Source organism: Paenibacillus sanguinis 2301083 = DSM 16941 (genome assembly GCF_000374825.1).
GTDB classification, from domain to species: Bacteria; Bacillota; Bacilli; order Paenibacillales; family Paenibacillaceae; genus Fontibacillus; species Fontibacillus sanguinis.
In genome coordinates this window covers 136719-367404 of the sequence record NZ_KB895378.1, presented here as the reverse complement: position 1 = coordinate 367404, position 230686 = coordinate 136719, and the positions used below count along the sequence as shown (strand labels likewise).

Annotated in this window: 181 protein-coding genes, 2 pseudogenes, 2 CRISPR repeat arrays and 1 other annotated feature (2 of these 186 only partly in view); of the genes and pseudogenes, 132 read left to right on the top strand and 51 right to left on the bottom strand. The window is 48.5% G+C overall.

Translation table 11 applies throughout. The features are described 5' to 3' along the window. The 23 genes and pseudogenes from brxC to C557_RS0107540 form a co-directional block, all read left to right on the top strand. Window positions 1-973, top strand: the end of a protein-coding gene (gene brxC / locus C557_RS0107650; RefSeq protein ID WP_018751260.1) for a BREX system P-loop protein BrxC. Its footprint begins 2648 nt before the window's first position; 973 of the gene's 3621 nt are visible here — the last part of the coding sequence; its start codon lies off the left edge, out of view; its stop codon occupies window positions 971-973. Window positions 974-988: 15 nt separating this feature from the next. Continuing rightward, the gene (pglX, locus tag C557_RS0107645; protein ID WP_018751259.1) at window positions 989-4588 is read left to right on the top strand and encodes a BREX-1 system adenine-specific DNA-methyltransferase PglX; all 3600 of its coding nucleotides are present in this window, start codon (window positions 989-991) and stop codon (window positions 4586-4588) included. Between the two features lie 83 nt (window positions 4589-4671). Then, window positions 4672-6258, top strand: a complete 1587-nt coding sequence (locus C557_RS0107640) for an SIR2 family protein (protein WP_018751258.1) — start codon at window positions 4672-4674, stop codon at window positions 6256-6258. Window positions 6259-6374: 116 nt separating this feature from the next. Further along, complete coding sequence (gene pglZ / locus C557_RS0107635; protein WP_018751257.1) at window positions 6375-8894, top strand: BREX-1 system phosphatase PglZ type A; 2520 nt, start codon at window positions 6375-6377, stop codon at window positions 8892-8894. A gap of 14 nt (window positions 8895-8908) precedes the next feature. Next, window positions 8909-10969, top strand: a complete 2061-nt coding sequence (brxL, locus tag C557_RS0107630) for a protease Lon-related BREX system protein BrxL (RefSeq protein ID WP_018751256.1) — start codon at window positions 8909-8911, stop codon at window positions 10967-10969. A gap of 9 nt (window positions 10970-10978) precedes the next feature. Next, complete coding sequence (locus C557_RS0107625) at window positions 10979-11251, top strand: hypothetical protein (protein WP_018751255.1); 273 nt, start codon at window positions 10979-10981, stop codon at window positions 11249-11251. A 334-nt stretch (window positions 11252-11585) separates the two neighbouring features. Beyond that, a complete protein-coding gene (locus tag C557_RS0107620; protein WP_018751254.1) occupies window positions 11586-12896 on the top strand; it encodes a reverse transcriptase/maturase family protein in 1311 nt (436 codons plus the stop codon). A 107-nt stretch (window positions 12897-13003) separates the two neighbouring features. Continuing rightward, complete coding sequence (locus tag C557_RS24910; RefSeq protein ID WP_018751253.1) at window positions 13004-13168, top strand: hypothetical protein; 165 nt, start codon at window positions 13004-13006, stop codon at window positions 13166-13168. A 240-nt stretch (window positions 13169-13408) separates the two neighbouring features. Then, a complete protein-coding gene (locus C557_RS0107610) occupies window positions 13409-14485 on the top strand; it encodes a restriction endonuclease-related protein (RefSeq protein WP_018751252.1) in 1077 nt (358 codons plus the stop codon). Continuing rightward, entirely contained in the window at window positions 14482-17580 is a 3099-nt protein-coding gene (locus C557_RS0107605) for a pPIWI_RE_Z domain-containing protein (protein ID WP_018751251.1), read from the top strand. Before C557_RS0107610 ends, C557_RS0107605 begins: the two co-directional genes overlap by 4 nt. After that, window positions 17570-20107, top strand: coding sequence for a pPIWI_RE module domain-containing protein (locus C557_RS0107600; protein WP_018751250.1), 2538 nt, complete (start codon window positions 17570-17572; stop codon window positions 20105-20107). The genes C557_RS0107605 and C557_RS0107600 overlap by 11 nt, the downstream gene beginning before the upstream one ends. A 140-nt stretch (window positions 20108-20247) precedes the next feature. Beyond that, window positions 20248-20604, top strand: coding sequence for an HIRAN domain-containing protein (locus C557_RS23170; RefSeq protein WP_018751249.1), 357 nt, complete (start codon window positions 20248-20250; stop codon window positions 20602-20604). A 643-nt stretch (window positions 20605-21247) separates the two neighbouring features. Further along, window positions 21248-22297 (top strand): Wadjet anti-phage system protein JetD domain-containing protein, encoded by a 1050-nt coding sequence (locus C557_RS0107585; protein ID WP_018751247.1) that lies wholly within the window; start codon window positions 21248-21250, stop codon window positions 22295-22297. Continuing rightward, window positions 22270-23802 carry a hypothetical protein gene (locus tag C557_RS0107580; RefSeq protein ID WP_018751246.1) on the top strand — a complete coding sequence of 511 codons (1533 nt, stop codon included), beginning with the start codon at window positions 22270-22272 and terminating at the stop codon, window positions 23800-23802. Before C557_RS0107585 ends, C557_RS0107580 begins: the two co-directional genes overlap by 28 nt. Next, a complete protein-coding gene (locus C557_RS0107575) occupies window positions 23786-24562 on the top strand; it encodes a DUF6063 family protein (RefSeq protein WP_018751245.1) in 777 nt (258 codons plus the stop codon). The genes C557_RS0107580 and C557_RS0107575 overlap by 17 nt, the downstream gene beginning before the upstream one ends. Next, on the top strand, window positions 24540-28973 hold the full coding sequence (locus tag C557_RS0107570; protein ID WP_018751244.1) for a coiled-coil domain-containing protein: 4434 nt from the start codon (window positions 24540-24542) through the stop codon (window positions 28971-28973). Before C557_RS0107575 ends, C557_RS0107570 begins: the two co-directional genes overlap by 23 nt. Window positions 28974-29000: 27 nt before the next feature. Further along, complete coding sequence (locus tag C557_RS24905; RefSeq protein ID WP_018751243.1) at window positions 29001-29156, top strand: hypothetical protein; 156 nt, start codon at window positions 29001-29003, stop codon at window positions 29154-29156. 155 nt (window positions 29157-29311) lie between these two features. Beyond that, a complete protein-coding gene (locus tag C557_RS0107560; RefSeq protein WP_018751242.1) occupies window positions 29312-29503 on the top strand; it encodes a hypothetical protein in 192 nt (63 codons plus the stop codon). Continuing rightward, a pseudogene (locus C557_RS25770) lies at window positions 29491-29538 on the top strand (hypothetical protein); the annotation flags it as partial. The gene C557_RS0107560 and the pseudogene C557_RS25770, both read left to right, overlap by 13 nt. Window positions 29539-29608: 70 nt before the next feature. Continuing rightward, window positions 29609-30343 (top strand): hypothetical protein, encoded by a 735-nt coding sequence (locus C557_RS0107555; RefSeq protein WP_169338210.1) that lies wholly within the window; start codon window positions 29609-29611, stop codon window positions 30341-30343. Window positions 30344-30422: 79 nt separating this feature from the next. Beyond that, window positions 30423-30674 (top strand): hypothetical protein, encoded by a 252-nt coding sequence (locus tag C557_RS0107550; protein ID WP_018751240.1) that lies wholly within the window; start codon window positions 30423-30425, stop codon window positions 30672-30674. Continuing rightward, window positions 30625-31473 carry a TIGR02391 family protein gene (locus tag C557_RS0107545; RefSeq protein WP_205621597.1) on the top strand — a complete coding sequence of 283 codons (849 nt, stop codon included), beginning with the start codon at window positions 30625-30627 and terminating at the stop codon, window positions 31471-31473. Before C557_RS0107550 ends, C557_RS0107545 begins: the two co-directional genes overlap by 50 nt. After that, on the top strand, window positions 31470-31661 hold the full coding sequence (locus tag C557_RS0107540) for a hypothetical protein (RefSeq protein WP_018751238.1): 192 nt from the start codon (window positions 31470-31472) through the stop codon (window positions 31659-31661). The genes C557_RS0107545 and C557_RS0107540 overlap by 4 nt, the downstream gene beginning before the upstream one ends. Window positions 31662-31888: 227 nt before the next feature. Here C557_RS0107540 and C557_RS0107535 read toward each other — a convergent pair whose 3' ends face one another. The 5 genes from C557_RS0107535 to C557_RS0107510 all read right to left on the bottom strand — a co-directional run bounded on the left by C557_RS0107535 (window position 31889) and on the right by C557_RS0107510 (window position 35636). Then, window positions 31889-32719 (bottom strand): helix-turn-helix domain-containing protein, encoded by an 831-nt coding sequence (locus C557_RS0107535; RefSeq protein WP_018751237.1) that lies wholly within the window; start codon window positions 32717-32719, stop codon window positions 31889-31891. Window positions 32720-33310: 591 nt separating this feature from the next. Continuing rightward, entirely contained in the window at window positions 33311-33958 is a 648-nt protein-coding gene (locus tag C557_RS0107525) for a flavodoxin family protein (protein WP_018751235.1), read from the bottom strand. Continuing rightward, on the bottom strand, window positions 33955-34461 hold the full coding sequence (locus C557_RS0107520) for a flavodoxin family protein (RefSeq protein ID WP_018751234.1): 507 nt from the start codon (window positions 34459-34461) through the stop codon (window positions 33955-33957). The genes C557_RS0107525 and C557_RS0107520 overlap by 4 nt, the downstream gene beginning before the upstream one ends. Then, window positions 34458-35042: a flavodoxin family protein gene (locus C557_RS0107515; protein WP_018751233.1), complete on the bottom strand. Its 585-nt coding sequence runs from the start codon at window positions 35040-35042 to the stop codon at window positions 34458-34460. Before C557_RS0107515 ends, C557_RS0107520 begins: the two co-directional genes overlap by 4 nt. 75 nt (window positions 35043-35117) lie before the next feature. Beyond that, window positions 35118-35636, bottom strand: a complete 519-nt coding sequence (locus C557_RS0107510; protein WP_018751232.1) for a helix-turn-helix transcriptional regulator — start codon at window positions 35634-35636, stop codon at window positions 35118-35120. Window positions 35637-35993: 357 nt separating this feature from the next. Here C557_RS0107510 and C557_RS0107505 point away from each other — a divergent pair, with 357 nt between their 5' ends. From C557_RS0107505 to C557_RS0107480, 6 genes and pseudogenes are all read left to right on the top strand, one after another. Then, window positions 35994-36911, top strand: a complete 918-nt coding sequence (locus C557_RS0107505; RefSeq protein WP_083930095.1) for a putative RNA methyltransferase — start codon at window positions 35994-35996, stop codon at window positions 36909-36911. A 338-nt stretch (window positions 36912-37249) separates the two neighbouring features. Continuing rightward, window positions 37250-37474: pseudogene (locus C557_RS0107500) on the top strand (helix-turn-helix transcriptional regulator); the annotation flags it as partial. A 134-nt stretch (window positions 37475-37608) separates the two neighbouring features. Then, window positions 37609-38418 carry an AAA family ATPase gene (locus C557_RS0107495; RefSeq protein ID WP_018751229.1) on the top strand — a complete coding sequence of 270 codons (810 nt, stop codon included), beginning with the start codon at window positions 37609-37611 and terminating at the stop codon, window positions 38416-38418. 187 nt (window positions 38419-38605) lie between these two features. After that, on the top strand, window positions 38606-40144 hold the full coding sequence (locus tag C557_RS0107490; protein ID WP_018751228.1) for a hypothetical protein: 1539 nt from the start codon (window positions 38606-38608) through the stop codon (window positions 40142-40144). 518 nt (window positions 40145-40662) lie between these two features. Next, window positions 40663-42903: a right-handed parallel beta-helix repeat-containing protein gene (locus C557_RS0107485; RefSeq protein ID WP_018751227.1), complete on the top strand. Its 2241-nt coding sequence runs from the start codon at window positions 40663-40665 to the stop codon at window positions 42901-42903. A 330-nt stretch (window positions 42904-43233) separates the two neighbouring features. Continuing rightward, on the top strand, window positions 43234-44247 hold the full coding sequence (locus C557_RS0107480) for a carbohydrate-binding protein (protein WP_018751226.1): 1014 nt from the start codon (window positions 43234-43236) through the stop codon (window positions 44245-44247). Window positions 44248-44390: 143 nt separating this feature from the next. Here C557_RS0107480 and C557_RS0107475 read toward each other — a convergent pair whose 3' ends face one another. The 5 genes from C557_RS0107475 to C557_RS0107455 all read right to left on the bottom strand — a co-directional run bounded on the left by C557_RS0107475 (window position 44391) and on the right by C557_RS0107455 (window position 49764). After that, window positions 44391-46709, bottom strand: a complete 2319-nt coding sequence (locus tag C557_RS0107475; RefSeq protein ID WP_018751225.1) for an FtsX-like permease family protein — start codon at window positions 46707-46709, stop codon at window positions 44391-44393. Continuing rightward, a complete protein-coding gene (locus C557_RS0107470; protein ID WP_018751224.1) occupies window positions 46706-47389 on the bottom strand; it encodes an ABC transporter ATP-binding protein in 684 nt (227 codons plus the stop codon). The genes C557_RS0107475 and C557_RS0107470 overlap by 4 nt, the downstream gene beginning before the upstream one ends. A 12-nt stretch (window positions 47390-47401) precedes the next feature. Beyond that, on the bottom strand, window positions 47402-47965 hold the full coding sequence (locus tag C557_RS23165) for a hypothetical protein (protein ID WP_018751223.1): 564 nt from the start codon (window positions 47963-47965) through the stop codon (window positions 47402-47404). A 62-nt stretch (window positions 47966-48027) separates the two neighbouring features. Further along, complete coding sequence (locus C557_RS0107460) at window positions 48028-49065, bottom strand: sensor histidine kinase (protein ID WP_018751222.1); 1038 nt, start codon at window positions 49063-49065, stop codon at window positions 48028-48030. Between the two features lie 9 nt (window positions 49066-49074). Beyond that, window positions 49075-49764, bottom strand: a complete 690-nt coding sequence (locus C557_RS0107455) for a response regulator transcription factor (protein ID WP_018751221.1) — start codon at window positions 49762-49764, stop codon at window positions 49075-49077. 222 nt (window positions 49765-49986) lie between these two features. On the opposite strand from C557_RS0107455, the gene C557_RS0107450 reads away from it, so the two are divergent. Next, complete coding sequence (locus C557_RS0107450) at window positions 49987-50748, top strand: alpha/beta fold hydrolase (protein WP_018751220.1); 762 nt, start codon at window positions 49987-49989, stop codon at window positions 50746-50748. Between the two features lie 45 nt (window positions 50749-50793). Here the strand turns inward: C557_RS0107450 and C557_RS0107445 are convergent, their stop codons facing one another. Then, window positions 50794-51246 carry a solute carrier family 23 protein gene (locus C557_RS0107445; protein ID WP_018751219.1) on the bottom strand — a complete coding sequence of 151 codons (453 nt, stop codon included), beginning with the start codon at window positions 51244-51246 and terminating at the stop codon, window positions 50794-50796. Between the two features lie 36 nt (window positions 51247-51282). Beyond that, window positions 51283-52650 carry a guanine deaminase gene (guaD, locus tag C557_RS0107440; protein WP_018751218.1) on the bottom strand — a complete coding sequence of 456 codons (1368 nt, stop codon included), beginning with the start codon at window positions 52648-52650 and terminating at the stop codon, window positions 51283-51285. 296 nt (window positions 52651-52946) lie between these two features. Here guaD and C557_RS0107435 point away from each other — a divergent pair, with 296 nt between their 5' ends. The 6 genes from C557_RS0107435 to C557_RS0107410 all read left to right on the top strand — a co-directional run bounded on the left by C557_RS0107435 (window position 52947) and on the right by C557_RS0107410 (window position 62657). Then, window positions 52947-53600 carry a 5-bromo-4-chloroindolyl phosphate hydrolysis family protein gene (locus C557_RS0107435; RefSeq protein WP_083930094.1) on the top strand — a complete coding sequence of 218 codons (654 nt, stop codon included), beginning with the start codon at window positions 52947-52949 and terminating at the stop codon, window positions 53598-53600. A gap of 19 nt (window positions 53601-53619) precedes the next feature. Further along, window positions 53620-54789 (top strand): toxic anion resistance protein, encoded by a 1170-nt coding sequence (locus C557_RS0107430; protein ID WP_018751216.1) that lies wholly within the window; start codon window positions 53620-53622, stop codon window positions 54787-54789. Between the two features lie 13 nt (window positions 54790-54802). After that, window positions 54803-55354: a LemA family protein gene (locus C557_RS0107425; RefSeq protein ID WP_018751215.1), complete on the top strand. Its 552-nt coding sequence runs from the start codon at window positions 54803-54805 to the stop codon at window positions 55352-55354. Window positions 55355-55367: 13 nt separating this feature from the next. Continuing rightward, window positions 55368-56597, top strand: coding sequence for a TPM domain-containing protein (locus tag C557_RS24115; RefSeq protein ID WP_018751214.1), 1230 nt, complete (start codon window positions 55368-55370; stop codon window positions 56595-56597). 300 nt (window positions 56598-56897) lie between these two features. Further along, complete coding sequence (locus tag C557_RS0107415; RefSeq protein WP_018751213.1) at window positions 56898-59642, top strand: glycoside hydrolase family 9 protein; 2745 nt, start codon at window positions 56898-56900, stop codon at window positions 59640-59642. Between the two features lie 105 nt (window positions 59643-59747). After that, window positions 59748-62657, top strand: a complete 2910-nt coding sequence (locus tag C557_RS0107410) for a glycoside hydrolase family 48 protein (RefSeq protein WP_420805390.1) — start codon at window positions 59748-59750, stop codon at window positions 62655-62657. Window positions 62658-62789: 132 nt separating this feature from the next. Here C557_RS0107410 and C557_RS0107405 read toward each other — a convergent pair whose 3' ends face one another. Beyond that, complete coding sequence (locus tag C557_RS0107405; RefSeq protein ID WP_018751211.1) at window positions 62790-63356, bottom strand: DUF4256 domain-containing protein; 567 nt, start codon at window positions 63354-63356, stop codon at window positions 62790-62792. Between the two features lie 370 nt (window positions 63357-63726). Here C557_RS0107405 and yaaA point away from each other — a divergent pair, with 370 nt between their 5' ends. The 17 genes from yaaA (at window position 63727) to C557_RS0107315 (ending at window position 85005) form a co-directional block, all read left to right on the top strand. Next, window positions 63727-64470 carry a peroxide stress protein YaaA gene (yaaA, locus tag C557_RS0107400; RefSeq protein ID WP_018751210.1) on the top strand — a complete coding sequence of 248 codons (744 nt, stop codon included), beginning with the start codon at window positions 63727-63729 and terminating at the stop codon, window positions 64468-64470. A 73-nt stretch (window positions 64471-64543) separates the two neighbouring features. Continuing rightward, on the top strand, window positions 64544-64945 hold the full coding sequence (locus C557_RS0107395) for a BlaI/MecI/CopY family transcriptional regulator (RefSeq protein WP_018751209.1): 402 nt from the start codon (window positions 64544-64546) through the stop codon (window positions 64943-64945). Next, window positions 64942-65202 (top strand): hypothetical protein, encoded by a 261-nt coding sequence (locus C557_RS0107390; RefSeq protein ID WP_018751208.1) that lies wholly within the window; start codon window positions 64942-64944, stop codon window positions 65200-65202. The genes C557_RS0107395 and C557_RS0107390 overlap by 4 nt, the downstream gene beginning before the upstream one ends. Before the next feature lie 617 nt (window positions 65203-65819). After that, window positions 65820-66848, top strand: a complete 1029-nt coding sequence (locus tag C557_RS0107385; protein WP_018751207.1) for a tripartite tricarboxylate transporter substrate binding protein — start codon at window positions 65820-65822, stop codon at window positions 66846-66848. After that, the gene (locus tag C557_RS0107380) at window positions 66848-67321 is read left to right on the top strand and encodes a tripartite tricarboxylate transporter TctB family protein (protein ID WP_018751206.1); all 474 of its coding nucleotides are present in this window, start codon (window positions 66848-66850) and stop codon (window positions 67319-67321) included. The genes C557_RS0107385 and C557_RS0107380 overlap by 1 nt, the downstream gene beginning before the upstream one ends. Before the next feature lie 34 nt (window positions 67322-67355). Then, window positions 67356-68867 (top strand): tripartite tricarboxylate transporter permease, encoded by a 1512-nt coding sequence (locus tag C557_RS0107375; RefSeq protein WP_018751205.1) that lies wholly within the window; start codon window positions 67356-67358, stop codon window positions 68865-68867. A gap of 12 nt (window positions 68868-68879) precedes the next feature. Beyond that, window positions 68880-70910 carry an FAD-dependent oxidoreductase gene (locus tag C557_RS24110; RefSeq protein WP_018751204.1) on the top strand — a complete coding sequence of 677 codons (2031 nt, stop codon included), beginning with the start codon at window positions 68880-68882 and terminating at the stop codon, window positions 70908-70910. Between the two features lie 1013 nt (window positions 70911-71923). Further along, window positions 71924-72253: a 2Fe-2S iron-sulfur cluster-binding protein gene (locus C557_RS0107360; protein WP_018751202.1), complete on the top strand. Its 330-nt coding sequence runs from the start codon at window positions 71924-71926 to the stop codon at window positions 72251-72253. A 39-nt stretch (window positions 72254-72292) separates the two neighbouring features. Next, window positions 72293-73456, top strand: a complete 1164-nt coding sequence (locus tag C557_RS0107355) for an amidohydrolase (RefSeq protein ID WP_018751201.1) — start codon at window positions 72293-72295, stop codon at window positions 73454-73456. A 231-nt stretch (window positions 73457-73687) separates the two neighbouring features. Then, window positions 73688-75169 (top strand): MmgE/PrpD family protein, encoded by a 1482-nt coding sequence (locus C557_RS23150; protein WP_154656178.1) that lies wholly within the window; start codon window positions 73688-73690, stop codon window positions 75167-75169. Between the two features lie 491 nt (window positions 75170-75660). Then, entirely contained in the window at window positions 75661-77037 is a 1377-nt protein-coding gene (gene purB, locus C557_RS0107345) for an adenylosuccinate lyase (RefSeq protein WP_018751198.1), read from the top strand. Continuing rightward, entirely contained in the window at window positions 77034-78044 is a 1011-nt protein-coding gene (locus tag C557_RS0107340; protein WP_018751197.1) for a M14 family metallopeptidase, read from the top strand. The genes purB and C557_RS0107340 overlap by 4 nt, the downstream gene beginning before the upstream one ends. A 1-nt stretch (window position 78045) precedes the next feature. After that, on the top strand, window positions 78046-78561 hold the full coding sequence (locus C557_RS0107335) for a GNAT family N-acetyltransferase (protein ID WP_018751196.1): 516 nt from the start codon (window positions 78046-78048) through the stop codon (window positions 78559-78561). Continuing rightward, window positions 78562-79392: an NADPH-dependent oxidoreductase gene (locus C557_RS0107330; RefSeq protein ID WP_018751195.1), complete on the top strand. Its 831-nt coding sequence runs from the start codon at window positions 78562-78564 to the stop codon at window positions 79390-79392. Between the two features lie 227 nt (window positions 79393-79619). Continuing rightward, the gene (locus tag C557_RS0107325) at window positions 79620-81317 is read left to right on the top strand and encodes a thiamine pyrophosphate-binding protein (protein ID WP_018751194.1); all 1698 of its coding nucleotides are present in this window, start codon (window positions 79620-79622) and stop codon (window positions 81315-81317) included. Between the two features lie 191 nt (window positions 81318-81508). Then, window positions 81509-82939 carry an NAD-dependent succinate-semialdehyde dehydrogenase gene (locus C557_RS0107320; RefSeq protein WP_018751193.1) on the top strand — a complete coding sequence of 477 codons (1431 nt, stop codon included), beginning with the start codon at window positions 81509-81511 and terminating at the stop codon, window positions 82937-82939. Between the two features lie 245 nt (window positions 82940-83184). Continuing rightward, the gene (locus C557_RS0107315; RefSeq protein ID WP_018751192.1) at window positions 83185-85005 is read left to right on the top strand and encodes a purple acid phosphatase family protein; all 1821 of its coding nucleotides are present in this window, start codon (window positions 83185-83187) and stop codon (window positions 85003-85005) included. Between the two features lie 86 nt (window positions 85006-85091). Here the strand turns inward: C557_RS0107315 and C557_RS0107310 are convergent, their stop codons facing one another. Beyond that, window positions 85092-86033, bottom strand: coding sequence for a helix-turn-helix transcriptional regulator (locus C557_RS0107310; protein ID WP_018751191.1), 942 nt, complete (start codon window positions 86031-86033; stop codon window positions 85092-85094). A gap of 96 nt (window positions 86034-86129) precedes the next feature. Here C557_RS0107310 and C557_RS0107305 point away from each other — a divergent pair, with 96 nt between their 5' ends. Then, a complete protein-coding gene (locus C557_RS0107305; protein WP_018751190.1) occupies window positions 86130-86552 on the top strand; it encodes a pyridoxamine 5'-phosphate oxidase family protein in 423 nt (140 codons plus the stop codon). 65 nt (window positions 86553-86617) lie between these two features. On the opposite strand, the gene C557_RS0107300 is transcribed toward C557_RS0107305, so the two are convergent. Next, window positions 86618-87004 carry a DUF7668 domain-containing protein gene (locus C557_RS0107300; RefSeq protein ID WP_018751189.1) on the bottom strand — a complete coding sequence of 129 codons (387 nt, stop codon included), beginning with the start codon at window positions 87002-87004 and terminating at the stop codon, window positions 86618-86620. Window positions 87005-87780: 776 nt separating this feature from the next. Next, window positions 87781-89417: a CRISPR direct-repeat array (repeat unit 32 nt; unit sequence GTCGCACCTTACATAGGTGCGTGGATTGAAAT). A 218-nt stretch (window positions 89418-89635) separates the two neighbouring features. Between C557_RS0107300 and cas6 the strand changes: the two genes are divergently transcribed. From cas6 to C557_RS24090, 9 genes are all read left to right on the top strand, one after another. Next, window positions 89636-90361: a CRISPR system precrRNA processing endoribonuclease RAMP protein Cas6 gene (gene cas6 / locus C557_RS0107295; RefSeq protein WP_240472934.1), complete on the top strand. Its 726-nt coding sequence runs from the start codon at window positions 89636-89638 to the stop codon at window positions 90359-90361. A 106-nt stretch (window positions 90362-90467) separates the two neighbouring features. Continuing rightward, a complete protein-coding gene (locus C557_RS25565; protein ID WP_018751187.1) occupies window positions 90468-90590 on the top strand; it encodes a putative holin-like toxin in 123 nt (40 codons plus the stop codon). A 386-nt stretch (window positions 90591-90976) separates the two neighbouring features. Next, on the top strand, window positions 90977-91336 hold the full coding sequence (locus C557_RS25250) for a hypothetical protein (protein WP_018751186.1): 360 nt from the start codon (window positions 90977-90979) through the stop codon (window positions 91334-91336). A 747-nt stretch (window positions 91337-92083) separates the two neighbouring features. After that, window positions 92084-92746 carry an ABC transporter ATP-binding protein gene (locus C557_RS0107275; protein WP_018751184.1) on the top strand — a complete coding sequence of 221 codons (663 nt, stop codon included), beginning with the start codon at window positions 92084-92086 and terminating at the stop codon, window positions 92744-92746. Between the two features lie 36 nt (window positions 92747-92782). Then, entirely contained in the window at window positions 92783-95179 is a 2397-nt protein-coding gene (locus C557_RS0107270; protein ID WP_018751183.1) for an ABC transporter permease, read from the top strand. Between the two features lie 78 nt (window positions 95180-95257). Continuing rightward, a complete protein-coding gene (locus C557_RS25385; RefSeq protein WP_018751182.1) occupies window positions 95258-95617 on the top strand; it encodes a hypothetical protein in 360 nt (119 codons plus the stop codon). Next, complete coding sequence (locus tag C557_RS25380) at window positions 95515-95910, top strand: sce7725 family protein (protein ID WP_338048781.1); 396 nt, start codon at window positions 95515-95517, stop codon at window positions 95908-95910. The genes C557_RS25385 and C557_RS25380 overlap by 103 nt, the downstream gene beginning before the upstream one ends. Next, the gene (locus C557_RS24095; RefSeq protein ID WP_051082422.1) at window positions 95897-96472 is read left to right on the top strand and encodes a hypothetical protein; all 576 of its coding nucleotides are present in this window, start codon (window positions 95897-95899) and stop codon (window positions 96470-96472) included. Before C557_RS25380 ends, C557_RS24095 begins: the two co-directional genes overlap by 14 nt. Continuing rightward, on the top strand, window positions 96457-96990 hold the full coding sequence (locus C557_RS24090) for an RES family NAD+ phosphorylase (RefSeq protein ID WP_051082421.1): 534 nt from the start codon (window positions 96457-96459) through the stop codon (window positions 96988-96990). Before C557_RS24095 ends, C557_RS24090 begins: the two co-directional genes overlap by 16 nt. A gap of 205 nt (window positions 96991-97195) precedes the next feature. Further along, window positions 97196-98557: direct repeats of the CRISPR family, unit length 32 nt; unit sequence GTCGCACCTTACGTAGGTGCGTGGATTTAAAT. A 206-nt stretch (window positions 98558-98763) separates the two neighbouring features. On the opposite strand, the gene C557_RS0107250 is transcribed toward C557_RS24090, so the two are convergent. Beyond that, entirely contained in the window at window positions 98764-99678 is a 915-nt protein-coding gene (locus tag C557_RS0107250; protein WP_018751180.1) for a LysR family transcriptional regulator, read from the bottom strand. 113 nt (window positions 99679-99791) lie between these two features. Between C557_RS0107250 and C557_RS23135 the strand changes: the two genes are divergently transcribed. The 6 genes from C557_RS23135 to C557_RS0107220 are packed head-to-tail and all read left to right on the top strand — an operon-like array spanning window position 99792 to window position 105581. Continuing rightward, window positions 99792-101042: an MFS transporter gene (locus C557_RS23135; RefSeq protein WP_018751179.1), complete on the top strand. Its 1251-nt coding sequence runs from the start codon at window positions 99792-99794 to the stop codon at window positions 101040-101042. A gap of 3 nt (window positions 101043-101045) precedes the next feature. Beyond that, on the top strand, window positions 101046-102044 hold the full coding sequence (locus C557_RS0107240; RefSeq protein WP_018751178.1) for a M14 family metallopeptidase: 999 nt from the start codon (window positions 101046-101048) through the stop codon (window positions 102042-102044). Between the two features lie 34 nt (window positions 102045-102078). Next, window positions 102079-102906 (top strand): transporter substrate-binding domain-containing protein, encoded by an 828-nt coding sequence (locus C557_RS0107235; protein WP_040676523.1) that lies wholly within the window; start codon window positions 102079-102081, stop codon window positions 102904-102906. 18 nt (window positions 102907-102924) lie between these two features. Continuing rightward, window positions 102925-103593, top strand: a complete 669-nt coding sequence (locus C557_RS0107230; RefSeq protein WP_018751176.1) for an amino acid ABC transporter permease — start codon at window positions 102925-102927, stop codon at window positions 103591-103593. A gap of 12 nt (window positions 103594-103605) precedes the next feature. Next, complete coding sequence (locus C557_RS0107225) at window positions 103606-104382, top strand: amino acid ABC transporter ATP-binding protein (protein ID WP_018751175.1); 777 nt, start codon at window positions 103606-103608, stop codon at window positions 104380-104382. Then, window positions 104382-105581, top strand: a complete 1200-nt coding sequence (locus tag C557_RS0107220; protein ID WP_018751174.1) for a MalY/PatB family protein — start codon at window positions 104382-104384, stop codon at window positions 105579-105581. Before C557_RS0107225 ends, C557_RS0107220 begins: the two co-directional genes overlap by 1 nt. A 280-nt stretch (window positions 105582-105861) precedes the next feature. Here C557_RS0107220 and C557_RS0107215 read toward each other — a convergent pair whose 3' ends face one another. Further along, on the bottom strand, window positions 105862-107559 hold the full coding sequence (locus C557_RS0107215; RefSeq protein ID WP_018751173.1) for a PucR family transcriptional regulator: 1698 nt from the start codon (window positions 107557-107559) through the stop codon (window positions 105862-105864). A gap of 231 nt (window positions 107560-107790) precedes the next feature. Here C557_RS0107215 and C557_RS0107210 point away from each other — a divergent pair, with 231 nt between their 5' ends. The 8 genes from C557_RS0107210 (at window position 107791) to C557_RS0107175 (ending at window position 116446) form a co-directional block, all read left to right on the top strand. Then, window positions 107791-108516 (top strand): ABC transporter ATP-binding protein, encoded by a 726-nt coding sequence (locus tag C557_RS0107210; RefSeq protein WP_018751172.1) that lies wholly within the window; start codon window positions 107791-107793, stop codon window positions 108514-108516. Between the two features lie 13 nt (window positions 108517-108529). Beyond that, complete coding sequence (locus tag C557_RS0107205; RefSeq protein WP_018751171.1) at window positions 108530-109450, top strand: ABC transporter permease; 921 nt, start codon at window positions 108530-108532, stop codon at window positions 109448-109450. 15 nt (window positions 109451-109465) lie between these two features. Then, window positions 109466-110608, top strand: coding sequence for an ABC transporter substrate-binding protein (locus tag C557_RS0107200; RefSeq protein WP_018751170.1), 1143 nt, complete (start codon window positions 109466-109468; stop codon window positions 110606-110608). A gap of 31 nt (window positions 110609-110639) precedes the next feature. After that, window positions 110640-112058 carry an allantoinase AllB gene (allB, locus tag C557_RS0107195; RefSeq protein ID WP_018751169.1) on the top strand — a complete coding sequence of 473 codons (1419 nt, stop codon included), beginning with the start codon at window positions 110640-110642 and terminating at the stop codon, window positions 112056-112058. A gap of 19 nt (window positions 112059-112077) precedes the next feature. Then, window positions 112078-113349, top strand: coding sequence for an allantoate deiminase (allC, locus tag C557_RS0107190; protein WP_018751168.1), 1272 nt, complete (start codon window positions 112078-112080; stop codon window positions 113347-113349). Window positions 113350-113381: 32 nt separating this feature from the next. Then, the gene (allE, locus tag C557_RS0107185) at window positions 113382-114143 is read left to right on the top strand and encodes a (S)-ureidoglycine aminohydrolase (protein WP_018751167.1); all 762 of its coding nucleotides are present in this window, start codon (window positions 113382-113384) and stop codon (window positions 114141-114143) included. 81 nt (window positions 114144-114224) lie between these two features. Further along, window positions 114225-115205 carry a 2-hydroxyacid dehydrogenase gene (locus tag C557_RS0107180; RefSeq protein ID WP_018751166.1) on the top strand — a complete coding sequence of 327 codons (981 nt, stop codon included), beginning with the start codon at window positions 114225-114227 and terminating at the stop codon, window positions 115203-115205. After that, window positions 115199-116446 (top strand): Zn-dependent hydrolase, encoded by a 1248-nt coding sequence (locus tag C557_RS0107175; protein WP_018751165.1) that lies wholly within the window; start codon window positions 115199-115201, stop codon window positions 116444-116446. The genes C557_RS0107180 and C557_RS0107175 overlap by 7 nt, the downstream gene beginning before the upstream one ends. Window positions 116447-116715: 269 nt before the next feature. Here the strand turns inward: C557_RS0107175 and C557_RS0107170 are convergent, their stop codons facing one another. Next, a complete protein-coding gene (locus C557_RS0107170; protein ID WP_018751164.1) occupies window positions 116716-117489 on the bottom strand; it encodes an AraC family transcriptional regulator in 774 nt (257 codons plus the stop codon). A 244-nt stretch (window positions 117490-117733) separates the two neighbouring features. Between C557_RS0107170 and C557_RS0107165 the strand changes: the two genes are divergently transcribed. The 7 genes from C557_RS0107165 (at window position 117734) to C557_RS0107135 (ending at window position 125728) form a co-directional block, all read left to right on the top strand. After that, a complete protein-coding gene (locus C557_RS0107165) occupies window positions 117734-118867 on the top strand; it encodes a BMP family ABC transporter substrate-binding protein (protein ID WP_018751163.1) in 1134 nt (377 codons plus the stop codon). Window positions 118868-118988: 121 nt separating this feature from the next. Then, the gene (locus C557_RS0107160; protein WP_018751162.1) at window positions 118989-120551 is read left to right on the top strand and encodes an ABC transporter ATP-binding protein; all 1563 of its coding nucleotides are present in this window, start codon (window positions 118989-118991) and stop codon (window positions 120549-120551) included. Further along, complete coding sequence (locus tag C557_RS0107155; protein ID WP_018751161.1) at window positions 120544-121590, top strand: ABC transporter permease; 1047 nt, start codon at window positions 120544-120546, stop codon at window positions 121588-121590. The genes C557_RS0107160 and C557_RS0107155 overlap by 8 nt, the downstream gene beginning before the upstream one ends. After that, complete coding sequence (locus C557_RS0107150; protein ID WP_018751160.1) at window positions 121587-122540, top strand: ABC transporter permease; 954 nt, start codon at window positions 121587-121589, stop codon at window positions 122538-122540. The genes C557_RS0107155 and C557_RS0107150 overlap by 4 nt, the downstream gene beginning before the upstream one ends. Window positions 122541-122557: 17 nt before the next feature. Next, entirely contained in the window at window positions 122558-123511 is a 954-nt protein-coding gene (locus C557_RS0107145) for a nucleoside hydrolase (RefSeq protein ID WP_018751159.1), read from the top strand. Between the two features lie 3 nt (window positions 123512-123514). Beyond that, a complete protein-coding gene (locus C557_RS0107140; protein WP_018751158.1) occupies window positions 123515-124900 on the top strand; it encodes an ADP-ribosylglycohydrolase family protein in 1386 nt (461 codons plus the stop codon). A 243-nt stretch (window positions 124901-125143) separates the two neighbouring features. After that, window positions 125144-125728, top strand: a complete 585-nt coding sequence (locus C557_RS0107135) for an RBBP9/YdeN family alpha/beta hydrolase (RefSeq protein ID WP_018751157.1) — start codon at window positions 125144-125146, stop codon at window positions 125726-125728. 289 nt (window positions 125729-126017) lie between these two features. Here C557_RS0107135 and C557_RS24420 read toward each other — a convergent pair whose 3' ends face one another. Continuing rightward, a complete protein-coding gene (locus C557_RS24420) occupies window positions 126018-126236 on the bottom strand; it encodes a helix-turn-helix domain-containing protein (RefSeq protein WP_018751156.1) in 219 nt (72 codons plus the stop codon). 140 nt (window positions 126237-126376) lie between these two features. Between C557_RS24420 and C557_RS0107130 the strand changes: the two genes are divergently transcribed. From C557_RS0107130 to C557_RS0107070, 13 genes are all read left to right on the top strand, one after another. Then, a complete protein-coding gene (locus tag C557_RS0107130; RefSeq protein ID WP_018751155.1) occupies window positions 126377-126664 on the top strand; it encodes a DUF6809 family protein in 288 nt (95 codons plus the stop codon). A 447-nt stretch (window positions 126665-127111) separates the two neighbouring features. Further along, window positions 127112-127333, top strand: coding sequence for a hypothetical protein (locus C557_RS0107125; RefSeq protein WP_018751154.1), 222 nt, complete (start codon window positions 127112-127114; stop codon window positions 127331-127333). Next, the gene (locus tag C557_RS0107120) at window positions 127317-127586 is read left to right on the top strand and encodes a type II toxin-antitoxin system RelE family toxin (RefSeq protein ID WP_018751153.1); all 270 of its coding nucleotides are present in this window, start codon (window positions 127317-127319) and stop codon (window positions 127584-127586) included. The genes C557_RS0107125 and C557_RS0107120 overlap by 17 nt, the downstream gene beginning before the upstream one ends. 55 nt (window positions 127587-127641) lie before the next feature. After that, window positions 127642-128061: an ABC transporter substrate-binding protein gene (locus tag C557_RS0107115; protein WP_240472933.1), complete on the top strand. Its 420-nt coding sequence runs from the start codon at window positions 127642-127644 to the stop codon at window positions 128059-128061. Between the two features lie 490 nt (window positions 128062-128551). Beyond that, window positions 128552-128836, top strand: a binding site (T-box leader). Window positions 128837-128914: 78 nt separating this feature from the next. Next, window positions 128915-130588 (top strand): 2-isopropylmalate synthase, encoded by a 1674-nt coding sequence (leuA, locus tag C557_RS0107110; RefSeq protein WP_018751151.1) that lies wholly within the window; start codon window positions 128915-128917, stop codon window positions 130586-130588. Between the two features lie 1196 nt (window positions 130589-131784). Then, window positions 131785-133581: a sensor histidine kinase gene (locus C557_RS23130; RefSeq protein ID WP_018751150.1), complete on the top strand. Its 1797-nt coding sequence runs from the start codon at window positions 131785-131787 to the stop codon at window positions 133579-133581. After that, window positions 133559-135061 (top strand): response regulator, encoded by a 1503-nt coding sequence (locus C557_RS24085; RefSeq protein WP_018751149.1) that lies wholly within the window; start codon window positions 133559-133561, stop codon window positions 135059-135061. The genes C557_RS23130 and C557_RS24085 overlap by 23 nt, the downstream gene beginning before the upstream one ends. 149 nt (window positions 135062-135210) lie before the next feature. Next, entirely contained in the window at window positions 135211-138552 is a 3342-nt protein-coding gene (locus tag C557_RS0107095; protein WP_240472938.1) for a golvesin C-terminal-like domain-containing protein, read from the top strand. A gap of 96 nt (window positions 138553-138648) precedes the next feature. Continuing rightward, window positions 138649-139608 carry an ABC transporter permease gene (locus tag C557_RS0107090; RefSeq protein ID WP_018751147.1) on the top strand — a complete coding sequence of 320 codons (960 nt, stop codon included), beginning with the start codon at window positions 138649-138651 and terminating at the stop codon, window positions 139606-139608. After that, window positions 139602-140462, top strand: coding sequence for a carbohydrate ABC transporter permease (locus tag C557_RS0107085; protein WP_018751146.1), 861 nt, complete (start codon window positions 139602-139604; stop codon window positions 140460-140462). Before C557_RS0107090 ends, C557_RS0107085 begins: the two co-directional genes overlap by 7 nt. Window positions 140463-140536: 74 nt before the next feature. Next, on the top strand, window positions 140537-142069 hold the full coding sequence (locus C557_RS0107080) for an extracellular solute-binding protein (RefSeq protein WP_018751145.1): 1533 nt from the start codon (window positions 140537-140539) through the stop codon (window positions 142067-142069). 38 nt (window positions 142070-142107) lie between these two features. Next, window positions 142108-144369 (top strand): FAD-dependent oxidoreductase, encoded by a 2262-nt coding sequence (locus C557_RS0107075; RefSeq protein WP_240472936.1) that lies wholly within the window; start codon window positions 142108-142110, stop codon window positions 144367-144369. Between the two features lie 48 nt (window positions 144370-144417). Further along, window positions 144418-146655: an FAD-dependent oxidoreductase gene (locus tag C557_RS0107070; RefSeq protein WP_018751143.1), complete on the top strand. Its 2238-nt coding sequence runs from the start codon at window positions 144418-144420 to the stop codon at window positions 146653-146655. Between the two features lie 535 nt (window positions 146656-147190). Here C557_RS0107070 and C557_RS0107060 read toward each other — a convergent pair. Genes C557_RS0107060 through C557_RS0107050 form a run of 3 tightly spaced genes read right to left on the bottom strand, consistent with a single transcriptional unit; the run spans window position 147191 to window position 151186 of the window. Continuing rightward, window positions 147191-148213 (bottom strand): FecCD family ABC transporter permease, encoded by a 1023-nt coding sequence (locus C557_RS0107060; RefSeq protein WP_018751141.1) that lies wholly within the window; start codon window positions 148211-148213, stop codon window positions 147191-147193. Next, window positions 148210-149238: a FecCD family ABC transporter permease gene (locus tag C557_RS0107055; protein WP_018751140.1), complete on the bottom strand. Its 1029-nt coding sequence runs from the start codon at window positions 149236-149238 to the stop codon at window positions 148210-148212. Before C557_RS0107055 ends, C557_RS0107060 begins: the two co-directional genes overlap by 4 nt. 1 nt (window position 149239) lies before the next feature. Continuing rightward, window positions 149240-151186, bottom strand: a complete 1947-nt coding sequence (locus C557_RS0107050; RefSeq protein ID WP_018751139.1) for an ABC transporter substrate-binding protein — start codon at window positions 151184-151186, stop codon at window positions 149240-149242. 194 nt (window positions 151187-151380) lie between these two features. On the opposite strand from C557_RS0107050, the gene C557_RS0107045 reads away from it, so the two are divergent. Together C557_RS0107045 and C557_RS0107040 are read left to right on the top strand one after the other, a co-directional pair. Beyond that, the gene (locus C557_RS0107045; protein ID WP_018751138.1) at window positions 151381-151596 is read left to right on the top strand and encodes a hypothetical protein; all 216 of its coding nucleotides are present in this window, start codon (window positions 151381-151383) and stop codon (window positions 151594-151596) included. Window positions 151597-151675: 79 nt separating this feature from the next. Beyond that, on the top strand, window positions 151676-151864 hold the full coding sequence (locus C557_RS0107040) for a hypothetical protein (RefSeq protein WP_018751137.1): 189 nt from the start codon (window positions 151676-151678) through the stop codon (window positions 151862-151864). A 68-nt stretch (window positions 151865-151932) separates the two neighbouring features. On the opposite strand, the gene C557_RS0107035 is transcribed toward C557_RS0107040, so the two are convergent. Continuing rightward, window positions 151933-152454: a ClbS/DfsB family four-helix bundle protein gene (locus tag C557_RS0107035; protein WP_018751136.1), complete on the bottom strand. Its 522-nt coding sequence runs from the start codon at window positions 152452-152454 to the stop codon at window positions 151933-151935. 412 nt (window positions 152455-152866) lie between these two features. Here C557_RS0107035 and C557_RS23115 point away from each other — a divergent pair, with 412 nt between their 5' ends. From C557_RS23115 to C557_RS0107010, 5 genes are read left to right on the top strand one after another with little or no spacing between them, the layout of a single operon-like run. Beyond that, window positions 152867-154318, top strand: coding sequence for a serine hydrolase (locus C557_RS23115; protein WP_018751135.1), 1452 nt, complete (start codon window positions 152867-152869; stop codon window positions 154316-154318). Between the two features lie 14 nt (window positions 154319-154332). Further along, entirely contained in the window at window positions 154333-155448 is a 1116-nt protein-coding gene (locus C557_RS0107025; RefSeq protein WP_018751134.1) for an aminopeptidase, read from the top strand. An 18-nt stretch (window positions 155449-155466) separates the two neighbouring features. After that, window positions 155467-156024 carry a helix-turn-helix domain-containing protein gene (locus C557_RS24080; protein ID WP_018751133.1) on the top strand — a complete coding sequence of 186 codons (558 nt, stop codon included), beginning with the start codon at window positions 155467-155469 and terminating at the stop codon, window positions 156022-156024. 5 nt (window positions 156025-156029) lie between these two features. Then, window positions 156030-156656, top strand: a complete 627-nt coding sequence (locus C557_RS0107015) for a helix-turn-helix domain-containing protein (protein WP_018751132.1) — start codon at window positions 156030-156032, stop codon at window positions 156654-156656. Further along, window positions 156646-157713: a mandelate racemase/muconate lactonizing enzyme family protein gene (locus C557_RS0107010; RefSeq protein ID WP_018751131.1), complete on the top strand. Its 1068-nt coding sequence runs from the start codon at window positions 156646-156648 to the stop codon at window positions 157711-157713. The genes C557_RS0107015 and C557_RS0107010 overlap by 11 nt, the downstream gene beginning before the upstream one ends. Window positions 157714-157871: 158 nt before the next feature. Here C557_RS0107010 and C557_RS0107005 read toward each other — a convergent pair whose 3' ends face one another. Further along, window positions 157872-158051: a hypothetical protein gene (locus tag C557_RS0107005; RefSeq protein ID WP_018751130.1), complete on the bottom strand. Its 180-nt coding sequence runs from the start codon at window positions 158049-158051 to the stop codon at window positions 157872-157874. A gap of 168 nt (window positions 158052-158219) precedes the next feature. On the opposite strand from C557_RS0107005, the gene C557_RS25245 reads away from it, so the two are divergent. Beyond that, a complete protein-coding gene (locus C557_RS25245) occupies window positions 158220-158456 on the top strand; it encodes a hypothetical protein (RefSeq protein WP_018751129.1) in 237 nt (78 codons plus the stop codon). A gap of 329 nt (window positions 158457-158785) precedes the next feature. On the opposite strand, the gene C557_RS24075 is transcribed toward C557_RS25245, so the two are convergent. The 3 genes from C557_RS24075 to C557_RS0106985 all read right to left on the bottom strand — a co-directional run bounded on the left by C557_RS24075 (window position 158786) and on the right by C557_RS0106985 (window position 162733). Beyond that, entirely contained in the window at window positions 158786-159106 is a 321-nt protein-coding gene (locus C557_RS24075) for a hypothetical protein (RefSeq protein ID WP_154656173.1), read from the bottom strand. A gap of 86 nt (window positions 159107-159192) precedes the next feature. Continuing rightward, window positions 159193-160971 (bottom strand): ABC transporter ATP-binding protein, encoded by a 1779-nt coding sequence (locus C557_RS0106990; protein WP_018751128.1) that lies wholly within the window; start codon window positions 160969-160971, stop codon window positions 159193-159195. After that, window positions 160958-162733, bottom strand: a complete 1776-nt coding sequence (locus tag C557_RS0106985) for an ABC transporter ATP-binding protein (protein ID WP_026263352.1) — start codon at window positions 162731-162733, stop codon at window positions 160958-160960. The genes C557_RS0106990 and C557_RS0106985 overlap by 14 nt, the downstream gene beginning before the upstream one ends. A 402-nt stretch (window positions 162734-163135) precedes the next feature. Between C557_RS0106985 and C557_RS23105 the strand changes: the two genes are divergently transcribed. The 4 genes from C557_RS23105 to C557_RS0106965 all read left to right on the top strand — a co-directional run bounded on the left by C557_RS23105 (window position 163136) and on the right by C557_RS0106965 (window position 176207). Beyond that, window positions 163136-164413 (top strand): DEAD/DEAH box helicase, encoded by a 1278-nt coding sequence (locus C557_RS23105; RefSeq protein WP_051082426.1) that lies wholly within the window; start codon window positions 163136-163138, stop codon window positions 164411-164413. 449 nt (window positions 164414-164862) lie between these two features. Then, window positions 164863-169155: a PA14 domain-containing protein gene (locus C557_RS0106975; protein ID WP_018751125.1), complete on the top strand. Its 4293-nt coding sequence runs from the start codon at window positions 164863-164865 to the stop codon at window positions 169153-169155. Then, on the top strand, window positions 169152-170819 hold the full coding sequence (locus tag C557_RS0106970) for an S-layer homology domain-containing protein (RefSeq protein WP_018751124.1): 1668 nt from the start codon (window positions 169152-169154) through the stop codon (window positions 170817-170819). The genes C557_RS0106975 and C557_RS0106970 overlap by 4 nt, the downstream gene beginning before the upstream one ends. 48 nt (window positions 170820-170867) lie before the next feature. Beyond that, window positions 170868-176207 carry a glycoside hydrolase domain-containing protein gene (locus C557_RS0106965; RefSeq protein WP_018751123.1) on the top strand — a complete coding sequence of 1780 codons (5340 nt, stop codon included), beginning with the start codon at window positions 170868-170870 and terminating at the stop codon, window positions 176205-176207. 74 nt (window positions 176208-176281) lie between these two features. On the opposite strand, the gene C557_RS0106960 is transcribed toward C557_RS0106965, so the two are convergent. The 9 genes from C557_RS0106960 to C557_RS0106920 form a co-directional block, all read right to left on the bottom strand. Then, complete coding sequence (locus C557_RS0106960; RefSeq protein WP_018751122.1) at window positions 176282-177031, bottom strand: GTP pyrophosphokinase; 750 nt, start codon at window positions 177029-177031, stop codon at window positions 176282-176284. A gap of 152 nt (window positions 177032-177183) precedes the next feature. Next, window positions 177184-177999, bottom strand: coding sequence for an ABC transporter permease (locus C557_RS0106955; RefSeq protein ID WP_205621596.1), 816 nt, complete (start codon window positions 177997-177999; stop codon window positions 177184-177186). 13 nt (window positions 178000-178012) lie between these two features. Beyond that, window positions 178013-178804, bottom strand: a complete 792-nt coding sequence (locus C557_RS0106950) for an ABC transporter permease (protein WP_040676519.1) — start codon at window positions 178802-178804, stop codon at window positions 178013-178015. After that, window positions 178788-179711 carry an ABC transporter ATP-binding protein gene (locus tag C557_RS0106945; RefSeq protein ID WP_018751119.1) on the bottom strand — a complete coding sequence of 308 codons (924 nt, stop codon included), beginning with the start codon at window positions 179709-179711 and terminating at the stop codon, window positions 178788-178790. Before C557_RS0106945 ends, C557_RS0106950 begins: the two co-directional genes overlap by 17 nt. A 132-nt stretch (window positions 179712-179843) precedes the next feature. Continuing rightward, a complete protein-coding gene (locus C557_RS0106940) occupies window positions 179844-180767 on the bottom strand; it encodes a sensor histidine kinase (protein ID WP_018751118.1) in 924 nt (307 codons plus the stop codon). A 3-nt stretch (window positions 180768-180770) separates the two neighbouring features. After that, a complete protein-coding gene (locus C557_RS0106935; protein ID WP_026263350.1) occupies window positions 180771-181472 on the bottom strand; it encodes a response regulator transcription factor in 702 nt (233 codons plus the stop codon). Between the two features lie 56 nt (window positions 181473-181528). After that, window positions 181529-181942: a hypothetical protein gene (locus C557_RS0106930; RefSeq protein WP_018751116.1), complete on the bottom strand. Its 414-nt coding sequence runs from the start codon at window positions 181940-181942 to the stop codon at window positions 181529-181531. A gap of 250 nt (window positions 181943-182192) precedes the next feature. Then, entirely contained in the window at window positions 182193-182456 is a 264-nt protein-coding gene (locus C557_RS0106925; protein ID WP_018751115.1) for a spore coat protein, read from the bottom strand. Between the two features lie 15 nt (window positions 182457-182471). Further along, complete coding sequence (locus C557_RS0106920) at window positions 182472-182657, bottom strand: hypothetical protein (RefSeq protein WP_018751114.1); 186 nt, start codon at window positions 182655-182657, stop codon at window positions 182472-182474. 282 nt (window positions 182658-182939) lie between these two features. On the opposite strand from C557_RS0106920, the gene C557_RS0106910 reads away from it, so the two are divergent. Continuing rightward, window positions 182940-184661, top strand: coding sequence for a methyl-accepting chemotaxis protein (locus C557_RS0106910; RefSeq protein ID WP_018751112.1), 1722 nt, complete (start codon window positions 182940-182942; stop codon window positions 184659-184661). A gap of 82 nt (window positions 184662-184743) precedes the next feature. Here the strand turns inward: C557_RS0106910 and C557_RS0106905 are convergent, their stop codons facing one another. After that, window positions 184744-185661: an aldo/keto reductase gene (locus tag C557_RS0106905; protein ID WP_018751111.1), complete on the bottom strand. Its 918-nt coding sequence runs from the start codon at window positions 185659-185661 to the stop codon at window positions 184744-184746. A 227-nt stretch (window positions 185662-185888) separates the two neighbouring features. On the opposite strand from C557_RS0106905, the gene C557_RS0106900 reads away from it, so the two are divergent. The 6 genes from C557_RS0106900 to C557_RS0106875 all read left to right on the top strand — a co-directional run bounded on the left by C557_RS0106900 (window position 185889) and on the right by C557_RS0106875 (window position 193294). Then, window positions 185889-186200: a DUF1806 family protein gene (locus tag C557_RS0106900; RefSeq protein ID WP_018751110.1), complete on the top strand. Its 312-nt coding sequence runs from the start codon at window positions 185889-185891 to the stop codon at window positions 186198-186200. Beyond that, complete coding sequence (locus C557_RS0106895) at window positions 186197-186928, top strand: PIG-L family deacetylase (RefSeq protein ID WP_018751109.1); 732 nt, start codon at window positions 186197-186199, stop codon at window positions 186926-186928. The genes C557_RS0106900 and C557_RS0106895 overlap by 4 nt, the downstream gene beginning before the upstream one ends. 218 nt (window positions 186929-187146) lie before the next feature. Then, on the top strand, window positions 187147-188439 hold the full coding sequence (locus C557_RS0106890; protein ID WP_018751108.1) for a sensor histidine kinase: 1293 nt from the start codon (window positions 187147-187149) through the stop codon (window positions 188437-188439). Continuing rightward, window positions 188436-189614 carry a substrate-binding domain-containing protein gene (locus C557_RS0106885; protein ID WP_018751107.1) on the top strand — a complete coding sequence of 393 codons (1179 nt, stop codon included), beginning with the start codon at window positions 188436-188438 and terminating at the stop codon, window positions 189612-189614. The genes C557_RS0106890 and C557_RS0106885 overlap by 4 nt, the downstream gene beginning before the upstream one ends. A gap of 118 nt (window positions 189615-189732) precedes the next feature. Continuing rightward, window positions 189733-191613, top strand: coding sequence for a molecular chaperone HtpG (gene htpG / locus C557_RS0106880; RefSeq protein ID WP_018751106.1), 1881 nt, complete (start codon window positions 189733-189735; stop codon window positions 191611-191613). A gap of 115 nt (window positions 191614-191728) precedes the next feature. Next, window positions 191729-193294, top strand: coding sequence for an aminotransferase-like domain-containing protein (locus C557_RS0106875; protein ID WP_018751105.1), 1566 nt, complete (start codon window positions 191729-191731; stop codon window positions 193292-193294). Between the two features lie 2 nt (window positions 193295-193296). On the opposite strand, the gene ald is transcribed toward C557_RS0106875, so the two are convergent. Beyond that, entirely contained in the window at window positions 193297-194412 is a 1116-nt protein-coding gene (gene ald / locus C557_RS0106870; RefSeq protein ID WP_018751104.1) for an alanine dehydrogenase, read from the bottom strand. A 208-nt stretch (window positions 194413-194620) separates the two neighbouring features. Here ald and alr point away from each other — a divergent pair, with 208 nt between their 5' ends. Further along, window positions 194621-195784, top strand: a complete 1164-nt coding sequence (alr, locus tag C557_RS0106865; RefSeq protein ID WP_018751103.1) for an alanine racemase — start codon at window positions 194621-194623, stop codon at window positions 195782-195784. A 68-nt stretch (window positions 195785-195852) separates the two neighbouring features. Here the strand turns inward: alr and C557_RS0106860 are convergent, their stop codons facing one another. Continuing rightward, window positions 195853-196782, bottom strand: coding sequence for an S-layer homology domain-containing protein (locus tag C557_RS0106860; RefSeq protein ID WP_018751102.1), 930 nt, complete (start codon window positions 196780-196782; stop codon window positions 195853-195855). A gap of 227 nt (window positions 196783-197009) precedes the next feature. On the opposite strand from C557_RS0106860, the gene C557_RS0106855 reads away from it, so the two are divergent. After that, on the top strand, window positions 197010-197615 hold the full coding sequence (locus C557_RS0106855; protein ID WP_026263347.1) for a DUF4153 domain-containing protein: 606 nt from the start codon (window positions 197010-197012) through the stop codon (window positions 197613-197615). A 66-nt stretch (window positions 197616-197681) separates the two neighbouring features. After that, window positions 197682-198179 carry a CYTH domain-containing protein gene (locus tag C557_RS0106850; protein WP_018751100.1) on the top strand — a complete coding sequence of 166 codons (498 nt, stop codon included), beginning with the start codon at window positions 197682-197684 and terminating at the stop codon, window positions 198177-198179. Window positions 198180-198285: 106 nt separating this feature from the next. Here the strand turns inward: C557_RS0106850 and C557_RS0106845 are convergent, their stop codons facing one another. Further along, the gene (locus C557_RS0106845) at window positions 198286-199047 is read right to left on the bottom strand and encodes an SGNH/GDSL hydrolase family protein (protein WP_018751099.1); all 762 of its coding nucleotides are present in this window, start codon (window positions 199045-199047) and stop codon (window positions 198286-198288) included. A 169-nt stretch (window positions 199048-199216) separates the two neighbouring features. Here C557_RS0106845 and C557_RS0106840 point away from each other — a divergent pair, with 169 nt between their 5' ends. Beyond that, a complete protein-coding gene (locus C557_RS0106840) occupies window positions 199217-200200 on the top strand; it encodes a Gfo/Idh/MocA family protein (protein WP_026263345.1) in 984 nt (327 codons plus the stop codon). A 148-nt stretch (window positions 200201-200348) separates the two neighbouring features. On the opposite strand, the gene C557_RS0106835 is transcribed toward C557_RS0106840, so the two are convergent. Together C557_RS0106835 and glgP are read right to left on the bottom strand one after the other, a co-directional pair. Continuing rightward, window positions 200349-201524: a phosphodiester glycosidase family protein gene (locus tag C557_RS0106835; protein ID WP_018751097.1), complete on the bottom strand. Its 1176-nt coding sequence runs from the start codon at window positions 201522-201524 to the stop codon at window positions 200349-200351. 117 nt (window positions 201525-201641) lie between these two features. Beyond that, the gene (glgP, locus tag C557_RS0106830) at window positions 201642-203264 is read right to left on the bottom strand and encodes an alpha-glucan family phosphorylase (protein WP_018751096.1); all 1623 of its coding nucleotides are present in this window, start codon (window positions 203262-203264) and stop codon (window positions 201642-201644) included. 219 nt (window positions 203265-203483) lie between these two features. Between glgP and C557_RS0106825 the strand changes: the two genes are divergently transcribed. Both C557_RS0106825 and C557_RS0106820 read left to right on the top strand, forming a co-directional pair. Beyond that, window positions 203484-205322 (top strand): HSP90 family protein, encoded by a 1839-nt coding sequence (locus tag C557_RS0106825; protein ID WP_018751095.1) that lies wholly within the window; start codon window positions 203484-203486, stop codon window positions 205320-205322. Beyond that, the gene (locus tag C557_RS0106820; RefSeq protein ID WP_018751094.1) at window positions 205315-206397 is read left to right on the top strand and encodes a hypothetical protein; all 1083 of its coding nucleotides are present in this window, start codon (window positions 205315-205317) and stop codon (window positions 206395-206397) included. The genes C557_RS0106825 and C557_RS0106820 overlap by 8 nt, the downstream gene beginning before the upstream one ends. Window positions 206398-206507: 110 nt before the next feature. On the opposite strand, the gene C557_RS0106815 is transcribed toward C557_RS0106820, so the two are convergent. Together C557_RS0106815 and C557_RS0106805 are read right to left on the bottom strand one after the other, a co-directional pair. Continuing rightward, window positions 206508-207104, bottom strand: coding sequence for an SLOG family protein (locus C557_RS0106815; protein WP_018751093.1), 597 nt, complete (start codon window positions 207102-207104; stop codon window positions 206508-206510). A 1269-nt stretch (window positions 207105-208373) separates the two neighbouring features. Continuing rightward, window positions 208374-208889, bottom strand: coding sequence for a hypothetical protein (locus tag C557_RS0106805; RefSeq protein ID WP_018751091.1), 516 nt, complete (start codon window positions 208887-208889; stop codon window positions 208374-208376). Between the two features lie 229 nt (window positions 208890-209118). On the opposite strand from C557_RS0106805, the gene C557_RS0106800 reads away from it, so the two are divergent. Then, entirely contained in the window at window positions 209119-210108 is a 990-nt protein-coding gene (locus C557_RS0106800; RefSeq protein ID WP_018751090.1) for a Gfo/Idh/MocA family protein, read from the top strand. 182 nt (window positions 210109-210290) lie between these two features. Here the strand turns inward: C557_RS0106800 and C557_RS23100 are convergent, their stop codons facing one another. Further along, complete coding sequence (locus tag C557_RS23100) at window positions 210291-210512, bottom strand: hypothetical protein (protein ID WP_018751089.1); 222 nt, start codon at window positions 210510-210512, stop codon at window positions 210291-210293. Window positions 210513-210686: 174 nt separating this feature from the next. Here C557_RS23100 and C557_RS0106790 point away from each other — a divergent pair, with 174 nt between their 5' ends. After that, the gene (locus C557_RS0106790; protein ID WP_018751088.1) at window positions 210687-211031 is read left to right on the top strand and encodes a sigma-70 RNA polymerase sigma factor region 4 domain-containing protein; all 345 of its coding nucleotides are present in this window, start codon (window positions 210687-210689) and stop codon (window positions 211029-211031) included. Between the two features lie 2 nt (window positions 211032-211033). Continuing rightward, entirely contained in the window at window positions 211034-211201 is a 168-nt protein-coding gene (locus C557_RS0106785; RefSeq protein ID WP_018751087.1) for a helix-turn-helix domain-containing protein, read from the top strand. Between the two features lie 362 nt (window positions 211202-211563). Here the strand turns inward: C557_RS0106785 and C557_RS0106780 are convergent, their stop codons facing one another. Further along, window positions 211564-212235, bottom strand: coding sequence for a pectate lyase (locus C557_RS0106780; protein ID WP_018751086.1), 672 nt, complete (start codon window positions 212233-212235; stop codon window positions 211564-211566). Between the two features lie 258 nt (window positions 212236-212493). Here C557_RS0106780 and C557_RS0106775 point away from each other — a divergent pair, with 258 nt between their 5' ends. The 5 genes from C557_RS0106775 (at window position 212494) to C557_RS0106755 (ending at window position 219969) form a co-directional block, all read left to right on the top strand. After that, on the top strand, window positions 212494-213519 hold the full coding sequence (locus C557_RS0106775; protein ID WP_240472931.1) for a LacI family DNA-binding transcriptional regulator: 1026 nt from the start codon (window positions 212494-212496) through the stop codon (window positions 213517-213519). 317 nt (window positions 213520-213836) lie between these two features. Further along, entirely contained in the window at window positions 213837-215243 is a 1407-nt protein-coding gene (locus tag C557_RS0106770) for an ABC transporter substrate-binding protein (RefSeq protein ID WP_018751084.1), read from the top strand. Between the two features lie 131 nt (window positions 215244-215374). After that, the gene (locus tag C557_RS0106765) at window positions 215375-216457 is read left to right on the top strand and encodes an ABC transporter permease subunit (RefSeq protein WP_018751083.1); all 1083 of its coding nucleotides are present in this window, start codon (window positions 215375-215377) and stop codon (window positions 216455-216457) included. Continuing rightward, the gene (locus C557_RS0106760) at window positions 216458-217567 is read left to right on the top strand and encodes a carbohydrate ABC transporter permease (protein ID WP_018751082.1); all 1110 of its coding nucleotides are present in this window, start codon (window positions 216458-216460) and stop codon (window positions 217565-217567) included. Then, window positions 217564-219969, top strand: coding sequence for a glycoside hydrolase family 65 protein (locus C557_RS0106755; protein WP_018751081.1), 2406 nt, complete (start codon window positions 217564-217566; stop codon window positions 219967-219969). Before C557_RS0106760 ends, C557_RS0106755 begins: the two co-directional genes overlap by 4 nt. 36 nt (window positions 219970-220005) lie before the next feature. Here C557_RS0106755 and C557_RS0106750 read toward each other — a convergent pair whose 3' ends face one another. The 4 genes from C557_RS0106750 to C557_RS0106735 all read right to left on the bottom strand — a co-directional run bounded on the left by C557_RS0106750 (window position 220006) and on the right by C557_RS0106735 (window position 224278). Beyond that, window positions 220006-221031 (bottom strand): Gfo/Idh/MocA family protein, encoded by a 1026-nt coding sequence (locus C557_RS0106750; RefSeq protein ID WP_018751080.1) that lies wholly within the window; start codon window positions 221029-221031, stop codon window positions 220006-220008. Between the two features lie 72 nt (window positions 221032-221103). Continuing rightward, the gene (locus C557_RS0106745) at window positions 221104-222216 is read right to left on the bottom strand and encodes a Gfo/Idh/MocA family protein (RefSeq protein ID WP_018751079.1); all 1113 of its coding nucleotides are present in this window, start codon (window positions 222214-222216) and stop codon (window positions 221104-221106) included. A gap of 8 nt (window positions 222217-222224) precedes the next feature. Continuing rightward, on the bottom strand, window positions 222225-223073 hold the full coding sequence (locus C557_RS0106740) for a sugar phosphate isomerase/epimerase family protein (protein WP_018751078.1): 849 nt from the start codon (window positions 223071-223073) through the stop codon (window positions 222225-222227). Window positions 223074-223105: 32 nt separating this feature from the next. Next, the gene (locus C557_RS0106735) at window positions 223106-224278 is read right to left on the bottom strand and encodes a Gfo/Idh/MocA family protein (protein WP_018751077.1); all 1173 of its coding nucleotides are present in this window, start codon (window positions 224276-224278) and stop codon (window positions 223106-223108) included. 191 nt (window positions 224279-224469) lie between these two features. Between C557_RS0106735 and C557_RS0106730 the strand changes: the two genes are divergently transcribed. Continuing rightward, window positions 224470-225297: a helix-turn-helix domain-containing protein gene (locus C557_RS0106730; protein WP_018751076.1), complete on the top strand. Its 828-nt coding sequence runs from the start codon at window positions 224470-224472 to the stop codon at window positions 225295-225297. A gap of 421 nt (window positions 225298-225718) precedes the next feature. Beyond that, the gene (locus C557_RS0106725; RefSeq protein ID WP_018751075.1) at window positions 225719-226207 is read left to right on the top strand and encodes a low molecular weight protein-tyrosine-phosphatase; all 489 of its coding nucleotides are present in this window, start codon (window positions 225719-225721) and stop codon (window positions 226205-226207) included. Window positions 226208-226404: 197 nt separating this feature from the next. Here C557_RS0106725 and C557_RS0106715 read toward each other — a convergent pair whose 3' ends face one another. Continuing rightward, window positions 226405-230686, bottom strand: partial view of a S8 family serine peptidase gene (locus tag C557_RS0106715; RefSeq protein ID WP_026263338.1) — the 3' portion only. Its footprint extends 1148 nt past the window's final position; 4282 of the gene's 5430 nt are visible here — the last part of the coding sequence; its start codon lies beyond the right edge, outside the window; the stop codon is at window positions 226405-226407.

Below are 230686 nucleotides of genomic sequence, written 5' to 3'. Positions count from 1 at the left end.
GATGAAAGAGCTGTTCGGTACTTCGGGTAGCCATGAAGATGACGATGCCCTAATGCGCAGCTTCCAAACGTACAGCCGCAATTTGCTGGATGAACTGGACAAGTATGAAATTAGGTACCAGGCGAAGTCTTTTCCTGGCCGAAACGTGGTTGTTCAAGGGAAGAACTTGTTACGCTCGATTTTGCAAGTGGAATTCCAGTTAGAGTTCTACAAGAAAATTCATACTGAACGGGAAGAATTGCTCGATTTTGCGGAAGCCTTTGAACCCGTTAAATTATTCTTTGGCGGTGAACAGAAGGCAATCTATGAGAAGGCACTGAACCTGATTAGCATTTATGACCAAAGTAAAACGTTTATCGTTCATGAACAAGTCGAGCAAGTGGTATCTGATATAAAAGCCATTTTGAGAAAAGAAGCCCCATACGGAGATATTCCGAAGCTTCCGGAATTGCTGGATCGTTTTGCCGAGCTGTACGCCGGATTATTGGAAGAGATGGTCGTTCCCGTGAAAGCGGCGATTGATACTGCACGTGAAAGAGTATTCGACGTGTTGGAGACGAAGGAATACAAAGAGCAGTTTATGTCGCGTTTCCTCATGTTATTTAAAGAAATTTCCGAAAAAGCAGAAACCTGCAACAATGTGGCGACCTTGCAAAATATCAAGATCGAAGCGGATGCCTTGAAGGTGAGGCTGCTAAATGAATTGGCTCGTAAAGATGAATTGATCGCCCTTGACCGAGTTAAGGAACAACAAGCGAAACTCGTTGTGGACCAATCCGAAGGGCAAACAATTCCAAAACCTGCTCCGGAGCCAAAGTTGAAGAAAAGAAAAAACATCAGCATTAAATCGGTCAGTCTCTCCGCCTCCTGGCAAATTGAATCGCCACAGGATGTCGAGAAGTATGTAGCAGAACTAAAACAGAGGATCTTAAAGGAATTGGAAGAGAACACGATTGTAAATATTGAGTTTTAAAAGGAGCAGCATGTAATGAACAAGATAGCCATCAAGAACTTTGCGATCTGGGCCCGCAAAAAGCTGATCGCGGATATTTCTTATAAAGCCGGATTGCTGGGGATTACGGACAAGGAGATAAAATCTCCGTTGCCCCAATCTACCCGCGATGTCGAGTTTTATGATATAGGCACAAAGGAACCTTATTCGATCAGCGGCATTGAAATCGAGCAGCGCAGAAAATTGGCCGAAGTCATTCAAGAGAGAATGGAGCGGTCTGATTATAAGTCCGCGTTTAACAATGTGATAGAAGAAGTTGCCTATACCTGGTTCAACCGTCTGATTGCGGTTCGTTTCATGGAGGTAAACGATTATCTTCCGTCACGGGTACGCTTGCTCTCGTCGGACAGCAATGGCAAATCCGAACCAGACCTGGTCACTTCACCGTTTGACGCGGACCTGGAGTTTAGTCATGTCGAAAAGGAACAGATCATCAAGCTGAAAAACAACAATGAACTGGACAAACTGTTTCAAATATTGTTTATCAAGCAGTGTAATGCCTTGAACGCCATCCTGCCTGAATTGTTTGAGCAAACGAGCGACTATACCGAGCTGTTGCTCAACGTGTCTTTCACGGATCAAGAAGGTGTTGTCTATCATCTGGTGCATGATATCCCAGAGGGTGACTTCAACGTGAATAAGGAAGGTCAGGTTGAAATCATCGGATGGTTGTATCAGTATTACAACACGGATCTCAAGGATGAAACCTTTGCCCTGCTCAAAAAGAATGTCAAGATCACTAAAGAGCGGATTCCGGCAGCGACTCAGTTGTTTACCCCGGATTGGATTGTCCGTTATATGGTTGAAAACAGTCTCGGCCGCCTCTGGTTGGATGGCCATCCCAATAACGAGCTCCGGGCTGGATGGAAGTATTATTTAGACGAAGCGGAGCAAGAGCCCGAGGTGCAGGCACAGCTGGAAGCGATTCGCGAGCAATATAAAACGATCAAACCGGAAGAGATCAAAGTGATCGACCCTTGTATGGGGAGCGGGCACATCCTGGTCTACGCTTTTGATGTATTGCTGCAAATATATGAGAGCTATGGTTACAGCCAGCGTGACGCGGCCAAGAATATTCTCGAACATAACCTGTATGGTCTCGACCTCGACAAACGCGCGTATCAACTGGCTTATTTTGCCGTCATGATGAAAGCCAGACAATACAACCGGCGGATCCTGAACGGTGAAACGAAGTGCCATCTCTATGCGATCCAGGAAAGCAACGGAATCAACCGGGAACAGTTAAAATACTTCGGTGTGGGAATGGATGAATCTGATCGAAACATGGCTCTGCATCAAATGGAGTACCTGCTCGATACGATGCATGATGCGAAAGAGTATGGATCCATTTTGATTATTGATGAACTGAAATGGGACTTGCTGGAGGAGTTTATTGAACGAGTAGATCTTGGTGGACAAGTAACGTCTGGAACCGTTAACTTGGACATTACGAAAGAGAAGTTAAGACAGTTACTCGAAATTACTGTAACTTTAGCAAAGAAATATGAAGTAGTTGTAACCAACCCTCCCTATATGGGGAGTAGTGGAATGAGCGAAAAACTTTTAAATTATGTTAAAGATAAGTACCCTGATGAAAAATCTGATTTAAGTACAGTATTTATGAACAAATGTATTGAGTTTTGCAGTCAGGTTGGAACTGTATCAATGATTAACATTCCTGTTTGGATGTCCATATCGAGTTATGAAAAATTAAGACGGAAAATTATTTTAAATAATACTATATTAAATATGTTGCATTTTGGAAGAGGTGTATTCGGGTCGGATTTTGGAACAACTGCATTTGCAATGGCTAAGAGAGATATTAAAAATTATAAAGCTTTATATCGCAAATTACATAATAATGTAGGGGATGTTGATACACTTGTACAAAAAGAAGAATGGTTTTTTTCGAAATACGGCTTATATACTAAAAGTAAAGAGTCATTTGTAAATATTCCCTCTTTTCCGATTGCGTACTGGTTAAGTGATAGAGCAATTAGTCTTTTTAAGCAGAATGATAATTTCGGGCGATTTGCCGATCCGCGTCAAGGATTAGCCACGGGAAATGATGAATATTATTTAAGAACTTGGAGTGAAGTTGACTTCAAAAATATTGGATTTGATATGTTAAGCAAAGAGATGTTATGGAATGCAGAAAAGAAATATGCGCCCTTTAATAAGGGGGGGGCATATAGAAAGTGGTATGGAAATAATCTTCTTGTTATTAAGTTTGACAGAAATCATTACGAGAAATTGTCGAAGGTTGGCAATCATTTACCTTCTAAACAATATTACTTTAAAAGTGGTATAACATGGTCAGCTTTGACTGCATCCTCTTTCTCGGGAAGACTATCCTTAAACGGATTTGTATTTGCAGGGAAAGGGCCAATGTGCTTTCCAAATGAAACCGGGATGATTTATTCGATATTAGCGTTTCTAAACTCGAAATTAACAAACTACTTCATGAAGGTATTTTCTAGTACTACTGATTTTAACCAAGGACCAATGAGAGACCTGCCTTTTATATCATTGAAAGGGCAAGCTAAAGATTCTATTGATAAAATCTCCAAAGAGTTAGTTAAAATTTCAAAGGATGATTGGGATAGTTTTGAAACAAGTTGGGACTTTAGGAGACATCCGTTTTTATTGAGGAGAATCGGGGACATTAAGCTTCTTGTTAATTCTTATGAGGAATGGGAAAAACATACTCTTAAGCATTTTATTAAACTCAAATCCAACGAAGAAGAACTCAACCGTATCTTCATCAAGATTTACGGACTGCAAGACGAACTCACCCCAGAAGTTGACGACAAAGACGTCACCGTCCGAAAAGCCGATCTCGGTCGCGATGTTCGCTCTTTCCTCTCTTATGCCGTCGGTTGCATGTTCGGCCGTTACAGCCTGGATGTGGATGGACTTGCCTATGCCGGTGGAGAGTGGGATAGCAGCAAATACAAGACCTTCATCCCGGATAAGGATAATGTGATACCTATTACGGATGAGGAGTATTTTGAGGATGATATTGTAGGACTGTTCTGTGCCTTTCTCAAGAAGACGTTTGGAGAAGAGACGCTGGAGGAAAATCTTGATTTCATCGCAAAAGCGCTAGGCAACAAAGGGAACACATCCCGTGAGGTGATTCGGAACTACTTCCTGAAGGACTTCTTCAAGGATCACTGCAAAATTTATCAGAAGCGGCCAATCTATTGGCTGTTTGATAGCGGGAAAGCGGATGGCTTCAAAGCACTAGTATACATGCATCGGTATAATGCCGATACGATCGGGAATCTGCGGATTGACTATTTGCATCGGATGCAGCGGGTTTACGATAGTGAGATTGCCCGGATGCAGGAGACGATCGACAACAGTGGAAATGCCCGTGAGGTCGCTGCAGCAACGAAACGAAAAGAAAAGCTGACCAAGCAGTTGAAGGAAACGAAAGAATACGATGAGAAAATTGCTCACCTAGCACTTGCCCGGAAAGAAATTGATTTGGATGACGGGGTCAAAGTCAATTATGAAACAGTGCAAACGGCAGGAGATGGCAAAAAGTACGAAATTTTAGCAAAGATCTAATCACTTGAGCTCTAATCCGACAGGAGGACGCAAACTTTTATCGAATGTATTAAGTACAAGGTTCGGTTGAGGGAGGTGTTCCGATGAGTGTCGCATTAGAGCTTTTAAAGAAAAATAATGAATACCCGATTGTGTTTATCGGTTCCGGAATGTCGAGGCGATATCTTCAATCCTTTCCAGGATGGGAGGAAATGCTTAAACAATTCTGGGACCAATTAAACACGGGCAAAGATTTCTACGGATTCTTGAGTACACTGAAAAGACATTTGTCAGAAAGAACTTCGGATACGGAATATGATGTGGATTTCTTGACGAATATTCAAGCCGGATCGGAGATTGAAGATCGGTTTAACGAAAAGTTCTTTCATCAGGAAATAGAAATTCCAGGGTTTGATACCGAGAAAGCCTACAAATTTGATATCTCGCCATTTAAAATGGCCATTGCCCATCAATTTTCATCCTACCAGGTAAAGAGCGGGATGGAAGAGGAGTATGCGTCCTTTAAAACCTTCTTGAATAAAACACAAATTGTGATTACAACAAACTATGATACCTTTATTGAGGATTCCGTTAATTCGGTTAATCCCCTTGGTATGAAAAAATATATCGGTCAAAAAGGTTTTTTTGAATCTACCTATGGATGGGCCGAAATTTATAAAATACATGGTTGTGCAACAAATCCGAAATCGATCGTAATCTCTAAAGCGGATTATGAGCAGTTTTCGAAAAATTCCATTCTCATCAGCGCCAAGATTATTTCGCTGCTCCTGAATTCGCCAATTATTTTCTTTGGCTATTCGTTAACCGACGGGAATGTACGGAAGATACTGCGGGACTTTTCTTCGTCGCTGTCGAAAGAGGAACTCAAACGATTAGCTTCGAAAATTATCATTGTAGAATGGGAGAAAGGTCAGAGGGGAATTGTCGAGCAGACCTTTTTTGATACGGATTTAGGTTGTGAGTACACGGTACTTCGAACCGATAACTATAAACTGCTGTATGAAATTCTGTCTGAGATTGATCAAGGGATCCATCCTTCGGAAGTGCGGAAATACCAGCATGTTATTAAGCAGCTGATCCTTGACCGAGGCAAAAAGGGAAGTCTAAACACGCTCTTGGTTTCACCTGAAGAATTGGAAGATATCGAGAAGCGAATTGGTGATGAAAAACTGGTTGTTGCGTTAGGAGATACCACCTATATCTTTCAAATGCCCGACCTTCTCACTTATTTATTGGATTATTTCTTTGGCGGCCGTTCCATTCATACGGATATTGCGCTTCGCTTTATTGCGAGTCAGAACAGCAATTCACGGATTCCGTTTATTAAATATGTTGAGGGGATTGATCTGGATAAAACCAATCTTCATCCCGTTGAAATCGAGAAAATTAACCAAAGAATAGCGAAATTTACCGGTCCGCAAATTTGTTTGGATTCAATTAATCCATCCAACCGGATCAAGGCAGATTCGTTAACGGAAATTTTGGAACAACAACTAAAGCCGGATAAAGAATACGATCTTATTGCTTATAATGCGCTGAAGTTGGACAAGCAGGAAGTAGGAGCGTACTTGAAAGAGAAGTTGGAGAAATTTAAGGCTGATGGGATTAGAAGTGTATCGACTTCGATGAGGAGATTGCTTACGATTTACGACTTTATTGAAAATAAATAGAGACTGACGCCGAACCCACGGAGTGGATTGCCATCAGCCTCTTGAAGCCTTATTAGTATCTTCATTTTACCACGAATGTATGATAAAGACAACAACTAACTTAACGGAGCAGAGCCATGGCTGAACTGAATTTGAAGCAAATTGCGGATAAATTAAATAATGAATTTACGGGAGATACCCGAAAATTGGTGTTCTGGTACGATGACCAAGGGGAATTTTTCGAGGATATTGATGCGCTTGAGCTACAAAATGCCAAGGTGTATCGTTTGGAGCCCGATAACCAGTTTTATACGAAATATTTTCTGGAGCGGTTGGATCGGACGACAAATTACCTCGTTTACGCCCCGTTTCCGAAGCCGCCTGTTAGGGACAATCATTTGGCCGATACGGTCAAGTATTCTAAACAGTTTTATGCCGATCGTGCTTCCTTGCTCGCTGTGGATCTGGGCATCGATGAGAAGTACAAGCCGGTCATCCAAAAATATATCAAATTTTTCGGAGCTAAAGACCGCACCCGACGCTTCTATGACCTCGAGATCGAAAATTTCACAGAGGATGTCATCGAGATCGCCTTAATGAGCGCCTGTTGTAAAACCCGGACCGCTTCTTTTGAAGAGGTGGTTCGGGTTGTGCTTACGGATGATGATCTGGAGCAGAACAAGTTTTTGGTCGAGTTCGATAAATACGATCTTCTGCCCGCTTTTTGGCGGCTATGTGAACAACAATTCGGTTACACCGATTCGGATCCTAGTTTAGAAAAACTGGTCTATTCGTTATTCATAACGTATACGGATCGATATATGGAAGGAGAGCTACCCAAGGCTTGGGTAAGCCTGGTTTCCTATAAATCCGGCAACATCATTGCTTTCCTGGACAATTTGATGAATAGTGTGCTTTATCGAGAACGTTATCGTGAGCTTTCCGGTCATGTGGCCGAAGCCCTTCGGGTGGAAGAGAAGTTTGCTTCATTAGATCCGGAGGTTTTGGTCGATTGTGAAACCTTCGCGGTCATTGATCGGTTTCTTATCCGCTGGATTGCTGAACGTTTATTGTCTGAAGACTCAGGCGCCAAGCTGGGCAGTCTGACGATTCCTCAGCTATGCGAGCAGCGAATGAAAATGCATTTCGGCGATATTTATAAACTGCATTATGAACTATTGATTCAGGCATGGCATCTGATTGGGCATGCGAACTACAATTGCTCAAACGATGTCCACGAAATCGTGAATCAATATCTTCAAAACGATCATCAGTTGGATTCTTATTATCGTTGTTTCTACGCTAGTTATGATCGGATTGAAGACAACGCAGAATTCGAAGCGTTGCGTGATTTGGTGGAGAACATCTACAGCAACGAATACCTAGGCACCCTTCTTCCCAAGTGGAATGCAGGTTGGTCTCAAGGGGAAATGATGGCCGTTCTTCCATTGCAGCGCCAGTTCTACTCAAAGTATGTTCGGGATGCAAAGGATCGGGTAATCGTGATTATTTCTGACGGAATGCGTTACGAAACCGGGCAGTCACTTTTGAATAAGTTGAAAGATGACAAGAAATGTACTGCAAATATTGAGGCAATGTTGAGTGTACTTCCGTCGTATACTTCTCTGGGGATGGCCGGACTCCTTCCTCATAAGACACTGGAAATGACTGAGGATTATCGGGTGTTGGTGGATGGGGCCACCTGTGATGATCTTAAACAAAGGGAAGCTATTTTGCGAAAATACAATCCCAATAGTCTCTGTATTCAGTATGATGTTCTCAAGGAGATGAAGCGTGAGCCGATTCGGCAATTATTTTTCGGTAAAGAAGTTATTTATATTTATCATAATCAGGTTGATGCTCGTGGTGATAATCCAAAAACAGAAAATGAAGTGTTTTTCTCATGTGATGAGGCGATAGATGAAGTGTATCGCCTGATTAAAAGAATGACTGAAGATCTCAGTGCAACAAATTTTATCGTTACCGCGGATCACGGATTTATATACAAGCGGGACAAGCTGCAGGAAAGCGATAAGATTACGGGTGTTTCTGGCAAAGAGGCATTCGTGAATCGCAGGTTCATGATTTCAGAGAACGCCGTTCAGGAAGACGGGATCATTTCCGTGCCGCTGGGGATGGTCCTTGGCCATGTCGATCCCAAGTTTGTTTCTGTTCCGGTCAGTTCCCATGTATTCACAGTCGCAGGCGGCGGTCAGAACTATGTTCATGGCGGGTCTTCGCCGCAGGAGATGATTGTTCCGGTGATTCAAGTCAAGACCGAGAAGGGGCGTAAGGAAACTCGCCCTGTTCAGATTATGCTCGTCAGCATGGTGCAAAAGATTACAAATTTAATTACCACGCTGGATTTTATTCAATCGGATCCGGTCAGCGATGTCGTGGAAGGAATGACCTATAAAATCTATTTTGTATCCGAGGACAATGAGAAAATATCGAACGAGAACACTTATGTTGCGGATAGCAAAGATACCGAACCGCATAAGCGGATGTTCCGTCTGCGTTTTAATTTCAAAAACCAGCTTTACGACAAGTCAAAGCCATATTATCTCATAGTGATCGATGATAAAAATGTAGAAGTGCTTCGGCATCCCGTAGTGATGGATGTTGCGTTTGCCAATGATTTTGGATTTAATGTGTGAGGCAGGGGATCAAGATGAATGAAATTTCTGGCCGATTAGAAGGTGAATCCGGGCTCATCGATAAGTTGAACACTTACTTTGCCGGCAAAATTGTCCGAAAAGATTTAACCAAGAAAATCAAAGAAGGCGCCAACGTTCCGGTATATGTATTGGAATACTTGCTCGGCATGTACTGTTCCTCCATGGATGAGGAGGAGATTGAAGCCGGTGTTCGCAATGTGAAGAGCATTTTGGCGGAGAATTATGTTCGCCCGGATGAAGCACAGAAAATCATTTCCAAACTTCGGGAAAAGGGTAGTTACACGGTAATCGATAAAGTATCCGTCAAGTTGAATTACAAGAATGACGTATACGAAGCCGAATTTTCCAATCTCGGGATTGGAAACGTACCGATCGGGGAGAAATATGTATCCCAGTATGAGCGCCTACTCGCTGGTGGGATCTGGTGTATTGTTCAGATGGAGTATTTCTATGACGAAGCGGATAAGAACCGATGCCCGTTCATCATCCGTAAGCTCGATCCGATTCAAATGCCAAGTCTGGATTTGGAAGAGGTCAAGGCAGCGAGAAGCTATTTCACGGACGAAGAATGGATTGATGTGCTCCTGAGAAGTACGGGCATGGAGCCATCCCAGTTCACGAAACGGGTGAAATGGCTGCATTTGGCCAGACTCGTTCCGATGATCGAGAACAACTATAACCTGTGTGAACTGGGACCAAGAAGTACGGGCAAGTCCCACATTTATAAGGAAATCAGTCCGAATAGTATCTTGGTCTCCGGGGGGCAGACGACGGTAGCGAATTTGTTCTACAATATGGGGAACAAGACGGTTGGTCTGGTTGGGTTATGGGATTGTGTTGCTTTTGACGAGGTTGCGGGAATTAAATTTAAGGATCAGGACGGAATTCAGATCATGAAGGATTATATGGCGTCCGGTTCGTTTGCCCGCGGCAAAGAAGAGAAAAATGCTTATGCCTCGATGACTTTTGTCGGCAATATTAATCAAAGTGTAGACGTGATCCTGAAAACATCGCATTTATTTGATCCGTTTCCGGCCGCTATGGCGAATGATACCGCATTCCTGGATCGGATGCATTGCTACATTCCGGGTTGGGAAATCCCGAAATATCGGCCGGAGTTTTTTACGAACGCCTATGGCTTTATTACGGACTATTTCGCGGAAATGATGCGGGAACTGCGCAAAATATCTTATGGCGATGCATTTGATAAGTACTTCAAACTGGGCAACAATTTGAACCAACGCGATGTTATTGCCGTAAGGAAGACCGTTTCCGGTTTGATCAAACTGGTCCATCCCGACGGACGTTTTACGAAAGAAAATGTGGAGGAGATACTCCGATTTGCGCTGGAAATGCGCCGTCGGGTGAAGGAACAGTTGAAGAAGATCGGTGGAATGGAGTTCTATGACGTGAACTTCTCCTATATCGATCAGGAAACATTTAATGAAGAATACGTCTCCGTTCCCGAGCAGGGAGGCGGCAAGCTGATTCCGGAAGGGATGAATAAACCGGGACATGTCTATACCGTGTCGCACGGCAAGTCCGGGATGATCGGCGTGTACAAATTGGAGACACAGATGACGGCGGGAACCGGTAAATTTGAAAAGACCGGGATCGGTTCCGATCGGGAAGCAAGAGAAGCCGTGGACACTGCTTACCGATATCTGAAAGCGAATGGACGAAATATCAGCGGATTATTGAGTACAACAACGAAAGATTACCTGATGCATGTTCAGGATCTGAACGGCATTGGCATGACCAAATATCTTACTTTACCTGCAGTTGTAGCTATCTGTTCTGTTGCTCTTAATAAGCCGATACTTAGCAGTACCGTTATTCTCGGCGATTTATGCATCGGTGGCACGATCATCAAGGTAGAGGAGCTGGCCAATACTCTCCAGGTTTGTCTTGACAGTGGCGCCAAAAAGGTATTAGTCCCTATTACGTCGGCTGTCGATCTCGGAACTGTCCCCTCGGAGCTGATCGGCTGCTTCAATATTATTTTTTACCAAACGGCTGAAGATGCGGTATTTAAAGCTTTAGGGGTGGAGTAAATAGAGAAATTGGCGCGTATATTGCCCGAGCTTGAATATGGTTTAGCTTATACCATTACCTATGTTGAATCTGACGGTCGCGAGAAATGTTATGATTTGTGGTTCGATAAAGAAGATACGGCTTATTGTTTGCAGGAGATTTATATAGAAAACAGGGTACCCGAAGAACTTGGCGAGATTTGTAGATACCATAAAGCCGGGATCATTGGGAAGTTGACGGAGTTTGCGGAGTGTGAGCGGTTTGTGGTCAGGGAATGGTTAACAGGAGCAGAGGAGAATTAAATATCAATTATACGAACGTTCGTTTGCTAAATCTACTAATCTATGATAATATGAAGCTGTAAAATCGCCTTACAAGTTGTTGTAAGGGTGGGAGATTGAAGTCAAGGGTCTCGCGAGCAGTAGCAAGTACAAGACACATTGACAAGGTTCACTCGTGGACACGAACTCACATATCAGGCAACAAGCACTCCACATTGAACACGCCTCCTCAACTATCATAGCATAGTTGTTCATGCGTAATTTATGGGTGGCTGTTATTCAATTACATCATACCTGTCAACTTAGGAATGCTACCCTCCGTGTTGGCAGGTATTGCACTTATATGGGGTGTAAAATGAATATTGATGAATGGATGAAGATAGCAAAATATCGAGGCTATACACATTTTGATAGAAAACTATCTGCCAAAAAAGTATGGGATTATATTTCAGATTCTAACAAAATTAAAAGGCATGGGTTCTATCCGTTTATTCGCTATACAATTACTATAAGAAAATATAGCAGAACTAGAGGAAGAACGACCAAAAAACGAGTAGTTTGTTATTCAGCCCATAAAGACCGTTATATTTATCAATATTACTCTTATCTTTTAAATAATGAATACAACAAGAGAGCCCAAAATGGCGATTTAAATTGTTGTGCGATAGCATACAGGAATAATCTAGGTAAGAATAATATAGATTTTGCAAAGGCAGCGTTTGATAAAGTCAAACGATTGGGTTCGTGTTACATAATAATTGGAGATTTTACTGGCTTTTTTGATAATCTTGACCATCAATATTTAAAGACAAGAATATGTGATTTGTTGCAAGTAGAGAAACTTCCGGATGATTATTATGCAGTTTTTAAAAATATAACTAAATTTTCTTGTTGGGATTTATCTGATCTGCTTAAAGAAAATGGGTTGCCTAATACTTCTTATGGGATGAGGCAATTCAATAAACGAGACATAGCCCTTTCTTTAGCGAAGTTTAAGACTTTAAAAAGTAAACAGATCAAACCTAATAAGAATTCCTTTGGAATTCCTCAAGGTTCAGCAATTAGTGCTGTTTTATCGAACATATACATGCTTGAATTTGATGCCAAGATGAATACGTATGTATCTCCTAATAATGGATTATACATGAGATATAGCGACGACTTTATTATTGTTGTTCCCAAAAATGGAGATGAGTCTTTTGTAAAAGACTACGAGACTATAATGACAATAATTAATGAAACCCCTTCAATAGAGCTAGAGCCTAGTAAAACAAAACTTTTTGAATTTGATGCGGGGAGTATATCCTCATTAGAAATCCAGGATAATACTGTTTTTAGATCAGAAAAGAAACAACGAATCGACTATTTAGGATTTTCCTTTGATGGAAATATTGTTTCAATTAGGGACAAAACAATTTCAAAGTATTATAACAAGCTTAATAGAAATATAAGAAAAATTGTTAATAACGAATATGATACAGAAACTAAAAGAATTATTAAATGTATCCGTTTATATAAGAAATTCGGGCTTCAAGGTGGAAATAGTAAGAACCGAAATTTCTTAACGTATGTTGGTAGAGCAGAATCAAGATTTGGTCCTAAGGAAAGAGTCAACTTAGTGAAAAAGAGACATATTCAGAAAATAAGAAAAAAAATGAGAATTTAAATTTAACGGCCTTGTTGATTTATGAACTGACATTTGAATATGAACAAACTGAGGGGTCAATAGGGCAACATGAATTGATTAACAATCATTACAGGAGGTGTAAAACGATGAACGCCTTCGATGAACTAACGAACCAAATTAAAGCTACAGAAGAAATTATTGAAGCATGTAAAGCTAGCCATCAAGCTTTAGGATTGCCGGAGTTTATATCTGAATTGGAAATCAGGTCACTGCAGCAGAGACTAGATGAATTGAAACGCCAAACTTTTTAAGAGAGTGAGATTCAATTGTGGACCTATCCATAAGAGATTATCGTATCTTGGATTTAAAATGATATTGCGTACCGTGAATAATTAGGAGTAGAGAGAAGCTAATTAAAAGGTTTCTCTTTTTTGTGTGGTTTAATAACCAACTCTCAAAGTCTCAAGGTGACGAACATACATTCGCTGGCATCCTGGCGTCACTTCTATCATGTATCCTATTAGTTATCTACTGCGAAGGAGGGTGCTGTTATGGTTAACGAGGGAAAGACCAAGACGTCGGAAATGCTCTTTTATCTCATTACGGGCATTCAGCAATGGCAGAATAATTATGGGGTCATTCCTGATGATTTATACAAAGGTATGCTGATGTTTATTCAACTATCCTCTGAAATGAATCCCAATCCGCCGGTTGATCTTTATCATTTGATGCAGATTCTTCACAAACCCTCACAAGAATGGGGGATACCCGATCTCAAGAAGGTTTATCCTGAACAAGCCCCGCTACTAGACAATTTCGTTGGCTTAGTGACCGATGCCGATGAGTTTTTGAATCGTTTTATTTCTCCACAGGAAGCAGAGCAGCAGCAGATGTACGAAATTCTGAAATATTCCAGGGAGGAAAGTAGATGTCTGCAAGAGGAATACACGACAATTCGCACCTTCCTATCTGATCCTGGTCATGCAGTTATTACCTCGCGTGAACGTTCGGATTTTCTTGATCGTTTTCAAGATGTTGATCTAATTCAGTTAATTACAGCCTGTTATCAGGAGATTACTGAAGAAGTATCTAATTACCGGAAATGTCCGCACTGCGGTTGGACAATGGAATACAAGCATGATCAATGGCGTTGCAACAAAGAAGATGTTTGCCGCTCGCTTGCTGATATGGAGGTGCTTGAACCGTTCGACTTTGGAAAACAGCGTGTTTTCCGTCTTATACCGGGCATTCAACGATTCGTATTGTTGCCAGGAATGTCGGAACTTCGTATGGCTGAACGTTTGCAAAAGAAAGGCTATGAGGTGGACCTTTATCCCAATATCGATACCTTCGACTTGTCCGTTAGACAAGGTGGTCGCCAATTTTTCCTCGATGTAAAGGACTTTAAGGACCCGCAAACACTTGCCAATTATTTTAATGAACAAAGCTCCTCTTATCTAGAAAAGTACCTGAATCAATGCTACATTGTCATCCCGCAATATCGAGATCTGATGTTTCGAAACTATACAAAGAGAGCTGAAGTGTACCTGAATGATACGGCACAACGATATATCAGGATCATTATGGAGAATGAATTGGAGCAAAGATTGCAGGAGGTGTTCTTTTGAGACAGAGCTATTGGGAATTGGCAGAGGACATCGTAAAAGAGTTTGATACTTTCCACCTCCGCAAATCGGACATCTCGATACTGGTAAGTGTGGAGCTACTGATCATCGGTTGTCATAAAATTGATCTTTCATTCAATATTGAACAAGCTTGGTCGCTGTTAGTTGGTTATAACGAGCCCTTTCTGCCGAATTTGGTCGAAATTACAACCATCACCCGGATGCGCATTCTCTTTCCTGAACTCCGTCATAAGAAGGTTTTGCTCCGGAGATTGTCTCGATATCGTGAATTGAACCCGGATTACAGAATGTTTAACGTTAATGCTGAGGGAATTGCTATTTGTCTTTCACCTAAGTTTAAACCCGATAGAACTGCTATATATCGACGGATCTTAGAAGAAAATATTCCTTTCAAACTCAGTACGAGACCTTTGGCCGTAAGTGGGGATTTCAAATACTCACGCAGAATCCGGGGCGGGCAGACGATTGACTTTAAAGGTACCATTCCTGGGTCTTTATTGAAAGATACAACGGAGTCGTTTCCTATCTACCATTCAAAAAAACTACTGACTCTTTCGTTACCCTATGATGGGTCCTCCCTAGCACAGGAAATGGATGCTTGCCTGAATAGGGATGGTATGTGGGAAACGCGTGCTCAACAAGTCATACTTGAACCTGTAGCAGGTGATGAGCGGGAGTTGACTTATCAAGGCAATATCCATATTGGTGGGGGACTTGGCGCAGGGAAATCGACCTTCATGATGCTGGAGACATATCGACTAGTGAAGAAACATGGGGCAAAGGTTGGATTTATTGAAGGCAGTGTCGCCCAGGTGCTTGGGCGGGTCAAAGAGCTGCGCCGCCTTGGCGTCCATGCGGTTCCTGTGATCGGTCGGTCAAGCAGAAGCAAACACCAGCAAGATTATTTGTTTGCCAATATGCATCAGATTCAACAAATCGGCGATTGGATGAACTCCAACCATGAATCCCTTAGACATATTTCTGATGTCTGTTTGATTAAGTCTTTAACGACACCTATTGACGAGGAACGGAATAAACCATACCCGTGTCTTCAATTGCAGCAAGATGATAACAGAGTTCTTTGCCCGCTGGCTCATAAATGTGGTGTATATCGCGATTTTGCCGCATTGAGAGATGCAGAAGTTTGGGTAACAACGGCTTCAAGTGTGTTAAAATCTCGAATCCCCGAACTTATCGATCCTTATGCAAGAACTGTCTTTGAGGCAATGCATGATTTGTTGGATGTCATCTTTGTTGATGAGGCAGATCAGGTACAGAAGCAATTTGACGAGGCTTTTTTGACGGAATATAACGTATTTGGATCTACAGAAGACATTTTTGAAAAACTGAGAACCGATTCCAATCAACTTACCAATGGAGAATATGGGCAATACGCCGGGGATCCAGCCATTGTTGAATGGAATGATCGACTCCGGATGTTGGAGCATATGGTTTGGCGCATCTATGCAAAATTAAATGATTCCCATACTTTAAGAACTCATCTTGAAGGCAATCTAATTCGAGTCGCAGGGGTAGCAGGAACTATAAGCGGAAAATTAGCCACTGAAGCAAATGAGCAGAAACAGATCTTCAAATGGTTGATGGAATATGCTTCAGACCCGTATAAAGATAAACGCTTATCAGTAATTGCAAATGAATTGATCGATACGGACAGTCCTGAACGAAAGCAGTTGTGGATTGATGAGCTGATTTCTAAACTGAAGGGAGTCATTAAACCACGGGTAAAGAAATCATTGCTGTACGCTCAATTTGAGTTCTTCATTTATTTGTGTCGAGTTGAGGAAAATATCAAGTATATTTTAACCGCCTTTCCTATGATCCAGGTGAAGTTGGGGTTATCGATTAACTTCTCTCCATTATTCACCATGCAAAAAGATTACCAGGCATTTATGAAAGAGGCGATGACCGGCGTTACGCTGGGTTACAGGTATGAACTTCCTGAAGGCAAAAAATCCGGAAAGTTTAAGTTGATCGAATATACGGCGATTGGACGTCTACTGCTTAATGAGTGGCATCAGTTATACCGAGATAGTGATAGTAAAGAAGGGCCAGCTGTGGTTTTTCTGTCAGGGACAAGCCATGCACCCAAATCGGCTCATTATGATTTGGAAACTTCTGCTCGTTGGTTGCTAAGCGCAGGACGTTCAAGCTCCAACATTCAACTCTACTATAAACCTGTGCTCGATATGACGAATGGAGAATTTTATGCTGTTTCCGGGATTCAAGACAAGGAGCAAAGAAGTCAAAACCTTTCCGGAATGGTTCGAAAATTAAAGTCCGATATTAACTTCGACTTGCAATACTGGGGAAATAAATGTCCATCAAGAAGAGTGCTTCTTGTTGTTAATTCCTATGAGGATGTTGAAACGGTTCGCCAGGTATTTGCAGATGATCCCGTCTGGGATAAGCGGTATATGGCGCTTGGAAGAGATGCGGAACTGAAAGCAGACGAACTTTCGAGAAGCCTCATAGAAAGCTTTTGTCAACAATCTGCAGAAGTCCTGATTGTTCCGTTGCTCTCAGTTGGCAGGGGATATAACATTTTGGATCGAGAAGGTGGGGCATTATTCGGCAGCGTTTATTTTCTTGTGAGGCCATATCCAATCCCTAATGATTTAAAATATCTTGTTCAGATTCTACATGCATTTCTTCCGAAGTATATGAAGCGGATACAGAATGAAGGATTGCGGTATGAACCGGCCATAAATAAATTGCGCCAGATAAGCAGCGGTAAACTTGAAAGCATGTATATGAAGCCGGACTATTGGTCGCTCCTTCATGATGACGAACGTGAGATGATGGGTTGGTATACATTTGTTCCTGTCTGGCAGATGATCGGACGATTGCTGCGAGGAGGCAGGGATGCTCGTGTTTTTTTCTGTGATGCTAAATTTAATGCCAAACCTGCCAGGAATAAAAGTGGGCTCTCTATGTTGAGTGTATGGAAAAAGATCATGACTGGTAATAGAAATGATATCTTGTTCCAAAGTTTGTACGGGCCTTTTATTCAAGCGATCATACAGATGAAAATGGAGGATGAAGACGATGAAGACTAAAATGATGGAGTTATTTTATCTTGAAGTACAAGAAGAATCCTTTTACGATGAAGCAATTCACATTATGCATATGCCGGAAAGTTGGCGTGATTATCTGGTTCATTCAGAGTATAAGTTAAAATATCAAGTCAAGCCCTTGGGGCAAAAGCTCAATAGTATTTTTCCTGAAATGATCCATGTAGCTGTGAATTATATGTCTTTGGCTAATGATTGGCCATGGATCGTCTCAACGGAAAGGTTGTCAACTTCACTGATCAAAAAGCTGACCTTAGGCTGGTTAGCGTCCCTAAAAAAATGTACGGTTTCAGATCTGCCTGCAGAACTTAAAGAAGTAGAGTTATCATGGCATACAACCACTTTTGGAGAATTTTATGCGGCATCAGACAAAAAGGCGGTCGACAAGTATCAGTGGCTACCGGGCCTTGCTGTTATTAAATTCTGTGCTGAACCCAGACAGGTGGACCTGGGACATGGGATCGTTAAGGAATTTCAATTTTTTCATACCGTGTTTAACCACAAGCACGAGTGCATAACAAGTCCATATCAAAAGTCAGCCAAACATGATCCCTTTTCCTATGTACTTAAAATTAGTCTTGAAAACCGTGGCGGTGATGCCAATAAACTGTTATTGTCCGTTTCGGTGGGGATACGTCGCTATTTAAAAGAATCCAAAATTAAAACAGAGCAGAGTGGGCGGGTCTGTTATTTAAAGGATAATCCGGCTTGTTCTGTCCTTGTTTCTGTCCGAAATCCTGACTATGTTCAAGAAACGATGTCATTTTCGCAGTTGCAATTTGAAAGGTATGTAGATACCAGCAAAGGTACTTTTTCGCGTTGGAAGACACATCTGGACAATCTGTATTGGGATGTACTCTATGGAGAAAGCTTTGAACCTGATTTGTTGATGTCAGCGCCTGCCAGCTATCTGGAAGGAAAGGGAGATATAACAGCTTGGGTTGTTAACCATAACTCTTTTCGTAATGTCAATAGCTGGGTTAAACCTGGGTTAGGAGTATCGGAGAAAAGAGGGTTATTTAGCAGTTTTAAAGAGACGCTCGCCAAGTACGAGCTTGAGCCCCTGCCTCACATTATAGAGCTTTCGGGTCCCAAAATGAATGATCAGCGTTTTCCAATCATCTCTGAAAAAGATCGAGCGATTCGGATTGAAGTGTATAGCAGTGAGGAGATGTTTGCAGCGATGAAGCAGCTCTATACGACGCCGCAGAAATCCATTGATATGGTTGGGAAGAAGGAAGAAGGCACAGTGATCTTTAGGCCAATCTCCGAGCAAATTTATAGACTGGATAGTAATAAAGAGGTCGTCGTGGAATTTGTCCACTGCAATCCGGACGGTATTGTTCAAGAGCTTGAGATAAGAAGTTGCACAGCAGATGTCGCTTATCATAGTTTAGTAGCTCAAATAAAGAGCAGGCTGGCTCCACAAAAGGTTGATCCAACGGTTAAAAAACTGGCACTCATTGAAATCAACGGTAAGGAGGATTGGAGTAATGGTGCCGATCCAAAATTTGCGATTCGAGATGCCATGAAGCAGTCGGGCAGGTTAACACAGTTTATTGAACCTCTTGGGACGGAAGGACTTGAAGCAGATAGGCCGCGCATAATTAATGCATTGCTGGATTTGCTGAATGATGCAGGTTTTCTTAGTTTTAACGTAACCAAACTTGAGGAGACTCGTCCCATTCTTTCATTTAATCTACTTAAAGCTAATCATGGCTTTCTGCCGGTTGCATCCAAGATGAATAGAGCGGAAGTTATGGTTAAGATGTTGGGAGTAGATCAGTGGGTACCTGTAGAGGAGGCTCCGTTTTATCTGGAAGATGTAAAGGTGCTTAAACAACAGCCGAATAAATTTAATAACAGCAGCGCGGTGTTCGGTTCTTTTTTGACACAAGTTATTGAGGATGAGCTAGACAGGCATAATTATGAAATCATCGTTATGATCCATGCAAAGTTAAGGAAAGGATGGCTCCCCGCCATTCAAAATGGTCGAATTCAGTATGATGTGGTGCCGTTTTTGAATGAACGTTTGATGAGTGAGTCTAGAGTAAAGTTTATCAGAATTAACACCATGCAAGATGTTCCGCAATATCGGATTTTTTATACGGAGAATGAAGAAAGACCGACTAAGTCATCGGGAGTATTTAAAGACCCTCTAGGGATTTACTATGGCGTTGGAGGCAGGCCGGTTACAATGAGGAAGGCCTTTGTCGGAGATATCAAATATTTGCAGCCTTCTAAACTAATGTTGCAGCAACGGGCAGTAGAGTGCATTCCATTAGGCCCGCTTGATGAAGTAGAGCGTGATGATTTGGCGAATTTGGTTGACCAGCTTCGCAGAGTTGGATTGACTTATGATAAACATACTGTCGATCCTTATCCGATGAGAGTAATGAGGATTTTATCAAAGTATCTTACAGGGAACGAGATTTTCTATGAGGATGAATTTGAGGATGAGATAGAAGTTATAGAGCCTGAGGAGACTGAAGCTGGACTGGAAGTCGGATAATTGGAGTATAAAAATATTCACCGGAGGTTCTCACATCTGAACCTTCGGTGTTTTTTTGATACAGAACGTACATTCGCTGGCAATCTATTGTCGTTACAACCCCTCATAATAGAGAAAATGCCATGAGACGGGGGAGCAGAATGGAACAACCGATATTTATTGCAATCACAGGTACACGACACTACTTTGGGGCGGATTTTCTAAAACCTGGCCAGATTGTTCATTTAATCAAAGAACCGGATAATTTACATGATCAGGAAGCCATTAAAGTGGATATGGTTCCGCTGGGGAAAATCGGCTATGTCGCCAACAGTCCACATACAGTTCCAAGAGGGTGCCGGAGTGCCGGCAGGATCTACGATACCTTCGAACATCATGTTTGCGGAATGGTACGATTTGTTGTGAAGGATACAGCGATCGTTGAGATGGCTCCAGAGATCGAAGAGATGTACATTATCCAAGCGACAAAAGACGGTGCGTTTTCAAATTGTTTGTAGGCAGGAAGAACTAGGTGGAACGTGGAATAAAACTTTGTCGGCAGATTTACCTGTCGGCCATGATGTATTAGGCAAACAAAGATCTAAGAAAATTTTGCAAGGCCCCTTCCTTATTATGAAACTGTTTGAAAACAGCCTTGGGAGATCAAAATCAGGCAATCCATGGTTATTATTCTCATCGTGACTCCATTTTTTTATCAGGTTACTGAAAGAGAAAGTAATCCGCTTGTAAATACAATGTGGGGGCACAAGGGCTTTATTCGAACTACAGGAGCACCAGTATATGCTGTCTCTTACCAACCCGGGAATGACAATGGGTCATGGTTGGAATTGTTCATAAGGATCCATTAGACATTATCGTAATCAATGAATATAGGTACATTATCCATTTTGTTCTTTCTATTCATTGCCTTAACTGTAGCTACGATAGACCTGGTCAAGATATTGCCAAAAACATCAAGCGTTTCTTTGGACGTCTTATCTTCTTTGACCGCCATTTCTTCTTTGTTAGCCAGTTCTTATAATTCTTTGATATCAGCCTCGAAATACTTAAATAGATATATGTGGAAGTAGAACCCTTTGAGATACCGTAGTGCTTTTTCTGATATACTATATTAAATCCAAATTAAGCAGGAGTTTTCATATGCACATCAAACAAATAATAGAGGAGCACATTGGTCGCAGCAGGAAATCAACGATTGCGCTTGAGGAACTGGAATCATTATTTACAAATTTCGAAGTTGATCCCCGGGAATTTGCGGAGGTGCTGCTTAAGCTGGAGCAAGCCTCTGTACTGGAGGCTGTGAAGTCGGCAGGACGCACGATGAGACAACAGGCCTTAGCCTATCGTTACCGTATCAATAAACAGTATTTAACGGCACAGCACAAACATCGGCTGCAGCAGTTTCGCCTGAGAATTCATCCGGCGATCCAGCTGGACAGCTATTTTTCGTTGCCGGAGCATCAATTTGAGCAGGATCAATTATGGATCGAACAGATCGATCGTGTCCTGAAAACTCAAGGGCTGCCGTCAACCGCGGTACCTGCCCCGGAACGGAGCTTTCAACTCACAGGCAATGAGAAGTGGATTACGGACCTAGGTGGACATGCGCTGCTAAAGCGGCTTGGTCTGTGGGAGCTACTCCGAATTCATCCGGTTTCTGACCCGTTAATGCTTGCTATAAATCCGGAATCCCTGATGGATAAGTCCTCTCACTGTCTGCATCTGATTGTAGAGAATAAAACAACCTATCAAGCGCTGCTTCCCGCTCTGCCATCCAGTTCATTCAGTACGTTAATTTACGGCTGTGGCAATAAAATTATAGGAAATCTGGATATGTTTTCGTTGCAGTACCCCGTGACGGATCGCGAGCACCTTTTCTATTATTTTGGCGATTTGGATCAAGAAGGAATCCGAATCTGGCACGAGGTAGACAAGCAACAGACCATGGTTCCGGCTCTTCCGTTCTACCAGGCATGTCTGGCACAACCGTACGTTCTGGGTAAGAGCAATCAGCGAAGAAATGAGGATGCGGTGAAGGCGTTTATTGAGTATTTCCCCCAAGATCAACAGAATCAGATTGAAACATTCCTTAATGCGGGAGGTTACTATCCCCAGGAAACGTTGACATCGCAGCAATTGCAGGAAATATGGAGGAGCGAAGAATGGAAGCTATGGACCAATTTGAATTAGAAGGCACGTTGTCCGGCTTTCAGGAACGGATATCGAAGGTGGCGCTATTCGACCCCTTATTCGAATTACAGCGAAAAAAGCAAACCGACGGAAACGGAAATCCCATTGATATGATGGAACTTGGCTTGCTTTCCTTGCTGTTCTTTTTCGAACAAAAGCTGGTAAGAAATATGAAAGCGGGCGTAAAGGATCTGGCGCTTTATCTGCTTCATGTCATCGGAGATAAGCTGCTCGTGGACATCTCCCAATGCGAAGACCTAGCTCGTGATATCATCCAGGTATTTAGACCAGCCTCCGGCAAAAAACGCGAGTTTACTTTCTTCAATTGGGAAGTGCGCGAGTATCAGTCTGTACATACTTCAATCTTGCGGGCGAACGCTTTTGATTCAAAAACCAATACTCAATATTATGCGCTGGATGAGGATGGGCTTGAACTGGTGTTTGCGACGAAGGAGTTTTACTCGGAATTCCAGCTGTCGATTCATCAGTTAGTGCTGCGCAAACAGCTTGAGAAGGGCGAGTTCCAAGGGGCACTGCGTCAGATCAACGAAATGAGGGTGGATGTTGAGTCCCTGCAGGAGCGAATGCTGAAGCTGGAGCATGAAATCAAGCGCAGCATTGTATCTGAAGAGACATTAAAGCGGTACAGTGGACTGTTGGAGGATATTTATACTCGACTCCAGCGTGAAAATGAAGAATTTGACGAGTTAAGGCAATTTGTGAAGGAAACACGAGCCCGGCTGTACGTCGACAACAATCAGGATAAGCATGAACGAGCTTACGAATATATATTGCGAATCGCAAATGAACTGGAGAAGGTGCATCTTGAACATTCAGGATTATTGCAGCAGAGTATGGACTTGAAAAATCAGGCGCTGTATTCCGCGAAAGAATCGTTGTATTACACGGGCTTAAGCTCGTTCAATTTTGAGCAGGATGTTGCGGGTGTTGTATTCGGCTTGCCGCTTCCGCTTGAATCCATGAAAGGAATTGTATCCCCGTTTATAGGGCTGGAACAGATGCGAAGCTGGTCGCCGCTGACCCTATTTGCTGAACAAAACATTGCCGGCTCAGGCGAGCCGGAACCACGGGAAGAAGGCTTTCTGGAAGCAGGGGATCATGAAGAGGGGCTACAGTTTACGATGCGGCGGGGTGCTTTTTTTAGGGGAATTATGAGACTGCTCATTCAGGAGCTTGATAAGGTATCGGAGACAGAACTCCGTCAATTTACAAAGCAGGTTTGCGAATATGGATATCAGGAATGGCTGGAATTGCGTAGTTTCTACGATTTTTGGCTCATACTGCATCAGCGAAGTCCGGTAAGAGCATTTTCCAAGGAAGAGCATAACGACAACAATACCGGACTGGAGGAAGTCTTTGGCCTGCTTGGTCAAAGGGTACTGTTGATCCAGGAGGCCCCGGGCATTGTCGAGACGGGTACGAGATATCAAATTCAGAATATGAAGCTGAAGTGGGGTGAAGAGCGAAATGGCCCATACCTATAGCAATGAAACGGTAATGCAGGCGTTCCGGCTGTATTCACAGCTGGCAATGAGCGGATTGGCCCCGAAGGACCGTCTGCAAGAATATATGGCGGATGATGAAGTAAGGGGAATTGTTGATCAGTTTGCGGCTGAAGTGGATAGCGCGGTGATTACAGCGGGGGATGAGTTATACATGATTCCCCTTGTGCGGCTATCGCCATTCCATGTGAGCAATGATTTTATGAAGAAAACCTATCTGCGCGCTTCTGCCGTCAATGCAGATCTGTATCTCATGTACCTGGCTATCATTGTGTTTATCGGCGCTTTTTATGACAGCTACCAGAGTCTGGAGCCTACCCGGAATTTCCTCCCGCTGGATGAGTGGGCAGTGCTCGTGCAAGACAGAATCGAATCGCTCAAGGAGCATGATGAGGAAGAATTGAAACGTTATGAGGGTGAATTCTCTTATAGTTGGTCGGCAATCATTGAAAAATGGGACACGATGGACGACATCAAAGAGACTGCAAAACGGCAAACAGGAAATACGATCAGCCGCCTCAGTTTTCTGGATACGGTGAGACGCTTCCTGCTGGAACAACAGTTGGCGGATGAAGTGGGCTCAGGAGAACTGGCGCTGACCGAAAAGACAAAGGTAATTGTGCAGCGTTATTTTATGGAGCTGGAGTATAACCGGGGGATATTGAATTTTATTTACAGTCTTGATGAACGGAAAAAGAATGCAGGGGGGGAGGGGGATCATGCCTTCGATCTCGAAAATTAGGTTTACCCATGTGCTCTATGAGGGCGGGAATAAAAGATATAATGACGAAATATTTCTGTTCGACGGTCATAACGGTGCGATCGTGCTGGAGAACGGCGGGGGGAAAACCGTGTTCATTCAGACAGCGCTGCAGGCGATGCTGCCGCATTCGGAACTGGCCGGACGCAAGCTTAAGGACACGCTTCTGTTAGAAAATGGTCCCGCTCATATCGCGATTGAATGGATATTAAATGACAAGCCGCGCCGCCGATATGCGGTAACTTGTGTCAGTCTGTTCCTGAGCGCCAGCGGAGTGGACTCCTATCGGTATGTCTATGAATACGGGGAGCATGATGCATATGGGCTGGATCACATTCCGTTCGTGAAGGAATACATGGGCAAGGCCCGGCCGGCCGACAAGGGGGAAATTCAGGAGTATTATTCATCGATGGCGCAGCGGTTTCCATTGACGGCGCGGACCTTCGGTACGATCAAGGAGTACAAGGCCTATTTGGAGGAGCATTTCCATATTATTGCTTCAGAATGGGATGCTGTAGTTAAAATAAATAGTACAGAGGGCGGGATTGAGAATTTCTTTGATGAATGTAAAACGACCTCCCAATTGTTCGACAGACTGCTGATCCCGACGGTAGAGGAAGCAATGGAAGGTTTCGAGCAAGGCAGCTTTGCGGGTCTTTTCGAGTCTCATCGAGAGGGCTTTAAACGGTATAAGGAATTGAAGGAGCAAATTGAGGAAAATAAACGGATTCTGCAGGAATTAGGCCAGTACGTGCGTTTATATGAAGGCCTGAATCAGGCGGAGGAGCTGTATGATGGGGCTCGCGCCGATGCGAAGGCATATCAGAGATTGGCCTTACAGCAGCACGAGGAGTATAAGTCGGAGCAGGTCGGGCTTGCCGAGCGACTGCAGTCATGGATGAAGCAGAACGAGAAGCTGCAATTACAGCTGAAGTCCCTTAAGCTTGCGGAGGCCGAGCGGGAGCAATCCATATTGATGAATCAACTGTCTCAGCTTCAGGAGGGAGTGGATGTTCTGCATCAACGGCTGAAGCAGGCGGAGCGGACCCTGTATTCGCTGAAATATGCTGAACATCGAGTGAGCCGGGAAGTAGCGGAGGCGCGTCTGCAGCAATTGAAGCAGCAGTTGGAAAGGCTGGAGCAAAGCGAGGATGAACAGCAGCTTCAGGAGCGTTGGGAGCAGAATGGCGGGGAATTAAGGTTTATTTTTGCCCGGAGTGAACACGAAATGTCCGAAATATTGAAAGGCCATGTAGCCGAGCGGGACAAGTTGAAGAAAGAAGAGGCTGACATCGAGAAGGTCATAGAACAGCTTCGCTCCGAAACTCGAATGTGGGAGTTGAAGCTGCAGGAGAAGCATACCCAGCTGGATGAGAAAAAGGAGCAGCGGTTCAAAATCTCGCAGGCGATTCTATCCAATCCTTCGCTGGAGAAGGTGGAGGAGCAAATTCCAATCTGGTCTCTACGGCAGCAGCAATTGGAAGACAAACGGATTGAGCATATGCGCCAGCTCAAGGGGATGACCGAGGAGCAGGGAGCGATTCGCAGCCGCCAGCGGGTGGTGGAGGAGGAAATTCGCAAGATGGAAGGGGAGCAGGCAAGGCTTGAACAGCAGCAGAAACAACTTATTGAGGAGCAGGGTATTCTTGTTGCTGAATTGGCTGGACTGCGCCCGAATTGGGAACGGTTGTCTTCTGTGTACGAGAAGGAAGCCTCGATCTCTGAACGGCTCCGTGAAGGAATTCAGAAGCGACAGGAACAGAAAACGATTTTCCTGCAAAAGGAACGGCTCGCCTACCGATATGTGGATGACTATAACGAGCAGGAGATTTTCTTTGCGGATTCCGTCGTCGAGAGATTAGTAAAAGCGTGGGGAAGACAATTCAGCTTGTTGCAAACCGGGACCGAATATGTGCGATCGCTAAACTTGAACGATGGAATCCGAGATCGATCGGAAGACTGTTTATGGTCTGTTACTCTGGTGACCACCGATGGGGAAAAGAAACTCCTAATGCAGAAGCTTGCTGCCGCAGGAAGTGAATTTGCGTATCCGATTCGCGTGCTTAGCACAGCGGAAGCGGCGATGAGCATGCAAGAAACGGAAGTTAAGGCGACGGAGCAGTGGATAGTTCCGACACAATGGCAAGAGAATGAGGACCCATCTGTTTTCCAAAAGTGGAAGACAGGGCTTCTTGAGCGCGCCAAGCAGGTCCGGCAAGAGCGTGTGGAGAGAGAAAAGGAACTAACGCTTTGGGAGAGGGGCGAACATCGCTTCCAGCAGTTTCTTTCGAAATTCCCGCTCTCGGCTTCCCAGGCATTGGAGCAACAGCTTCAAAGAAGCCGTGAACGGCAGATTAGTAATACACAAGAACACAAGCGAGGCGAACAGCGATTAAAACAGCTTGAAGAGACGATGGATAAATATCGTGCGGAACTGAGCGAGATGAAGGATCTGATTCATCAACTTGATGTGTGGCTGAAGGAAGGACAGCGCTTTATAATGCTTGGTGTGGAGAGGAATAAACTGGAGGAGGAGCTTGCACCAATCAAGGAGCAGTTAACCGGTCTGGAGAGACAGCTTCGAATGAAACAATACGGACTGGAACGGGTTAAGGAAGAACAGAAGGAGGTGCAGCAGGGTTATAGTGATACCAATACCCAGCTGCAATTGCTGCGTAACGATGATTTATACAATAAGGTTCAAAGCTTTACTTATGTCGATTCAGACCGTTCGATGACAGAGCTTAAGGAAGAGTATAAAGTGCTGGAGTATGAGCGCGCCGGCATGATGAAAGAACGGAATCAGTTGGAGATGGAGCAGGGACATGAACGGGAGAGAGTCATCTTTGCAGATAAGGAAATGAAGGACTTGCTTCGCGAGTACCATGATCTGGATATGCAGATGACAGTGCCTCTCGAGTTGGAATCGCAGAAGCAGGCGTTGTGGCAGCTAATTGAACAATACCGCACTGATTTGGAACAAGCGGCGGAACAGCTCCAGAAGCAACAAGCCGAGTTGCAAAAGAGTGAAGGACGCACAGCGACTTTGCTGCAGCAATTTAGCGATCAATTTCCGGATCAATCGCCGGTCCGGTTTGACGGGGACTTGGAACAGGTACAGCTGCGTTTACAGGAGGAGACCGCAAAGCTTCAGCAAGAGAGGAAAGAATGGCAGCAACGGAGTGATGCGGTGGAGCGCCAGCTTCACGAGCTTGAACGAGTGTTGCAGCTTTGGGACAGGTATACCTTGCTGCATCGGCTGGATGATGAACGGCTGAGTCCGGCTCACCTGGGGGAGCAATTATCAATGGATTTTGCCTATGCGCGTATGGACCTCAGTGAACGTTCGATCGCAGGGCTGCAGACCCATGTTCAGAGGTTGGAGAAAGAACGGAATCAGGTTCATAAAGGCAGGGACAGCTTCAAAAATTATTGCAGCACACATGTAAAAGATGTCAAGCTTCGGCAAATGGCGATCCAAGGGGTTGAACTGAAGGAATCCTATGCTGAAGTCATTGAATTCAGGCAGACGATGGAGACGAGAATCCAGAAGGCGATTCATATTATGGAGGAGACGATTCAGACCTATGATCGTGATCTGCAGGAATTTATTCAGCGGATTCACACGCATTTGAAGCATATCGTGCAGGAGCTGAGAGAGCTTCCGAAGAAGACACGAATAAAAACTGCCGATGGCTGGCGAGAAATATTTAGTTTCTCGATTCCTGAATGGGAGGATCAGGACGGCAAGGACCGCATCCGCAGCCATGTTGAATGGATTTTGGCCCAACTGGAACAGAGGCAATATATGGACGACCAGGGCAAGACGCAGCAAGGTGATATACGCAAAAGTCTGGAAAAATGGCTTGATTCCAGACAGCTGCTGCAGGTTGTATTGAAGAGTGAAGCGATGAAGGTCACCTGCCGCAAAGTGATGAATAACCACCAGGTTACGAAGGCTTCCTACTCTTGGGAGCAATCGAATCGTTGGTCCGGCGGGGAAAAGTGGAGCAAGAATATGACACTGTTCCTTGGTCTCTTGAACTATGTGGCTGAGCGCCGCCAATATATTAAAGCCAATATGAAACTGCACCGTACGGTTATTCTGGACAATCCGTTTGGCAAAGCATCTAGCGACCATGTGCTAAGCCCTGTATTTTTTATCGCCGAGCAGCTAGGTTTCCAGATTATCGCCCTGACTGCACTTGCGGAGGGGAAATTCCTGCAGGACTATTTTCCAATCGTCTACAGCTGTCGTCTACGCAATACAATCGACGCCTCCAAGCAAATCATAGAGCAGACCAAGCGTGTACAGTACGCCTATTTCAGAGATCATGCTCCCGAAACGCTGGAGCGGATCGATTCACGGGTGGATCAGCTGGGGCTGTTTTGAGAGCTAGAGAGGTGAAAGGAGCGTCCTATGAAACCGGAAATGATGGCCAAGCCTATGATTTGGAATGATGAAACCATAAAATACAAAGAAATACTTGAAGGTAGTCACTCGCGGCTCAAGGGGCTGTCCGAAAAGTCAGTAAGAACTGAAGATTTGGGCAGTCCCGATCCAATGAATAGCTAAAAAGCATACAAAAAAATCACCTTTTCTTGTAGAATGGGAGTTACCACACAACCAATTACAGAAAGGGTGATTTTTTTGCGTAATCTAACGACTACTACTAAAGAGTATATCATGCAGGAGACACTTCCACTAGGGGAAATGGAAAAAAAGAGGTTGTGAAGCGTTCCGTTATCCCGACCTTCAACCCCTACGACAACAAGCAGGCTCATATGATTCTGAATCTCGAAATGTTCATCCCTTCCCATCATATCGCTCGAGTCATTGATGAGATGATCGAAGCGATCCCGGATGAGCCACTGTTTGCCCACTACACAGGCGGGGCCGCAGCTCCTACCATCCGAAAATGATGCTCAAGGTCATTTTGTATAGCTATTCCCAATGAAGCGATAAATGTAATTGCAGACCAAATCTATAGTGGTTTAACTGCAGATGAGCGTAAAAAACTTGGTAGCTTGTCGGGCACTTTGCATTTTGTACGTTTACTTGGACTTGCTTCAAAAAGGACTTTAAGACCTAAGAAGGGCTATGACCTTAATAGCGACAATCCTAATCTTGATAGATATACTGATGCTTCAAAAGCTGTTGGGGTTGAGCTAATCTCTGATATTGATATTGAAGTTCCAGTAATCGATATGAATCTAGTCAACGAATTAATGAGAGTAAAAAAGTCTGATGAACAGCCAACCTATATTGATCCAAAAGGTGATGTCAGCACCAGAAGCGTAAAGGCTGGAGAGTACTTTTGTTTATCAATGTATGAGTTTCTGTTTCTGATGATAAGAGATGAGTATTCAGGGGTCTTCAGGAGAGATGACACTGACGATGATTGGGGAATGAAAATTGAGTTTAAATGGATAGATGCAATGGAGCAATATACCGATGGCACTTGGGGATTAAAGTCAGTAGTCGAGGATGTAGGCGACAGGAGAGTCAAAAAGTTTGTACTCCCTACTCCATTTGTGCAATATCATACACGGGGTGGAAGTAGTATCAAATCATCCATGATTGACATTGACGAAAAAGGAGAAAATGGTTGGCAGATAAAGCCTGAGTATGCACGGTTTGCGCCGCTGATGAAACAGAAACCAAGATCGGATAAGGGTAAGAAGCGAAATGCTGATGAGATGAAATCGGGTATTAAGGAAATCGTGAAAAAGCAGAGTGGTTTAGCCCGCAAGAAGGTTTAGGCGACATATATCAAGTTGGAGGTGTGATGCTAATGAGTGATAACTTGAAAAGATATTTACCAGAGGAATTCCAGATCACTTGTTTACTCAAAATAAGCTTAATATGATGGGGTTAGCGGCGACTGCAGATCATGTTGCCTATGTACTGTACCCTGAACAAAAACGGGAGTTTAAGTTGTTCGATATCAATGAAACTAGAAGACGTAAGCAACAAAAAGGCTTTTCGCTTGTAAATAAGGATATGACTGTCGAAGAAGTCCTAGAGGAGCGAAAGCGCGAGCTTGAAGTTAGAAAAAGCCAGTTGGGTGAGAAGTATGGCAAATCAAAATAGACGACCATTTAATGAGGGTGAGTTAGAAACGCTCTGTCGAATAATTGCGGATACAAATGACGGACTAACAGGCTCAGAAATCGGACATTTTCTGAATGTACTGAAGTTCGGAGATGTAGATCCTATGATGACAAAGTGGAAACGACTATATAATGCCCTTGCTAATCGTCAAAACCAAACTCAGTCGGGCAATTGCGTATTATCGTTCATTAGCAAGTCTTTGGCACCGAGTAGGTTTGTAGGTAAGTTGGATTTTTATCATGATTTGCTTGAAAAAATTAACGCCATTCTTCTGTTTCATGGTCTAGAGTTTAATGAAGATGGTAAATTTCATTCAGTACAGTCGGCAAAAACATTGTCTGAGGCAGAAATGAGAGCGTCTAAGTTGACTGAAAGGATTTCGTCTCGAAAGCTACATCCTCACTTACTTAATTTTTGTAAAAAGGAGCTTCTCCAGAATAATTACTTCCACGCAGTTCTTGAAGCAACCAAGAGTATTGCATCGATGATTAGGATGAAAACAGGTTTAACAAGCGACGGAGCAAAGCTTGTAGATGAAGCTTTTGCTGGAGACAGTCCGCGGCTAATAATCAATGCATATCGGACGGAGTCAGAGATCAGTGAGCAGAAAGGTTTCGTTAGCCTTACCAAGGGGTTGTTTGGAACATTTAGAAATCCCACGGCTCATGCGGCAAAAGTCGAATGGAACATGTCAGAAGAGGATGCCATCGATTTATTTACGTTAGCTTCATATGTATTACGGAGAATTGAGAAAAGTGATATGGAGGCGAAGTTATGAAAGCATCGGTGGATGTTATGAAGCGACTGGAACTATTATTTGAAGAGTATGAAAAGGAAGTGTCCGATAAATTGAGCAGTGGCTTGATTGCCGAAAATACTGCTAAGACATACCTTCTTCACACAGGTAATTTTATTAAATGGTGTCGGGATGAATTTGTTCCGGGAGCAAGAAATCTAAAGAAATAATTCTTGTGGGTCACTCGATCCCGATACGGTTATAAACATGACAACGTGGTTTAGGTATCCCGTTATTTTGGAATAATGCGTGTGTTGACTCTGTTTACTCCTCACATGTGGAATGTTGCTCACTGTTGGTGCGAAAGGACAATTAAATCGGAGATGTATTGGCGGAAATAACAAAGAGGTGTAGCGAACCCCTCTTTGTTGTTGACTTAATATAGTATGTAGTAACTTTAGCCTAACGAGGTTATCTTTTGTGCAATCACTTTAGTCATGGCATGTTTGTGAGGAATACCTGATGAATTGCAGTCAAAAACAATTTCTGAACTATCCTTAATTAGCCAGTCGTGATAGTGTGTGAGTAATTCACCAGAGTACCACTTAAAGGCATTTGGTTCTTTTTCAGGTGGGGGAGCAATAAACGGTTTATTTACAAACACATTAAAGACATGCATGCCGTTTTCATTTGTAAACTTCTTATAATTATCGAATATGTCTTTACGATATTCTGGTTTTATGTAGTGCAGCACCCCACTAGAAAAGATAATGTCATAATGAGTATCTAAACGATAATCTAAAATATCTGCCTTAAAGGCATTAACATGAACCCCAATTTTTTCAGCAAGACTTCTTGTTTTCTCAATACCTGCGTCCGAAACATCAAATGCGCTAACATCATATCCATTTCGTGCAAAGAATACTGCGTCTTTCCCTTCGCCACATCCGACATCTAGTAATTTTAAGTGTTTTGTTGGCGGCATAAATTGTAGGACTTGATAACATGCACTATTAGGCTCAGTACCCCAGTAATACTCTTGTGTTTTATATTCTTCTTCATAAATAGTAATCCGTTTGTCTTGCGCTACATACCCAAGAAGTTTATCGATGCTTACTTCTAAGGTTCTTGATAACGTAGGTAATAGCGAGATATCAGGCATTGTCTGAGCATTTTCCCACTTGGATATTGCTTGAAAAGAAAGCCCCAGTATTTGAGCAAGTTCTTCTTGTGTAAGTCCCTTCTCTTTGCGGTATATGCTTATATTTCTTGCTAATTTCTCCTTCATATCTCTCACTCCTTCATGTAAACCAATTTTATTGGAACTGCTGGAAATGAACAATAACTTCATATTTGATTTTTTTTAATATTCAACCACCAGTTGAACGACGAAATAGCCTACTGATTATTTGGAGTGACAATAAGCAAGTAACAAATAAACATTCATCAGGATAGTGAGCCTTACTTCCGTAATTATTGCTTCTGAGCCGAAGTTAAGGTTTGTCATACCCGCCTGAAGTTTTAGCGAATATCATTTGTACGCACAAAGAAACCCCCAATTGATATCAAATGAACTAAGGCAGGTGAAAGAGTTTGGAAAAGATGTCTTCTATTAAAGAAGCCAAAGAGATATTGGGTCTTTCTTACAACATCGTGTACCGGTTAGTCATGGCACTATCAATGCTGTCAAAATCGGTGGTTCTATTCGTATCTCTCAAGCGGAATTTAGAAAGTTTATTTTTGAAGACATTAGGGGGAAAGCATAAGAAGACTCTTTGAATGTTTCTGACTATCAGCAAATCCATAGTATCACTTCCATGATACGCTTGGATGTATATTTTTTCTTTAAGCTGTTGTATGCGATATTACCTTTTTCATACTAATTCACGTCTCCCTTATAACATAAATCCTTTTTAGATAAACCATTTGCTTTGGCTCGTTTATTCCACACTAAAATTAAGGCTCCCATTTTCCAAGCAAAACATGGTATATTGGGAGATACTATTATATTATTACCGCTATTCAAGCCACTGATTGTTTTTGCAATTTCATCAAGGGCTTTCCCTAAATTTATACTTGGCCCTTTTCCTATTGGCAGTTTTGAAAGGGAGCCATACATATCGCCGGCACCGCTTCCAAGAGCCTGGCCCCATGTAAGTCCCGTTTTTTTACACCAATGCTTCATCATGTCAATTGCAATCTTTGAATGTTCACCCTCGTAAAACCCGCCGTTGACAATTGTATAGATAACAGGTTTTTTGATGGACTTGCCTCTTGCATAGTTTTGGATCTGAGATAATGAATATAAGAAGTGGGACGGTAAAGAATCCATGTATATTGGCAATGCAAAAATGACCGCATCAACGTCTAAAATTTTTTCGATTTTCTCAGTAGAAAGTTCCTGACTGCTAATATGGAATTCCTCAATTTGAGCATTTGACGACAGCTTGGTTTTCAAATATTGTAAGAGCAGCCCTGATGTGCCCCCATTAGGCTTAGGGCTTGCATTAACGAACGAGAGTCTCATAATTTCAATCCTTTCAATTCACTTATCGATGTACAGAACTTTGCAATCGGCTTATTTTTTGTGTTAAATTGATGGCTATTGTTTAATAGAATTTGTTCCGCAGTTTCTTTTTCTTCCTGTGTTATGTCCTCGCCATAAAAATATATCTGGATTACATTTATTCTTTTTTTGTATCGCATTTTATGACGGCTAACTCCATCACGCATTTCAAGATAAGGCAGTAAGTAGGATAGACTTCTATCAACGATGCTTTTTACAAAAGGGCTAAAACCACCGTAATAACAGCGGCTAATAATAATGATGTCATCACAGCAAGTAAGCATATTCCCTAACTCACTATATTTATCACCTATCACACATTTTGTTGGTGTTTTCAGCCAACAACCATAACACCCTAAACAACTCTGGACTTTGTCTTTTGATGAAATAACCGTATCGCAATTTTGTACTTGAACAATATCTTTAAAGTCCTGTTCAGATAAATCGTGTATATATATTTTCATAGTGTAATGCTCCTGTTTTGGAGCGTAGACAAAATATCATCAGCAAGTTTGCCTGCTACAGTTTTTGCCCTACTTTCAAAGTCTTCTGCACGGCTGTTTGAAACAACATATGTTCCTGCTAATTTTGTTTGGAATATACTTTTTTGTGAGGCGTCGAACATTCTATGAAAAGCTTGTGTTACGAGATCGGCATTGCCATTTTCTTCACCCATACAGGTAATTAGACCTGCAACGGTTTTTTCATCAAGTAACGGTGTGTACATAAGTGCAAAACTTCTATCTAACAAAGGCTTGATTTGTGAAGTTAATTCATAACAATATATAGGAGAAGCTATTATGATTGCGTCGGCTGAAATCATTTTTGAATAAACATCATACATATCGTCTTGAAGAACACAACCTGGTGAATCTTGTACCTGCATACAGGCATAGCAACCACGGCAACCACTGATTTGTTTTTCTGCAGCATTTACCCGAATGATCTCATCCCCCTTTGCTATGATCTTTTCTTCAACAAATTTCAATACCGTTGCTGTTTTTCCTGCTTTTTGGGGACTTCCTAAAATGGTTAAAATTTTCATCTTGATTCTCCTTAAATTATATCATTGTTATATATATCGATTCGATACTATGAACATTAAGAAACATACACTCAACTATTCCTCTAATTGAATAATCAATTCATTGCACCAAATAATTATTGCTTGAAAATAATGAACGCCACAAGTAACAGTAGAATACGCAAAATTATGTTTTATATTATAATTATTTTCCGCGTATTCTTTTTGCCCATTCAGTTGATTCAAATGTTGTTCTAAAACTTTAACAAATTCTTTCAGATTTTTAATTGCCACTTCAGTAGATAAGTACTTATAAAAATAAATATTTACCAAATAATTATGGTTTGCTTTTACGAACTCAATAGGCTGCTCAAGCCAGTGAAGAAAATATTCTTTTCCCAGATCGGAAATAGAATACAGTTTTTTGAATTTACCGTCCTCTACTGATTCCCGATAAATAATATAACCTTTTTGCTCCATTCTCTTCAGAGCAGGGTATATGCTACCGAAGCTTGCATCAAAAAAGTAAGAGGTACACTCTGACATCCATTGTTTCAAATCATATCCGCTCATTTCTTTTTGCATAAGCATCCCTAAAATTATATACTCTAACATAAGCATCCCCATAACGTTTATTTATATATCGAATTGATATACAAAAATTGTAACAACAATACATTTGTTTGTCAATTGAAATTTGGTGCATATCTGATATTGTAAATATCGCATCGTTGCTAAAGCCCAGTTTATTTGATAAGATGGCAAAAGGTTTTGCAAAACATGGAATAGATATTTCATGCATAGTTTTAAGCTGTTATGAGGAGATGCTTTTCTTGATTATCAAATTCATTCGTTTACGTTAATGGAAGGTACAGGCTATTTATACTCACGTCATTTTTTAAAACTATGACTTGGGTTTATTTAACTGTACCTTTTTCATTTACTAAAATGAATGAATGAGGTGTTTTTAATTTGTCCGAAAACAATCGAAAAATTACAAACGCACGTCTTCTCTCAGAGTATGAAAACATTTTTAGATGCCCAATATGTTCAAATCCAGTTGAGGTAGTAAATTTAAGGAGTTTAATTTGTTCCAATCATCATTGCTTTGATATATCTAAGCAAGGATATGTTAACTTATTGTCCCATCCCCTTAAAACAAAATACGATAAAAAACTGTTTGAATCTCGAAAAATGTTTAGCCAAAGTGGCTTTTTTGACCCGTTGATTGCTCAGATTTGCGACAATATGTTAGAAGAGTTGAAACTAGCGAGTAAATTCATAAAAATATTAGATGCTGGATGCGGTGAAGGTTCACATTTGTCCAATATACAGCATAGGATAATTGAACAATCGCAATGTAACATGTTGGGAATAGGTGTTGATATTTCTAAAGAGGGAATCAATATTGCTTCAAGGAGTCCTTCCAAAACAATCTGGTGCGTAGCGGATCTTGCAAAGTGTCCATTCATTGATAAACAATTCAATTTCATATTGAATATATTATCGCCATCCAACTATTCTGAGTTCCATAGAATGCTTACGGATGATGGAATGGTTATAAAAGTTATCCCCGAAAGTAAGTATCTTCAAGAATTAAGAGGGATATTTTACAATCAAACAGATAGAACTGTATATTCAAATGAAAATACATTAGAGCTTTTCAATCGTAATTTTGATCTTGTTGACATCCAGCGTGTTCAGTACGGTGTAACAATGGAAAATAAGTACATGGAGCAGTTGGTTCATATGACCCCCTTGTCTTGGGGAGCATCGGAAGAACTTATACAACAAGTTCTGGGTAAGAATAAATTGGAAATCACTTTTGACTTTTTAGTCTTGGTGGGGAAGAAAACTTACGATCAAAGAAGCTTACAAGGAATATTTTAATGTGAAGTGTATATAACATAGAGTCAATAAAACAGGCGTGCTATTAAGTACAAATTTTCAGGACATGATTAAAACAGGGCTGTTGTGAGTCATAGTAGAACGATCCACCTTGCATAAGTTTGGTGGATCGTTTTACGTATTAGTTGGTACAGTTTAATATCAGCCACATCATATTTATTATTTTCTACCGTCAGCATTCATCCCATGTGGAGTGCGTAGTATTGATGGAGGAGCGAGCCTAAATAGGTAGGCTGCGCTCTTTGTTATATGAAATGCAAATTACTTAAAGTGCTAGTTGAAAGTTAAGTATAGTGGTATTCAAAAGTGAGGATTAGGTTATGTCAAAAAATGATCATATGCTAGCCATTCTGTGGATGCTGAATTCGGGGCAGAAGTGGACCGCAAAGCAGATATCGGAAAAGTTAGAGATCCATATAAGAACCGTTTATCGGTATATGGATGCGCTGTGTGCCAGTGGCGTTCCGATTATATCGGACACCGGGCACAATGGCGGGTATAGCCTGCTGCACCGTTTTATTCAATCCCCACTGCTGTTTAGTATGATATTTCTACGAGTTAATGCATTCAATCCAGGGATAGCATAAGGAATATGAAAATCCCCGCAACTCTAAGAACGCATGTCTTTTTTTCTGGTAAGATAGTTTTATGTGCACAAGACATGAAAAGGAGCGCGGTAATGATTTATTTAAGAAGCTTTCAGATTTCTAACCATACGAGTTCCAATCCTAATATTTATCCTGACTATGTATTTAAGCATTTGGCAGGAGAAGTGTTTTTATTTGATCGAATTACGGTTCTATATGGTAACAACGGTAGTGGTAAATCCAGTCTGCTCAATATAATAGCTAATAAGCTGGAGATCACTGGGGCTGAGAAGATGGTAAGCTATGGAACCAACAGCTATGTGCAGCGGTTTTTAGATTTGAGTAGCTATCAGCTTGGAAATGATGAAAAAGAGCAGGAAATAAGGCGAATTCCTAAAGAAAGCCGATATATGAAATCCGAAGATATATTGTATGAAATAAAAAAGATACAACAATCCGCTGTGCTGCGCGAGGGGTTATTATACGAAAAGGCTAGTAAGGGATTGAGCAAAGAACAAATAGAAACATATGAAGCATCGTATGATTTTAAAAGGAAATTAGAAAACATTCGTTTCTCACAGGAGAAATATTCTAATGGGGAGACTTCTATGCAGTTTTTTGAGGAGTATTTGCTGCCTGGGAATTTATATTTATTAGATGAACCAGAAACATCACTTTCCCCTGCCAATCAGATCAAATTGGCTGAGCAAATTAATGAGATGGCGAGATATTTTGATAATCAATTTATCATTGCTACTCACTCACCCTTTGTTTTAGGTACATTAAATGCAAAAATTTATAATTTAGATGTCAGCCCTCTTCAGACAGCTGAATGGTTTCAATTAGAGAATGTACAGTTTTTTTACCGTTTTTTTGATAAATATAAGTCCTATTTTGTATGAGGATAAAGAGGAAATGCTCTTGTCCTACCCTGAGCTGCTAAACTCATTTGATAGTGGAGCCACAACCAAAATTAACATTTATAATCCGAAGTTGTAGTTCTGTTGTTGGTTCTATTTTGCTATACACATGTGGTAGTGATGATTTTGTGGAGCAATGCAGAAAGTGAATTACAACTGGAGGATGAAAATGAAAAAGAAAATTCAAATAATATTTTTTTTACTACTAATAATATTGTCATTAACCGGTTGTATTCCGGAAGAAACAGAAGCTGATTACAGTATTTATAATGGCTACTGGTCAGTGGATGGATTATCACATGAGGAAATTGTTACATTGGGAGGAGCCGAACTGAATGGTTCTATAGAAGAGAAGAATGTGTTCAAAGGCTCCATTTTTACGCAGCAGGCATCTACACAACGATTTGCACGTATTGCTAACATAACAGGCGAGATTACGGATAATAAACTATCCTACCATTTTACAGATGATGGCTTTGGAAATAGTGGAACCTTGCAGTTTCAATTTTCAAAGGATTCAATTAACGTTGAAGTATCTGATTATCATATGTCAGATAAAAATGCATCCGGCTATGGCATCAGCGGAGCCTATGTATTTATAAGGGAGCAGCAGGATATTGATCGGGCAAATAAGGATGAATTGCGAAATGATTTTACAATTATTTCGGAGCAGTCATTTCAGGTTGAATTGAATGAATGGGGAAAAGTGAACTTTGTTTCTGGATATTATGGCGAAGGCAGAACAAGAGATCTAGCATTTTACATAGAAAAAAATGGGGATGTTCTGTATGAGCTTCCAACCGAAGAAGCTGATAAAGGATTGCTTGATAACGTTCAGGCAATTGGGTTTAGAGATGTTAATAAAGATGGGAGAAAAGATGTCATCGCCATTTGTACGTATTATAGTGGTGCAGGACCGGAAGGGGCGATTCCAAGAGCTTATGCAAGAATTTACATGGCAGGTAATAAAGAGTTTGTGCTTGCAAAGGACTTGTCGGATGAATTGTATTCAAAATTAAGTGAGGACCAGTATACAATCGATCATATCTGTGATTATATCGCGGAACATAGACTATCAGATGGTTCAGATCCTGGCTCGAATAAAAGGAATCAAGCATATGCAGCAGCTATACAGAATTTGGTGCAAAATTATATTTTTCCGGATGGTACAGAGGCTCCCTTTGATGAAACCTATCCAATGGAGGATAACAAGTATGCAATTATAGATATTGATAATGATGGAAAAGATGAGTTGATTATTAATTATAATTCAATTTACACTGCAGGTATGCGATTAGATGTATACGAGTATCAAAGCGATACAGCTCGTATGATTTCTGAATTAAAGGGCTCTCCAGCAGCTTCCTTTTATGACAATGGTATGGTCACAATAGATGCATCGCATAACCAGGGCAAATCAAATATAGATGATTTCTGGCCATATAGTTTATTCCAATTTGATTCAGAAAAAAATCAATATATTTTTATCGCAAACGTAGATGCATGGCAGAAATCTCTTGATGAAACAGCCTTCCCAGACAATATAGATGTGGATGGAGATGGTGTGGTTTATTATCTGATGGATGCATCCTATGAAAATCAACTAGATATTTTTGATAATGCAGAATATGAAGCTTGGCGTCAAGCGTTCTTTGAATCCGCCGATGAAGTTCAAATAGATTACCTGCCCCTCCCTGCGGGCTTATAATGTGCTTGCAGCTACGGCTGCAAGTCCATGTTACTATATATGAAATTCAAATCAGCTGCCAAGACCCTGTGCCCATCCAGTACGGCGTCTTTGACAGCTGTTAGTTTGCAGCCTGTTCACCAAATTGGGTGCAGGTTCACGTTATGCTTATAATCTCCCCTAGTGATTGATAAATATCGCTTAATAAATCCACGGTAAAACAGACATGAGAATCAACTCATGCCCTCAGCTCATTATATAAATAGTTCAAGTCTCTGATTACAGTTTAGTACGCCCCCTATTACAGCTCGATTCCACTATCCTTCTACTCAACAAAGAAGAGGTTACTAATAAAATGGCTGGATTGTTCATCGAAGGAAAATTTTTCCGATAGAAACATAAACTTTAAGCTGGTATAAGTCGATAAAATAATCAGGGCTGATATACATAAATTTCTATATTAGAACATACCTAGCAGTAATTTAAGCCCAGGCGCAGGAGCCGTATCTAAACATAGAATTCATTACAGGAGGCAAGCTATGAGTAAGAGGGTAGGCATTAAATTTTTAGTGGTAATTATGATGGTTTATGTATTCATTTTTAATCTGGATGGGAACATTGCAAGGGCAAATTCCGTATATTATGTTTCTACAACGGGAGACGACATCACCGGAACCGGTACACTATCAAATCCATGGAAAACCATACAAAAGGCAGCAGATACTATGAAGGCCGGAGATACTTGCATTATACGAGGTGGTACATACCGGGAAACGGTAACACTTCGTACTTCTGGAACCTCTGCAAATCCCATAAACTTTAAGGCTTATACAGGAGAGACCGTAACGGTGTCCGGTGCCGACCCGGTTACTGGCTGGAACAATTACTCCGGGTCCATCTATTATGCGGAAATGACGGATTCCCTTGGGACAAAAGATCAGATATTTGTTGATCAGCAGATGCAATTTGAAGCCAGATGGCCCAATTCACCCATACTTGATCCCTTAAATTCAACATTGGCAACAGTTGATTCCGGCTCCACTACAACTATCAAGGATGGGGACTTAACTCAAGCACCAGGGTACTGGGTTGGGAAAATGGTATGGAGTGTTCCGGGTACAGGCTACAAATCTTATAAAAGTACTATTACCAGCTCAAGTAATGGCTCTATTACCTTTGATAAAATGGCTACTGCAGCGACAGGCGGTAACAGCTATTATATTACTGGTAATCTTGAAGATCTTGATAGTGCGGGAGAATGGTATTATGACAGCAATACTAGCAGGCTTTATTTATGGGCACCTGGTGGAGCTGATCCGAATACTTTGACCGTAGAAGCCAAGAAGCGGACTTATGCATTTGATTTAAGTTCTCGCTCTTACATAAATATTACCGGAATTAATATCTTTGCCTCCAGCATTAAAATGTCTAATTCTAATTACTGTAAAGTGTCTAATATGATGGCGGAGTATGTCAGTCATGATTCGGATGTTACCCGCCAATACAGTACAGGAATATTTATGTCCGGTACCAATAATGAGCTTAGAGACAGTACTTTGACCTACAGTTCAGGTAATCTGGTGAGTATACAGGGAACAGGAAACAAGGTAATTAATAATCTTATTCATGAAGCAAATTATTCGGCAGCGGACATTCCAGCAATCTATCTACTCGGGGCCAACCATTTAATCAGCCATAATACGGTATATAACGCCGGACGTCATCTGATATTTATGCCTACCCAAAATAGCAAGATCCAATATAATGATCTGTACAATGCAGGAAAGCTGACAAGAGACTTGGGAACACTCTATGATTTTGCCTGGGATGGGCAAGGGACGGAAATCCACCATAATTACATCCATGATAATCTTGCAAAGAATTATTCTGGTACTGGTATCTATTTGGATAACGGCAGCAAGGGCTATATTGTGCATCATAATGTTGTTTGGGGGAACTATTCAGCGATAAGATTGAATACACCCAGCAATTTTAACCTGATTTATAACAATACCACCTACAGTAACGGAAATGTAGGATATTGGGGAAGTAACTTTCAGTCAGATATGTACGGCGACAGAATTTTCAACAATATCTTTACTACAGCCTTCACACTGCCTGGTACTCATACGGAGGGCAATAATATTACCTCAGAGACCAATCCGTTATTTGCAAATCCCACAGCAAATGATTTCAGGCTGAAGTCCAGTTCTCCAGCTATTGATGCAGGGGCTGTAATACATGGAATCACGGATGATTATGTTGGTGCGGCACCGGATATTGGAGCATATGAGCTTGGTGGAACTGACTGGACTGCTGGGCATGATTTTTCTTCACCTCCGGACCCGGCTTTTGAGAGTATCAGCTTATCTTATGTTAATAACGTAAGGCAATCTGATTTTGAAAAAGGAATAGTCTCACCATGGACAGCAACATATTCAGAGAATGCTGCAAGTGTATCGGAGCCAAGAAGCGGCTCCAAGAGTGTAAGACTGGGAACCGGAGAAGATGGTATCGAGCAGGTACTTACGGGGCTAAGTCCTAATACCAGCTATATATGTACCGCCTGGGTTAAGGCAGATCAAGGAGAGCAGATTCAGATTGGCGTTAGTGGCTTTGAAGGAACGGATGCATTTGCGACATCTGATAGCACATCCTGGACAAGGGTAAACATTCCTTTTACCACCGGACCAGACGCTGCCAGAGCAACAGTGTATGCCTACAAGAATCCTGGTACAGGATATGTTTATGTGGATGATTTTGGGGTAGTCGAGCAATAAATGAGTGACATCATTAAGATGTGGAGTATGTGGGATAAATGCAATGATCAAAATCCAGGACCTTTGTCCTATTGGAATTATTTTCATGTTACTATATCATCTGAATTGTAATAATATGTTTAACCTACTATAATTATAAATTTAACTTAAAAATTTGTAAAAATTAGAGATTTAGCACAGATAGATGTTGGAAATGAGAGTCTTGTCGGCATTGTCGAACCTTGGATGCTTGTTATCGTGCTTATTCATATGCATTGAAATAGTACGGTTTCAACCTGTGATATGCCTAATGGGTGTGTCGCAGATTAATAAAAACAAGGAGGTTTGAAAATGAAAAGCAAGCGGTTTTCTTTTAAAGGCATCTCTCTGTTGGTGATTTTAGCGGTATTTTTATCTACGTTTGGAGCCGTTCTACCTTCGGCCAGTGCAGCCGCCAGAGGAGCATGGGCTCCAAATACGGCTTATGCCGTAAATGATACGGTAACTTACAGTGGGAGCACGTATACCTGTCTTCAGGCACATACTTCCCTCGTAGGCTGGGAGCCAACCAGTGCCCCTGCTTTATGGCGAAAGGGCAGCAGTGGCGGCGGAACTACACCTCCAACCCAACCTCCAACTAACGGAGCGATCTTCTATGCAGATATCAACTATGGCGGGAAGGCTGTAACATTGGGAGTAGGCAATTATACTTTGTCTCAGTTGAATGCGAAGGGAATTCCAAATGACTGGATGTCCTCGCTTAAGGTGCCTAGTGGCTGGACGGTGGAAGTTTATCAGAATGATAATTTTAGAGGAACCAGATGGACCTTTACGGCAAGCTCCTCCTGGGTTGGCAATGCGATCAATGATAAAATGTCCTCGGTTAAGATTTATACCGGTTCACCTTCTACGGTAACCAAGCCTGGCGAAGTGCCAAGCCACATCTGGAACTATGTGATGAATGTGGACAATAAGTTTGGTAAAGGCGGAGATTTTGCGTTATTGCTGAGCGCTGTAATCAAGAAGGAAAGCAGCTTCGGAGCAGGCTTGCCAGGCAGCCCGTCGGCTGGCGATGGCTTGATGCAGGTAGAACCTAACACACGTAATGCTTATTTATCGCAGTTTAGCTCAAGATTTGGCCGTGCCTATAATCATGGTAGTGAACAAGACCAGGTATGCATGGGCGCCTTGATTTTGGAAGAGAAGATTAATAGATTCGGCGGCATTTATAACGGCTTACTGCGCTATAACGGTGGGGACAACTGGTATCCGGGAGCTACTGATTCCTATGGTCGTCCTATTTTGGCCGATCAGTATGCCAACTCTGTGTATGCCACATACAAGAGTTATGGTGGCAGAAACTAGCATATCCCGGTGGTAATGGACAGAGTGCATTTCCAGATAGGCGGCTTTGAAATGGAGGTTTTCCATATATCTAAAGCCGCCTTTTTGTATTCATGAGGGGCCAACTAACCCGGGCGTTAATCCACCTCCATGAAGTAAATGAACTATTCTGCGTTCACAACGTTCACAATACTCATGTTCTCGATTTTCCTGGTTGGTGAAATCACCGCGATAAAGGTCGTCAGGATAGCCGCAGAAATGGTGACGATCAGAACGGCAAGTGGAGGCTGCCATAGCTCTCCCCAATTGGCGGTAATCAGCATTCCAAAAAAGAAACGATGCAGAATCAGCCCTAAAATACCGCCTGTCAAACTGCCGGAAATAGCGTAAGCAGCCGCCTCGGCGGTTACCATCTTTTTAAGCTGCTTCCCTGACATGCCCACGGCCCGCATCATGCCATAGCTGCCCATACGACTGGAGACACTTGCGTTTACAGTGTTGATAATATTGATCAGAGCGACCAGCGCAATCACCAGCAGGAATCCGTAGACAAATACCGCCATGGCAAAATAACCTGTACGCACCTCGCTATTCCGCTGTTGAAAGTCCAGCAGCTTCAAGTCCGGCGTAATCAGGCTTCTAACCTGATCAGAAATATCCTGCTCGACCTGTATATCAATAATCTTATAGCCTTCTATCCCGGTTAAGGCCGTAAAGGTGTCCTCAGAGCAAAGGATAATCCATTCGCCATGGGCTGACTCAAGGGGCACATCCGATACAATCCCGGCAACCTGCACTTCATACGCTTTTCCGTTGAGGTGCAGGGTAATCGTATCGCCAACCCGCCAGTTATATTCCTGGGAATACCCGTAATCAATCAATACCCCGCCACCGTTTTTGACGTCTTCTATACTGCCGGAAATAAGCGAATCCTCCGCCCAGGCAAATTGCGGCTCGTCATAGGACACAAGCGTGGCCTTATTGGTCCCCTGCTTGTCGCGAGCAGGAATGTCCGTGTAAAACATCCGCCCATATATATTCTTGATATGCGGAAGCGCACTAATTTGCTGCTTGAGCGAACGGTTGAGCAGCACAGTGTCCTGTACTCCCTCAATGGACAGATCCGGCGCATAAGGCTTTAAGGGATTTAAAGCATGGTTCATGAAAGTAATCAAGATCGTAAAGCACAGGAACAGTACGATGCTGATGGCAAAAGAACCTGCGATTAATACCATGCTCTTCTTATTGGCAAAAGCATGGCGAATCCCCATGGCTGTATCGACATGGAACAGTCTTGTATTGGACGCTTTATTTACCGCGTGCTGATTCGTTTGCTTGAGATTTCCCGTGATGGCGGCCTGCGGGGATACCCTGGCAGCGCGCTTCGCGGGAGAATTGGAAGCGATCATCACGACCAGCACTCCCAGGATCGCTCCCGCTGCAAGCCCAAGCCAGCTTACCTGAAATGTCGGCATTGCAGGCAAATACGGCGAGTTAAGCTGGTTTATGACCAGCATGGCCGCCCATAATACCCCGCACCCTGCCAAGAGTCCAACGGGAATGGCTACCGCACAATATCGCAAACCCTCCAGCCGGATATACCGTTTGACCTGTCTTTTCGTAGCGCCAAGACAACGCAAAAGGCCAAAAAATTGCGTCCTCTCCAACAGGCTCATATTGAAGCTGCTTGCAATCATAAACGTACCGGTCATAGCGACAAGAATGAACAGGATTCCCGCCGTAAGGTATATTTCCTGCATGGTCGTGTCGCTGGACTGCCCCATTAACCCCAGCAGCATGACGTTTGTGGACACCTGCTCATCACTTAAATGATATTTCGCCTTAATATCTGCGATCGCTCCATTGATGTTCACGTTCTCGTCGAATTGTACATAATAATATGGCTTATATAAATTGGCTGGAAGCGCGCGTATCCCTTCGGTTGATAGCTGCAACCCATGAGCATCTGATCCCTTCAGGGTAGAATAGTCCCCAAACGTCCCGGTGATTGCATATTGGCGCACTGACCCATCAAGAAAAGAAATCTCAATCGTGTCGCCAATGGCCAGGCCGAACTGTTCAAGCCCTTCTCTGTCAAGCAAGGCCTCCTGCGCGGCAACCGGATAATGGCCCTCGGTCACGACCATGTTCATTTGCTCGGCAAGCTCCTGGCTGCTGCTTTGCACCACCAATTCCTTTCCCTGATAGGTGGTGGCTTCGGCCATACCGAACCAGCTTGATATATTCACATCATTCCGGCCGCTTATGGCGTTCGCGGTGATGTCCGATATGTTCGTAAATATAGCGTGCCAGTTGCCATACCGGCGGATGGCTTCCTCTGTTTGCGCCCTCAGGCTCATGTCAGCCATGCCGAAAATCGCGGTGACCAGCATGACGGATATCGCAATGCATATGACCGTAAGCCTGTTTTTCTTTTTGTGTGCTTTCGCAGATTCCGAAACAAGCCCCAGATAGCTTTTCATTGAGCGTATCCCCCCAGATCGGTGAATACGCCGTCCGATACTTGCAGGACACGATCCGCCGTGGAAGCCATGCTGCGATTATGCGTAATCATGATGATGGTCTGCTGATAACGTTTGGATGCGGTCTTCAAAAGCGAAATGACCTCGCTCGAGTTCCGGCTGTCCAAATTGCCAGTTGGCTCGTCCGCAAGGATCAGCATGGGTCGGGTAATCAGGGCGCGGCCAATCGCCACACGCTGCTGCTGACCGCCGGATAACTGCCGGGGCAGGTGTCCACGTCTATCCTGCAGGGAAAGCACCGTAAGTATTTCCTCTACATATGCCTTATCCGGCTTTTTATAATCCAGCAATAGGGGGAAAGTAATGTTCTGTTCAACGCTAAGCTCAGGAATCAGGTTAAATGCCTGAAAAATGAACCCTATGTTGCGGCGGCGAAAAATGGTCAGTCTTTCGTCATTCATGCCAAAGATATCCTTCCCGTCTATGCGTACACTTCCGGACGTAGGCGTATCCAACGCCCCGATCATATTCAAGAGCGTGCTTTTCCCGGAGCCCGACTCACCAACGATGGCGACAAACTCCCCTTTGGGAACGGAAAAGCTGACATTTTGTAATGCATTGACTGCAACTTCCCCTGTACCATAGGTTTTGCTAACCGCATGGACCTCTAATAAATTCATTGGTTATCCTCCTTATTTGAGCGGTTGCTCTGCATTCTTTCGGTAGACGAAATAGGCTGTCCCTTCATATAAGCAGACGAGCAGCAAGGCGGCACCGGAAACCTTAGCCAGTCCGGAAATACCGCCCACGCCAAATCCGAATGTAAAGACGAGGACAGCCGCGCCACTCAGTAAGACCATTCCAGAAAGAGCACCCAGAAGTGCCCTTTTCCGATAGGGATGTGCACACAGGGTGATACCAGCATAAAGGAGACTCTCCAACAGCAGCAATCCGCCAAGATAGACAGGAGTTAGTTCAATCAGCAAATGTCTGAATACAATTGAGTGGATGACTACCGCCATCAGCAAAACAGCAATCACCAGACTAACATAGCGGAGGGGCGAACCGGTCTTCTTTTTATAGAAGTTCACCACATGCAAGATACCGTCCACAAGCATATACCCGATAATGGCATAGAACATTCCCATAAATAAAAAGCTCGGCACGGCAAACAGAAGAATCCCCATGACTCCCCAATATGCCGCCCGAAGCAGGGCGTACTTTGCATAGCTTTCAAATAATAATGTTCTCAACATCCATCCCACCTTTCTATAAAGGCAGGATAATGCGCTGATCTTACTCCCAGATGAATTTCCGCTTACAATTTAGTAAGGTTGAGAAAATTCAGAACAAAGGTGCTGCCTTGTCCTAACACACTATCCACGGTAATCGTGCCGTCGTGGGCTTCTAAAATGGTTTTGGCCAGCGGCAGCCCCAGACCGATCCCCTGTATATCCTTTGAAAAGCGGCTGCGGTAAAACCGCTTGAAAATATGGTGGATATCCTCCGGGTGAATGCCGCTGCCGTTGTCCTTTATAGTGATTTGCGTCACCGTCGGGAGCTTGTTCCACTCCAGCATAATCCGATCTCCAGGCTTGGTATGGTCGAGCGCATTTTTAACAAGATTGCTGATGGCTTCTGTGATCCAGGCTTTATCACAAAACAGCCGCGTGTCGTCCGGCCCGGACAGGATGATGGTTTTCTGCTCCTCATGAGCGCGGAACTCAAAGTGCTGGTAGATATCTAGTATCAGCTCTTTTACATGTTCAGGGGCTTTATTTAGAACCATCGCCCCGGCGTCCAGCTTGGTAATTTTCAAGAGGCTTTGCACGAGCGTTTCAATCCGTTCAAGCTCTTTCTCTGACTTTGCGGCCAGTTCCTTGACAGCGGTCCTATCCTCGGTTTCATCCTGGAGAAGTCCGTTATAGATCGTGAGCGCGGCAAGCGGGGTTTTTAGCTGATGTGAAATATCGGAAATCGCCCCTTTCAAAAACTCTTTGACGTTCTGTTCCTTGACCGCATGGGCATTGAGCGCCGTAGCCAGTGTATTCACTGCATGAAACAGCTTGTACAGGCTGCCTTCCCTGTCGCAATCTATCCGGACATCTGTATTTCCCGAGAGGTATAGATTGATCTGGGATACCGCTTCTTCCATAATCTGATTTTGCCTGCGAAAATAGAAATAACAGAACCCCAGGACAGCCAATGCTACAAGCAAAGACAGAAGCAGGACACCAAGGCTTGCTGTGCCGTAAACCCGCCAGACAAACAGCTGCAATAAAAAGACCAAGCCGCCCAGGACGATTGACAGCGCAAGAAAGAGATTTCTAATATCCTTATTGGTAAAAAGCTTCACTTGGCCACCTCAATTCAATACATTCCATTTGTACCCCATTCCCCGGACGGTCAGCAGCATTTGCGGGTCGCCTGGATCGTGTTCAATCTTCATTCTGAGCCTGCGAATATATACCGCCAGTGTGTTGTCATCCACATAGCTCCCCTCTCCGTCCCATAGCTTATCCAGAATAGTTTCTTTGGATAAGATAATGTTGGGATTTTGCATAAGCAGGCAGAGCAGGCGATACTCGGCTGTTGTTAAATCCAGAAGCCGGTTGTCTTTATACACTTGTCCTTGGAGCAATAAAACCTTAATTCCATTGGACAGGAGCTCGGTATCTGCCGTTGCTCCAAAGTTCTTTGCTCTCCGCAGCAAAGCATTTATTCGCGACAGGAGTACCCCCAATTTGAACGGCTTGGTTATATAATCGTCACCGCCGATATCGAGCCCTGTCACGATATTCATTTCTTCATCCGATGCGGTTAAAAAGAGAATCGGGACCTTGGATATCTGTCGCACCTTTTGACATACCTCAAACCCGGAACCGTCCGGCAGCGACACGTCCAGTATCAATAAATCGTACTTTCCCTCTGTCCACAGGGTATTGGCTTCTCTGACCGTTCGGGCAATGTCCAATGCAAAGCCCTGGCGTTTAAATAAACGGGAAAGTCCGTCAATCAAGCTTAAATCGTCCTCAAGCAGTAATAGCCTGTTCATTATTTTTCTCCGGCCTCTTTCACTGTTAATTATTCATGCAAATACCGTCTTGTACAGATACTATATTTCGAGATATCGAATAATTCAAGCAGCAGGCCCTTGGTTTTACCCCTCCGAGTTTTAAGATTGAGTTAGTTTTTGTATACTGTTTGATGACAGACCATCTTGCACATCAGCGATTTTTGACCAGGGGACCTAGCAACAAACAAAAGGAGCTTTCCCATGAACCAATCACGCAAACTCAAATGGATCAGATTCACATTAGGGGCATGCTTGCTGCTTGCGGTTGTCATAGTCGGCCTGTTCATTTATTTGGATGCCAAGACCTATAAGCCTTCGGAAGCAGCCAGGCTAGCGATGGAAGGTAATGCGCAAGTCCAAGTAACGCAGATCAAGCATGGTTATAAGTTTGAACCGGTGAGCGCGGAGGTGCTTGAGCCCAACGTGGTCTTTTACCCCGGGGGCCTGGTGGAGCCGGAGGGCTATGCGCCGTTTGCCAGGCAGCTTGCTGGACTCGGGCATCGTGTATACTTGACGAAAATGCCATTAAACCTGGCCCTCTTCGTTCAGAACCGGGCGGAGGCTTTCTTGGCGGAGCATCCAGGCGAATCCTATGTTATCGGCGGGCATTCCTTGGGCGGGGTGTTTGCAGCAAGATATGCTGCTGAGCATAGCGACCAGCTGGCAGGGGTGTTTTTTCTGGCCTCCTATGCAGATACTGCAGGCTCGTTAAAGGATGTGAACCTCTCTGCTTTGCAAATTACAGCCAGTCAGGACGGAGTTCTGAACCAGGAAGCCTGGGCAGAATCCAAAGCTCATTTACCGGAAAATACGTTGTATATTAGCATAGAGGGAGGAAATCACGGTCAATTTGGCTCTTATGGCATGCAAAAGGGAGATCAGGTACCTGCACTTACCGAGGCCGAACAGCTAGAGCAGGTGATTCTCGCCATGGAGAATTGGATACAAGGATTGAAGCTATAAAATAAATAAAGGAGTACCCGTAGAGGAATGGAACATTCATATACTCTACAGGTACTCCATTTTAATGCCCTCAGTTATGCAGTTTTTGTACCCGGCAGGAACTTGTTCAACAAAATTGCCGCCAGTGCAGCAGCCAGGATCGGCGAGCCCAGCAAATATTGTACAAATGTAGGCGCTCGCAGCATAGATACCAACGATTGCTCCAAGGGGAACATAGGAAGGACCTTGAGCAATGGGCAGCTTCATGCAGAAATAGCTTTGTACAATCGTGGCCAGACCTGCCGCGATGAATGTAGACTGAATCAATGCGCCGGACTGGTCCGCTTGCAAGCCGATCAGCATGGCGACCAAGAAGGGAACGACATACACATCCATGGCCAATACATGCTGCAAACCGAGGATTGCGGATTGACCAAACGATATTTTCTGATCGGGCAATACGGTGAGTTGCTGGGATGCTGCGGATGAAGAATTAGACTTGACGGCTTCTGTTTTCACTGTGGTGCACACCTCTATTTATATCTAGTTTTTTAGTTACTGCCGGGAATGAACCTTCTTGCCCTGTACCCACACTTCACGGATATTTTCAGGTCTTGCCAGGTAGAGGATCTTCTCAAAAATTCCGTGTAAGTCCTTGTGCTCATCAAAAATGGGCAATTTGGCGACAGGGAGCCTGGTATCGATAATCTGTATATCCCAGGCGTAATTCGGCTGAATACGGCCAATGGGCAAGCTCAGGCTTTCTCCGCCCCCGGCTGTAGCCAGATAGAAGGCCTCATCAATCGTTATTCGCGATTGGGGGACACCGCGTTCATGAGCCGGCAGAGAAGGGTTGACCCCATCCTCCAGCATTCTTGAAGAGATGACGGCTTGCCTTACATTATCGAACAGGCTGGGTGAGAAGCCCCCCGAGACATCCGTGCCCAGGCCAATATCAATGCCTTTGCCCTGGAAGTGAGCCACAGGAATGACACTATTGGAAAAAAAGGCGTTGGAGATTGGACAATGGGCAATTGCCGTGCCGGTCTTCGCAAAGAGCTCCACGTCAGGCTCCTCCAGGAAGTTGCAATGGGCCATTACCGATTTCTCCCGCAGCAGGCCATGGTCATGCAGTGCGAACGCATCATTCTTGTGGCAACGCTCCTTCACATAACCGTGAGCCCAATCGCTTTCGCTGCAATGAGATTGCACGTAGGCATCATATTTGGCCGCAAGCTGCCCCAGACCTTGCAGGACCTCATCGGTACAGCTCGGAATGAAGCGCGGGGTGACGACGGGATAAATACCTTGCTTTACCGTCTTGGCCAGCTCCTGGACGGCAACAATGAATTCTTCTGTATCCGCCAGGGCTGCATGGGTGCTTCCATCGCGGTAATATTCCGGTGTTTGCGCCGGATCATCCATTACGACCTTGCCAACCAGAGCGCGTTGTCCCTGTCTCGCACAGATTTCGGCAAGCAATAGGCTGGCTTCTTTGTGCACCGTAGCAAAATACAGGACCGTGGTGGTCCCGTTCGCTAGCAAAGTGCTGACCAGATCCTCATAGACCCAACGGGCAAAATCCAAATCTGCAAATTTGGACTCCAGCGGGAAGGTGTATGTGTTCAGCCAATCGTAGAGAGGAATATCCAGAGCCGTTCCCGACTGTGCCCATTGCGGGGCATGCACATGCAAATCGATGAATCCGGGCAACAAATATTGGCCTTCGGCCAGGCGATGAAAGTTGCTTTTACCCTCATAAGCCTTCAATAAAGGCTGGTATTCCGCGTCCTCTGGTGCCACTACCTTCGCGATCATCCCGTCGGCGTTCACCGCAAACAAATAGTCTTTTAAAATTTGAATTTCTTTGGGAGATTGACTGGAAAACGCGGTCCCTTGAAATAGTTGCATATATTGTCCCATCTTTACCTCCTTAACGTTCGTATTTGAAAGGATTGTTTGCTATTATAATCCGTAAAAATTGATTAGTCTATAGGTAAAGGCGAATGAAAAGCAGGTGACGTCTTCTTGGAGAAGGATTTGTCTTTTTAGAGAAAGATGAGAAGAGAATATGGAAGGGGTGAAAGCGATAAATTGGTGAGGTAAAGTGATTCAAATGTTTGAAAATATTGCGATAATGCTTTAAGGGCTTCATTTTTTTAGGTCTTCAAATAAGTAGGACTGTGTTAAACTATTTCCAGGGAAGGTGGTGAACACAAGTGCGTGAAGTGAAAATTATGTCGGTTTTGCCGATTTATGCTTTAGGTGGTACTTGGATGATCTATGCATTAATTTTTCCAATGTATCGTTGGCTGGATTTTTTAATTGCAGCTATACTATCCAGCGTTGTGTATCTCGTTTTGTGGAGAATCATACCTCCTAAGATTGTGCTTGTTGAGGAAGAACCGGAGCCTATTCGCACGGGAAATGCTGCGCACGATGCCCAACTTCAGCAATGGCAAGCATACAGGCATGAATTAGACGATTTGCGTAAGCAGATTGCTAATATCGCAATCGTTGCAAAGCTTGACTCAATCCTACAAACCTCTAATCATATGTTTGATTTATTGAAAGCGGACGCTAGTAAGTTTGGTCTCATTCGAACTTTTTCAACCTATTATTTTCCAACGACGATCTCCTTAATAAAACGGTATGAAGACTATGAAGATAATACGAGTCAGGGGCCTAATGTAAAGAGTGCGATACATAAAATTGAAACGGCGATTAACACCATAGAGACAGCGTTCAGAGATGCCTTGGATCGACTTTATCAGGATGAAACACTTGATACTGATGTGGAAGTGGAAGTAATGGAGCAGATGTTGCGTAAGGATGGATTGGGCGACGTGATGGGCCCGATTATAAGAAAATAATTAAGGGAGCGACGTGACAATGGCAAAAGAAAATGAAAATATACTGCAGGTTCCAGAACTGATGCTTGAGCTTGAAGATTCTAATTCTGATTTGACGGATCAAATTATCTCAACCAAGCTGTCGGACGTGGATGCATTATTGAACTCTGATGGTAATGGGCTAACCGAACCGGAGAAAGCCAAGGTTCGTGAATTTGTACAAAAAATCGATATAACCAACGCCACTCATGTGTTGCAATATGGATATGGAGCACAGCAAAAAGTTGCAGACTTTTCCGAAAATGCACTCTCAAATGTACGTACGAAAGATATGGGTGAAGTAGGGTCCATGATTTCCGGTCTGGTAGTGGAACTTAAGGGTTTTTCCACGGCGGAAGATAATAAAGGCTTTTTTGGGTTGTTTCGTCGCGCTGGTCGTAGAATTGAGGAATTGAGGGCCAGGTTTGCCGCGGTGGAGCGAAATGTGGATTCAATCGTCGATGTATTGGAACAGCATAATATTACTCTGCTTAAAGATGTCGCTTTGCTAGATAGAATGTATGATTTGAATCTGTCTTATTTCAAGGAACTAACGATGTATATTTTGGCCGGACGTATGAAGTTGGAGGAATTGACCACGACGGAATTACCACGTCTGCAGGAGATGGCTAGACAGAGTGGTAAGCCGGAGGATGCCCAAGCAGCCAATTCATTTGCGGACATGTGTAACCGATTTGATAAGAAGTTGCACGATTTGAACTTGACCCGCACGATCAGCTTGCAGATGGGGCCGCAAATCAAATTAATTCAAAATACAAACAGCATCATGGTAGAAAAAATTCAGTCATCGCTCGTTAACACAATACCGCTCTGGAAGAATCAGATGGTACTTGCCCTGGGAATGGCCCATTCCCAAAAAGCGATTGAAGCACAACGGGCAGTAACAGATATTACGAATGACTTGTTACGCAAAAATGCAGACATGCTCAAATCAAATACCGTAGATGCCGCGCGTGAAGCAGAACGCAGCATTGTGGATGTTGAAACGCTTAGACACACCAATCAGCAGTTAATTAAAACGCTAGACGAAGTGTTGGCTATTCAAAATGAAGGTTTCACCAAGCGTCGTCAAGCAGAAGGAGAACTTGTTAAAATTGAAAACGAGTTGAAGAATAAATTGCTTGAAGTGCGAAATGCAGTTCAACGATAGGAGCAAGCAAACAATGCAATTGCTGAAGCAACGTAAAGTGGCCTGGACAATTACACTAGCTCTCATATTAGTATCCTCGGTGCTGGGTGCTTCTTTATCTCTTAATCATTTGCGTGCGGATGCTGCTGAAACATTTATTCATGGTATCTCCAAGGCCGAGCCTGGTGTCCAGTACGACCTGGATTGGTTGATAGAGCTAAGTACCAACTTAATCGTCGTTGCAAGTCGATATATAGATGAAGGAGATATTGAGTTGGCAGCAGTGAGAGAGGCGAACTCGAAGCTGAAATCTGCTACTTCGCCAAAGACCAAATATGATGCGGCTGATCGACTTGTCACCCAAAGTACAGCACTGATTTATAGGCTTGGGCAAATGAAATTAGAAACTCGGGATGCACATTATAACAAAACAATTAAGGCAGATATTGAATCCCGCTGGTTGATACTCCGTAGAAACAATTATAATGAGATAGCATCTGAATTTAACGATGTTCTAAAGCAGTTTCCAGCCAGTATGTTGAGTAAGCTTGTGTTGGTAAAACCGCTTGAGCTTTTTACTCCGTAAAAGAGGTGGGCTAGTGAGCAATTGGTCTTTTAAAGCGTCTTTTGTGATTTTGGCATTGGTGTTGTTGTTACCCTTTACAGTCTATGCCGCACCAGCATTACCAGAGCCAACGAACGCTTTTTATGTAAACGACTTCGCTAATGTCATTGATCCGGCGGATGAATTGTTAATGATTGAGAACGGCAAGGAGCTAAACCATTTAAATGGTGCCCAGATTGTTATTGTAACGGTTGATTTTGTTGGAACTCGTTCAATAAGTGACTATGCGGCCGAATTGTTTAATAAATGGGGCATAGGTGATGCGAAGAAGAATAATGGCTTACTGATTCTGCTGTCAATAGGAGATGACAATTATTGGGCAGTTCAAGGACGTGGATTGGAATCAACGCTAACGAGTGGCACTATCTCAAATATATTATTTGATTATTTGGAGGAAGACTTTGCCAACAAGCGATACAGTGCTGGTGCCACAAAGGTTTATTCAGGTTTTGTCCAGCAGCTTGGAGGCACGTGGGCAAATAGTATTTCCACAGATGAACCCGCGAATCATAATGGACCGTTGGCAGGTACCGAGGAGTTGGCCAATGCTTCCGATAGTGAGGAAACTTTTCCGGTTATGGGAACTTATCTATTAATTCATTTCATCTGCGCCTTGAACGTGTTGTTATACCTCTTTATTAATAGAAAACCACGAAGGTTCCCAGGTAAATTTGGCCCTTATACATCGATGCCAATGGGTCAGCCAGAGCTGTATTCGTCGCCTACTTACAGATCCAGAGGGAGTATGGGAAATGGTTTTGGTCAGCAGGCTAATTATCACAGTAGGACTACCCGTATAACGGTAGAAGAGCAAGAGCTCTGGACTTCACCTACGTATGATTATAATCGAGACGTTAGCTTTGGCCAACGTGCTTATCGTAACCCGTATGTTGATGAGCCCAATCCGCCAGTAAGCTCAAGTATTTTTAAAACACAAGACAGCAGTGACAAGGGTAATAGATGGTTTAAACGCATTTTTGGCAATCGCTCAAGAAGCAGTTACAATTCAGGTGGCGGTGGCTATACCAGTGGTGGTGGAGCAGGACGTACCAGTAATTATTTTGACTCTAGCAGTAGTAATTCTACGAGTAGTTGGGGGAGTAGTAGTTGGGGTAGTAGTGGTTGGGGTAGTAGTAACTCCGATTCCAGCAGCTCTTCAGGTGGTGGTGGCTCTACGCGGGGTGGCGGAGCTGGACGGCGATAATATAAAATAATTATTAAAGTTATGCGGCGATATCTCCCATTGTTTAAAGGTGAGATATCGCTGATTTTGTTTTCTCCTTAAATAGTACCACCTGCTAAGGCAACGCAGGTGACTAGAAAAAGACACAAATATTTACAATAAATTTCCTGTTATTTATGTAATTTATTAGCATTATATGTTATATTGTGAACAGAGGTTAATTCTTCTAAAATTTAGAAGACTTTCCTCTACTTTTAAAAACAGGAGGTGAGTAGAAGCTTTAGGTCAAGAAACCTTTACTCAGAAAGGAGAAGAACTGTCATGGGTAAAAGATTCAGGAAAAGAAGTGTTCTGGTTCTCAGTATTTTGTTAGCGCTTACAACTCTGAATTTTGGGACAAGCTCAACCTTGGCTTCTACTTCATCGCCATCATCGGCTTCTGACTACAATTATGCGGAGGCTTTGCAAAAATCGATTTATTTCTATGAGGCGCAGCGTTCAGGTGTTTTGCCGGAGGATAACCGGGTGGAATGGCGCGGGGATTCGGGACTTCAGGACGGTGCGGACGTGGGGGTTGATCTTACGGGCGGCTGGTATGATGCCGGGGATCATGTGAAGTTTGGCTTACCGATGGCCTCCACGGCTACGATGCTCGCCTGGTCGGTGTATGAGTATCGTGACGGCTATGAACAAGCGGGCCAGCTGGATGAAATTCTGGATAACATTCGCTGGGCTACGGATTATTTCATCAAAGCGCATACGGCCCCGAATGAGCTGTGGGGACAGGTAGGCAATGGCACGGCGGATCATAACTGGTGGGGACCGGCAGAGGTGATGCCGATGGACCGGCCAGCCTACAAGATCGATGCTGCCAATCCGGGCTCTGATCTTGCCGGGGAGACGGCCGCTGCGCTGGCTGCTTCCTCGATTATTTTCAAAGACAGTGATCCGGGATATTCGGCCTTGCTGCTTCAGCATGCCAAGGAACTGTATCAGTTCGCCGACCAATACCGGGGCAAATACTCGGATAGCATCACGGATGCCAGAGCCTTCTATCAATCCTGGAGCGGCTATGCGGATGAATTAAGCTGGGCTGCTGTGTGGCTCTATCTGGCTACCGATGATCCAGATTATCTGGATCAAGCGATTGCGGCCAGCGACGAATGGGGAACCGATCAGCAGGGCAACTGGGACTACAAGTGGACCCATGCCTGGGACGACAAGCACTACGGCGCTCAACTGCTATTGGCACGGATCACCAACGATCCCCGCTTTGTTCAGTCTACCGAGAAGAATATGCAGTTCTGGACAACGGGCGTGAGCGGAACCGGTGAACGCGTCAGCTATACGCCTGGCGGCCTGGCTCATCTGGACCAATGGGGCGCACTGAGATATGCTGCAAATCAGGCCTTCCTGGCTTTTGTCTATTCCGATTGGGTTAGTGATCCGGTGAGCAAGCAGACGGCCAGCTCATTTGCAGAACAACAAATTTTATATATGCTGGGCGATAACCCGAGACAAAGCAGCTATGTCATCGGCTACGGCAACAATAGCCCGGAGCATCCGCATCATCGCACCTCTCACGGCTCCTGGAGCGACAGTCAGAACGAGCCGCCTTACCATCGCCATATTCTGTATGGGGCGCTGGTGGGAGGACCGTCCATCACGGATGACTACACCGACTCCATTAGCGACTATGTCTCCAATGAGGTGGCCACGGATTACAACGGCGGATTTACCGGAGCATTAGCAAAGATGATGCTGCTGCATGGCGAAGGCGATCAGCCGCTAGCTTCATTCCCGGCACCTGAGGAACGCGAAGACGAGATGTTTGTCGAAGCTTCGGTGAATACGAGCGGGAGCAATTTCGTTGAAATTCGTGCGCTGCTCAACAACCGTTCAGCCTGGCCGGCGCGGGCCAGCAGCGACATGTCCTTCCATTATTATCTTGACCTCGAGGAAGTGATTGCAGCCGGGTATGGTCCGGAGGATGTCACCGTAACGGCCGGTGGCTACAATCAAGGAGCCACCGTATCGCAACTGCTGCCCTTTGATGAGGACAACCATATTTATTACACCGAGGTCGATTTTACAGGAACCTCAATATATCCGGGCGGACAGTCGGCATTCCGCAAGGAAGTGCAGTTCCGGATTGCGGCTCCGCTGAATACCACCTTCTGGGACAACAGCAATGACTTCTCGTATCAAGGCTTATCTACGAACAGCTCATCGACGGTCAAGACGCCTTATATGCCGGTGTTTGATGGCGGAGTTCAAGTGTTTGGCGAGCTTCCATCCGGCGGAGGTACTCCCGGCATCCCCTCCGTACCGGCGGCTCCCCGGGGCGTAACGGCGACGGCAGGAGACGGGCTTGTTCAATTGTCATGGAATGCGGTAAGCCGTGCGGATGAATATGTGGTCAAACGTTCGGAAACGAGCGGTGGCCCCTACACCGAAGTTGAAGTGACTTCGAGTACCTCCTTTACGGACAGCGGCTTAACTAACGATGTGACTTACTATTATGTAGTTGCAGCGAGAAATGAGGTTGGTGAAGGCTCCCCTTCGGGCCAGGTGAGCGCCAAGCCACGGGAGCTTCCGGCTCCGGTGGAGGGGGATTTGGGACTTGAATACCGCACCAGCGGCACCCAGGCCGAAGATAACCAGATTCGGGCCCAATTCCGAATTCAAAATCTTGGAGAAGAAGCGATCCCGCTCGACCAAGTGAAGCTGCGTTACTATTATACGATTGATGGGGACAAGGACCAGGAGTTTCATTGCGATTATGCTGCGGTTGGCAGCGGCAATGTAACAGGCAGCTTTGTCAGCCTGCCTGATCCAGTGGCTGGTGCGGATTATTACGTGGAGGTGGGCTTTAGCACGGATGCAGGCTCTCTGGCGCCGGGCGCAAGCACAGGCGATATCCAGATTCGCATCAATAAGAGCGATTGGACCGCTTACAATCAGCTTGACGATTATTCCTATGATGGCAGCAAGCAAAGCTATGCTGCTTGGGATAAGGTGACCGTTTATCAGAACGGGTCCTTGGTATGGGGCATTGAACCCTAATTATATTTGAGAGGATGATCACAAATGATACTGTCCAAGGCTTTCAGGAAATCAGCTTCATTCCTGTTATCGACAGCATTGACGTTCTCGCTTTTTACAGGAGGGATGTTCGGAGCAGCTACTGCGCAGGCTGAGGCCGCTTCACCTGAACAAGCGCGCTTTCTGCAGTTGTATACGCAATTGAAAGATCCAGGCAACGGTTACTTCTCTTCGGAAGGCATACCTTATCATTCGATCGAGACCTTGATAAGCGAAGCCCCGGATTACGGACATATGACGACCTCCGAGGCATACAGCTACTGGCTGTGGCTGGAGGTGCTGTATGGGCATTACACGGCAGATTGGGAGCCGTTAGAGGCCGCTTGGGACAACATGGAGAAATATATTATCCCGGTCAATGAAGGCGACGGCAAGGAAGAGCAGCCGACCATGAGCTACTACAATCCGAACAGTCCGGCCACCTATGCGGCGGAATATGGTCAACCTGACCAATATCCAAGCCAGCTTAGCGGGCAATATGCCGCGGGCAAAGACCCGCTGGACGCTGAACTAAAGGCCACCTACGGGAATAACCAGACGTATCTGATGCATTGGCTTCTCGACGTGGACGACTGGTATGAATTCGGCAATCTGCTCAATCCAGATCATACCGCTACCTATGTGAATACCTTCCAAAGAGGGGAACAGGAGTCAGTATGGGAGGCCGTGCCGCATCCTTCCCAGGATGACAAGAGCTTTGGCAAGGCGGGGGAAGGCTTTATGTCCCTGTTCACCAAGGAGGCGAATGCTCCGGCGGCTCAATGGCGCTACACCAACGCCACCGATGCTGACGCGCGTGCGGTTCAGGCCATGTATTGGGCCAAGTCACTTGGGTATGACAATGAGGTCTATATTGAAAAAGCGAAGAAAATGGGCGATTATCTGCGCTATGGCATGTATGACAAGTATTTTCAGGAAATCGGCAGCGCTGCGGACGGAAGTCCCTCCGCAGGCAACGGCAAAAATGCCAGCCATTATCTGATGGCCTGGTATACGGCCTGGGGCGGCGGTCTCGGCAATACAGGCAATTGGGCATGGCGCATCGGGGCCAGTCACGCTCATCAGGGCTACCAGAACGTGGTTGCCGCGTATGCACTCTCCGATCCTGACAGCGGCCTGATCCCGAATTCGCCAACAGCCGGTCAGGATTGGGCGACTTCACTCTCACGCCAGCTTGAATTCTATACTTGGCTGCAATCCAGCGAGGGAGCGATAGCCGGCGGAGCCACCAACAGTTATGACGGCGCTTACAAGGCCTATCCATCCGGGACAAGCACGTTCTATGACATGGCCTACGACGATGCTCCGGTATATCATGACCCGCCATCCAACAACTGGTTTGGCATGCAGGCCTGGGGGGTAGAGCGTATCGCTGAGCTTTACTATATCCTGGCCTCCAATGGAGATACCAGCTCGGAGAACTTCCAGATGGCCAAGCAAATCACCGAGAACTGGGTTGATTGGTCGATGGATTACGTCTTTGCTGACCAGCGTCCTGTCACCGATAGCGAGGGCTACTATCTGGATCAGCAAGGCAATCGCGTCTTGGGTGGAGACGATCCGCAAATCGCTACCGTATCGACTCCGGGTGAATTCTGGATTCCAGGCAATCTGGAATGGTCCGGCCAGCCCGACAACTGGAGCGGCTTTAGTAATCACACCGGCAATGCCAATCTTCATGCAGTGACAAAGAACCCGAGCCAGGATATCGGCGTGCTCGGCAGTTATATCAAGGCGCTTACCTTCTACGCAGCAGCCACCAAGGCCGAAGAGGGCGACTTCACGACGCTGGGCTCGCAGGCGGAAGGGCTTGCTAAATCGTTGCTGGATACAGCATGGGATTACAATGACGGCATCGGCATTGTTACGAAGGAGGAACACTCCGATTATAGCCGTTATTTCAAGAAGGAAATTTATTTCCCTGACGGTTGGACGGGCACGTTTGGCCAAGGGAATACTATTCCAGGCAATGACACGGTGCCATCCGATCCATCAAGGGGCGGTAATGGGGTCTATGCGAGCTACACCGATGTACGCCCGAACATTGTCAATGATCCGCAATGGGCCTATCTATTGGACAAGTATACGAACTCATGGAATCCGCAAACAGAAACCTGGGACGATGGCGCCCCTGAATTCGTATACCACCGCTTCTGGTCTCAAGTGGATATGGCAACCGCCTATGCGGAATATGACCGCTTGATTCAGGGCGGCGGCGGAGGTCCGGTGGAGCCGGTGGCTCCCAAGGCTCCAGCCAATTTGAAGGCCGCCCCCGGGGATACCCAAGTGGAGTTAAGCTGGAGCAAATCCTCCGGGGCGGAACAGTACACGGTCAAGCGCGCCGAGGTGAGCGGTGGGGCTTATAGCCCAATCGCTACGGTAACTACGACCACGTACATGGACCCTAACGTAGTGAACGATACCACCTATTACTATGTGGTTAGTGCATCCAACACGATAGGGACCAGCCCGGATTCGGCCGAGGTCAGTGCCACGCCTACCTCCAAGCCGATCCCGACGGGTGAATTGAAGGTTCAGTACCGTACGGATGACATGGGAGAGAACGATAACCAGATTCGGGCCCAATTCAAGGTCGTGAACAACGGAACCGAGACGGTGTCGCTGAGCGATGTAAAGGTACGCTACTACTATACGATTGATGGAGATGCGTCTCAGCAGTTTAATGTGGATTACGCGGTCGTGGGCAGTGGAAACGTAAGCGGCACTTTCGTAAAGCTGGAACCCGCGTTGCCTGGAGCAGACAATTATTTTGAAATAGCCTTCGCTCCAACTGCCGGGACGCTGGCACCGGGAGAGGATTCCGGGGATATCCAGATTCGCATTAATAAATCGAATTGGACCAATTTTGCCGAAGCGGATGATTATTCCCGTGATGCGTCAAAGACCTCTTATGCGGATTGGGACAAGGTGACCGCCTACCTGGGCGGCAGCCTGGTATGGGGGATAGAGCCCTAATCCGTAGGTGGGTGGCAATGCTAGCATTTCTATAAGGTAATAAGACGGCAGGTCCTGGACGGCATATCACTATGCGCCGGGGCCTGCCGTTGTTTGTGTTTTCATTTTGGCTGCAAGCTCAAACTAACTCTTTTAAACTCTGAGCAATCCCCGGAAGCCTCTAGCTCCGTAGTAAGAATCCGCACCATTATGATAGAGAAAGACCTGGCCGTAGCGGTAGTCGCCAAAGATGGCCCCGCCGAGCTTGCGGATGTCGTCAGGGGTTTTCAACCAGCTTGATGTTTTCGTATCAAATGGGCCGAACTGTTGCAGTTCCCGATACTGTTCTTCGTTTAACAGCTCGATGCCGATTTCAGCGGCCATTTGCATGGCACTGTTTTCAGGTTTATTCTGCTTTCTGGCATTCAGCGCGTCATGGTCGTAGCACACGCTGCGGCGACCCTTTGGACTTTCTGCCGAGCAATCGCAGTAGATATATTCCCCGGAGGTCTCATCGTAACCAATCACGTCGGGTTCTCCGCCGGTGCTTTCCATTTCATGAATGATTCGCAATTGATCGGAGTTAGCCTCAAGCTTGGCTTGCACCTTTGACCATTCCAACCCCGTGTGCCGTTTCATATTGCTCTCGAACCGGGACTTTAACAGGTCTAACAATTCCTCGGTTTGCTCCACAGACAATGCTTCCTTTTTATTGACCAATGTGAGTCCTCCTCTTGTGTCTCAGGCGATGGGTTCTTTAGCTACAGCTGCGCTTGATAGAAGTTTACCCAAAAAACAGAGCCTGTACAATTCTCACCCTATAAGTGCGTGTTCAAAAAGTCGAGTTTACAGGACGGTAGCTTATGCTACCGATGTGCGTTTTTGCAAAACGCTTGAGCCCCGATGAAGCTAGAGACGTCAGTAGCGGAGCTACACGTTTTCGCAGAAAGCGACTTTCTGAACAACCTCTATAAAGGAGTAGACATGCACATGATTACAGGTCATGATATGAAAGATAGAATTAGAGCCGTTACAGTGAAGAGGCGTGAAATTGAAATCGGAATATGATAGGAAAAGGAAAGAAGCACTTATGAGAATGATTATTTCACCTGCCAAGAAGATGAATGCCGATACAGATAGTTTGGACTTTCGTCAACTGCCGGGTTGGCTTGCTGAGACCGAGCAACTGCTGAAGCGACTTCAAGGGATGTCTTATGATCAGCTCAAGTCCCTTTGGAAATGCAATGATGCTATTGCGCAGTTAAACAATGAACGGATTCGGCATATGAAGCTAACGGAACGCTTGACCCCGGCGATCTATTCGTATGAAGGTATTCAATATCAATATATGGGGCCGGGCGTGTTCAGTAAGAAAGAGCTTGATTATCTGGAGGAGCATCTGCGGATTTTATCAGGATTTTATGGAATGTTACGGCCGTTTGATGGTGTTGTGCCTTACCGGCTGGAGATGCAGGCCAAGCTGGCCGGGCCAGGCTTCCGCTCCTTATATGAATTTTGGGGCCGAAGGTTGGCTGATGCGTTGTTTTCTGAGACCGATTGCATCGTTAATCTGGCTTCCAAGGAGTATAGCAAATGCATTACCCCTTACTTGAGCGATTCCATTCGCTTCGTGACCTGCGTGTTCGGCCAGCTTATTGGTGGAAAGGTCGTAGAGAAGGGAACGCTGGTCAAGATGGCCCGGGGCGAAATGGTTCGCTACATAACCGAACGACAGGTTGTTTCTGTGGAAGAGATTAAACTTTTTGATCGGATGGAGTTTAAGTATAACGAGATGTTGTCCGATGAGCATACTTATGTCTTTGTTCAGAAATAGAAAAGACTATAACTATAATCTATTATTCTGCCGATAGTAGAAATAGAACCATTGTAAGTAAGGAGGGATCATTGTGAAGCGTAAAGAGAAGAGCATGAGTCCTTCCGAGCTCATCGTGATGAAGGTTCTGTGGAAGGAGGGACGCAGCTCGGCTAGAGTCATCGTGGATCAGGTGGCGAAGCAGTCGGATTGGCATTTTCGTACTGTAAAGACGCTTTTGCGCAAGCTGGTAGCCAAAGGTTTTGTCGACTATACGGTGGATGCTCAGGATGCCCGGATTTATTACTATGCTCCGATAGTAAGTGAACAGCAGTATCTTCAGCAGGAACGGCAGCAATTTCTGCAAATGTATTACGACGGAGATAAAAGCGCACTGCTGGCTGGCTTCCTGAAGGATGGCGGATTGACTAGCGCTGAAGCAGAACGGCTTCGCCAAATGCTCTATGAGGCCAAAGGAGAGGATGGGAACGAGTGACGCTGTTGTTGCCCATGTTATTTCTCAAAGGGCTGGAGCTGACGCTGGCAGGTTCGATTATCGCCTTGATCGCTCTGCTGTTCCGCTATATTGGCCGCAACTGGCTGAGTCCCCGTGTTATATGCTGGATTTGGTGTCTGCTTCTATTAAAGCTTCTTCTGCCTGTCACCTATACTAGCGCAATCAGCATCGAGAACTGGACGGACCCATACCTGTATGGAGGTTGGCGGGGGAAAGTTAAATGCCAGTTCCAATAGGAGCTCCCTGTCCTTTAATCAGTATTTAACTCCGCTCCTTACAGGGCTGACATCTTCATATGCTCCTTCCAACGGGTTGTCCGCTACCGGCGCATCGAGATTACTGCCCCGAATTCCATATTCACCGTATTCATTGTCTTCATTTGACTCCAGTGCTATGAATTACAACACCTTGACAATGCTGTCCTTACTGCTAGGAACTGGATTGGGGGATACCGGAAGCAATGCATACAGGATGCAGTTGCAGCAGCCGTTTAGCCGCAACTATCGCAGCTTCCCAGCGTTTAATAGCTTGCCGTCTTCCTCCATGCTTGATATGAAGTTGTAGTCGGAAGTATATGTCCTGGATCCCCCCTATCGCCTGAGCGAGGGGGGATTTTTGGTGTTGGTGTAGAACCCATAGTTTGAAAATGGCCCCAATTTATGGGCATGAGTTGAAAACTCTGAGCCTATGTGCTGGGAGGTGATTTTTAACATACAAAGCTAACACCGATAAAATTTTTGTTGACAAAGTTCTGCAAAGTTTTTATATTCAAAACATACTAAACCACTTGGATAAAATGATTTAACGCAGCTCAGAGGCAAAAATATTCAACATGTGAAGGGGACAGAAGGATATGGCTAAAAAATGGTTCAGTCTCGTCTTGGTAATTACCGTGGTTTCATTGCTTGCTGCTTGCGGAAATGGGGCTGGCAAGAATGATTCAGCAACCAATACCGGGGGAAATACAGCGGCTAATACTAGTGCGGCAGACAGCTACCCGGAGAAAAATATTGAATTTATCGTTCCGTTCAGTGCAGGCGGGGTCTCGGATATTTTAACACGCAGCTTCGTTGAAGCCGCGACGGGCATTATTGATACAACAATTACCGTCAAGAACGTTAATGGGGGTTCCGGAACCGTCGGCAACTACGAGCTGGTTCGGGCGAAGCCGGATGGATACACCTGGTTGTGGGCCGCGACAGGTCACCTGTCCTCGGCGCTGCATATTACGCCAGCCGAGTACACCATGGAGGATTACACCATCGTTAACAAGATCGGGGACATGGTCGGAATCATCGTCGTCCCCAAGGATTCTCCATTCCAAACGCTGGAAGACCTGATTAACCACGCCAAGTCTAATCCTGGCGAGCTAACGATTGGCAACCCGGGTGAAGCTACGGTGGTAGCCATGCTGGCTTATATGCTGGAGGACCGCACCGAAACAACGCTGCAACACGTTCCATTCCAGGGCAGCGGCGAATTGCTTCCAGCCGTGCTGGGCGGACATGTGGACGCAGGGATTATGAACGTACCGGAGGTAGCCTCTCAGGTGAAAGCAGGTGAGTTACGCGCACTGGCTGTATTGAGTGAGAACCGTGTGGATCAGGTTCCTGACGTGCCAACGATTGCCGAAGCGGGTGTAGAAGGGGTGAGCGGTGGCGCAGGTCACTTTATCGTCATTCCGAACAACGTAGATCCAGCGATCGTAGCGAAGATCGACGAATTGACCAAGAAGGTATATGAGTCGGATAAATTCAAGGAGCTTATGGCGCAGGCAGGCTACCAATTGGGCTACAAGAACGCGGAGGATTCACGCGCCGAGGTTGAAGCTTGGTATCAAGCCACTGGTGAAATCTATAAGAAGTTAGGAAAAACAAAATAATGAGCCGTCCTGTTTTCCTCGCCCGTATCCTGACTGCCTTCTTGATGCTGGGAGCAGGAATCGTTACACGAATACAAACAGCAGGCTTGCCCTTTGGGACTCTCAAACGAATAGGGTCGGGATTCTTCCCGACGCTATTCGGCAATTTAATGATTATATTAAGCCTATGTATGCTGGTTTCATTATTTGTGGCCTATCGCCGTGGGCAAGTCAACCAAGTAGAGACAGAAGATATTATTACTAGCCTCAAGGGGTTTGGCGTGTTTATGGCCATCCTTATTGGCTTTATCCTGATCAATCATTTTGCTGGCTTTGTTATCGCTTCTCTGGTGGCTGTATTCGCGGCGGGTTATGCGCTTGGGTTAAAGGGTTGGCGCTTGGGGGTGCTGACGGTGGCAACGACCCTTGTGATCTGGCTGGTGTTCGATCTGTGGCTCATGCTATCATTGCCATCCGGAATATGGTTCTCTTAACCTCACAGCAACTGCGATTGGAAGGAGCAGCAACATGTCAGAACAAATTATAGAAGGTATATTGGCGGCCCTCACCTTCAAGCACCTGCTTATCTGCTTGCTGGGCGTCGCTTTGGGAACGTTGGTTGGCGTATTGCCGGGACTCGGGCCAGTGGGCGCCATTTCCATGCTTTTGCCGATCACCTTCTCCATGGAGCCCTTGGCGGCTTTGATTCTTATTGCAGGCATTTACTTCGGCGGGATGTACGGCGGATCGACCACCTCGATCCTGGTGAACGTTCCGGGGGAAGCGGCCTCAGTGGTCACGACCCTGGACGGGTACAAGATGACGCAGAAGGGTCGGGCGGGCGCCGCCTTATCCATTGCAGCCATTGGATCATTCGTGGCCGGTACCATTGGAGTTATACTCTTAACCTTTATGGCCCCGCCACTGGCGCGAATGGCCTTGAAGTTCGGACCGCCTGAATACTTCGCAATTGTGCTTGTCGGCCTTATGGTCTTGTCCCGGATGACCGACAAATCGTTGATTCGCAGCTACTTGCTAATCGCTTGTGGTATCGTCATCTCCGTGATTGGCATCGATCCGGTCAGTGGCGGCCTACGATTGACGTTCGGCTTGCCCTCCCTGTTCGATGGATTGGATTTTATCCCTATTATTATGGGACTGTATGGTTTGAGCGAGGTGCTGTCTTCTTGGGAAAACAATGATACGAAGCCGGCCAAGGCAGACTTGTCATTGCGAAAATTGCTCCCTACCAAAGATGAATTCAGACGCAGCACAGGGCCGATGGTTCGCGGGGGGCTGTTAGGCTTCATTATGGGCTTGATTCCTGGACCAGCCAGTATTCTTAGCACCTATGCGTCCTACGGTCTGGAGAAGAGAATCTCCAAGCATCCGGAGGAATTTGGCGAAGGCGCAATCGAAGGAGTAGCCGGACCGGAATCAGCCAATAATGGCGCAAGTACGGGGGCGTTGGTTCCCTTGCTGTCGTTGGGGGTTCCGTTCTCTCCACTGCCAGCTATCCTGCTGAGTGCCTTTATGATTCAGGGGATTACGCCGGGACCGATGATGATTCAGGATCATCCCACGATCTTCTGGGCGCTCATTGCCAGCATGTATATCGGGAACGTGATGCTGCTGGTTCTTAACCTGCCTATGGTAGGTATCTTTGCCAAGATTGCGCACCTGCGTTCTGCCGTGATGATGCCCATCGTACTGATCTTTTGTATTGTCGGCGCCTTCTCAGTGAGAAGCAGCATGGCCGATGTGGTCATTATGGTGATCTTCGGTGCTTTGGGTTATTTGCTTCGCAAGGCCAAGATGGAGCCATCCCCGTTAGTGCTGGGTGTGATGCTTGGTCCAACGCTGGAAAATTCATTCAACCAATCCACCCTGATCTTCAAGGGGGATCTGACGATGTTCCTGACACGTCCGATTTCCGGAACGTTGTTATCCGTGGGAATTCTGGTCACGGTATGGCCGCTGATTATGAAGCTGGTTCGCATGCTCACTTCAAAAAACAAGCAGACAGCAGCTAAAGAATAGAGGGCTCGCGATATGAAAAAGGTAGAGAACGTATATGATGTTATCGTAATAGGCAGTGGGGGGGCCGGGCTGAGAGCAGCGCTGGCTTCCGCCGAGAAGGGGGCCAAGGTGCTCGTCTTGACCAAGGGCGAGCCACAGCGTTCGGGCGGAACCTTGTCCGCACATTACTCCTTCTGCGCGGTCCCTCCTGTCTCCTCTTCCGGAGATACCCCGGAACAATTTGCAGAAGATATTATTCGTTCAAGCGAGGGGATCAGTGACCCGTCGCTTGTTCGTGTACTAACAGAGCAAGCGTATCATGCGATAGCTTATGCGGAAGCCCTGGGTGTCAAGTTTGATCGCACCGAGGAGGGGGACGAGCATCACCTGGGTTGGTTGGCCGGACATACGCATGCCAGAGCGTTTCATGCCGGCAATGTGGTCGGCCGTGATTTGACTAGGGTGCTGATGCGGCGGCTCACCAAGCAACAGGTCGATATCCATGCCTTTACCCAGGTGCTTCAATTACACGTGCACCAAGGCTTGTATAAAGGCCTGTTTGCTTATCATCTGCCAACGGACGAACTGCGCTATTACGCTTCCAAAGCGGTCGTTATCGCCACCGGCGGCGGCTCGCAGCTCTATGAGCTAAATACGAATCCCGTCGAGGCTACCGGCGATGGATACAGCCTGGCGCTGCAAGCAGGTCTGGAGCTTGTGGACATGGAGTTCGTCCAGTTCTATCCTACGGTGTTGGTAGCTCCGAAAGGGACGCGGGGTCTGATGTTTAATTCGGGCATTGTCATTCCCCGTGGGGCGACGATCAAGAATGCCCGTGGCGAAGATGTGTGGGAGCGGAACGGGGCAGGGGACCTCAAGCAAGCCACTCGGGACACGATGTCCCGGGTGATGGCCGCCGAGCTTGCAGCAGGCTACGGCACGGAGCAAGGCGGCCTGATTGTCGATGCTTCCGCTGTGGATGATAGCGACCTGCCGCAATTGCAGCAGCAGCTCTTAACAGACCTGGGGGTAGATGGAGCCTCCAAGCGGTATGAGGTAGCCCCCGGGGCTCACTACTTCATGGGCGGCATCCGCATTCATCCCTGGGCAGGGACCTCGGTTTCAGGCGTCTTCGCCGCCGGAGAATGTACAGGTGGCCTGCATGGCGCCAACCGACTGGCCGGTAATGCCCTGTCAGAGAATCAGGTCTTCGGCGCTATCGCCGGATATGAAGCGGCCCGGTATGCGTTAAGCGGGCAGGGGACTAGGCAAGTGAGTTCCAATTCGGAGATAGCGGGCCAAGGTGACGGAAGTGATCGGAGTGAAGGAAGTATTGTAGACAGGTACGATGAGAACATGGCTGACCGAACTGATGGGAACATAATAGATCCGATTGAAAGAAGTAGTATTGATGACCGGAATGATGGGAACGTACCAGATCGGAATCAAGGAATCGCTGTAGATCAGAGTGAGAGATTTTTAGGAGACATGAGTGAGAGAAGTGTTGAAGAGCAGAGTGTTGAAAGTTTGGCAGCAGCACTTAGTCAATTTCAGGCTCGTTGGGGGTTTGTATTTGACCAACGTCAGGCAGCAATTGGCAGTGAGGGCGGAAGCGATAATAGCCAAGTTCATAAAGACGGAGCTAATAGTGGCGAGCATATCCATAAGCATGGCCACAAAGAGGGCAATATTGTGGCCTGGACGAAGCAATTGAAGAGCCTGATGCAGCGCGATGTAGGTGTCAATCGCTCGGAGGTACGGCTGCGTTTGGCCTTTGCGGAATGCGAGGCGATCGAAGCAGCCTTGTGCAGCAAGTTCACGGTGACGCATTCAAGACTGCCGTATAACCGCGAGCGGATGAAGGCGATTGAGCTCAGGCATATGCTGCTGGTGGCGAAGGCGGTCATTTACAGCGCGCTGGAGCGGCGCGAAAGCCGGGGGGCCCACAACCGGGCCGATGCTCCCGGCAAGCGGCCTGAATACCAAGCGAGCATTGCAGTGAGCTTCAATAGTAATTCCCCTCGCCCGTGGTCACACACTTGGATTGCACGTGAGATGGAGTGACTTTACAGGGAACGCATAAGCATGGCACAGGAACAGAAGGAGCACACAGCACACCGTACGCAAGTAAGTAACAAGATCAGGTAACAAGAATACGTAACACATAACAGAAACAAGTAACAGAAACAGATAACGGAACCAAGTAACAAGTAGATGTGATACTTACAAGAACCAATAACAGTAACATTAAATAGTAATGAGCGAACGTAACAAGGAGCATAATCCAGTAATAGAAACAGGTAACAGTAACAAGCAACGGAAACAAGTAGATGTAATACTTACAAGAACCAATAACAGTAACACTAAACAGTAATGAGCGAACGTAACCATTAACAGAGAAACAGGAATAAATGAGAGAAATAGGAAAACGAAACACGTAACAAGAACACGTAACAAGAACACGTAACAAGAACACGTAACAAGAACACGTAACAAGAACACGTAACAGAAACAAGTTTAATCAGAAAGAACTAACTAGCATACGAAAGCTCTGACTTGAATTACTATCAACTGGGAGTAGAACTTTGGAGTTCTAGAACAGTCTGCTCATACTCTGCTCATACTTTACTTGTGGCTGGTACGCTGAATTTTCTAGGAAAGTTGGGCTTTACGGGGAATTAGCAGGAAAAACTCATGTTAATTCGCTGGATATTGGCAGAATAACGCATGTATATGGAATTTCTCCCGCTAATTATTGCGATATTACGGTTTGATAGCTGAAATGGCTAAATTAGATGGAGGATTTCCAGTTAATTAGTGAAATTGGCTAAAAACCAGAGAATTAGTGAGATAATTTCCAGTTAATCTTATGGGAGTGACCGTCACGAATGAGATTCTCAAATGACTCTAAAGGAACTCTATGAGCTCCATGAACCCAAGGAACCTAAGGAATCCAAGGAACCCAAGGAACTCCATGAGACTCAGCAGATACCGCTCATTCCCACATTACGAATTTTAGAGAATCCACATGTTGCTTGGAGTATTTCAATTGAACTACTCGAACAGGGGGTGAACGCATGCCGGAGACAAGGCTAACAAATAAACGACTGTATGTCGAGAGAAGAGAATACGCCGATGCAGAGCCCTATACAGCCTGCTATGAAATTCCCTATGAGGAAGGCATGACCCATATGGACGCCTTGCGTTTCATCGCGGATGAGTTGGACCCGAGCTTTGCCTTCTATGAGCATAGCTGCAAGCGTGGCTTCTGCGGGGCCTGTCTGATTCAGGTAGATGGCAAGAAGCTGTTAAGTTGCCGGTCGCTCCTGCCCTCCGATCAGGAAGAGCAGGTGATCAAGCCCGCATTAAAAGTAGATAAGGACTATTATCCAAAAATGGATAAATAGATATAGAGGTATAACCAAGAAAGGAAGGATCAAACAAACATGAGCAGAAGCGAGTGGTTGAAGCAAGAGGCGGCCAAGCACAGTGAAACCTGGTCAGCGATGCGGCGGGAACTGCATCAGTATCCGGAACTCTCGAATGAGGAGTTCGAAACGACGAAGAAAATCCGCAGCTGGCTGGAGCAAGCGGGGGTGACCTTGTTGCCTTTCCCGCTGCCGACAGGCGTGCTTGCCGAGATTAAAGGTGACAAGCCGGGGCCGGTCATTATGCTGCGTGCGGATATCGATGCTCTGCCTATCTTTGAGGAAGCAGATGTGGATTATAAATCGAAGGTAGACGGCAAGATGCACGCCTGTGGACATGATTTTCACACCACATCGATGATTGGCGCAGCTACCCTGCTGCAGGCCAGACGTGAGGATATCGCGGGGACGGTTCGCATTTTGTTCCAGCCTGCGGAGGAAATCGCAGTTGGTGCCAAGGCGGTCATTGAAGCCAAGGTGCTGGATGGTGTGCAGGCGATTTTTGGTATGCACAACAAGCCGGAGTTGCCGGTGGGTACGATTGGCCTGAAGCCCGGTCCGCTGATGGCTTCCGTGGACCGCTTTGAGATCGAGGTATACGGAAAGGGAGGCCATGCCGGGATTCCCAATGCAACGGTGGACCCGATTGTGGTTAGCTCTGCGATTGTTTCAGCCTTGCAGACTGTAATCAGCCGGAATGCCAGCCCACGCCACTCTGCCGTGGTCAGCGTGACTCGACTGGAGTCCGGTACAACCTGGAACGTGATCCCGGATACGGCTCAGATGGAAGGGACGGTCCGTACCTTTGAACCGGAAGCGAGAGCGGCGATTCCCGAGCAGATGCGCCGGGTAGTGGAGCAGGTAGCCAACGGATTCGGAGCAACTGCGAAGCTGATCTGGCATGGGATGTTGTCCGCGGTACAGAATGATGCGGCACTGGTAGAGCTTGTGGCCGAGGCGGCTGCCTTGCAGCAGCTAACCGTAGTTGAAGCCGAACCAACGATGGGCGGCGAGGATTTCGCTTTGTATCAGGAGCTTGTACCGGGTAACTTCCTCTGGATGGGAACCAGTGGTACGGAGCAGTGGCACCATCCCAAGTTCACGCTGAATGAGGGAGCCATTGAGGTGAGTGCGGCATTGTTTGCGGAGACGGCTTTGCTGGCGCTGGAGAAGTTGGCGTAAAGGCTAGCTGGTTGAAGGGAGTAAAGTAATCAAGGCAGCAATGTAGCAACGTAATCAAGCCAGTAAGGTAGTCAAGGGAACAAAGTGGTTAAGGCAGTAAAGTAATAAAAGTAGTAGTCAAGGTAGCTAGGCAGCTAAGTAGCTAGGGAAGAATCAAGCGTCTGGAAAATGTGTAGTTAAACTATCGCATTTTGCAAGCAGCGTGAGACTTAGGCCAAAGGAGGCGGGGGAATGGCTCATCAAGCGTATGCGGAAGGGTGGACAATGCAAGTCGCCGAATTTGCCGCGAACGCTCCTGTTCTATGGACAAGTGGGCTAAAGGATAAAATTTATGACGGAATCACGGACTGGCTTTCTTCGACTTTGGCGGCTAGACAGGACCCGGTGGCTGAGCAGCTTTTGCGGTCACTAGGTTATGGGGTTTTGAATGCGGGGAATGGTGAGGCTGCATCTCTATCAGCTTCTGTAACTTCAACTCCAACACCAACTCCAACACCAACTCCAACACCAACATCAAGCCAATCATTCCTCCAGCCCTTCCCTTGTACAGTTGTCGGTAGAAGCGAGCGCGTTTCAGCGTTGGATGCGGCTTTGATCAACGGGTATTTGGCTCATGCGCTTGATTATGATGATGCCCATGAGGATGTGAGGGGTCATCCCAGCGCGGTGCTGCTCTCCGCCTTGATGGCGGAAGCCGAGCAGGGGGCCAGCCCGGGTCTGGCCCTGATGGAAGGCTACCTCATCGGGATGGAGACGATGTGTCAGCTAGGACGCTTGTTGGGCGCTGCCCATTATGAGCAAGGCTGGCACACCACCTCCACCGTGGGAGGTATCAGCGCCGCGATTGCCGTCGGGCGCATGCGGGGGCTGACCACAAGGCAGCTACAGCATGCCATCGGGCTGGCGGCAACGCAGGCGGGAGGCTTGCGCGCCCACTTCGGCACCCCGGTCAAGCCGCTGCATGCGGGACTGGCTGCGCGAGCCGGAGTGCTCGCAGCCAGAATGGCGGCGGAGGGCGTGGAAGGTGCCGAGGAGGTGCTGCAGGGAAAGCAAGGCTTCCTGCGTATGTATCGCCACGGCCGGGAAGGCGAAGCCTTGGACACATCCGGCTGGGGCAAGCCTTGGCGGCTTGAGGCCCCAGGTCTGTGGTTCAAGAAGTACCCATGCTGCTCAGCCTCATATCATGCCATTGAGGCAGCGAATAGCCTCTGGGAGCAGCATCGTTATGCTCCCGAGGATATTCAGAGCGTCAAGCTGATTTATCCGCCAGGCGGGGATGCTGCCTTAGTCATCCGTCAGCCCCGAAACGGGATGGAAGGCCGCTTTAGCGCTGAGTATATTGCCGCTCTGAAGCTGACACGTTCGGAGCTGTCCCTGCAAGATTTTGAGGAACAACAGCCTGTAGACGAAGCCATATTGCAGTTGATTGGGCGGTCTCATCGGGAATACCGATCCGACATTCTGGCATCTCCTGAAGCGATGCCAAAGGGGAGATTCACCATCGTTGAGGTGACAAAGCGGGACGGGACAACGGCTTCGGCCCGCTGCGACGTACCGAACGGCTCACCTGGCAAGCCGCTGACACCGGAGGAGATGGCCTACAAGTTCAAGCTTGCGGCAGAGGGATATGTTCAAAATGAGAACGAAGCATTCCAGCGGATACGGCAGCTAGACAAGCTCGCACGAGCAGCTGATTTATGGCTTGATCTATAGGAAAGCTGGAGCATCAATTGCTGATTTAGGAATTACGCGCTATTAAGGATGGCCGGCTCATCGGCTGCTGATTAATAATTGACCTATAGAGGCAGTTCAAAAAGTCGTCTTCCCAGGACGAAGCTATTCGAGGAGTAGGTTCGACATCGAATCTTGAATTCAGCCGGGGCTAGCGTAGGCTTTCGTAGTATGTTTCTTATAGAAACATATGAGTTGCTCACGTACCCATGCTTCCGAAGTCGTTTTCTCCGAAAACGTGTAGCTCCGCTACTTGCGTACCTAGCTTCATCGAGGCTCAAGGCGTTTTAAAAAAACGCACATCGAAAGCCTAAGCTTCGGTCCTGTAAACCCGACGTTTTGAACACGCACCTATAAGCAGCGCCGTTCATCAACAACTGCTGATTGTTCAGCTTGAATGACCGTGAACTGCGCCACGAAATTAGCCCATACACCATGGGAACACCGACTACAATAGGGGAGGAACTACAATTATGCCATCACATGTCATAGATATGATCATGATGCAGAACAATTTTGGAACAGCGGAAATGCGCGAGGTATGGAACGACGAGAACCGATTGCAGAAGCATCTGGACGTCGAAGCGGCCTTGGCTTTGGCCGAAGCGGAGTTTGGTCTGATCCCTGCCGAGGCAGCTCGGGCCATTGCCGATGCCGCTAAGGTCGAGAACATGGATATTCAGGCCATTGCGAATGAAGTGCTGAAGGTGAAGCATTCCCTGATCCCAACTATCAAGCGCCTGCAAGAGCTCGCAGGTCCAGAACATGGCGAGTGGGTCCATTATGGGGCCACGACTCAGGATATCGTCGATACCGGCTTCATCCTGCAATTGAAGGAAGCCCATCATATCTTGGTGCGGGATACCAAGGCTGTGGCGGCAGAGTTGGCCAAATTAGCCGAAACCTACAAGAGTACCCCGATCGCCGGACGCTCGCATGGGATGCAAGGGTTGCCTACGACTTTCGGTTTTAAAATGGCGGTTGTGCTGGATGAAATTATCCGTCACCTGGACCGGTTGAAGGAAGCCGAAGCCAGAGTATTTACAGGTGTGCTTGGCGGGGGCGTGGGGACGCATGCTTCCTTCGGTGAGCAAGGACCGGAGATCGAGCGGAGGACGATGGACAAGCTGGGCCTTAACACGGCGAACATTTGCTGGCATTCGTCCCGTGACCGCTCGGCGGAATATGCCGGAACTGTCGGCATGATCTCTGCCACATTAGGCAAGCTGGCAAATGAGTTCTACAACTTGATGCGCACGGAAATCGATGAGCTGGAAGAGCCATTCACCTCCGGGAAAATTGGCTCGACCACCATGCCACACAAGCGGAATCCTGCTGCGCTTGAGGGTGTGGCCAGCCTGGTGAAGCCGGTCCGCTATAATGTTGCTTTGGCTCAGGAGTGCATGATCGTGGAGCATGAACGGGATGCCATGTCCTGGCGTGGTGAGTGGGTTGCCATTCCGGAGAACTGCATCTATGTGTCAGCGCAGCTCGCTTCCATGAAGAACATATTAGCAGGCTTGATTGTGAAGCCGGACCATATGCTGCGCAACCTGAATGCACTTGGAGGCTTGCTGCTGTCCGAACGCGTGATGTTCGTGTTGGCCGGGCCGCTTGGCAAGCAAACGGCTCATGAAGTGGTATATGAATTATGTATGGAGAGCGTAGAGAAGAATATTCCATTCCGCGATGTGTTGATGGGCGATGGCCGGGTTACCGCTGTATTTACAAGAGAGCAGCTGGAAGAGATTATGGACCCGTCCACCTATCTGGGCAGCGCCCCGCAAACCGTCGATCGCGTATTGGCAGCAGCAAGACAAACAGGCTATTTAACGGAGGATGCGCAATGAACATACAATGGGATCATCTAATTGCGGAGCCCGGCCAATCGGTTAGCGGCTATGTCAAGGTAGGAGAGCTGTCCAACTGGGCAACGGTAGAAATGCCGGTTATGATCGTTAACGGCGTGGAGGAAGGTCCGGTACTCTGGCTGAACGGCGCCATCCATGGCGATGAGTTGAACGGTCCAATGGCCATTCGGGAGATTTTCCCGCAGCTGGATCCGGCCAAGCTCAAGGGAGCTGTCATTGCTACGCCGGTCTCCAACCCTTACGCCTGGCAAGCCCGGCGGAAGAACACCCCTCAGGACGAGCTGGATATGGACATGCAATTTCCCGGCAACCCGAAGGGAACCTTGTCCCAGCGCTTGCCGTATTATCTTTTCGAGAAAATCAAGACTTATGCGACGCACCTGATTGATTTTCATTCCTTGGGGACTCCTTATGATGCCTTGCCTTATACCGTTTATAAAAAAGTGCCAGGTGATCAAGTCGGGGCTAGCGAGCAAGGTGAGCGGATGGCTCGTGCTTTTGGCGGCTCCGTACATTGCTGTGTGGATTTGAACGGCAGCTTGAATGAGCTTCCGGGCAACGTCGCTGGTTTCCTGGACGTTCAGTGCCTGATGCATGGGATTCCGGCCTTTATGACGGAGCTTGGATCAGGTGGCCAGATTCAGCAGGATATGGTGGACTATGGCCAGCGGGGCATCTGGGCTGTGTTGCACGAGCTTGGCATGTGGGTGGAAGCGCCTGAGCCGCCGGTGCATACGCAGACCAAGACATTGACAAAGCGTAAATTCATTTATGCGGATCGAGGCGGGCTGGTGATTCAGCAAGCGCCAAGCGGCAGCATCGTGCGAAAAGGCGAGCGCATTTGCTCCATCATTGACATGTTCTCGGTGGTGCAAGAGGTACTGGCCGAAGAAGACACTTATATTATCGCCAGTCGCAAAAACCCGCCGGTAGACGCCGGGGACCGAGTTGCTTTTGTTGGCGTGGAATGGAGAGAGGACCAGTAACATGACGACGAAATTTAGAATTGCAACAGTCCAGGATGCAGCGGAAATTCAAGTCCTATCGCACAAAGCATACGCCTCCATTCGAGAGCTGGGGATTAATTTTGCCGCAGCCACGGCCGATTTGGCTACCGTGGAGAAGAATATTCGCAACAATATTTGTCTGGTGATGGAGGAAGACGGCAAGATCATCTCGACGATCTCCGTCCGCCTGCCCTGGGGTCAGCAACCTGGACCGTTTGGATTGCCGCATGTCTGGTGGTTCGCGACGGACCCCGATGTGGGCCGCAAAGGCATTGGTCGTGAGATGATTACCTGGGCGGAGGAAAGCTTTGTCCGTGATACATTAAGATCCCCTGCGGTGTCTCTCGGCACGGCTGAGGAGCACCCGTGGTTGATTGAGATGTATGAGCGCCGCGGCTATGAGATTATGCATAAGAAAGCGCTGGGACGGGGACATATGACTGTGTTTATGAAAAAAGTGCTGAATCCTGCGTTTTTAGAAGGGGCGGATCATTAAATGAGTGGAGATCGTTACGAAATCGATGGCATCACGCCATATGAAGGACTGCGTAATCCAGTGATTGATCAATTGGTTCGCCATAAATCGGTCCGCAGCTTCGAGCCGGGCCGCCCCTTGGAAGAAGGAGTCATTGAGACGATGCTGACCGCAGCGCAAAGTGCCCCGAATTCCTCGAATTTTCAATCCTGGAGCGTTATTGTCATTGAGGATCAGGAGCGTAAAGCGCAGTTGATGCAGCTATGCGACAATCAGGCATTTATTGGGGAGTCCTCGGTGTTCCTGGTCTTTTGCGCGGATGCTTCCCGGCATAAATATGTGACAGATCGTCAGGGCTATCCGTTCAATTCGGATTATTTGGAGCTGCTGCTGGTTTCCAGCTTCGATAGCATGCTGGCTGTGCAAAATGCTTCAACGGCTGCGGAATCGCTGGGACTCGGCTGCTGCATGGTAGGAGCTATTCGGAACAAGGCCCGTGAAGTGGCCAAGCTGCTGAAGCTGCCTCCATTATGCTATGCAACCGTGGGACTGGCGGTAGGTTATCCTGCCCGCGATACCAAGGTGAAGCCGCGCTTGCCGCAGCAGGTGATCGTGCATCGTGAGGAATATTCGACGGCTGTGCTGGAAGAGGGAATTCAGGCCTATGATGCCAAGATGGCGAATACGGGCATTTATGAGGGGCGGCGCATTCATATTCCCGGAGTCACCCCGGAAGTGGAGCCGGAGCATTACGGCTGGATCGAGCATACGGCCAGACGCATGGCGCGAGGAAATGATTTTCGCCGTGATTTGGCCCCATTTTTGACGGAGCATGGATTTACATTAAAGTAAATACTCCCCGTCTGAAAAGGTTCAGATTTTATTATTTGTTCAAAAAGTCAGGTTTTCAGCACCGAGAAGGTTGAATGAAGTTAGGGACAGAGAAGCGGGGCGTACGTAGTGGGTACGTGAGCATCGGAAGGCCCGGGTGAATTCAAGATCGATGTCGAATTGACTTCTTGAGTTGCTTCGTGATTAGAAGATAACTTTTTGAAATACCTCTAAGGGAGGGCTCAAGCATGAATAAGCAAACATCGGAAGCATCGGTAAGACTGGGTCGCGATCTCTTGTTCGATATGCTGACGGCATATGATATTCCTTATGTATTTGGGAATCCGGGGACCTCGGAGCTGCCTTTCATCGACGGTGCCGAGCAGTACGGACATATTGAATATATCTCCGCCTTGCATGAGGCGAATGCGGTATCCATGGCGATGGGCTATGCCCGGCAATCCCGCAAGCCAGGGGTGGCTATCGTGCATGTGGCCCCCGGATTGGCGAACGCCATGGGGAATATCTACAACGCCTACCGGGCAGGTATCCCGCTGGTGATCATCGCCGGGCAGCATCACAGTGAGTGGCTGCTGGGAGAGCCGATTCTGGCGGGGGATCACGTGAAGCAGGTTGAGAGCATGACGAAGTGGGCGCATGAAATTCGCAATATGGCCGAATATCCTGTGGCCATGCAGCGTGCCTTTAAGGTAGCGATGACGGAGCCGAAGGGCCCCGTATTCTTGTCTGCTCCGTATAATCTTTCATTAACGCCAACCGAGGCACGTATTGGAAAGCCGGAGTTGTTCGAGCAGGCCGTTTCTGTATCTGGATCAGCGGTGAAGCTGTTTCTGGAAAAATTATTGAGCCATGAGCGCATCTTGCTGATCAGCGGGGACCAGGTCGGAGATCAGCAGGCGGTTGGTCTTTTGCAGGAATGGGCAGAACTGCTAGGAGCGCCGGTGATGGCGGAAGGTATGCCAACGCGGCAAAATATTGATTCGGCGCATCCGCAATATTTAGGCACATTCCCCATGAATGCGGGCGTAATCAGGCAGGTATATGCGGAATGTGATGCTCTGGTGATGGTCGGTACAACGGTCCAATTGCCAGCAGCGTTGTCCGATGGGCAGGGATTTCTGGTCGACGATCGGAAGCCGGTGTTCTATATCCAGCAGGACGCCTGGGAAATCGCCAAGAATCCAGGCCTTGCCTACGGCTTGCAGGGCTCGGTTCATGGCTTGCTGCAGCAGCTTGTTGAGGCAACGTCCGGTTTGTTGACCGATGCCTTGCAGCAAGTGGTGCGGGAAAGAAGGAGCAAAACAGAGGAAGCCGCTGCACGCAGGCGGCAGAGCTTGCAAGTGCAGTTGGAGCAAGACTGGGAGGTCGAGCGTATTACGGCTTCGGTGCTGGCTGCTGAGCTGAATCGTCAGTTGGCGACATTGCCTGCGGGACGATTCACGCTGGTTAATGAAGCGGTCTCCAATGCCGGGGCCTTCATTCAGTACATGCACCTGTGGGAGCCGCAGCAATATACCGCTGGCAAGGGGGGCGGACTTGGGCATGGCGTCGGTCAGGCGCTTGGCATCAAGTTGGCCGACCCTGAGCGTACGGTGGTCTGTGCCGTGGGCGACGGGACCTTCTTGTATTATCCGCAGATTTTATATAGCGCGGTGACTTATGATATTCCGGTGCTGTTTCTCATCGTACAGAATGAAGCCTACCGCGTCTTGAAGCAAGGACTTCAGGCGATGGGCGAGCCGCTGGGACATAAGGTGATTCCTTCTCTGGAGCTGGCGGGGGCAGTCCATATGATGAAGCTGGCCGAAGCCTTCGGTGTTGCAGGGGAGACGGTACAAGACAGGGAAGCATTGGCTCCTGCGCTGGAGCGAGCGTTGGCGAAAAGCCGGAAGCAGCCCTATATGCTGGAAGTTTATGTGAAATGAAGCTGACGGAGGATTCTGACCAGGCTCAAGATATTTGCGATTAAAAGTGAGAGTTCAAAAAGTCGGGTTTATAGGAGCCTACGCTAGGCCCAGCTGAATTCAAGACTCGATGTCGAATCTAATCCTCGAACTGCTTCGCTTTGGGAAGTCGACTTTTTGAATTGAACAACCTCTAGAAGGAGCGAGAGTCCATGCAAAATCAAGCAGGCAAGCTATTTATAGGCGGTCAGTGGCTGGAGACGGAGCAGCATATCGACGTGTTCAATCCGGCGACGCTGGAGAAAATCGCCGATGCTCCGCTAGCCAGCGCGACACAGGTAACGGCTGCGGTGGATGCCGCCGCAGCGGCGCTGCCAGCCTGGAAAGCACGCACCGCACAGGAGCGGGCGGTGCTGATGCTCAAATGGTATGCGCTGATTGAAGAGCATAAGGAGCAGATTGCCCGCACGATGACGGAGGAGCAAGGCAAGCCGTATCCGGAAGCGCTGGGCGAGGTCACTTACGCGAACAGCTTTGTACAATGGTTTGCGGAAGAGGGCAAGCGGGTCTACGGAGATACGGTGCCGGCTTCGCATCCGGACAAGCGGATTATCACCATCAAGCAGCCGGTAGGCGTGGTGGCAGCCATCACCCCTTGGAATTTCCCGGCGGCGATGATTACGCGCAAGATCAGCCCGGCGATTGCCGCTGGCTGTACGGTGGTCATCAAGCCTAGTGAGCTTACGCCGCTAACGGCTTATCTGTTAGCCGAGCTGGCGGAGCAAGCGGGCATCCCGGCAGGGGTGCTGAACGTGATCACGGGTGATCCCGAGCAAATCGGCAAGCTCTGGATGGATGATACGCGGGTGCGCAAGGTTTCTTTTACCGGATCAACCCGGGTCGGCAAGCTGCTGATGGCTAATGCCGCAGCCACGGTCAAGAACATATCGCTGGAGCTTGGCGGCCACGCGCCTTTTATTGTGACGCCGTCTGCCGATCTGGATTTGGCGGTGCAGCATTTTATCGGTGTCAAGTTCAGAAATGCGGGACAGACCTGCGTGTGTCCAAACCGCGTTTATGTGCATAGCACCGTGAAGGAAGCGTTTGTTAGCAAGCTTACGGCTGCGCTGGAAGGTCTTAAGGTAGGCAACGGCCTGGAGGAGGGCGTGACTATCGGCGCGCTGATTAATAAGCAAGGCAAGGAAAAGGTTGAACGCCATATCGCGGATGCGGAGGCTCAGGGAGCCAAGGTGATTCGCACCAGGCAGACCTTGCCGGAGCAGGGGTATTTTGTAGCTCCAACGCTGTTAGTAGACGTTCAAGAGAATATGCTATGCATGAACGAAGAGACTTTTGGGCCCGTTGCGCCGATCTCGACCTATGACACGTTGGAGGAAGTCGTCCAAAAGGCAAATGACACTCCCTATGGCTTGGCCGCGTATGTATTCTCCCAGCAGTTGACAGAAGCCTTCCGCCTGAGCGAAGCCCTGGATTATGGCATCATCGGTCTGAACGACGGCTTCCCGGCCACAGCCCAAGCCCCGTTCGGCGGGATGAAAGAAAGCGGACTAGGCCGCGAAGGCGGATACTGGGGCCTGGACGAGTTCCTGGAAACCAAATATATCTCCATGAATTTAGGCTAAAATAAACTCTCTATTTATTGCGAGGTGCGACTCCCAAGGGAACAAAACTTCCCTGGAAGACGCACCTTTTGTTTGTGACGTAATAAATCCCATCACTGCGGTATCAAGATAAACGATACTCTTTTCTTTACAATATTTTCATGGTTTTAACATATATGTTGTTTTGCTCTAATACTTAGCACCTAATATGGCAATAGGCATGATTAAATGAAGAAAAAATATCTTTGTGAAGGAGACATGGGATAATGACTATGAAGAAGGTCAAAACCATAATAGCAGGCTTATTGTTAGGTGCAATGCTGATTGCTCCAGTGTCTGTCGGGAATGCCTATGCGCAGGAAGCGGCAGCCAACAAGTCCGTTCCCAATGTGCTGGAGGAAAACGCCAAGCTGCATCGGCCGGATGGAATTGGCAAATTGACCTCGATTGGCTTAGCCGCTTCAAGCTCCAGTGTAAGCAAGCCGGAAGTAGCTGCCCACGTCAAGAATAATGCCCCCAATCGTATTGTAGCTACCTTTAATGGGGATACACGGACGCAGATGGGCTTCAACTGGTACACCTCCGACCCGGTTCAAGATGCTTATGTCTGGGTAAGCGAATCGAATACGATGGCTGAACCAGTCTCTTTCAAAGCTACGGCTAAAGTCGTGGAATCTCATTACATAGAGCGGGACAAAAGCGGATTTCTGATCTTTGCCAAGGTAAAAACGGATGAAAATAAGAAGCAATCGATCGTAGGCTACTTTACGGATGAAGGCAAGGCAGGAAAAAGCTTCAATCCCAGCGATGAGCTTGGCAAAGATACAGGCCTTTCCTACAAAGTAGGAGTGCAGAAGGTGAAGGAAGTCTCCTACAAAGCGTTGGCAACAGGATTAAAGCCAAATACCCAATATTACTATCAGGTGGGTTCGGATAAAGGGCAAAAAAGCGCAGTAGGTCAGTTCAAGACCTCCGGCTCGTCCGGGGATGCTTTCAAGTTCATCCAATATACGGATACACAAAATGCGTATTGGAACGAGCATGCGAGAAATGAAGCAGCCTATGGAGCCAGCACATTGCAAAAGGCGCTGGAAACGGCAAAGGATGCCAGCTTTGTGGTTCATACGGGTGATGTTGTTGAGGTTGCCGAGGTGGAGGATGAATGGGTTGATTTGTTTAAACAATCGCAAAAATCTTTGCTAATGGGACCCTTGGCTCCTGCCTCTGGCAATCACGATGAATATGGTCTGAATACGGGTGAGAATTTCCCGGAAGCCTTCAACAATCACTTTAATGTGCCGGCAGCGCAGGGGAAAATCGATGGAGGCTCTTATTATTCCTACGACTATAACGGTGTTCATTTCGTTGTCGCTAACACCAATGATTATAAAAATGAAGACAAGAAGGCGCTTGGCAAGGAACAATTGGATTGGATTAGAAAGGACGTAGAGCAGGCCAGGAAGAATGGCGCAAAATGGGTTGTGCTGCAATACCACAAACCCTTGTTCTCCAAGTCGTATCATTCCTTATCCGATGAAGATGTGCAAAATGTCAGAGAAGATTTTATGAAGCTGATCGATGATCTGGACATTGATGTGGCCATGCAAGGACATGATCATGTGCTGTCGGTCACGAAATCATTGAAATATGCACCTAAGTCCGAGAGCTTTGCGAATGCCAAGATCGATTATGCGAACATCATCACCGGGGCCGATCAGGTAGAATATTACGAAAATCCGCAGGGCACGGTCTTTATTTTGCCAAACACGGGCGGAACCAAGGCATATGACGATATCTACGGCAAGTCTTTGGAGCATATCAAGCAAGTCAGACCTAAGCTGAGCTGGCTTACTCAAGAGAATCTGGATCATTATAATTCATTGTTTGCCTTTGGCAGTCAGCCGCAAAAGAGTGAAAAATTCAAAAAATCTCATTCTAATGACAGAGATTCCTCCCAACAAAACTTCGCTGTCTATGAATTTAATGACGATGAATTGACCATTAAGGTGTATCAGGTGTATGGCGATTTATCTAAGGATGAATCAAGACAAGTAAAGCTGATCCATGAGTTTGGTATTCAGAAATGATAAATGGCTGCGTCTAAGAGAGAAAAGTAGTGCCCAGGTAAATTGAAAAAGAGAACGCGAAGTTGGCGCTCTCTTTTTTGCCTTTTTTATATAGTTTGGAGACGGTTGCTGAGGGCAGCTAATCGCTCAAGCATCAACTTCTTCAAGCTGGCAGGCTGGACTGAGGTCAGGGCTTCCCCGTAAGCCAGGAAATAGCTGGCGATAAACCGCTCTTCTCCCTTGTTGTAAAATCCTCGTATGATGTATTTCCCCTGCTCATGGTGTAACTCCATGGACGGATAATGCTCCTTATGGAACTGGTCTACCCCCTTCGCAGACACTTCAACCTTAAAGTGAGTGGCATCCGGTTCACGATACATCGCTCTGGAATCCCCAAGAAAATCGGCAAGCGGCTTGGCCGTATATTGATCAGATGACTCCACGGTCTGGATTTTATCACAGCGGAAGACTAGCGGCCTCTGCGTCTGGAAGTTGTAAGCTGTCGCATACCACTGCCCATAGGCGGAGGTAATAGCAAAGAACTGCACGTAATAACGTTTGCGGGTATCCCCTTTGGTATAACGAACCTTGCACACCTTTTCCTCGATAGCCATGTAGAGAATTTGGTCCAGGTATTGGCATTCATTGTTGCTTTGGTAGCTGCTCAAGCTGAAGATCAATTCCATCTTGCGCAGACTTTTCTTCCGTTCTTCGGAAATACATCCCTCGAACTTCTGCTTCAAGGTGGCGACACTCAAGTGAAAGGGCGTGGATTGATAAGCACTTAATGTTTGCATGGAAAAATACATGGCCTGCACCTCATCTACGGTGAACACAATGGGCGACAACAGGCGGTTGGGGAGAATGCCATAATGTCCATTGCGTCCGGGTCTGGAATAAATAGGCATGCCGATTTCTTCTAAGGCCCCTATGTCGCGAAGGGCGGTGCTTTTGGAAATAGCGTATCTCTCCATGATCTGTTTAAGCTGGAAGGACTTCTTATCATTGAGGTAGATCAGCATATCATGAATACGTTCTGACTTTCTCATCCGGGTTCCTCTTTCTGATTAAAAGGTTTCACTTATTGACACCATTCAATACTATACTACAACTGAGAACGCTAATAAAGGAGAGGAATAGCAGGTATGAACACCGAACAAGAATTTATGCGTATGATGGACATCCAGACCGAGCTTGCTTTGGCGACGTCGATCCATGACCAGCCTAACGTAAGAATTGTAAATTTTTACTATGACAAAGACGTCAAGGTGCTTATGTTTACCAGCTTCGCCCACAATTCCAAGGTCAAAGAAATGGAAGAAAACCCTAACGTGGCCTTTACCACGGTTCCCCATGAGGGAACTCAGCATATTAAGGCGAAAGGGAAGGTGCGGAGAAGCCGCCGAACTGTGGCCGAAGTAGCAGAGCTATTTAATCAGAAAATCCCCGGCTACCATGAAGTAATAGAACTGGGCGGGGAGGCGTTGGTGCTCTATGAGATCATCTTTGATTCCGCTATGGTCACGCTGGAGCTGGGGCAAGCCGGGAGGTACAGTCTGGTAGATTGATGCTTTTACTAAGGCAGGAGGGGCGCTGCGGATTTGCAGCGCCTTTTGCTAACTGCATAACATCTTCATTGTATATGCAAGTCTTCGAACTCGACTCTGATTGAATCCCCTTCGTAATAGAAACGCAGCAGCAACGTCCAATCGTTCAAATCCCCGTTCACGGTAAGCGCATATTCGCAAGCCATACCCGAACCGTCGGTAAAAGGGTAGAACTGCAACTGCTTATACTCGTAGTTGGGACGGAAGGTGCAAGGCACACCATAGACATCAATTCCCCCGGTCTCCTCCACAATATGCTCTCTCATTTGCTGTAGCCATTCAGGTGTATAACTGCCCATATCATCCACAAGGGCGGGGATGCGATCCAAGTCTCCTTGAGCAAGCGCATCAACAATGGCTTGAACCGTAGGCATCACATCCTGTTCCTCGTGGTCCTTCGTTCTTGAAATCATAGCCTGTCCTCCGGGTGTTCGTAGTAGGTAAGGATAGGTTTATTTTAGCATAAGCAGTGGGAAGGGGTTCCTTTGAAAAACGGAAAAATACGGCTCAATCTAAAAATCAGTGCTTGCTAACAGGGATGTATAGGGCGGAGGGTCGTAGGGATATTGGAGAAACTTAAAGCTTTCTGAAAGAAAGCTACATCGAAAGCCTATGCTTGATCGCCTTTGCGAGTGGATTTCAACCTTATAACAATTTATTGAATCAGGAAAATCCATGAGGGGCAGCGATCGGAAGAACCCTACGAACCCGCAGCGCCTCATCGTCCACATGACAAGCACTGATTTTCGTTTTGAGCCCGAAATACCACCCTTTAAACTCTAAATAGATCATAGGAATTACAATAATGAGAATATGAGCTACGCCCTGCTAGGATTGAAAGGAGGGGCGTATGACATTGTGTTTCCCAGATAAAGGTATCTGATATTGTAATTGATGTGCGAGATAGACAGCAGCATTGCTGGAAGAACGAGTGGAAGAAAAATGGTATTGCACTTGTGGTTGCAATTTTAGAAAAATAAAACAATAATTAGGGTAACTGTATTGTGAAAATCATTTTGGTGCGAACCCCAAGCGAACATGATTTTCCTGGGAGATTCGCACCAAAATAAGTTACTTTCATTTCTCTATATGTAAAAATATAGAATTTTTTTTGAGCCGTTTTTAATTAAAATAAGGCTATGAATGGCTAATTAGGCAGCACAATACCCTTATTATGTTAAAAATCGGAGTCGCACCTTACATAGGTGCGTGGATTGAAATTGCTGCATCATGCATTTTAAGGCCATGAGCCTTACGTCGCACCTTACATAGGTGCGTGGATTGAAATTACTAACCGCAATGATGCCATTAGCCCCCTCGGCCGTCGCACCTTACATAGGTGCGTGGATTGAAATTCCTTCCGTCCTCATCCAGTATCTCCGGCTTATTGTCGCACCTTACATAGGTGCGTGGATTGAAATCGTTAACGCGGAATCTAAGATTCGCCGTTGACGTTGTCGCACCTTACATAGGTGCGTGGATTGAAATATTTCGACGCTGACCAGTGCCGTGAGCTCCACCGTCGCACCTTACATAGGTGCGTGGATTGAAATAATAAGCCAGAGGATAGCATGAAAGAAGAACTCAACGTCGCACCTTACATAGGTGCGTGGATTGAAATCCGGCCATCAGGTGTTCACCTGCCGCCTAACCTTGTCGCACCTTACATAGGTGCGTGGATTGAAATTGCCGGATCGCACCATCCATGGCGGTTGTAGCTGCCGTCGCACCTTACATAGGTGCGTGGATTGAAATAAATCATTGGAAGATTAAAAATGAACGTAATCAAAGTCGCACCTTACATAGGTGCGTGGATTGAAATACTTTTGAGAAAAAGGGGGAACGCACATGAACCGTCGCACCTTACATAGGTGCGTGGATTGAAATATCGTCCGGTATCATGTCAATCACACTGAGCAACGTCGCACCTTACATAGGTGCGTGGATTGAAATTTTAATTCTGAAAGCCTTGGATCACTGATACTGGGTCGCACCTTACATAGGTGCGTGGATTGAAATAGATCATGCTTGCCGACCGGGAGCGTAAATGGCAAGGGTCGCACCTTACATAGGTGCGTGGATTGAAATTTCTCGGCTAGTTGAGATTCGTAATCTTGCTCAGAGTCGCACCTTACATAGGTGCGTGGATTGAAATTGCGGGGGAAACGACTACCAGACGTCATAGATTGCGTCGCACCTTACATAGGTGCGTGGATTGAAATATGGAGATGGGAACAGGAAAAAGTCGCACTGGCAGTCGCACCTTACATAGGTGCGTGGATTGAAATCGGCGGGCGGAAATTGAAGCGCTGGAACACAGCGTCGCACCTTACATAGGTGCGTGGATTGAAATCTCTGCCAATGACTTCGTTACGTTGACAAGTTTTACGTCGCACCTTACATAGGTGCGTGGATTGAAATCCGAAGGCAGCGACATTATAGCCTGGTATGTCATGTCGCACCTTACATAGGTGCGTGGATTGAAATGCTGACAACCTTTACGGATGGGAATGCACTAATTTGTCGCACCTTACATAGGTGCGTGGATTGAAATCGTCTGAACATCGTGTAACCAACCATTTCTTCAAGGTCGCACCTTACATAGGTGCGTGGATTGAAATTTGTTGACGACATGAAGCGTTCGGATTGGCGATTATCGTCGCACCTTACATAGGTGCGTGGATTGAAATATTGATTTGGTGGGTCTCGATCCTCTTTTGACAGAGTCGCACCTTACATAGGTGCGTGGATTGAAATCCGCAGCGTCTTGGATGTTTACGCCGAGCAGGTCCATGTCGCACCTTACATAGGTGCGTGGATTGAGAACTAAACCTTTTTAGCTGTTTATCATGCTATATATCAAATAATCTATAGATTTGGAGAAACGTATGGATCAACGACACCCTATTTTTTCCTTGGAATACCTGCCTTTGCTTGTCCGCCTAACTTGTCTGGAGACGGCCAGATTACCCGCTTTTCTTGGTTCAACTCTTCATGGTGTTGTGGGGTGGGCGTTGCAGAGTAATAGGGAGACTTATACTTACTTGTTCGAGAATCGCCGTTTGGGTGGAGCAAAGCAGGATATTGTGAACCCCTATATGCTCGAACCGCCGAGACCGCGAAGTGTTTATCATCCCGGAGATGAGCTGTCCTTCAAGCTTGTGTTGTTTGGACATGCTATAAACTATGCAGAGAGAATGGTAACTGCGCTCGCAAAAACAAATACATTTAAGGTGGGGGCCGAACGAAGAAGCTTCAAATTGATGGATATTCTCCACGCTGAACACCTTTCTCCCATATGGCAAAAAGATCATAATCATCTGAATTCTATAACTCCTGTCAATATTCATTCTGTTGCAGCCAGGGAGCTTGCCCAGTGGTGTTCAATCCATCTTTTGACCCCTGTTCGGATTCGAAGAGGCGGAGAACTGGTGCGCCATATTGATTTTCCAACGATTATACGAGGCGGAATTCGGAGAATAGAGACGCTGACCGAGCGTTATGGCGGGTTCGTTAATAGGGATCTGGCTGTGAATTTGGTGAGTTTGGCGACGGAGGTGAAAGAAACCTCTTCTGGGCTATATCTCAATGAGATGCACAGATATTCAAATCGCAAAAGTGAGTCGGTTGATTGGAGCGGGATGCTGGGGGCTATGACTTTCGAAGGAGAATTGAATGCTTTTACACCTTGGCTAAACGCAGTGCGTATCTTGCATATTGGACGAAACACAACCTTTGGCTGCGGACAGTTAGATGTTGTTTATCGATAGCATTCATAGGGATCTCACGTCAGTTGAAGCAAGGTGTACTAATGAGAGTATATTCCTGAAAGGTGCGTGATTGTGCTATAATCGCAAGAGCAATAGAAAGGCTAATATGGGCGGTCGGCTAATCTCCCGGAAGGAAGGTGATGCCATGGAGGTCTATCAAGCATTGTCCCTTATGTTCATGTTCGGCATGTTCATTCTGGCTCTGCTCAATTACCTCAAAAAGAAATAGACCGCCCTGGGTAAGGATACGGTCTATTCTTGAGGCCTAACCTGTAAGCCGCCGCCCTTAAAAGCGGCTATTGCTAGGGGAGTCGTGTTAGCGCACGGCTCTCTTTGCAGTTTACGCTGTTTCTGCCCTTATTATAACACGAGGACAGCGGATTTCAATTCACGCACCTCATTTTGAGAACGTCGCTTGCCCTTCTTATCTTTCTCCAAGCTTTCAATCGAATCGTATCAAACACGACAAATCTCCCCCTGTAATCAAAAAGAAAATATAACACTTGTACTTTTTTTAGGTATTTTGTCGATATGTAAAAGGGTGTTCAGTGGGAAATATGATACAATAATGGTGGATTCGACCATTTTATCCTACTGAATAGAGGTGTCTCTGTTATGTCTAAAGAACTATCCGTTGAACAGAAAAAGAATAAACTTGTAAAAAACATCAGAGAGAATTACCGCCAAGTAGAGAAGTCTATAGTGAGTCAGTTGTTTATGAAGCATGATTTGCATGGTACAACGATCGGTTCGGAACGCGAAATGATCTGGGCACAGCTCTTTGAAATGATTATTCCTAGAAAATTCGTTATTGAGCCATCTGCCATCACTGATTGCTTTGGTAGCTCGAAGATAATGTGGCACCTCATGCAGGTGCGTGGATTAGAAGCGTTATGTAAACATCGGCTTGGAAGAAGTGGATCTGATCATATTTTGCTTAAGCACCGTCATATTATTATTTTACCGTGTCATTGATATAGATCATCACGCTCATAAAGGGCATGTAACAGCAAAGGGAATTGAGTGGTCGAACCTTATCGGGAAGAAGTAAGAGAAAGGCTTGAAAATTGTAAAACAGAAACTGGGGATACGCGGATCACCAATTTTATCCTATAATCCCAAGTGCTAATAAAACCACTGCAAACTCTATTCTGTGAACGTGTAGGAGTGAATTATGGAACTATTAATAATAATAATTGCTGTGATTGTCATTGCCTTTCTAATAGGGATCGATAGAAGCCTACGTATGCAAAATATGTACAGCAAAGAAATAATTAAAAGGCTAGATATGTTACTTAAAAACAATAAGAAATAGCGATATAAATTGCCTTCAGTTGTTGTTTGGTGATTATTATAGAAATGCGGTAGGCAGGAAAACTGTTTTTTGACACCAATCATTATAAGCTGTATTGTGAATCTCAGAAGGAAAAATAATCAATTCGATAGACATCGTGATTTTATGCTATTATTGTGATGACTACATTTGATAGTATTTACCATTAGTTCCAAATGTTTTAAGATTTCAAGGTTCCGTGCAAAGCGTTTATCTTTAACCAAAATTCACGTAGTTTTAGTGAAATGATCAGTGAGTCAGTGAAAAAGTACATTTAATCAAAACGATAGGTGAAAAGGTTTTAAACTACAGACTTGAAAGCAGTAGTTTAAACCCTTTTATTTTGTATTTTATTAAAGTTTAAGTAATTCGAGGAAGGGTGTCATATTGTGGTTGTCCTGAAAGCTATGGATTTAAAAAAGTACTATGGAGTAGCCTCTAATTCAATTAGAGCTTTGGATGGCGTCAATTTAACGGTGAACCGTGGAGAATTTGTCGCTATTGAGGGAACATCGGGAAGCGGCAAGTCAACCTTGTTAAATTTGATGGGTGGACTCGATGTACCTACGGAAGGAACCGTAGTCATCAATGGATGCGAACTATCTAAACTTAGCGATGATCAGCTCACGGTGTTCAGGAGAACGAATATCGGTTTTATTTTTCAAGATTACAATTTGATTCCAACTTTAAATGTCTACGAAAACGTGATACTTCCGGTAGAACTGGATCATGGCAGCATAGATGAAGATTATGTAACAAGTATTTTAGAGATGCTCGATTTACAAGACAAACAAACGAAATTAATAAATCAATTGTCTGGAGGGCAGCAGCAAAGGGTTGCGATTGCAAGGGCACTGGCAAACAAACCGGCCATTATTTTGGCCGACGAGCCAACGGGAAACCTGGACAGCAAAACAAGTTCTACCGTATTGGAACTTTTGAGACTAAGCAACCAAAGGTATAAGCAAACGCTCATTATGATTACTCACAATCCCGAAATAGCCAAGCTGGCCGATCGTACTGTACGCATTGAGGACGGAAAAATAGTTTAGCAGTTCTTAAAAGATAAGGTGGTGGAACGTGGAACTATGTCAAGACAGAATTTGATGATGATCAAAAAATTATCCAAAGCGAACTTAAAGGCAGACAATGTCAAACTCTATTTTGCAGGCAGCATTATTGCTTTGGCAGCAGTTTTATTAACCGTTGTATTTACCTTTGGTTATAACTCCTTCACTAACATGCAGCAGGATTCCGATTTCCAAGCAATATTCAATGATGTTAGTGAGGCAAAGAGCATTCAATTAGAGCAAGTAAACGAGGTTGACAAAGTTGGGTTGTATCTGGAGGTTGGCAGAGAGAAGCAAGAGGAGCGTTTATTATCCATTTTGTATACAGATCAAACGATGATGGATTTATCCTATGCTCGTATCGATGAAGGCAAATTCCCAACGAAGCCCAATGAAATTGTAATAGAAAGGGACTACTTTTCAAAGACTTCTTATAAACCGGGTATTGGTGATCGTATCGTCGTGGAATTTAGAAACAATGCCAGCAAACAAATGCAAATGAATGAATTTGTCATTTCAGGCCTTTTACATACAACTGCGTCTGGAGAGGGCAATCGCATCAGCTATAACGCTCTAGTATCAAAAGCGTTTGTTGATGCCGACCCGCACCTTTCCAAGGAAAAATACTCCGCAGCTATTAGAATTCTTAATGCAGGCAGTTACGCCAACGAAGAACTGAAATCCACAATTAAAGATATCGGAAAGCAAATCGATCTTTCTGAGCAAAACATCCAGATCAATCATAAGAACGTAGATACCCACAATCTATCTAGCGATACGATTCTGACGATTTTCTGTATCCTCTTTATCATCGCCTTGGCATGCTGGGTCGTCATCTACAATATTTTTTATATATCGATTATCAAACAAATCAAACAATACGGGCAACTACGGGCATTGGGCGCAACGCGAAAGCAAATCAAGAAGTTGGTGAAATATGAAGGGAGATACTTATCCCGCAAGTTTATTCCGGCTGGTGTTCTCCTGGGATGTTTGATAAGTTGGGCCATGAATCCTTTTACCTGGAACCTCCTTCCCAGCATATTTCTCGCCTTAGCAGCGGGTTTGTTTACTGAATTAACGGTCCGCTTTTCATTGAATTCGCCGGCCAATTTTGCAGCTAAAATCTCCCCGATCGAAGCCATTCGATACGTTGGGGCAGAGACCTATACATTCAAGAAGAAAGAGAAGAAAAGCTCAAAACGGCTAACCCCCTTTACATTAGCAGGGATGAGTTTAACAAGAAGCCGAAAAAAAACAACCTTAACGCTACTGTCATTGGTTATAAGCGGAGTCCTTTTCATTTCCTTTGCGACACTGTTAAGTTCGGTTGATTCCATAGCTAAAACACGGCATTATTTTCCGAATAACGGCAAGTTTATAATTCAAGTCAATAACGAGCTCTATTCTGAAACGGTGAATTTAAGCGATTTGCAAAGCGAAGATCAACTCTCTGGAGCCTTAAAAGACGACATCCTTTCCATTAGCGGAGTTGAAAATGTTGTAGACCGTCAATATATTGAAGCCAGGGTTAACGGGACGGAGGAAAGTGAAGGTCCTATGGTAGTAGGCATCGAGGATATTTCGGCGAGTAATATCGAGTCATTAAGAAAGCGTCTGGTACAAGGGGACATACCCGAACCCAATTCCTCCAATAACTTTCAGATTCTCATGAATAGCTCAAGCGGTGACTTTGAATTTTATGACATCAGATACCAGGTTGGAGATCGTGTTTCACTTATAATTGGCGATGATAAGAACAAGATTGAACATGAGTTTGAAATTGTAGGCGATCTAGCAGATAAAAATTTGGGTGTTCTGTTCTACTTGCCATCAGGAGTTATGGAGTCAATCACTCCCTTTAATCCAAATCAAAGCTATGAAGTGATTCTTACACAAGATACGAATGAGCAGATGGTGAAGGATGAACTGGAAAAAATAATTCAAAATGAGGACACTTTAAAGTTAAATTCATTTTCTGACATGGCGAAGTCCAATAAGGCGGCCTTTCGGACAATCACGATTGCTGTGTACACTTTTATGATATTTATAGCTTTATTTAGTGTTATTAATTTGTTAAACACGGTGATGACTTCAATTAATGCGAGGAAATTCGAATTGGGAATCATGCAGGCTATAGGCATGGAATATAAACAATTATCCGCCATGTTAGGTTACGAAGCTGGTTTTTTCATTGTGGGGAGTTTCGTGATTTCTCTTATTATAGGGAACCTTATTGGATATGGGCTAAGCGAATCTTTAGGAAACGTGGGGGGGCTTTCTTTTATACAATATCATTTTCCGTGGAGCCCCATTCTCATGTATTTAATAGTTATGCTGCTGATTCGAGCCGTTGTCCTCAAAATCGTGAGAATTTCAACAGCGCAGAAGACGGTAGTCGAAAGGTTACGGTAATGGTGGGGTGAGCCTTTTCCCCTCCAGTGCCTTGCTACAATCGCTAATAGAAAGACTCGTTAAGGAAGGTGTAAACTCATGAATGCGGATAACGCGTTGCTATTAAATCGTGTGTTTACACGAAATACATTGCGTGACATTGTAGAGAGAGAGTATAGCGATGCTTATGCTATGGCAGTTGAAAGGTATGTGGAAGATCCTGCTGGCAAGAACAATCGGCAGCTTATTCATGACATTTACTCTGTTTTGAAGAGAGAATACCGCAACGAATATTTTTATAAAAATACAATTTTGAATAACGTAGCTTATTTGAAACCCGATGACGAACCCTTCTCATCGGACCATCTTTATTATCGGCAGGATGGATATTCAGGCTTTGCGGATACTCCATCGTTGGTAATGAGTATACTGAAACAGGCTTTGCCCCATACGCGGTAGCTATTCATGTTGTTTATTTTGCCGAAGACCAAAGTTTGCGAGTTCGACATTTTGTATCCGATACCAATGATGACATCACAGACCCTGCCGGTAAATTTGCCGAGGCATTAGAGAAGCTGGTGCGGTGGAATCAAGTTCAGCAGCTTGATACCTATGGTATCCGGTGTTTTGAGAAAATGTATCAAGACCGTACTTATCCAGGACTCGGAACAGTCAAGAAGCTTTCTATTATGCATCATCTAGAGCTTATGAGTCGGTATTTAGATGAGGTGAAAGCCCATGAAATTTTGTAACTCCTGTATCGTCGATGGGGAATTGCAGCCGATCATAGAGACCTTTGGACAAGCAGAGAGCTTCTGTCCTGTTTGTGGGAAGAGAAAGGTTTTCATTTATAATACGGAATGTCATTTCAAGTTCACAGAACATTTTGAGCAACTACTAGAAATATATACTCCTGAATCCATGCTCCCTCCTGATTTTCCACCAGAAGAGAAGAAGCTGTTAGTCACAGAATTGACGGATCGCTGGCATATTTTCAGTGATAAGCTCAATCCGACAGATGTGTATCGTATAGTTCGTGCCATATGTGCCGACAAATATGTAAGCATGCCCAGTCTATTCGATGCCCCTATTGCAATTGCTGAACATACGGATAGTGAGTTTCTCCAGGCCCACTCCTTGCTCCGTTCAAACTCTTGGAATGATTTCGTTACATTTTTGAAAGAGCAAAACAGATTCCATACTAATCATATCCAACTGCCCATTTTGGATCGGTATTGCTCCTATATTAGAAAAGTGTATAAGAAAGGGACGGTGTTTTACAGAGGGAGGCTTTCTAGGTGGATGGCTTTTTGATGCAAGAAATGGGGGCTCCTCCAGTAGATAAAGCATCAGCGGGACGCGCCAACTCAGCGGGAATTCAAAGCTTGTATTTGGCCAGTGATTTGGATACCACGATCCATGAAATTCGGGCTGGGGTGTTTGACTATATTACAATAGGACGTTTTGAATTAACAGAGGATATCGTCGTTGTCGATTTGAAAGCTATCGATCATATCAGCCCGTTCATCGAGCAACTGGACCCGCTGGAACATGCAATCAATAAAGAACATTTGAAGCGAATTAACTTAGAAATTGGTCGACCTTTGAGAAGATATGATAGTATACTGGATTATATCCCAACGCAATATATTGCTGACTATATCAAAAGTATTAGGTATGAAGGTAAGCCGGAATACGCCGGGATTGAATACAACAGTACAGTTAAGTTGGACGGGTATAATCTGGCGATTTTTTATCCGGACATTTTCCAGTGTACCGATGTTGAAGTATATCATATTAGTGACTTGGCCTACGGAAAAGAGAGAATATAGACGACGCATCTGTGTAACCTTATAATAAATACGCTGGTGCGAACCCCAAGCGAACATGATTTTCCTGGGAGATTCGCACCAAAATAAGTTACTTTCATTTCGTTATATGTAAAAATATAGAATTTTTTCGAGCCGTTTTTAATTAAAGTAAGGCTATGAATGGCTAATTAGGCAGCATAATACCCTTATTATGTTAAAAATCGGAGTCGCACCTTACGTAGGTGCGTGGATTTAAATTTTTCAAGATGGCTAACTATTTTGGGGTTTCCGCAGTCGCACCTTACGTAGGTGCGTGGATTTAAATAATCCACGCACCCGCGTGGGGTGCGACAGTTGCGGCACGTCGCACCTTACGTAGGTGCGTGGATTTAAATCGCGCTACCGCTGCGCTTAGCGGTTTCGGATCGTGTCGCACCTTACGTAGGTGCGTGGATTTAAATCTTGCCAGAGCCGATTGTCGATGAATTGATTTGGTCGCACCTTACGTAGGTGCGTGGATTTAAATACTCCCCTCTGCCAGCGCGTAGTAAACGATGGGAGTCGCACCTTACGTAGGTGCGTGGATTTAAATCCCTAGGCTAATCATGAACGTTATTCGTTTGAAGGTCGCACCTTACGTAGGTGCGTGGATTTAAATTTTTCGGGTGAGAGTAAAATTTCTCCCCGCACAAAGTCGCACCTTACGTAGGTGCGTGGATTTAAATTGAAGTCATGCTATTGGGTAACGTCCTTAAGTCGTCGCACCTTACGTAGGTGCGTGGATTTAAATCTGGCTCTCGTGTCAGACAAGCTAGATTATTAAGTCGCACCTTACGTAGGTGCGTGGATTTAAATAATAAGCCAGAGGATAGCATGAAAGAAGAACTCGTCGCACCTTACGTAGGTGCGTGGATTTAAATGTCCTCACGCCTCATTATGTGGACAGGGCTATATCCGTCGCACCTTACGTAGGTGCGTGGATTTAAATGTACGGTTATAAAAATGATAGCCGAAAGTTTTCGTCGCACCTTACGTAGGTGCGTGGATTTAAATCTGATAAATCTCTTGAGAGATGTCTTTAAATTCGGGTCGCACCTTACGTAGGTGCGTGGATTTAAATACTTTGAATTGTTTGCACGTTGATTTCCGCAATGTCGCACCTTACGTAGGTGCGTGGATTTAAATCCAACGATATGAATGTCAAGCTGCCCGTACATGAACAGTCGCACCTTACGTAGGTGCGTGGATTTAAATAACAAGGAAAAATTTCCTTGTCTGAATCAACATGAGTCGCACCTTACGTAGGTGCGTGGATTTAAATTTGGAAGACTTGGGGCTTGAAAAAGAGGTAATTGTCGCACCTTACGTAGGTGCGTGGATTTAAATAACGCTTACCTGGTCTTTGATAGAAATGAATGGAGGTCGCACCTTACGTAGGTGCGTGGATTGAAATCAGGACAGCATCCACGCTATCAATTGATCCGATGTGTCGCACCTTACGCAGGTGCGTGGATTGAAATCATTAGGGGGGACGGCGGATGAGCTTAGATGTGGTTGTCGCACCTTACACAGGTGCCTGGATTGAAAGACATCCTCAAAAACGTACGGGTTAATTTTAATTTCTGTCACACCTCACGTAGGTCCGTGGATTAATCAGATTCCCCGATGCTCTGATCCTTCAGTCCCACCCCACGTAAACGTATGGATAAATAGCCTCCTGGCTTCCAGGAGGCTGGCTTTGTGTTTCTACCCACCTTACGCAAGTGCGTGAATTAGATACCAGAGCAGGAATTATTATTTTGCGGGCTTCTCTTTTACACTTTGTTTTAAAAAGGAAAGAAAAGTTTGTCCCGCTTTCGACAGGTAGGCGGTTTTATTGCTGGCAATGCCTAATTGCAGGAAAATAGGAGGGTTCAGGGGAACCGCCTTGATTCGGGGGGAATTCTGGGCAATATCCCGTAGAAACAGCGTTATCCCGATCCCTTCAGCCACGCAGGACTGAATCAATGACAATTGGTTAGAGGTGAGTGTAATGTTAGGCTCCGCATTGGCGGGATGAGTCTGGTTTTCTCCAAGGTATTGACGGCTTACCTCAATAAGTAATTTACGTTGCAAATAACCTTCCTTAAACAAAATCAACGGTTCATTAACAAGCTCCTTCAAGGAAATCGCGGGCTTGTCGGAGAGCGGATGGTTCACAGGAAAGCACGCGACCATCTCTTCCTTAAACAGTGGGGTTATATCCAGATCGGGTCCAGCTTGCTCCATCATAATGAAGCCCAAATCCACTTCTTTGTTCTCAATCATTTTTCTGATTTGATAGGTCCCCTCTTCTACGACACTGATGTGAAGCTTCGGATACAACTTCTTGAACTCTTTAATAATCTGCGGAAAATAGATGCTGCCAAACATAGAAGGCATCCCCAAATGAATCTTCCCTCGTTCCAGCCCCCGCAGCTCATCCATCTCCCTTTTAGCATTATCTACCTTTTCCAGAATAGAACGGGCGTGTTTAAGGAAAATTCTCCCTTCTGGTGTCAGAGAAATTGACTTATCTGAACGATCAAAAAGAGTCAATTGTAATTCTTCCTCCAAATTCCGAATAGATTTGCTCAGCGCAGGTTGTGCCACCATCAATTGCTCGGCTGCACGCATAAAGCTTCCTAACGCAGCTATTCTCTCAAAATAAACAATTTTTCTAAATTCCATCTATTCACCCCATCACTATTCCTTGAAGTTATTGATTTGATAATATTTATATATTTTATTAATTATAAGTCGCATGCTATCATAGCGATACCGAACTGTAAAGGGGAAGTAACATGATATTGTATGGAAGTAAAGCTTACTGGAAAATTACATTATCACTTAGTGCAGCTTCATTATTCGTGTTTGCCATGATCTATTTGACGCAGCCTCTACTTCCTACGTTTACAAAGGAGTTTTCTGTTAGTGAGACTTGGTCCAGTATGACCCTTTCTGTTGTCGTGTTTTGCATCAGTATTTGTTTGTTAATCTACGGCCCCTTATCTGATGCTGTAGGTCGCAAGCCGATCATGGTAGGGACGATATTTGGATCGGTAGCCTGTATGCTGCTAATCTCGCTAACTAACCATTTCTGGACATTGCTTGTACTACGGGGATTGCAAGGGATTTTTCTAGCAGGTGTGCCGTCGGTCACCATGGCTTACATGAGCGAAGAGCTTGAGCCGAAGGCGCTTGGCTCGGCATTGGGAATGTACATCGGCGGGAACACGCTGGGCGGTATGGTGGGAAGAATTTTGGGTGGTGCTTTTTCGGATTTGTGGGGATGGAGAGTCGCCTTTCTGGTGATCGGTATCGGCAGCTTGCTGTTCTTGGTTGCTTTTGCGTTTATTTTGCCCAAATCAGAGGGCTTCAAGCCACAGCCACTTCGCTGGAAGCAAGGCTACCAGGACATGAAGCGGCATGTGATGGACCCGAAAATGAGCTATGCGTTTGCGCTTGGCGGAATTAATTTCGCCGTATTTATCGGCAGCTTTAACTACATTACCTTTCGCTTGAGCGAGGCTCCCTTTAACCTGCCTGCCTCCGTGCTGGGTCTCTTGTTTATCACGTATCTGGGGGGGACGATGGGTTCAATCATCAGTGGCCGTCTTGGAGGACAACATGGAAAGGTTCGAGCTATTTTGGTGGGAACGGGCATTTTTGTGATTGGGTTGCTTGGTACGATGGCCTCATCCCTATGGGTTATTATAGGTGCTTTGGCGCTGCAATGCTTTGGGTTCTTCTTTGCCCATTCAGCTAGCACAAGCTGGGTTAATTCCAATGCAGCCTTTGCCCGAGCCAGCGCGGCCAGCCTGTACCTTTGTTCCTATTATATGGGGGGGAGTCTGGGCGGCATTTACCTCGGCTGGTTCTGGGGCTGGTTGGGCTGGCCGGGGGTTGTTGCGGGTGCATTGATCGCGTTGGCGATTTCCGTAAGCCTGGCTATACAACTGCGGAAAAAGGAGCGGATCATGCTCCGCGCTCATGAGGGGGCGGCAGGGAATAAGGCGGAATTACCATTAAAGCATTTGGAAAGGAGAGGGTAAGCGATGAGTATAGAAATTGGGGGGGTGAGAGTTGAACCGGGTCATTTTGTTGCAGGGACAATAAAGGTGGCTGAATTATCTCATCGCGGTGAGATGTCCATCCCGCTCCTCGTAGTGTGTGGGAGTAGTCCTGGGCCTGTCTTGTGGCTGAATGGCGCGGTTCATGGGGATGAGTTGAATGGTCCGATGGCGATAAGAAACCTGTTGCCAACGCTTGATCCGCACCAGCTGTCAGGCAGCATTATTGCTACCCCGATCAGTAACCCGCCTGCCTTCCATGCCAGACAGAAGAATACGCCGCAAGACGGTCTGGATATGAATATGCAGTTTCCGGGGGACCCGAGAGGAACGTTATCCCAGCGCATGGCCTATCTGCTGTTTGAGCTAATTAAGGAGCACGCTTCCTATTTGATTGACTTTCATACTCTGAGTACTGCCTATCATTCCCAACCTTACAATGTCATCAAGAAATTACCCGGACATGAGGCGGTGTTTATGCAGGCGGAAAAGCTGGCACATTCCTTTGGGGCCTATGCGAATTGCTATGTAGATTTCAGCGGCAGCCTTAACGAGCTTCCAGGCAATGTAAATGGATTTCTCGATGTGCAGTGTCAGCTTCATGATATTCCGTCTGTAATGGTTGAAATAGGGTCTGGAGGGCAATTGCAGCCGGAAATGATGGCTTGGGGTGAAAGGGGGATTATGGCTGTCCTGCATCAATTGGGAATGTGGCCAACTGCCCCTTCGCCTTGTCCCGTTTCCTCGCCGATCCGAATTACCGGTCGTCGGTTCCTATATGCTGATGGTGCAGGAATCTGCACGGATTTTGCCCCTGTTGGAAGCATCGTCAAGCAAGGGGAGGTCATTTGCCGGATTGTCGATATGCTAGACGTGGTTCAGGAGGTTCGATCCGAGCAGGATTGCTATATCCTTGCTCATCGTCGTAATCCTCCGGTAGACACCGGAGATCGGGTGGCCTTTGTGGGTACAGCTTGGGAATAGAAGACTAATTATTTGAATACGCGGGGGGATTTCCATGACAAAGCGAACAAAAGTAAAATTGTTGACTACTGTTTTAGGGGTTGTAACCTGTCTAATGCTCATAACCGCTTGCAGCAGCAATCCTGGTTCCGGCTCCGAGACTGCCGAGGAAGGGCAGTTCAAAACCTTGAAAGTTGGCACTCACGCTGCTTCCTATCCTTATGGATTGAAGAACAGCAGCAATGAGCTGGAAGGATACGACATCGAAGTAACGGAGGCAGTCGCCGGGAAGCTCGGCTACAAGGTGGAATGGACAATTACGGACTTTACCGGCTTAATGGGTCAATTGGATATCGGCAAAATTGCTACGGTTGCCGAGCATGTAGCGATTACTGATGAACGAAAAGAGAAATACCTGTTTGCTGATCCCTACATCTACTCGGATATTCGCTTGATCGTGCCGGAGGACAATACTGCCATTCAGACGCTGGATGATCTTCAGGGCAAGAGCATTGCCGTATCGATGGGTTCCTTCTATGAAAGCATTGTTAAGGAGTATAACGCTACGCATACAGCTAATCCCGTCAAGATTGTTCCTTATGAGGAAATCGGCGGCATTATGAACGATGTGGCTCTCGGCCGGGTTGATGCCACGATTAATGATAAGGTGAGCGGCGCCAGCAAAATAGAGCAGTCAGGGCTGGCCTTGAAGGTTACGGATACAAATATTTCTAAATTCGAGCATTCCTTTCCCTTTGCACGGAACGAACAAAATGAGCAACTGGTTCAGGATTTCAATAAGGCATTGAATGAGCTTAGAGAAGACGGAACGCTGAAGAAAATTTCCGAAAAATGGTTCAACGAGGATGTAACTCAAAAATAAGCGGGTGGTGCATCGGTGATGAAATTCGACTTCAATTATTTTCTAGATTCCTTTCCTATCCTCCTGCGGTATCTGCACTTGACCCTGGGTATGTCGGCAATTTCCATGATTATAGCTATTTTGCTTGGCCTAGGGCTTGCCCTGCTGTCCAGCAGCAAGTCGCGGGTACTCATCCAATTTTGCAGTCTGTATGTCTCGGTATTCAGAGGGGTTCCGCTGCTAGTGCAATTATTCATCTTTTATTATGGCCTGCCGCAGCTATTTCCCCAATTCAGCAGCATGGATGCCTTTACGGCTGCAGTATTAGGTTTAAGTTTGTACAATGCTGCCTATTTGTCCGAAATATTTCGCTCTGCGCTAAATGCGATTGATCTGGGACAAATGGAGGCCTGCTTGGCGGTCGGTATGACCAAGCGGCAAAGCTTGATGCGAGTGATTATTCCCCAGGCATTTCGCATCGCGGTTCCGCCGATGGGAAACATTTATATCACTATTTTGAAGGAGACCTCTCTGGCTTTCTCGCTAGGGGTTCCGGAAATGTTTGCACAAGCCAAGCTGATGGCGGGCGGTTCATTTAAATTTCTGGAGACTTATCTTGCGGTCGGAATTATTTTCTGGCTCATCGTCGTTGTATTCAGTTATTTACAATCCAAATTGGAAGTCAGACTGAGCATGCCATATCGTTAGGAGGCGAATGCAATGATTAAAGTGGAGCATTTGAGCAAGCAATTCAAACAGCTTTCCGTGCTAAAGGACGTCAGCTTTGAAGTGAACAAAGGGGAGGTTGTCGTGATTATCGGTCCTTCCGGCTCCGGGAAATCCACGTTACTGCGCTGCCTTAATCTATTGGAGACTCCGGAGAAGGGCAAAATTCAAATCGGCGATGTGTCTGTAGATGCCAGGCAGTTGACTGCCAAGAACACTCATCGGCTGCGGCAGGCATCCGCTATGGTATTTCAGAATTATAATCTGTTTAAAAATAAAACGGCACTGCAAAATGTAACGGAGTCTCTCATTGTGACAAAGAAGATGAAGCCGGACAAGGCTGCCGCTATCGGCAAACAGCTTTTGGAGCAGGTAGGATTGTCTCAGCGCGAGAATCATTACCCAGCGGCCCTTTCCGGTGGGCAGCAGCAGCGGGTGAGCATCGCCCGTGCCCTGGCTGTTGATCCGTATGTCATCTTGTTTGATGAGCCTACATCGGCGCTGGACCCGGAGCTGGTAGGCGAGGTGCTGGGAGTGATTCGTACTCTTGCCGCAAGGCATACGACGATGATCATCGTGACTCATGAGATGTCTTTTGCTCGCGATGTGGCCGACCGGGTTTTGTTCATGGCGGAGGGGAGCATTATTGAAGAAGGTACGCCGCAGGAAATTTTCATGGCCCCGAAGCACGAGCGAACAAAGAGGTTTTTACGCCAAGTGCTGAATCAGGAGCCATCCGTAATTTTGTCTGAAGCAAGGGAGGTCATGTAATGGGGGGGAGACATCTGCTGCAGCATGATTTTGACGAGATGATGGATCGAAGCGGAACTGAAGCGAAAAAATACAGCGTCTATACAGATGATATCATTCCTATGTGGATTGCCGATACGGATTTCAAGTGTCCGGAGCCGGTCATTCAGGCTCTGATGAATAGAGTCGAGCATGGCATTTATGGATATCCTCATGTGGATAACACTTTGGGTCGAGCCCTCGGCTGCTGGACGGAGAAACGATTTGGCTGGAAGATTAAGGAGGAATGGGTAGAGTATTCACCGGCGGTAGTTCCTGCTTTGGCGATGGCGGTGCAAGCCTACACGGAACCGGGAGAACAGGTGCTGATTCAGACCCCGGTTTATCCTCCCTTCCATCAAGTGATTGAGAACAACGATCGGGTCAAAGTGACCAACAGTCTAGTGCTGCGCAATGGCTCTTATGAAATTGACTTTACGGATTTGGAAGAGAAGCTCAGCCATCCCAAGACGAAGCTGATGCTGCTCTGTCATCCTCATAATCCGACAGGCCGGGTGTTCAGCGAGGAAGAGCTGCGCAGCATCGGCGAGCTTTGTCTGAAGCATCATGTTATCGTTGTATCTGATGAAATACATTCAGACTTGGTCTACCCCGGCCGCAAGCATCTGCCTTTTGCTATGCTGTCCGAAGAGATAGCGAATCGCTGCCTGGTATGCATGAATCCCAGCAAAACCTTTAACCTGGCAGGGCTGCGTACGGCGGGAATTGTAATACCGAATGCCCAACTTCGCGAGGCCTATCATGACCGTCTAATCAAGAACAAATCTGATGGTCGCACAATATTCGGGCTGTTGGCTTTAGAAACGGCCTATTCTGAATGTGATTATTACGCAGAGCAACTTGTCGATTATTTATCTGGTAACCTGGCATATTTACTGGACTATTTCGCTCGTTACATTCCAGAGATCATGCCGATTCGTCCCGAGGCGACCTACCTGGTCTGGCTGGATTGTCGCGCGTTGCAGATGGATCAACCAGAATTGCTTTCCTTTATGGAGAAGCAAGCGAAGCTGGGTTTGAATGATGGAGCCAGCTTTGGTCAGGAGGGAATTGGTTTTGTCCGCATGAATATTGGCTGTCCGAAGCAGGTGCTCGTCGAAGCGTTGAAGCGGCTGGAGAAGGCTGTATCTGGTCTGCGCAGCCATAGCGTTAGCGTGTGATCGATGATTGAACGTAAAGTAGTGAACAGCGAATGAAAGAAATACTCCGGTGCTGACCCCGAGCCCGCAGGATTTTTTTCGGTGATTCGCACCACGCACTCCGCGTCCCAGAAGGGCTCATGGCATATTAATCCTTTTTTTGCTATGCTTGAGATACTCTTTATACGAGATTCGCACTATTGGTGTCCTGAGTCCTTGCTGGGTGCGGGCTCATTTGGGGCGGAGTCGTGCCTGATATAGGTGCGTGCATTGAAAGATTGCAGCTAACGAGTCGCCGGGTTCATGTGAATCCACCAGGTGACTGGATAGTTATCCTTTTTGCCCGTTGTAACAGCTTTTCCGCCAGAAAAGCGAGCCGGAGCCGCAGCGAATCATCCGGGTCGCGCAGGTGGCAGCGGGTTAGGTGTTCAAATTTCTCCAGGCGGTAAGCTACCGTATTGCGGTGAACGAACAGGCGCTTGGCCGTCTCTCCGATCTGACCCTGTGTTTCCAGAAAGACGCGGGCGGTATCCATTAAATCCGTCCGTTCCCGCGCATCTATGCGCATAATTGCCTGAAAGGTTTCCTGATAGAAATCCGTTAGCGCCACCTCGGGAACCATCTTCAGCAGTTCAAGCACCTCCCTGGCACGGTAAAAATGAATGAAGGAGGTTTGACGAGCCTGCTGGCCCATATGCAGAGCGCTGATCGCTTCCTTATAAGCATTGGGCAGTCCAGTAATTTGCTCTGTCTGATTGCCGATGCCGAACGAGAAAGTGAGCTGTTCCTCCCGTTGCAGTTGCTCTTGAAACGCCACCAGGCAAGGAAGCAACGGATACTCCTTTCCTGCCCCTGAGATGCTGCTTGCTTCCCGCTGTATGACGACCACCAGCATCTCCTTGTTGTTGAACAACAGCGCAGGCAGCTCAAATTCAGCCAGCTTGGCTTCGAGCAATTCATATAGCCGGTCGCGCTGCTGGTAGGCATGCCTGCCAGCGGTCTCTCCCCGCCCCGACTCATCCACTTTGCCAGCCACGCACAAATAACCGCCAGCTTCCCGCAGCCCGTATCTTTTGCCTAGCGACAAAATTTCCTGCCGCGATTGAAATACCCCGCTCATCCATTCCTCGAAAAATTCATCCTTATAGCGCCGTAACCGTTCCTGCAGGGCCTGCTGCTTAACCAGCTCCAGGCCGATTACATTGGCCGCTTGCTCCAGAGCCAGCCGGGGCAGGGGGGAATCGCCGAATACCCCGTTCACCACGGTCAGGAACGCGGATTGGTATGGCAGCTCAATCGCTTGCATAATCACCTCACAACGGGCTTCATGGGTCTCGTCTCCGTCAGGCAGCAGGCAGAATTCCGCCATCTTGCTGGCGAAGTCGCGTATACTGGCTGCCGCAGTTTGTAGCTGCTCCTTTAGGCGTATCGAATCCACCGATGTTCCGACGCGGTCAGCCAATCCGCCGATCCGGTTGCCTCGCCAATCAACCAGCATCACCGCCCCGCCGACCAGATCGGACAAGGCTTCAAGGATGGCTTCCTGTCCTTCTCCCTTCATAATCAAGGCTGAGAAATCACGGTGCATGCGCAGCGCGTAGCGTAATTCATCATTATGCTTCTCCAGAATAAAATTAAGCGACTCCTGCAGCAGCTCTCCCAAGGAAGGGGAAAGCGCCAATTCAATCAGCGGAAAATGCAGCTCATCCGCCAGCTTTAGCACCGATGTCGGAATCTCCTTCAGGAAGCGCTTGGTCTTGATAGCAAGTCCTGCACAGCCTGTTCCTGCCATCTGGCGCACCAGCTGCAGCAATTCTCCCGGCTTGTCGCGAAGCGCATACCCCGTCGTGAGCAACAGCTCATCTGCTTTCAAATAATCAATAATGTCCGGGGCATCCATCATGTTTACCGATTTCACCGGACGATTCAGCCCGCCCTCTCCCGCCAGCACTCGAGTTTCGCGATACACAGGCAAACGCAGCAACTCCTGTAACTTCATTTTCACCTCTCCTTAATTAACGTACAATGTTATATAAAGTAACTCAAATATCTATAATTTTTATCAATAATATACCTCTTTTCTCTCAAAATGTGCAATACGCACAATAACCTTACATAACATTATGCATCATATCTATTGAATCCCCGAAAGGATATGCTATCATAAAATCACAAATCAAATTTGTGTAAAGAAACCTTACATTAAAAAAATCGGAGTGGAGGGGACAGAATGACTTTGGCTGTACAACAGGTAGAAAAAGGCTACAACGGCAAAAAAGTGCTGCACAACGTCAGCTTTACAGTACGGCCACATGAGTTTATTTGCATCCTGGGGCACAGTGGCTGCGGGAAATCCACCTTGCTTCACTTGGTGGCTGGCTTTCTGCAGCCAGACCGGGGCAGTATTTCGGTTAATGGAGAGCCGATTACCGGACCCTCTAAATCCCGTTGTGTTGTCTTTCAGGATCATGCCTTATTCCCTTGGTACAAAGTGATTGACAACGTCGCCTTCGGGCCGGTCGTGCAGGGAAACAGCAAAGCTCAGGCGCGGGCCATCGCCGCTAAATACTTGCAGATGGTAGGGCTTGAGGAGTATGCGGACAGCATGCCTGATCAGTTGTCAGGCGGAATGAAGCAGCGGGTGGGCATTGCCAGAGCACTAGCAAGCGACCCCGATTTTCTGCTAATGGATGAGCCCTTCGGCGCGCTGGATGTACTGACGCGGGAAATGATGCAGCGCGAGCTGCTGCGCATCTGGCTGGAGCTGAAGCCGTCCGTGCTGTTCATTACCCACAGCATCTCTGAAGCCATCCATTTGGCGGATCGGATCCTGGTGATGAAGCATGGCGAAGTTGCCGCCTCTTATCCTGTTTCTATGGAGCGGCCCCGTCCTGCTGACCACCCCGAATTCATTGCACTTGCGCGAGAAATCGAGGAACTGCTGACCTTAGATTAAAGGAGGGATTTATATGAACAAACTGGCATCTTCCCTGACTTCCTCCCAAGCCAAAGCCCAAGCCGCCGCCGACAAAGCCCACGTGCAAGTAGAGGCTGAAAGCGGACGGAAAGCCGTCAGCTCATCGTCCAGAGCGCCGCGCTTACGCTGGCGATGGCAGGATCGCGCCGGACTGCTGCCCATCTTGGTCTTCTTCCTGCTCTGGGAGGGATTCAGCCGCTTGAACGAGCAGTGGGAGCTGTTCAATCCGAACTTTCTGCCCGCTCCCACCACGATTGTGCAGGAGCTTTGGCGGCTGATGGAATTAGGGGTGATTCAGGAGAGCGTTCTGGCCAGCACCCTTCGCATTTTGTCCGGCTTTGTGATTGGCCTCGTGTTAGCTGTCGCTGTCGGCGTGGCCATGAACAAATTTCCCAAAGTCGAATACTGGCTCAGCCCGGTGCTGAACCTGCTGGGTCCGATTCCCAGCCTGGCGCTGCTGCCTATTCTCATTATCTGGTTTGGGATCGGCGAATTTCCCAAGCTGCTGCTGATCGCCTGGACGACTTTTATCCCGGTGCTGACCAATACGCTGGACGGCCTGAAGTCGGTCAATCCCGCGTTGATTCGCTCGGCTTTATGTCTGGGCGCCAAGGAAAGGCATGTGTTCTGGAAGGTTATTTTCCCCTCCGCGATTCCTAGCATTTTTATCGGTGCGCAAGTGAGTCTGGGGTTAGGCTTTTCCTCCCTGATTGTATCTGAAATGATGGGGGCCAAATCGGGGCTCGGATACATTATTGTGGACGCCCGCAACTACTTCAAGATCAGCAATATGTTTGTAGCCATCATACTAATTGGCCTGGAGTTCAGCATCATGTCCTACCTCTTGAAGCTCCTGGAACGAAGAACTATTACCTGGAGAAAAAACGGCGTTCGCAGCGCTGTGGAAAAATAAAGGAGGCTTTAAACGATGATGAGAAAAAATCACAAGGGTCTTTTGAGTACAGGTATCACGTTGTTTCTACTGCTTTCTCTTCTTTTGACGGCCTGTGGAGCCGCTAAGAATACCGCAAATACTTCCGCCCCGGCAGCCGCAGCTACGGGAAATGCCGCTACGGAGAATGGCGCCGCCGATTCCAGCGGCAATAGCGAAATAGCCAATGAAACCCTCGAAACCCCCAGCTTCACCCTCGTCGGCGTCCGCGATGCGCAAATTTCCTCGCAGCAGATTATCGCTGATAAACTGGGCTACTTCAAAGAGGAAGGGCTTGAGATTACCAATCAGCTTATCGAGAGCGGCCCGGATATCGCCCCGATGATTGCCGGAGGCAGCGCCCCGCTTAGCATTCAGACTAATTTTATGGATATCATTCTGACGTCGAATGGCGTAGATGTGAAAATCGTTGCCCCGTTGGCGCAAATTGCCGGAACCCAGGCGGTGGTCGGCGGCAAAAATCTCAATCTCTCCAGCGCCAAAGACCTGGAGGGCAAGACGATCGGCGTTCCCAGCGGAGCCGATGTTGTGATCGCCATTAACAACATGGGCAAGGAGTTGGGTGTTGACGTTGAGAAGATCAAATACGTGAACCTGGCGCCTTCCGATGCGGTGGTTGCGTTGGAAAAGGGCAATATTGATGCGATGGCCGCCTGGGAGCCCTTTATCACCAAGGCCATTCAGAGCGGTGGTAAATTCCTGTTCAGCGGTACCAAGAGCGAATTGCCCGACAATCCGGGAGATGTTGATTGGATGAGCGTGCATACCACCATCCAGGCCACCGATGATTTCCTGACCGAGAACCCGAATACGATCAAAGCCGTCCTGCGCGCCTTGTACAAGGCCACCGACTACATTAACAATAATCGGGAGGAAGCCATTCGCATTCTCGCTCCCGAGCTTCACTTGAGCGAAGAAGAGCTGACGCAAATTATGAACCGCAATGTGTACAGCATGGAAGTGAACGACAGCTATGTGTCCGGCAGCAACGGCCCGGCTGTAGGCCAATATTTGAAGAGCACGGGCAATATCAAGGCCGAGCAGAATCCCCAGCTCTATCATGACTTGAGCCTGCTGCAGGAAGTCGCCCCTGAACTGATTAAGGCGGAGTTTGAATAATACGAATCCAAGCTTTTGGAGGAACCTGTCTATGGCACACTATGATACCGTCATTCGCGGCGGTCAGGTTGTATTGGCCGATCGCGTACTCCCGCTGGATATCGGGATTCAGGATGGCCGAATCGCCGCACTGGAGGTTACCGGGCTGGCTACGGCGGATGAGCAGATTGATGCGACAGGCCAGGTCGTTGTTCCGGGGATGATCGACGCGCATGTTCATCTGAACGAGCCGGGGTTGGATGACTGGGAGGGAGTTCCCAGCGGCACGTCAGCCCTTGCGGCCGGCGGGTGCACCACCTGTATTGACATGCCGCTGAACGGCCTGCCGCCCACCACCACGGTGGAGGCTCTCCAGGCCAAGCTGGCGCTGTTCGAGCGAAGATCATATATTGACTACGCCTTCTGGGGCGGGCTGGTTCCCGGCAATCTGCCGCAATTAGCTCCGCTCTCGGATGGTGGGGTCATCGGGTATAAAGCGTTTATGTCCGCAGCCGGAGGCAAGCAGGAGGGCGCATTCCGCGAAGCCGATGACCTCACCCTCTACGAAGGGATGAGCCACATCGCCGGGCTGGGCCGCATCTTGGCCCTGCATGCCGAGAGCGAGCAGATTACCGCGGCGCTCACCGCCGCCCAGCTTCGCTCCGGCGCGCGCTCTGCCCAGGCTTATCTGGCCTCCAGGCCGGTCTATGCCGAGGTAGAGGCGGTCAAGCGGGCGCTGTTCTATGCCCGGCTTACCGGCTGCGCTCTGCATTTCGTGCATATCAGCAGCCCGGAGGCGGCGGAGCTGATCGTGCAAGCCCGTCTGGAAGGGCAGGATGTCACGCTGGAGACTTGTCCGCATTATCTGGTATGGACTGCGGAAGAACTGGAAGCCATCGGCCCTCTGGCCAAATGTGCGCCCCCTTTACGCTCGCAGCAAGACCAGGAGGGGCTCTGGAAGCTTATCGGCAGCGGCGCCATCGACATGATCACCTCGGATCATTCCCCTTGCCCGCCTGAGCTGAAGGATTCTTCCGACTGGTTTGCGATCTGGGGCGGCATCTCCGGAGCCCAGAGCTCCCTGGAGCTGCTGCTGGGCGAGGGCCATGTGCGGCGCGGCCTGGAGCTGCCCTTGCTCTGCCGGCTGCTGTCGTCGAATCCGGCCCGCCGCTTCGGGCTGGCTCCTGCCAAGGGCGCCATTGCCCCGGGGGCGGATGCCGATCTGGCGCTGGTCGATTTCACCGCCTACCGCTTGCAGCGGGAGCATTTGCTGGATCGCCATCGGCATAATCCTTATGCTGGCAGACAGATGTACTGCCGCGTAACGCGCACCCTGGTGCGGGGCAAGACGGTCTATGACCTGAAGCACCAGGTGGCGGGGCCGCCTCTCGGACAACCAGCCCGCCAGCTGGGCTGCAAGCCGGAGTCCCTGCAAACCGCTAGCAGAAGCGCGCTCACCTCAACCGACTAAATAGAGAGAAGGGCTCGGGATGAATAAAATCAGTGAAACTCAATTGCGCTTCGATCCGGCATGGTTCGAGCCGGATATTGCGGAAGCCATAGACTGGCTGGCCGCATACGGAAGCGATCCGGGCGGAGGCGTCACCCGGCTGCTCTACTCTCCGGCCTGGCAGGAGGCGCAGACCGCTCTGGCCGGGCGGATGGAGAAAGCGGGTCTGGCAACCCGCCTGGACGATTGCGGCAATTTATTTGGTCGGCTGGAAGGCAGTCGCGCGGAGCAGAAGACAATCCTGACTGGCTCCCATGTGGATACCGTTCGCCATGGGGGCAAATACGATGGGGCCTATGGCATACTGGCCGGGATTCTCGCTTTGGAGTTTCTGCGCAAGCAGTTTGGCCAACCGCTCCGGCCGCTGGAAGTGGTCTCCCTGTGCGAAGAGGAGGGCAGCCGCTTCCCGCTGACCTACTGGGGCTCAGGGAACCTGACCGGGCGCTATGCTGTTCACACGCCTCCCGATATCGCCGATGCGGATGGAACGACATTGCAGTCCGCTATGAATGCCGCGGGTTTTGGCCTCGGCACCTTTTCCTCGCCCCGGCGCAGCGATATTGCCCGCTTCATCGAACTGCACGTTGAGCAAGGATTCGTCCTGGAGCGAGAGCGCGCCTCCATTGGCATCGTGCAGGGCATCGTTGGTCAACGCCGCTATACCGTGCGCGTCTGCGGCAGCGCCAACCATGCCGGAACCACGCCGATGAAATATCGGCAAGATGCTCTGCTTGGCGCGTGTGAAATGATCGAGTGGCTGGAGCGGAAGGCGCTTCACCAGAGCGAGCCCTTTGTCTCCACCGTGGGACAATTGCACGTGAAGCCGAACTCCTCCAATGTGATTCCGGGCGATGTCTCGTTTACCGTCGATATCCGGGATGCGCACCTTGCCGCCTTGCAGGAGTTCAGCGGCGAATTTCCGGAAGCCTTTGCCCGGATTGCCGCGCGGCGTGGACTAAAGATAGAGATCGAGGAATGGATGAACATGAATCCATTCCGGATGAACGACGAGATGAACAAGACACTTGCCGCCATCTGTCACAGGCGCAGCCTGCCCTTTCACACCATGTTCAGCGGCGCCGGACACGACACGCAAGTGATCGGCCAGCTCTGCCCGGCGACGATGCTGTTCGTGCCCAGCCGCTCCGGCATCAGCCATTCCCCACATGAATACAGTGCGGCGAAGGAGCTGGCCGCAGGCATTGCTGTATTGACGGAATGGCTTTACTACTACGGCTACACCGATGTGTGAGTTAGCCGATAAATAACCATTTGGAGGTCATGATGAGCTATCCGAACGATTTGTTATCTACCCGGGCGGTTGTCAAGCCCGGCCTGTATGCGGTCATTCCGGCCGCGGGGCTGGTCAACAATGTGATTCCCGGCATCGAGGACTGCCGGGTCAGCATCGTCGCTTCACCCAAGCTGGGAGCAGGGTTTGTGCAATATATCGTCCACGCTCGCCAGGGAGGACATACGATCGCGGCCTGGGCGCAAGAGGAACAGGTTGAAGCGTTCCTGTACTGTATCCAAGGCGGTTGCCGGGTTACAGTCCAGGGCGAGACGCAAGCTCTGTCCGCTGGCGGCTACACCTATGCGCCGCCCGGCAGCGGGCTGGCTTTTGCCGAGTGTCTGGAGGGGACGGTTCTGCTGCTTTACAAACAGAAGTATATCCCGCTTCCGAGCTTCGCCCCGCGGGCGCACTGGGGCAATAGCAACGATATCGCCTACCGGATTTATGATGACATGGACAATGTGTTTATTAAGGACCTGCTGCCTGCGGAGCTTGGCTTTGATCTCAATTTCCATATATTATCCTTTGCCCCCGGGGGTTGCCATCCTTTTGCCGAGACGCATGTTCAGGAGCACGGAGCGTACGTGCTGGAGGGGGAAGGGGTCTATTTGCTGGATGATCGCTGGCTGCCTATAAAAAAGGACGACTTCATCTGGTTTGGGCCTTACGTGCCGCAGGCATGCTATGGCGTGGGGCGCGGCGCCTTCACGTATATTTACTCGAAGGACTGCAACCGCGACGCGGCGCTCTGAACCGCTGGCAGGCAACAGGGCTGCTCTAGTTCCTTTTGTCTTTAACGTCACAACGATACCCATCACAGGAGGTCGATCCTTATGAAGATTATTGCATTGGAGCCGTTGGGCATCCCGGAAGAACAGGCACAGCGGCTGGCCGCCCGATTGATTCAGGCAGGGCATACCTTTACCAGCTATGCCGACCGGACGGAGGAGACCGCCGAATTAATCGCTCGCGCCGCTGAAGCGGATGTCGTGCTGTTAACCCATCTTCCCTTTCGCCGCGAGGTCATCGCCCGTTGTCCTCAGCTCAAGCTGATCTCGGTTGCCTTTACTGGCGTTGATCATATTGACACTGAATACTGCAAGGAACGAAGCATAACCGTTTGCAATGCTGCCGGTTATTCCACCCGCGCAGTCGCGGAATTGGTGTTCGGGCTGACCATCTCCGTGCTGCGCCGGATCACAGCTTGCGACGAGGCCGCGCGCTCCGGGCGAACCAGCATCGGCTTGACCGGAGGGGAGCTATATGGCAAGACATTTGGCATCGTAGGCACAGGCGCGATTGGCCTGGCCGTTGCCCGCATCGCCGCCGCTTTTGGCTGCCGGGTGCTGGTCTATAGCCGAACCCGTCGGCCGGAACTGATTGCGGCTGGAGCAGAATATAGGGAGCTGGACGAGTTGCTGGCTCAAAGTGATGTCGTCTCCTTGCATCTTCCGCTTACGGGAGATACACGCAACCTGATTAGCAGGGAACGGCTCAAGCTGTTCAAACCGTCCGCCATCCTGATCAATACTGCCCGCGGCCCTATCGTTGATAATGCGGCACTGGCTGAGGCGCTGAACGACGGGAGAATTGCCGGAGCCGGAATCGATGTGTTCGAGATGGAGCCGCCGCTCCCCGAAGATCATCCGCTGGTTACCGCACGCAACACGGTGCTGACCCCCCATGTCGCATTTGCGACCCGGGAAGCCTTGCAGACCCGGGCAGAAATTGGCTTTGCCAACATTGTCAATTGGCTGGACCATCGTCCGCAAAATGTCGTCGTGCCGGAGAAAGGAGCCCAAGTGTCATGTTAACGCAGCGCGCATCGGCTAACCGGATTCGCGATAGGCTGGAGAAGCTGAATACGTACAATTCAGATACGGCGGGAGGGACGACACGCGTCTTGTTTACGCCGCCAGAGCTGGAGGCGCGTAAGTATATCAAGGAGGAGATGGCCGCCTTGGGACTGGCGGTGCGGGAAGACGCCATCGGTAATATTTTTGGCACCTTTGTTGGTTCACGGCCCGATCTTCCTCCCGTATGGACCGGTTCCCACATCGATACCGTTCTGCACGCCGGGATGTTCGACGGCATGGCGGGTGTGGTCGCAGGATTGGAGGCTGTGCGGATGATTCAGGCTTCCGGCGCTCCCCGCCAGCGAAGTATTGAGGTGGTGGTCTATACCTCAGAGGAACCGACTCGCTTCGGACTAGGCTGTCTGGGCAGTCGGGCCCTAGCGGGTGAGCTGACGCTGGAGCAGGCGTATGCGCTCACCGATGAGACGGGCAAGTCGCTTCCACAGGTGCTGGAGGAATTGGGGTACGATCTGACCCGCTTCGCTGAAATCCCTATCTCCGAAGGCAAGGTTTATGGAGCAGTTGAACTGCATATTGAACAAGGGGCGGTGCTGGAATCGCTGGATTTGCCCGTGGGCATCGTCCATACGATCTCGGCGCCTACCAACTTTCTGGTGACGGTCACCGGGCAGCAACGTCACGCTGGCAGCACTCCGATGCACCTGCGGCAGGATGCTTTTCTGGCCTGCTGTGAAATCGCTCTGGAACTGGAGCGGCTGGCCAAGGAATCCGCCAGTGTGGATACCGTCGCTACCGTAGGAAAGGTTGAGGTGCTGCCGGGTTCCTCCAATGTGATCTCGGGCCATGTCCAGTTCACGATTGATATTCGCGACAGCGACTATGACAGCAAGTCTCTGCTTGTTCGGGATTTGCAGCAATTTATTCTCCAACTGGAAGCGGCGCGTGGTGTCAAGGTTTCGCTGGAGCTGATCAATGACGACCTGCCTACCCGCTCGGATGAGGGCATCGTTGCCCTGCTGGAGGCGGCCTGTCAGCAAAGGCAAATTCCCTATCATAAAATGGTCAGCGGCGCGTTCCATGATTCCATGCTGGTCGGGAGATTTGCCCCGATCGCCATGATCTTTGTGCCGAGCAAGGACGGCATCAGCCATAGTCCGGAGGAATATACGGATTGCGGTGATATCGCCCTCGGCACGGACATTCTGGCGGAGACGCTGCTTCGGCTGGCTCAGCAATAAGGAAAAGCATTTGGATTACTGGCGAGGAGCTCATGCAACAGAACCATTGCAGAAAAAAAGGATACGCCAAACGGTAGACACCAAACAATGGACGTCAAAAGGTTATATAAAACGGTATACACCAAAACCCAAGGAGCTAAGCGATGTATTTTCGCTTGGCTTCTTGGGTTTTTTATGATACTCCCCGTTTTTGCGCCGAATCTGACGGGTTCTGATGTGCTGGTACAGAACATCGCTTGCATCGCCAGATGCAAGTCAGGCCGGGCTGCCTATTGCAACGGGTCCAGCCCCTTGTGCTGTATTCTGAACTTGCGCGGGGTCAGGCCGGTTTCTCTTTTGAAAATGCTGCAAAACTGGGCGTCGTTCACGAAGCCGGAAACGGCCGATACTTCCGAGATAGGAAGCTGCGTATGGCGCAGTAGCGATTTGGCATAATCCAGACGTTTTAACAAAAGATAACGAAGCGGTGATAGTTGGTAACGTTCTTTGAACAGGTGGCGAAAGCGATCGTAGCTGTAGCCGGACAGCTCGGACAGGCTGGATATCGTGAGCCTTTGCAGGAAGTTTTCATCCATGTAATTCAAGACGTATTGCATGCGATCCTCAGCAGGTAAAGAGGATAAGCCATCGTCCACATTTCGCAGCAAATGAACGATGATTTCGCTGAGCTGCAGGTTCATCAATTCGGTAAAGCCTTCCCGTTTCCGCTGAAATTCCTGCTTGATGCGCAGCAGATTTTGCAGGACAGTGTGCTCTTTATCATCATCATACACACCTGCAAGATTAGACAGGCGGGAATTGTCACAGAGAAAGCCAATGAACAGCACCTCGGCCTCCGCATCCGGCGTATGCTTCTCATCATGCTTGTAGCCAGGGGGAATAATCGCAAATGAGGATGAACGATAATGAAAGTTTTTCGCGCCTACGTTTGAGGTTCCCAAGGCATTGATGTAATATACAAGCTCATAGCATTCATGCTGATGCGGGGGAATATGCGTATTAGGCTCATGCACAGTATTTACAATATAAAGAACACGATCCATAAAGCACCTCCCGGAAGCTTGAAATGTAAGGTCTTGTCGAATCCGAGCGGCATGATTAGCCGAATCGTATAAGAAATTGACCGAAATCTTATAATTTTTTGTGTTTATTTTTGTTATGATCTTATCAATTAGACGGAAGTTTTTCAACCAGCTTGGTAATCATGTTCGGAAATAAGTGGTGAAAATCGGCTTAAATCCCATGAAACAGAGAATTTTATTCGGAAATAGGAGCGATGAGACGGAAATGAAAAAGAATGTACTGGTTTTGCTGGTAGCGATGGTAATGGTGCTGGTCACAGCATGCGGCAGCAGCACGAACACGAACAATCAGGCAGCAACAGGAAACAGCGATTCCAACGGCGGTACAAGCGAAGAGGGAAAGCTGAAGGTTATTTTGCTGATTCCGGGCACGCTTGGAGATAAATCGTTTTTTGATGCGGCTAATAGCGGTCTGAACAAGGTGAAAGAAGAGCTTGGCGCGGAAACTAAAGTGGTTGAGATGGGCACGGACAAGACCAAATGGGAGCCTACCTATAACGATATTGCCGCACAGGACTGGGATGTTGTCATTTCCGGCGGCTCTGAGATTACAGAAATGTTCAACGCGGTTGCAGAAGTAAATCCTGATAAAAAATTCATCAACTATGACACCGATATTGAAGAGGCTCCAGAGAATGTGTACAGCATGACCTATGCCACCAATGAGGTCTCCTTCCTGGCGGGGGCTGCGGCGGCTTACGCTACCCAGTCTGACATGGAGCATGCCAATAAAGACAATGTGATTGGGTTTGTCGGCGGCATGGACATCCCTGGCATTAATGCTTTCCTTGTTGGCTACATCCAGGGCGCTCAGTATGTTGATCCTGATATTAAAGTAGCCGTCTCTTATGCGGGTGATTTTGTGAACCCTGCGAAGGGCAAGGAATTGTCTCTGATTCAATATAATTCCGGCGTAGATGTTATTTTCAATGTGGCTGGCGGTACAGGCCTGGGGATTTTTGACGCGGCAAAAGAAAAGAAGAAATACGCGATCGGCGTCGATTCCGACCAAGCGATGCTGCTGAAGGATACGGACCCTGAGAAGGCCAATCTGATCGTTACCTCGGCGATTAAAAAGATTGATTCCGCCATTCTGGGCGCCGTGAAGCAACTTAGCGAGGGCACCTTGGAAATGGGCAAGCGTGACGTTCTGAGCTTTGTAGAAGACGGTGTGGGCATCGCGGAAAATGAGATTTATACGGCCGCTTTCCCAGAAGATATTCAAGCAAAGCTCGAAGAAGTCAAGCAAAAGCTGATTAACAAAGAAATTAAGGTGGATAACGCCATGGGGATGGAAACCTCTGAGATTGAAGCGATCCGTAATGCCGTTAAACCCTAACTAAGCGTACAATCTATCATTTGATCGCAGCAAGAAGTCCTTCGACAGGAGGGGCTTCAAGCTGCTTATTTTTTGAACAAGCTTTATGAAACTTCAGTTTAGAGGGATGTGAAGCTCGACAATGGAAACTCCTTTATTGGAAATGCGCGGGATTACAAAGGTGTACCCCAATGGAGTTGTGGCTAACCGGGATGTGAATTTTTCTCTGCGCGAAGGAGAGATTCATGCTCTGGCAGGTGAAAACGGCGCAGGGAAATCTACCTTAATGAAAATGATTTTTGGCATGGAGGAGCCAAGCGAGGGCGAAATTTATATCCGCGGGGAAAAGGTGAAGCTGTTATCCCCTCAGGATGCCATCGATCGGGGAATCGGGATGGTGCATCAGCACTTTATGCTCGTTCCCTCCTTTACGGTTGCGGAAAATATGGTGCTGGGCATGGAGCCCCACAAAGGCTTGGGCATTCATTATGCGGAGGCGATTCGCATGACGGAGGAGACGGCCCGCAAATATAACCTGGCGGTAAATCCGACAGCCAAGGTTGAGGACTTAACGGTAGGCTTGAAGCAAAAGGTGGAGATTCTGAAGGCTTTGCTTCGCGGCGCCAAAATTCTGATCCTGGATGAGCCCACAGCCGTATTGACTCCCCAGGAGACGGAGGAATTGTTTCGCGAGCTGCGGGAGCTTAAGGAGCACGGTCATACTATTGTGTTTATCTCGCACAAGCTAAAGGAAGTCAAGGCAATTTGCGACCGCATCACGATTTTGCGGGGCGGAAGCAGTGAAGGTGTATTCCAGACCGCCGATGTCAGCGAGCAGGAAATTTCCCGCCTGATGGTTGGGCGTGATGTTGTGTTGAAATACGACAAGCCTCAAGTAGCCATTCAAGAGCCTGTACTGACTGTGCGTGAGCTGAATGTAAGTGATTGGCAAGGCAACGCCCTGCTGCATGATGTGAATTTTGCAGTTCACGGGGGACAAATTGTCGGGATTGCCGGGGTTGAGGGCAACGGACAGCACGAGCTGATTGAGGCGCTGACGGGCGGGCTTCAAGGGAAATCCAGCAGCGGCTCTGTTCAAATCAAGGGAATTGAAATCCGCGAAGCGGATATTTTGAGTATTCGGAATCTGGGCGCAGCCTATATTCCTGAGGACCGGATGGCCCAGGGCTCAGCCGCTGAGGCGAGCATATCCGATAATCTGATCTCCACACGTTATCGCTCCAAGGAGCTGAATAAAGGGTTTCTGCTGAGCGGCTCCAGTATCCTGGAATCGGCTAAGCGCTTGATTGAGGACTTTAAAATACGGTGCTCAGGCCCCAAGCAGCCGATTGGCATGCTCTCTGGGGGGAATATGCAGAAGGTTGTAGTAGCTCGAGAATGCTCGGCTAATCCCCAGTTGTTAATCGCTGAACAGCCTACCCGCGGGGTTGATGTCGGGGCGGCGCAGTTAATTCACCAGAAGCTGCTGGAGCTGCGGGAGAAGCAGGGGGCGATTGTGCTCGTATCCGCCGATTTGAATGAAGTGCTGGAAATTAGCGATCGCCTGCTGGTCATGTATGAAGGGCAAATTGTTGCCTATATCGAGGACCCTTCCGGCATGAGCGAAGAGGAGCTTGGACTGTACATGCTGGGAATCAAGCGACAGGATGCACAGCAAATCAGGAGGGCTTTGAGTCATGTTTAAATCCAAATATTTCGATGCCATTCGCACAACAGCAGTTATACTCATTTCACTGGTGATTGCTTTTCTGATCATTGCGTTGGTCAGCGATAATCCGGTCAAGACAATTGGTATTTTCCTGTTTGAACCGCTCAACTCGAAGGGACATATCGGGAATGTGATTGAGATGGCGATTCCGCTGATGTTTACCGGACTTGCAGTCTCCCTACTATTTCGTGCCAACATGTTCAATCTGGGCGCAGAAGGGATTTTTTATTTCTCTGGTGTTGTCGCGTCTGCGGTTGCCATTCACTGGTCGCTGGGCGGCATCTTGCATCCTGTTGTAGCGATCCTTGTCGGCTCAATCGTCGGTGCGCTTTTATCGGCGATTCCGGGGGTATTGAAGGCGAAATGGAATGCAAACGAGCTGGTGACCTCCTTGATGTTCAACAATATTTTATTCGGGGTTGGCTTGTACCTGCTGAATTATCAATTACGGGATGCAAAGGCGTTTGCCAATGTATCATTCAAGTTTGAAAAAACGGCGCTGCTTGATAAAATCCTGCCGGGCACCCGGATTCACACCGGCTTGATCATCGTATTGGTGCTTATCGTGCTCGCCCATTTCTTTCTGTACAAAACGAAATGGGGGTATGAGCTTCGCATGACGGGAGCCAATCGCAGCTTTGCCCGCTACTCCGGGATGAAGACGGCCAAGGTGATCATCCTCGTTCACCTGCTTGCAGGCTTTATCGCCGGCATGGGCGGCTCGGTGGAAGTGCTCGGGATGTATACCCGCTTCCAGTGGACGGCCTTGCCGGGCTATGGTCTGGATGGCGCGCTGGTCGCCATGCTGGCCAAGAACAACCCTTTATCGGTGATCGGCTCGGCCTTGTTCCTGGCCTATATTCGGATTGGCGCTGATCTGATGGCCCGTCTGTCCGATGTGCCTGCTGAAATGATCTCCATTATTCAGGCTGTCATTATCTTGTTGATCTCGGCCGAGCAATTCCTGAAATTCTGGAAGAATCGGATGCTGCTGAAGGAGGCGCGTGAAGCATGAATGGTCTGGAGAGCTTGTTAAATGTAATTTTGACCACCGATTTTGCCTTCTCCGTCTTGCGGGTTACCACACCCATTTTATTTGCAGCATTAGGCGCATTAATCTCCAACCGTGCCGGTATTATCAATATCGGGATGGAGGGTATTATGCTTGTGTCCGCCTTAACCGGCGTAATCGTCAGCGCCTATGCCCAAAATGCCTGGGTAGGACTGCTGGGCGCCGTGCTCGCTGGCACACTCATTGCGGGCTTGCTGGCCTTTTTCACCTTGAAATTCAAGACGCATATTATTCTCGGCGGGATTGCCATTAATATGTTTGCTTCCGGCGGCACTGTCTTTTTTCTGTATCTGCTGAGCGGGGACAAGGGCTCGTCCACCTCCTTGCCCAGCAAGGTGCTGCCCAGCCTTGAGCTTCCCCTGATTAAGGACATCCCGGTAGTGGGACCCATCCTGTCAGGGCATCATGTGCTGACCTATGTATCGATTATCGCGGTATTCGTGGTCTACTATTTGCTCAATCGCACTTCGCTGGGCTTGCGAATCCGCTCGGTTGGCGAGAATCCGCATGCAGCCCAATCCGTAGGGGTCAGTGTGATTCGCATCCAATACACAGCCTTGCTGCTTAGCGGCTTCTTTGCCGCACTAGGCGGAGCTTATATGTCCATGGGCTATTTGTCTCTGTTCACCAGAGATATGATCGCCGGACGCGGCTGGATTGCCATCGCCGCCGAGTCCATGGGACGCAGCACGACGGTGGGCACCGCATTAACCTCCTTGCTATTTGGTGCGGCAGATGCGCTGTCCAATGCCTTCCAGGTATTGAAGATCCCGGCGGAGCTCATCGCCACACTGCCTTATGTAGCCACGGTCGTGGGATTAATCATCTATGCGGTCTCGGAGACACGCAAGAAAAAGCGGAAGATCAACGCGAAGTCAACGGTAAAGAATTAGCGAGGAGCGTGACAGATATGGCAACACCGATTATTATTGACTGCGACCCGGGCCATGATGATGCTATTGCGATTTTACTCGCTTATGCACACCGGGATGTATTGGACATCCGGGGGATTACGACGGTAGGCGGCAATCAGACCTTAGAGAAAATTACAGACAATGCGCTGCGCATTTTAAGCTTTATAGATGCGGATATTCCGGTAGCGATGGGGGCGGCAGGCCCCTTGCTGGGCAAGCTGGTAACGGGGGAGGAAGCGCATGGCGAATCGGGAATGGATGGCCCGGCTCTCCCCCCAAGTCGTTTTCGTCCAACAAACCAGGGCGCCGTGGAGTTTATGCTGGAGCTGATCCGAGCCAGTGAGGACAAGGTGACACTTGTTCCGCTTGCTCCGTTGACCAATATCGCCTTGCTGCTTACGGCTTACCCGGAGGTGAAGGAGAAGATCGAACGAATATCGTTAATGGGCGGCGGGATCAGCTATGGCAATGTGACCTCGACGGCGGAATTCAACATTTATGTGGACCCGGAAGCGGCGAAAATAGTCTATGAATCCGGGATTCCGATGACGATGAGCGGCCTGGATGTGACGGATAAGGCGGCTATTTTTGAGGATGAGATTGAGGAATTAAAAAAACGCGGCCCGGTATCTGTTCTCGTGGGAGAGCTGCTGGATTTCTATTCGATCTATGGAAAAAAGATGGGATTCGTCGGCAATGCGCTCCATGACCCGTGTGCTGTGGCCTGGCTTTTGCATCCCGAATTATTTCAATCCAGACACTTGCATGTTACCGTCGAGACGGAAGGCGGGCTGACCCGAGGAATGACCGTAGCCGACCAACGCAAAAAAACAGAACACGCGCCTAATGTCGAGGTGTTGGTTGATGTGGATCGGGCCGCTTTTATAAATCTGCTGTTTGATTCTCTGGCCCGTCTGGATCAGCAGCTTCTTGCTGCGAGGGGAGTGTAGCCGATGGCAGGCTGGGAAGCATTACCGCAAATGATGGCCTTCGAGCTGATGCAGCGAAGAGAAGAAGGCTGCGATGTGACCGGATTTCAGGAAAAGCTTGCTTTGGCGGGCCAGGACGAAGTGAAGCTGATGCAATTTTATCATGAACTGATGCAGCTTCCTGTTGCACCGGATTTTCGCTATCAGGAACCCTCTGCGTTTGCCGAGATCAAAAGGCTGCGCCCGGAAGGACCACGCAAGCTGAAGGCAGTTTGGAGTGAGGAAGAGTGGCGCAACAAATTCTACGGCGCCTGGCTTGGTAGATCGGTAGGCTGTGCGCTGGGCAAGCCGCTGGAATATTGGGATTATTTGTACGGCAAGGACGGACGTCCGGGCTGGGAGAATGTGGAGTTGTGGTTCCGCGGCGCGGATGCCTGGCCGATCAAGGGCTATACACCGGGATTTTCCCGGGCAGCAGAGCAATACGGGCTGGGACTAAGCGAATGGTCTTTTGTAAGCACCTCGGACAAGATTCAATATATGGAAAGTGATGATGATTTGCGTTATACGGTGCTTGGCCTGCTATTGCTGGAGGAAAAGGGCCTGAGCTTTGATGCGTGGGATGTGGGCAAGCTGTGGCACAGCAGACTGACCTATAGCCAGGTGTGTACTGCGGAGACACAGGCTTACCTGAACTTTGCGCAGGAAACCTCTCATTTGAAAGGGTACAAGCCAGCGGACTGGGAGGTTCGACAGGAGCGTGTGCGCATGTACCTGAATCCCTACCGGGAGTGGATCGGCGCGGCGATTCGAGTGGATGCCCTGGCCTATGGGGCAGCCGGGCAGCCGGAATTGGCCGCGGAGCTGGCTTACCGGGATGCGTCCTTCTCTCATGTGAAAAATGGCATCTATGCAGCCATGTTCAATGCAGCGGTGATCGCTGCGGCATTTGCAGAGCAGGATAATGAGAAGCTGCTGGAAATCGGGCTAAGCGAAATTCCAAAGACCAGCCGCTTGGCGGCAGCTGTCGTCAGGGGGATCGAGATCGCCCATCAGGCCAAAAGCGAGCGTGAGCTGGTGAGCCGGATTTGGGATGAATTTAGTCATTATGACCCGGTGCACAGCATCAATAATGCGGCTTTGGTGGCGGCCTCGCTGATCTACGGCGGGAACGATTTTGAAAAGGCAGTCACCACCTCGGTGTATGGCGGAATGGACACCGATTGCAACGGAGCAACCGTCGGCTCCATTATGGGAGCCAAGCTTGGCGCAAGCCAGCTGCCTTCAAGCTGGACCGAGCCGTTGCATGATACGCTTTATGCCGATCTAATTGGCTATGATCCGGTGTCCATTTCTTCTCTGGCGGAGCGCAGCTATCAGGTGTTCCTGAAGCTGCAGCAGGAGGGGTAGGGGAGAACGAGCCGACCTCCGGGATGGCAATTGTAGGATAAAGAAACTGAGATCAATGAGATAAATGCCCATTCAAGAAGCCATCACTTGCCCTTTGCAGGGGATGGCTTTTTTGCATTTTGTAGCAACTATCCCTTTTCCTATATAGAGTAAGAATTGCGTACTTGTTGGCCCAAGGCAGGGGCTTTATAATAAGCCTGATCAATCATATACAGGTATCAATTAGGGAGGATGCTATACTATATGAACAAAATACACAGCAGCAAGCAGGTCTATATTATTCATGGTTATGGCGCTTCACCTCAAAGTCATTGGTTTTCTTGGCTCAAAAACAAGCTGTTACAGGATGGGATTGAGGTTGATATTTTGCAGATGCCAACTCCATTATCCCCTAGCTTACCTGAATGGCTTGACTATTTATCTCGGCATGCAGATATCCTGGCCCGAAGCACCTATTTTGTTGCACATAGCTTGGGTTGCGTTTCGTTGCTTAATTATCTACAACAAGCGACTCTAAAAGAGCAAATTGGTGGTTTGGTGTTGGTATCCGGGTTTACTAAGGCGTTGCCTAGCCTGCCAGTGCTTGATGAATTCACGAAAGAACGCTTTAATTATAGCCAAGTCGCAGATAAGGTGAATAAACGCGCAGTTATCGCCTCCAAGGATGACCCCATTGTACCGTTTTCATTCAGCAAGGACCTAGCTGGAGAAATTCATGCCGATTTCTATGAAGTTGAACACGGCGGACATTTTTTAGAAAGTGATGGGTTTACAACGTTGCCCATTTCATATGAGGTTTTAAGCCGGATGATGGGACTAGCTGATTAATAGCCTCTGTTAACATGGCTTATCTATGGTGCTGAAGTGGTTGATTTGCAGCATACATAGGATAATGACCTCAGCCGTGAGCAGGGCAACTATGGTTATAGTTGCCCATTTTTGTCAAAACGATGGATTTTATCGACACTCGAGACTTAAAAGACTTGGACGTAGATCTGGAAGGAAAAATCGACGATCACTTTCCGGTTAGATACCGGATCTCGATTGCCGTCTACATGGGGATATGACCCATGCCGTTGGTCTTTATTCATTGAATCAAGAGTGAGGATTGTCAGGGTTATTTTTCATTGAATCGCTTGGAAATATTCGTTTGACCAAGTATATAGTCAATACTTACGTCGTAAAATTCGGATAGCTTAATCAACACAGAACTTGGCACATCCAAGTTCCCGCTTTCGTATCGGGAATAGGTTGCTTGTGAAATGTTTAAGTGTTCAGCTAATCGCTGTTGAGTCAAATCCCTGTCCTCTCGTAAATCCCGTATCCTCTTATACATCGTTCATCACCCAAGCTAAGTTTAAATTATGCGAAAAATGCATATTGAGTTTTATGCATTTTTCGCATAAAATTTACTTGTACGAGATAGCATTGATTATTATTCAAAACTCTTAATGATACTTTAAAGGGGAGAATGGGATGAAAAGTATTTTGGAGAGAATATATTATGGCAACCTCAACCCTGAAGAACGTGTTGTTCCTACTGATCCCGAATATCGTCTGCTCAATAGAAAGGTTTCCGATTTGATGGAGGAAGTCAAACAGAGATTTTCAGAGGACGATTTCGCAACCCTTGAGAAAATTTTGGATATGAACGGTGAGTCTAGTTCCATGGTTACAAGTGAAGCTTTTGTACAGGGGTTTAGGATGGGGGCTTTGGTAATGGTTGAGGTGTTTTGCGGGGAGGGGAAGGGGTTTGAGAGGTAAGACAACATATAGCAACGTATTCACGCTGCGGGTCCTTACAAGGCCCTGGGTCACCACGGAGAAGAATAAGCGGATTCATAATGAAGCTAATTCAATAGCAGGGAAGCCAATTCAGGCGACAACCCCACTGCAAGGCTAATTATTCGACTTGGTGTTGTCGTACCTTAAGTCTCTTGGGTTCGTGAATACAAGAACGATATATTTAAATAAAAGGATAAGTAATCACAACAAGATAAACAACTGATTGAAGAATTGAAAGAGGACTCGGGTGGTTGCAGCAGCAAATGACACATGTGTCTTACAAGAAGGTTTTTGTATGGTGGAGGTAAATTAATTTGTTCAACCAGATATTTCTGAAGTTAATCAGGGTAGGATAAAATCAAGAAAACCACATGGAGATGCGATCATAAATTAAGTTATAATGTGAGTACAAAGGAGGTACGAATTATGAGTGTACCTAATGAAGAGCTTGAAGTATTGGTCAAGAAGCTGAATAGTAAGAATAAAGTATTAGCTAAGAGTTTTTTGTCGTGGTTATTAGATCAGCAATTTGATGAAGAGGATATGCTTACAGAAGAAGAAATTAAGGCGATCAAACGGGCCCGAAAAGATCAACAAGAAGGGAAAACCATATCGCTGGAGGACATAAAACGTGAGTTCCAGTTATAATGTGGAATTTTCAAAGGCTGCATTTAAAACATTAAGTAAATTAGATGTATCCACAGCCAGAAGAATTGTAAAAGCTATTGAAGAATTGAAAAATGCCCCTTTTGGAAATGCTCAAACAAGGAAAATGCATGGTTACAATGGTGATTTATATCGATTACGTGTAGGGGATTATAGAATTATTTATGAGATTCAAAACCATAAGTTATTAATAATTATTGTAAAGATAGGATCTCGTGGTGATGTATACAAATAGATCTTGGTTTTTCAATGACATCATTATTTTGCTATTCTTTTAAAAGAGGGAAATTATGACTAAAATGATCATAACTAGTATATTTCTTTCATTTACTTTACTGTTATCCGCATGTAACAATCACCAAAACGCATTAAAAGAATCTCAAGTCATGGACGAGAAGGCCAAGATTTTAGAGGTATCCACGGATTTACAGAAGAAAGCCGATTGGTGGATTGTCTCCGAAGATGTGAATACGCTGACCATTGACGTGAAGGCCCAAAACATCGATACCGTTTTATTTTGGATTACTCCGACAGGTACGGAAACATGGGGCGAAAGAGAGTTGATTGGTTATGATAAAGATGGAAGTGACGGATGGTCTTTGATATGGAGCTTTGGCAACCGGACTTTTCACGACCGTATTAATATTCAAGCCTTGGGCAGCGATGGTACTACGCAAGATAATGAGACCATTAAAGTCACTTCAGAATGAATATAGGCAAGAGTCAAATACAAAAAGACTAGTGCCTAAAAAGGACGCGAGCGAATTCGCGTCTTCAATGCAAATTTGGACCGTTTCTTTGCTAACGAAAGATATAAAAGTTTAAAAAAAGATTACAGGTTAATTTAATGGTTTATGTGATTATGCATGTTCGATACTTAATATTCTTCAAACTAAAATAACTTGCTAAATCGGGCATATTCTCAATCTTGAGTAGTCTATTAAAAAGCTCTACAGAATTAATTACTTTATTGGTTAACAATCTTTCAAATAGTATACGATTTGAGTTGCTTAAAATTAAACGTTCTGCCTCCATCTCTCTTTGGGATAAAAAACTATACAGCGAATTCCCCTTTCCCTAGTCAACGTCGATCCGTCCGTTCCCGATGGAGGACAACATCCTGTTCGACCCGCCTGCGGATGAAAATACAGATTTCACTTGACACTATCCTGCTGGTGAGATAGCATAAATTCAAATCATTCAAATACGTCGAGAAGGAATAGTACGGTTTTCCAAACGAACAGAGAGCTGTTGGATGGTGCGAAACAGCCGTGGAGGAAATCGGAACTCGCCTTGGAGTTGCCCGCTGAACCCTGAAGATCAGGAAATGCTAGTGCGAAGTAAGCGGAGCCGGAGCCTGACCGTTATCATCAGGAGGATGCCGGGTTGTTTGTTTTTGCAGCCGGGATTCCGTAGAGGGCATGCCGACGATGGCATGAATTCGGAGTGGTACCGCGTAAGACGTCAAAGTCTTTCGTCTCTGTTAGTGGAGATGAAAGGCTTTTTTTGCGCTTTCTGTCCTGGGCAGGTCGGCACAGTAAATTGATGAAGGGAAGATTACCTATGAAGAATGTTGAGAAGTATGCCAGAGGGTATTTTATGCCGCCGGAGCCGAGCTTGAAATGGACTCAAAAGGAGTATATCACCAAGCCGCCAATCTGGTGTAGCGTGGATCTTCGTGACGGAAATCAGGCACTGGTGGTGCCGATGAACCTGGAGGAGAAGCTGGAATATTTTCAAATGCTGGTGAAGCTTGGCTTCAAGGAGATTGAGGTTGGATTTCCCGCAGCCTCGGAGACGGAATTTGTGTTCTTGCGCACATTGATTGAGCGAAATCTGATTCCGGACGATGTGACCATTCAGGTACTCACCCAGTCGAGAGAGCATATTATCCGGAAAACCTTTGAATCCCTGAAGGGGGCCAAAAAAGCGGTAGTCCATCTCTATAACTCGACCTCCGTGGCGCAGCGGGAGCAGGTATTCCGCAAGTCTAAGGAAGAGATTGTTAGCATCGCCGTAACCGGAGCCCAATTGTTGAAGGAGTGCGCTGAAAGTACGGAGGGGAATTTCCAGTTCCAATATTCGCCGGAGAGCTTTACGGGTACGGAAATGGAGTTCGCCTTGGAAATTTGTAATCGCGTGCTGGAGGTGTGGCAGCCGTCGGCGGACAATCCGGTCATTATCAACTTGCCGGTGACGGTATCGATGTCAATGCCCCATGTTTATGCCAGCCAAATCGAGTACATGAGTGAGCATCTGAGCTTCCGGGAGCACGTGATCTTATCGCTTCATCCTCATAATGACCGGGGCACGGGTGTAGCCGATGCGGAATTGGGCATGTTAGCCGGTGCTCAAAGGGTAGAAGGAACCTTGTTCGGAAACGGGGAAAGAACAGGGAATGTAGACATTGTTACGCTGGCTTTGAACATGTACTCGCATGGGGTTGATCCAAAGCTGTCTTTTGAGCATCTTCCGGAAATCATTGCCGTCTATGAACGGTTGACGAAGATGAATGTGAGCGAAAGACACCCGTACGGCGGGGAGTTGGTATTTACCGCCTTCTCCGGTTCGCATCAGGATGCGATTGCCAAGGGAATGCAGTGGCGCGAGGAGAAGAAGGCGTCCCATTGGTCCGTGCCATATCTGCCCATCGATCCCAAAGACATTGGCCGCCAATACGAAGGCGATATTATCCGTATTAACAGCCAGTCGGGCAAAGGTGGAATCGGCTATGTGCTGCAACAGAAATACGGACTGGATCTTCCAGCGAAAATGCGCGAGCATTTCGGTTACTTCGTAAAGAACGTATCCGATCAACAGCAGAAGGAACTGCTGCCTGAGGATATTTACGACCTGTTTATCAACGAGTACGTTAATATCAAAACGCCAATTGAGTTTATCAAATACCGCTCCAAGGACGATGAGCATTTCGAGACCATTGTCACGATCGGGACCCCGGAAGAGGGCATCAAGGAGATTACGGGTAGCGGGAACGGGAGACTTGACTCTATCAGTAATGCTTTGCAAACGTATCTCGGTATAGCTTATACGGATCTGGTATACACGGAACATGCATTGGAAACGGGCTCCAAATCCCAAGCCGTCTCCTATATCGGAGTGACTGCGGCCGATGGACACATCCATTGGGGCTGCGGCATCGATGTGGATATTATGACTTCCTCGGTAAAAGCACTCTTTAGTGCCGTAAACCAAATGATTGCCAAGGGACAGCAATAAATAGGTAGTTTAAATCGTTAGTCTGATGCCATTGGGTAAAAAAGTAGCGGTGCGAACCCCAAGCTCACATGATTTCCCTGGGAGATTCGCACCACGCGCCCCACAAGGGTTCCCGGGTTTTCAGCCAGTTTTTGCTCGAAATTTCAAGCCTTATTTTCGAGATTCGTACTTTAGGGCCTTTGAGCCCTTGCTGGGCCTGGGCTCATTTGTACCGCTGTCGCACCTTACGTGGGTGCGTGGATTGAAATGCAAAAGAACTCCAACTTAATGTGAAGACAGCACAGTCGCACCTTATGTAGGTGCGTGGATTGAAATAACGTTGTCCAGGGCGAGGTTTATGTTTTGATAATGTCGCACCTTATGTAGGTGTGTGGATTGAAATTGAACGTCGGGGGCGGTCACGCATCGGCTATCGCGTCGCACCTTATGTAGGTGCGTGGATTGAAATAGGTTCTGCCTTGAATCTAAATGATACGAAAGAAGTCGCACCTTATGTAGGTGCGTGGATTGAAATATCTACAACAAGCACGATAACTCCAACAATGGCATGTCGCACCTTACGCAGGTGCGTGAATTGAAATGTTGAGAAGGAAGGCTATTTTGCTTCTTTAAAGGATGTCGCACCTTACGTAGGTGCATGTATTAAACTTCGAGAGAGTCGCAGCGCCCCGATCCGACCCTCTACGAGGTGGCAGGCCAACAAGCAACTCAGCCTTCTGAGCGGCTGCCCCTGGAGGGAATAGAGCAAAATGACAGTTGAAGAGACCGGACCGGAAGTCATGAACCATGGCTGGAAGGACGGCCTCTTTTTTGTTCTGTTCGGGTAAAAAACATATAAAAATAGAGGCTCAAACTAAAAATCAGTGCTTGACAACAGGGATCTATAGAGCGGAGGGGCGTAGGGATTCTGGAGAAACTTAAAGCTTTCTGAAAGAAAGCTACATCGAAAGCCTACGCTTGGTCGACTTTTGCGAGTGGATTTCAACCTTATAAGAATTTATTGAATCAGGAAAATCCATGAACAATTGCGATCGGAAGAACCCTACGAACCTACAGCACCTCATCGTCCCCATGACAAGCACTGATTTCGGTTTTGAGCCAAAATAGATTCATGTAAAAATGAAAGGGCTTGCAGAAATATTTAGGGTAGGCGTAAAATATGAGGCATACATAAGTAAGGCGCGGGAGGATTAGCCATGAGAAGGGTGTGGAGCTGGATATGGCCTTCAAGCTTGAAGAATCGTCTGTTTTTGTCCATTCTGCTGCTAGTGCTGGTTCCTTCCTTTTTGCTGCAAATATTCAATGTGAATCGTATGGAAACGATGATGATACACAATATCTCATCACAAAATGCGGCGCAGCTGGAATCGATTAAAAACAGCTTTGAGAGAATCCGCTTTAGTGTGGTAGGCGCTATGCTCCAGCTTGAGAGAGACCCCGAGATCGTAGCGTATTTGCAGCATCCTGAGCGATTTCATGAAGAAGAACGTAAGTTTTACTTGAAAAATCGTCTTTATACCATGATGCAAACCCTCGGCAGCGACTCGAATATGCCTGTTCATCTGCTGTTGGCCGATCAGGCAGGCCACACCTATTCCACGTTGCCCGATATATATGACTCTTCTCCTATGCTGCGGCAAATGCTGATGGATAAGGGCCAAATGCTTGACAAGAAGAATCAGCCCTATAGCTGGGAGATTCATCAGACCGAAGAGCCGTTTACAGCTGTGTTTGAGCATCCGGTCATCTATTCCAACCTTTCCCGTCTTGAATCCCGCGATGGACAGTTCATAGCTTATTTGCGCATCAGTTTGGATGTAAATGCATGGCTATCTGCCGTCACCAACAACTTTCAGGTGAAACAGAACTATTACGTGCTCGATGCCTCCGGAAATCAGGTGAATCTGACGGCTAGCCATATAGACTCTGCGAAGCAACTGGAGCAGATGCTGACCGGCTTCCGGCTTCAACCGGACAGCTATGTTAAGGATGCGAGCGGCATGTATTTGTACAATGGTATTTATATGCCCAATACAGGATGGTATCTGATCAGCCGTTTCCCGCTTGAGGCTTTGTCAGGCAATATAAAGTCCATGCTCAAAGATATTATGTTCGTATTGGGGGGCTTCTCCCTTCTTTTTATCGCGATTACCTTCGGGCTGGTGGCCACGCTTGTCAAGCCGCTCCGGCATTTGCAGAAGCAAATGTCCCAATTGGTGGATCGCAATCTGGAGGTGCGGCTGCCTGAGCATAAGTATCGGGGCGAGGTGCTGACACTCGCCAAGGCATTCAATAAGATGATTCAGGATATTCAGGAGTTGATCAAACGTCTGCGGTCGGAAGAACGTCAACGGGAGGCGAGCCGCTTTCAGATGCTTATGGCGCAAATGAACCCTCATTTCTTGTTGAATACCTTGAATACGATCAAATGGAACGCCAGAAATCACGGCGACGCCGACACTTCGGAAATCTGTCAGAACCTTGGCATGATTCTGGAGCACAGCCTCAATTCGGAAGTGGATCTGGTGCATTTGCGAGAAGAAATCAGCTTGATTCAAGCGTATATGCATATTCAGTCATTTCGGTATGAGCATTCCTTTGAATCCGTATATGAACTGGAGCAAGGGCTGGATTATGTCCTTGTACCGAAGCTGAGCCTTCAGCCGCTAGTGGAAAATGCCATTCATCACGGGCTGGTCCATATGAAAGAAAACGGGAAAATCATGGTGCGAGCAGCCAAGTGCGGTCAGATGCTGTTATTGGAAGTTCAGGACAATGGCTGCGGCTTGCAGCAGGAGAACAGGAGCCGTCGCACACGGAAGGGAATCGGGTTGAGCAATTTGCGCGAGCGCCTCGCTTTGTTGTACCGGCAGGAAGCTTCGCTGCAGCTGATTGGGCTGGAACAAGGGACCTTGGCAAGAATGGAGATCCCACTGCTAGATGCACTGCCTTATGGGGAGGGACACATAGATGTGGAAAATACTGCTGGTTGAGGATGAGCCCTACGTTAGAAGATCGATTAGAAATGCGATCCCCTGGGAGGAATCCGGTTTTTCCGTGGTGGCGGAAGCCTCTCATGGCCGGGAGGCACTGGAGCTTATGGAAGAGCTTGATCCGGATATCGTAATCACGGATATCTTTATGCCTTATATGGATGGGATCGAGCTGTTGCAGACTGCGCGATCCCAAGGCAAGGAAGCTGCATTTATTATGTTAACCTGTGCCAATGATTTCGAGCATGCCAGAATGGCGCTGGAGTATGGAGCCACAAGCTATATTTTTAAGCTGTCGATGGGTGATAATGATCTGCTCCGCGCCCTTTCCAAGGCAGAAGCACAATTGAAGAAAAGGGCCGACAGTATTCGCAAAGAGCGAAGCCGCTTTCAGGACTGCCTGTCCTTGCTTTGGCGCCGCATGCTGGGCAAGGAGCTGACTTTAGCTGAAACCCAGAGACTGGAGGAATTCAGACAGGCGCAGCAGCAATATGGCCAACTTTACATTGTGGCTTCGTTGACGGGCAGCCATCCCATTGCATATGATTCGTTGATCCGAATGGGCGGCGCATCCCTGCCCAAAGCGGAGATGATGCTATCCCTGGATATTTCAGGTCAGCAGACCTGGTTTATGTGGTCGGAGCATACGGAGCAATCGCCCTTCGTCTGGCTGGCTGTGCAGTATGGCGAAACAGAGCTGGTAGGCAAACGGGTCAGCAGGGACGTACCTATTGAACAGGAATGGCTGGAGGTGCTGCGTAGACTGGATCATCGTTTTTACGGCTACGAGCGGCAGGGAAAGGGTCATGAGCTGGAAAAGCTGACAGCTGGAGCGATGCCCGCTATTCCCTGGTCGAAGGAGCAAGAGGTCATCCGGGCATTTGAATGGATGAAAATCGCAAAATGTGAAAAGGCGTTCACCGAGCTGTGGAGCTTTATGGAAGGCAAGGCTCTGCCGATGCCGGTTGTTAAGGAAACGGCCGTTCGATTGGATCTGATTATATCCCGAATCAGCCGCAAGCAAGCCCTCCCTACACTGGACCTGATACGATCTGTCAGTCACAGGGAACTGCTGGCCACCTTGATTGCACGAATGCAGCAGTATAGCAAGGGGATGAGCAAGCACAGTTCCCCCGTAACGGACCACCCGGAGGTGAATAAAATGATTGCTTACTTGCAGCAAAATTATGATCAGGATATATCTTTGCAGGCGATGGCTCAATATGTCAGCATGGATGAGAATTATTTGAGCGGACTGTTCAAGAAAAAGACGGGCATATCCTTTATCAACTTTTTGCAAAAAATCAGAGTAGAGGAATCGAAATTTTTGCTTGCGCATACCGATTTGACGGTAAACGAGCTTTGCGAACGCGCGGGCTTCGCTAACCCCAGCTACTTTTTCAAAATATTCAAGCGATGGACCGGCTTGACGCCTAATGAATATCGAACGGCGAATAAGCAGACCGACAGCGGAGCATAATAGCTGCCGGTTTTTTATATAAAACAAGAAATGTGGAGTAAGATCACAAGATTTGTAGATGATGTGTCAGCGCATGATTTGCTATAATCCAAATAACTTTCAAGGCGTTTCATAAAAATGAGATAGGATAAAGGAGCGTGATTTTTTTGGTGCACAAACGGGTTTGGCCAAAAGCACGAATGACAGCATTAGTCATGGTCTTGCTTGGATCTTTTATAATCCTGTATCCAGGAATGAATGTTGAAGCGAATGTGGCGCATGGGGCAGTGAACAGCACCGATCCATATGAATGGGGGTCTGTTGCGATTGGCGGAGGGGGATATGTAACCGGCATTATCGCTCATCCTGCGGAGAAGGACCTGGTATATATCAGAACCGATGTTGGCGGTATTTTTCGTTGGCAGGAGGAAGAAAAGACATGGAACCAGCTTATCGGATTTGCGGATCGGAGTGAAAGCAATTTGTATGGTGGAGAAAGCATTGCCCTTGACCCGCAAAATCCGGAAGTCCTTTATGCTGCGCTTGGCAAACAGGATTACTGGACACCCAGCGATATCTTTAAATCGACCGACCGGGGAGAGACCTGGACAGCAACCGGCTTGAGGAACAACGGGAGTTATGTAAAAATGGCGGCGAATGGCGCCCAGCGGACTGCTGGCGAGCGGCTCGCTGTTGATCCGAACAATAGTGATATCGTCTATTTCGGATCGCGTTATGATGGATTGTTCCGTACTGAAGAAGGGGCAGCTCCAGGCAGCTGGGAGAAGGTCGCAGGTCTTGCGCCAACAGGTGCTCAGGTCAATGGCGCTCCCGTGGGTGTCAGCTTTGTGATGTTTGATCCGGAATCGGATGTCATCGAAGGAAGAACGCAGACCATCTACGCCGGTTATTATTATTACGGTGTTTATGTGAGCTACGACGCTGGTGAAACATGGGAGCTGCTGCCCAATAGCCCGCTTCGTCCCCTTCGCGGGGCAATTAGCTCCGATGGCGGTCAATTATATGTGACGCACTATGAAGGGGTTGTGAGACTGGATACGGGCATGCCTGACGATGGCTTTATCGATATTACACCTGAGCCGGAGTCGGCTGACAACAATAATGGCTCTGGTCAGCCATTCTCGGCAATAGCTATTGCGCCGGACAATAATGAGAGGGTGATTGTCTCCCGGCGACAGGATGCTCACAACAATCCTATTTATCTGTCTGATAATGGTGGGGCAAGCTGGACAAGGGTAGTGCCGGATAAACATGGACTTGTACCATGGACACCTGGCTGGCACTGGTCCTCCGCTACAGCCGCTATGGCATTTGATCCGTTCAAGCCCGACAGGCTCTGGTTCACCGATTGGTACTACGCCTGGCGTACTGAGGATATCACTCCCGATGATGGCAGCTCCCCCGAATTTGTCAACTATGCTCAAGGATTAGAGACCGTGGTCAATGTCAGCAACATGGTGAGCCCTTCATCGGGCGAATATCTATTGCACACCGGCATTGCGGACAACGGCGGCTTTGATCACAAATCGCTGCACGTTTTTCCCGACTCGACTTATTTCACGGGATCGGATGGCTTGCATGAATTAACAACAACGGGCATCGCTGTGTCGGAGAGCCATCCGGAGTTTATTGTGCGGGTTGGCACCTATGGCTGGAATGGGGACGGACGTGCCCATCCGGGCAATGGCGGTTATTCCACCGATGGCGGTCAGACCTATACAGCTTTTGCAGCTTTGCCTTATGCGACAGCACAGGGAGGACGAGTTGCCGTGTCGTCTACGGACACCAACCGCATAGTATGGATGCCTCAACGCGGAGGGGTTTATTACACAGCTGACCGTGGCGATACATGGGTCAAGGCCAGCGGAGTTCCTTCCGGCCTGTTATCAGGCGATCATATTTTTGCGAACTATTACACGCCTTTAGCCGCGGATACAGTAAACGGCAACTGGTTTTATGTGTACGACAAGGGAGGGAAATTTTATCGCAGCGAGGATGGCGGTGCGACCTGGGAGGAGACTGCCCGTCTTCCCGGGCAGGCAACAGCCTGGCATAATGTCGAGGCTGCGCCGGGCGTCATGGGTGAGGTATGGGTAAGCCTGAACGAAGCGGGCCTGTATCGATCCTCGGATGCAGGAGACAGCTTCCAGGCTGTAGAGGGCGTGGAGGAAGCCTTTATGTTCAGCTTTGGCAAGCATGCCCCCGGCAAGCTCAATCCGGCCGTATTTGTCTATGGTACACTTGTCGGCGATGAGACAGAAGGGGTATTCCGCTCCGATGATATGGGAGAAACCTGGGTGAGAATCAACGTAGCCAATCCCTTCCCGGGAAACGATCCCAATGCGATGACAGGAGACAAGCAGGTGCACGGACGGGTATACATTGGAACGAATGGCTCCGGCATTCGTTACGGAGCATTGACATCGCCTTTACATGAACCGGAATATGAGGACCAGGATGCGCCGGATAGCCCGGAGGATTTGACGCTAACGGAGAGGCTGCCAGCAGGACTAACATTTAGCTGGTCGGCATCGGCGGACGCGGATAGCGGTATAAAAGGCTATAACATTTATGTGAATCATCAGTGGGCTGCCAGCACCTGGGGCACATCCTACAGCCTTGCTGGACTGGAGCCAGATACAGAGTATGAGTTGTTTGTTACGGCCATTGACAATGCTGGCAATGAATCAGAAGCAAGTGCAGTGGTAACAGAACGGACAGGAGCAGAGGATGAAGTACCTCCGGGAGTGCCGTCAGGGTTAAAGGTGGATAAGTCCTCTTCGGTTCTGGTCAAACTTGCCTGGCAGCCTAATGACGAGGTTGACTTGGCCGGTTATTCCATTCATCGCAGTCAATTGGCGGCATTTACACCGGATTTGTCCAATCAAATCGGGTTTACAACAGATACTCAATATATAGATATGGACATTGAGGAGAGCCAGACCTACTATTACAAACTTGTAGCGATGGATAAGGCCGGGAATGCATCCGGACCTACAGACAGTGTTCAAGCTATAACGGACAAAATGACTTCTATGGACATCATTGTGGATAATCTGGATGCCGGCTTTGAGAAGGAGGGATCCTGGCCAGCCAGTACGTATTCAGCATCACGTTACGGAGAGAATTATTTTCACAGTGGGAAAGAAGCGAATAGCTGGGCCAAGTGGACACCGGACATACCTGTTGCCGGAAGCTACAATGTTTATATGATCTGGAATGCCAGCAATGATCGCGATGGAGCGGTTCCGGTCACCATTTCGCATGCGGATGGTGCGGAAGAACTGACATTGAACCAGAAGCTCTCCGATAATCAATGGGTATATTTGGGGCGTTATAACTTTGAGGAGGGGATGAGCGGTTCGGTCACTCTGCGAGCCAATAAAGGAAAAACATCCATTGCGGATGCCGTGAAATTCTCGCTTGATGACAGCGATCCCTATGGTGGGACACATCCGGCTGCGGCTGGACAGACCATGGGAAAGCCATAAGATTTGTTCATCAAATGCCTGTGATTTGTTGATTAAAGGTCATCTTGGATGCATCTATACTTAAGTTAATTCTTGAACATAGTTAGGGGTGCATCCATGAGTGACCAACGAGTAGTGAAAGCCGACCGATCAGGCCGTGTATCGTATGGCAGCCACACGTGGAAAAAGGTCTGGCAGATGAAAGCGTTTTATTTAATGCTGCTTCCTTGTGTGATCTGGTATTTCATTTTCAAGTATCTGCCGATGTACGGTGTCATTATTTCCTTCAAAGAGTACAATTTCAGCGATGGGATCTTCTTTAGCCGTTGGGCGGACCCTTGGTACAAGTATTTTAAAATGTTTTTTGAATCCCCGTATTTTACCCAGTTGCTGGGCAATACGCTGCTAATCAGCCTCTACAAGCTTGTATTTGGCATGCTGCCCTCGATTATCCTGGCGATTCTGCTGCATGAATGCCGGGCAACCTGGATGAAGCGCTGGGTTCAGACATTAAGCTACATGCCGCACTTTCTGTCCTGGATCATTATCTATGGGATATCGGTGGCCTTCTTATCCGAAACGACAGGCTTGTTCAACCGTTGGTTGACGGAGGCGGGCATGGAAGCCATTCCATTTATGAACTCGCAGGAATGGTTTAGAAGCTTGCTTGTAGGTTCGGAAATGTGGAAGGACCTCGGCTGGGGAGCTATTATTTATCTGGCCGCGATTAGCGGGATTGACCCTACTTTGTTTGAAGCGGCGAGAGTAGACGGAGCCAGCCGCATGCGAATGATCTGGCATATCACGTTGCCTGGCATCCGCAATGTCATTATCCTGCTGCTCATTCTGAAAATCGGGGCAATCATGGATGCAGGATTTGAGCAAGTGTTTGTATTTTATCATCCGCGGGTGTATCCGGTAGGGGACATCATTGACACATGGGTTTACCGGACCGGCTTGCAGCAAATGAATTTCAGCCTGGCTACAGCAGTCGGCCTCTTTAAATCGCTTATTGGCTTTGTGCTCGTCGTAGGAGCAAATAAGCTGGCCAAGAGATGGGATGGTGGCATATGGTAAAGGGAAAATCGGATAAGCTGTTTGACATGGTCGTCTATCTTCTGCTTACCCTTGTAGCTGTTGTAGCTATTTTTCCAATCATGTATGTGGTCTCCATGTCCTTGACACCTTACAGCGAAGTCATTAAAAATGGCGGATTTGTGATCATTCCCAAAAACCTTTCCTTTGAGGCGTACATCCGCATATTTGAAGATCCGGCATTACTCCGGTCCATGTCGGTGACGGTTTTTGTTACAGTAGTGGGTACTGCCATCAATCTTTTGTTAACGACACTGGCAGCCTACCCGCTGAGTCGCAAGGGACTGCCGGGCAGGTCGGGCCTGCTGCTATACATTGTGATCACCATGATGTTCAGCGGCGGACTGATCCCGACTTATCTGATTGTGCAATCGCTAAACCTGCTTGATACCGTATGGGCGTTGATTGTGCCGGGGGCGATAGCCACCTTTAATGTGCTGGTGATGAAAAGCTTTTTCGAGAGCTTGCCGGAGGAAATTTTTGAATCTGCCAAAATCGATGGAGCCAGGGAATTCCGCATTCTGTGGAAAATTGTGTTGCCCTTGTCGGTTCCGTCCGTGATGACCGTGGGTCTGTTTTATATGGTAGGTCACTGGAACTCCTTTTTCTCGGCAGTCCTGTACATTACGGATACTAATCTTCACCCGCTGCAGGTGATCATCCGCAATATGCTGCTCATGACGCAAAATAATGAGCTTCAGGCCGAGGTTACAGTGCCGACTGCCGCCATGCAGATGGCTGCCGTTGTAACTGCAAGCCTGCCGATCATCATGGTGTATCCGTTTATTCAGAAGCACTTTACAAAAGGAATGCTGTTAGGTGCGGTGAAAGGCTGATTACTTTGGAACGAACCGGAGCCTTCGCAGCTTTGGTTCATTCATAGACTTCAAAAAGCCAGGGGGAATAGCAAATGTTAAACAAAAAAGGCTGGTCAGGGGTGCTTTCCGTAGTCATGTGTACTTTATGGCTTGCTGGCTGCGGCGGCAATGGGGACGGCTCTTCATCGTCTAAAATTGGAAACGCTTCATCAGGACCTGCATCCAACATTCAGCTTGAAGTGGCGCAGATCAGCTGGGGAGCTAGCCTGCCTCAAAATGATTTTTTGAAAGCCAAGCTGGATGAAGAGCTGAATATGGACTTGAAGCAGACGCTGGTTGGCGATATGGCAGATTATGAAAGCCAAATCAATGTTCGCGCAGCCTCCAACAATTTACCTGATTTGTTCATGGTAAGCACCAAGGCGCATTTGCAGAAGCTGGCGGATTCCGGGATGCTGCTGGATCTTCAGCCCTATGTAGAGAAGATGCCCGATTACATGGCACTAGCGGGTGAAAATGTGCTTAAGAAAGGGATCGTCGGCGGAAAGCAATATGCTTTGCCTAAGTCGGGGGAGAGCCGCAATCATACGTACTGGATTCGCAAAGACTGGCTCGACAATCTGGGATTGCCGATGCCAAAGACGGTAGACGAATTGCTGCAAACGGCCGTCGCATTCACCAATCATGATCCGGATGGCAATAGCAAGGCAGATACTTTTGGCATCACGGGCTCAGGGCTGCAGGCCTTTGAAATGATTTTTGGCGCAAATGGCATGACGAGCGGGACGGGAATGACGCAATTTTATCTGGAGAACAACAAGGTAGTTAATCCGTTTTATGAACCGGAGATGGTCGATGCATTAACCCAGATCAAGGCGTTTGTGGATGCCGGGGTTGTCGATCCTGAAGTCATTAATAATAAAGGAACGATGGCGAAGGATAAGGCGTTCCAAGGGAAGGTAGGGATTATAAACATCGATTGGGCCCAGATGATCAAGGATGATCAGGTTGCAGTGTGGAAAACGGCTAATCCGGATGCAGAGTGGATTCAGCTTGGCGCTATCGAAGGACCGCGGGGCGAGAAATATGCCAATCCGATCAATATTGGCGCGGCAAGCGGGTTATGGGCCGTGCCGAAGCGGCTGGAGAATGAACCGGAGAAGCTGAACAAGGTGCTGGAATTGTTTAATTATGTTTCGACCAAGGAAGGCAATCTGATGGTTCTGTATGGCTTGGAAGGCGAGCACTTTACCCTTGCAGATGATCAGGTCACCATTACGGAAAAAGGGACGCAGGAAGCAGGCTTCACTTGGCTCTATCAATTTTCCGGACGTGAAGAAACCGATTATTTAAAAACCAAATTCTCCAATATCTCGGAATATATTGATTTTGAGGCTGAGCTGCCCCGCATCGAGAATCTGGATGGATTTGTGGAATACCCTCCCGGTTATAACAATGCCGATGCGGCGCGTTATATTGAGGAAGAGCTCATCAAGTTTATCTACGGCAAGCGCGATCTGAGTGAGTATAACGAGTTCCTGTCTACACTGGAAGGAAGCTTTGGCTACAAGGCGTTTGTGCAATCGGCAACAGAGCAACTGAACAATCTCGGTTACGGTCAATAAACACAGTAGAGAACGGGAGTGCATTTCAGTTGAAACAAGTGGAAGAGGCGTTCGATATTGTCGTCTGTGGGGGAGGGCTTGCCGGCTTCAGCGCCGCTGTTGCAGCTGCGCGGCAAGGCCATCAGGTATGCCTGATCCAGGATCGTCCGGTGTTTGGCGGCAACAGCTCATCAGAGATACGAGTTACACCACATGGTGCGGCTCAGTTTCATGCTTATGCCCGAGAGACCGGCATCATATCCGAGCTTTTGATTGAAGAACGCGCCTTCAATCATGAGAAGGTGCGGGAGAACGGCTGGACGAACAGTGTCTGGGATCTGGTCATGTACAATATGGCAGTCAGCACGCCTGGGCTGACGTTTCATTTGAACACTTCGGTTCAGGGGGCCGAGGTGATTAACGGGAGTATTCGTGCCGTTCGGGCAGTGATAGCAAATGCGGAAACAGAATTGATGATTCAAGGCAAAATTTTCATCGATTGCACGGGCGACGGTATCGTGGCCGATTTGGCGGGCTGTGAGTGGCGCTGGGGATCGGAGGGCCGCGATGAATTTGCCGAGCCGCATGCGCCTGTTCATGCCAGCAAGGATACGATGGGCAGCTCGATCCACTTTCGGGCCAGAAATGTTGGTCGGCCAGCTCCCTTTCGCGCGCCGGATTGGGCAATCAAGCACGATAATCCGGCCTATTTTTACGAAGGTGGACGCTCCTTTTACGATATGGAGGCGGGATACTGGTGGATTGAAATCGGTATCCCCTGGAATACCATCTACGACAATGAGACCATTCGCCATGAATTGACCAGGCATACGCTCGGGATATGGGACTGGATGAAAAATCATGACCCGGTTCTCAAGGAAAAGACAGCTCATTTTGCACTCGACTGGATTGGCCAGGTTCCTGGGAAAAGGGAAAGCAGACGTATTATGGGCGAATATTTAATGACAGAGCAGGATATCCAGAACCCGGTCGAATTCCCGGATGAAATCGCCTATGGCGGCTGGTTTCTGGACCTGCATACCCCCGGCGGCTTGCTTGCCGGGCATGCCGAACCGGCTAGTGCTGAAAATTACAGTCAGACGAGTGATTATGCCCAAAAAAGCTATTGCGGACCCTATGGCATTCCGTTTCGGATTATGGTAGCCAGGGATGTATCCAATCTGCTGGTAGCCGGGCGCAATGTCAGTGTGACGCATGTGGCGCTGGGAACCGTCAGAGTCATGGCGACAACGGCATTGCTCGGGCAGGCTGCCGGAACCGGAGCTTCCGCCGCATTAAAGCATGGCGTTCAGCTGCGCAGCTTGCCAGATAGTCCGGTGATGGCGATCATTCAACAGCAGCTGCTGCGAGACGGCTGCTTCCTGCCCCATGTTCAAAATCAGGATGCCCTGGACATAGCGCGCAAGGCCAAGATAACTGCCAGCAGTTCAGCGCTGATTGGCGGAGCGGAGGTCGTATACCGCACGGAGATGCCGACAGAGCCGCTCGTGCAGGCGAGAGGGCAATGGATTGCGGTAAGCACGGATCATATTGCGTCCGTTGCTGTCTGTCTGAGCAATCATTCCGGAACGAATCAGCGTGTGATAGCCAGCCTGGTTCCGGTGGATCATGTTTGGGATTATCGTTTAAATACCGGGACTTTACTCTGCGAGCAGGAGCTGGAGGTTCCGCCAGGCACCCTGCAATGGATCGAGTGGCCTGCAAATATCGAGCTGGGCGAGCTTCCCTCGGCATATGTTCGTTTGCAGCTGTCAGCTAATCCGGAGGTGGAGTGGCATACCGCCACTTCACTTATTCCCGGACATACCGCCGCCTTTGATATGGGCAATGGCAAGATGCGCCGCTATCGCGACGGCGAAACACTGGCTTACCGCATTCAGCCGGAGCAAGCTGTATTCAGGGCAGAGCAGGTGATAAGCGGTGTCACCCGGCCTTATCAAAGCACGAATTTGTGGATGGCCGATACGGAGGGGCAGCCTGACGCGGAAGCATTTATTCAGTTGACTTGGGATACCGTACAGTCGATTCGCGAGGTGCAGCTTGTTTTTCCGGGACATCTGTTCAGGGAGTATCATCATACGCCCCCCTTCTATCGGGCTCCCTGCTGTGCCAGGGACATCAGGATCGAGGCCGGGACGAGCGGGAGTTGGACGATGGTTGCTCAGGTGCAGGACAACTATCAAAGGATGGTGCGCATTGTACTGCCGGAGCCTGTAAGAACGTCAACCGTTCGTTGTGTGATTGAAGCAACCAACGGCAAGATGCCGGCAGCTATTTATGAGGTTCGCTGCTACAGCTAATGAAAGATAATGGCATGGGATCAGAGGCGGATGATCAGGAGGTGTGAGATGATCTTTGAAAGCATCCAGACAGATATTACGGTAATCGGCGGAGGCCTGGCCGGCGTGAGTGCGGCGGTGGCCGCCGCCCGGCTGGGCTGCAAGGTGGCGCTCGTTCAGAACAGACCGGTGCTGGGCGGCAACTCCAGCAGCGAGGTGCGTGTATGGGTGTGCGGGGCAACCGCCCATGGCATCCACCGTTACGCCAGGGAGACAGGCATCATCGGCGAGATGATGGTCGAGAACCAATTTCGCAATGCGGAAGGGAATCCTTATTATTGGGATAGCGTTGTCCTGGAGACGGTTCGCGCAGAGCCCAACATTCAACTATTTCTTAATACGGATGTGCATGAAGTAGAAGCCGAAGGAGTGCCTGAGGCGCGCAGCATTAAAGCGGTGATTGGCTGGATGATGGGCTCGGAGCGAAAAATCCGGTTTGAGAGCAAACAGTTTATCGATTGTACGGGCGATGGTCTGGTCGGTTATCTGGCCGGGGCGGATTACCGTATTGGCCGAGAGGGCAGGGAAGAGCTTCAAGAGCCATGGGCGCCGGAAAATCCGGATTCGATCACCCTTGGCAGTACACTGCTATTTTATACACGCGACGAAGGGAAGAAGGTCAAGTATGTAGCCCCTGCTTTTGCCAGGGATATTTCCAAAACCTCCATCCCCATCAGAAGAGTTATTCGCAGCGGTGACAACGGCTGTGCCTACTGGTGGATCGAGTGGGGCGGCGAGCTGGATACAGTGCACGAAAATGAACGTATTCGCGATGAGCTTCAGGCAGTTATTTATGGGGTATGGGACTATATTAAAAATTCGGGCAAGTTTGATGCAGATACAATGACGCTGGAATGGGTGGGCAGCATTCCCGGCAAACGGGAGTATAGACGCTTTGAAGGCGACTATATGATCACTCAGCATGATATTGTTGCACAGCGCGAATTTATAGATCGTGTGTCCTTTGGAGGCTGGTCGATTGATCTGCATCCTCCGCAGGGGATGTATGCCCAGGAGGATGGCTCCAAGCATTATCATACGGATGGCATTTACCACATTCCTTTTCGCAGCCTGTATTCCAGAAATGTGCGCAATATGCTGATGGCCGGACGGAATATCAGTGCATCGCATGTAGCCTTCGGAACGACGCGGGTTATGGCTACCTGTGCCGCAAACGGAGAAGCGGCCGGTACCGGGGCGGCGCTGTGTGTGCAGCTTGCTGTAACCCCGCGCGAGCTGCAGCAGCAGCATCTGGAGGTTCTGCAGCAAACCTTGCTCCGGCAGGATGCTTCCGTGATTGGCTTGAAAAATCAGGATCCCCGGGACTTCGCTCGTCAGGCTCAGGTTGAGGCATCGAGCTGCATGACGCAGATTAAAATCGAGCAGAGCGGCGAGGCATATGAGCTGGCAACAGATTTTGGGATATTGTTCCCGGTAGACCAGCTTGACGGGCTGGAGCTGCTGCTGGATGTGCATAAGGATACCAGGCTTCAGGTTGAGCTATGGGCGACAGGAAGACCGGAGAACTATATACCGTATGCGAAGCAGTCAGAGGTTGAGGTCAGGCTGTCGGCGGGTGATCGGCAGTGGAGCCTGATCCCGCTTCAATGGCATCCGGCGGCTGAACAGAACGCGTTTATTGTGATAAAGGCCAATGCGGCTGTTGCCCTGCACTTGTCTCATGAGCCGCATACAGGAGTGCTGAGCTTTGTAAAAACAGACTCGGCCGGAGCGGTCACGGAGCTTGGCGATAAACAGGTCGTACAGCCGGTCGTGCAGTGGACGATGAGCCGTTGCGTGCGGAAGCCGGCGTGCCTGCGCTTGTTAATGCCTACCGGAGTCTTTCATGTGAGCAAGCTGCTTGACGGGTATTCGCGTCCCTATGGGGGACCCCATATGTGGATCTCGGAGAAGACGTCAGATGAGCAGTGGCTGCAATATCACTGGCCGCAGCCGGTAATGATCCATGAGGTTCACCTGATATTTAATGACGATGTGAATGAGGATCTCAATAATCTGCATCATCATCGGACACCACACGAGGTGATGCCTGAGCTGGTGAAAAGCTATAAGCTGCAAATCTGGGATCAGGATGGCTGGGAAACGGTCTGTGCTGTAACAGACAACCGCAGACGCAAGCGTGTACATCGTCTGGAGCAGCCTGCTGCGAGTACGAAGCTGCGAATTGTGCTGGAGGAAACGAACGGCTGCAGCCGTTTTGAAGTCATTGAGGTACGGGTTTATTAAAGCTAAAGCGGCGGGCCTGGACTTCGCGCCTGCGCGTGTCAAAAACAAGCCCTCGGACTTATCGCCAAGTCCGAGGGCTCTTTGCCGCGGCTTGAATCTATAATCGAATCACCTCAGGCAACTGCTTAAAGTGGCTTGTGCGGTAAACAGGCTTCAAACGCAAACATTGTTCCAAGGTCAAACTCTGTTGTTCCACAGTCAGCAGAATAAAGTTAACTGGAATTTGTCATGTTAATTGGCCGATAATTGCCGAAAATAAGTGATTATATGGAATTCCTCCCTATAAAATCACTGATATCCCCGTTTTTAAGATGATATGGCTGAATTAACTGGAGGAATTACCTATAATTAGTGAAATATTAGGGAGATAGATGAATTAGAGTGAGAAATTCCCTATAAGCTTGGGGTCCTACCGCCACTACCGCCACTACTGCCACTAACATCACCACCATAACCACCATAACCACCATAACCACCATAACCACCATAACCACCATAACTACCATCACTACCATAACTACCATCACTACCATCACTACCGCTGCCGCCGGAACTCACGCCGCAGCAGGTAGAGGAAGTAAGGAGCGCCAATCAGAGCCGTGATGAGTCCGGCGGGGAACTCAATGGGCGGGGCTACAGAGCGGCCGAGAGTATCGGCCAATAGCAGCATAATGGAGCCTATCAGAGCGGCGACGGGAATGTAGATGCGATGGCCTCCCCGGACCATGCGCCGGGCCATATGGGGGCTGACCAGGCCAACGAAGCCGATCATGCCCACTACCGCGATGGAGCTGCTGGTTAGCAGCACGGCCAGGAAGAGATAGAAGAAGCGTACCAGCTCCACGCGCATGCCTAGCCCTTTGGACGAAATATCGCCCAGATGGAGAATGTCCAGATGAGTGCCCAGCGCCCAGGCCACAGGGATAAGCAGCAGCACGATAGGGCCAAGCTGCGATACCTGCGCCCACGTTTGCCCCCATAGTGAACCATTCAGCCACAGCAGCACCGTGTTGGTGTTCATCGAGGAATGGATAACCAGCAGCTGTACCAGCGTGCTTCCGCAAGCGCTGACCGCGACGCCCACCAGTCCGAGTCGGACAGGGTTCAGTCCGTTGCGATAGGCGAGGGCATACACCAGCATCGCCCCGAGGGCGCCCCCGGCAAAGGCCGCGATGGAGGACAGGCCATAGCTTTGCAGCTCCGGCTGCAAGCTGACCATCAGGAGCACGGCGCCGATTGCCGCCCCGGAAGAGATGCCCAGCGTATCCGGAGCAGCCAGCGGATTCAGCAGAATCGTCTGGGCAATCAGCCCGGATACGGCCAAGGCGCTGCCCACCAGCAAAGCCAGCAGGATGCGGGGCATGCGGTAATGGATGATGATATGCGTCAGGTCCGGGTCACCTTGACCCGCAAGGGCCTGCCATATATCGACTACAGATATGGGCACCGCACCAATACCTATATTAACTACGGCCAGCACGGCGGCAATGATCGCAAGCAGCAATATAACGGAGGTATTTCGAACCCGAATGCGAACCGCAACAGATATTTTGTTCATGTGGACCTCCTGCTCCGGCGGCGTGCCAGGTAAACGAAGTAGGGCGCCCCGATCAGGGCGGTGACAATCCCGACAGGCGTCTCGGCGGGAAAGCTCACGAACCGTGAGCCAATGTCGGCCGCGGTTAACAGAACACCGCCTGCAATAGCCGAAAAAGGGATCAATACCCGATAATTATTGCCCAGCAAATAACGGCTGATATGAGGAACGATCAGGCCCACAAATCCAATCGGCCCCGCTACCGCTACAGAGATACCCGCCAGCACAATGACGATGGCGCAGCCGCCGATTCGCAGCAGCGAGACCTTTTGCCCGAGTCCCCGCGCAATTTCATCTCCCAGGTTCATCAAGGACAAAGAACGGCTAATGAGTACCGCACCTAACAAGCCACCCAGACTGAACAGCGCGAGCAGCGTTACCTGCTCCCACTTGATTCCAGCCGCTGATCCGGCCAGCCAGAACAGGATGCGGGAAGAAGATTCTTCATTGAAAATAAGCAATCCCTGCGTAAAGGAAGATAACACCGCCTGAATCACAATGCCGACGAGCGCCATGCGCAATTCCATCTGGCCACCTCGCGTGGCTGCGCTCATGGACAGAACAAGCAGTACAGCGAGAAGTCCCCCGGCAAAGCTGGCTCCGGCCAGCAGCCAGCCGCCCACACCGGGGAAGACAACTATGCTAAGGACCACTGCAAAGGAAGCCCCGGCATTCAGCCCGAACAGGCTGGGAGAAGCGAGCGGGTTGCGAGTTAGGGCCTGCATGATGCAGCCTGCTACTGCCAGATTGGCCCCGATCAGTATGATGGCGACGGCACGCGGCAGGCGCAGCAGATGGAGAATCAGATGATCTTTGTTTGTCATCGAATAATCAAATGCATATTCACGAAGAAGAGAAAGGCCGTACCCCGTAGGGCCGACCAGTAGCGACACAAAAAAGAGCAGCAGCAACACCATAAGACCAAGCAGGCTATATCCCAGGAACCTGGAGCGGCCTGATATAGTATTTTTGAACAAGGCTATCATCTTAGAAGTGATCAGGCGCTTCGGCAATCACCTTGTCCAAGGCAGGGATACTGCGTTGTCTGGACCAGGTGGCCAGTTCGACCTCATGCGCCCGTCCGTTCTGAACAGCACGAAGCTGGTTCCATAGCGGATTGCTCGCTTGTGCCGGCAAAATGGATTCATCATCTTCGTTAATCAGAATAAGCAGGACATCCGGATCCATCGTCAGCAGTTGCTCAATGGTCATCAACTCGTTGTGTTCCTTCTCATTGCTGAGCGCGTAGTTCAGGCCTACGCTCTTGAGAAAAGAACCATGGAATGAAGAGTCGGTGCGTACCTGGAAGGTGTTCCCGTCATCCTCTTGAGGGGCAACGATTAGCACGCTTTGGTCCAGATTGATGGCTTGTGCCAAGGCTTCAACCTTCTCCTTATGGCTAGCAAGCAAAGCGGCAGCTTCCTCTGATTTGTCCAGGGCATCACCAATGGCTTGGGTGGCCAGGATAGCTTGTTCATAGTTGCCTCCATCATTTTTGTATGCGATGGTAGGCGCAATTTCGCTCAGCTGGCCGTATACCTCCGCATGACGGCCTGTGTCGGCGATAATCAGATCCGGCTTCAAGGTGCGAATGATCTCCAGATTTGGCTCGGACCGGGTGCCGACGGATGTATAGCCTTCGATATAGGCCAAAGTGTCCTGCGGGAAACGCTCGGGTTTATTATCATCGGCTACCCCTACAGGCTTGATCTCCAGTGAAGCAAGGACCTGGGTGAAGCCTTGCTCCAGCGTAATGATACGTTGCGGGATGCCCTCGATCCGTGTTTCCCCCAAATCATGGGTAATCGTGCGGGCCTCACTGGTTGCTAGAGTATCTTCTGGCCCGGCCGCTTCTTTGACGACAGGTGAAGGTGCGGCATTGTTGACGCTATTCGTCGGTGCGGAACAGGCGCTGAGCAGCAAAAAGGTGCTAACGAGCAGCATCATGACTTTATAGCGTGTGACCATGTAGTGATTCATGTTGGACTTACCCCCTAAATGGTATTGATTATTATTATCAATATAATCATGGGGTTGTTCGTCAACAATGGGATATTCGGAACCGGAAGATGGCATTTTCGGACATGTCGCAAGAATGGAGTGTTGATTGCGATAAGCCAGGGGAGAGAATCCACTGTATTTCTTGAACATTCGGCTAAAGGAATAGCTGTCCGAATATCCCACTCCGGCAGCGATATCCTGCAAATTCAGCTTTGTCCTGCGCAGCAGCTTGCCTGCTTCGTTCATTCGGACGTGCATCAAATAATCCGAGGGGGTTAATCCGATGCCGCTTTGGCGAAAAACTCTTGAGAGATGGCGGGTTGAGCAATGAAGGTCGGCCGCCATCGACTCGATCGTAATAGGCTCGGCATAACGTTCATGAATGTAACGGAGAGCCTGGGAGGTCAAATCTATGCCCGGCTCGTCGTTTTTACCCTGAACATGAAGTTGCCCGAGCAGTTCGTGAACCAGTTGCAGAAACAGAGCTTGAACGCGTATTTTGTGCAAAGGGCTGCCATCTGCCCATGCCTCTCGAATTTGCTCCAACCACTGATGAATCAACACGGGATGATCCACGACCGTTATATAAGGCTGCTGAAGCGGATTGCGCCGTTCCAGCAGACGTTGGATACCCTTCGGATCGGCCAGCGTATAGACCGGCTTGTAGAGCATAAGTTGATACTCCAACGCAGCTTCCAGCGGGGCGAGGCTGATGCTCATCCCTTTGCAGGCATGAATGATGTGAAAAGGGCCCACTCTATGCTCCTGCTCGTCCATGCGCAATCTTGCTTCCCCTTGAAGGATGGCGATAAAGGCATTGGCCGGCATGCGAAATATCTTAGGCTGCTCGTGGCCGCCGCTCGCCACATGGCGGATATCCAGCATGCGAAATGCGGATTGCTGCCACATGCGAATATGCTCCTCAATATTCATGATTTCCTCCCAAATCTCTCTATTTAATCGCCCTATCACGCGGGTGTTTAATTTAAATTTAAGTATATACTAATGAAAATTATTCTCAATTACAAGAGTGGATAATAGATATAGCTAGAGGAGATGACGAAGGAAATACAGGAACATTTGTCGAAATATGGATAGACATATAATTTGGAAGGATGACTAAATTCATGGCAAGAACTTATAAGTCGAAAGGCAAACAACTGGCTTACATGTTAAAAGGTTTGTTCCTGATTGCCGGTCTGGCAGTGTACTTCCTGTTTCCGAGCTTGAACTGGGGATATTTTACCCCCATACTCCTGGGGTCTTTTATAGTGGCAGATCTTATTGGGACCCTCTGTACAAACAGCCAAGAGACGTCGCAAAAAGATACAAAAACCAAATAGCAATATATCGAGCTAGCATCATATTAATTGCGGTTCATGTTGCAGGATGTACCAAACAAAGAATTGCAGGTGATTTTTCATGAAACAACGGATAAAAAAATGGATTGTATCCATCCTTGTGTTTTGGGGTTTGCTGCAAATCTTCTCCGCCATTCTGAGTTACTTAAGCATACCCTATCCTTATGCACTCATTGGGATATTATTAATGATTCTGTTGTCCCTGGTATTCACATCGCTTCTTGTTAACGAGCGAAACAATGATGATTAATACATACCACAAGGCGCAGACCTTCAGCGCTCACGGAGCCAGTCCCAGAGCACTCAGCTCCCAAACCGCTATAGACTGTAGCGATGCTTCTTCCACTTTCTGATCTTGGCCCGGAACGTCTTGAACGGCGCCGCCGAGTTAATGTGAATCCAGCGAGCGACCGGCCAATTAGCCTTGCTGCCTGTCCATTTGCGGTGGCCCTGGGTGAATAACTCCTCTTCACTGAATGTGTCAATCCACTGCTGCCAACGCTGCTCCAATTGCTGGAATTGGAGCAGCAGCTCGGGCAACGACAAGTTGGCGTATTGATCATAGAACGATTGATACATTCCACCAAGCTGATTCCACTTGTAACCGGGAGCGGGCATACTTACCTCCTTGCCCTTACATTCATCCTCATCCCAGCCCATCACCAAATGCATCCAACCTAGCTGATAGGCAATCATTTCTGCAGGAGTCCGATCTACCTCGGTAATTCGTACATCCTTATCTTCGGGCTTCACATCATCAAATTCCCCGGCAAATAGCAAGTACAGAGCATGAATAGTCTCCATGAGTTCCTGCTTCGATTTGTATTCAAAGCTTGCCACATCCGTTCACTCCTTTTTTTCGTAAGTTTACCATAGACCTGTGACAACAGGATGTCCAGTTTAGCAGGATAGTTCAAAAGTAAAAACAGTAAATGTTACTGTATAAATAAAAAACCTTACATTTATATTTACAATTAAATTTATTGTTATAAAATGAAAGTAATGATATAAGTCGAACCAAAGAAAAGGTATAACAAGCAAGCGAGAAAAATGATGCTGAAGAAGCTCAGAGCTTTCTGCACGAAAGCTGGACCCTTAAGCAGATGCTGGTTCGCCTTTAAGAATGGATTTCTACCTTATAAGATTTATTAAATAAGGAAAATCCATGCGAGGCAGCCATCGTCAGAACATTTTCTCGTCTGCTTCTCAGTCTTGGATCGTAAGTTCAACTTATATGGATAGGAGGGCTCATATGAGCAAGAACATGTTGAAGGGGCTTGGGGAAACGATTCAGACGGCCATGACCGAGATGAACGTGCCAGGGGCTCAGGTAGCGATTGTTAAAAATGGCGAGGTTATTTATTCGGAGGCGTTTGGCTATGCGAATCTGCAGAGAGAAATTTCGTTAACCCCAGGGCATATGCTGCCCATCGGTTCCTCCAGCAAATCCTTTACGGCAACGGCGATAGCCATGCTGGTTCAGGAAGGCAAGCTTGATTTGGATATGCCGATGCGCACCTACTTGCCGGAATTTGAGCTAGCCGATCCTGTGGCAACACTGCAAGCGACACCAAGGGATTTATTATGTCATCGAACGGGGCTGCCTCGTCACGAGATGTTATGGTTCAACAGGAATGACTTGGACCGCAAGGACTTGGCGGAGAATCTGATCCGTCATTTACCAGCCAATGCTCCTTTCCGCAGCCGTTGGCAATACCAGAATTCCATGTATTCCGTGCTGGGCCATCTGATTGAGAAGGTGAGCGGACTTCCATGGGAGACATTTGTTGAAGAGCGAATTTTTGCCCCGTTAGGCATTCAGGAGTACAGCTTCCGTATTCCCTATCCGGATGAGAGCGGCAAATACGCCAGCTTGTACACCCCGGATGAGAAGGGCGTCAATCAGGAAAATGTTCCTCTGATCATTGATGCCATGGGTCCTGCGGGCTCCATTAACCTGCCTGCCGAAGAGCTGGCCAAATGGCTGGTCTTCAACCTGAACAGCGGACAAGCTGGCGGCAAGGCCTTGCTCGATGCAACATTGCTCAAGGAGCTCCATACGCCGAACATTCCTTATCAGCTCCTTCCCTTTGAGCTTCCCGAACGGGTCAACGCCGGCTATGCCCTGGGCTGGATGGTGGATTATTTCCGGGGACATAAACTGGTTGATCATGGGGGGAACGTGAACGGGGGCTCTGCACTGATCTCTCTGCTGCCAGATCAGGAGATTGGCTGCGCCATCCTGACCAATGCCAACGGCAATTTGTTTGGCACGGCCTTATCCATGGAGATCTATGACCGCTGTCTAGGCGTGGACGACGGAAAGAACTGGTTTCACTTTTATCAGGAGGGCATGAACTCCCTGTTAACTGCAATGAAGGGAACGCAGACGGACATCTATGACACCAAGCTAGAGAACAAGCCATATAGCCATGCACTTGATGAATATGTAGGCGAGTACAAACACCCTGCTTATGGCACGATCCGAATCATGCTGCAGGACGAGGGTCTGCATATGCAGTTTAACAATAACCATATGGAACTGAAGCATCTGCATTACGATATCTTTATCTTTGAGCTATTTGGGGATACCTACCCGGCATCCTTCGCCACCGCAGTGGACGGAAGCATCGCCTCGGTGAGCATTCCGCTTGAGCCCACCATAGATCCACTTGTATTTGTCAAAAATAATCAATCAGCATGAAGGGATGATGGAGTATGGACGAGAGAGTGAAGAAGCTGGCTGCTAATTTGGTGAATTACTCCTGCGGAGTGAAGGAGAATGACAAGGTATTGGCACACCACATGGGTGAGAGCACGGAAGAACTGGCCCGTGCTGTCATCAAAGAGGTGTATCGCGCCAAAGCGATTCCGATCAGTCATCACACCAGCCCCCGTATTCAAAGAGAGCTGCTGATGCACGCTACAGAGGAACAGATCCAGCTCATGGCCAAGATTGATTCTTTGGAAATGTCGAGTGTTGATTGTTATATTGCTATTCGCGGCTCCGAAAATTTCTATGAAATGGCCGATGTTCCTTTGGAGAAGCTCAGCATGTATGAGACCCATTATGTCTATCCCGTACATCTGGGCATTCGCGTGCCAAATACGCGATGGGTGGCCTTGAGATATCCGAATGGTTATATGGCCCAACTGGCAACCACCAGCACCGAGGCGTTCGAGGATTTCTTCTATGATGTGTGTTGTCTGGATTATTCAAAGATGAGAGAAGCGATGAAGCCGCTTGTTGAACTCATGGAACGTACAGATCGCGTACGGCTCACGGGACCGGGGACGGACTTAAGCTTCTCGATTAAGGATATTCCGGTTATCCCGTGCTCGGGAGAGATGAACATTCCCGATGGCGAAGTGTTCACCGCGCCGGTCAGGGATTCGGTGAACGGGAAGATCACTTACAATACACCTTCCTTGTACCAAGGCTTTACTTACGAGCATGTGTGCCTGGAATTCAAGGACGGCAAGATTATTTCCGCTACAGCTAACGATACGGAGAAGATCAATCAAGTGTTCGATACGGACGATGGAGCCAGATATGTTGGTGAATTTGCTATTGGCGTAAATCCGTATATTTTGGAGCCGATGCGCGATACGTTGTTTGACGAGAAAATTGCCGGTTCGTTCCACTTTACACCAGGCAAATGCTATGACGGGGCCCCAAATGGCAATCAGTCGGCGATTCATTGGGACCTGGTCAATATTCAGCGCAAGGAATATGGCGGCGGAGAGATTTATTTCGATGATGTGTTGATTCGCAAGGATGGAATATTTGTACTTCCGGAGCTGCAAGGGCTGAACCCGGACAATCTCAAATAAACGGTAAAGGACGAGCTTATGCTAGGAGATATTTTACGAGATGCAAGGAAGGCCAAACGGTTCACCCTGGCGGAGCTGGCGCAGCGTATTGGGGTGACTACGGGGTATTTATCCAATTTGGAGAACAACCGGCAGGAGCCGTCGTTAGCTGTGTTGCGGGAGCTGGCGGAGAAGCTGGAGCTTCCGGCGACTCTCCTGTTTGCGGAAGAGTCTGACGAGGAGGTGACCGTGCTTCGCAAATCTGAACGGGGCGGGATTCAGTTCCAGAATCTGCCCGGAACCTGTGAAGTGCTGACCCCGCTGGCCTGGCGAAGCCCTCATCCGCCGGAGATTGAGGTGCTACGGCTGGAAGTGCCTCCGCAGGAGCGAATCTCCTCGGAGGATTTATCTACGGACTCTGATGAAGGCATCTATGTCGTTGCGGGACAGCTTGAATACCGGTTCGGGAACGATAGCGTGCTCATTCCTCAAGGGGGCAGCATTTTCATCCCCCGCAAGACCGGGCATTACTTGCTCAATCCCGGTGACCGTCCGGCAACGATTCTGTGGGTTGTCAAATCCACGATAGGAGGTTGAGTCGAATGGGACAGGAGAGTTCATTCAAGCTGAACGGGGAGAAAATCCGTGAGCTTAGAAGGGCGCGGGCATGGTCTTCAACGGTCTTGGCCGAATACATCGAGGTGACGCCTGCTTATATTTCGCAGCTTGAACGCAACCTGGTGGAGCCGTCTTTGTCCGTTCTCCGCAAGCTGGCCAAGGCTCTGAATGTAGAGCTGTTGGCGTTGTTGGAATACGGCGCTCCCGAAGGTGTGTTTATCAGCACAGGAGAGCAGGAGGAAGAGCGGACCTTTCCACAGGCGCATGCCAAATACCAGCTTAGAACACCTGCCATGCTGAAGACGGGGGAGAAGCCGGATATGTCATTCATGGTCGTCAAGATTGAGGCTGGCAAAACGGATTACGATGAGATGGTGTCCCATGAATTTGTGGAGTTTTGTTATGTGCTGGAGGGCTGCATTGAATATCGGACCCGTCAACGGACCTATCGGCTGGAAGAAGGAGATAGGATCTATATCCAGAAAAATGTGTCCCATCTGCTGTATAATCCGGGTCCGAAGGAAGCCAAGCTATTTGGCGTATTAGGCAGCCTTCATCCTCATTGGCAGCAGCAGGACGACGATGGGACGGAGGGGCGAGATGATCATTAAGGAGATTTCGGCCAAGAAGCTAAGTCTGGAGCTGCGTGAGCCGGTACGTATTGCCATCGGCTCCCTGCATTATTGCGAGACGGTTCTCGTCAAGGTCGAGACGGATGAGGGAATCATCGGATATGGTGAAGGCTCGGGGGCGACCTTTGTCACCGGAGAATCGGCGGATACGATTCTGCATGCTGTACAATTGCTCAAGGAGCAGCTTGTTGGGTGTGACCCGTATGCGATTGATTCCATTCACAGCATCATGGACCGGACGCTTGTTCATAACGGTGCGGCCAAGGCGGCTATTGATATCGCGCTGTACGATATTATGAGCCAATATGCCAAGCTGCCGCTATATCGCTTTTTGGGCGGGGTGGTTAACCGGATGGAGACGGACAAGACCATCGGCATTGCCGATCCGTCTCAGATGGCTCAGGAGGCCTTGTCTCTGGTGGAGCAAGGCTTCCGCCAGATTAAAGTGAAGGCCGGGCTGAATCCTGACGATGACATGGAAGCAATCAGGCGGATTCGGGAAGCCGTAGGCGGAGCCATCCGCTTGAAGGTAGATGCCAATCAGGGCTGGTCGGTAGGCGATGCGCTCCGTGTCATCCGGGATTATGCGGAACACGGCGTAGAAGCGGTCGAGCAACCTGTACCTTATTGGGATGTGGATGGACTGAGTTATATCCGGTCCAAATCCCCGCTTCAGATTATGGCCGATGAGAGTTGCTTTACACCGCAGGATGCGATGAACCTGATCAAGAAGGAGGCTGTAGACTTAATTAACATCAAGCTGATGAAATGCGGGGGCTTGTACAAAGCGTTGCAAATCAATGCGATCGCTGAAGCAGCCGGTCTCTCCTGCATGCTTGGCTGCATGGTCGAGAGCAGGCTGGGCATTTCTGCGGGTGCGGCTCTGGTCATGTCCCGGCAGAACTTTAAGTACGGCGATCTGGACAGCTTTATACACTTCGCCGAGCATGAAGCGATCAGAGGCGGCATCTCCTTTGAGACCCCATATATGACCTTGCCGGAGCAACCTGGCTTGGGTGTTGAGGTCAGCTTCTAATTGAAGATAAACCTCGCGAGTCCAGTACGGACTGAAAGCCAGGGCTAAAAAGGATAGAGGCAGGTATCGCTGACTTGGGCTTCAATGTTGCACACATTCGGCTCAACCCGCTATACCTGCACTCCGGCTACCACTTTCCAGCATCTACAGGAAAATGATCAGCCTTTTTCGATCAGTTCAAGCTTCTCCAAAATTCTCACCGTTGTAATGGCAGATAAACGGACGGCCAGTTCCACGCTGGCTTTAGAAATGTTTTCGCTTTCCAGCGCGTCGTGGTTGATCAGGTGCAGCTCTTCCATAACCTCGTCCACGAGCTTATGTACGATCGCCTTTTCCATAATTACACCCCCCATTCTTCTTGTTGTCATGGTTCTTCTTTAAATATCGACCAAGATATGCATTTTTCTTTGGGTATTCAACGAATCTACTCAAAATCCACACACATCTCGCAGGAGAAAGCCCATTCGAGGGACAGGCGATAATTATAGAAGGAAGTGAAAGGGGAAGTGGAAGTAGAAGTAGAGGTAGAAGCAGAATCAGAGGTAGAGGTAGAAGTAGAGGTAGAAGTAGAAGCGGAAGTAGAAGTAGAAGTAGAAGTAGAAGTAGAAGTAGAAGCGGAAGTAGAAGTAGAGGTAGAAGTAGAAGTAGAAGTAGAAGTGGAAGTAGAAGTAGAGGTAGAAGTAGAAGTGGAGGTAGAAGTAGAAGTAGAAGTAGAAGTAGAAGTGGAAGTGGAAGGGAAGTAGAAGTGGAGGTAGAAGTAGAAGTGGAGAAGATTAGTTTAACTAGTTTGAAGTGCCAGGGGCGCTGGAGTAGAGTAATAGGCTGGCCTGTTTGGCAGGTGGCACGTGGTTGGAGTTACAGACAGGTTTATTGAAAGTGTTAAAGAGCTTTGGTTGCCAACCGAAAATATATAGGGAATTTCTCCCTCTAAATTTGATTAATCCATCCATATTTTAAGATTATATGGAAATCCTCCAGTTAATTAGGTCGAACAGTGGCTATAATGGCGAATTCGTCGTTTTTATAGGGAGAAATTCCAGCTAATTGATCATTTTCCTCCATTTCAGGCTAATCAACAGGAGTTTTTCCATATAAACTGGCTTGGAGGGGCAATTAAACTCATAATCCAGAGGGGCCATCGCAACCCAACCCCGGCCAACCCAACCCCGGCCAACCCAACCCCGGCCAACCCAACCCCGGCCAGTCCAACCCCGGCCAGTCCAACCCTGGCCAGCCCAACCCTGGCCAGCCCCGCCCCGCCCGGGCCATCGCAGTCCAACCCCGGCCAGCCCAACCCTGGCCAGTCCAGCCCGACCATCTCACCCCCGCCCGCACACACAAAAGAAACCATCAATTCACTTTTTATAGTAAATTGATGGCTTCTAATACTCACGTTTTACCTTGTATTCTACTCGCTTAATGCACTTCAACTTGTGCGCTCTACCCGGCGGCCTTCTGCTGCCGCCTTATCGACTTCCTTTACACGACTTCCATCTTTTGCGCCGTATACAGCCGATAGTACAGTCCACGCTTTGCGATCAGTTCGTCATGGGAGCCGGATTCGGCGATTCCCTTGTTAGAGACGTACATAATGCGATCGCAATTCTTGACCGTAGACAAGCGGTGGGCAATGATGAACGAGGTTCTGCCCTTAAGCAGCTCGTTCAGGCCTTGTTGGAGCAAGCGTTCTGTCTTGGCATCGATGGACGAGGTAGCTTCGTCCAGAATCAGGATGCGTGGATCGGCCAGCAAGGTGCGAGCGAACGAGATCAATTGGCGTTGCCCTTGCGACAGCTTGGAGCCGCGCTCGTTCACCTCCGTGTAATAGCCTTGCTCAAATTCACGAATGAACTCGTCAGCACATACGGTTTTGGCTGCGGCAATCACTTCTTCCTCTGTAGCATCCAGTCGTCCATACCGGATATTATCCATAATGGTCCCGGAGAAGATGAAGCTGTCTTGCAGCATGATGCCCATCTGACTGCGCAGCGATTTTAGCGTGACCTGCGAAATGTCATGACCATCAATCAAAATCTGTCCGCCTGTCAGGTTATAGAACCGTGAGATCAGGTTAACCACTGTAGTTTTACCTGCTCCTGTCGGTCCGACGAGAGCAATGCTCTCCCCGGCCTTCACGTCAAAGCTTAAGTCCTCCAGAATATTCATACCCGGATCATAAGCAAAAGTCACATGGTTAAACTTGACGTTGCCCTGAACCGCAGGCAGCGGCTTGGCATTGGGCACGTCGCTGACCGTTACCGGCTCATCCAGCGTTTCAAAGATACGCTCCAGATAAGCTACAGCGTTAATGAAGCTGTTGTACAAGTTCGACAAGTTCAGGATCGGCTGCCAGAAACGGGCTGCGTAACTGCTCATCGCCAGGATGACCCCGAAGGTAACCTCGCCTGGACCCAGGGCCAGCAAGCCGATCAAATAGATCAGAGCCGTTACAATCGTTGCCAGATTGTCGACGGAGAAGGGAATCAGGGCATTATAACGCAAGGCCCGCATCCACTCTGTACGGAAGTTCCCGGCAAGCCGAGTGAAGATCCCTGCATTATGCTGTTCCCGGGTAAAGATTTGGGTTACGCCAATCCCGCTGATGCTTTCCTGCAAATAGGCATTCAGGTTGGAGCTCTTGTTGGAGACCGCTTGCCAGGCCCGACGCTGCCGGGTTTTGATCATCAGCATGATGCCGAGGAACACTGGCAAGCCAGCTAGCGTAATCAGTGACAGTCTTACATCCACGGCAAACATGAATGCGGCAATGAAGATCAAGTTAATAATCTCCAAAATAAAGTTAATGATCCCATTGGACAGAACATCCGATACCGAATTGACATAGTTGACGACGCGAATCAGGATTTTCCCCTGCGGGCGATCATCATAGTATTTGAAAGGAAGCTCTTGCAAGTGCTTGAATAAATCGGTACGTATTTCAAAAATAATATCCTGCCCCACCCGCGTCATGATGCGCGAGCGAATCGTGGCGAATACCACGCTGACCACAATCGTCAGCAAGGTCAGCAGCGACCAGCCGATGAGAGCAGGAAAGTCCTTCTCCGGAATGGTCACGTCAACCACATGCTGCAAAATAAGCGGTGCCGATAAGGCGATCGCAGCCGAGAGAGCACTCAGAATGAAGGCGATCAGCATCGGCTTTTTCTGCTTGCGAATGTAGACCATCGCCCGCCGGAAATGACGAATATCAAAGGGCGATTCCAAATTCTCGTCCACATCAAACTTATTTCTGGCCATGAGCGCTCACCTGCCTTCCGATGCCTTCATTTTGAAGCATAAATACATCATAATAATAACCCCGCTTGGCGAGTAGTTCGGCATGCGTTCCCTCTTCAATAATTCGGCCGTTATCGAGAATCAGAATACGGTCGGCCTCGGCTGTTGTTGATACCCGCTGGGCGATGATAATCTTCGTACAGCCGTAGTGCAGCTCACGCAAGCTTTTTTGAATGTGCTCTTCTGTCTCCAGGTCGACTGCGGACGTAGTGTCGTCCAGGATCAAGATGGGGCGCTGAACAGCCAAGGCCCGGGCAAGCGCAATCCGCTGCTTCTGTCCGCCGGACAAGCCAACGCCTCGTTCCCCGACAATGGTATCGTAGCCTTCCGGCATCTTGGTAATGAAGCTGTGGGCCGCAGCAAGCTGGGCGTATTCTACCGTTTGCTCTTCCGGCAGTTCGGGATCGCCAAAGGCAATATTGCCATCAATCGTTTCGGAGAACAGGAGTACGTCTTGAGTGGCTATGCCGATGTTGCTGCGGAGTTCATCAAGCTCCAGCTTGCGTACATCGACTCCATCCACGCGTACCTCTCCTGCGGACACGTCATAAAATCGGGAAATCAGGTTAACAAGCGATGTTTTGCCGGAGCCTGTAGAACCCATGATGGCAATGGTTTCTCCAGGTTCGATGGTAAAGCTAATATCGTGAAGCACTTCTTTACCATCATATTTAAAGCTGACCCGATCGAACTCAATGCGGCCTTCGTAGCGGCGCATCTCCGCAGGCTTGTGCTCGTTGACGATATTAGGTTTGGCATAGTAAATTTCCACGATTTTGTTCAAGCTGGCGAAGAACCGCTGAATATCGTTGATAATAATACCAATGTTGCGCACCGGGTTGGATACGGCCCAGATCAGCGCCGAGAACGCGGAGAATTCCCCGAAGGTAATTCGGCCGTTCATAACAAAGTAGCCGCCGACCAGCATCAGAATGACGTTAAAGGCCTGGGCCGCTGTTTCCAGATAAGGAAAGTAGTCCAGCCATACCAGAGCTGCCTTCTTGTTTGCCTGGGAGTAGTTGACGTTCTTTTCCGTGAATTTCTCAATTTCAAACTCCTCGCGAGCGAAAGCCTTGACCACACGATTCCCGGAAATGTTCTCCTGGGTGGTTGTGTTGAGCTGGGATAACCGCTCCCGCAGGTCTACGTACATGGGACGTACGCGTTTGGCAAAGATGTTGGCCACCACAAAGATGGGTGGAGATAGGACCAGCAACCACAGGGTCAATACTGTATCAATCGTGAAAAAGTAGATCACGGCGGCTGCAAAAATCGTCAGCGATTCGATGATCGTTTTGATGATCCAGGACATGGAATGTCGTACCATATCCAGATCCCCGGTCATTTTCGTCATGAGATCCCCTGTACGATTGTGGTCGTAGTAATGCATATCCTGTCCTTGAATTTTGTTGTACAGGTACACCCGAACATCATAAAGCATGTTCTGTGAGGCGCGTTCATATTGCATGGTCGTAATATAGGCCAGACCTGTACGCAGCAGGGAGAAGCCGATGATCCCCAAGCAGAGCATAATAAGCAGCCCTCGCTGCTGCGTTAAATTCTGTACTGCATTGTCGCCAGTTATAAACGTGTCGACGATGCGTTGGCCAATGTACGGATTAATGATCATGAGCGAGCTGCCCACCACGGAAAGGATCATGGCCACAATATATCGTGTCCGGTTCCCCTCCAAATTCTGCCATAGCCATTTGAGTTCGAACATTTCATCACCTAGTTTCTGTTTGTTCTTGCGTTCGAGCTGCAAAAAAGGGTTTCCATTTCGCAAATCATGGTGATTATACCATAACCGTCAGCAGGTAAAACCCGTGTATTCCAGCCTATAATCACGTAGTTTTTCATTTTCTCAACGGGATCGGTCCTTTACTTTCATTTCGTTATATTATTTAGAATATGAGGCGTTTATCACCTATTTTTATCACCCTGATCAAAAAAACAATGGGTGTTTGCCCGCTACCCGGCCCCATGGTATAGTGAAATGATGCATTTCATACGTCAAGTGAATTCAAGATTCGATGTCGAATCTACTCCTTGAACAGCTTCATTCTGGGAGGACGACTTTTTGAACTACCTCTTCAAAAATAATAAATCAAGGCAAGGAGCCCATATGCTATTTAAAGAATTAAATTTGATTCCACCCATCCTCAAGGCGCTGGAGCGCGAGCAGTATACCAGCCCGACTCCTATTCAGGAGCAGGCGATACCGCCTATTCTAAACGGTCGGGACTTGCTGGGTTGCGCACAGACCGGGACAGGGAAGACCGCCGCTTTTGCTATCCCTACCTTGCAACTATTAAATGAAGACCAAGCTCCCCGAGCTGCCCGTCGTAAAATACGGGCGCTTGTGGTTACCCCTACCCGGGAATTGGCTTTGCAAATTTTTGAGAACTTCAACAGCTATGGTCGATTTCTGGAGCTGCGCTCGGCAGTTATCTTTGGTGGGGTGTCTCAAAGACCCCAGGAGGTCGCACTGCATAAGGGCGTCGATATTCTGGTCGCCACACCGGGGCGGTTGAACGATCTTATTCAGCAGAAGCTGGTGGATTTGAAGGATTTGAAGCTGCTTGTGCTGGATGAGGCAGACCGTATGCTTGATATGGGATTTATTCATGATGTCAAGAAGATCATTGCCAAGACGCCACCCAAGAAGCAGACCTTGTTCTTCTCGGCGACGATGCCCGAGGCGATTGCCAAGCTGGCCAATTCCCTGTTGATCAACCCTGTAAAAGTAGCGATTACCCCGGTATCCTCCACAGTAGAGACGATTCAGCAGTATTTATATTTTGTAGATAAGACCAACAAGCGGGACCTGTTGCTTCATATATTAAAGGATGCTTCCATTTCGTCGTCGATTGTATTTACGCGAACCAAGCATGGTGCGGACCGACTGGTACGCTATTTGAACAGAGCTAACATTAGCGCGCAGGCGATTCATGGCGACAAGTCGCAAAATGCTCGTCAGCAAGCGTTGGCTAATTTCAAAAATAGAACCCTGCGGATTCTCGTAGCTACCGATATTGCCGCCCGCGGGATCGATATTGATGAGCTGACCCATGTTATTAATTACGAGTTGCCTAATATTCCGGAGACCTATGTTCACCGCATCGGTAGAACGGGCCGGGCTGGTCATAGCGGAGTAGCGATTTCACTCTGTGATTATGAGGAGCAGGAATATTTCAAGTCGATTGAGAAGCTGATCGGCAAGCGCATTAAGATCGTGAAGGATCACCCGTACCCGATGCAGCAAACGGCCCCAACGCCCAAAACAGCAGAACCGCCACGCAAGCCCTCATCCAGGAAGTCAGGGCCTCCAGCTGCCTCTCGAACGCCGAGAAGGGACCCGGACAAGGAGCGGGCGGCCGTTTATAAGGGCAACAAGCATTAATCCACCCAAAAACAGATTGAACGAAGAATGATAATGTCAGAGCGAGCTCTGCATTGTCATTCTTTTTTTTGAATATTTATACCATAAATTAGGAGATAAGCAAGCTTTGTTTACATGTATTTAACAGTGTGAACAACAACCCGCACAGAGATCAGCAAAGGTTAATATTGCTTATTTTGTAAGCGTTCAAACTATTGACTCATCCGTAATTGTGAGGGAATCCATTGGTGAAGGAAATAACCCATAAAATGGATTGAAGTGACGAAAACAAGGAATACAGGAATTATCAAGCGGGTCTCTGTAGAGTAGAGAACCCAACAGTGACTCTTAAGCAGGGTTTGTTTTTACAGAAAGTTAACCTGTCCTTTACGAAGCATGAATTGAATGAAAATGCAAGGAGGCTTATCATTCTTAGGTCATCACAGTTTACTATTGGAGGGGAATAGGGAGTGAAAAGAAGGATCACATTGGCAAGTCGCATACTTGCCATAATCGTGCTGGTAACCTCGTTGTTGTCTGCGGGGTATATCCCTGCTCCGCGAGTTCAGGCAGGGAATGGAGAAATGAATGTATTTGCCGGTACGGACGTAACAGCTACGTCGATCGGGGAACTGCCTGGCTATGGCCCCGATCAGGCTATTGACGGCGCCCTGGACAGCAAATGGAGCTATGAGGGGGAGCAGCTGCCTGATAGTCAAAGTCCCTATTGGTTGAAGATTGATGTTGGACAAGCTGCTACAGTACATCAATTTGTACTGGCGCATGCAAGTGCGGGCGGAGAGGAGCAGGAAGCCGATACCCGGGCCTTTTCCATTGAGACAAGCACCGACGATGTGCACTGGACGCCAGTCGTTACCGTGACTGATACCACCTATGGTGTATCCGGCGGCATATCCACGCATGAATTGAATGCACCGGTAACGGCGCGTTATTTCAAATTGAATATCACCGAGCCTGGGGACAAGGACGGAGACGGGAACGCAAAGGATGTAGCAAATATTTATGAATTTGCAGCTTATGGCACATTAGCGGTCGATGAATCGGGCGTTCCTGTGCAAGGAATTACACTCAATAAGCAACGTTTACAAATGGAAATAGGGCAATCAGAACGATTGACAGCGCAAATTACGCCAGCAACGGCTACGAATGCAACGTATGTCTGGAGCTCGGACAACCCGGCGATTGCCGCTGTAGACGCGGACGGACTGGTGACAGCTGTCCAGGAAGGAACGACAGGCATCACTGTTACCTCTGTAGATGGAGGATACAAGGACTCCGCCCTGGTTACGGTTGGGAATCCGATTGCAGCGGTTACTGATGCATCTACGTTGATTGCCAAAAATAGCGAATGGTCTTATCTGGATGACGGTTCTGATCAAGGAACAGCTTGGAGAGCCAGCCATTTTGATGATAGTGCTTGGAACAAGGGCGAGGCATCTCTGGGGTATGCCAGCAGCAGCAAGCCACAGCCCAATACGGTCATCAGCTATGGCCCGGACGGCAGCAACAAATACATCACCACCTACTTCCGCAAAAGCTTTGAGGCAGCAGATGCTACAGCAATCAAGCAGTTGCAAGGCAATATTATTCGTGATGATGGTGCAGTGGTGTATTTGAATGGGACGGAAGTGTTCCGTACGGAGAATATGCCCGCAGGGGAAATTACTTATAACACAACGGCTACCAATGCCATCGGCGACGAGCGGGATGAAGTTCCTTTTTCGATCAATCCCTCATTGCTGGTTAACGGCACGAACGTGATTGCCGTCGAGGTACATCAGGACCGTGGAGCAAGCTCGGATGTATTCTTCGAGCTGGACCTGCGTGGCGATACTAGCGAGCCACCGGTGATCACGGCTGATCAAGGACTGCTGGGCCAATATTACCTGGGAATTAAAGAGGATAACTTTGCATTTGGCGCCCTCAAGTCTACCGTAGTAGATCAGCAGATTAATTTTACCAATCTGGACCCGATTTTGCAGACTAGAACAGGTGTGCAGGACAATGCGAATATTCGCTGGACCGGACAGCTGATGGTGCCGGAGACTGGTGATTATACATTCTATATGATGGGTGATAACGGGTTTAAGCTTTGGATTGATGATAAGACCGTTATTGATCATTGGGTCAATGATTGGGACAAGGAACAAACAAGTGCACCGGTCAGCCTTGAAGCAGGCAAGAAATATAGCTTCCGGGTAGACTACTTTGAAGATTTCGGAGGCTCTAACCTGTATTTGCGCTGGTCCTCGGACAACCTGTCCAAGGAAATCGTTCCGGCCTCCGCTTTCTATTTACCAGAAGGCTACAATGGTCCAATTGCCGGGGAAGTTGGCATTAACGGGCTGGACTTGACATTAAGCCTGACATCCGAGCTGGACAGCTTGCCAACAAATTTGCATTCTCACTTGAGCATTCAGTCAGGTGAACGGAAAATAGCTGTTCAAAATGTGGAAATAGGCGATCATCCTGACCAATTGAAACTTAAGTTAGTGGAGCCCGTCAAGGAAAATGCCTTTGTTGACGTCACGTATGATGGTCAAGGCGGGATGAAGTATATTTCGGGGGCCAGCATATCCAAGTTTACGTTTAGCCCTGAAAATAGGGCGGCCAACTATGCGCCTATCGCCATTGCTATGTCCTTCTACAAGGACCCTATGACCAAGCGTTCTTTTGCCTGGTATACCAAATATGATAATCCGGAACATGCCCCGGACAATGCCAAGGACAGTATTGTGGAGGTCGTTCCCGCAGGAGGCCAATTCGGCAGCCCTGATGTGATGCGCTTTGTGGGAGACCCCGAGGATACGAAGGTATTAGATCTGGAAATTACTCGTTCCACAAGAGGGATGTTTATCAGCCATAAAGTACTGTTGGAGGGACTGACTCCAGGCGCTTCCTATCAATATCGTGTTGGCAGTGACGGGAACTGGAGCGATATCGGGACGTTTACGATGGAGAGGGAAGGGGAACTGGATTATGAATTCCTCTATCTCACGGACTCGCAAGGTGCTAGTAGTCATGACTATCAAGTATGGGCGGATACATTGAAGCAAGCCAGAGGGGATTACCCCAATGCCAAGTTCATGATCATGACGGGTGACCAGGTGGATGCTGGTTCGCTAGAGAGTCAATGGCTTGACTACTTTGGCAAGCCGCAGGATACGTTAATGCACCTGCCGATCATGGCGGCTGTCGGGAATCATGAAGGTCCTTACAACGATAACTACTATCATCATTTCTATTATCCTAACGATTCTATTGATGACCCGCTTCCTCCGGGCAGTGTTTACTCATTTGACTACGGAGATGCTCATTTTATGGTGCTTAACACGATGGATATGGGATGGGATCAGCGGCAGCGCGAATCGTTCAAGCAGCAAATCGCTTGGTTAGAACGGGAAGTTGCGCAAACAGATAAGAAGTGGAAAATCGTTGCTTTCCATAAAGCGATTTATTCTGTAGGCGGACACTCTGATGAAGCAGAGATTTATGAGCTGAGAGATATGCTATATCCCGTGTTTGATGAGCTAGGCATCGACGTGGTGCTGCAAGGGCATGACCATACGTATATGAGATCACATCAAATGTATGGCGATAAACCTGTTAAGGATCTGACCCTGGATGAGGACGGCAATCCGGTGAATCCTGGCGGTACCATGTATATCGTCAACAATGCATCCGGGACCAAATATTACGGGGTAAACCAAGGCATCGACAAATCCTATGCAGCTTATTTTGAGCAACGCAATTTACCGGTATATTCAGGAATCAAGATGACGAAGGACAGCTTTACTATTGACTCCTACCGTGCTGGGGAAGAACAACCCTTCGATAGTTATACAATTGTTCGTACCGATGAGAAGCCGAATCCGGTAAGGAATTTGAACGCCGGGAAAACGGGGGATGGAAAATGGGCTTTGACATGGATGCAGCCCAAGCTGAAAGATGCGAAGGATGCCGTCCGCGGTTACCGAATCCATGAGGTCAACGGCAAGCTTGGCATGAACTGGAGTCTGTATATCCCGGCGGAAGCCAATAAAAGTGTATACCAGTATATCTTCGAGAACATCAATGCCGATGAGGTCTACGAATTTGCTGTAACGGCCGTGGATCAGCGGGATAATTCGGAGCCGATGCTGGTTAAAACCGAAGGCAATGCGGCAGCTTCTCCAATTCATCCGGTAGTCGACGATGCCCTCAATACCTTTGGTTGGGGGAATGCGCCGGGCTTCAATCAGGTCTCCAATTATGAATACACCAAGGATGGCGGGGCAACCTGGCAACCGGCTTCAGCTAATCCGATACTGATCGGTGAAGGAAAGTATCCGGCGGGTCGTGTAGGAGTCCGTGTTAAAGCCGGGGCTGTGTCTGGGCTGAAGGCCAGTGCGCCACTCTTCTCCGACTTGCCATTTACCAATGACATTTATCGTCTGGAAGGTACGCTGACTTCGGGGGATCAACTCAAGGCCAGTGTAACGGTAGATCGATTCACGGAGTACGACGGAGATGCGATTGTGGTGTTCCAATTGATGAACGGAGATACGCCAGAGCTGATTAATGCGATTCCGATCAAGCCGGAACAAATAACGGTCTCCCAGTATTTCAACGTCCGTGGAGACAACTATAAAGTGAAGGTATTTGTATTCGATCGGTTTGATGGGGATTTGAATGTGCCTGACAAACTGGCCGCGCCATTGCTGCTTGAGGAAGGGACAGAAAGAGAGGACAAAACTTCGTGAAAAAATATATCGCAGGTTTGTTAGTGTTGTTGTTCGCACTTTCACCGATTTCTGTGTTCGCGGCAGATGCGTTTACGCTGACGCTTAACGCTAATGAAGTACGCTGGGGTGGAACGCTTACCCTCTCCGGCACGGTCCCGGAACAGTCCGGGGGCAATGTGAATGTGAAGATTGTCAGTCCTGCACAGACCGTTTTATATGTGGATGTACTCTCTGCCGTGGATGGCATGTACTCCGCAACTGTAGGGATTCCCGACAATCAGGACCTGGCTCCTCTGGGACGCTATACCGTAATAGCGGGCTACGGTGAAGCGAATCAAACGGCAAGCTTCTCTATCGTCAGTGGAAGCAAACCTGGCGACGGCGGTGGGTCTTCACCAGGTTCAGGCTCGGGAGGAGATTCGGGATCAGCCCCGACCCCTTCAGTCCCGAGTCCTCCACAGGCTCCGAGGCCGGATGACACGGGCATTCCGCCTCAAGCGGGCGAAGCCAGCGGCTCTACGACACGCCCAGAGCTTGCGGCAGATGGGCGATATCTCGTTGGTCGTGACACACTCGCCAAAGCGGCCGAACAAGCACAAGGCGGTGCCGTGACCATCTTGCTGCCTGCTGCGGCAGGGGAAGCCGGCACAGCGTTGGAGCTGCCCGCGACTTCGGTTAGCGAGCTGAACAAGCGCAACATCGGCCTGGTCATTACGACAGACAACCGGACAGTCAGCCTTCCGGCTGGAGCCTTAGCTGTATCCGGGGATGCATCCTCCCGGATTCGCATCGTAGTGAATGCTTCCTGGTCGACGGAAGCCCAAGCGACGGTCAATCAGTCGCTTGAATCCGTCACGGATTATAAAGCTACGGGCGTTGTGTTGTCTGTCATTGTACAGGTTATTTCGGGAGATCGAGTTCAGGAAATCCATCAACTTGACCGTCCTGCCAAGGTTTCTATTCAATTAACGCCGGAGCAGGAGCAACAGATCTTTGCAAGACTGGCTGGCGTTTATTATGTGGACGGCCAAAGTGCGAAATATGTGCCAGGCCAGCTGCAGAATGGTACTTATACTTTTATGGCTGAGCATTTCTCGTATTATACAATCTTGGAATATGACAAATCCTTTGTTGATTTGCGTGAACACTGGGCAGAGCAAGCCGTGAAGGGCTTGGCCGCCAAGCATATCGTCACAGGCGTGGACGACCGACATTATGCCCCTAACCGCGGCATCACCCGCGCCGAGTTCGTTACATTGATCGTGCGCGCTGTCACCGTTCAGCAAGCGGCTGATGGACAGACGGTGGAGATGAATGCTGCGCAGGCCAACGCGTTCAGAGATGTCTCATCCGACCGCTATTATGCTCAGCCTGTAGCGCAAGCTGTGAAATTGGGCATCGTGACGGGCTACAACGGAGCTTTCCGTCCTAATGAGTCTATTACACGGGAGGAAGCCGTGGTTGCTTTGGTTCGTGCGGCAGAAGTGATGGAAGCAGCAGCTAGAGCAGAGGGTGGTAAGGCTCCGTCCTTTGCCGATGCAAGCCAGATTTCGGCCTGGGCAACTGAAGCGGTGGGTTGTGCCTTCACCCAAGGCTGGATTCAAGGCGACGGCAGCCGATTTAACCCGAAAAATGCGGTAACCCGTGCAGAAGTAGCAGTGATGGTAGAGCGGCTTTTGTAAACGCGTATTGCGTATGGACAACAATGAAAGCGAGGGGAACGAAACGCAATGGGGAAGAAGATAATCTCGGTACTCATGACGATGATGCTGTTATATGGATTGACGGAATCGTTATTTGCCAATGGTATCATGTCGGCTGCAGATCTACGGGTCGCGGCCGCCGCTGCCGGCGGAGGGACAGCTACGGAGAACGTAGCGTTAAATGCCAAGGTAACGGCCTCCGGTCAATGTAATAATAATGAGAACGCCAGATTTGCCGTTGATGGTAAAAATACTACGAAATGGTGCGACAATACCAATGCGGACATCAAATGGCTGAAGCTGGATTTGGGCCAGCCCTATACGATCAACGAGTGGGTGGTCGTCAATGCTGGAATCAATGAGGGGAACAGCCCTTTTTTGAACACTAAAAATTTTCGATTGCAAAAAAGTACCGATGGCGTAACCTGGACTGATGTTGATGTGGTGCAAAACAACGCCCAAACGATTGTAGACCGTTACCTGCCCAAGCCGTTTACGGCTCAATATGTACGGCTATACATCAGCAAAGGAGCATATGATTCCAACACGGCGCGTCTATATGAATTGGAATTGTATGGGGTAGAGTCCGGCCAAACCCCGGCATATCCGCCAGTTAATCTGGATCCGGTTGATTACGTAGATCCGTTCATTAACACACTGGGGGATAATGGACAAACCAATCCAGGTCCTTCCACCCCATTTGGGCTGGTATCCTTGGGTCCGGATGGCGATGGGGGAGCCTTTAGCGGCTATTATTATCAGGACAAGAATCTGAAAGGCTTCTCTCATCTGCGCTTTAGCGGCGCCGGATGCAGCGGGGCAGGCGGGAACATCCTGATGATGCCTCAGACTGGCGATTTTACGAATGACAGTGCGAAATACAAGCAGCCCTACGACAAGAAAAGCGAACAGGCCTCTGCCGGGTACTACGCAGTGAACCTGGAGTCAGGTGTTAAAGTAGAACTGACCGCCTCCGACAATGTGGGCTTTCACCGTTATACTTTCCCGGATGGCGCAGCTTCCCGATCTGTACTCGTCGATTTGTCCAACTCCTATGCAGGGATGCTTGATGCTGACCTCAATGTAGAGAATAACCGGGAAATTTCGGGTATGGTCAAGTCCAAAAATGTTTGTGGACATGGCTACTATACGATGTATTATTCGATTGAGTTCGATCAGGATTTCCAATCCTATACGTCATGGAAGGATGGAGATCAAGGACAAGTGGCCTCACGCTCCGGCAGCAATACCGGCGTGTGGGTGAGCTTTGATCCGGCAGCTTCCGGCAACGTGGTACAAGCCAAAGTGGGCCTGTCTCCAGTTAGTATGGAGCAAGCCAAATACGAGCGAGATCATGACATTGCTGACTGGAATTTTGCAGGGCAGCATGACAAGATTCGAGCGACCTGGAATGACTTGCTGAGTAAGGTTGAAGTGACTGATGCGGATGAAGAGAACAAGCGGATCTTCTACACGCAGTTATATCACACTTATCTCCATCCCAAGAACGTAACTAGCTCTCAAGGCACGTTCCGGGCAGCCCGGGATGAGAACAATGTTCGTCAAGCCTCCGAGCTTGGAGATGATTTTGAATATTACAATGGCTGGGCAACGTGGGATGATTTCCGTAAATATGCCCTGTTCTCTGTACTAAATCCACAAGAATACGAGAATATGGTCAAATCGCTGGTTGATCTGTATAAGACTCGTGGCGAATACTCGCAATGGGGCAGTGGTTATTGGCCTAGCCCTACCGTCCGTAATGAGTTTAACGGGGCGGTTGTACTTGATGCGTACGCCAAAGGATTTACGGATTTTGATGTTTACACGGCGCTAAAAGGGATGGGCGTGGATGCTGATAACTTCGGTGATCAGGACAAAGTATCCGGTCAATTGGAGAAAGCCAGAAGCGGCTATTTCCCGATGAAGCTGGCCGAAATGGTTGGCGATAAGACTACGTATGAGAAGTACAAGCGTATAGCACAGTCCTATCAGGATCTGTGGAATCCGGAGCAAGTAGATGAGAACGGTCAGAAATTAGGCTTCTTTACCCCTAATGGAATGATGGTTGAAGGCCAAGAGGTTACCTCTGTGGGCAAATATGCTTATCAAGGCAATCTGTGGCAGTATCGCTGGTCAGCGATGCAGGATATGAAAGGTCTCGCTGGCCTGATGGGCGGCAAGACGGAAATGGCCAAGCAGCTGGTAGATTTCTTTGAACGCGATGAATATATGGCCATTAACGAAACGGATCTGGATGCGCCTTATTTGTTTAACTATTTGGGTTACCCTTATCTGACCCAATATTATGCCCGCCAGTTCACAACGGAGGTAGTGACCCAGAAGTATCATAACCACGGGGCTTACAACTATCCGCTAAAATCTCGGGTATACCGGGCGGATCCGGAAGGCTATTTGCCGTCTATGGATGACGACGCAGGGGCAATGGGTTCATGGTTTGTCTATAGTGCCATGGGGCTGTTCCCGGCGAACCCGGGGGATGCCGCCTTCCTGATCGGATCACCGATCTTCTCGGAAGTCAAACTGCATGTAGGCAGCGGCAAAACGTTTACGATTCGGGCGAACGGGGTGTCCAGCCAGAACCGGTTTATTCAATCCGCCCAACTCAACGGCAAGGATCATGACCAGGCTTGGATCAGCTACGAGGATCTCATGGCTGGCGGGACCTTGAACCTTGAAATGGGTTCCGAGCCGAACATGGCTTGGGGCGCCCTGAGCAAATCAGCTCCGCCGATGACCGACTATGGCAACGCGGTGGATGATACGCTGGCTCGCCAAGAGCTATTAGCTCCTGGTTCGCAATGGAAGTACTATGATAAAGGGCAACTGCCTGCGGATAACTGGAATGCTGTAGATTATGATGATAGCGCCTGGGCTTCCGGACAAGCTCCGCTTGGTTACGATAATACTGGCTATGCCAAAACAAAGGTAGGATACGGCCCGGATGCAGGAAATAAATATCCAGCAACGTATTTCCGCCAAAGCTTTGAGATTTCAGATACTCAAAACGTTAAGGATATATTGGAGCTAAACGGTACGCTTATTCGCGATGACGGCGGAGTGGTGTATTTGAACGGGCAAGAGGTGTTCCGCACCAACATGCCTGACGGCCCAATTGGTTATTCAACCTATGCCAATGTGACGGTCAATAATGAGCGCGACCGTGTGGCATTCCGTATTGACCCTTCGTTGCTGGTGAAGGGGACTAACGTTATCGCTGTGGAAATTCACCAATCCGGGGGCACTAGCTCGGATATTGCCTTTGATTTGGGCTTGGAAACGCTGAAGCAATTGGTTAGTTCTCCGGCACCAACGCATCCCGTAGTGGATGATCAGGCGAACACCTTTGGCTGGACGGCAGTACCTGGGTTTGAGGCTGCTGCGGATTACGAGTTCACGACCGATGGCGGCAAGAATTGGACGGCGGCTTCCGCCAATCCACAAATCGTGGGTCCGGGAGCTTATGAAGCTGGACAAGTGCAGGTTCGGGTCAGAAGTGACGTAAATACAGGTCGTGGCCCTGGTGAACGCTTGGTATCCGATCAGAAATATACCTCTGATATCTTGTGGGATGTCTTTGACCTGACAGCACAGGTGAATCGGAAGGGCAACATGAAGGTGGATATTGCCGGCAGTCTGAAGGGAGCTTACGTGGATGAAGCCGTGGCGGTCATTCAACTGATGCATAACGGTGAGACAGTGATGTCCAGTGCCGTTCCTGTAGAGACGGGCGCCTTTGATTTAACGCAGGCATTTAACGTAAGCTCCAACAGATATCAGGTGAACGTATACCTGGTCGATGCTTATAAGGGCAACATTTATAATTCGGTGTGGTTGGCAGAGCCCATTGTTTCACAGCCGGAGGAGAATCCAAATCCGAATCCAAACCCTGAGCCTGGTGAGCCGGGCGAGGAAGGATTGCCGGAGCCAATTCCGGTGCCGATCCCGGAGGTTGAACTTCCAGAGGAAGCCGTGGAGCCACCGGCACCCGTAGAAGATCCAAGCATCATCCAGTTTGAAAAATACAGTTCGGCTAGTTCGGACAAAAATACGTTCAATAACAATGGCCTTGGTACAGAACAAGGCAATACCGGGGATGTTGTTAAGAATACCTTCGACGGCGCCTGGCTGTCCTACAGCATTGATTTTGGCAGCGAGGGAGCCAATCAAATCAAGGTGGAATATGCGGCTCCATCCAATCGGGTTCCGGCGGACGCCATGCTTGAATTCCGCTTAGGCAGCCTGGATGGAGAGATCGTGGGGACGGTAAATCTGCCGCATACCGGTGGCTGGAATCAATATTCGACGGTTACAGCAACCTTGTCCAAGGTGATCACAGGCACACAGGAGCTTTTCATTGTAATGAAGGGAAGCACAACAAGCGATCACCCGTACATCGGCAACTTTGACCGCTTGATCTGGAGCTACCAGAAGCTCAGAACGGATTATGCCCAGTTAGAGCTGGAGAATTACGATGAGTGGTCCACTGATGTCAATCCGCACAATAACGGGCCTTTGAAGACAGAAAATGCGGGGGGCGGGTACTCAAGCAAGCAAGTGGCCAATACCTTTGACGGCGCCTGGCTGGCCTATAAGAGTATGGATTTCGGCACAGAAGGTGTGAATCAATTCTCTGTGCGGTATGTGGGCAACTCAGGAAATACGGCTGCCGATTCCCGCGTTGAGATTCGCTTGGGTGGAATAGACGGTACCCTTGTGGGCACGGTAGCTACGCCGCCTACCGGCAGCGGTTGGGGAAATTATGCAACAGTAAATGCTGAACTGACACAGACCCTGACTGGAGTCCAAGATGTCTATCTGGTGCTGAAGGGGTCAACCAGCGGTACGTATAAATACATCGGTAATTTCGAGAGCGCGAGCTTCTCTTTCAAGACACCGCCGCCTCAAACCATTGTAGAATTTGAGGAACGCAGCAGTTGGTCTAACGAACAGAGCACTTTCGGTAAGGGCGGCTTAAAAACCGAACCCAATAACGGAGGCACTGTGGTGAATAACACCTTTACCGGGGCGTGGCTTATTTACGAGAAGGTTGATTTTGGGACCGAGGGTGTAAATCATATCGGAATCGAATATGATGCCCCTACAAATCGGGTTCCTGCGGATGTAGTCGCAGAAGTTCGTCTCAATGATAAGGATGGAGCGCTGATTGGAGAAGTTGCATTGCCCAACACAGGCGGAGGCTGGGGAAATTACAAAATAGCTGAAGCCTCGCTCAATCAGTTGATGACCGGCGAACAGACGATTTGTATTGTGCTGAAAGGCTCCACTACCAGTAGCTTGTCTTATGTAGGGAACCTGGATCGCATGATTTTCTCCAATAAATAAACGCAACTTACACAAAAAACAAGCAGAGCGCTCATGGCTCTGCTTGTTTTTGTGTTATGGCCGAAAATCCGGCCCTATTCTTCCCCCGATAGCAGGCGCAACAAATTCTGTGGAATATTCAGTTTCTGATTGTCGATCAGCAACTGAAATTCGCTGTCATTGTCAGGCTGATTAGCCAGCTTGATCTCTTCCATTTCGCGCTGAAGCTGCTCCATTTTCATATCCAGTTCATAGGCGGTGTCAGCCGCTGTCTTCAAATCCTGGAGCAGGCGCTCTGGAACAGACTCATTATATTTATAGAAAATTTTATGCTCCAGACTGGCCCAGAAATCCATGGCAATCGTACGAATCTGAATTTCTACGCAGACCATTTCTTCCCGGTCGGACATGAACACGGGAACCTCCACCAGCATATGCAGGCTTTTGTAGCCGTTGGGCTTGGGATTCTTAATGTAATCCTTAATGGAGATGATCGTTAAGTCCTTTTGCGCTTGCAGCATGCGGCTAATACGATAAATGTCCGATACGAACGAGCAGGTAATTCGCAACCCCGCGATATCATGAACGTGGCTCTTGATATCCTGCAGCGAGGTGGCGCCACCTTTACGATAAATTTTTCGCATAATGCTCTCGAGCGATTTAATTCGCGATTTCGTGTGCTCAATAGGGTTATAGTCATGCAATAGCTGAAATTCTTCCTGCAAAATCTCGATTTTGGTCTCTACTTCCTGCAAGGCGAATTTGTACAACATAATGAACCGGGTCAGCGATTTTTGCAAAGCCTTCATTTGTTCCAAGGGAGTGGAACCGGTTTGGTTAATCATATGTGCTCTTCCGTCCTTCATGCTTTAGAATATCAAAATAAGTAGCTAAGACAATTATAACTTAAGTGAGGGTATAGATTCCAGAAAGGTGAGGATGAAGAAGAGCACTCCTCTGCGTACAGAGCCTTAATGCTGATTCTGCTGATATGGGATTATCGGCCTCGTTGTCCCGTTCGGAGGAACAGCCCGGCTGACTTGGCTTTTTTAGGCCTGGAGGCTGTCTGCGGCGGGCTTGTGAGCGCTGCTATCAGGATTGAAAGCACAAGCATGGCAGTCAAAGATAATACGGATAAAGCAAGATTCCCCGGTTCAGAAGTATTCATGAACGTTCCTGTGTCGAATCCAATCACCGTCAGTCCAGACAGGATTGGGTACAGGCTGCGCAACGTAACATCTTTAATGAACATGGAGCAGTAGCCGAAGAGAAATGCAGCGACCACACCCCCCATATAAATTCCCGGTTTCCTGCTGGTAAAAGCGATGATGGGCAGGGTGGCTATATAGGTGAATAATGATATTCCCAGCATCTGAACAAGCCCAGTAAATATAACCCCCGCATCAAGCCCGGCAATACCGGAAAATAAGCCGACAAGCAGGGTGACTGCATAGCTATAGAAGCCAAACAGCATACTTAAAATCCCCATAGCCAGCAGCTTCCCAAACAGCAAACGCTGGAAGCTTACCGGGACAGGCAGAATGCTTTTCAGTGTGTTGTCCGTGTATTCCCGATGGATAAGCGAACCGCCGATCAACGTAAAAATGACGGGCATGAAGATCGTCACACTGTTCCAGATCGAGCTGTTCATCAAGGCCGCAAAATCAAAATTCTGCACCTTGCCTTCCTCGGTTATAACGGCCTGCGTAAATACGGACAGAATGGCAGGAAAGGCCATGCCGATCAACCCGATCAGCAAAATATGAAGCCGTTTTAATTTACTGAATTCTGTTTTGACAAGGCTGAGCATCATAAATCCCCCTCTCTTATATCTGTCTGCGCTGATAGATGCGGATCATTAGAAATATACAAATTGCCGCTTCGATCAGCAGGACGCCAAAGCAGGCAGATGTTGGTGCAAAATATGGGCTGAAACGATGGTAAAATGCGGTCTGTATTTCACCAACCGGAGCACCAAATTGGTAAAGCCAGCGAAAAATCATGGGAATTGGCATCAGCGTTCCGGCATTGAAGCCCAGAGGCTTCATCAGAATGGCATCACTTAAATGCATGCCAAAATTCAGCAGGGTGTAGAAGAATACAATAATGACGGAAAGGACATAGCTCTTGTTGAACCAGATGACCAAAATGATGCAAGGGAGCGCCGCAGCCCATAGAAGCACCCCCGTCGCCGCTGTTAATGCAAGTTGCAGCAGAAAATCTGTCAGCGGAATATGCTGTAAAACCGTAATCCCCATGCTGATGGCAAATCCGACGATCTGAAATGCAACAGAAAAAATCAGCAGCACCAGCAGCTTGACCAACACGAGTCGTTTTTGTGAAATGGGGATGCAAAGCAGGTTTTTGAGAGTATCACTGTCCTGCTCGAAAAAAAACAGGTTAGCTGCCAGTATAACCAGCAAAGGCATCAGCAATAAAAAGCCGCTGTCCTCGCGAACAAAGCTGAGCATATCAGCAAAGCTTACCTCTGCAAATCCCGTAACCAAAGCCGCTCCCAAAATGGGAAAAATAAAGGCAGCCAGCAGGGCAAAGGAAAATAGTTTCTTCCGCTTCAGTTTTACAAATTCACAGACCAGCAGGTTACGCAATGCCTTCACCCCCGGTTATACGCTTGAAGTAATCCTCCAGAGTATCTTCACAGGTGTGTGCTTCGGATACCTCCAATCCGTTTTCAATAAAAGCACGGTTGAGGGCAGCCACGGACAATTTGTTATCATACAGGCGCAGACTGTGATCATTTTCCACGATAAAGTTTTTGGCTCCGAAGCTTTTCTCCACAATTCTGGCTGCCTGCGCTGTGTCGGAGACGACGAAATGAATGTATTTGCCGTTTTTCTCCTCCAGCTCGGCAAGACTTTCTTCCTCCAGCAATACGCCGTGGTCGATAATACCGATGTCATCTGCCAGCAAGGATATCTCGGAAAGAATATGGCTGGAGATCAGAATCGTTTTTCCCCTGGCATCGCACAATTCCCGGATAAAGGAGCGCACCTCGGCAATGCCAATCGGGTCTAGCCCATTGATCGGTTCGTCCAGGATCAGCAGCTCCGGATCATGCATAATAGCCAGGGCAATCGCTAAACGCTGCTTCATGCCTAGAGAGTATTGGGCAAACAGCTTCTTATCGCCGTAGGGCAGCCCGACAACCTCCAATGCGTCCTTGACGGCAGTTCGCTTGGAAACCCCTCTGAGCTGAGCAAATATCTTCAGATTTTCGGTGCCTGTCAGGTTGGGATAGAAGCCTGGAGCTTCAATCAAGCTGCCGATGCGGGGCAGAATCTTTTTTTCATTTCCCTGAACACTTTTGCCGAATATCTGCACCTCTCCGGAGGTAGGCCGTGTCAGATTCAACAGCATTTTCATGGTCGTGGTCTTTCCGGCACCGTTTCTGCCGAGCAGGCCGTATATCCGGCCTTTTCTTACATGGATATTCAGATTGGCGACGCTTTTCTGTTCACCATATTGCTTGGTGAGATTTTTGGTTTCAATGATAAAATCACTCATTAGGAAGAGCCTCCTTTGCTTACTGGAACCACTTTATCATGCCAATCTTGCAAGAACCTTGCATCAACCTTGCGTCAACCTTGCAATCTCAATCTCCAAAAAACAAATCCCTGCCGGTTGACAGGGATTCTTTCAAGTACCAGAAGGAACGAAGAGAGTGAAAATCGTATATTGGTTTAGCTCACTTTGCACTGTGATCCGGCCATTCATTTTTTCCACCATCTGGCGGACAATGGCCAGACCCAAGCCGCTGCCCTTATCCGAGCGCCCTTTATCACATTTATACAGTCTTTCAAAAATATGCTGCAGCTCGGATTTTTCAATTCCGACCCCGTTATCGGTGATGCGGATTTCAACCTCCTGCTCCTGTTGCGTCATTTCAATTTTAATCTCTGTAGCTTGACTATGGTTTATAACGTTTTGCACTAGATTATTTATGATGCGGGCATAGCCGTCCAAATCTACTAGGGCGGGCAGCGGCTTTTCCGGGAGGTCGATTTCATAGCCTAGATTGTGTTCTTCAAAAAGGGGAATCCAGTCTTTCAGCAGATGACGTGTCAGCTCTGCAAGCTCCACCTGCTCGATGGATAAAGTAAACTCGCTGGAATTCAGCTTGAACCAGTCAAACAAAATGTCGATATAGTCCTTGAGATCATGTGCTTTACGCCGCGCAATTTCAAGGTAATCCTCACGCTCCTGTCCCGCGACAACCCCTCTGTGCACAGCATCCAGGTAGCCAAGCAACGTGGTAAGGGGGGTTCTCACATCATGAGACAGGCTGGTCATGAGCTGACGATTGGCTTCGTCCGCTGCTCGGAGCTGGGCAAGCTGTTCCTCGTATTTATAAACAATCGCGTTCATCTTAAAAGAAAGCTCCGCGGTCACCGCATTTTCTGCCGCAAGGATTTTGCGGTTTCCGTTTCCAGTCTGGATTTCACTCAGCGTCTCTGTCATGTCGCTAAGTTGCTGCTTTACACCGATTAGCTTAGCAGCGCACACTATAGCAAACACGAGGGCAAGACACAGCAGCAGGCCCAAAATGACATTCAGAAGCATCGTCTACACCTCCTTGTTAAAGCGGTAGCCAATGCCTTTTACCGTTTGAATATACAAAGGGGCGCCGGAGTCCGGTTCAATCTTTTTGCGAAGCCTGCTGATAATAGCCATGATGTTGCTGTCGTCATAGACATAAGGCTCGCCCCAAACTTCTTCATAAATCTGCTGCTTTGTTAGAATTCTTCCTTGATTTTTCGCACAAAAAAACAGCAGATCAAATTCTTTTGGCGGCAATTCAAACGTACCGTGAGGCGAAGTAACACTCCGGCTGTCAAAGTGGATGGTTAGCCCTTGGTACATCAGCGGCTGTGAATCATTCGCAGGAGAGCTGAAGCGGGTGTATCGGCGGATCAAGGAAATGATACGGGCAATCAGCTCCTCCATATCAAACGGCTTGGTTAAATAGTCATCTGCGCCTGCACGCAGCCCCTGTACCTTGGATTTGCTGTCATTTTTGGAGGTGAGCATCAGAATCGGGATGCTGCTGCTGCGTCTGATTTGCTCCATGGTGCGAAAACCATCCATTCCCGGCATCATCACATCTAAAACAACCAACTGATAATTGTTCTTCTCAAGCCGTGCAAGTCCGTCTGCACCGGAGTAGCAATAGTCCGCCTTGATGTTCTCCCTCGCTATACTTTGCTTGATTAAGGCACATAGCTCTTTATCATCGTCAATTATTAAAACATGGTAAGTCAAGTTCATTCTCCTTTTGCCTTTTATGGCTACTGCTTTTTGTCCCTTTAATAATTCCTATGAAATCACCGACCTGTCTGTCTGTCAACACAGCTTGATCCACAGAGCCTGTTGTGCGGGTGTCCGCCTGGAAATGGGGACCGTCCTATCCCTTGGCATGCTGGCTCGAGCTGTTCATCTAACAGCGCCTTCGCATCTACCGTGTCGTAAGGCTCCCCCGTGACAGGAGTAATGCTAACAAATACCTCCTCTGTCGCCCCGGCGAAGGCCCCGGATGGCAGTTTCAATTGGGCTAGCGCTGTATCTATGAAAAAATTCGCCTGTTGATGGTTTAAGTATAATGCTGCATTTCTTGAAAGCTTCATATGAGCTTCCGCCGTTGCTGTTTCTGCCGGGTATACCAGGCGAAGTACCCGTGCATCCCTGGACTGTATGTTTGCTTGAGCCTGTTCAAGCCCAATTTCTGCCCGATACTTCACAATGCCTTGCCTCCGGTGGGGATGGAGATGCCACCACAGTCATTGTTGCCGTATCGGACAAGCCGCCATAGGTGGTTGCCGTGACGGTCACGGTGCCGGGCATCCGTCTCGCTGCTTTCTGCAAAACCGGACAAACAAAAATGCTGAACGAGAATCTTTATATTTCCTCGTTCAGCATTTCTATTTTAGGACTATTGGACAGCCCCTTGTTGTACTCGTTATCTTGTTATCCGTTGCTGTGATGCGTGCCTTAGTGAGGTTGAGGTTGGCCGCTCAGTTGGGATCTGACCATCTGAATTTCTTCGTTATCCGCCATTTCGGCTGGCTGGTAATAGCCTTTGGAATGCGCCAGGTGATACAACTCGAATTGAGACTTTTCGCAATTGTCACGAATTTGCTGAATGGTCGATCTCAATTGCGGATTGGAGCATTCTGTAATTACACTGCTATACGTGGTAAGGCTGCTTTTGACCATATCTAATGTGTCATTAACCATATCTTTGTCCTGCATCATCTCGGTAGTTCCTCCCTAGTTTAGAAATGACATAAGCTGTTGTTTAGTGTTCATCGCGTCCTGGGCCGATTTTTGAAAATAGGCTTTGACTTGAGGGTCATTAGATTGCTGCGCATAGGTCAGCATCTTTTGGTTAGCGGTTTCATGGGCGCCAATCAGGTGCCGTAAGCTTTGCAATTCTTGCTGATTAAGTTGGGTCATGTCTCTTGCTCCTTTCGCTGTGGAATTCATTGGTTATTGTTTGCGAATTACGGACAATTATGCGGAAATTTTACTTCGTGGCTATAGCCCACCACTTTTATGTTAGAAGAATGTTAACGATTGAAAAGCAGCTATTAAAATAGTCACTGTAATTCCGCTGAACATTGTTAAAATTAGGAAGTAGCTTTATGAAAAAATATCCAATTTTTGGCATAAACGTACAACGATTTGGTATAAACGCACAACGATATGGAAAACAATTTACAAAGGTGGAATATATTCATGTCTAATTCAAATCAGTTGCGCTCCTTCAGGCTGTTCAGGTTCAAATCATTGACGACTAAACTACTTGCGCTGATTGTGCTGCTGATGGCGGTATGTGCCGTTTCATTTACCTTGGTATCTTACTACGAGGTGCAGAGATCCATGACCAGTCAGATGAAGAGCGACGGAACGACCCTGGTCACCAACATCAAGCGGGAAATTGCCGGCAATGAGATTGCCGGTTTGGAGGGACTGCAACAGATTTTTCAGACCATTCAGACAGAAAGTGCCGGGAATATTGTCTATGTTTCACTTTCCGATGCCAGCGGTCAGCTCATGGTGTCTAATGATAGCCGGGTGGAGCAGGAATCGGGTGAGCAGACAGATGCGACCGCTTCGGCTTCGGCGGCCAGTACAGAAGCGGATTTATCCGCAGTCATTACAGGACAGGAAATTCAGGGCAGCATTCTGGAAACGGCTAGTGGAGAGAAGGTCTACAACATTTCTACGGAGTTTACTTACAATGAGGAATTATCAGGAGCTTTGAATGTAGGGATATCCCTGGAGAGCATGTATGCGGAAATTCAGGAGGCCTTGCTGGAGACGATACTGATTTCTTTAGTGATTTTGCTGGTTGCCATGGGTCTGGGGTTATGGATGGCTCGCAAGATGGTTCGTCCACTCTCCATGATGTCAGCACGTATTAAAGAGTTCTCGACAGGAGATTTTACTGCTGAGTTCGTACATGACAGTCAGGATGAAATCGGTAAAATAGCTAAAGATCTGGCATATATGCGGACAACGCTAGGGGGCATGGTAGAGAATATCCAGCTTAGTGCCGGGCAGGTCTCTTCAGGCTCGGAACAGCTAGCGATTATGATTGAAGAGAGTGCGGCAGCGGCCAAGGAAATTTCAGCGGCTACGGATGCTTTAGCTGGTGGCTCAGGGGAGTTGGCTATGAACTCGCAGGAGGGCCTGGAACGGCTGAACCGGCTTGCTGCGGAAATTCATGCCTTGACGGAGCGCGCCGACCAGATGAAGGCACGTATGGAGGAGACGCGTGAAGCCAATCAAACCAGCATGAGCAGTATGAAGACATTGCAGCAGGCTATTCGTGATAATGCACAGGTCACGTTGGGGATTGAAGGGCAAGTGAATGATCTCAGCGCCAAATCCGAAGCGATTACCGAGGTGACTACGGTGATTAAGGGAATTGCCGAGCAGACCAACCTGCTGGCTTTGAATGCAATGATTGAGAGTGCGCGGGCAGGGGAGCAAGGTAGAGGCTTTGCCGTGGTTGCTGAGCAGATTCGCAAACTGGCCGATCAAACGACTGGCTCTGTGCAAGGTATTGAGAAAATGGCGCATGAGGTGGCTGAGGCCGTGGACAAGACAAGAGATCTGATGCAGCAGGGGGCGGAGGTTATCTCGCGAACCAGCGAGGTAGCTCGGGAAACAGGACATGCCTTTAAAAAGATTGATCTTACGGTTCATCAGATCATTGCAGAAATCCAAGGAGTAACCGATGGCATTGTCCAGGTTGATACTGACAAAAATGAAGTCATTACTACCATCGAAAATATCTCTGCCATTGCTGAGGAATCGACAGCAGCGACTCAAGAAATTTCTGCCTCAACGCAGCAGCAATTGGCCGGAATGGATCAGGTGAAGCATTCGGCTGCAGGCATGAAGAGCGTGGCAGATGACTTGAATCGACTGGTAGGCCAATTTAAGTTTTAACATCACGCAAGCTATGTAGTATAAATAAACGTTCCTCCAAGCAACCCCGAAACGGTTGTTGTGGAGGAACGTTTGTGTGGATTTATGGCAAAATATTGCCGGCTGCCCGGTAAATTTCATACCATTCTTCACGGGTCAAGCGAATGTCACCGGCTTTGACGCAGTCCTTCAACCGCTCTATGTTCATCGTTCCGATGATCGGCTGCATTTGAGCGGGATGACGCAGCAGCCAGGCCACGGCAATCGTGGTGTTGGATACGCCATATTTAGCGGCAATGCCGTCAATAGCTTGGTTCAACTCAGGGAATTTGTCGCTCCCGAGGAAGACGCCTTCAAAGAATCCGTATTGGAACGGAGACCACGGTTGAATCGTGATATCGTTCAAACGGCAGAAGTCCAGCACACTGCCATCACGGTTCACGGCCGAATGATTCTCCATATTCACATTGATGCCTGCGGAGATCATATTTGCGTTTGTAATGCTGAGTTGCAATTGATTGGCTACGATGGGCTGCTTGACGTACTTTTGAAGCAATTGAATTTGCATCGGATTCTGATTGGATACCCCGAAGTGCCGGACTTTCCCCGAGCTATGCAATTGATCAAAAGCCTCGGCTACTTCCTCTGGCTCCACCAGAGCATCCGGGCGATGGAGCAGCAATACATCCAGATATTCCGTTCTCAGGCGTTGCAGGATGCCGTCCACGGAGTTCAGGATATGTTCTTTGGAGAAATCGAAGAAGCCATGGCGAATACCACATTTTGATTGCAGAATGATATTTTCGCGAATAAGGGCGTTCATTTGAATAGCGTTCGCGAATATTTCTTCGCATGCCCCTGCTCCGTAAATATCGGCATGATCAAAGAAGTTGGCGCCTTCCTCAAGCGCAGCTTGCACGAAATGCTCGGCCTCGGCCTGGTCCAACGAATTGATCCGCATGCAGCCGACGGCAACAACCGGGACTTCCAGGGAAGTGGCTCCAAGTTTCATAGTTTTCATTTTATTGTCCTCCTGAAATAGTAGATTTACAGGCATCGCTATCGTTATGTAATAATTGTGTAAGCAGCTTTGACTCTACTCATTGTGACACAGAAGGTGGATGCGTTTCAAGCTGACGAGAGTGCAACCTGCTCCCTTGCGCTTGTGTATCCGGATCAGCGCGCTTAATATAATAACTGATGCTCAACAGACTTTCAGAATGAAGATGAAAAGGACTGTATGGAAGAATGAATCCTATCGAGAAGAAACAAGTAGAAATGATGCTAGGCCAGTTTGTAGGGGCGGATGTCTATGTGCATAGCGAGGCAACGTCTTATATGTTTGTCCGTAATTTCAAGATCAAGCTGACGGAAGCCTTTATTGCAGGAGAGGGGCCTTACCGTGTAGCGCTGCGCTATGATGGTCACGGCTGGTTGCGGATCGAAGGGCTTACTCATGCCGAATTGGATGAGCAGGGGCGGCTTCTGCTGGAGGGCTTTGATAATCTAGGCCGCATGGACGTGGCGTTGCATTTAGGAAAGGAGCCGTTCCCGGAATGAATATGGATAAAATGCAACATGGACACCGGCGTATGCTTGCTGTATTTGCTCATCCTGATGATGAGACATTTATTTGTGGCGGCACATTAGCCAAATATGCTTCCGAAGGTGTGGAAATTAAGCTAGTTAGCGCGACTCGTGGAGAGATGGGGCGCCGGATGGGCAATCCTCCTTATCTAAATCGCGAGACGATGGCGGCAGCAAGAGAAATGGAGCTGCGTCAGGCTTGCGATCATTTAGGCGTTAGTGGACTGGAATTCCTGGATATCCGAGACAAGACCGTTGAATTCATAGATGAGGAATGGCTTGTTGGCCAAATTGAGCAACTGATGAAGGACTTTCGGCCAGATGTCGTGTTGACCTTTCACGAGACTTTGGGTGGCCATCCGGATCATTGTGCCATCGGCAAGGTTACGACAAAGGCATTCCGCCGTGCAGGGCAAGGAAATTTGTATTTTATCTCCTTCGGGGATCGCATGCTGCAGCCGGAAAGATATGGTTATACCGCTCAAGATATCGTTGCCGTAGATGTACAGGCTTGCTTGAAGGCTAAATTGGCGGCATTCCGTGCTCATCGCTGTCAGTCCGAGATCGATGAATGGGTATGGCAGCGAGATGACCAGGCACTACGGCATTTTGGACGTTATGAGTATTTTATTCGTGGCAGTCGGCCGCAGGTTAGCGTCTCGTCTATGGAGAATGATCTGTTCACTCCAGTCCTGATGTAAGATAACACACCTTCCTTTACAAGAACATTTTTTGTTACAGGTGGATAACGAAGAAAGCAAAGACTGAAGACTATGACGGTTCCTAGGGGGTCCCGACCGGCTTCAGCCTTTTTTAGTTTTTGTAGCGGCTGGAAGAAGGGTTTAGGGGAGGAAATATGGAATAAACAGGATATACATAAACGGGCGAGAACTTGTTCTGCCCCTGAAGGGTGAATGGCATGTTTTATTTGAAGGAATTAATTTTGCAATTGTTCTTTGCCCATATGCCGTTTGTGATGTTTCATGTGTTCTATCGTGATCAGCCTCGGAATTACACACCCAATTTCATTGTAGTCACAAGTATGATCTGCCTGTTTCTGTCCATGACGTTCGGAACGAGTGTGGTGGAAGGCTATTTCTACGATACTCGCTACATTATTATGTTCTTCGGTCTGATATTTGGCGGGCTGCAAACGGGGCTTGTGCTGCTTGCGGAATTTATTCTGTACCGCTTGTATCTCGGGGGCGCGGGAACGTTGTTGGCTTTGCTGACGATCCTGGTTATTTTTCCCGTCTCCTATCTTCTGTCCAGATTCTATGCGCGTGTGGAGCGTAAGCGGGTGGTCACCTCCAGCGCGGGTTTGCTTTTCGCGATTGTCCCTATGGTTCTGGTATATTTGGAAAATCCAGTTTTGTTTAACAACCATCTGTTCTTTCATCTAGTTTGGGTTCCTTTGCACAATATGCTGGGATGCTGCTTGCTCATCAGCTTGTTCCGTAAAGCAGTAGCAGATAAAGAGCTATTCATCAATTATGCACAAAATGAGCGGGTTCGCGCGGTAAGTCATATGGCAGCTTCGCTGGTGCATGAGGTGCGCAATCCGTTAACCGCTGTCAAAGGCTTCCTGACCTTGATTCGCGAGGGAGCCACTGACCGAGGAAGAACGGAACGGTATATTGAGATTTGCATGAGTGAGCTCGCCCGGACAGAGTATATTTTATCGGAGTATCTGGCCATTTCCAAGCCGATTGGGAACAAGCTGCTTCCAACGGATTTGGGGCACTTGCTGAGCATTACCAAGGACGTGATGAGCCCCTATGCCAACATGCATAATGTGCTGCTGGAGATCGAGCATCCAGAGGAACGGGTATGGATACTGGCTAATCCTGACAAGATGAAGCAGGTGCTCGTCAATTTTATCAAGAATGCCGTGGAGGCCTGTGCCGAGGTGCCGCAAGGTCAAGGCAAGGTGTCCCTGGATCTGCAAATGGCGGCTCGCAAGGTGACGTTGACCATTAGGGATAATGGAATTGGCATGTCGGAGGAACAGGCCAAGCGGCTGGGCTCTATCTATTTCTCTACCAAAGCAAGCGGCACAGGGCTTGGGATGACCTTCTCTTATCAGCTTATATTGTCGCTGGGGGGCAGCATATCCGTGAAGAGCGCACCGGGAGTCGGGACGGAGTTCAACATCAGCCTGCCAGTTTATGCTCGGAGTGATGAGAACCTCAAGGAGGAACTGGAAGCATGAATACATCTTACGGGTCACTGGTAGTCAAAATAATTATAGCCTTGCTTCTGGGGCTTGTCATTCTGGTCTTTGGACTGGTGGGCTCCATCTTTGTTTCCTTATTTGGCGGAGCCTTATTTTATGGAGCGTTGATGCTAGCTCTGACCGGAGTAGCTATTCTGTTTACCTTCTTCTACCTGTTCATTCCCCCTTGGCATCGTCGCAAGCTGCATATCTCGTTAATGGCTGCTGTGCTGCTGATGGGCCTAGCGTCGGCGGGCTATGAGATTCGTCTAGCCTATCATAACAGTATCCCTGTTGTGAGCGATCAGGAGGTGGATATGGAACAGTATCGACCCTTCATGGATCACGGAAATCTGGCGGAATTAGAGGAGCCTTCGACCTTGAAGCTAACCTCTGATTTGCCGCGAATGGATGGGGCGACCGCCTTGTACCCACTCTATGCCGCTTTTGCCCAGGAGGTATATCCCAACAGGAATTATCCTCTCTATGATAGCGAGGTCTCACTTACTCAAACCCCGGAAGCCTACAAGCGTTTGATCAAGGGTGAAGTAGATATCATTTTTGTAGCTCCACCTTCCGAAGGACAGAAGTCTATGGCTCGCAGGAACGGCCGCGAGCTTAAGCTAACCCCGATCGGCCGTGAAGCCTTCGTATTCTTCGTTAACGGAGAGAATCCGGTAGAAGGTTTGACAACCGAGCAAATCCGCGGTATCTACTCCGGGGAGATCACCCGATGGAACCAGGTGGGTGGAGGAGATAAGGCGATTCGCGCCTTCCAGCGCCCGGAGGATAGTGGCAGCCAGACGATGCTTGAGCGGATAATGGACGGCCGTAAGTTGACCGATCCCCCTCGTGAGAACAGGGTTTCTGGCATGGGTGGAATCATCAAGCAAACGGCGGATTATCGTAATTACAAAAATGCGCTGGGTTTTTCATTTCTGTTCTATGCCACAGAGATGGTGCGGGACGGGGACATCCGGCTCTTGTCTATCGATGGTGTGATGCCTGAACGAACTACTATAGCCAATGGCGAGTATCCGCTAGCAACTGAATTTTATGCGGTCACGGCGGGAAGCGACAACCCCAATATTGATCCCTTGATCGAATGGATTTTGTCGCCCCAAGGGCAGGAGCTGGTGGAGCTAACCGGTTATACGCCACTAAATCCATAGAGCAAGTATTGACACGTTAAGGGTGTATCGATAAACTTGAAATTGGGAATTAGCACTCTTGCTAATAGAGTGCTAATATAGGGTTATAGATTATGATCTGTGGAAGGAGATTAGCTTAATGGCCAAGAAGCAGTTTAAAGCCGAATCCAAGAGATTGCTGGAAATGATGATTAACTCCATTTATACCCAACGGGAGATTTTTCTACGAGAGCTGGTGTCCAATGCCAGTGATGCCATTGACAAGATCTATTATCGCGCATTGACCGATGACAATCTGGTATTCAATAAGGATGACTATTTCATTAAAATCTCGGTGGACAAGGCAGCGCGTACATTGACGATTTCCGATACGGGGATTGGCATGACCAAGGATGATCTGGAGAACAATCTGGGCATTATCGCGAACAGCGGCTCCTTTGCCTTCAAGAACGAAAATGAGCTGAAGGACGGTCACAATATCATTGGCCAATTCGGTGTGGGCTTCTATTCCGCCTTTATGGTGGCTGATGTTGTTACCGTTATCAGCCGCGCGCTGGGAAGCGAGGAAGCCTACAAGTGGCAGTCGCAGGGTGCAGACGGCTATACGATTGAAGCCTGCGACAAAGATACGGTCGGCACGGATATTATTTTACAGATCAAAGAGAATACCGAGGATGATCAATACGATGAATACCTGGAAGAGTATCGTTTAAAATCCATCATCAAGAAATATTCCGACTTTATTCGTTATCCGATCAAGATGGATGTGACGAGCAGTCGTCCAAAAGAAGGCGCTGAAGGCGAATACGAGGAATACACGGAAGAGCAAACGGTTAACAGCATGGTGCCAATCTGGCGCAAGAACAAGTCCGAGCTGACGGACGAGGATTACGAGAACTTTTATATGGAGAAGCGTTACGGGTTTGACAAGCCGGTATCCCACATTCATATCAAAGCGGATGGCGCGGTAGTTTATAATGCTATTCTTTACATTCCGGAGAATACGCCGTTCGACTACTATACCAAGGAATATGAGAAGGGCCTGGAGCTTTACTCCAACGGCGTGCTGATCATGGATAAATGTGCCGACCTGCTGCCGGACTATTTCAGCTTTGTCAAAGGGATGGTGGATTCCGAGGACTTGTCGCTGAACATTTCACGCGAGATGCTTCAGCATGACCGTCAGCTTAAAGCCATTGCAAAGAACATTCAAAGCAAGATCAAAAGTCAACTGCAAAGCTTGCTGAAGGACGACCGGGAGAAATACGAGAAATTTTATGCTTCGTTTGGCCGTCAACTTAAGTTCGGTGTCTATAATGACTACGGCATGAACAAGGAAGTGCTGCAGGACCTATTACTGTTCACATCGTCCAAGGAGAAGAAGCTGATCTCGCTGGATGAATACGTATCCCGTATGCCGGAGGATCAGAAGTATATTTATTATGCAGCCGGCGAATCGGTGGAACGTCTGGAGAAATTGCCGCAAACTGAACTGGTGGCCGATAAAGGCTACGAGATTCTGTACCTGACCGATGATATTGACGAATTTGCCATCAAGGTCATTCTGAAATATAAGGATAAGGAATTTAAATCTGTATCCAGCGGGGATCTGGGCATCGAGGCCGATACGGCTGAAGAGAAGGCAGACACCGAGGAGAACCAGGAGTTGTTCACCGCCATGAAGGACTTGCTGGGCGATAAGGTTAAGGAAGTCAAGGCTTCCAAACGTCTGAAATCTCACCCGGTGTGCCTCTCCACAGAAGGTGAATTGACCATCGAGATGGAGAAGGTATTGAATGCCATGCCAAATGCTGGCGGACAGGCGGTAAAGGCGGACAAGGTCCTGGAGATCAATGTCAACCATGACGTATTCCAGTCCCTGAAGAAGGCCCATGAGACCGATAAGGAGAAGCTGAGTCTCTATACCAGCCTGCTATACAATCAGGCCTTATTGATTGAAGGGTTGCCGGTGGGGGACCCGGTTGAATTTACGAATGATATTTGCAAAGTGATGGTATAATCTAAAGTAATGTTCCACAAACGGTGCGAACCACTCTCTGCTAGAAAAAGCAGCAGAGTGGTTCTTTTCTTTTCAGCGGATGGTATGCCATCATGAGAGTGGGGGCGAGTTCATTATGTTTAACGAATTCAGGCTTGCAGCCGGGACGCCGGTATATCTGCAGGTAAAAAATTATATCGTTTGGCTCATTACCCAAGGCGCTTTGCAGGAAGGAGAGCGATTGCCCTCCACCCGCGAGCTGGCCGGTTTGCTGGACGTGAGCAGGGGCAGTGTAGTTGCCGCCTATGAGTCCTTACAGGACGAAGGGGTCATTCATGCCGTTACGGGCAAAGGAAATTTTGTCACTGGTATTTCGGTAGCAAAAGGAGCCGACCTGGAGCCCTGGCACATGAACTGGTTGGACCGAATGAACCACCAGGCTCGAATTGCCGTAGAATTGGACCATATGAAGCGGAAGCAACCGATCCCGGGCGGCGGGCAAGCAACCATCTCTTTTACAAGCATTGCCCCTGATGAACAATTGTTTGACCTGGATCATGTCAAGCGTGCCTTTCTGGACCGTATGGCGGTGGAAGGGCGCGTGCTGCTTAATTATGGCTATGCTAAGGGCTACAAGCCCCTCATCGATTATTTGATGAAATATATGGAGCGCAAGGGTGTGGATTTGACAGGGAAGGAAATGCTGATCACCAGCGGGTTTACGGAAGGATTGGACATTGTATTGTCTTCTCTTGGCGGGACGGAGGAAGCGAAGCCTGCCCGTGGCCTGGTTCAGAACGGACCGGGTGGCTCAGGCAGCCTGGGCCCACGCTTTACTGGTCGGGTACTGTGTGAAAATCCAACACATCATACGGCCATCAAGAATTTACGCAGGCATGGATTCGCCATCACGGGAATTCCGATGCAGCCTGATGGGCTCGACCTGACGGCATTGGAGCGGGCCTTGCAGGAGCAAACCTATGATTGCGCGTACCTGGTTCCTTCTTATCATAATCCCACGGGCATCGTAACCTCGGCCGAAAAGAGGCTGGCCTTGCTGCAATTATTGGGGCGTTATCGCGTGCCCGTCATTGAAGACGGGTTCAATGAAGAGCTGCGCTATTCCGGCGCTCATGTGGCTCCGCTGATTGCAATGTCCGGGCAGGGGAACGGCGTGGTGTATCTGGGCAGCTTCTCCAAGGTCCTGTTCCCCGGCATTCGCATCGGGTGGGTGCTGGCGGACCGGGAATTAATCGAGGTGCTTGAGAGTGTCAAGCGGGCGCGCAGCATCCACACCTCAACCTTGGATCAATCCGTGTTGTATCAATATCTACACAACGGCCATCTGGAGAAATATATGAAGAAAGCCAGGACGGAATATAAGCGGAAATATGAGCTGGCCCGGGCCTGCTGTGAGGAATTTGTCCCTTATGCCCGGCTCTCGGGCAGTGGAGGCTTGCATCTGTTTTTGGAATTCAGGGAGGGCTTTGACACGTGGGAGCTATTGCAAGCCTGTGCGGCACAGGGGGTTATTTTTACACCGGGGGATATGTTCTTCACCGATGGGGGTGGACGTCATACGCTGCGCCTTGGAATTTCCCGTGTCAAGGATGAGGACATTACCCAGGGGATCCGCCTGATTGGCGAAACGGCGGCAAGACTGCTCGCTCTCAAGCCGTCAGGCGGCAGGTCCGCTGATTGATCTTATAGCTTCAAGACCTGTTCTACCGGAGTGTATTCCAGATGAAGATCATGGGCAACGGAGGCGTAGGTAATGGAACCGCCCGCAACATTCACGCCTCTTCTCAGGGCATCGGACTCACTTAACGCCAAGTGTACGCCTTTGGAGGCAATATCAAGCGCATATGACATGGTGGCATTAACAAGAGCCAGTGTGGAGGTGCGGGGAACGGCACCAGGCATGTTGGCTACGGCGTAATGAATGACACCATGCTTCACATAGGTTGGCTCGGAATGAGTTGTGATGTGGTCTACGGTTTCAAATATGCCGCCCTGATCGATGGCTACGTCAACAATGACTGACCTGGCAGACATGGACTTGACCATCTCTTCGGTCACAAGCTTGGGCGCTTTGGCCCCGGTGATCAGCACCGCACCGATGACAAGATCGGCTTCCCGGACCGCTTCGGCAATATGCTGCGGACTGGACATCAAGGTCTGGACGCCCTTGTCAAAGGTATCCTCCAACTCACGCAGTCGGTCAGCGCTCAGATCAATAATCGTTACATCTGCGCCCAGGCCCATAGCCATTCGTGCGGCGTTCGTCCCCACCACACCGCCGCCGATGATCGTAACCTTGCCTCGCTTGACGCCGGGAACACCACCGAGCAGGATACCCTTGCCACCGTGGGGCTTCTCCAGGAATTGGGCGCCAATCTGTACAGACATCCGCCCGGCGACCTCACTCATTGGCGTAAGCAATGGGAGGGTTTTGTTCACCTCGACCGTCTCATAGGCGATGGCAGTTACGCCGCTGCCTTTGAGGGCAAGGGTTAATTCCAGCTCTGAAGCCAGGTGAAGGTACGTAAACAAGATAAGTCCTTGGCGAAAAAAACGGTATTCCTCGGGTTGCGGCTCTTTGACCTTCATAACCATGTCTGTGGACCAGGCTTCGGCGGCTGTGGCCACCAATTTGGCGCCTACCGCTGCATATTCGGCATCTGAGAAGCCGCTTCCCGCTCCGGCATCCTTCTCCATCCATACCTCATGACCTGCGTTGATGAGCAGATGTGCGGTTGCGGGGGTCATTGCCACCCGGTTCTCATTGTTTTTAATTTCCCGGGGTACGCCTACGATCATATAGCTTCCTCCTGTCATGTTATCTAACATATAAATCTGAATTCGCTTCTATTTTATCCTCTGATCGGCAGAGTTTGTCAATTAATATGACGTTAAATGAGCGGATATTTAAAGTTTTTTCAAGAAAAATCACAAAAAATTCTAAAATTATGGGAAAATACTGACATGGATTAAATTTAACATTTTTATCCGGAAAGAGGCAGTGTCAATGAAGACCATAGCAGCTCAGTTCACTTCCCCCACGGGAAGCCGGGATACGTGGGCGGAGATTTCACTTCCGGCGATTGCTCATAACACAAGGTTATTCAGCAGACAGAAGGCTCGGGACTGTCGTCTGATGGCGGTCGTTAAAGCAAATGCCTACGGTCATGGGGCCGTACAGGTGGCCCGCACAGCCATTCATGCGGGGGCCGAATACCTTGGTGTAGCGCTTGTCGATGAAGGATTGCAGTTAAGAGATTCAGGGATCATGCAGCCCGTTCTTGTGCTCGGCTACACGCCGCCCCATGCAGTGGAAGCGGCCTTGATGCAGAACATCACGCTTACCGTGTTCACTGAAGAAGTGCTGCAGGAGGTTATCATCTGTGCGCGGCGGAATCAAAATACAGCTCGAATTCATTTAAAATTCGACACGGGCATGAGCCGGATTGGCATAGCTTCCATTCCGGCTGTAATTGAGCTGATGGAGCAGGCTTCAGCGGCTGCTCCTTATGTGCTGGTGGAGGGCTTGTTTACTCATTTTGCTGATGCCGATGGTGTTGATACGGACTTTGCCCGGCAACAGTTCGCCCGGTTTACCGCTTGCATTGAAGCCTTGGAGAGCAGGGGCTTCCATATTCCGATCAAGCATTGCTGCAACAGTGCGGCAGCGATGCGTTTCCCCGAAATGCATCTGGATATGATCAGGGTAGGCATTGCCTTGTATGGATTATACCCTTCGGAACCATTGCGTTTGCCTGAATATCCACTCCGGCAGGCCATGTCGCTGAAGACGAGGATAGCGGCGCTGCACTCTGTTCAGCCAGGCCAAACCGTGGGCTACGGACGTACTTATCGAGCCGTGGATAAAAGTCTCATCGCCACTCTTCCTATCGGCTATGCCGATGGTTTAACGCGCAACTTGTCGAACTGCGGCTTTGCTTGGGTGCGGGGGCAGCGAGTTCCGGTCATTGGCCGAATCTGCATGGACCAGACGATGCTGGATGTCACCGGAGTTCAGGGGGTATCACCAGGCGATGAGGTGATTCTGTTCGGCAGTAACGAGCAGGGCGAGGGGATCCCTCTTGATGAGCTGGCGGCTTGGATAAACACCATTCATTACGAAGTAATATGCTTGATCAGCCAACGGGTTCCACGCCTGTATGCGGTGTGAATACACAAAAAGAATGGACAGTGTGCGGCTTGAAGTGCCGCTCCTGTCCATTCTTTTGGTTGTGTGTATTATTCCGATACGGTACCCAGCTCGGCCTTATACCCTGCCGGGATGTAAGTAACAGCGGTAACTTCACTAATCACTTGAGGGTAGACCATATCGGGGTCTGGTGGCAGCACGCGGCAATGGACCAGGGCGGTGCCTTTGCTATATTCCACACTGGCAATCTCCAGAGCATAGCCAGGATGTGGAGCCATGCCGGAAATCGTTACCTTTGTAATTTCCTTGGAGACGGCTTCCGTCTTCAGACTTGGATCATATAGATTAACTGGCGCAGGTTCGATTGTCTGGATGTTCTCAATAAATTCGAGCGTCCGATAAACCATGCCTACTGCTTCACTGCGTGTGACAGACTGAGTCGGATTAAATTTCTGATCCTTGTCCAGGGAGATGATTCCCCCGTTCAGCATTGTCTGAATGCTGCTAGCATAGTCAGGGTTGATTTGTTCGTTATCCGCAATTTCTGTATATTGCAGGGTCCAGGCGAATTCACCCTTCGTGTTCAGCGCCTTGAACAGCCAATGAGTGAACTGCTCCTTGGTTACCGGACTGGAAGGCTTGATATCCTTGGAAATATCGAGTTGGTTCACTGCGGCAATCACGAAGGCCTGAGAATACCAGACATTATCCTTGACATGGGTAAAGTAATCGCTGGCTTTTGGCTCTTTGACGTAATCGATGTTATCTATATTAAGGTCTAGCGCGTTTACGATCAGGGTGACAGCCGCGGCTCCGTTCATCTTCTCGAACGGATGGAATCGGCCGTTCAAATCCCCCTTAATAAATCCCCGCTGCTCCAGACGTTCAATGGCTTTCTGTTCCTTGTCCCCTTTGATGTCGTTAAACGCGGAGGCGCTAGAGCCAAAAACCATGGTCAATACAATGACCATCAGCAGGGTTAATTTCGGTGCTTTAACCAGCCGTTTCTTCTTATTCATCGCTATCTCTCCTATCCTTATGATGATTATTTAGTTTTCTGACGCAGGAGGACGGGCAGATGTTTCAGTTTTTGACTATTTTTTTAATAAATATAGACTCAGTGTTTGTTATGTGGACGATGAGGCGCTAGGAATCCGTAGGGTTCTTCCGTGATGTCTGTTGGCAAGCACTGATTTTTAGATTGAGCCCATATTTAATTAATAGCTGCAACGGGCAAACAGGCTAGTTGGAGGGCGGGAACCAGAATTTTGCCCTGTTGGCGATTGTGCTGACATGTACCGGGGAGTCGGGGAAAGGCTTGCGGCAATTCAATCAAGTCCTCCTCTATGTTGTGGTAGGCTGCTCGGCAGTAATGCTGGTCTCCGCTTTCACCCGGCTTATACTGTATGAGGAGGCCTATGGCTATACCTATATTCGCTTCCTGTCACATGGCTTCATGCTCTATCTGGCGGTACTGCTGGCTTGTGCTGGTTTACGCATCCATGTTAACTCGCTTCCTCTTGCGAAGTGTATGATTGTGGTGAGTCTGGCGGCATATCTGCTCGTCAATTACGTGAATATGGACCGGATTATTTTACAGCAAAATATAGAGCGTTACCAAGTGAGTGGACATATCGATGCGGAATACTTGGCAGGACTTTCGCTTGATACGGTGCCATCGCTATTAAAGTTCAGCCGCGAGGAAGGAAATGAGAGCCTGAGGCGCGAGCTTCATGAGCGCTGGGATTGGCTGAGCCACCAGGATACGTCCTGGCAAAGCTACAATGTGGCCAAAGCAAAAGCTCTTCAAGCCCTCAAGCTGGATGCCATCCGGCAAGGTCAAGATGGATGAATCTGCTTGTAGAGATAAGCCGCGCTCGCTATACTGATGGGGATGAACAAAAGGAGGTATGTTCCCTTGTCACTAGAAATTGAACGAAAGTTTTTGCTGCCGGCTTACCCGGAGGCTTTAATCAAGGAGGGGCAATTACGCATCCAATCGGAGCATGCCATCGACCAGATCTATCTGGCTTTGCATGAGGATCAGGAGCTGCGCGTTCGTAGAATTGAAAATTTGCGTACCGGAGAAATTGATTATACGCATACATTCAAACGAGGTTTTGGTCTGACACGGGAAGAGGTTGAAGTCTCGATCTCGGAGGGGCTGTACCGTCAGATTACGGAGGTACACGGGGCGGTAGCGTTGACGAAACGCCGAGTGACCGCAGAATGGAAAGGAATCGTTCTAGAGATTGACCGTTATGATCAGATCGACTTCATCGTGCTGGAGGTTGAATTCGAGTCCGAGGAACAGGCGCTGGCCTTTGCTCCTCCAGCATGGTTTGGACCAGATATCAGCACGGATAAGCGATATAGCAACAAGAAGGTATGGGCAGACCTGCAGCAGCTTCAATAACTGTCCCATACGCTGAGTTGCTGGCGAGCCGGAAGCAGGTTGAAATCAGCAGGTACAAAATATGGCGCGGGAGCGGTAGCCAAGGCTAACGCTATTCCCACGCCATTTATTCTATAACCAGGTGTCCTTCGCCATTCTCACGCAAGAGCTGCCGGTAATGGTTGCGAATGAACTCCAGCACCTTATCGCAGATAAGGCGATGTCCGTCCTCATTGGGGTGAATCCCGTCGGAGCAAAGGAAGCGAGTAAAATCGGGATGCTCCAGAAATGCGCCGCGCACATCGATATATCTCGTCTTGGTCTGAGCGGATACCTTGAGAATCGTTGAGTTGTAGCGCTCCTGCCACCAATAAATCTTCGTAACGCTACCTAGCCACTTCATGATGTTTTTCTCCGCCTCAGGATCGCTTTTGCTGACCCATTTAAAATACTTGTCGGCATTTAACGGCGGAAGGCTCATCAGCACCGGAATAATGCGTTGGCTCTTCACAAACTCAATCGCTTCTGTCAGCTTCTTCTCGAAGATGGTAAAATCCGTCTTTGGACTATGCTCTGCATCCGGATTAAGGGCAATTTCATTCCAGTTAAAGTCGCAATCATTGCCACCGTATTCAATTAGCACGATGTTGGGCTTATCCTTCTCCACATCCCTCTTCAGGTTGGTTAACCCCTTAACAAGCGTATTACCGAACCGGGCGGTGTTGTGAATCGCTCCCTTTAGCTTCTGTTGCAGCAAGGAAACGTAATTATTCTCCAGTACGACGTATCTGCTGCGTGTCTCGTCATAAATGACGCCCTTCGATATGGAATCTCCGCTGACGATGTACTTCAAGTCTTGATTCAACCAAGCGCGACTATGTTCATTCATGGCTCTCACCTCTCTTCAACTTCTATTGTAATGGAGTTGACTTAGCCCATGCAAGTAAGTTATGCACGAATAAAGCAGGTTTTGCAAAAGGAATGTGGACAAGGCTGACGGGGAATGAGAGAATACGGGTAGCTGATTCATATACGAAAAAGGGGATGACATCACTTTGATACGTTTCGCCATCATTGGGACGAATTGGATCACAGAACGTTTTATCCAATCCGCTCTGGAAACAGAGCAATTTGCGCTGACTGCCGTTTACTCCCGATCTGCTGAGAAGGGGAGGGACTTTGCCGCCAAGTTTGGAGATCCGCAGGTATTCACGGATTTGGCAGAGATGGCTTCCAGCCCGGAGGTCGACGCCGTATATATCGCCAGCCCGAATTCCTTGCATGCCGAGCAGGCCATTCTGATGATGGACCATGGCAAGCATGTGTTATGCGAAAAGCCGATGGCTTCCAATGCGGCGGAGGTCCGGCGGATGATTGAGGCGGCGGGGCGTAACGATGTGCTGCTAATGGAAGCACTGAAGTCGACCTTGATGCCCAACTTCCGGGCGGTTCATGATAATTTGTACAAAATTGGCAGGGTGCGCCGTTATTTTTCAAGCTATTGCCAGTATTCTTCGCGATATGATGCTTTCAAGCAGGGGAAAGTGCTGAATGCATTTAACCCGGCCTTCTCCAACGGGGCGCTGATGGATTTGGGCATCTATTGCATCTACCCGATGGTCACATTATTTGGCAAGCCGGAAGAAGTGCAGGCCTCTGCGGTCATGTTATCCTCCGGAGTGGATGGGCAGGGTGGCCTCATGGTTCGCTATCCCGATATGGATGGAATTATTATGTACTCGAAAATTACGGATTCCTACTTGCCCACCGAGATTCAAGGGGAGAATGGAACGATTGTCATTGATCGAATCAATCAGCCCTATGAGGTGAAAATTATGTATCGTGACGGGACGACGGAGGAGTTGACCCGCTCCCAGCCACAGGAATCCATGTATTACGAGGCGCTGGAATTCATTGATTTGATTAAGAGCGGGCGGAGAGAAAGTGATATCAACACACATGCCCGGTCCCTTGCCGTGGCGGAGCTGATGGAGGAAGCCAGACATCAATTTGGTTTGCGTTATGCTGCCGATGAGGTGTGAGAACAGGATATCTTAAAATAGTTTTCATAGTTTTCAGTTTACTCTCTTCTATCTGTTTGCTTCCAAACACCCTCGAGGTTTTATAAGTCTTATACTCATTTTCTATTTTACTAATTATTCGTTCTCTAGCGAGCTTGTTAACCTGCTTCTAAGGATAGGTGACAAGCAAGGCATTGCTGATTTTGCGTCCTGGCGAGGTGAGATACTTGCCATTATAGTACAACCCGCTGGAAGCTCCGCCATCCAGGTTCATGGCTTGATAGGCTCCGGCTTGCTTCATAATCTCAGCCAACTGCGGGATCGTGGCTCCCCCGGTCGTCAGCAGAATCAGCTTGTGGTCACGGGTAATTCCCAGTGCGCTCCGTGCTCCGCCACCGGTAAGGATTTTCGGGTCTTTGAAGCCCTCTGTTTTCACATCGATGGCTACCTTGCCATCCACCACAAGGCGTGGCCCGGCCTGTAAGGCACCCTCTATATTGCCTTCAGCAAATGCATCTGTAAATGCTGTGCCAGGGATTAGCTGTGTCAGCAAATTGGAGTCGTAGGCGAAGATGGTGCGTTTGTCGCCGCCGGCTATCATTTTTAATTCGCCATTACTCACGATATAACCATAAGGGGCTTTATGGGCCTCGGAGGTGTAGGCGTTGAAGAAGGTGCCGTTAACTGCTACAACCGCCTTGTGGCGTTTGGCCAGGCTGCTGAGATCCTCAACTTTGCCAATTTCATCTCCGGCCAAAGCGACCTTAAGCTGAACTTTAGGATCCATCAACGAGATGGTCACTGTCTGTACCTTAAAGGAACGGCTGCCGATCTTGAAGCTTTTGCGTTCGCTGACGATGGCCTTTCCCTGATTAGCTGCTGTACTTCGGGTCATGTAGGGCAGGGTGAGTTGCTTCTCTGCTTGACCGAAGCTGACGGAAGCCGTTTCTTTGTTCCATTTGATAGGAACTTGCAGAATATCTTTAACGACTTGCAATGGAAGATAGGCGGTACCCGCTTCTGTAAAGGGGGCACTCGTCAAGATGCGGGTCTCTTCGTTCACATAGGCCATGGTGCTGCCCGCCTGCAGGGTGATGCGCAATTCGCCTTTAGCAATATGCAGTTTCTTTTCCGAAGGATTCCACTGTACGCGGGTCTCCGCGAATCCGTTTAATACCCGCCCGGGGATATAAGCAAGGTTAGTATTGGCGTCCAGCAAAACCACATTTTTGACCTTGACTGGCGCTGCTGCGACAGCATCAAGGCTTGCCGGGACGAGACAGATGAGGGCCAGGGCTAGCACCAGCAGCTTGCCCAGACTGTGCTTGTTATGTTTGTTTATCATGATGAATATTTCTCCTTCTTCTGATATAGGCATTAATATCTATATATTATCGGAAGAAGGAAAGGAATAATGAACTATGTTTGACAGAATCATTAGTCTTATAAGCACAGTTTGTGTCTATTTGCGCAACGGTTGATAAAGCTGCTCGTAATAATCTAGAAGCATCCGCCGAGTGGAGAAGGCTTCACGAGTTGTTTCGATGCTTTTGCGCATCATTTGCACCCAGCGTGTCTGATCATGGTAATACGTGGGCAATACCCGCTGGAGTATAGTGTCGTAAAGAGCGGCGCCATCATGGCGATCCAATTCGTGAATATCATTCGATTCAAACCCGTCTCCAATCTGCCAGCCATTCTCCCCGTCCAGGCAGGCCTCGGGCCACCAGCCATCGAGAATGGAGCAGTTGAGGACACCGTTGACAGCGGCCTTCATCCCCGAGGTTCCGCTGGCTTCCAGTGGCCTTCGGGGATTATTCAGCCATACGTCTACGCCCCGTGTAAGCTTGGCACCGATCAGCATATCGTAATTTTCCAGAAATACGACGCTGCCGGGATACTTCTTCATCATGGCCACCAGTCGGCTGACGATTTGTTTGCCGGTCTCATCATTAGGATGGGCTTTGCCGGAGAAGACGATTTGAAGCTGCCCGCTCTCCAGATAAGGGGTTATCAATTCGGGTTGAGAGAAGATCAGATCGCTTCGCTTGTAAGGCGCAGCGCGCCTGGAGAAGCCAATCAGCAAACGCTTCGCATTCAGAGCTACGCCGGAATGCTGGCGTATCCAGTGGATCAGTTCATGCTTGAGCTCAGTGTGGACTGCCCAAAGATCTCCCCCATTCTCATAGGCTTGAGTTATGCGCGGATCGGCCCAGGTAGGTAAGTGAATGGCATTGGTGATGCCGATGATTTCCGAGCGGCCATGCACATCCTTCCACATCCGGTTGGCCGTTTGGGCATGGAGTGCGGCAACGGCATTGGAGCGGCGGGAGAGCCGCAAGCCGGCAACGGTCATGTTAAACGGATTGCCGCCGATTTGCTCCATTTGTTCACGGCTCAGTCCATTATAGGCAGACATCGCAGCCAGCAGGTCCAGGGCATGGGCTTCATTCCCCTCCTTGACCGGAGTATGGGTAGTGAATACAACCTCCTCGCGGGTTTTGCGCCAAGCGGATTCAAAGGAGAGGCCGCCAGCCATCTTCTCCCGAATCAATTCTGTAGCTGCCAGAGCTGCATGGCCCTCGTTGAAGTGGTAGACATCGATCTCAAGGTCAAGCGCCCGGATGGCCTTTACCCCGCCGATGCCGAGAACGATCTCTTGGGCGATGCGTTCTTCGCTTGAGCCTCCATATAGCCGTGCAGTTATCCAGCCATGTGGGCTTTCATCAACGTCGGCATCAAGCAAGTAAAGCGGATTATTGTCAAAGCGTTCGGTTTTCCATACTTTACAAGGGACCTCAGCATCCTTGACCGTTACGGTGAGCCTAACCCCCGTATCTTCTAAAAAGTCATATTCCTGATCAACAAACGTATCATAGGGCTTGCCTTCGTGATCGATGCGTTGCTCGGTATAACCTTGCTTCCAGCGAATTCCGATGCCGATCAGAGGGACGCCGAGGTCCTTGGCCCCTTTGATGAAGTCGCCGGCAAGAATGCCAAGTCCACCTGCGTATATCTTGAAGTCTTGATGCAATCCGTATTCCATGCTGAAATAAGCCACCGCCGGAAGGTGCTGATTGTTCACGAGAATACCTCCTTAGGATCTGAGCAATTGCTGCGGAATTAATCTTGATATCGTATGCAGCGGGCTCAGCTGTTGTCTCCAGATTCGGGCAAGGTGGGGCTGAGGTCTCTTTCAATAGATGGAAGTTTGTGCTATTTTCATGGAAACCGGAAATTATGATTAGGTATGTTGAGCTTACATAGAGTAATACGTGTTGCATAGCTAGGAAGGAGATTTACGATGAGTGTAGAAGAAAACTATCGTTTTCAGGTCAATTTGAGCGGGATGATCAACATCCTGTCAAACCATTTGTATAGTAATCCTAAAGTATATTTGCGCGAGCTCTTGCAAAATGGGGTTGATGCAGTAACGGCCAGAAATGGGCTGCAGGAGCCGGGGTATACAGGCCGCATTGTGGTCGAAGTTGCGGGCACGGGTCATAACGTCACATTGACCGTTGAAGATAACGGAGTGGGCTTGACCGAAGCCGAGGTGCATGAATTCCTGGCGATGATCGGGCAATCCTCCAAACGTGGTGAGGACTTCCTGGCTAAAGAGGAATCCTTCATCGGCCGTTTCGGTATTGGCTTGTTGTCTTGCTTTATGGTTAGCGATGAAATCGTGATGATTACACGGTCTGCCAAGGGTGGTCCGGCACTCGAATGGCGAGGGAAGCCTGACGGAACCTATAGTATTCGCACACTTGAGGGAGATCTGTCCCCCGGAACGAAGGTATATTTACGCTGCAAGCCGGGCTGTGAGCTTTACTTTGAAGAAGCTAGCCTGGCGGAATGGCTGCATTATTACGGAGCTTTGCTGCCTTATCCTATCATTTTGCAATCCAGTCAGGGGGAGCGCATCATTAATGATGACATTCCTGTATGGATTCAAGACCCGGGATTGGCACGAAGCCATCGGCAAGAAGTGCTCAAGCTTGGCGAGCGGCTATTAGGGGAGAAATTTCGTGACTTTATTCCTTTGATGACTGATGAAGGCCGTACGGGGGGGATTGCTTATGTGCTTCCCCAAGCCGTCAATCTCAATGCCAAGAAGAGTCACCGTGTCTACCTCAAGCATATGCTTGTATCGGAGAAAGCGGAGAATATTTTGCCGGACTGGGCATTTTTCGTGAAGTGTGTAGTGTGGACGGATGAGCTTCAGCCGACAGCATCCCGGGAGAGCTTCTACGAGAACGACAAGCTGGAAGAGGTGCGCGAGCAGCTAGGTGAATCCATTCGCAGCGAATTGATGAGAATGGCGGAATATGATCCGGATCGGCTTCAGCACATTATCAATCTGCATGCCTTGTCCATGAAGGCTCTGGCGGTGGAGGACGACAAGTTCTTCTCGATTATATACCGCTGGCTCCCCTTCGAGACGACATATGGGAGCCGTGAGCTTGATGAATTGCTCAAGGATCATCAGCATTTTTACTATACCCTTAGCCTGGATGAGTATCGCCAGATTACACACGTAGCCTCAGCGCAAACGATGCTGGTGGTGAACGGTGGCTACATATACGATGCCGAGTTGTTGTCCAGACTGCCGTTAGTGGATGACCGTATTACCGTGGAGCGATTGCTGCCTGAGGATGTGTCCTTCTCCTTCACGGATATTACGCCAGAGGAACGATTGCAGTATTATGAAGCTGTCAAGCTGGCTGATGCAACCTTGCAGCCTTTTCGCTGCCGCGTTCAGATCAGACGCTTTAAGCCGGTCGACTTGCCTGCGCTTTATACGTTGTCGAAGGAATCCTCAGACCTGCGTACTTTAGAGACAGCCAAGGAAGCGAGTACGGAATTGCTATCCTCTGTGCTGGGGAATTTGGGTGCCAGCTATCAGGCTACAGCATACGCGACGATTTATTTGAACCTGGACAATCCAGTAGTAGCCCGTATATTCACATCGGGGCATCTGGGGATGCTGCCGACTGCGATAGAGATGTTGTATTGTAATGCCTTGTTAATGGGGCATTATCCGATGAATCGCAAGGAAATCGCCCTTCTGAATCAAGGAATTATTCGGTTCATCGATTGGGGCATGGATGTCAATCAAAATGGAGGTACTTCGCATGAATAACATAAATACCATGAATTTTGATGGTGATTTCGATGATTTGATGGAGCAGGCGTTTATGCTGCCAAATGGGCGGGCCAAGGTGGAGATGCTGGAGCAAGCCATTCAATTGGCTGATGCTGCGGGGGACGTTGATCAAGGTTATGAAGCTCGGGCGGAGCTTGTGGAATGTGGCGTTTTTAACGGTTATCCTATGAAAGCTCTCGTTGCCTTCTCCTGGCAGCTTGGACAGTTTGACAAAGAGCCTGAGCGTTTTGACGAGTTCAGCTTGTTCTGGTCCTACAAGTGGATTCTCGACCAAGCGCCGAATTTCCCGGATATTACTCGCGAGCAAGTGGAACAGTTGTTGGAGGATATGAAGCAAAGATTTGGGCAATATGGCTATAGCGATCGTACCTACTACTTCTATAAGATGGTAACCGCCAATGAAATGGGTGAGATTGAGGTTGCTGCGGATTATATGAAGCGAATTCAAACGATGGAACGGGACGACATGAGTGATTGCCCGGCCTGTGAGCAGAATCGGGTGGTGGAGTGTGCCGTCAAGCAAGGGGATGATGAGGCAATTATTGAAGCAGCCAAGCCGATTATTGATGGCGGTATGAGCTGTGGCGAGGTGCCTCACGTTACGATTACCAAGGTTCTCTTCCCGCTGCTTCGCCTGGGCCGCCAGAAAGAAGCTGATAAGCTTCAGCGTCGAGGCTACCGTCTGGTGAAGGGGAATCGTGATTTTCTGCTGTACCACGGGGAACATATCGGATATTTGACCCTCACAGACCCAATCAAAGCGCTAGAGGTTTTTGAGGAGCATATCCCTATGGCTCTGGATCATGAGAATCCTTTTCATGTGATGATGTTTAATGCCTATGCTGCCAAGATGTTCCAGCGGTTGGCCGAAGAAAGCCTGTCTTACCAGGTTAAGCTGCCTGCCGAATTTCCACATCGGGAAGAAGCGGGCAATGTAGCTTGGCTTGGCAAATATTTCATGGATCAGGCGCTGACAGCCGCTGAACGATTTGATTTGCGCAACGGAAACAACTATTACACGGATTTTATTCAAAAAATACCAACTAGATAAGTTGAGCTTTTTCAGAATCATTTTCTCGCTTGCTTGTTATGCCTTGTATAGTGATACCAACAAGAGACCTGGAATTCCGCTGTAAAGGGGGGTTCCAGGTCTCTTGTCGTTTAATTGTAGCCGTTGGGATCTACGCTGAGGGCTTCCTGTTCCTCATAGAAAGCAGCTTGCTCTTCATCCGCCAGGGACTGAATCTCCTCAGAGCCAATGTTAATATAGCCATAGCCTTCCTCGGCTTGCTTCTTCAAAGCTCGCGCCTTCATATATTTCGGACTGGCTTCTCCGGCATCCTCATCATAAACGAGCAAGATCCCGTCCGTTTTGCGCAACAGCAACTCGTCCCGGGCCTTGAACTGCCACGGACCCAGATAAGCCTCTTTGCTGATGGAAGCATAATGATCAACCTGGCGGAGAATTTGAGTGTAATAGTCTCGTTTCTCTTCGCTCCATTTCTCTTCCTGATGACTGTATGCGGTGATAATGGAGCATTTTAGCCGGGGATATTGCTGCTTGAGTGCAAATACGGCCTCACAGGCCCAGAGGTCAACGCCGTATTGTCCTGGCGTAATTACCCACTCCAGACCTTCCTCCAGAAGTGGAATAAGACGATTTATAATAGCCTGACGAATGTAGGGGATGCCCTGGTGTTTTTGGTTGTATATGCCCAGTTCATGTGCACGATAGCCGGTGACAAGAATATTTTTCAAGCTAAAACTCCTTCGGATTAAACTTGCACTTACATAAATTAGCTTCTGATTTATGCAAAGAAGCAATGGAGAACGTGCTCTCACAATTGCTATGCTTAAGCTCATTATACGCTATCTGAAGGATACGGCATCCATGGTTCATAGTGCAACAGGCAAGAAACACAAGGGGGAATAATCGAATCAAAACAAAAACCAGAGGTTGACATGATCCATTCGGGAGTAAATCAACAACGAATATACCTCTAACGGGAAATCCTCATGCTAATTCGCTCGTATTACACCAAATAGGGTATATAACAGGAATTCCTCATGTTAATATTGGGTTTTTTCCCAAAAATCTCCCTTTTCATAATGATTAGCAGGAGGGAATCCATATAAATCCCGATTTCTGGCGGATTTGAGCCATTTAACGGGAGTTTTTCCCTATAAGTGTGAGTGTTCAAAAAGTCGAATTTTCAGGACCGATGCTGATGCTTCCGATGTGCGTTTTTTCAAAACGCTTGAGCCTCGATGAAGCTAGGGACGTAAGTAGCGGAGCTACACGTTTTCGGAGAATACGACTTCGGAAGCATGGGTACGTAAGCAACTCCTATGTTTCTGCGAGAAACATACTACGGAAGCCTACGCTAGGCCCGGCTGAATTCAAGATTCGATGTCGAACCCACTCCTTGAACAACTTCATTCTGGGAAGACGACTTTTTGAACTACCTCTATAAGTAAGAAGAGGAACCCCCCGAATAGAACCTGGAACCAGCGGTATTCAGCGAACTCTTGGGATACGTGCAATGCGCCTCATAAGTCTTGCTAACGATCAACCGCTAATTTTTAGATTGAGCCGAATAATCAGCGGCATTTGTTAGCGGTTGCAATAGTGCAGAGATTACTGGCCATGGATAGCGAAAAGGGTAAATATAGTGTAGAACAGCGCGTAAAATGTGCCTAACGCAATGATCCATAGAAAAGCGTTGCCATTCATTTTGTTGCCGGGCTTCCACATAGAAATCGCTCCTTTCCATTGCTTTGGCCAAATGTGAACATTTTGTGTCTTTCTTAATTATTGAACATTTTGTGTCTAAATTCAAACACTTTTTTGACGATTTTATATTATTTTTACAAAATAGGCTGGGAATAAGGCCGTACATGCCAAAAAACCATACCTTTTGAACGGCATGGTTTGAAATGTTCTGATAAACGGTAGCGCCTGCTAAGGTGCTCTCTCCAGCAAAAAAGGGAAATATCGCTTGTGCGCTGCGATGGATGATGACCTGCTTAGCCCCTGTGAGGAGTAAAGCCTTCCTCGTTCAAATACTCTCCCGCCTCTTCGCGAGTCTCAAAGGCCATCTCCAGGCTTTGCCCGGAATAGATATACCATAAATCATCTTCGTACTTGAGCGTCAGCGTTTCGCCCTTATCATTGATCCATAGACCCCCAGTTCCCGAGGGAGCAGCATAGGAGGTGGCTTGAGCCGCTGTAGGGGCAACTTCAAAATCCTCCGGTTTATCCTCACGCTTGGATAGAGAAGCCATCGAAGCTTTGACCAGGTCAAGCAATTCCTTTTCTTCAAAATCACGAATGTTAACGAACCCTTTGTCATCCGCGTCAGGATGCTGCAGAAGACCGGCATATACGAATCCGTTACCATTTGGGTGCAAGTGGTAGACCACCGTTTTTTTATCATAAGCGCTGCCTTCAAAATGGAAATTTACACGTCCTAGGGAAACATTGCGGCGCTCCAGGTCCGGGATGGACTCCAGAATGTTCAGTTTTTGCTCAAACGTCAGCATATCTTCAACCTCTCAACCTCATAATTGGCGTGCAGAAGCAAATGCACTCATCGATTATAACATAAAAGCATAGATTGACTGGGTGGGATTTCCACGCCTGACAAGAACGGTTATACTAAAGGTGAGTGTTCAAATCGTCAGGCTGAACCGCTTCGTGACCCAAGACAAGAGATGACTGTTTGAGCTATCTAAAGGATAAATCTATTAAATGATTAGAAGGAGGCAAATCATGGCAGATACGAAAATCAAATGGGGTATTATGGCTGCCGGGGGAATCGCCGGACAATTTGTGGCGGATTTGGCTTTTGCACAGCATGCGGAAGCTTTTGCTATTGGCTCCCGGAGCCTGGATAAGGCCAAGGCATTCGCCGATAAATTCGGGATTTCCCGGGCTTACGGCAGCTATGAAGAATTGTTGGCGGATCCCGATGTAGATGTTGTGTACGTAGCCACACCCCATCCTTACCATAAAGAGAATGTCTTGAGTGTATTGCGAGCGGGCAAGCCTGTTTTGTGTGAAAAGCCCTTCACTATTAATGCTTCCGAATTGGAGGAAATCATCGGCTACGCTCGGGCGAACAAGCTGTTTCTGATGGAGGCCATGTGGACACGGTTCCTGCCGCCAATTCGCAAGGTGCGCGAGTGGTTGGCAGAAGGCCGCATCGGAGAAATCCGCCTGGTGAAGGCTGATTTTGGCTTCCGTATAGGCTGGGACCCGGAAGGAAGATTGCTGAATCCCCAATTAGGAGGCGGAGCCTTGCTGGATGCCGGCATCTATCCAATCTCTTTTGCTTCCATGGTGCTGGGAGCCAATCCGCAGCAAATACAAAGTACCGCTCACCTTGGAGAGACGGGGGTGGATGAGCACTTCTCGGTGCTCCTGACCTATGAGAATGGGGTTGCCGCTTCCTTGAACGGAGCCGTACGCTTGAACCTGGGCAATGATGCCTATATTCACGGGACCCACGGGAAGATTCATATCCCTAACTTCCTGAGTGCCAATGCAGCCACCCTCTATGTGGATGGTGAGGAACCCGAGAGCTTTACGGATGACCGTGAAGCAAGGGGCTATGTCTTTGAAGCCGAAGCAGTAAGCAAGGCGCTGCGTGCCGGGTTGAAGGAATGCGAGGAGATACCGCTGGATGAGTCGTTGGCAATTATGCGTATTCTGGATCAGATTCGCGGACAGTGGGGACTCCGCTATCCTTCGGAAGCTTAATGATATAGGAGTTGCACAGCAAAGGAACCTTCAATCCACTGAAGGTTCCTTTGCTGTTTAAGCTATTTTCCAAAAAGACAGGCCAAGGTGTTCTAATTGGAAGGTAAACCGAATAAGTATAATTACGGTGCCATTTTCGCCGTGCATTCGGTACAATTTGTCGGGCTGCTTTTCACAGTTTCCTAGATTTGCTTGCCAGAGCTGGAGGGCGGGGATGCACCTTGTCGATCTTCGCCGATCAGGTTGTCAAGTCGTTGTATCTCTTCAGAAAGGGTCTGCAACGAAGCATCAATATTGCTCAATTTATCACCGACGGTTTGCAGCACGTATTTGATCAAGATGAAGCAAAGCGTAACCGGAAACCCTACATTGGTAACCAACGATACAATATCTGCTACCTGCATGAGTATGACCTCCTTGGATTGTATTGGGCCCTTCACTATATAGGGAGATGGAAGACAAGGAGAAACAACCTTTTATTTGGAAAAAATGTTATAATAATTACAAAAATAAGGTTGTTAAAGGCTCGTTTGATTTTCCCTATATATAGAAGATGAAATTGAAAGGGGGAGGTAGTTTTGAAAGAACATCATACCGTGTACGAGCAATACCAGAAGGAAGTGTACCGAATCGCCTGGAGAGTTCAATACAGAGCAAGGGCCGTAAGACAACGGGAATGTTCGTTCAATGGAGTTGAGCCGTCCGTCACCTGCTTCACCTCATCTTCTGATAATAAAATTGTTGTAAGACAGATGATCAGTGCGCTTCCTTCCACGACGGGGCAAACCATCATATCTAAAATATACCTTCAGGGTAAAACCGAGGGGGAAGTCGCCCGCGAGTTGAATATGAGTCAGCAAGGGGTGAACAAATGGAAACGAAAAATGATCAAAGAGCTGTCCCGAATGATGAAGAGTTCCTGAGTTTGTTGCAAAAGGCCAAGGAAAATGATCCCGATTCTATATTAGAGCTTATTGATCTGTTCAAAGGGGATATTGCACACGTCAGTCAATTTATCCATTCGTCACGAGAAGATGCGGTTTCCGATATTATTCTGGAGTTTCTGGAGATGATTCGGGAGAAGGATGACTAATCCGAATAGGAAAATAATGATATTTGCAGAGCAATGAGGAACGCCCCATGGAAAGATGGAGCGTTCCTTTTAATATATCCCTCAAATGTTTCTGAAAGCACCTTGCGTACATAAAGCTGTTGAGTGGTGGATAAAATAGGCGTTACTGGATGAGACGACCTGAATCCCGGTTACAAATAGGAGAAGGGGATCGAACGCTGTGAGGAAACGGACTGGTGGTAAAGAAGCAACAAAAGAAGCACTGACAGGAGAGCTGGGTGGACAAATATTTGTAGCTATAGAATTCAAAAAACAGGAATGGCGGTGCAGGGATGATCTCTCTGACTCCGCCATTCCTTTGTTATCGTTAACAATTAGGTGCGTCAGTACTTCTTATTGCCGGACTGGCTAGTATTACCGGATGCAAAGCCTTTGAACAGTGTCGGTACATTATGGTATCGGGTGTTTGTGATTTTGGCCGTGCTTGACTTGCTGTCTGTTCTGAAAATGGAGTCCTTCACATCAGAAATATCCGAATTATCGAGAATAAAATTAACTTTGTAAGAGGTGCCCCCATTTTGCCGGGCCAGCTTGCCGATGTCCTTGGCCTTGAAGTTCTTGATGTTAATCGTGCCTGCCGCATTCGCCTGGAACACCTTGTCATAGGCTTTATAGGCTCCGCCGCCGGTAATATTCACCGTACCGGAGGATCTAAGAGTCAGTGCATCCTCGCCAACATCAAGCCAGGTGACATTCTCGATCGTACCATTGCCATAGACATGCACGCCGTCCGCCCCGGGGGCACCGATATTCACATTTTTCAAGGTTGCATTCTTTTCTAGCTTGAAGATCGGCTTTTGATTTTCAGCCTGACTGCCATCGCCCAAGGCTTTTGGATCGGCGACGTAGGTTTGACCTTTGCCGTCGAACGTCTTCCCGGCTTTCACTACAATTGTTTTGCTAACGACAATAGGGGAAGCTGCGTCTACTTGCGCAACTCCTGACAGCGCTACCAGCAGAACACCCGAAAGAATAATGCCCAATACCTTTTTCAAAATATACCGTCCGTCCCTTCATCAAATGATATTTTGGCGGATAACAGTTGCGCGTAGCCGTCGTCCACCGTGATGGATGCGCCCGGATGTGCACCTCTGGATACACCCAAATCAAGCATATTCGACCGTTTTAACAATATAACTATGAAATGGAATATTGTGTATATCATTTTATTTGTAAGCGCTTAAAAATTCGTTGAATTTTTAATTTTTCTTTGCTATAATCACATTGAAAAGCTTTTCAAAAAGGAATGAATTATGACGAAGATAAAACCAACCATTCGGGATGTAGCAAGAAGAGCAGGGGTCTCCATCAGTACCGTATCACGAGTAATGAACACTCCGGATACTGTGGTCGAGAGCAAGCGGGCAAGGGTGCTGGACGCGATTCACGAGTTGAATTACCAGCCCAACGCCTTCGCGCGTGGACTGATTTACAAGAAGTCCTATACCCTGGGGCTGCTGATTCCCGATATCGAAAACATGTATTACGCGGGAATGATTCGCGGAATGCAGGAGGCCTGCAATAAACTGGGCTATAGCCTGATGATCTGCAATACCGACCGTGACAAGGCGCGTCTGCTATCCTACATCGATACGTTCCACGAGAAGCAGGTGGATGGCATTGTGTTCGCCAGCGACAAGATGTATCCGGAATATTATGAGAAGCTGCTGGGCTGCCGTATTCCGTGCGTGATGGTATCTTCCCATTCCGACGAGTATGACCTTCCCTGTGTGGAGGTGGATGATGAAGCTGCGGCCTATGACGCTGCTGCATACTTGATTGAGCTGGGACATCGACAAATCGGTATGATCGGCTTCAATCATCATCATTCGATTGCCGGACCTCCACGTTATGCCGGCTTTGTCCGCGCCATGGAGGAGTATGGCCTGACAGACAATATTGCCAATACCAAGTATGCCAGCTATTATTTTGAGCATGCCTATGAGGCGGCACATGAGCTATTCAGCGAACGCCCTGATCTGACTGCGGTGTTCTGTGTCGCTGATGAATTTGCGATGGGCACGATTTCGTATCTTAAGGATCGAAATATCTTGGTACCCGGGCAAGTGTCCGTTATCGGCTTTGATAATCACAGAATGGCCGGCATGTACATTCCCAAGCTCACCACGATCTCACAACCTATCTACGATCTGGGCTTTCGTGCGGCAGAGAAGCTGCATGAACTGCTGACGACCGGAGAGATACAAACACCCCGAGAAGTTCTTCAGCATAAGCTTGTCGTCCGCGAATCTACGCGGGAGAGAGCTGCTACCACCTAGCAATTTCACCACAAACATCATGACTTAATCAGATATAAGGTGCGTCCAGTTGCGGGCACCTGTTGAACATGTGTTGGATCCTATTCCAGCATAGAACAGCATCCAATCCATTCTGAAAAGCTTTTCAGAATTTTTAAAACATTTGTTCGCGAAGGCAGCATATATTTATTTATCCTCTAAATGTAACCGCATTCAAAAATAAGTCCTTCGAGGCATCGCTAATCTTCCAAGGGGGTGATCCGTCCGTACCATATGCTGTTCAGTCATACCTTTCAAGGGTTTACTTATCTATAAAATCGAAGGGGATGTAGAGGTCTATGAAAAAAAGATCCAAGCTTGTTTCACTGCTGCTGATTGGTGGGTTGTCATTTACCATGCTGCTTAGTGCTTGCGGTGGGGGCAAGCAGGCTGTCAATGATCCGGCGCCACCGGCTAATAGCGGTACCGCAGCAGAGCAAGGTCAGAACAATAGCGGAGCTGCCTCAACGGGATCAGCGCTGGACCTGGCGCTTCAAGGCGAATATAAGGGCACAACGGTTACGATGTTTGGACCGTTCGTGGATGCCGACCAAGTCAAATTCGAGACCAGCATCAAGGAGTTCGAGGAGAAGACCGGAATTGATATTCAATATGAGGGCTCCAAGGAATTTGAAGCGACCATTAATGTGCGTGTCGATGGAGGCAATGCTCCTGACATTGCCGACTTCCCGCAGCCGGGGCTGCTGGCGGCTGTCGCCAAAACAGGAAAGGTTATCGACCTGAATGGCATCCTGGATCAGGAGAAGCTGAAGGCCAACTACAACCAAAGTTGGCTGGAGATGGGGACGATGGAAGGCAAAGATGGAGAGATCATGGCCGGGATCTGGAACCGCAGTAATGTGAAGAGTCTGGTCTGGTATCCAAAGAAGCAGTTTGAGGAAGCGGGCTATACCATTCCGCAGACTTGGAATGAACTGATGGAGCTGACGGAGCAGATTGCCAAGGATGGAGATGCAGCCTGGGCTATCGGGATCGAGAGTGGTGCGGCCACGGGCTGGCCAGCGACAGACTGGGTGGAGGACATCATGCTGCGTACGACTTCACCGGAGAATTACGATAAATGGGTAACTGGCGAGCTTCCGTTCAACTCCCCCGAAGTGAAGCATGCGATTGAAGTTATGTCTGAAATCTGGATGAACCCGGATTATGTATACGGTGGGACGAAATCGATCTTAACTACGGCATTCGGGGATGCACCGACACCGATGTTCGACAATCCGCCAAAGGTATGGCTGCATCGGCAAGCCAACTTTATTACCAGCTTCTTCCCGGAAACCGCGAAGGTTGACGAGGACTACGCCTGGTTCTACTTGCCGCCGATTGACGAGCAATATGGCAAGCCGGTGCTTGTGGCCGGAGATATTTATGCCATGTTCAACGATCGTCCTGAAGTGCGGGCTGTTATGGAATTCTTCACGACCGGTGAATCCATTAAGACCTGGGTACAGTCCGGCGGGGTGATCGCTCCCATGAATGATGCTTCGCTCGACTGGTATGCATCGGAATCGGATCGCCGCATGGCAGAGCTGGTGCAGGATGCGTCTACTTTGCGCTTTGACGGCTCTGACCTGATGCCCGGCAAAGTGGGCGCGGGCACGTTCTGGAAGGGAATCACCGATTACGTCAGCGGAACGGCGACGTTGGACGAAGCGCTTGACCAGATTCAGGCAGGCTGGAGCAACTAGCTCTCTTCGCTGATAGCTGCAAGTTAAGTCATGCTGGGGCGCGTGGGCCGAGCTTGTTCATCCGGCAACTCGCGCCCTCTCTGTTTGGCCAGATTCTTTTGTCTCGAAAGTATGCTTGAGGAGGGGTCATGATGAGTGCAGAGGCCAAGCAAACCGTGAGTTTTCGGGCCGTCCTCTTATCCCTGGCCGTGCTGCTGGCGAATATCGCCGGCCATGGACTAATCTTTCGCTTTTTTCGCGATTCTACATTAAATCCATTATTTACGGCTATATGCGCTGTGCTGTGGGGTGTCGCGGGTGTTTACCTGCTATATTACAGCTTCACCTGGGCCGTGGAGCAATACCCGCAGCAGGTGCGCCGGAGGGTGCTTCCGTATATTTTCATAGGACCGGCGGTGATCCTGTTAGGCTGGCTGCTTGTGCTGCCAGCGGTTCGCACCTTGTATCTGAGCTTCTTCAACGCCTCCTCCGAGCAATTTGTCGGGTTGGCCAACTATGCCGCCGTCTTCACCGATAAATTGATGGCAACGGCACTGCGCAACAACCTGCTATGGGTGTTTGTCGGCACATTAGCCTGCGTTGCGCTTGGCCTGCTGATTGCCATTTTGGCGGATCGCAGCAGCTATGAGCGGATTGCCAAGTCGATTATTTTCATGCCGATGGCGATTTCCTTCGTTGCGGCAGGCGTGATCTGGAAGTTCGTTTATTATTACCAGCCGGGCGATCAGCAGATCGGGCTGCTCAACGCGATTGTGACTGCGTTTGGCGGAGAGGCTCAGGCCTGGACCAGCATGCTGCAGCCGTGGAACAACTTCTTCCTGATTCTGATCCTGATCTGGATGCAGACCGGATTTGCCATGGTTATTTTCTCGGCGGCGATCAAGGGGGTGCCGGAGGATATTCTGGAGGCGGCGCGGGTTGACGGAGCGGGGGAAATCCGTATTTTCTTTCGTATCATCATTCCGTTTATCTCCACAACTATTTTGACGGTGACGACAACGATCATTGTTTTTACGCTCAAAATCTTCGATGTCGTTATGGTTATGACTGGCGGGCAATACGGTACCGAGGTGGTGGCAACGCAGTTCTATCGGCAATTTTTCATGTACCGCAACTTCGGTTATGGCTCGACGCTGGCTATTGTCTTGCTGATCGCCGTGCTGCCGGTCATTATCATTAATCTGCGGCAGTTCCGCAAGCAGGGGGGATTCTAAATGGCTGCTTCCTATCCGGCCAGGAAGGTCAGTTCGCGCAAACGCGGCAAGCTGATCGTCAATTTGATCCTGGGGTTCATCTGCTTCCTCTGGCTCGTCCCGACGGTGGGGCTATTTGTATCCTCCTTCCGTCCGGCTGCGGATATTTTGCAGACCGGTTGGTGGAAGGCCTTCCCTCACCGGGAGTGGACGAATGCAGAGACACTGCAGCTCTCCAAAGAAATTGATCTGCGCGAACCGATTGAGGTTCATGGTCAAACCTATAGTGATGAGCAATTGCGCGCTGGTGTAGTTGTGGATGGGGAACGGCTGATTTGGGAGAATCGCCGCGCCCGGACCCTGAATGTGCAGGACCGGGACTGGAAGATTGTCCCCGACCTGACGCTGGATAATTACAAGAATGTGCTGTCGGGCAAGGAATATAAGCTCAAGCTGGCGGATGGCAGCGAGTCGGTGCAGAAGGGCAGCGGCTTGTCCCAGGCGTTCTGGAATACGCTGACGATCGCCGTGCCGGCAACGGTAATTCCGGTGCTGATCGCTTCTTTTGCCGCCTATGCTTTTGCCTGGCTCCGGTTCCCGGGACGGCGGACCTTGTTTGTCATCATCATCGCCATGCTGGTCATTCCTTTGCAAGTGGCGCTGATTCCGGTGCTCAAGGATTTTACGGCCTTGGGCCTAAGCGGCAGCTATTTGGGGATATGGCTTGCTCATAGCGCCTTTGGTCTGCCGCTGGTCACTTATTTCATGTATAACTTTATCAGCCAGCTGCCCAAGGATTTGTTTGAATCAGCTTTTATCGACGGGGCCAGCCATTTTACGATTTTCTCCCGGCTGATTCTCCCTTTATCGGTACCGGCGCTGGCTTCTATCGGCATTTTCCAATTCCTGTGGGTGTGGAATGATTATCTCGTATCATTGATTTTTATCGGGAATCAGCCAAGCGTACAGGTCATGTCCATGAAGATTGCCGATTTGGTTGGCTCTCGCGGCAATGACTGGCATTTGTTGACGTCTGCTGCCTTCATCTCGATGCTGATGCCGCTGGCGATCTTCTTCCTTCTGCAAAAGTATTTTGTCAGAGGTCTGATGGGAGGCTCAATCAAGGGATGAACAGGAAGAACATGCAGGTGCAAGAGCCTTGGACCAGACTCCATTTCCCGCAGGAATGGAGTCTGATGGAGGAAGCTCCCGAAGACATTTACAATCAACGCAGTGAAAGCTTGTTCTCGCTGGGTAACGGGTATATCGGGATGCGAGGGCAATACGAGGAAGGATTTTATGGCCGGGAGGGGAGTTCGGTTCGAGGCTGTTATTTGAACGGATTTTATGATTCAGCGCCGATTCATTATCCGGAAGGAGCCTATGGCTATCCAAGCGAAGGCCACGCGATGCTGAACGTAACTGATGCGAGCATTATCGAGCTTACGATTGAAGGGGAGCCCTTCCATCTCCAGCGCGGGAAGCTCCACTTCTACAAGAGAGTGCTGCATATGCAGAGCGGGCTGCTGCATCGTCTGGTGGAATGGGAATCCTCCGCCGGACATCGGATACGGGTCCATATCCGGCGTCTGGTGTCGCTGCCGCACAAGCATCTGGCAGCGATTGACTACGAGATCACGCCGCTGAACTTCGATGGCGTGATCGAGATCCGCTCGGCGATGAACGGGGAGATCGCCGAAGCGGCCGGGCCGGCGCCCGGCGGCGGGGACCCGCGCCTGGGGGCGCGTCGCGCGGAGCCCAGCCTCCTATATGAGGAGGCGGGGAGCGATGGCCACGGCGGCGGCTGGCTCAAGCAGCGCACGCGGCACAGCCGCTTCGCGCTGCTCACGGCGATGAGCCACCGGCTCACGCTGCCGCCGTCCCGGCAGGGCAGCCCGGCGGAGTCCCGCGACGGGCAAGTGCTGTCGGTGCAGTACCGCATGCGGCTGCACCGGGGAGAGACCGCTTCGCTCAGCAAATACATCAGCTACCATACTTCCCGGGATTACCGGGAAGAGGAGCTGATGGAGCGAAGCAGGGACACGCTGCGCCTGGCCGAGGAGCTTGGCTTCGAGGGACTGGCAGCGCAGCAGCATGCTTGGCTGGGCGCGTTCTGGGAGCGCGCCGACGTGGAGATCAAGGGCGACCCGGCGCTCCAGCAGGGTCTGCGCTTCAATGCGTTTGGCCTGCTGCAATCGGCCGGTCGCGATGGCTATACCAGCATGGCGGCCAAGGGGCTGACCGGCGAAGGGTACGAAGGCCATTATTTCTGGGATACCGAAATGTATGTGTTGCCCTTCTTCACCTTCACCCAGCCGGAGACCGCCCGGGCGCTGCTGGAATTTCGCTGCCATACGCTGGGTCAGGCCCGACAGCGGGCGGAGGAGATGTCGCAGCGGGGAGCGCTGTATCCTTGGCGGACGATCAACGGGGAGGAGAACTCCGCCTTCTTCCCGGCGGGTACAGCCCAGGCCCATATTAACGCCGACATAGCCTATGGGCTGCGGCAGTATGTTCAGGCAACCGGGGATGTGGAGTTCCTGGTGCATCATGCCGCGGAAATGCTGTTTGAAACAGCGCGGTTCTGGGCTGATCTGGGACATTATAATCCAGCCAGGGGCGGGGCATTTTGTATTGATGCCGTGACCGGTCCTGACGAGTACACGGCAATTGTGAACAATAATGCCTATACGAACTTGATGGCCCGGGAGCATTTGAATTACGCTTGCGAAACGGCGGTCCTGCTGCGTGAGCAATATCCACAGGAGTATGCCCGAATCAAGCGGAGCATCGGACTGGTACAGGCGGAAGAGGCGGCTTGGCGGAAGGCGGCAGAACAGATGTACATTCCAAGGGATGAGGAATTGGGGATTATCGCCCAGGATGATACGTTTTTGTTCAAGAAGCCTTGGGATTTCGCGGGTACACCGCCAGAGAAATACCCGCTGCTGCTTCATTACCATCCGCTCGTGATCTATCGTCATCAGGTGCTCAAGCAAGCGGATGTGGTGATGGCGTTGTTTTTGATGGGGGAGCAATTCTCCCTGGAGGAGAAGCAGCGCAATTACCGTTACTATGATCCATTGACAACGCATGACTCTTCCTTGTCGCCTTGCATTCATAGTATCGTGGCGGCAGAGATCGGAGAGATGGCAGCGGCTTATGATTACTTCGGCCGCACGGTGAGAATGGATCTGGATGATGTGAACGGCAATGCGAAGGATGGGCTGCATACGGCAGCTATGGCCGGTTCCTGGATGGCGGTAGTCAACGGGTTTGCCGGGATGCGACTGGAAGGCGGCTTCCTGGGCTTTCGCCCGTCGCTGCCTCCCGAGTGGGAGAACTGCCGCTTCCGGGTCATGCACTGTGGACGGTTGCTGGAGGTCTTCTTTGATCAGAAGCAAGCTGTTTATACTTTGGTAGAAGGGGACGAGCTGGAATTCCGGCATGAGGGTGAGCAAGTGGTCGTGCGGGCGGGCATATCTGTGCAACAGCCGCTCACCCGCAAGCATACCAGGGCTAGCGAAATTTGATCATAGGAAAATAGAGTACGGGAAGGCCGCTCCTCGCTACCGGGATACCCGTGTACGCGAGGAGCGGTATATTTGTTCAATCAATTGCAGTGTCTTGCACCCCTCAATGCCGTCAAGGGGAAAGGGGGTTCCGCTGCGGATATGCTCGTAGAAGTCAGCAATCAGCTTCCGGTGACTTGAGCCCCAATAAGGTTTGCCTCTAACCGGATTGGGTTCTTCCGGGCCTGAGGGAGGCTCGGCAAGCTGGATTTCCTGACCGTCCCGATACAAGAACAAGCAATCCCGCCGCTGATAAAGGGTGCCATCCTCGAACACAAGCTCCAATTCTACCGGGGAATTGGTCAGATATGCATTGGTGGCATAGAACAACCCGCGGACTCCCCCGACAAACTCGATGCTGGCATGAGCCGTGTCCTCCACCTCGATCGTTTCCTCAAGAACATCAGCCGTTGCACTGCCCTGGACGGAGACAACCTCGCCACCGAACCACCGCAGCAGGTCCAGCGTATGAATGGCCTGATTAATCAGCACGCCTCCGCCTTCGGTAGCCCATCTCCCTCGCCATGGACTATCCGTATAGTAGGATGCTTCCCGATGCCAGGTTACAATCCCCTTCAAGCAAAGCAATCGGCCAAGTGTGCCGTTGTCAATGATCTCGCAAATTTGGCGAGACGGGAGGTTGTAGCGGTTCTGAAAGCACACACCAAGCTGAGTGGAGCACTGCTGCGCTGTTGCCAGCAGCTTCTCCGCCGCTTCCAGATTGTGTGCCATCGGCTTCTCGGTCAATACATGCTTGCCGGCCCGGAGCAAGCGGGCGGCCATATCGGCATGCAGATGATGAGGGGTGCATAGATGCACCGCCTGAATATCATCGCGTTCCAGCAAGACCCGGTAGTCGCTCCATGCATTACATCCATAAGCGGTGGCCATCTGCCGGGCTTTGGGCTGGTCGCTGTCGACAACAGCTTGCAAATGAACGTGCTCCAGCTCTTGTACTGCATCAGCATGTACCGGGGCAATTCCCCCGCAGCCAACAATGGCCATCCCGATTTGTTCTTCCATGGCGCTTCCTTCCTCCTGTTCCCTGCTGCACCAGCTCCATCAAAGCTCTCCGGGAGCTGGCTCACTGTAATATTACTTGCTGGGCGCAGTCACGTGGGTGGCCTGCTGCTGGGCTTTCAGACAAAGCTCCGCCGCCTTGAAGACATGCTCCTGCGTCATGGCGTTCTCTGTACGATGCAGGCAATCCAGAATCAGCTCCCCGAAATAGGGATAGCCGATTTGTCCGCGAACGGAGAAATGCTGCTCGCCGCTCTTGTTGACCAAGTACACCTGATCTCCAGCCGCATCCCGGGCGATATCCGTGTATTTGCGCAGCTCAATAAAGCCTTCCGTGCCCAAAATGAACGTTCGGCCATCTCCCCAAGTCCCCAAACCGTCCGGTGTGAACCAATCGACCCGAAAATATTGGGTGGCCCCGTTATCCCCTATCAGCGTTGCATCCCCGTAGTCTTCCAGCTCCGGATATTCAGGGTTTCCGTAATTGGCTACCTTGCTATGCACAACCTCGGCATCCTTGCAGCCGGCATAGAACAGGAATTGCTCGATCTGGTGACTGCCAATATCGCAGAGGATACCGCCATATTTGTCTTTCTGAAAGAACCAGTCCGGTCTGGACGAAGCGCTTAACCGATGAGGGCCAAAGCCGGTCACTTGCAGCACCCGGCCAATGGCTCCCTGCTGGACGAGCTGGCCTGCGTATACCGCTGATTCCACGTGCAGGCGTTCACTGAAGTAAACGGCGTATTTGCGGCCGGTTTCCCGCACCTTTTGGCGAGCGGCTTCAAGCTGCTTCAGGCTGGTGAACGGTGTTTTGTCGGTAAAATAGTCCTTCCCGGCATCCATGACCTTAAGGCCCAGCGGACCACGCTCAGAGGGCACTGCTGCCGCGGCAACCAGTCGTACCTCCGGGTCGGCGAGTACCTGCTCCAGACTGTCCGCTTGCTGCGCTTCCGGGTACTTCCCGGCAAAGGCTGTCATTTTAGCCGGGTCGGGGTCGTATACCCATTTCAAAGTGGCTCCGGCTTCAATAAGACCGCCGGTCATGCCATAGATATGTCCATGATCCAGGGCGACGGCCGCAAAGATGAATTCTCCCGGCTTGACGACCTCATTCGGCCGCCCCGAAGGGGCGTAGTTCATTCCGTCGCTCGTTTGGAAAGCTTTATTTGGGGAGGGAGCTGCCATGATTTTATCTACATCCTTTCTTGGATAAGCTCGACGAATTGGTGCAGCATTTCCTTTGACCGGTATTGTCCGCTAAAATCCTCAATGCCCAGATATCCGTCGTAGCGGACGGACTTCAGATCCGCCACCAGCTTGTGAAAATCAATAACGCCGTCACGCAGCGGAGCCCAGTCGCAGCGCCATTCAGCCGTCCCGTCTTCGCTTGTGCCAGTGCGCGTCCAGGCCGCATTCTTGATATGCACATGGGCCAGGTAAGGCCCAAGCAGCTCCAGACCCATTCTGAAGTGCTCGTAACCTTCATAGACCATATTGCCAGGATCGAACAGGACACCGATATGGTCAGGATCGCAGTGGCTGACAAGCCGGTGGACCAGGCTGGCGCTGGGAGCAATGGTTTGATGGTGCGTCTCCACAACCCCCTTGACCCCGTACTCTTTGGCCAGGCGTTCAGCTTCTTTCAAATAGCGCACCGTGTTGTCGTACAGCTCGGGATAGGGAGTAGCAGCAGCGTACCCGGCTGCGCCGACGCGCATCATCCTGGCTCCAAGCAGACGAGCGGCATGGAACGCCTGCTCTGTCTGCTCCAGATTCAGTGAGTTCAAGTACGGAGCCAGGCCGGTTACTTCCAGACCTTCAGCTTCGGTGATGTGCTTGAACCGCAGAATCTCCTCATCAGGGAGTGTCGGGTCAATGGAACATCGATTATTGCGCCAGAACGATGGAGCCTCCCCGGCTACTTCGGGGGGAACCTCCTTAAACCGCCATTCTACACCATGCAATCCGGCTTCACGTGCTGCTTGCACCAGCTCTTCCGGCGTTAAATCCGGCGTTGATACGGTAAACACAGATAGCTTCAACGTATATCGCTCCTTTTTTATCGCTATCGCGCTCAGCTTCCTGAGTAGGTTCCCTTCACGTCCAGCACATTTCCTGCTCCATTTTCATTGCGCAATACGGAAGTTTTGATCTTCTCTTGCAGCTTCTCGTAGAACAAATCCTCGTTCAGCGGGAGGTCCACCCAATCCTCGGTCCAGGAGGACAAATACATCGCATTGGAGAGCGTCAGACCATGGATGCCTTCTTCCCCTGGCGCCAGCAGTGATTCCCCGTGCAACAAGGCATTTGTGAAGTTCTGCAAAATGCCTTTATGCTGTGTGCCCAAGCCTCCGCTTACGGGAATCTCACATTTCCAGCATTCCGGCTGGCCAAAGCCTCCCGTATATTCGGCATTAAACTCAGGTTCCGGCACGCGCAGCCGCCAGAAGGTCAGCTTGCCATCCTCGACGACAATTTTGCCGTTATCGCCCGTCAGCTCGAAGCGGTTCGTACCCGGGGCCTCGCCGGTTGTGGTCACAAATAGTCCGGTGGCGCCGTTCTCATATTCCACATAAGCGGTTACATCGTCTTCAACCTCAATGTTGCGATATTTTCCAAAATGGCAAAAAGCACGTACGCGCGTTGGCATCATCCCGATCGTCCACTGCCAGAGGTCAAGCTGGTGTGGGTCCTGATTGAGCAGCACACCGCCGCCTTCTCCCGCCCAGGTGGCTCGCCAGCCGCCGGAATTGTAATAGCTCTGTGAGCGATACCAGTTTGTGATGATCCAGTTCGTTCTGCGGATCGTCCCGAGTTCACCGGACAACACCAGATCGCGCAGCTTGGCGTAAAGCGGGCTGGTCCGCTGGTTATACATGATGCCGAACTGCTTGCCTGACTTTGCTGCGGCCTCGTTCATTTCCCTAACGGCTTTGGTATAGACGCCCGCCGGCTTCTCGATCAGCACATGGTAACCGCTCTCAAAAGCTTCCACAGCAAGTGTAGGGTGATCGTAGTGAGGTGTTGCAATCAACACGGCGTCCATAGCTTGCGAGGCGAATAGACTCTCCGTATCGCCAAATAGCTGTACTGTATCCGGCAGATGCTCCTTGGCCCATTTCAGCCGCTCCGGGTTATGGTCGCAGACCGCCGCAAGCTCGGCTCCCTGGATGTCCTTGACCAGATCCCGAGCATGCGAAGTCCCCATATTTCCGATACCGATGATGCCAAATCGTACCTTGTTCATTTTGCTCCCTGCCTTTCTTGTGTAACTTGACTTGACGCTCTTAGCTTAGCTTGAATCGGGGGGAAAGAGAATGGCAAGGATTAAGAAGGTTTTGCACAAAATTAAGGTGAATTCGATAAATATGGGATGTTACAATGGAACCAGGATTTCTAAAAAATGAAAACGCTCACTTGAGCTAGAGGGTGAAGAAGATGAACGAGATCGACTATCTCGCCGGGCGGTTGCCCGAGAGCTTGACTGTAACTGTTACGCACGCTCAGTTGAAGAGCGGTTTCCTCGGGTGGAACCGGATGGAGCAGGCCCCCCGTTTTAATCGGCTGTATTTCATTCCTCAAGGCGAAGGTTCGGTCATTATCAATGGAGTAACCTACTATCCTAAGCCTAACCAGTTGATGATTATGCCAGCGGGGACTAGCCAAACGACCTTTACGTCGCCGGAAAATCCCTATACTCGCTATTTTTGCCATTTTGACGCCCAGGTGGGCGAATGGCCTTTGTTCCATGCAGGCAGCAAGCTGTATATCAGCCAGGTTAAGAACCCCGAGTACGTGCGGGTGATCTTTGACGATTTGATTCACTTGTTCCAGGCCGGCGGGCCGTTTGCGGGTCTAAAGATGCAGGCCTGCCTGTTGAATTTGCTGGCCTGCTGTCTGGAAGAGGGGGGCTATAGCGACTATCTGAAGGATTACATGCAGTTGACGGAGCAAAGCAAGCTGGGGGATGTGCTCAGGTACATTCAGGAGCATATCGGTGAGCCCATTGAGATTGAAACGTTAGCTGACATTGTGCACCTGCATCCGAACTACTTCATTCCCTACTTCAAAAAAATCATGAGTATCACCCCGATGCATTACGTACAGCGCAAGCGCATGGAAGAGGCCAAGCGGCTGCTGACCTATACGGACGATAGCATCGCGGTCATTGCCGAAAGCCTCGGCATGCAGCTGGCGCATTTCTCCCGCCAATTCAAAAGCCATGCCGGAATCTCGCCAACCGCTTATCGAAGCTGTACTCGCTAGGGGATGCTTGTCAATTTGGCTTATACCGGAGTGTAAATACCAAGTGCAAAAAAGCAACTGCTGGTTGTCCTTCGGCCCATCCTATAGTACTATCTGCTAATAGTGCGTGTTCAAAAAGTCAAATTTTCAGGACCGAAGCTTAGGCTTCCGATGTGCGTTTTTTCAAAACGCTTGAGCCCCGATGAAGCTAGGGACGTAAGAAGCGGAGCTACACGTTTTCGGAGAAAACGACTTCGGAAGCAGGGGTACGTGAGCAACTCAAATGTTTCTGTAAGAAACATACTACGGAAGCCTATACTTGGCCCGGCTGAATTCAAGATTCGATGTCGAGTTTACTTCGGAACCGCTTCGTGATCAAAAGATGACTTTTTGAACAACCTCTAATAGACGTTAGCAGACTGACGAAGGAAGAGGGAGAACCATGGATAACGACAATCAACAAATTGGAGTGTTATTTGTATGCCTGGGGAACATTTGCCGTTCGCCCATGGCGGAAGCCGTCTTTCGGCACTTGGTGAACGAAGCAGGCTTGAGCAGCCGGATTCTGATCGATTCCGCAGGAACCGGGAATTGGCATACCGGAAAGCCGCCTCATGAAGGGACTCGCCGTATTCTGGATCAATATGCCATCTCCTACGAGGGCTTGGCCGCCAGACAGGTGGCGGTGGGGGACTTCTCGCGTTTTCATTATATCGTCGCTATGGATAATCAGAATGAGCAGGACTTGCGTGCCTTGGCCCGGAAGACCGATGCCAAAATCGTGAAGCTGCTTGATCTGGTCCCGGAATCCAAGCTTAAGGAGGTCCCGGACCCGTACTACACCGGGAACTTTGAAGAGGTCTATGAGATGGTACAGCAGGGGTGCCGCGCACTTCTGGAGCTGGTACGGCAGCAAGCGCCTCAGGCATAGGTAGCGATTGAGTTTAGCTATCCTTGCTCCTATAATCAGAAGCAGACTGATGGTCTGGCTCCTGATTATAGGAGCTTTTTTGCGGAACTGCTTAAGTGATTGAATATCAAAACAGCAAGCGCCGGGGAGGGAGTCCGTGTTATGGAACTGCCCTTGGGCGCTTGCTGTTTATTTATGAAGATCCGCTTGCTGGCGAATTAACGAATTACGATTCTATGCGTAGTGCTGCTCTCGGCGCCAGCGTTATCCGTGACGGTCAAGGTCACGGTATACGCTCCGGCGGCGGTGAAGCGATGATTGACCTTGGGCCCGAGCTTTTGCCCGCCATTGCTGAAGCTCCAGCTATAGCGAACGATTTTACCATCAGGGTCCAAGGATTCAGTACCATCAAATGGAACTACCTTGTTTCTCGCTGCGTGGTTCACTGCGTTGATGATGGCAACGGGTACTTCATTGCCGCCTGATCCCGGTTCACCTGGGCCTTCTCCCGGACCACCGCCAGGAGCGCTGACGAAGAGACGTCCCGGGGTTTGGAAATCGCCCTGATTGCCAGCGGCATCGCGCACGCTAATGACAATCAGCCCACCATCAAGCACGAGTGAAGCGGGCGTAGTATAAGTTCCTTCATAGTGTCCTGGCATGGTCTCGGTAAGTGGAATGCCTCGCTCGCCTCCGCCTCCGCTGAGCGACAGCGGCAGTTCAATGCGGAAGGAGGCATCAAGTCCTGGAACGCTGTCGAAGGAAACAGGCAGCACTTCTCCGGCGTTCAGGTGAATATCTTCTGCAGGAGCCAGATTCGTAATCTCCGGCAGAGCCACGTCTACATAAACCGAGCGGGTAACCGTGGTGGTGTTGCCTGCTTGGTCTGCAGCTGTAATTGTAATGATATTCTCACCCGCATCGATCAGCATCCGGTAAGCAAAGGCGCCGCTAGCTTCAAACGGAACCTCCTGATCGTTGATCGTCAGGCTGCGGAGGAATTCATCCAGGGCAGAGCCCGTTACATTCAGCACCTCCGAGTTGGTTCGGAAGCCGTCGGCTGGAGAAATGGCATCCAGCTCGGGTGCGGTGGTGTCAAGTGTGACGGTAATCGGCACTGAGCGATCCGTTGTCTTCCCGTTCACGACGATTTCGGCAGAAAGCTCGTTTGCACCTTCGTGCAGCTGGATTGGAATGCTGAATTCACCATTCTCAACGGCTCCCTCTCCAGCCAATTCTGTACCGTTGTACAGCTTGACATCGGCTTCGGTTGCCGGTGAAGTCCCGGTTACGGTAAAAGAAGCTGCATTGGTGAAGGAATCGGGCTCCGGTGAGTTGATGACCGGAGCATTAACCGGATAGCGGACGATGGCGCGAATCATATAGTTGCCGCTGTCTTCTTCGGCCAAGCTCCAGTTGCCACTGACACGTTGCCAATTGCGAAGCGAATTAGGGCTCGTCTCATCAGAAGCCAGTCCCGGAGCGCTCGTTCCAGCCAAGGTCTGGATGTAGACGATGTAGAAATCACCCTCTACGGTAACTGGCTCCGGCAGCTCCAGCACGGTCCATTGGTCGTTCCGCAATGCTGTGGCATCGAACGGTCCAGCCAGCTGCCGTCCCGGAGAGCCTTGGGGACCTGAAGCATCAAATACAGCATATTGGAACGACGTTCCGCCTGGTACAGGCCATTCTGTATTCCAGAAGCGAATGGAGGCACCCGTTACTTGGGTTGTGTCGTACTCCGGAGTCATACGCACTGCCCAGGCATTGCCTGCAGCGTTAAAGGACCAGGCATTCTCTGCCGTACCGTCGTCATAGGCGATTTGACCCGGGAACCCGATGAACGGCTTGAGGGTTAGCGAGCCATCGACCGTCTCATACGGAGGCACAGTTAATGACAGGGTATCGCCGTAGTAGTCAGCGGCAGTCACCGACAAGGTGTATGTGCCTTCCAGCACCTCCAGCGAGAAGCTGCCATCCGGTCCGGTCGTTTGCGACGGAACCCCGGCATCCTCAAGGACTAGCACGGTTGCGCCAGAGATGGGCTCGCCACTGCGTTCATCGGTGATCGTACCGGTAATTTGTCCCTTCGGGATAGCCTCCAGATTAAAGCTGGCCCTTGCATTTACCTGATCGGCAATCGTCACTGCCTGGGTCTGTGGATAATAGCCATAGGCCTCTGCCTTCAGCGTGAAGTCGCCAGCCATGTGATTCAGGCTGTACCGTCCGGTAGCGGAATCGGTCTTGACTGACCGTCCTGTCTCCAGCACAGTCACCGTTGCGCTGGCTGGCAGGCTGCTCGGGCCAGGCCCGCCGACTTGCTCGCCCTGCTTTACGGCTTGCTCGTATTCACTCTTATCAGTACGCATCAGCTTGTAGGCCGGGCTGCCTTTCTCCACCTTATCTGTCTTTCCCGCCTCAAGCGGCTCAGCCACGATATCCCCGGTTATGCGGCTTGCCGGTGTAATTGCGCTCAGCACCTGGAAGTTGTCTATATACCAGCCCGTCTTGACGACGCTGCTGTCTGTCTTCAGACGGAAGCGGAGCTTGACGGTCTCCCCGGCATAATCGTCCAGACTGTAATAAGCAGGTGCCCAGGCTTTGCCCGTCGTGCTGTGGGAGAAGCGGCCCAGCTCATTCCAGGATTGCCCGTTATCGCCGGTGATTTCGACATAGCCAAAATCGTAATTGCTTTCAATTTCAAACCAATGGTCAAACAACAAGGTCACATGCTCTTCAGCACCAAGATCGATAGCTGGAGAGACCAGCGAGTAGTCAGCACTGTTCTCATAGGTACTGTCGAGGTCAGTGGCCCATACGTTAGGAGGGGAGAGGGCGCTGGTTGGGCCGGGCGCGACAGGAACACCCCGCTCCCATTCATCACGGGTTCCTGCGTGTGTCCAGCCATGATCATCGCTGCCATCAAAAGCATCGCTGAAAATGATTGCTGGACGTTCAATAGTCAACTCGACCTCGTCTGACTTTGCACTTTCATTACCGCTGTAATCCGTGGCGGTGACTGCATAATAATAAGTGGCATCCGCCTCGGTTGTCGTATCGGTATACGCAGTGCTCTCCGTTGAGCCGACCACTTCATATCCCGAGCCGGAAGCGATGGAACGGTATACCGTATACCGCTTCACATCCTCATCCCCGGAAGGAGCCCAGGACAACTCCACGCTGCCGCTGAAGTTCACGGAGCCGCGCAGCTCGGAAGGAGCGCCGGGAGCAATGTCATCCGGAGCTTGCAGTGTAAGATCGTCCAGATACCAGCCTGCCCTCTGAGCGGAGGTATCGCTGGTCAAGCCAAATTGAAGATAAACTTGTTCACCTGCGTATTCGCGAAGGTCAACGAATTGCGTCTTCCAACCGCCGCTTGTCCCCGTGTATTCGGCTGCCGGAACGAAAGCATAGTCCGTTTGAAGGGAGGCGATATACAGAGTGCCGAAGTCGCGCCCCTGCTCCAGATCATACCAATGCTTGAAGGACAGCAGAGCCCCTTCCGGGCTATCGGTCAAATCGATCGGCGGGACCAGCAGATAGGAATTGGCTTCGGCTGTGTAGGTGCCACTCAGATTGGTGGCATAGACCTTCTCCCCGGAATAGGCGCTTCCCGGGCCGCTGACTGGCGTGCCCCAAGCCCATGTATTTCCAGTGCCTCCACTGGTAAAGCCCAGTACATCCGCTTCAAAATCCTGAATATACCCTGGAGTGATGCCCGTAGATACGGTGACCTTGTAAGGCTGGCTGTCAAAGCCATTATTGCCATAATCGTTCACCCGGATGTAATATTCCAGACCGCTACTGCCAAGCAGGAAGGACGGCACGGCGGCTTCATATTGTCCATCCTTCTCATTGCCTGAGACCCGAATGGCCGGAATATATAAATAATGGCTAGTGCCTGCTTCTCTGGCGTAGAATTCCACCGATGTGACGGCAACGTTATCTCTGACACGCGCCGACAATGGCACATCAAAGCCTTCATAGACCAGTGTTGGCGGGGTATGCTCCAGCACAGGCTCCTCAAGATCATCACCGCCGACAACTACGCGGCCTGATACGGTTCCAATTCCTTGCAGTACAGAGCCAACCGCATCGAGAGCATTAACGATGCCGTGCCCGTAGCCGTTATTGGGAACTTGCGTGAACTGCCCGTCTGTACGAGGCGCTGCTGTACTGGTGATGATATCCTCCAATTGATCCACGGTCAGGGAATGGTTGGCTTGCAGCAATAAGGCAGCAATGGCGGTGGTATGCGGTCCGGCCATGGAAGTACCGTTCCAGCCGCCTTCGTAACCGCCACCGGGAACAGACGAGCGGATATTAACGCCGGGAGCGGCTACCTCAGGCTTCACTTCTCCGTAAGGGGAAGGCCCCAGCAAGGAGAAGCTGGCCAGGTTGCCATTAATGTCTGTGGCTCCTGTAGCGAAGGCTTCCGGATAGTTGGCGGGATTGGCTACTGAGCCAGGACCACCCGGATTGTTGTTGTTAACATTGCCC

Bases quoted from the DNA above. Each gene is read 5' to 3' on its own strand.
- pglX (WP_018751259.1), top strand. From the start codon at position 989: ATGAACAAGATAGCCATCAAGAACTTTGCGATCTGGGCCCGCAAAAAG.
- C557_RS0107640 (WP_018751258.1), top strand. From the start codon at position 4,672: ATGAGTGTCGCATTAGAGCTTTTAAAGAAAAATAATGAATACCCGATT.
- pglZ (WP_018751257.1), top strand. From the start codon at position 6,375: ATGGCTGAACTGAATTTGAAGCAAATTGCGGATAAATTAAATAATGAA.
- brxL (WP_018751256.1), top strand. From the start codon at position 8,909: ATGAATGAAATTTCTGGCCGATTAGAAGGTGAATCCGGGCTCATCGAT.
- C557_RS0107620 (WP_018751254.1), top strand. From the start codon at position 11,586: ATGAATATTGATGAATGGATGAAGATAGCAAAATATCGAGGCTATACA.
- C557_RS24910 (WP_018751253.1), top strand. From the start codon at position 13,004: ATGAACGCCTTCGATGAACTAACGAACCAAATTAAAGCTACAGAAGAA.
- C557_RS0107610 (WP_018751252.1), top strand. From the start codon at position 13,409: ATGGTTAACGAGGGAAAGACCAAGACGTCGGAAATGCTCTTTTATCTC.
- C557_RS0107600 (WP_018751250.1), top strand. From the start codon at position 17,570: ATGAAGACTAAAATGATGGAGTTATTTTATCTTGAAGTACAAGAAGAA.
- C557_RS23170 (WP_018751249.1), top strand. From the start codon at position 20,248: ATGGAACAACCGATATTTATTGCAATCACAGGTACACGACACTACTTT.
- C557_RS0107585 (WP_018751247.1), top strand. From the start codon at position 21,248: ATGCACATCAAACAAATAATAGAGGAGCACATTGGTCGCAGCAGGAAA.
- C557_RS0107580 (WP_018751246.1), top strand. From the start codon at position 22,270: ATGGAAGCTATGGACCAATTTGAATTAGAAGGCACGTTGTCCGGCTTT.
- C557_RS0107575 (WP_018751245.1), top strand. From the start codon at position 23,786: ATGGCCCATACCTATAGCAATGAAACGGTAATGCAGGCGTTCCGGCTG.
- C557_RS0107570 (WP_018751244.1), top strand. From the start codon at position 24,540: ATGCCTTCGATCTCGAAAATTAGGTTTACCCATGTGCTCTATGAGGGC.
- C557_RS24905 (WP_018751243.1), top strand. From the start codon at position 29,001: ATGAAACCGGAAATGATGGCCAAGCCTATGATTTGGAATGATGAAACC.
- C557_RS0107540 (WP_018751238.1), top strand. From the start codon at position 31,470: ATGAAAGCATCGGTGGATGTTATGAAGCGACTGGAACTATTATTTGAA.
- C557_RS0107535 (WP_018751237.1), bottom strand. From the start codon at position 32,719: ATGAAGGAGAAATTAGCAAGAAATATAAGCATATACCGCAAAGAGAAG.
- C557_RS0107525 (WP_018751235.1), bottom strand. From the start codon at position 33,958: ATGAGACTCTCGTTCGTTAATGCAAGCCCTAAGCCTAATGGGGGCACA.
- C557_RS0107520 (WP_018751234.1), bottom strand. From the start codon at position 34,461: ATGAAAATATATATACACGATTTATCTGAACAGGACTTTAAAGATATT.
- C557_RS0107515 (WP_018751233.1), bottom strand. From the start codon at position 35,042: ATGAAAATTTTAACCATTTTAGGAAGTCCCCAAAAAGCAGGAAAAACA.
- C557_RS0107510 (WP_018751232.1), bottom strand. From the start codon at position 35,636: ATGTTAGAGTATATAATTTTAGGGATGCTTATGCAAAAAGAAATGAGC.
- C557_RS0107495 (WP_018751229.1), top strand. From the start codon at position 37,609: ATGATTTATTTAAGAAGCTTTCAGATTTCTAACCATACGAGTTCCAAT.
- C557_RS0107490 (WP_018751228.1), top strand. From the start codon at position 38,606: ATGAAAAAGAAAATTCAAATAATATTTTTTTTACTACTAATAATATTG.
- C557_RS0107485 (WP_018751227.1), top strand. From the start codon at position 40,663: ATGAGTAAGAGGGTAGGCATTAAATTTTTAGTGGTAATTATGATGGTT.
- C557_RS0107480 (WP_018751226.1), top strand. From the start codon at position 43,234: ATGAAAAGCAAGCGGTTTTCTTTTAAAGGCATCTCTCTGTTGGTGATT.
- C557_RS0107475 (WP_018751225.1), bottom strand. From the start codon at position 46,709: ATGAAAAGCTATCTGGGGCTTGTTTCGGAATCTGCGAAAGCACACAAA.
- C557_RS0107470 (WP_018751224.1), bottom strand. From the start codon at position 47,389: ATGAATTTATTAGAGGTCCATGCGGTTAGCAAAACCTATGGTACAGGG.
- C557_RS23165 (WP_018751223.1), bottom strand. From the start codon at position 47,965: ATGTTGAGAACATTATTATTTGAAAGCTATGCAAAGTACGCCCTGCTT.
- C557_RS0107455 (WP_018751221.1), bottom strand. From the start codon at position 49,764: ATGAACAGGCTATTACTGCTTGAGGACGATTTAAGCTTGATTGACGGA.
- C557_RS0107450 (WP_018751220.1), top strand. From the start codon at position 49,987: ATGAACCAATCACGCAAACTCAAATGGATCAGATTCACATTAGGGGCA.
- guaD (WP_018751218.1), bottom strand. From the start codon at position 52,650: ATGGGACAATATATGCAACTATTTCAAGGGACCGCGTTTTCCAGTCAA.
- C557_RS0107430 (WP_018751216.1), top strand. From the start codon at position 53,620: ATGGCAAAAGAAAATGAAAATATACTGCAGGTTCCAGAACTGATGCTT.
- C557_RS0107425 (WP_018751215.1), top strand. From the start codon at position 54,803: ATGCAATTGCTGAAGCAACGTAAAGTGGCCTGGACAATTACACTAGCT.
- C557_RS0107415 (WP_018751213.1), top strand. From the start codon at position 56,898: ATGGGTAAAAGATTCAGGAAAAGAAGTGTTCTGGTTCTCAGTATTTTG.
- C557_RS0107410 (WP_420805390.1), top strand. From the start codon at position 59,748: ATGTTCGGAGCAGCTACTGCGCAGGCTGAGGCCGCTTCACCTGAACAA.
- yaaA (WP_018751210.1), top strand. From the start codon at position 63,727: ATGAGAATGATTATTTCACCTGCCAAGAAGATGAATGCCGATACAGAT.
- C557_RS0107385 (WP_018751207.1), top strand. From the start codon at position 65,820: ATGGCTAAAAAATGGTTCAGTCTCGTCTTGGTAATTACCGTGGTTTCA.
- C557_RS0107380 (WP_018751206.1), top strand. From the start codon at position 66,848: ATGAGCCGTCCTGTTTTCCTCGCCCGTATCCTGACTGCCTTCTTGATG.
- C557_RS0107375 (WP_018751205.1), top strand. From the start codon at position 67,356: ATGTCAGAACAAATTATAGAAGGTATATTGGCGGCCCTCACCTTCAAG.
- C557_RS24110 (WP_018751204.1), top strand. From the start codon at position 68,880: ATGAAAAAGGTAGAGAACGTATATGATGTTATCGTAATAGGCAGTGGG.
- C557_RS0107360 (WP_018751202.1), top strand. From the start codon at position 71,924: ATGCCGGAGACAAGGCTAACAAATAAACGACTGTATGTCGAGAGAAGA.
- C557_RS0107355 (WP_018751201.1), top strand. From the start codon at position 72,293: ATGAGCAGAAGCGAGTGGTTGAAGCAAGAGGCGGCCAAGCACAGTGAA.
- C557_RS23150 (WP_154656178.1), top strand. From the start codon at position 73,688: ATGGCTCATCAAGCGTATGCGGAAGGGTGGACAATGCAAGTCGCCGAA.
- purB (WP_018751198.1), top strand. From the start codon at position 75,661: ATGCCATCACATGTCATAGATATGATCATGATGCAGAACAATTTTGGA.
- C557_RS0107340 (WP_018751197.1), top strand. From the start codon at position 77,034: ATGAACATACAATGGGATCATCTAATTGCGGAGCCCGGCCAATCGGTT.
- C557_RS0107335 (WP_018751196.1), top strand. From the start codon at position 78,046: ATGACGACGAAATTTAGAATTGCAACAGTCCAGGATGCAGCGGAAATT.
- C557_RS0107330 (WP_018751195.1), top strand. From the start codon at position 78,562: ATGAGTGGAGATCGTTACGAAATCGATGGCATCACGCCATATGAAGGA.
- C557_RS0107325 (WP_018751194.1), top strand. From the start codon at position 79,620: ATGAATAAGCAAACATCGGAAGCATCGGTAAGACTGGGTCGCGATCTC.
- C557_RS0107320 (WP_018751193.1), top strand. From the start codon at position 81,509: ATGCAAAATCAAGCAGGCAAGCTATTTATAGGCGGTCAGTGGCTGGAG.
- C557_RS0107315 (WP_018751192.1), top strand. From the start codon at position 83,185: ATGACTATGAAGAAGGTCAAAACCATAATAGCAGGCTTATTGTTAGGT.
- C557_RS0107310 (WP_018751191.1), bottom strand. From the start codon at position 86,033: ATGAGAAAGTCAGAACGTATTCATGATATGCTGATCTACCTCAATGAT.
- C557_RS0107305 (WP_018751190.1), top strand. From the start codon at position 86,130: ATGAACACCGAACAAGAATTTATGCGTATGATGGACATCCAGACCGAG.
- C557_RS0107300 (WP_018751189.1), bottom strand. From the start codon at position 87,004: ATGATTTCAAGAACGAAGGACCACGAGGAACAGGATGTGATGCCTACG.
- C557_RS25565 (WP_018751187.1), top strand. From the start codon at position 90,468: ATGGGCGGTCGGCTAATCTCCCGGAAGGAAGGTGATGCCATGGAGGTC.
- C557_RS25250 (WP_018751186.1), top strand. From the start codon at position 90,977: ATGTCTAAAGAACTATCCGTTGAACAGAAAAAGAATAAACTTGTAAAA.
- C557_RS0107270 (WP_018751183.1), top strand. From the start codon at position 92,783: ATGTCAAGACAGAATTTGATGATGATCAAAAAATTATCCAAAGCGAAC.
- C557_RS25385 (WP_018751182.1), top strand. From the start codon at position 95,258: ATGAATGCGGATAACGCGTTGCTATTAAATCGTGTGTTTACACGAAAT.
- C557_RS24095 (WP_051082422.1), top strand. From the start codon at position 95,897: ATGAAATTTTGTAACTCCTGTATCGTCGATGGGGAATTGCAGCCGATC.
- C557_RS0107250 (WP_018751180.1), bottom strand. From the start codon at position 99,678: ATGGAATTTAGAAAAATTGTTTATTTTGAGAGAATAGCTGCGTTAGGA.
- C557_RS23135 (WP_018751179.1), top strand. From the start codon at position 99,792: ATGATATTGTATGGAAGTAAAGCTTACTGGAAAATTACATTATCACTT.
- C557_RS0107240 (WP_018751178.1), top strand. From the start codon at position 101,046: ATGAGTATAGAAATTGGGGGGGTGAGAGTTGAACCGGGTCATTTTGTT.
- C557_RS0107235 (WP_040676523.1), top strand. From the start codon at position 102,079: ATGACAAAGCGAACAAAAGTAAAATTGTTGACTACTGTTTTAGGGGTT.
- C557_RS0107230 (WP_018751176.1), top strand. From the start codon at position 102,925: ATGAAATTCGACTTCAATTATTTTCTAGATTCCTTTCCTATCCTCCTG.
- C557_RS0107225 (WP_018751175.1), top strand. From the start codon at position 103,606: ATGATTAAAGTGGAGCATTTGAGCAAGCAATTCAAACAGCTTTCCGTG.
- C557_RS0107220 (WP_018751174.1), top strand. From the start codon at position 104,382: ATGGGGGGGAGACATCTGCTGCAGCATGATTTTGACGAGATGATGGAT.
- C557_RS0107215 (WP_018751173.1), bottom strand. From the start codon at position 107,559: ATGAAGTTACAGGAGTTGCTGCGTTTGCCTGTGTATCGCGAAACTCGA.
- C557_RS0107210 (WP_018751172.1), top strand. From the start codon at position 107,791: ATGACTTTGGCTGTACAACAGGTAGAAAAAGGCTACAACGGCAAAAAA.
- C557_RS0107205 (WP_018751171.1), top strand. From the start codon at position 108,530: ATGAACAAACTGGCATCTTCCCTGACTTCCTCCCAAGCCAAAGCCCAA.
- C557_RS0107200 (WP_018751170.1), top strand. From the start codon at position 109,466: ATGATGAGAAAAAATCACAAGGGTCTTTTGAGTACAGGTATCACGTTG.
- allB (WP_018751169.1), top strand. From the start codon at position 110,640: ATGGCACACTATGATACCGTCATTCGCGGCGGTCAGGTTGTATTGGCC.
- allC (WP_018751168.1), top strand. From the start codon at position 112,078: ATGAATAAAATCAGTGAAACTCAATTGCGCTTCGATCCGGCATGGTTC.
- allE (WP_018751167.1), top strand. From the start codon at position 113,382: ATGAGCTATCCGAACGATTTGTTATCTACCCGGGCGGTTGTCAAGCCC.
- C557_RS0107180 (WP_018751166.1), top strand. From the start codon at position 114,225: ATGAAGATTATTGCATTGGAGCCGTTGGGCATCCCGGAAGAACAGGCA.
- C557_RS0107175 (WP_018751165.1), top strand. From the start codon at position 115,199: ATGTTAACGCAGCGCGCATCGGCTAACCGGATTCGCGATAGGCTGGAG.
- C557_RS0107170 (WP_018751164.1), bottom strand. From the start codon at position 117,489: ATGGATCGTGTTCTTTATATTGTAAATACTGTGCATGAGCCTAATACG.
- C557_RS0107165 (WP_018751163.1), top strand. From the start codon at position 117,734: ATGAAAAAGAATGTACTGGTTTTGCTGGTAGCGATGGTAATGGTGCTG.
- C557_RS0107160 (WP_018751162.1), top strand. From the start codon at position 118,989: ATGGAAACTCCTTTATTGGAAATGCGCGGGATTACAAAGGTGTACCCC.
- C557_RS0107155 (WP_018751161.1), top strand. From the start codon at position 120,544: ATGTTTAAATCCAAATATTTCGATGCCATTCGCACAACAGCAGTTATA.
- C557_RS0107150 (WP_018751160.1), top strand. From the start codon at position 121,587: ATGAATGGTCTGGAGAGCTTGTTAAATGTAATTTTGACCACCGATTTT.
- C557_RS0107145 (WP_018751159.1), top strand. From the start codon at position 122,558: ATGGCAACACCGATTATTATTGACTGCGACCCGGGCCATGATGATGCT.
- C557_RS0107140 (WP_018751158.1), top strand. From the start codon at position 123,515: ATGGCAGGCTGGGAAGCATTACCGCAAATGATGGCCTTCGAGCTGATG.
- C557_RS0107135 (WP_018751157.1), top strand. From the start codon at position 125,144: ATGAACAAAATACACAGCAGCAAGCAGGTCTATATTATTCATGGTTAT.
- C557_RS24420 (WP_018751156.1), bottom strand. From the start codon at position 126,236: ATGTATAAGAGGATACGGGATTTACGAGAGGACAGGGATTTGACTCAA.
- C557_RS0107130 (WP_018751155.1), top strand. From the start codon at position 126,377: ATGAAAAGTATTTTGGAGAGAATATATTATGGCAACCTCAACCCTGAA.
- C557_RS0107125 (WP_018751154.1), top strand. From the start codon at position 127,112: ATGAGTGTACCTAATGAAGAGCTTGAAGTATTGGTCAAGAAGCTGAAT.
- C557_RS0107115 (WP_240472933.1), top strand. From the start codon at position 127,642: ATGACTAAAATGATCATAACTAGTATATTTCTTTCATTTACTTTACTG.
- leuA (WP_018751151.1), top strand. From the start codon at position 128,915: ATGAAGAATGTTGAGAAGTATGCCAGAGGGTATTTTATGCCGCCGGAG.
- C557_RS23130 (WP_018751150.1), top strand. From the start codon at position 131,785: ATGAGAAGGGTGTGGAGCTGGATATGGCCTTCAAGCTTGAAGAATCGT.
- C557_RS24085 (WP_018751149.1), top strand. From the start codon at position 133,559: ATGTGGAAAATACTGCTGGTTGAGGATGAGCCCTACGTTAGAAGATCG.
- C557_RS0107090 (WP_018751147.1), top strand. From the start codon at position 138,649: ATGAGTGACCAACGAGTAGTGAAAGCCGACCGATCAGGCCGTGTATCG.
- C557_RS0107085 (WP_018751146.1), top strand. From the start codon at position 139,602: ATGGTAAAGGGAAAATCGGATAAGCTGTTTGACATGGTCGTCTATCTT.
- C557_RS0107080 (WP_018751145.1), top strand. From the start codon at position 140,537: ATGTTAAACAAAAAAGGCTGGTCAGGGGTGCTTTCCGTAGTCATGTGT.
- C557_RS0107070 (WP_018751143.1), top strand. From the start codon at position 144,418: ATGATCTTTGAAAGCATCCAGACAGATATTACGGTAATCGGCGGAGGC.
- C557_RS0107060 (WP_018751141.1), bottom strand. From the start codon at position 148,213: ATGAACAAAATATCTGTTGCGGTTCGCATTCGGGTTCGAAATACCTCC.
- C557_RS0107055 (WP_018751140.1), bottom strand. From the start codon at position 149,238: ATGATAGCCTTGTTCAAAAATACTATATCAGGCCGCTCCAGGTTCCTG.
- C557_RS0107050 (WP_018751139.1), bottom strand. From the start codon at position 151,186: ATGAATATTGAGGAGCATATTCGCATGTGGCAGCAATCCGCATTTCGC.
- C557_RS0107045 (WP_018751138.1), top strand. From the start codon at position 151,381: ATGGCAAGAACTTATAAGTCGAAAGGCAAACAACTGGCTTACATGTTA.
- C557_RS0107040 (WP_018751137.1), top strand. From the start codon at position 151,676: ATGAAACAACGGATAAAAAAATGGATTGTATCCATCCTTGTGTTTTGG.
- C557_RS23115 (WP_018751135.1), top strand. From the start codon at position 152,867: ATGAGCAAGAACATGTTGAAGGGGCTTGGGGAAACGATTCAGACGGCC.
- C557_RS0107025 (WP_018751134.1), top strand. From the start codon at position 154,333: ATGGACGAGAGAGTGAAGAAGCTGGCTGCTAATTTGGTGAATTACTCC.
- C557_RS24080 (WP_018751133.1), top strand. From the start codon at position 155,467: ATGCTAGGAGATATTTTACGAGATGCAAGGAAGGCCAAACGGTTCACC.
- C557_RS0107015 (WP_018751132.1), top strand. From the start codon at position 156,030: ATGGGACAGGAGAGTTCATTCAAGCTGAACGGGGAGAAAATCCGTGAG.
- C557_RS0107010 (WP_018751131.1), top strand. From the start codon at position 156,646: ATGATCATTAAGGAGATTTCGGCCAAGAAGCTAAGTCTGGAGCTGCGT.
- C557_RS0107005 (WP_018751130.1), bottom strand. From the start codon at position 158,051: ATGGAAAAGGCGATCGTACATAAGCTCGTGGACGAGGTTATGGAAGAG.
- C557_RS0106990 (WP_018751128.1), bottom strand. From the start codon at position 160,971: ATGGCCAGAAATAAGTTTGATGTGGACGAGAATTTGGAATCGCCCTTT.
- C557_RS0106985 (WP_026263352.1), bottom strand. From the start codon at position 162,733: ATGTTCGAACTCAAATGGCTATGGCAGAATTTGGAGGGGAACCGGACA.
- C557_RS23105 (WP_051082426.1), top strand. From the start codon at position 163,136: ATGCTATTTAAAGAATTAAATTTGATTCCACCCATCCTCAAGGCGCTG.
- C557_RS0106965 (WP_018751123.1), top strand. From the start codon at position 170,868: ATGGGGAAGAAGATAATCTCGGTACTCATGACGATGATGCTGTTATAT.
- C557_RS0106960 (WP_018751122.1), bottom strand. From the start codon at position 177,031: ATGATTAACCAAACCGGTTCCACTCCCTTGGAACAAATGAAGGCTTTG.
- C557_RS0106955 (WP_205621596.1), bottom strand. From the start codon at position 177,999: ATGATGCTCAGCCTTGTCAAAACAGAATTCAGTAAATTAAAACGGCTT.
- C557_RS0106945 (WP_018751119.1), bottom strand. From the start codon at position 179,711: ATGAGTGATTTTATCATTGAAACCAAAAATCTCACCAAGCAATATGGT.
- C557_RS0106940 (WP_018751118.1), bottom strand. From the start codon at position 180,767: ATGCTTCTGAATGTCATTTTGGGCCTGCTGCTGTGTCTTGCCCTCGTG.
- C557_RS0106935 (WP_026263350.1), bottom strand. From the start codon at position 181,472: ATGAACTTGACTTACCATGTTTTAATAATTGACGATGATAAAGAGCTA.
- C557_RS0106925 (WP_018751115.1), bottom strand. From the start codon at position 182,456: ATGATGCAGGACAAAGATATGGTTAATGACACATTAGATATGGTCAAA.
- C557_RS0106920 (WP_018751114.1), bottom strand. From the start codon at position 182,657: ATGACCCAACTTAATCAGCAAGAATTGCAAAGCTTACGGCACCTGATT.
- C557_RS0106910 (WP_018751112.1), top strand. From the start codon at position 182,940: ATGTCTAATTCAAATCAGTTGCGCTCCTTCAGGCTGTTCAGGTTCAAA.
- C557_RS0106905 (WP_018751111.1), bottom strand. From the start codon at position 185,661: ATGAAAACTATGAAACTTGGAGCCACTTCCCTGGAAGTCCCGGTTGTT.
- C557_RS0106900 (WP_018751110.1), top strand. From the start codon at position 185,889: ATGAATCCTATCGAGAAGAAACAAGTAGAAATGATGCTAGGCCAGTTT.
- C557_RS0106895 (WP_018751109.1), top strand. From the start codon at position 186,197: ATGAATATGGATAAAATGCAACATGGACACCGGCGTATGCTTGCTGTA.
- C557_RS0106890 (WP_018751108.1), top strand. From the start codon at position 187,147: ATGTTTTATTTGAAGGAATTAATTTTGCAATTGTTCTTTGCCCATATG.
- C557_RS0106885 (WP_018751107.1), top strand. From the start codon at position 188,436: ATGAATACATCTTACGGGTCACTGGTAGTCAAAATAATTATAGCCTTG.
- htpG (WP_018751106.1), top strand. From the start codon at position 189,733: ATGGCCAAGAAGCAGTTTAAAGCCGAATCCAAGAGATTGCTGGAAATG.
- C557_RS0106875 (WP_018751105.1), top strand. From the start codon at position 191,729: ATGTTTAACGAATTCAGGCTTGCAGCCGGGACGCCGGTATATCTGCAG.
- ald (WP_018751104.1), bottom strand. From the start codon at position 194,412: ATGATCGTAGGCGTACCCCGGGAAATTAAAAACAATGAGAACCGGGTG.
- alr (WP_018751103.1), top strand. From the start codon at position 194,621: ATGAAGACCATAGCAGCTCAGTTCACTTCCCCCACGGGAAGCCGGGAT.
- C557_RS0106860 (WP_018751102.1), bottom strand. From the start codon at position 196,782: ATGAATAAGAAGAAACGGCTGGTTAAAGCACCGAAATTAACCCTGCTG.
- C557_RS0106845 (WP_018751099.1), bottom strand. From the start codon at position 199,047: ATGAATGAACATAGTCGCGCTTGGTTGAATCAAGACTTGAAGTACATC.
- C557_RS0106835 (WP_018751097.1), bottom strand. From the start codon at position 201,524: ATGATAAACAAACATAACAAGCACAGTCTGGGCAAGCTGCTGGTGCTA.
- C557_RS0106825 (WP_018751095.1), top strand. From the start codon at position 203,484: ATGAGTGTAGAAGAAAACTATCGTTTTCAGGTCAATTTGAGCGGGATG.
- C557_RS0106820 (WP_018751094.1), top strand. From the start codon at position 205,315: ATGAATAACATAAATACCATGAATTTTGATGGTGATTTCGATGATTTG.
- C557_RS0106805 (WP_018751091.1), bottom strand. From the start codon at position 208,889: ATGCTGACGTTTGAGCAAAAACTGAACATTCTGGAGTCCATCCCGGAC.
- C557_RS0106800 (WP_018751090.1), top strand. From the start codon at position 209,119: ATGGCAGATACGAAAATCAAATGGGGTATTATGGCTGCCGGGGGAATC.
- C557_RS23100 (WP_018751089.1), bottom strand. From the start codon at position 210,512: ATGCAGGTAGCAGATATTGTATCGTTGGTTACCAATGTAGGGTTTCCG.
- C557_RS0106775 (WP_240472931.1), top strand. From the start codon at position 212,494: ATGACGAAGATAAAACCAACCATTCGGGATGTAGCAAGAAGAGCAGGG.
- C557_RS0106770 (WP_018751084.1), top strand. From the start codon at position 213,837: ATGAAAAAAAGATCCAAGCTTGTTTCACTGCTGCTGATTGGTGGGTTG.
- C557_RS0106765 (WP_018751083.1), top strand. From the start codon at position 215,375: ATGAGTGCAGAGGCCAAGCAAACCGTGAGTTTTCGGGCCGTCCTCTTA.
- C557_RS0106760 (WP_018751082.1), top strand. From the start codon at position 216,458: ATGGCTGCTTCCTATCCGGCCAGGAAGGTCAGTTCGCGCAAACGCGGC.
- C557_RS0106755 (WP_018751081.1), top strand. From the start codon at position 217,564: ATGAACAGGAAGAACATGCAGGTGCAAGAGCCTTGGACCAGACTCCAT.
- C557_RS0106750 (WP_018751080.1), bottom strand. From the start codon at position 221,031: ATGGAAGAACAAATCGGGATGGCCATTGTTGGCTGCGGGGGAATTGCC.
- C557_RS0106745 (WP_018751079.1), bottom strand. From the start codon at position 222,216: ATGGCAGCTCCCTCCCCAAATAAAGCTTTCCAAACGAGCGACGGAATG.
- C557_RS0106735 (WP_018751077.1), bottom strand. From the start codon at position 224,278: ATGAACAAGGTACGATTTGGCATCATCGGTATCGGAAATATGGGGACT.
- C557_RS0106730 (WP_018751076.1), top strand. From the start codon at position 224,470: ATGAACGAGATCGACTATCTCGCCGGGCGGTTGCCCGAGAGCTTGACT.
- C557_RS0106725 (WP_018751075.1), top strand. From the start codon at position 225,719: ATGGATAACGACAATCAACAAATTGGAGTGTTATTTGTATGCCTGGGG.